Below are 227847 nucleotides of genomic sequence, written 5' to 3'. Positions count from 1 at the left end.
CGGGAGCCGGGCGATGCAGTCGGATGCAGGGTCGCTTCGATCCCCGGTACCGGGGAGAGCGAGCATGCCGAGGCTTCGGCGGGGCTCGTGCCGTCGTCCAGGATAGACGAAGGACCCCGTCCTCCTCACCCCTCGCACGCTCGGGGCGAGCCTCAGGACGGGGCCGAAGGTCAGGACTCGCAGCCGACGCCGTCCCCGTCGCGGTCGAACCGCGACGCCCAGCCGGGGTCCCCCACCCGGATCGGCGCCGCTCCCGCGGCCGCCACCTCCGCGCACGAGGCGTAGGCCGCCGGGGGCGCCGCGACGGCCGATTCGGGCTCGGGCTCGGGCTCGGGCTCGGGCTCGGGTGCCCGCGCCGGCTGATGCGGGCCGGCTGCCACTCCCCCGGGCAGCGGCTCGTCCGGGCAGGAGCCGAGCACGGTGGCCATGGCGTCCTTCTCCGCCGCGGTGACCCACGCCCCGTACCGGATCTTCACCGCGACCTGCCGGGCGACGTAGGCGCAGCGGAACGACCTCGCGGGCGGCAGCCAGGTGGCGGCGTCCCCGTCACCCTTCTGCATGTTGAGCGGCCCGTCGACGGCGAGCAGGTTGAGCGGATCGTTGGCGAACTGCTCGCGCCGGTCGTCGTCCCACTGCTGGGCGCCCTTCTGCCAGGCGTCCGACAGGGCGACCACGTGGTCGATCTGCACGTCGTCGCTCGTGTCCTGACCGCGCTGGAAGGCGATGGTGGCCCCCGAGTAGGGATCGGCCAGCGTGCCGGTGAGGACGACGCAGTCACGGGTCCCCGGCTTGAACGTCTCGGCGGTCAGGTCGCGGGCGAGCACGTCGTTGCGCGTGTCGCAGCCGTTGCGGTCGGTGTCCACCCACCCGGCGCCGAACAGGTCCCGGTCGTACCCGGTCCGCGGGGCACGGCCCTTGACCTCGAGCTCGGCCAGCGCCGCGAGGGCCGAGGCCGGGTCCTGTGCCGAGCCGTCGCCGGGTGGGTCGGTGGCGGCGCCGGCCTCGTCGACCGGGTCGTCCGCGGACGGCCCGGCCCCCGGCGACGTCGTGGCGTCGCAGCCGCCCAGCAGGACGGCCGCCAGCAGCGCGGCAGGCACCCCGCGCGCGAGGCGCCCGGTGCGGGCGGGACGAGCGGACACGGCATTCCCCCAGGCAGACGACAGCGCCCGGAACGTAGGCCGCTGCCCGCCTCGACGCCGGCCGCGACACGCAGGTCGCGGCCGGCCCTCAGGAGAGGTTGGTGGTGACCCGGTAGAGGACGGCGGGTCCGCGGGCGGAGACCGGGGTGCCCGCCGGCACGAACGCCGAGGCGCCCTGGGGCAGGGTCAGCTCCTCCGCAGCCGTGGCTAGCACGGCGGTGCCCTCGGTGCACAGCAGCAGCTGCGGCCCACGGGTGGTGAGCACGCCCACCTGGTCGCCGAGCCGGCAGTGGGTGAGGTCGAACTCCTCGACCGGGACCGGGTAGCGCAGGCCTCCGGCACCGAGCACCGGGTGCAGCACCGGAACGCGCCCGTCGGTGAAGTCGAGCACCTCGATCAGCGCCGCGAGGTCCACGTGCTTGCCGGTCAGCCCGCCCCGGAGCACGTTGTCGGAGCTGGCCATGACCTCGACGCCGGCGCCGGACAGGTAGGCGTGCAGGTTCCCCGCCGGCAGGAACACCGCCTCACCCGGCGCGAGGCGGAGGTGGTTGCACAGCAGCGAGATGACCACGCCGGGATCGCCGGGGTAGGTCTCGGCCAGCGCGGCCGCCCAGCGGTAGGTGTTGATGAACTCCGGGTCGTGCGCCGCCACGAACCCGCCCGCCGCCCGGGCGACCTCGCCGACCAGCACGTCGCGCTGCTCGGGCAGCAGCGCCAGCAGCTGCGGGATGGCCGACCGCAGGCCCCCGCGGGCCAGCGCGGCGATGGTCGGTTTGAGCTCGGGGACCTGCAGCTTGGCCAGGCAGTGCAGGGACTCCTCCACCGGGCGGAAGCCGCAGAGGGCCTCGACAGGTGTCAGCGCCACGAGCATCTCGGGCTTGTGGAACGGGTCCCGGAAGGTGCGCGTCGGGTCGTCCCGCGGCACCCCGGCCGCCTCCTCGGCGGCGAACCCGGCCTCGGCCTGCTCGGTGGTGGGGTGCGCCTGCAGCGACACCGGCTTCTCGGCGGCGAGCACCTTCATGAGGTACGGCAGCCGCACGCCGAACCGGTCGAGGACCTCGGGGCCCAGCATGAGCACCGGTTCGGTGGCGATGGCCTTGTCCAGCGGCACGCCGTCGGACCGGACGCTGGGCTCGTCGGGGTGGGCGCCCATCCACAGCTCCGCGTGGGGGCGGTCGGCGGGCGAGGGGTCCCCGATCAGCTCAGGGATGACGGTGTGCGAGCCCCATGGGTAGTGACGCACCGCGTTCTGAAGCTGCCACATCGGCTCAGGCTAACGCCCCGGTCCGGCGCCCGGACCTCCCGCCGGAACGGCGAGGTCTCCCTCGTGGGCGGCCTTCCCCCGTCGAGGTGAGGTCACGCCGGCGCGCACGTCGGCGGCGCCGAGCCGCGCCGCATCGGCGGTCCGGTCGTCGGGCATCCGCTGCGACTCCCGTTCCGCCTCCACCCGTGCGGTGTAGTGCGCGACCTCGCGGGCGGTGCGTTCCTCGTCCCAGCCGAGTTCCCGGGCCATGAGCGCGGCGACCCGGGGCGCGGTGTCCACGCCCCTGTGCGCCGTCTCGATGGAGATCCGCGTGCGCCGGGTCAGCACGTCGTCGAGGTGCAGCGCGCCCTCGGCGGTGACCGCGTGCACGACCTCCGCGGCGAGGTAGTCCGGAGCGCCGGGCAGCGGCTGCGCCAGCTCCGCGTCGTCCGCGGCGAGGGCCAGCAGGTCCGGCGTGCGGTCGCCGTGCCGGTGCAGCAGCCGCTCGACCGCCGCCTCGGGGAGCCCGGCGCCGGCCGCCAGCGCCCCGGCGCGGTCGCGCACCTCGCTCCAGCGGTGCGCGCCGACCAGCGGCAGGTGCGCCGTGCGGGACGCCGGCACGCCGGGCAGCCCGGCCGCGGCCGCGTCGACGGCGTCCTCGGCCATGACCCGGTAGGTCGTGTACTTGCCGCCCGCCACCAGGACCAGGCCCGGCACCGGGGTGACGACGGCGTGCTCGCGGGACAGCCGGCTGGTCTCGTCGGACTCCCCGGCGAGCAGCGGCCGCAGGCCGGCGTAGACGCCGAGGATCTGGTCGGCGTTGACCGGTCGCACGAGCACCCGGTTGACCTGGTCGAGCAGGTAGCCGATGTCGGCGCTGCTGGCCGCCGGGTGGTCGCGGTCGAGCTTCCACGGCGTGTCGGTGGTGCCGACGATCCACTGCTCGCCCCACGGGATCACGAACAGCACGCTGGTCGGGGTGCGCAGGATCAGCCCGTCCTGGGTCCCGCCCGCCGCGGCCAGCGAGCCCCCGTCGATGGCCGACCGCGGCACGACCAGGTGCACGCCCTTGGAGGCGCGCACCCGGAGGTCCGGCGCGGCGTCCCCGAGCATGGTGCCGATGTCGTCGCTCCAGACACCCGTGGCTGCCACGACACTGCGCGCCCGCACGGTGAACGACGAGCCGTCGGTGAGGTCGGCGGCGTGCACTCCCACGACGGCCGCGTCCGGCCCCTCGCCGTCCCGCAGCAGGCCGGTGACGCGGGCGCTGGAGAGGACCCGGGCGCCGTACCCGGCGGCGGTGCGGACGACGGCCAGGGTGTGCCGCGCGTCGTCGACCTGCGCGTCCCAGTAGCGGATGGCGCCGCGCACGGCGTCGCGGCGCAGCCCCGGGAACGCCTCCAGGGTCGCGGTGCGGGAGAGGTGCCGGTGCCGGGGTATCGGCCGGTCGCGGGTGAAGGCCGCCCCCAGCACGTCGTAGAGCGCGACACCGGCGCCGAAGTAGGCGCGCTGCCACACCGGCGAGGTCAGCGGCAGCAGGAAGGGCAGCGGCTGCACCAGGTGCGGCGCGATCGTCTGCACCAGCCGGGCGCGCTCGTGCAGCGCCTCGTGCACCAGGGGGAAGGCGAGCTGCTCGAGGTAGCGCAACCCGCCGTGGATGAGCTTGCTCGAGCGGCTGGAGGTGCCCGCCGCGAAGTCGCGCGCCTCCAGCAGCGCCACCGTGAGGCCACGGCTGGCCGCATCCAGCGCGGCGCCGGCTCCGGTGACCCCGCCGCCGATCACCAGCACGTCGACGACCTCGTCGGGCAGCCTGGCGCGGTCCGCGCGCCGACGGGCCGGTGAGAGCAGCGTGCGGTCGGTCGTCCCCGAATGCATGGCTCCTACTGTCCCCCGCTCAGTGCGACGCGGTGTCGCTCCCGGCGTGCGCTGTACGCCGATGCACCGTGAGGGTCATCACGACGACGACCAGCGCGCCGACGACGAGGCCGAGGATCGCGCTGCCGATCGTGTTGACGATCCAGCCCACGACCCCGCCCAGCGCGCCGGTGGCGTCGTGCGCGGCCTCCTCGACGTGGTGCACGAACTCGTAGAGCGGGTGGAAGCCCAGCTCGTCGGTGCCGAGCAGGATGATGTGGCCGCCGACCCACAGCATCGCGACGGTGCCGATCACGGTCAGCGCGCTCAGCAGCTTGGGCATGCCCCTGACCAGCGCCCGGCCGACGGCGGCCACCCGCTTGCCCGACCGCTGCGCCAGGCTCAGCCCGACGTCGTCCATCTTCACGATCAGGCCGACGACGCCGTAGACGAGCACGGTGATGCCGAGGGCGACGACGATCAGGATGGCCGCCCGGGACACGAAGCCCTCGCTGGCCACCTCGTTGAGCGAGATGACCATGATCTCGGCCGACAGGATGAAGTCGGTGCGGACGGCCCCGGAGACGATCGTCTTCTCGTCCGGCAGCGCGTCCTCGACCGTCGCGTGCTCCTCGGCGTGGCCGCTGAACCGATGCCAGATCTTCTCCGCGCCCTCGTAGCAGAGGTAGGCGCCGCCGATCATGAGGATCGGTGTCAGCAGGAACGGCAGGAACTCGCTGAGCAGCAGGATCGCCGGCAGGATGATCAGCAGCTTGTTGCGCAGCGACCCCAGCGCGATCTTCCGGATGATCGGCAGCTCGCGGTCGGCGTTGAGCCCGTGCACGTACTGCGGGGTCACCGCGGTGTCGTCGACGACGACGCCGGCGGCCTTGATGCTCGCCCGTCCGGCGGCGGCCCCGATGTCGTCGATCGACGCGGCGGCGGCTCGCGCCAGCACCGCGACGTCGTCCAGCAGGGCTACGAGTCCACCCGCCACGGGAAGTCCTTTCCGTCGGTCAGCACGCGTGCTCTACCCATGATGCCGACGCTGACGCGCCGGACCCGCTCACGGGCGGCCACCCCGCTCGGTGTCCAGTGCCAGACCCAGGTAGACGGCGGTGAAATCGGCGACGGCGAGCTGCCGGGCCAGGCGCGGCAACCGGCCCGAGGACGCGGCCTCCCCCTGCTCGGCGAGGCCGCTGACCGGGACGTTGTGCCGCGCGGCGGTGCGCAGCACCTCCTCCATCGCCTCGCCGGCCGACCGGGGCTCCCGCTCCCCCGCGCCGTCGTGCCCACCGGCGAGGGCGTCCCGGATGGTCAGCAGCCGGAGCCGCCGGCCGGCGTCGTCGGCCCGGTCGCGGAAGAAGTCGTCGGCGTCGTGCGGCGCCAGCGGGCCACCGAGGACGGCGCAGGCCGCGACCCGCTGGTCGGGCAGCCGGAAGTCGGTCGCGGGCAGGCCGGCGAGCGTGGCCAGCTGGTCGGCGATGCGGGTCCCCGCCGCTCCGGCGAGCGGCCCCTCCGCGGCGATGACGGGCAGCGAGTCGAGCAGCTCCAGCGCGAGGGTCTTCGCCGGGTTGACGACCGTCTCCCGTGCCGGACCGCACTCCTGCGCCGTCGCGTCGAGCGCTGCCGCGATCGCCTCCGGATTGGCCACGTCGCCGGGCAGCAGACCGAGGTCGGAGGCGAGCAGGAGCATCGGCGTCAGCAGCGACCACAGGGTCGTGTGCTGCACCCGGGAGCCCGGCAGGGCCACGTACGGCGCACGGGCGACCGAGCAGGCCGCGCGCAGCGGCGCGTCCTCCCCCCCGATCCCCAGCAGCGAGATGCCGCGGCGGGCGGCCTCGTACGCCGGGCCGACGGCGTACGCGCCGGCTCCGGTGCGGGTCGCGACCACGACGACGTCACTCGGCCCGGTCCACGCCGGCAGCGCCGGCCCCGGCAGGACGTCGACGGTCACCGGGCTGGCCGGCCCGAGGAGCGCCCGCAGCACCGAGGCGGCGACGGCGCCCTCGCGGCGGGCGACGATGACCAGCCCCCGGGGCCGCCCCCCGTCGGTGATCCGCGCCAGCCCGGTCTCCCGGGTCAGGCGCGCGGTCTCCCGCACCTGCGCGCCGGCACCCGCGACCGCCGGGAGCAGGCTCCGCGGATCACGGGCCCGCATGACGTCGAGGTCGTCGAGGACCTCCTCGGCGAGCTCGGGCGGGATCATGCGCCGTGTTCTCGGCCCGCCCCGCCACCCTGGCCCGCCCCGCCGCCCTGGCCCGCCCCGCCACCCTGGCCCGCCCCGCCACCCCGGCGACGCGCCTCGTCCAGGAGCAGCACGGGGATGCCGTCGCGCACGGGGAAGACCCGGTCGCAGGTGGTGCACAGCAGCTCGCCGGCCGCCTCGTCGACGGTCAGCGGGCTGTGGTGGGTGTCGGGGCAGGCCAGGATGGACAGCAGCTCGGGGTCCAGCCCCAGCGGTCCACCGGTCGTCGTGTCGCTCGTCATGCTCGCACCATCTCCAGTACCTGATCCCGAACTTCGGTCATCCGCGCCTCGTCCGGCGCTTCCACGTTCAGCCGCAGCAGCGGCTCGGTGTTGCTCGCCCGCAGGTTGAACCATGCGCCGTCGGACAGCTCGACGGTGAGCCCGTCCAGCTCGTCGATCCGCGCGCCCTCCCTGTCGGCGAACGCCGCACGCACGTCGGCCATCCGCGCCGGCGCGTCGTCCACCGTGGAGTTGATCTCCCCGGAGGCCGCGTAGCGCGAGTAGGCCGCGGTCAGCTCGGACAACGTGCCGGACTGCTCGCCGAGCGCGGCGAGCACGTGCATGGCCGCCAGCATCCCGGTGTCGGCCCGCCAGAAGTCGCGGAAGTAGTAGTGCGCCGAGTGCTCGCCGCCGAAGACGGCGTCGGTGCGGGCCATCTCGGCCTTGATGAACGAGTGGCCGACCCGCGTGCGCACCGGCTCGCCCCCGTGCTCGCGCACGATCTCGGGCACGGCCTTCGAGGTGATCAGGTTGTGGATGATCGTCGTCCCGCGGCCCTTGGCCAGCTCGCGGACCGCGACCAGCGCGGTGACCGCCGAGGGGCTCACCGGCTCGCCGCGCTCGTCGATGACGAAGACCCGGTCGGCGTCGCCGTCGAAGGCCAGCCCGATGTCGGCGCCGTGCTCGCGGACGGCGGCCTGCAGGTCGACGAGGTTCGCCGGGTCCAGCGGGTTGGCCTCGTGGTTGGGGAAGGAGCCGTCCAGCTCGAAGTACATCGGCACGACGTCCAGGGGGAGGCCGGCCAGGACCACCGGCACGGTGTGCCCGCCCATGCCGTTGCCGGCGTCCACCACGACCTTGAGCGGCCGCATGCCCGACAGGTCGACCAGCCCGCGCAGATGGGCGGCGTACTCGGCGAGCACGTCGCGCTGGGACACCGCGCCCACCCGGTCGGGCTCGCGGTCGTAGCCGTCCCGCTCGGCGGACGCGCGGATGTCGGCCAGCCCGGAGTCCTGCCCGATCGGCGCCGCGCCCGCGCGGCACATCTTGATGCCGTTGTACCTGGCCGGGTTGTGGCTGGCCGTGAACATGGCGCCCGGGATGCCCAGCGACCCGGAGGCGAAGTACAGCATGTCGGTCGAGCCGAGCCCGGCCTCGACGACGTCGAGCCCTCGGCTGATCACACCCTCGGCGAAGGCCCGCGAGAGGGGCACCGAGGAGTCCCGCATGTCGTGCGCGGTGACCACCGACGTGGCGCCGCTGTCGGCGTGGACGAACTCGGCGAAGGCGGCGCCGATGGACCGCGCCACGACCTCGTCCCACTGGTCGGGGACCACGCCCCGGACGTCGTAGGCCTTGATGATCGATGAGAGGTCGTCCACGTCCGCGACCCTATCGGCGCGCCCGGTGGTCCGCTCGGACGGCCACCCGTCCGGGTCCGGCGCCACCCGCACCGCCGCGGACGGCGCTGCTCAGGGGAGGTCGGGCAGGACGCGCAGGTGACCGCGCCGGGTGCCGCGGCCGTCGTCGGCCGGGTCGCGCGCCGGCTCGGGCCGGGCGGCCTCGCGGACGGCGTCGGCCAGCGCGAGCAGGTCGTCACCGGTCGGCCCGACGTCCTCGAGATCGATCTCGTGCCGGACGACCTCCCAGCCGCGGGGCACGGTCAGCCGCTCGGCGTGGAACTCGCAGAGGTCGTAGCTGTGCGGCTCCGAGAAGGTCGCCAACGGCCCGACAACGGCCATCGACTCCGCGTACACATAGGTCAGAGTCGCCGCTGCCGGTTGCGCGCAGCCGCTGCGCGAGCAGCGACGTGACTGCCTCACCACCGGTTCCTCACGCAAGGCACAGTAAACCCGCCTGCGGGCCCGCCGCAGCAGGCACACCGGGATGTCGGACGCGGTGGTCCCATCCTGCACGATGACCCCGTGGGCATCGACACAGGTCCGGTCCTCGTCCTGGGCGGGCGCAGCGAGATCGGCGTGGCCGTCGCCGTCCGGCTCGCCGTACTCGGCTGCGACACGTTCGTGCTGGCCGCACGGCGGGCCGCCGACCTGGACGCGCAGGAGTCCCAGCTGCGCCGCGCGGGCGCCACGACCGTCGGCCGGGTCGCCTTCGACGCCGACGACCTCGCAGGTCACGCGGCCGTCCTCGCCGAGGTCGAGGAGCGCTTCGGCGTCCCGGCGACGGTGGTCGTGGCCTTCGGCGTGCTGGGCGACCAGGCCCTCGCCGAGCGCGACCCGGCCGCCGCGGTCGCCGTCGTCCACACCGACTACACCGCCCAGGTGCACGTGCTCACCCTGCTGGCCGACCGGCTGCGGGCGGCCGGTCGCGGCACGGTCGTCGTCTTCTCCTCGGTGGCCGGGGTGCGGGTGCGGCGGGCCAACTACGTCTACGGCTCGGCCAAGGCAGGGCTCGACGGGTTCGCCAGCGGGCTGGCCGACGCGCTGGCCGGCTCCGGGGTGCGGCTGCTGCTCGTCCGCCCCGGCTTCGTCATCGGCCGGATGACCGAGGGCATGTCACCGGCCCCGTTCTCCAGCACGCCGGACCAGGTGGCCGATGCCGTCGTCGCGGGGCTGCGGGGACGCCGGGGCGAGGTGTGGGTCCCGGCCGTGCTGCGGCCGGTCTTCTTCCTCCTGCGGCTGCTCCCCCGCGCCGTCTGGCGGCGGATGCCGCGGTGACCGCGTCGCCGCACCGGCGCCCGCTCGGCGCCGTAGGCTTCCCGCCGTCATGACCGACCCCGCCCGCCGCCCTCCCCTCTCGCGCCGTCCCGCCCGCTCCCGCCGCGACCGCCACGGCCGGGGCCTGCGCGGCCGCCTGGTGCCGGCCGAGGTGCCCCTGGCGCGCAGCCGCGCCGAGCAGTTCGACGACCTGGTGCTGGATGCGGTCGAGGAGCTCGAGCGCCGGTGGGAGCGCGAGCTCGCCGGTGTGGAGTTCGCCGTCGAGGACGTGCCGTGGGTGGACCACACCAGCCCCGACGACGTGGTGCTCGACGCCGACGTGCTGGACGACGCCAGCGTGCCGCTCGCCCGCGTCCTGCCCGCCCACCGCGAGGACGACCGCGAGGTGCCGCCGCGGATCATCGTCTACCGGCGGCCACTGGAGCTGCGGGCCGGTGACCGGGACGACCTCGCCGACCTGGTGCGCGACGTGGTGGTCGACCAGGTGGCCGTGCTGCTGGGCCGCGACCCCGAGGAGATCGACCCCACCGGCTGAGCGGCTCCCCCCGGCCGTCCTGCGATGCTGGGCGCGATGGACGTTCCCGCCGCGGCCGCCGGGCCCTGGATCGCGCTCGGCGCGGTGCTGGGGATCCTGCTCGTCCTCGCGACCGGCGCGGCCGTGCTCCGGCTCCGCTCGCCGTCCACCCCGACGGCGCCGCCCCGGCCGGCCGTTCCGCCCCGGGACGACCTCGCCGACTTCCTGGCCTCCCCGCCGGGCACCCGGGACGTCCCGGCCGACGACGACCGCGACGACACCTGGGCCCCGCTCGGTCCGCTGCCCGTGGTCCCCGCCGGAACCCGGACCGACCCACCCCCGCCGCCGGGCTCCCGACCCGGCACGGTGCTCGCCGGCCTCGCGGTCGTCGCCCTGCTGCTGGTCGGCGTCGCGGCCGCCCTCGCGGCGTCCGCCCGATCGCCGCAGCCGTCACCCGACGCCACGACGGGCGGCAGCTCCGCTGCCACGCCCGCCTCGCCCTCCGGTGGCCGGGACGAGATCGCCGCCCGGCTGGCCTTCGGCGGCGTCGTCCTCGAGGAACACGCCGTCGGCATCACCGCCGCCTACCCGGAGCTGGAGCTCTCCGCCGACGACGCGGGGGGCGCCGTCGCGCGCCTGCGGCTGCCCACCGTCAACTGCCTGGCCACGTCCGCTCCGCCCGAGGCCGGCGCTCCGGGCTGCCGGACCGGGCGCACCGAGTACGCCGAGCTGGCCGGCCCCGACCTGCGCGTCGTCCGCGACGGTGACCAGCTCTCCGTGTCCGGCCGGTTCCCGACCTACCTCCGCTCCCCGGGAGCCCCGGTGGAGTGGACCGGGCGGAGCTACGACCTGTCGGCCACCGTCGAGGCCACCGGCGAGGAGCGGGCCGGATGGCGGACCGCCGAGGGCGAGCTGCGCTGGGAGGACCAGCGCACCACCACGCGGACCGACGGGACGCCGAGCGTCCTGCGCCCGGACGCCTGAGCCGCGGCTACGAGCGCCGGGCGGTCACCGGCTCACGACCGACGGCGACCCGGGTGCGCCTGCCCCGGACGACACCGCAGCCGCCGACGGGGATCGTCGACGGCTGCAGGTGACGTGCTGGAACGGCCCCCTCCCGGGGCCCGGGCCGAGCGTGCGAGGGCTGGGGAGGAGGGGGTCCTTCGTCAGACGGCGCGGCGGCGCAGTCGACGGCGCTCGCGCTCGGAGAGACCGCCCCAGATGCCGAAGCGCTCGTCGTTGGAGAGCGCGTACTCGAGGCACTCGGCCTTGACCTCGCAGCCGGTGCAGATCTTCTTCGCCTCACGGGTGGAGCCGCCCTTCTCGGGGAAGAACGCCTCCGGGTCCGTCTCGGCGCACAGCGCGCGCTCCTGCCAGGACTGCGCCTCGGACTCCAGGCCGATGCCCAGCAGCCCGCTGATCCCGGTACCGGAGGGGGCAGCCAGGCCCTGTCCGGCGCCCGCGCCGAACCGGTCGGTCGTCCGGTCGCTCCCGTTGACGTAATCGCTCAACCACGAGACCTCGGCCATGACGATGCTCCCCTCTCGCTCTCGTCCCGGTGCGCGGCTGTCGAGACGTTCCCGACCCGCTCAGCACTCGATGACGTCGACGGAATTACACGCGTGTCGTTGCTCGCCCGTCAACTTTGCCCGGTGTAAGCGACACGCCACACCAGCCCCATCCGTCACGGGCCCTTCGTCACATCTCGTCTGCTACCCCGACACGCCCGTGGAACAGTGCACAACTGCCTATCGGGCACGATGTGTTTCGTGCAGATCGTGGTGCTGGCTGGTGGGACCGGAGGGGCTCGATTCCTGAGGGGGGTGCGGGCGGCCGCGCCCGAGGCGGAGATCACCGCGGTGGTGAACACCGGCGACGACGTGACCCTGCACGGGCTGCGCATCTGCCCGGACCTCGACACCGTCGTCTACACCCTCGGCGGGGGCATCGACGAGGACCGCGGGTGGGGCCGGACGGGCGAGAGCTGGACGGTCAAGGAGGAGCTGGCCTCCTACGGCGCGGACCCCGACTGGTTCGGCCTCGGTGACCGCGACCTGGCCACGCACCTCATCCGCACCCGCATGCTCGACGCCGGCTACCCCCTGTCGGCCGTCACCGCGGCGCTGGCCGACCGCTGGCAGCCCGGCGTCACGGTGCTGCCGATGAGCGACCAGCGGGTCGAGACCCACGTCGTCGTGACCGACCCGCAGAACGACCGTCCGCGAGCCATCCACTTCCAGGAGTGGTGGGTGCGGCACCGGGCGGAGTTGGCGGCGTCGGCCTTCGTGCAGGTCGGTGTGGACGCGGCGCGCCCCGGCCCGGGAGTGGCCGAGGCGTTCGCCGGCGCCGACGCCGTCCTGCTCGCGCCGTCGAACCCGGTGGTCTCCATCGGGACGATCCTGGGCGTCCCCGGCATGCGTGAGGCGCTCCTGGCCACGCCGGGGCGCATCGCCGGCGTCTCACCCGTCGTCGGCGGCGCGGTCGTGCGCGGGATGGCCGACCGTTGCCTGCCCGTGCTCGGCATCGAGGTCAGCGCCGAGGGGGTGGGCCGGCACTACGGCGCCCGCTCGGACGGCGGGCTGCTCGATGCGTGGCTGGTGCACCCCGGCGACGGGGCCGACGTCCCCGCCGTGGACGTCCGGCAGGTCCCGCTGCTCATGTCCTCCCCCGAGGCGACGACGGCGCTGGCCCGCGCCGCCCTGGACGCAGCCGTAGAAGGACCCCCCGGCCCCCCACCGCTCGCAAGCTCGCGGCGGGACCCTGCCGGGCGGCCGGATGCCTGACGTTCCGCGGGGGGTCTCGATCCTGCCCGTCGCGGGGCTGCCGGAGTTCGCGCCGGGCGACGACCTCGCCGCCGCGATCGCCGGGCGCGCCCCGTGGCTGGCCGCCGGCGACGTCGTGGTCGTGACCTCGAAGGTGGTCTCCAAGGTCGAGGGGGCGCTGGTCCGGGTCGAGCCCGGTGCCGACCGCGAGGCCGCGCGGCAGTCCGCCATCGACGGCCAGACCGTGCGGGTCGTGGCCCGGCGCGGACCGCTGAAGATCGTGCAGACCCCGCACGGCTGGGTGGTGGCCGCGGCGGGCATCGACGCGTCCAACGTCGACCAGGGCTCGCTGGTCCTGCTCCCGGAGGACTCCGACGCCTCGGCACGCGCCCTGCGGGCCCGGCTCGCGGACCTGCTCGGCGTCGACGTCGCCGTGGTGGTGAGCGACACCTTCGGCCGCACCTGGCGCGAGGGGCTGACCGACGTCGCCGTCGGCTCGGCCGGGATCGCGGCGCTCGTGGACCACCGGGGTGCCGTCGACGCCCACGGCAACCGGCTGGAGACGACCCGGATCGCCCTGGTGGACGAGCTCGCGTCCGCCGCCGACCTGGTCAAGGGCAAGCTCGACGGCGTGCCGGTCGCGGTGGTCCGCGGTCTCCCGGCGGTTCCGCCCGACCCCGACGAGGGCACCCGGCCGCTGGTGCGACTGCCCGGCGACGACCTGTTCCCCTACGGCTCCCGGGACGTGGTCGGCACCCGCTCCCCCGCCCCCGACCTGGTGCCGCGCGCCGGTGAGCTCGACGCGGTGACGGCCGCCCTCCGCACCGCCAGCGCCGCGCTGCCGGAGTTCCCCGTGGTGCTGCGCTACGGCGGGGAGGGCGACGGCGTCGTCGACGTCCACCTGAGCGACGCCGTGACCACCACGACCGCGGTCAACCTCGGGGCGCTGCTGGGTGCGGCGATCGTGCAGCTGCACGCGGAGGGCTGGGCCACCCGCTGGGAGCCGGCCGCCACGGCGGGTGGCACCTCACTCATCGGGAGGCTGTGGCTGGGCGTCCGGCCCACCGGGGGCGGCTCCGGTCGGTAACGTGCCTGCTCATGCGCGGGATCATCCTGGCCGGGGGCACGGGGAGTCGGCTCTTCCCCATCACCCAGGCAGTGAGCAAACAGCTCATGCCGGTCTACGACAAGCCGATGATCTACTACCCGCTCTCGACGCTGATGATGGCCGGCGTCCGCGAGGTGCTGATCATCACCACCGCCGGTGACTCCGGCGCGTTCCGCGCGCTGCTGGGGGACGGCAGCCGGCTGGGCATGCGCATCGAGTACGCGGTCCAGCCGCGGCCCGAGGGCCTGGCGCAGGCCTTCCTGATCGGCGCGGAGTTCCTCGACGGCGAGGCGGCCGCGCTCGTGCTGGGCGACAACATCTTCTACGGCGCCGGCCTGGGCACCGCCCTGGCACGGCTGCCGGAGCCGGCCGGTGGCCACGTGTTCGCCTACCACGTCGCCAACCCGCAGGAGTACGGCGTCGTGGAGTTCGACCCCGACGGCCGGGTGCTCTCCATCGAGGAGAAGCCGGCCGCCCCCAAGAGCTCCTACGCCGTCCCCGGGCTGTACTTCTACGCGGGCGACGTCGTCGAGGTGGCGCGGGGCATCACGCCCAGCGCCCGCGGCGAGCTGGAGATCACCGCGGTGAACGAGCACTACCTGCGCGAGGACCGGCTCACCGTCACCGTGCTGGACCGCGGCACCGCCTGGCTGGACACCGGCACGTTCGCCTCCCTGCGCCAGGCCACGGAGTTCGTCTCGGTGGTCGAGGAACGACAGGGCCTCAAGATCGGATGCATCGAGGAGGTCGCCTGGCGCAACGGCTGGCTGGACGACGAGGGCCTGCTGCGCGCGGCCGGGCCGCTGGGCAAGAGCGGCTACGGCGACTACCTGCTCGGCCTGCTCGCCCAGCCGCACTGACGGCGGCCGGGCCGGCTAGATCCGGCGGTGGTCGGTCGGGGCGTTGCGGGGCCCGAACCGCGGCGCCCGCGCCATCCCGTTGACCAGCAGTAGCCGCACCACCCGGTGCCGCTGCCCCGTCCACGGCGCGAGCAGCGCCATCATCGTGTCGTCGTCGGTGCGGACGGCGCCGGTCAGCGCGAAACCGACCTGGTTCTTCAGGTGGAAGTCCCCGTAGCTGACGGTGTCCGGACAGCCGAAGACCCGCTGCACGACCTCGGCCGCGGTCCACCGGCCGATGCCGGGGACCGTCGTCAGCCGGCGCCGCAGGTCCGCCGGATCGACCGCCTCGGGCGGCTCCATGCGGGCGGCGACCGTCGTGACGGCCCGCAGCGCCCGGCGGCGGGCGCCGTCCAGGCCGCAGCGGTGCCACTCCCAATCGGTCACGTCGAGCAGCCGGCGGGGCGACGGCGGCACCCGCATGCCCTCCGGCGCGGGCCCGGGCGCCGGCTCCCCCGCCAGCCGCAGCAGCGCCCGCCACACGCGGTGCGCCTCGATCGTGGTGACCTTCTGCTCCAGGACGGCGGGCACCAGGGCGTCCCACGTCCGCTCGGTGCGCCCCAGCCGCAGCCACGGCGTCGTGCGCTGCAGCCGGGAGAGCAGGGGGTGCCCGCCGCAGTCCAGCGCGGCCGCGTCGTCCTCCGCACCGAGCCACGCGGGTACCCGCCGGCCGGCCCACTCCGCACCCGGCCCCCAGGCGGCGATGCGCACCTCGCCGGCTCCCACGGTGATCCGGACGGTGGCCGCGCCCTCCGGCGTGGTGGTCCCCCGCCACGTCCCGTCGGCCTCGAACCGCAGGGTGGGGTCACCCGCCCCGCGCAGATGCACCCCCAGCGTGCGCCGGACGTCGAGCGGCCAGTCCGGCCGGAAGGCCGACTCGAAGGCAGGGGCGGTCACCGGCGTACGGGCCGGCGTGGTGGTGCTCAGGGCGCGCTCCGGGGTACGAGGTGGCGTGCTCGCCTCGGGGTGGGTCAGCGGGGCACGACGGTACCCGGGACGAGCGGGGTCCGGTTCAGCTGAACCGGTCGCCGTGCCGGGACTCGACCTCCGCGAGCAGCTGCTTGACCCGTTCGGCGTCGCCCACCGGGCAGACCATGGTCACGTCCGCCGTGTGCACCACGACGCAGTCGCGGACACCGAGCAGCGTCACCAGGTGGTCCGGGTCGTCGGAGAGGACGACGTTGCCGGAGCTGTCCAGCAGCACCCGCAGGCCCCGCCCGGCGTTGCCGTCGTCGTCGGTCTCCAGGGTGTTCGCCAGCGCCGGCCACGATCCGATGTCGAGCCACTCGACGTCGAGGTCGACGACGGCGACCCGCCTCGGCTCGGCGGCCGCCGGCTCCAGGACGGCGTAGTCGACGCTGATCTTGGGCAGCGTCGGGAAGACCTCCGCCAGGACCGCGTCCCGCTCCGGTCCGGCCGGCGCGGCCACGATGCGCGCCAGGCCCTCCGCCGACTCCGGGAGGTGGTCGGCGAGGGCGTCCAGCACGGTCTGCGCCCGCCAGACGAACATGCCGGAGTTCCAGACGTACTCCCCCGAGGCCAGGTACGCCTCGGCGGTCGCGCGATCGGGCTTCTCCCGGAAGGAGGCCGCCTCGGCGGCGCCGGGCACCTCCGTCGGCGCCCCCTTCTGCACGTAGCCGAACCCGGTCGCGGGCGAGGTCGGCGTGACCCCGAGGGTCACCAGCGCGGTCGGCCGCACACCGAGGAGGTCGTAGGCGGTCGTCAGCGCCGTCACGAACCGCTCGACCGGCCGGATGACGTGGTCGGCGCTGACGACGGCGAGCTCCGCGTCCGGGTCGACGTCGGCGACCAGCGCGGCGGTCAGCCCGACGGCGTTGGCGGTGTCCCGGGCCGTCGGTTCGAGCACCAGCCGGTCGGGGCGCAGCCGGGGCAGTGCCGCGCGGACCATCTCGGCGTAGCGGGCCGCGGTGCACACCCAGATCCGGTCGGCCGGCAGCACCGCCTCGAGCCGGGCGAAGGCCTCGGCCAGCAGGCTGTGCGCGCCGCCGTCCTCGTCGGCCACGACGTCCAGCAGCTGCTTGGGGCGCTGGGCGCGGGACAGCGGCCACAGCCGGGTGCCGGAACCGCCGGCCATGATCACCGCGTGCCGCACGTCAGTCCTCCTCGCGACCGTCGGCGGGCGCGGTCGCCGGGCGTCGCTCGCCCGCGCCGAGGACGTCGAGGTCCGCGGCGCGGCGCTGGAAGCGGGCACCGGCGGCCACCCGGCCGCTGACGTAGGAGAGCAGCATCCGGGCACCCAGCCCGGCCCGGAGCGCGCCGCGCAGCGGCAGGTGCGACCGGCCGGGGTACTGCCCGGACATGTAGCGCAGTGCGCTGGCGTGGTGGACCCGCCGCATGCGGTAAGGGTCGCGCTGGGTCGCGTGCCCGCCCTCGTGGACGACGACGGCGGAGGGGACGTAGACGTGCAGCCAGCCGCGCCGGCCCAGCCGTTCGGCGAGGTCGACGTCCTCGAAGTACATGAAGTAGCCCGGGTCGAAGCCGCCCACCGACCAGAACGCCTCGAGGTTGATGAGCAGGCAGGAGCCCGACAGCCAGCCGGCCGGCCGCTCGCGCGGCGCCTCCCGCTCGCGGCGGTAGCGCGCCGTCCACGGGTTGGCCGGCCACGCCCAGCCGAGCAGCGCGTGCCCGGCACCGGTGGACAGCCGCGGCAGGTCCCGGGCCGAGGGGTAGAGGTCGCCGTCCGGCGTCTTGATGGCCGGGCCGATGGTCGCCGCCCGGGGCCAGCGCTCCGCCGCCTCGAGCAGCGCGTCGATCGAGCCGGGCTCGAAGTGCAGGTCGGGGTTGGCGACGATCGCGTAGCCGCTGGTCAGCCCCGCCAGACCGGCGTTCGCCGCGGCGCCGTAACCGATGTTGCCCCCGGTCCTGAGCATCCGGACGTTCTCGTGCTCGGCAGCCGCACGCTCCGGTTCACCGTCGGTCGAACCGTTGTCCGCCAGGACGATCTCCACCGGGCGGCTCGTGGCGGCCGCGATCGACTCGACGAAGCCACGCAGGACTGCGCCGGGCGAGTAGGTGACCGCCACGACCCGCAGCGGAGGGTCGGCAGGGACGGATCGCATGCCAAGAACGTAACGGTCGGGGGAACCGGACAGGCGCGACCGTCCGCGCTCCCCCTCCGGAGGGTGGGCGGTCGTGTATGCAGTGGACCGTAGCCGCGGGCCTCCCGGACCGACTCCCGCACGACGACCACCGAGGGCGGAGATGAACACGCAGGTGTCCCCGAGGACGACCCCCACGGCGCCGGCCGCCTCCCCGTCGCGCCCCGCCGGCCGGGCAGGGCGACTGCAGGTGCTCCTCCCGTGGGTCCTCGTCCCCCTCGCCGTCCTGGTGGGCTACCTGGTGCTGCCCCCGGCAGCCGAACTGCGCAGCCAGTACCAGGCATCGGCGCTCGTCCTGGTGGCCGCCCCGCTGCTCGCCTGGTTGCTGACCCGCCGCATGCCGGTCGCCCACCACTGGGCGGGGGCGGTCGTGGCCGCGCTGCTGCCCGCGCTGAGCCTCGTCGCGCTCAACGGGACCGACTGGTTCTTCTCCGGCCCGCGCGGGGACCAGTCGTTCCGCATGGAGTACGTCACCCGGTTCGCCGACTCCCTGGCGCTGCAGGACTACACCTACCGGGACGTCCCGGCGTTCTACTCCCCCGGCTGGTTCTGGGTCCAGGGCCTGGTCGCTCAGCTCGCCGACGTCGAGGCGTGGCGGCTCTACAAGTGGGCGTCGATCGGCACGCTGTACGTGGCGGTCGTCGTCGCCTTCGCGCTGTGGCGGCTCACCTGCGGCACCCGGCTGGCGGCCCTGCTCGTCGCGGTGACCGTCGTCGGGCTCCCGGCCGCCGGGTCGGGGTGGCTGGGGGCGCAGACGCTGATGTTCTCCGGGGCGTACGAGCCCTACGCGTGGCTCGTCGCCCTGCCGCTGCCCGCGCTGCTGGCCTGGTTCGCGAGCGCCCGGGGGCCGTTCTCCTGGCGCCGCGGCCTGGCGCTGGGAGTGGCACTGGCGGCGGCCGCGTGGCTGTACCTCCTGTACGCGCTCGTCGCCGTCGTCGGCGTGCTCGTCCTCGCCGCGTGGCGGCGGCGCGACTCCGCCCGGCTGCCGGAGGTCGCGGTCGCCGGGCTCGCCTCCATCGTGCTGGTGTCCCCGTGGCTGGGCCGGTTCCTGGTCGAGTACGTGGCGGCCGGCCTCCCGCCCGCGGCTGCGACCACCTGGGTCGAGGACGACTCCTACGTCAACCTGGTGACCATCAGCGCCTCCCCGTGGATGTGGGCGGCGCTGCTGGGGGCCGTCGGGCTGCTGGTGCTCGACGGGGAGCGGCACCCGCGGGTCCGCGGCCTCCAGGCCCTCGGCGTCGCCGTGCTGCTGCTGGGCGTCGTGCAGCTGGTGGCCGGTCAGGCCTCGGGCGGCGTCCTGTTCCACCGGGTCCTGCTGGTGCTCGGGCTCTGCCTCCTCGCCGCGGCGACGCTGACCCTCGCGGCGGTCGGCCCGGACCTGCGCACCCGCGCCGTCGGCGCCTGGCCGAGGGTGCCGCTGCGCCGGCTGGCCTTCGCCGCGCTCACCGTGCTGCTGTTCCTCAACCTCTCGGCGCACGCCCGCGAGTGGATGAACCGTGAGGTCGATCTGAGCCGGCTGGCCCACAACCACCCGTATCCCGACGGCAGCCTCCCCGCACTGGCCTCCACCGAGGGGCGCGAGGTGGCCGATGACGAGGAGGGCGACGAGGTGCCCGTGGCCCGGCTGGCCGACGCGATCCGCGACTCGGCGCGCGCGGCGGGGCAGGAGGAGACCGGCGTCGTCCTCACCGACCGCATCTCGCTGCTGGCGACCCAGCCCTTCGACGCCTACCAGCAGTGGTGGGGGCTCTACGCCAACCCGCTGGGCGAGTACGCGGAGCGCCGGTCCTTCCTCGAGTCGCTCGAGGGGCTGCCGGCCGACGACGTCGTCGAGCGGCTGCGCGCCGACGAGCAGGCGCCGTCGGTCTTCGCCCTCGAGGTGGAGGACGGGGAGGTGACCTTCGACTCGACCGACCGCGACGCGGGCGGCGACCGCGGGAGCGCCTGGTCGGTCAGCTTCCCCGTGGAGCTGTTCCAGGGGCCCGAGTTCGAGACCACGCGCGTCGGCGACTGGCTCGTGGCGGCCCTCCGGAAGGGGTGAGGCACCCCCCGGCGCGCCCGGCCGAATCCCGTCCGGCCGGTATCGTCACGACCCGTGACCTCCACCGGACCTGAACTCGTCGTCGTCGGCTCCGGGTTCTTCGGCCTGACCGTGGCCGAGCGCGTCGCCACCCAGCTGGACAAGAGGGTGCTGGTCATCGACCGGCGGGACCACATCGGGGGCAACGCCTACTCCGCGCCCGAACCGGAGACCGGCATCGAGGTGCACGTCTACGGCGCCCACCTCTTCCACACCTCGAACGAGCGGGTGTGGAACTACGTGAACCAGTTCACCGAGTTCACGAACTACCAGCACCGCGTCTTCAGCATCTACCAGGGCCAGACGTACTCGCTGCCGATGAACCTGGCCACCATCGGCCAGTACTTCGGCAGGAGCTTCTCGCCCGCTGAGGCCCGGGCGCTGGTCGCCGAGCAGGCCGGGGAGATCGACACCGCCGAGGCCGCCAACCTCGAGGAGAAGGCGATCTCCCTCATCGGGCGCCCGCTCTACGAGGCGTTCATCCGCGGCTACACGAAGAAGCAGTGGCAGACCGATCCCACCGAGCTGCCGGCGGCGATCATCGCCCGGCTCCCCGTCCGCTACACCTTCGACAACCGCTACTTCAACGACACCTACGAGGGTCTGCCCAAGGACGGGTACACCGCCTGGCTGACCCGGATGGCCGACCACCCGAACATCGAGGTCCGGCTCTCCACCGACTGGTTCGACGTGCGCGACCAGTTGCCCCAGGACGTGCCGACCGTCTTCACCGGCCCGATCGACAGGTACTTCGACTACGAGGCCGGCGAGCTGGGCTGGCGCACCCTGGACTTCGAGACCGAGGTCCTGCCGATCGGTGACTTCCAGGGCACGTCGGTGATGAACTACGCCGACGAGGACGTGCCCTACACCCGGATCCACGAGTTCCGGCACTTCCACCCGGAGCGGGACTACCCCACGGACAAGACCGTCGTGGTGCGGGAGTACTCGCGGTCCGCCACGAGCGGCGACGAGCCGTACTACCCGATCAACACCCCCGAGGACCGCGCCAAGCTGGAGCGCTACCGGGAGCTGGCCGCCAAGGAGGCCGCGGAGAAGCGGGTTCTCTTCGGCGGCCGGCTGGGCACGTACAAGTACCTCGACATGCACATGGCGATCGGGTCGGCCCTCACCATGTTCGACAACCGCATCCGGCCCTTCTTCGACCAGGGCGGGTCGCTCGACGGCCGGCTGGAGGACTGAACACCTGATGACGACCACCACCGCGCGACCGGGCGTAGCCGGCCAGGCCGACGCCGCAGGCCCGGCCGAGACCCTCCTGCAGCGGGTCCTGCTGCCGCGCCCCGAGGACCCGGCGAAGGTGCGCACGCTCTACGTCGAGGAGGCCGCGCACCGGCTGCAGGTGGCCGACCGCTCCGGCGGCTCGCTCGGCGCGGGCTCGGAGATCTCGTTCGCGACGTACTTCAACGCGTTCCCGGCGGGCTACTGGCGGCGCTGGACCACGCTGCCCAGCGTGCTGCTGCGGCTGGAGCTGCGCGGCACCGGGCGGGTGGACGTCCACCGCTCCAAGGCCGACGGCACCGCCGTGCACGAGCGGTCGGTCCCGGTCACCGGGGACGGCCCCGTCGAGCTCGAGCTCGACCTCACGCCGTTCGTCGACGGCGGCTGGTACTGGTTCGATCTCGTCGCCGACGAGGACCTCGCCCTGGTGCGGGCCGGTTGGTACGCCACCCGCGCGCCCGAGCGCGAGGGGCGCCTGGCGGTCGGCATCTGCACCTTCAACCGCCCGGCCGACTGCGTGGCGGCGATGTCGACCATCGCGTCGGACCCGGTGGTCTCCGGGGAGCTCACCGCCGTCGTCGTCGCCGACCAGGGCAACAGGAAGGTGCGCGACGACGACGGCTTCGCCGGGACGGCGGCCGCGCTCGGCGACCGGCTGCACCTGGTCGAGCAGGGCAACCTGGGTGGCAGCGGCGGCTTCGCCCGCGCCATGCACGAGACGCTCGAGCACACCGACGCCACGCACCTGCTCTTCCTCGACGACGACGTCCAGCTCGAGGCCGACAGCCTGCACCGCGCCCTCACGTTCAGCCGGTACACGACCGCCCCGATGCTCGTCGGTGGCCAGATGCTGCACCTGCAGAACCGGTCCGTGCTGCACACGATGGGTGAGGTCGTCGACCGGCACGCCTTCCTGTACCGCCCCGCCGCCCACGCGCAGATGCAGCACGACTTCTCCGAGGACTCGCTGCGCGAGACCCCCGAGCTGCACCGGCGCGTCGACGTGGACTACAACGCCTGGTGGATGTGCCTGATCCCGCGCGAGGTGCCGGAGAAGATCGGGCTGCCCCTCCCCCTGTTCATCAAGTGGGACGACGCCGAGTACGGGCTGCGGGCCAAGGCCGCCGGCTACCGGACGGTGACCCTGCCCGGCGCGGCGATCTGGCACCTGGCCTGGACCGACAAGGACGACGTCAGCGACTGGCAGGCCTACTTCTTCGCCCGCAACCGGCTGATCGCGGCGGCGCTGCACAGCCCGCACACCGATGGCGGCGGCATCCCGGCCAGCGCGGTCAAGGCCGACCTCAAGCACCTGCTGAAGCTCGAGTACTCGGCGGTCGCGCTGCACATCAAGGCCTACGAGGACTTCCTCGCCGGACCCTCGACGGTGTTCGCGTCGCTGCCCACGGCCCTGGCCGACGTCCGCGCGCTCCAGCAGCAGTACCCCGACAGCCGGGTGGTGACCGCCGACGTCCCGGAGCCGGAGATGGACGCGGTCGTCGTCGAGGGCATGTCGGAGCCCCCGGTGGGCAAGGTCGCCATCGCGAAGGCGCTGCTGCGCGCGGCCCGGCAGGCGGTCCGGCCGGCCCGGCCGGCGGACGACCGACCCCAGCTGCAGGTGCCGGCCCAGGACGCCCAGTGGTTCGTGCTCTCCCGGCTCGACAGCGTCACCGTGGGGACGGCCGACGGCCGCGGCGTCACCTTCCGGCACCGCGACCCGGCCACCGCCAAGCGGCTCGGGAAGCGCTCGCTGGAGCTGAACCGGGAGATCCGCCGCCGCTTCCCCGAGCTGTCGCAGCAGTACCGCGACTCCTGGGACGACCTGACCTCGCAGGAGGCCTGGCGGGCGGCGTTCGGGGCGGCCGAGCGCTGAGCGGCGCCCGCCCTCAGGGGCGGGTGAACCGCTCCCGGCGTCCCGCGCGAACAAGCCCCAGCCAGGACCGCAGTCCCGCGACGTCCCGGCGGGCGAGGAAGAACCACGAGAACCGCACCAGCTCGAGCGGGAACAGCCACCGCATGCCCGGCTGCGCCATCAGGTAGCCGCGGTTGCGGTAGGTGAAGAAGCGCTTGGTCTCGTCGGCCGGGTACTGCGCCGACAGCCGCCCGGCCAGGATGGGCCGGAACTCCTCGGTGCCCTCGGGGTGCAGGTAGGCCGCCTGCAGGCAGGTGCCGAAGCGCAGGCCCGACCGGACCAGGCGGCGGTGCAGCTCGGTCTCGTCCCCGCGCAGGAAGAGCCGGTAGTCCGGCACCCCCACGGCGTCGAGGGTCGCGGCCCGGAACAGGGCGCCGTTGAACAGCGAGGCGTAGCCGGGCAGCAGGTCCAGGCCGGCGAAGTCGGCCCGCGCCCGGCGCCAGCGCAGCCCCCGGCGCAGCGGGAATGCCAGCTGCCCGGGGTCGGCCTTGTCGACGACGGCCGGGGAGACCTCGGCGAGGTCGTGGGTGCGGGCGCACTCCAGCAGCGTGGCCAGCACGCTCGCGTCCGCCGGGCGCCCGTCGTCGTCGGCACACCACACCCAGTCCGCGCCCTGGGCGAGGGCGGTGAGCATGCCGAGCGCGAAGCCCCCGGCGCCGCCGAGGTTCCGGTGGGAGGGCAGGTAGGTCGTGGGGACGTCGGCCGCCGCGACCACCGCGGCGGTCTCCTCGTCGGCCCCGTTGTCCACGACCACCACCGCGTCGACCGGCCGGCTCTGCCCGGCGAGGGCGGCCAGGCTCTCGGCCAGCAGCGCCGGGCGCCGGTGGGTGACGACGACGGCGACGACCCGGTCAGGCCGCTCCGCCCCGGCGGCGGGCACGGGTGCCGGGAGGGTCACGCGCGGCTCGCCGCGTCGTCGAGCCAGGGGTCGCGGCCCTTGTAGGCGGTGAGGACCTCGCGCAGGTCGCCCCGCAGCTTGACCCGGCCGTGCTCCATCCAGATGGCCGAGGTGCACAGCCGGCGGAGGAACTCGTCGGAGTGCGACGCGAAGACCAGCAGGCCGGCCCGCTTGACCAGCTCCTCCAGCCGGTCGCGCGCCTTCTCCAGGAAGGCGGCGTCGACGGCGCCGATGCCCTCGTCGAAGAGCAGGATCTCCGGATCGATGCTGGTCACGACACCGAGCGCCAGCCGGACCCGCATGCCCGTCGAGTACGTGCGCAGCGGCATCGCCAGGAAGTCGCCCAGCTCGGTGAAGTCCGCGATCTCGTCGACGCGGGACTCCATCTGCTTCCGGGTCATGCCCAGGAAGAGGCCGCGGATCATGATGTTCTCGTAGCCGGAGATCTCCGGGTCCATCCCGACACCCAGGTCGAAGACCGGGGCGACCCGGCCCTCGATGTGCGCCGACCCGCTGGTCGGCGCGTAGATGCCCGAGAGCAGCCGCAGCAGCGTCGACTTGCCCGCCCCGTTGTGCCCGACCAGGGCGACGCGGTCGCCTTCCTCGATCGTGATGTCGATGTCGTGCAGCGCCTGGATGACGGGCACCTTGCGGTCGTCTGAGCTGATGTTGCCGCCGACCATGCCCAGGACGGCCTTCTTCAGCGACCGGGTCTTGGCGTCGAAGATCGGGAAGTCGACACTCGCCTGCCGGGTCTCGATGCGGACCACGTGTTGGGTTCCTCTCTGCGGGCGGCTCAGACCCAGTAGGGGACGCGCGTGCGGTAGCGGCGCATCGCCCACAGGGTCACCGCCCAGCCGACGAGCGTGATGACCACGACGACGGCCCAGTGGTGCCAGACCGTCTCCTGGCCGAGCATCGGCCGCCGGATGATCTCGATGTAGTGCAGGACGGGGTTGATCTCGGCGAGGCGGGCACGCTCGGCGATGGTCGGGTTGTCGCTGTTGAGGAAGTCCTCGTAGATCCACACGATCGGCGTGAGGAAGAACGTCAGCTGCACGACGCTGCCGACGATCGGGTTGAGGTCGCGGAACCGGCTGCTCGCCATGCCGAAGAGCAGGGCGATCCAGGCGCCGTTGACCGCGAGCAAGGCGAAGGCGGGGAACGCCAGCAGGCTCGACCAGTCCAGCGGCTGCGGGAAGATCATCAGCATGACCGCGTAGACGATCAGGTTGTGCGCGAACAGCAGCGTCTGGCGCCACACCAGCCGGTACACGTGCACCGAGATCGGCGCCGGCAGGTGCTTGATCAGCCCCTCGTTCTTGATGAAGACGTCGGCGCCCTCGAGGATGCAGCCGGAGATGAAGGCCCAGACGATGAAGCCCACGAGGATGTAGGGCAGCTGCTGCTCGAGCGGGTTGCCGAACAGCCCGGCGTAGAGGATGCCCAGCGCGACGGCGGTGACCGCCATGCTGATCGTGATCCAGATCGGGCCGAGCACCGAGCGCCGGTACCGCTGGCGGATGTCCTGCCAGCCCAGGTGCGCCCACAACTCGCGGGAGCGCCAGCCGGCGACGAGGTCCTTCCTGGCACCCGCCCAGGCAGCGTTCGACGACGCGGTGACAGCCACGTTGGTCGAGGCTACCGGCCGGGACGCGGGCTCCGGCGCACTCGGTGATACCAGGGGCAGCCGGGGCTGGCGGGTCCGCAGGGACGCGCCGGCCGGCCGGCGGAGGCGCCAGGGGCGCACATCGCCCGCGGCTACCCTCGCCGCATGTCCTCGGCCCGGCCGGCGCAGGGGCGGGCAGCGCACCTCCGTCTGCCCCTGATCCTGCTCGCGGCGCTCTCCCTGCTGTCCTCCGTCGCGTTCGTGCTCGCGCCGGTGGAGCGTCCGGAGGCCGTCTACGGCTGGCCGTCGGCCCCGGGGGACGCCACAGCGGTCGCGATCCCCCTGATGCTGGAGCGGCCCGTCGAGGTGCGCGCCGAGTGGGACTGCGCCGCGGCCCGGGCGGCCGACGACGGCACCGCCCTGCTGTCCACCACCCCCCTGGACCGGCCGCCCGGCGGCGCCGGGCTCGCCGGCGGGCTGCGGGTCGCGGTCGACGGAGGCGACCTGGTCGTGCGCTCCGGGGGCACCGACCTTCCCGCGCAGGCGATCCCGGGGTCCGGCGACTGCTCCTGGGAGCTCACCTCCTCGGCGGAGGCGACGACGCTGCGCCTGGACGGCGAGGTCGTGGCCGACGACACGGGCGACCTGCGTCCGGCGGTCGCGGGGGTGTTCAGCGACGTCGCGGACCCCGCTGGGCTCTCGGTCGCGGTCACCGCCGACACGGTCTTCCAGACCTCCCCCACCCCGCTGAAGTACGCGCTGGCCGTGCTGGCCGTGCTCGCGCTGGCAGGCGCCGTCGTCCTCGTCGTCCGGCGGGAGCGGCGGACCGTCCCCGCCGGGACGGACCCACCGGCTCCTTCCGCGGTCCGCCCGGGGGCCGGCGTCGTGCGGCCGGGGGTCGACGCCGTCGTCGCCCTGGGGCTGGCGGTGTGGACGTTCATCGGGCCGATGACCGTGGACGACGGCTACATCACCGGAATCGTCCGCAGCCGGGACGAGAACGGCTTCGTCGGCAACGTCTACCGCTGGTTCAACGCCCCCGAGGCGCCGTTCGGCTGGCACTACGAGCTCCTGGACCTGTGGTCCGGGATCAGCGAGAGCACCCTCTGGATGCGGGTGCCCTCGTCACTGCTCGGGATCGCGACCTGGCTGCTCATCGCCCGGGGCCTGCTGCCGCGGCTGGGGCGCTTCGCGGCGAGCCGGTCGACCTACGCCATCGCCGCGGCCACCTTCGCGCTGTGGTGGCTGCCCACCAACCTGGGGCTGCGGCCCGAGCCGTGGGTCGCCGCCGGGTTCGCCGCGGTCATGGTCCTGGTCGAGGGCGGGCTGCGGCGCGGCCGGTCGGCAGCGCTGCTGCTCGGGCTGGTGGTCGCCGGGGCGACGCTCGCGGTCACCCCCACCGGCGCCGTCGCCTTCCTGCCCTTCCTGGCCGCGGCGGTGCCGATCCTGCGGCTCGCCCGCAGCTCGCCCCTCGGGCTGCCGGCCCTGACCGTCGCCGCCGCGGCGTCGGCCGCGACGGCCCTCCTGCTGGTGTTCGGCGACCAGAACCTGGCCGCCCTCGGCGAGGCCAACCGGATCCGCAGCGCCCTGCCGGGTGCGCTGCCCTGGTCGGACGAGCCCGAGCGCTGGTACCTGCTGCTGTCCAACGGGGACCTGCAAGGGTCCCTCGGCCGGCGGGTGCCGGTGCTGCTGGCCGTGCTCGCGGTCCTCGGCATCGTGTGGCAGCGGGTCTCGGCACGCTGGCCGCACACCGCGGACTCCTCCGTCGCGGGGCGGCTGGCCGCCACGTTCGGTCTGTCCCTGGTCGTGCTCATGGCGACGCCGACGAAGTGGACGATGCACTTCAGCGCGCTGGTCCCGGTCGGCACCGCGCTGATCGTGGTGGCGGTGCACCTCTTCGGCCCGAGGCTGCGCGCCGCCTCGGCCGGCGGGCGGATCCCCACGGCCGCCCTCACCCGGACCGCGGTGCCCCTCGCGCTCGTGCTTCTCGTCGGCGCCCAGTCGTGGGCCGGGCTGAACCGGTACGCCTACCTGTCCGACCTCGGCGTGCCGTGGAACGACGTCCCGCCCGAGGTGCTCGGCCTCAGCATCTCCTCGATGTTGCTGATCCTGGCCGTGCTGGTCAGCGCGGGGGCGGCCGCGACCGTGATCTGGGCGCGGGCCCGGGACGTCGAGGACGTGCGCGTGCCGCTGGCCCGGTACCTGCCGTCCCCCGGCCTGGTGGCGGTGGGCCTCGTCGTGCTCACCGTCGCGCTGCAGCTGGGGAGCTTCGTCCAGTCGACCCGCGCGCGGCAGGACACGTACACGCTGGCGTCCGACGCGGCCGCCACCCTCGGCGGTGAACCGTGCGGGCTGGCCGAGGAGCTGCGGGTCGAACCCGACCCGGCCGCGGGGCTACTCACCCCGGCGACCGTCCGCGGCAGCGCCGGCGAACCGGTGCTCGACGGGTTCGCCGCGGTGCCCGACGGCCGGGCCCCGGCCGGGCCGGACCTCACGATGGCCGGCGTCGCGCTGCCGGGCTGGGCCGCCACCGGGGACACCGACGAGCCGGCCCGGCTGGTCACCGGGTGGTTCGAGGTCCCGGACGCGCTCCGGGAGGAGCGCCTTCCGCTGGTCGTGACCACCAGCGGCCACCGCCGGGCGGGGACGAGCGTCGTGGCCGAGTACGGCCGCGCCCAGGACGGCGACGTGGAGATCCTGCGGAGCGTCCGGGTGCCCGACATCGGTGGCGCCCCCGCGGCCCGGGACGGTCGGCTGGACCCCGGCGCGGTGCCACCGGAGGCCGAGCTGGTCCGCCTGGTCGCCGAGGACGGCGGCGTCGAGGGCGACCTCCCGCTGGCGGTGTCGGTCCCGAGGGTGCCGGTGACGGTTCCGTTCCGGGACGTCGTCGACCCCGGTTCCCCCGCGCTGGTCGACTGGCCGGTCGCCTTCGTGTTCCCCTGCCAGTCGATGGCCGTGCAGCAGAACGGCCTCACCGACGTGCCCGACTGGCGGATCTCCCCCGCCGCCCCCGACGAGGCCGGCGACATCGTCGTCCAGGAGGACCTCGGCGGCCCCTACGCGCCTGCCCGCTCGCTCGTGGACCAGGAGCACGTGCCGGTCTACCTGACCGGACAGCCCCTGGAGCGGCCCGTCTCCCTCTACGCGTGGGAGCCCCGGATCGAGCTGGCGGAGCCGGTGCGCCGCATCACGACCGGGACGGTCGCCGGCTGGGCGGGCTGACCGCCGGCGCCGGTGGACCCCGCCGGGTTCAGGTCCGGCGGACGGCGACGAGGTACTCCCCGACGACCACCGAGTCGAACTCCGGTCCGTCGAAGAGCTCGGCGGGGAACACGACGTCGTAGAACTCGACGTTGGGGGCGGCCGGGAAGGTGTCCCGGCTCAGCCGCAGGTGCAGGCCGTCGTCCTCGATGCGGAACACGAAGGCGGTGGGCGGCGCCCACGGGGCGTCGTCCAGCCGGGAGAGCAGCTCCGCCGTGCTGCCGCTGCGGGCCAGCTCCGCCACGAACTCCGCCCGCTCCTCGTAGTCGGCCAGCGGATTGGCGTAGTGCCGGGTGATCTGCTGGAAACCGCGGTAGGGGTGGAAGGACAGCATCGAGTAGTTCGTGGTCAGCACCACCGTGTCGCGCGGCCGCTCACCCGTCCGCCGGTCGATGGCGGCGGCGAGCTCGTCGCTCCAACCTTCCTCGCGTCCCCGGTCGACCTCGCCCCGGGCGTTCGCGCCGCTCGGGTAGGGCGTCGTCCACGCCGCCTCCACCCCCTCGTCGAGGTCCCCGATGCGGTCCGTGAGCACCTGGGTGGCGGCCAGCGCGGTGAGCAGCCCGCCGGCGACGGCCACCCGGCGGGCCGGCCAGCCCCGGCGAGCCGCCTGCGCCGCGGCCGGCGGAGCCAGCTCGGCCAGGACCAGGACCCCGGCGGTGGCCAGGCCGAGCACCAGGATGCTCTCCATGCGGAAGGCCAGCAGCGTCGTCCCCCCGGCGAGCGCGAGCGTGCTGGCGGCGTACCAGGCGTACGCGCACGCCACCGTGACCCCCAGCGCGGCGAGGACGCCGGGGCGCCGCCCCCATGAGGCGCAGATCCGGGCCACCAGCCCGAGCACGCCCAGCGTGAGCAGCAGCCGCCACGGATCGGCGCCCAGGACGTCGGGCAGCCGCGCGGAGTCCGCGGGCAGGAAGCGGGCGGCGGCGTTGGGCCCGACGCCGGAGCGGAGGGCCTCCAGCAGGAACGGCGCCCAGGCGGGCAGCGCCACCACCAGACCGACCGCCGCGACGATGCCGCCGTCCCGCAGCGCTCGGCGGAGCACGGCCGACCGGTCCGCCCGGGCCGACACGACGGCGAGAGCCGCGAGGACGACGACCAGCAGCGCGGCGAAGAAGCCGTACAGCGTGTACGAGCTGCCGGCGGCCCCGACGAACACGCCGACCGCCAGCAGCCGGCCGGTCGCCGCCCGGGGCGCGGCCACGACCTGCGCGAAGGCCACGGCGGCGGGCGGGAGCAGCGCGGCGGCCGGCCACGAGTAGGGCTCGGTCGCCGACAGCGCCACCCCGGCCACCAGCGTGACCGCTGCGATCGCCACCGCGGTCCGCCCGCCGATCAGCCGGGACCAGACACACCACACCACGACCGGCATCAGCGCCACCGTGGCGACGGCGATCGGCTTGTAGGCGACCCACGGATCGACACCGGCTGCCGCGGCGATCCGTCCGCCCAGCCAGAACCAGCCGGCCGGGTAGAAGGGCGGGAGGTCGGCGTAGTTCATGTCGCTGAGCGCCGGACTGTCGGTCAGCCGCGTGAGGTACTGCACGCGGAACTGCTGGTCGCTCACCAGCCCGCCGAAGTAGTACGCCGTCCCGTGCAGGGGCAGGGCCAGGACGGCCGTCGCCGTCCCCGTCAGGCCGGCCGCCACGAGCACCGAGCGCACCCAGGAGGGCAGCCGCCCGACCAGCGCCCCGGCCAGGACGACGGCGCTGCCGATCACGACCGACCACGTGATGGCCGCCGCCGGGACGTTCGACGTCGCAGGCAGGTCCGTGGCCGCGATCGCCGCCTGGACCGCGCCGGTCACCGCCACCGCGACCACCGCCAGCAGCGGCATCTGCCGCCAGGGCACCACGAGCGCCTGCCCCTCGTCCCCGCCCGACACCGCGCGTGCCACCCGGCCTCCCCCACGACGCTCCGGCCCGGCCGGCCCGGCAGGCGCGCCCGATCCTGCCACTCCCGGTGTGACACCTGCGACCAACGAGGGCTTGCGTGACCAGGCGGGCGCAACCGCCCCGCCGGGGCGCCGAATCCTGTGTCGGACAACCGATCGGCACGCCCGCCCGATCTACCATCGCCCGTACCGACGAGCAGCCGCCAGCAGTGAGGAACTCCGTGAGCCGAGACCGGAACGAGCCCGACGACCGTCACGGTCGTCCGCTCCCGCCGAGCCTCGACCCGCGCGCCGGCCGGCCCCCCCGCCGGAGCGCCGATCGCGCCCCCTCGCGCGCCGAGGCCACCGGTCGGACGGGTGCCGGTACCCGTCGCGTCGCCGTCGGCGCACGCGCGGTGGCCACCGTGCTGTCACTGGTCCTGCTGGTCGCCAGCGGCTGGGGCTGGTACCTCGGTCAGGTCGCGGACGCCGCGGTCAACCGCACCGACGCCATCCCGAGCGACGGCAACGAGGGCAGGGGAGGTTCGGCGATGAACCTCCTGCTGGTCGGCAACGACAGCCGCACCACGCTGTCCAAGGAACTCCAGTCCGAGCTGCACACCGGTGGCGACCAGGGGCTCAACACCGACACGATGATCCTGGTCCACGTACCCGCCGACGGGTCCCGCGCCGCGTTCGTCTCCTTCCCCCGCGACTCCTACGTGGAGATCCCCGGCTACGGGAAGGACAAGCTCAACGCGGCCTACGCCTACGGCCGGCAGAACGCCCCCGCCGACGCCTCGGAGGAGGAGAAGTCGGGCCAGGGTGCGCAGCTGCTGGTGCAGACCATCAGCGGCCTGACCGGGCTGAAGATCGACCACTACGCCGAGATCGACCTGCTCGGCTTCTTCAACCTCACCGAGGTCGTGGGTGGCGTCGAGGTCAACCTCTGCGCGGCGGTCGACGACCGCAAGTACTCCGGCGCCGTCTTCCCGGCCGGGCCGCAGGTGATCTCGGGCGCCGACGCCGTCAAGTTCGTCCGCCAGCGCCACGGGCTCCCCCGCGTCGACCTCGACCGGATCGTCCGCCAGCAGGTGTTCATCGGCGGCGTGCTGCGCAAGATGCTCTCCGAGGACGTCATGCTGGACCTGGGCCGGCAGCGCGAGCTCGCCGAGGCCGCCTCCAAGGCGCTCACCGTCGACCGGGACCTCGAGCTGCTCGATCTCGCCCAGCAGATGCAGTCGGTCACCGCCGGCAGCATCAAGTTCCAGACCATCCCGATCGTCACCCCCGACGGGCGCGACGAGCAGGGCCGCTCGATCGTCCAGCTCGAGGACGAGGAGACCCTGCACGCCTTCTTCGCCGACCTCTCGGCGGAGCCGGCGAAGCCCACGACCACGGCCACCCCGACCAGCGAGGCTCCCCCCGCGGCGACGCCGTCGGAGGTCACCGTGGAGGTCTTCAACGGCTCGGGCACCCCCGGCCTCGCGGGCACCGCCGCCGATGCGCTCACCGAGGCCGGCTTCGTGGTCGGCAGCACCGGCAACGCCGACTCGATGGACTACACCCGGACGGAGATCCGCTTCGCCGCCGCGAGCAAGCCCCTCGCCGCGACGCTGGCGACGTCCGTCCCGGGGGTCAAGCTCACCGCGAACGAGGACGTGCCGGCCGGCACGGTCCACCTGGTGATCGGATCGGACTTCAACGGCATCGGTCAGGCCGTGACCAAGCAGCCCGCTCCCGAGAAGACCGAGGCCGTGGACGCCCGGACGGCCGCCGACGACTCCTGCATCAACTGATGCCGGGCGGTCGCCGCCCGTTCTCCGGCTGTTAACCTCGGCGGACCTTTTTCCGGCGTCGATGGTTCCGGCCCTCGTGCGCGGCGCGCACCCCACAGAGGAGACGGGCCCCTGCTGTCCCACCTGGTCCTGGACGACGACGGTCTCTCGTTCGGCGCCGCGCGCGAGGACGAGGACCGCGTCGTCGACCTGCTGCTCGGCGGCCGGCGGATCTGGTCGTTCCGCGTCTCGGCCACCGACCCCGACCCCGACCCGGCCGGGGACCAGCCGAGGCGCCGGCTGGCCTGGCCGCGGCCGCTGCAGCCCTACCTGACCGGGACCGGCACCATCGGCCTGCGGCCGATCGACGGCGGACCCGACGTGCTGACCGCCACCGCGCGGTTCGGCGACAGCGACCAGCCGCTCCGGTTCGACGACCGTCACGGCATCGGGCTGGTCATCAACAAGTTCGGGCGGATCGGCCACGCGCTGGCCGACTACGACCCCGGCATGGTGCAGCGCCTGCTGGACAACCTCGACCTGATCCGGGCCGCGCTCGCGGAGCACCGGCCCGACCTGCCCGTCTACGTCATGAGCGGCACCCTGCTCGGCCCCTACCGGGACGGCCGGATCATGCCGCACGACGACGACGCCGACCTCGGGTACCTGAGCCCGTACGACCACCCCGCGGACGTGGTCCGCGAGGCCTTCCAGCTGGGCCGGATCCTGCGCGCCGCCGGGTTCGAGGCGATCCGCGCCTCCGCCGGCCACCTGCAGGTCCACTTCAGCCACGAGGGCCGGCCCGATGCCTACGTCGACCTCTTCACCGGGTTCATCGACGAGCAGGGCTGGTGGCAGCACACCTTCGCGATCCGGCTGCAGGCCCGCCGCGACCAGGTGGTCCCGACGATCGCCATCGACGTGGAGGGCCGCCCCGAGCCCGCGCCCCGGGATCCGGAGCTCATGCTCGAGGCCAACTACGGCCCGGGCTGGAAGGTGCCCGACCCCTCCTACCGGTTCGACATCCCCCGTTCCGTGCAAGACCGGTTCTGGGGCTGGTTCTCCGACTACGGCATGGACCGGACCATGTGGGAGGACTTCTACCGCTACGACATCGAGGGCGCCCGCGTGCCGCTCGGCAGCGCACCGTCGGACTACGCCCGGTGGCTGGCCGGGCGCATCCCCGCCGGCGCCCGGGTGCTGGAGCTCGGCACCGGGCGCGGTCACGACGCGCTGTGGCTGGCCGCGCAGGGGTTCGACGTCGAGGCGCTGGACTACGTGCGCTGGCCGATGCGCGCGGCCGCCGAGGCCGCCAGGGAGCAGGGCGCCGGCGCCCGGTTCCGGGTGCTCAACCTCTACGACCTGCGCCGGGTGGTCGCGCTCGGAGCGGAGATGGGCGCCCGCCGGGAGCCGCTGGTCGTCTACGCACGGGGGCTGCTGGGCAACTACTGGGACATCGGGCGCCCCGTCCTGCTGCGCGGCCTGTCGATGCTGCTGCGCAGCGGCGGGCAGGCGCACCTGGACGTGCCCCGTTCGAGCCTGCTGCCGCAGCCGGGCACCGGCGTCCCGATGCACCGGGCGGTGCCGGTGGAGACGCTGCGCGCGGAGATGGCCCCCTACGGATTGCGCATCGACGCTCTGCACGACGCCGACGAGGTCGTCGAGGACACGCCCTGGGAGGCGGGCACCGACCCGCTCCCGACGACGAGGATGGTGGTGACATGGCAGCGACCGGTGCGGTGAAGCGGCTGGTGCGGGCGCCGGCGAAGGCGTTCCGGAAGGCTCTCTTCCCTGACTACGAGGTGGTGCTGCGCGACATCCGGCTGGCCTTCGAGTCCGTCGAGGCCGCGCACCGGGGCATCGCCGACCTGCAGGTGGAGAACGCCGCGCTGCGGTCCCGCCTGGACGAGGCCCACCTCCGGCTGGACGAGGCGCAGGGACGCCTGGACGAGGCGCTGCCCCGGCTGGCCGAGGGCCTGCTGGAGGAGCGGCGGCTGAACCTGCGCATCGCCGAGCTGACCGACCTGGTGACGGAGATCGTGCTGCCCCTGCACGACCGGGACATCGACCCGCAGCAGCTGCAGAGGCTGGCCCCCGACACGTTGTGAGGCGCCGCCGCAGCCGGTCGCGGCGGCGCCTGCGCGTCAGAAGGGCAGCCGGCGGAACACCGCGCGCGGCGTGTGCCGCAGTCCGCTCATGACCCAGCGCATCGCGCCCGGGACCCACACGGTGTGCCGGCCCTTGCGGACGCCGATGACGATCGCCTCGGCCACCGCCTCGGGCGTGGTCGACAGCGGCGCCTCCGCCATCCCCTCGGTCATCTTCGACCGCACGAACCCCGGTCGGACGACGAGCACGGAGACCCCGGTGCCCACGAGCGAGTCCGCCAGGCCCGAGTAGAACGCGTCGACGCCCGCCTTGGTGGAGCCGTAGACGTAGTTGGACCGCCGTGCGCGCTCGCCGGCCACCGAGGACAGCACGACGATCGCCCCGTGTCCCTGGCTCCGCATCCGGTTGGCGAGCACCGTGCCGACGACGACCGGGGCGACGTAGTTGACCCGGCCGAGCGCTCCGGCCGCGTCCGGGTCGGTGGCGAGCTGCTCCTGGTCGCCGAGCTGGCCGAAGGCGACCACCGCGACGTCGATGTCACCGCCGGCCGCCGCGGCCTCGACCATGCGCGCGGGCGAGTCCGCGTCGTCGGCGTCGAAATCGACGACGTCGACAGCTGCGCCGGCGGCCCGCAGCTCGTCGGCGACAGCGGCCCGGCGCGGGGTGTCCCGGGCCGCGACGACGACGCGCAGCGGCCGTTCGTCCAGGTAGCGGCGAGCCGTGGCCACGGCGATGTCGGAGGTGCCACCGACGAGCAGCAGCGAGCCCGGGGATCCGAGGGCGTCGATCACAGCGAGAGCCTCCTGGCCAGGTCGGACGTGAACACGCCGTCGGGGTCCACCCGTTTGCGCACCGCGCGGAACTCCTCGAGCCGGGGGTACATCCGCGCGAAGGTCTCCGGGCGGACCCGCGAGTCCTTCGCCAGGTAGGTCCGCCCCTCGGCGGCGACGACCACCTCGTCCAGGGAGTCGAGCAGGCCGGTCAGCCCCTTCATCACGGGGATGTCCAGCGCCAGCGTCCAGCCCGGCGACGGGTAGGACAGCATGCCGGGGTTGCCGGGGCCGAACCGCTTCAGCACGGCGAGGAAGGACGCCGTCCCGAAGGAGCTGAGCCGGTCCAGCACCTCGCGCATGGCCTCCTCGCACCCGTTGGGCACGGTGACCTGGTACTGCACGAAGCCCCGCGGGCCGTAGATGCGGTTCCACCCACCGACGGCGTCGAGCGGGTGGAAGAACGTCGGGATGCTCTGCAGCTGGTCGCGCTTGCGCTTGGGCGACTTCCGGTACCAGAGCTCGTTGAACGCCGCGACCGTGGCCAGGTTGAGCAGCCCGGGCGGGAAGACGTCGGGGACCGACACCTTGATCGAGCCGTGGTACTTCAGCGGGTCGGCCCGGCGCTTGGCGGGCAGCTCGTCGAGCGTCGCGAAGCGGCCGCGGGTGACCACCGAGCGCCCCATCCGGCTGCCCTTGGCGAGGGTGTCGATCCAGGCGACCGAGTACTCGTAGAGGTGGTCGGTCTCGCTCAGCAGCGTCATGAGCGAGTCGAGGTCCGGCGTGCGGTCGGTGTCGACCAGGCAGCGGGAGGTCTCGATCCGCTTCATCTGCACCTGCGCGCGCAGGATGACCCCGGTCAGGCCCATGCCACCGGCGGTGGCCCAGAACAGGTCGGGGTCCTCCTCGGGACTCACCCGGCGGACCTGGCCATCGGCGGTGAGCAGGTCCAGCCACCGGACGTGCTGGGAGAAGCTGCCGGCGACGTGGTGGTTCTTGCCGTGGATGTCCGCGCCGATCGCCCCGCCGACGGTGACCAGGCGGGTGCCGGGCGTGACCGGCACGAAGAAGCCCTGCGGGACGAAGCGGTTCATCAGCTCGTCCAGCGAGATGCCGGCCTCCACGTCGACCAGGCCGGTCCCCGCGTCGAAGGACAGCACCCGGGAGGCCGCGGTCATGTCGAGCACGTGGCCACCGGCGTTCTGCGCCGCGTCGCCGTAGCTGCGGGCCAGACCACGGGCCACCACGCCCCGGCCGCCGGCCGCGGCGAGCACCGCGCGCACCTCGGCGTCGTCGTGGACGGGGGTGAGCACGGCCGGCGTGGGGGCCGTGCGCCCCCAGCCGTTCAGCATCACGGGCCCCTGCAGGGTCCCGGCCCGAGCTTGCGAAGGTCGGGGGGCAGGGGTTGTTTCCTCAGACATCGAAGACTCCCAACGCCATGGTGGTCACCCAGAGCACGCCGAGGCAGAGCAGGACGCGGTCGTGCAGGACGATCTCCTCGGGCGCACCGGCGGAGCCCTTGTCGACGTCCACGGCGTACCTGAGGATGGCCATGACGAACGGGGCGATGGAGATGGTCGACCACGGGATGCCGTCCTGCGTCTCCCCCATCTCGAAGGCCCACAGGCTGTAGGCGGTGACCGCCACGCCGGCCGAGAGGCTCCACACGAAGCGCAGGTAGCTGGCGGAGTACTCCTTGAGCGTCTTGCGCGTCGCGGCGGCGTCGCCGACCAGGACCAGCTCGGAGTAGCGCTTGCCGGCGACCATGAACAACGAGCCGAACGCGGCCACGAGCAGGAACCACTGCGAGAGCAGCAGCCCGGCCGCCACACCCCCGGCGATCCCGCGGAGCAGGAAGCCCGACGCCACGACGGCGAGGTCGATCACCGGCTGGTTCTTGAGGAACACGCAGTAGGCCAGCTGGATGACCACGTAGCTGGCCAGGACCCACGCCAGCTCGGGCCGGGTGAGCAGCACGGCCGCCACCAGCGCGACGGTGAACAGCACGGCGGCCAGGACGAGGGCCAGCCAGCGCGGCACGATGCCGGCCGCGATCGGCCGGAACCGCTTGCGCGGGTGCCGGCGGTCCTCCTCCACGTCGATCGTGTCGTTGACGAGGTAGACCGCGGAGGCGGCGAGGCAGAAGAGCACGAACGCCGCGGCGGTCGGCCGCATGACGTCGGCGTTGAAGATCTCCCCCGCGGCCAGCGGGGCGGCCAGCACCAGCACGTTCTTGACCCACTGGCGGGGCCGCAGTGCCCGCACCAGCCCCCAGGCGAAGCTGCCCCGGAAGCCGGGGAGGCGGGGGGCCAGCTCCGGAGCGGACGGGGACTCGCCGTGGGCCGGTGCCGTCGCGGCCTCCGGTGCCAGCGCGGGGCTCGACTGGGGATGCACGGTCACGCCTTCCTGCCTGGGTCTCTGGTCATGCGACGCCGCACTGCCGTGGCCACGCCCGCGCCGAGCGCGGCGCCGGACACCACGTCCGAGGGGTAGTGGACGCCGAGGAGCACGCGGGAAACCAGCATCGCGCCGGTCAGGGCCACCATCGGGGGACCTCCCACCATGGGCCCGAAGCCGACGGCCGCCGCAGCGGTCGAGCAGCTGTGCGCGCTCGGGAAGGACAGCCTGCTCGGCGTCCCCACCAGCGCGGGGACGTCCTCCAGGGCGGGCCGCACCCGGCGCACCACTCGCTTGACCGCCACACCTGCCGCATGCGCGGCGACGACGCCGGCCATCCCGGCCGCCCACTCCTCGCGCCGGCGGCCCGAGGCCCACCCGGCCGCGCCCAGGGCCAGCCAGCCGAGCGCATGCTCGCCGAAGTGCGACATGCCGCGGGCGACCGGGACGGCCCGGGTGCCCCCGAGCACGCGGCGCGTGGAGCGGAGCACCGCATGGTCGATCCGGATCAGGGCAGCGCTCGGTGCGGCGGTCATCGAGTGACGACTGTAGACGGGCGACCCCGCCGTCGCCCGGACCACGCGGGGCGGACCGATCCGTCGCAACTCTCCCTGCCACTCTTGTCCCGTGTCCACCACCCGACCCATCCCAGCCGGCGCCGGGCGGCCCGAGGCAGGGCTGCCGGGCGACCTGCTCGCCGCCGTCGTCCGCCGGAACGCGGCCGCTCCGCTGCTCACCTCCTACGACGACGCGACCGGCGACCGCGTGGAGCTGTCCGCGGCCACCCTCGCCAACTGGGTCGCCAAGACCGCGAACCTGCTCCAGGACGAGTTCGACATCGCGCCGGGCAGCGCCGTGGCGGTGGCGCTGCCCGTCCACTGGCAGACCGCGGCGGTGCTGCTGGCGGCGTGGAGCTGCGGAGCGGCGGTCCTCGACACCGCCGCGGAGGACGACGACCGCCTCACCGGCGCCGACCTGGTCCTCGCGGACCGGGCCAGGCTGCCGGCGCTGGAGGAAGCGCTGGCGACGGGCGGCCCGGAGCTGCTCGGGCTGTCCCTGCACCCGCTGGGGCTGGGCATGACCGGCTACGCGGGAGCGGCCCGTGACTTCGCCCTGGAGGTCCGCGCCCAGGGCGACTTCTTCGCTCCCTGGCAGCCCCCGGACCCCGCGGCACCCGGGCTGGTGACCGGCGGGCTGACGCTGGACCTCGGCGGCCTGGTGACCGCCGCCGGCGAACTCGCGACCCGGCTGGGCATCCGGCCCGACGACCGCGTGCTCGTCGACGCCGCGACCGCGGCCGAGGCCGGGCCGGTGGCCTGGCTGCTCGCCCCCCTCGCCGCGGGCGCGTCGACGGTGCTGGTCAGCTCCCCGGCGGCGGAGGAGCTGCCGCGACGGGCGGTCACCGAACGCGTGACGGCCACCCTGGGCATCCGGGTCGAAGGGGTACGCGCGCTGGGCGGCACCGCCTGAGCACTGCGGGAGGTGGCGTCGTTCGCGACGCGCCGTGATCGGGCGGTTACTGGACGCGGGCAGCCGGTTCTTGGTCTGCTGCATCGCGCTCCACCTGTTCCGACCCGCTGCTCAGCCGCCATCGGATGCGACGGCTCAGCCGTCCGTTCCCGTACCGGCGCTGCGCTCGACACCACTGAGGTGTTGCTTTGCATCCCCGCCCACGCTCGTCCCGCCGACGCCGCGCCCTCCTGGTCCTCGTCCCCGTGGTGGCCGTCGCCGCCGCTGCAGGCATCTGGCTGACCACCGGTGAGGAGGACGACGACGTCCGCGCGGGGAACGACACGCCCGCGGCGGCCCCGACCACCGCGCCGTCCGATCCGGACAGCGAGGCCCTCGCCAGCCTCGGGCCCGACCGCACCGGTGGGGCGCCCGTGCCGACCGAGCCCCCGGCCGAGGTCGCCACCGACGCCCCGGTCCCGACGCAGGACGCCGGTGGCGAGGTGACCCCGCAGCTCACCTACTACGGCTGGAACGCCGACATCGAGGCGGTCGAGGCCGGCGGCATCGTCCTGGGCATCGTCGAAGCCGGCGGCACCTGCACGCTGACCATGACCCAGGGCACGACGACGGTGGACGTCTCGACGACGGCCATCGACAACGCCACCTCCACGTCGTGCCCGGCGATGACCGTTCCCGGTGACCAGTTGGAGCCGGGGACCTGGCAGGCCACCCTCGCGTACGAGTCCGAGACGTCGCGGGGCATCGCCGAAGCCGTGGCGGTCGAGGTCCCGTGATGCGTCCCGTGCTGCGCGTCCTCACCGTCCTCGCCGTCCTCGCCGCCTCGCTGCTGGCCCCGGTGGCGACGAGCACTCCGGCCCAGCAGGCCGACGCGGCCGACACGCGGCTGTTCAGCGCGGGCAACATCATCTCCGACGCCGTCTTCTTCGACGGTCGGGCGATGGATGCCGGCCAGATCCAGCGCTTCCTCGAGAGCAAGAGCCCGAGCTCCTGCCCGGACCCGGCCCTGGACAGCAGCCCGTGCCTCGAGGACTTCCGGTTGGACACGACCTCCCGGGCCGCGGACGGCCTGTGCGCCGGCTACCAGGGCGCGGCGCGGGAGAGCGCGGCGCAGATCATCGCGAAGGTCTCGGTCTCCTGCCGGGTCAGCCCGCGGGTCATCCTGGTGCTGCTGCAGAAGGAGATGGGCTTCATCACCAGCAGCAACCCGACGGCCAAGATGTACGACCGGGCAGCCGGCTACTACTGCCCGGACATCGGCACCGGGTGGTGCCACCCGGACTACGCGGGACTGCAGAAGCAGCTGTACAACGCGGCCAGGCAGTACCAGCGGTACGCCGCCTACCCGGCGAACTACAGCTACCGGGCGGGGTACACGAACACCATCCAGTGGGACGTGCCCACCTCGTGCGGGACGTCGCAGGTCTTCATCCAGAACCAGGCGACCGCGGGGCTGTACAACTACACCCCCTACCGGCCGAACCAGGCAGCGCTCGACGCCGGCTACGGCACGGGCAACGACTGTTCGGCCTACGGCAACCGCAACTTCTGGCTCTACTTCACCGACTGGTTCGGCTCCACCCAGTCCCCCGGTGGGGCGGCCATCGCCGCGCGAGCCGCCCTGGCCGATGCGGTCACGATCGGCAGCGCGACGTCCGGGATCATCTGCGGGCTCCCTCAGGGCGGTTGCTTCCGCGCCCATCAGAAGGGCGCCATCTACTGGTCGCCGAACTCGGGCGCGCGCATCGTCTGGGGGGCGATCCAGGCCCGCTGGGGGGCGCTCGGCTGGGAGACCGGACGACTGGGGTACCCCACCGGGGAGGAGTCCTGCGGCCTGGCCGGCGGCGGCTGCTTCCAGGACTTCCAGAACGGGGCCATGTACTGGTCACCGGCCACGGGCGCCCATCCGGTGCTCGGCTCCATCCAGAAGAAGTGGGCCAGTACCACGTGGGAGACCGGGTACCTCGGGTACCCGACGGCCGCGGAGCGGTGCGGTCTCACTGCCAAGGGCTGCTACCAGCAGTACCAGGGGGGCCGCATCTACTGGTCCTCGGCCAGCGGGGCGCACGCCGTGGTGCCCGGGCCGATGTCGACGTTCTGGACGGCGCGCGGCAACGAGAAGGGCAGCCTGGGCTACCCGACCGGTGACCAGACGTGCGGCCTGGCGGACAACGGCTGCTCGCAGTCGTTCCAGAAGGGCACCGTCTTCGCGTCGGCGGCACACCCGGCCCGCATCGTCAGCGGCGCCGTGCTCACCAAGTACGCCGCGACGAAGGCCCAGGACGGGGTGCTGGGCTACCCCACCGGGAACGCGGTCTGCGGTCTCGCGGACAAGGGGTGTTTCCAGACCTTCGCGAAGGGCGCCATCTACACCTCCGCGGGGAGCGGCGCCTGGACGGTGCTCGACGGTCCGCTCCGGACGGCATGGGCGGCCCAGCGGTGGGAGACCGGACGGCTCGGCTATCCGACGGCGGACCAGGTCTGCGGGGCCGACGGCAGGTGCCTCCAGCAGTTCCAGGGCGGCGTCGTCTACAGCAGCCCCGGCACCGCCACGCGGATCGTCGGCGGCCCCATCTACGAGGCCTATGCCACGAGCGGCCGCGAGAAGGGCCGGCTGGGCTTCCCGACCAGTGCGGAGCGCTGCGGGCTGGGGGGCGGCCGCTGCAACCAGTACTTCGAGGGCGGGATCGTGATCCACTCGCCGATCACCGGTACCCACGTCGTCTCGGGCGAGATCCGCAAGACGTGGCTCAGGGCTCCCGCCCTGCTCGGCTACCCGATCGGTGCGGAGTACTGCGGGCTGGTCAGGAGCGGCTGCCTCCAGAAGTTCGAGCGCGGCTCCGTGTACTCCTCCCCCACCGCAGGCACGCACGCCGTGAAGGGCCCGATCTTCCGGGCGTGGGGTGGCCAGCGCTGGGAGCTCGGCCAGCTCGGTTACCCGAAGACCGGGGAGAGCTGCGGGCTGGCCGGCGGCCGCTGCCGGCAGTACTTCGAGGGCGGGATCGTGATCCACTCGCCGACCACCGGTACCCACGTCGTCTGGGGCGCGATCGGCAGGGCGTGGCTCAAGGCTCCTGCCCCGCTCGGCTACCCGACCCGCGGAGAGGTCTGCGGCCTCACCCAGGGCGGCTGCTTCCAGGACTTCCAGAAGGGCCACTTCTACTGGTCGCCCACCACGGGCGCCCACGCCGTCAGCGGGCGGATCTTCAAGGCCTGGGCCGCTCAGCGCTGGGAGACGGGCACGCTCGGCTACCCGACGGAGGACGCCGTGGTCGCGCCGACGACGATCACCCAGCGGTTCCAGGGCGGAACGCTCGTGGAGGACCGCACCACGGGCCAGGTCGCCCGAAAGTAGTCGCCACGGGGCCGGAGAGCGGCCGGAGGGGGCGCACCCCTCCGGCCGCTCCCAGCGTCGGAAAGTAGGCTGCCGCCCGATGACGACCGCTTCCGCCGTGTCGGGCGCCGGCTCCTCCTCGACCGGCCGGTCGCAGCCGCGGCGCAGAGCCGCCTGGGTGCTCGCGCTGCTCGCCGTGGCGCTCGCCGTCGCCCTGCCGCTGGCGCCGGTCTCGGTCGACACCCCCGAGGTCCAGTGGCCCCTCGACCCGGCGGATCCGCAGCCCACGACGGCTCTGTTCATGCCGTACCGCCCGATCGACCTCACGGCCACGGCGCCCTGCGCCACCGTCCGTGCGCTCGCGGCCGATCAGCAGGAGGGCGACGCCCCCGCCGTCCTGGTGGCGACGGCGCTGCCCAGCTCGACCCGGGGCAACGAACGGGCCCTGTCGATCGGCGTCGACCGCGACGCCATCCGCATCGTCTCCTCGGGCGCCCTGCTCTGGGAGGGCCCCGTGCCTGCGGAGGACGACTGCGAGCTCGTCGTGCGCGCGGACCAGGAGGGCACGCGGGCCTCTGTCCAGGCCCCGGGCCAGGAGACGCGCATCCTGGCGGACGACCCCGGCGCCGCGGTCCCCGAGGTCACCGCGTTCACCACCGACGTCACCGCGGGTACCGGGCCGTCCCCCACCGTCGTCGCCCACCCCGACGCCCGTTTCCAGACCTCGCCGACGGCCGCCAAGCTCGTCCTCATCGCTCTGCACGTGCTCGCGGTGCTCAGCTGTCTCTGGCTGCTGTGGCGGGCCGGCCCACCGGCCCGGGGGCACCGCGACCGGACGGCCGCAGCCGCCGGCACCGAGCCGGCGCGGGCCGACCTGGCGTACGCACGGGTGCCGTGGGGACGCGCGATGGCCGTCCTCGCCGACATCGGGGTGGTCGGAACCCTGGTGGCGTGGACCGTGATCGGCTTCCTCAACACCGACGACTACTACTACAGCCTCGAAGCGCGCACCCTCGACAACGCAGGATTCGTCGGGAACCAGTTCCGGTTCTTCAACGTGCCCGAGGTGCCCTTCGTCCTGCTCCAGACGCTGCTCGCGCCGCTGACCGAGCTGTCCACCCAGCCGATCGTGCTGCGGCTGCCCTCGCTGGCCGCGGGCCTGCTGGTGTGGTGGCTGCTCACCCGCCAGCTCCTCCCCCTGCTGGTGGAGCGCCCCCACCCGGCGCTGCGGCTCGTGGCCGGAGTCGCACTGCTGGCCTGGTGGCTGCCGTGGAACATCGGCGCCCGGCCCGAGTTCCTGGTCACGCTGGCGTGGACGGTCACCGTCACGCTGGCCCTGCAGGCCATGCGCCTGCAGCGGCCGTGGCTGATCGGCCTCGCCGCCGCGGTCGCCGGTACGGCGGTCACGGTCACCGCGTCCGGTCTCGCCTGCGTGGCGACGCTGCTCGTCCTGCTGCCGCGGCTGTGGCCGACGCTGCGCCGGTCGGCGCTGGGCGCATGGCCGTCGCTCGCCCTGGTGGTGGCCTGCGCCAGCGTGCCCGCGACCGTGGTGTTCTCCGACGCGACGCTGGCCACCGCCGTCACCGCCCTGCGCGTGCACCAGGAGGTCGGCCCGGCCGAGTCCTGGTACATGGAGATCCTGCGGTACTGGTACCTGACGCTGGGTCCGGACGAGAACATGCGGACCTTCGCCAAGCAGCTGATCGTGGTCCTCACCGTGGTGGTGGTCATCGCCGTCTCCATCAGCCTGCTGCGCATGACGCGCACCCGCGGTGGCCGCATCAGCTGGCTGGTGCCCGCCCTCGGCTTCCTGATCACCGTCGTCGCCCTGGTGCCCTCCCCCACGAAGTGGACCCACCACTTCGGTGCCCTCGCCGCACCCGGCGCGCTGGCCCTGACCGTCGCCGTGGCGCTGCTCGTGCGACGGCGCCCGGACAGGTGGGCCTCCGCCGGGATCCTCGGCGCGGTGGCCTTCACCGCGGCACTGGCCTTCCACGCCGGCAACCAGCAGGTGGAGAGCTCCGCCTACGGGGTCACCCCGGTGCTCCCGGACGCGCTGGGGAACCCGTTCCTGTGGCTGGCTGCCGGACTCCTGGTGGCGGCCGCGGCCTGGTGGCTGCGCCGCCGGGCCGGATCGACCCACCAGCCGTGGCCGGAGGCAGCCGTCGGCACGCTGGTCGCGGCACTGGTGATGTCCGTGCTGGTCCAGACGGCGAGCGCGGGGCTGGCCACCTGGCGGTACCGCGACTCCTTCGCCCTGGCCGCGAGTGCGGTCGACGCGCTCACCGGGGAGGACGACTGCGGCTTCGCCGACCACGCCGTCGCGCTGACCGATCCCTCGGTCCTGCGCGCGGCGCCCGGCGCGGACGCCGAGCGCGACGGGGACCCGGACGACGCCTTCCCCGGTGTGGGCGGCTCCGTAGGCGCCCTGACCCCCGACGACGTGCGCCGGTGGTCGACCTGGACGGCGGAGCCTCCGGCCGAGCCCACGACGATCACGACGCCCTGGCTGGAGATCGGCGACCTCACCGAGCGCGACGTCCTCGCCCTGTCGGTGACCGGGAACCTCGACAGCGGCACGGACGTGGCCGTGCAGTACGGGACGGAGGGCGCCGGCGAGGAGCCCACCGTGCTCCAGGAGGTCCCGGTCGAGTTCCCCGAGGCTGACGAGCCCGACGGCTCCTGGGAGCAGGAGCGGCTCGGCTCCACCACCCACCTCCCCGCCGGGGCGACGCTGGTCCGCGTCCAGGCGATCGACCGCAACTTCACCGGGAGCGGCTGGCTCGGCGTCACCGACCCCTACCGGGTCGACGGGCGGATCCTCCGCGAGCTGTTCGAGGGCGACGACGTCGTGCTCGACTGGCCGGTCGGGTTCACCCTGCCCTGCATCGAACCGCCGCGCATCGCCGACGGCCTGGTGCCTCCGGTGGAGTGGATCATGCTCAGCGAGAAGTACGCCGACGCGCCGGAACTCCTCGTGATCGACGAGCGCGGCGGCAGCTACTCGACCTTGACCGAGGTGGCCGACGCGACCACCTACCCCGGCTTCTCCCCCGGCGTCGGCCCGGAGTACACCGAGTGGGGCCGGCTCGTCCGCTACGACCTGGAGTTGCCCGCCGACGCCTACCGGCTGGTCGAGGACGAGCGGGTCATCGCGGGTTGGGGCTGGTGGCCCGGCGCCGGCGCCGGTCCGGTGCCCGAGGGCGACGAGCCCGACTGACCGGCAGCCGCCCGTGCCGGCGATAGGCGGCCTCCGCCCGAGCAGGAGCAGCGGCCCACCCGAGCTGCTCACCCTGACCGTGCGGATCCGCCGGGGACCGGGGCGGTAGCTGCTCGACGCGCGGCCGCTCGCGGGTCCTCTGCCGGCGGCTCAGACCGGGCGTCCGCGCATCCGCCGGTACTGCTCCACCAGCGCCGCCGTCGAGCCGTCCTGGTCCCCCGCCGCCGGCTCGCGGCCGGTCAGCGCGGGAGCCAGCTCACGCGCCATCACCTTGCCCAGCTCGACGCCCCACTGGTCGAACGAGTCCAGCTGCCAGACCACCCCCTGGGTGAAGACGACGTGCTCGTACAACGCCACCAGCTGGCCCAGCGTCGCCGGGGTCAGCCGCGGGGCGAGGATCACCGTGCTGGGCCGGTTCCCTGGCATCACCTTGTGCGGCACCAGCTCCGGCGGCGTCCCGTCGGCGGCCACCTCCTCGGCGGTGCGCCCGAAGGCGAGCGCCGACGACTGGGCGAACATGTTGGCCATCAGCAGGTCGTGCATCTCGCCGAGGTCGTGGTTCGGCTCGCCGAAGCCGATGAAGTCCGCGGGCACGACCGTCGTCCCCTGGTGCAGCAACTGGTGGAAGGCGTGCTGTCCGTTGGTACCCGGCTCACCCCAGAAGACCTCACCGGTGTCGACGGTGACCGGCTCCCCGTCCGCGCGCACCGACTTGCCGTTGCTCTCCATCGTCAGCTGCTGCAGGTAGGCCGGGAGCCGGGACAGGTACTGGCTGTAGGGCAGCACCGCGTGGCTCTGCGCCCCGAAGAAGTCGCGGTACCAGACGTTCAGCAGTCCCAGGAGCACAGGGACGTTGGCGGCGAGCGGAGCGGTGCGGAAGTGCTCGTCGACGGCGGCGAAGCCGGCCAGCATCTCGTCGTAGGCCTCGGGGCCGATCGCCACCATGAGCGAGAGCCCGATGGCCGACGTGAACGAGTAGCGGCCACCGACCCAGTCCCAGAACCCGAACATGTTGCGCGGGTCGATGCCGAAGTCCCGGACGGCGTCGGTGTTGGTCGACACCGCGACGAAGTGCCTGGCCACCGCGGACTCGTCCGCACCCGGGCTGCGGAGGAGCCAGTTCCGGGCGGCCGTGGCGTTGGTCAGGGTCTCCAGAGTGGTGAAGGTCTTGGAGCTGACCACGAACAGCGTCTCGGCCGGGTCCAGGTCCCGCGTCGCCTCGGCGAAGTCGGTGGGGTCGATGTTGGAGACGAAGCGGACGGTCAGGTCGCGGTCGGAGTGGTCGCGCAGCGCCGTGTAGGCCATGGCCGGACCGAGGTCGGAGCCGCCGATGCCGATGTTCACCACGGCCCGGATCCGCCGTCCGTCGTGACCGCGCCACTCCCCCGAGCGCACCCGGTCGGCGAACCCGCGCATCCGGCCGAGCACCTCGTGCACGTCCCGGACGACGTCCCGGCCGTCGACCACGAGGTGCGCGTCCTCGGGCATCCGCAGGGCGACGTGCAGGACCGCGCGGTCCTCGGTGGTGTTGATGCGCTCCCCCCGGAACATCGCCGCGATGCGCTCGCCCAGCCCGCTCCGCTCGGCGAGGGCGAGCAGCAGGGTGAGCGTCTCGTCGGTGACGCGGTGCTTGGAGAAGTCGACGTACAGGTCGCCGGCCCGGCCCGTCAGGCGGGTCCCGCGGTCGGGATCCGCCGCGAAGAGCTCGCGGAGATGGGTGGCGCCGAGTGCCTGGCGGTGCTCGGCCAGAGCGCCCCATTCCTCGGTGGTGGCGATGTCCATGCTGACTCCGTCCTGCGTAGGGGGCGGTGGCGGCGCCCCGTCCCGGTCATCCTGTCCGACGGGCCGCGACGTGACGAACCCCTCATCGTGTCAACCCTGACGTAAGGGACGAGTTGCGGCAGACTGTCCCTGACACGCGCCGCCCCCCAGCGCACCGCTGCTGTCGAGCCGGCGATCCCGACCTCCCGCATCGCAGCCCTGGGGTGGACGCGCCCTCGGGTGCAGCGTCGCACCCTTCCCCTGACTCGGCACCGCCTCCGGTGCCTCCCGCCCGCGCCGCGACGGCGCACCGAACGAGACGGACCCATGTCTTCACTCCTGAGCACCACCCCCCGGCCGGGCGTACGCCGACCGTCCTGGCTGTCCCCGAAGGTCGCCCGCACCGAGGTCCTCGCCGGCATCGTCGTCGCCCTGGCGCTGATCCCCGAGGCGATCAGCTTCTCCATCCTCGCCGGGGTCGACCCGCGGGTCGGGCTGTTCTCCTCGTTCGTGATGGCGGTGGTGATCTCCTTCACCGGCGGTCGCCCGGCGATGATCACCGCCGCCACCGGCGCGATCGCCCTGGTGGTCGCGCCGCTCGCACTGGAGTACGGCGTCGAGTACCTCCTCGCCGCCGTCGTGCTCGGCGGGATCTTCCAGGTGGTCCTCGGCCTGACCGGGTTCGCCCGTCTCATGCGGTTCATCCCGCGCAGCGTCATGGTGGGCTTCGTCAACGCCCTGGCGATCATGATCTTCATGGCGCAGCTGCCGCAGCTGACCGACGTCCCGTGGCTGGTCTACCCGATGGTCGCCGCCGGCCTGGCGATGATCTTCCTGCTGCCGAGGCTGACGAAGGCCGTACCCGCCCCGCTGGTGTCCATCGCCGTGCTCACCGTCCTGACCGTGGCGGCGAGCGTGACCGTTCCGAACGTGGGCGGTGAGGGCGAGCTGCCCGACGCCCTGCCCTTCTTCGGCCTTCCCGACATCCCGCTCACCTGGGAGACGCTGACGATCATCGCGCCGTATGCGCTGGGCGTGGCCCTGGTGGGGCTCATGGAGTCGCTCATGACGGCCAAGCTCGTCGACGACATCACCGACACCCACTCGGACAAGACCCGCGAGTCCTGGGGCCAGGGCGTCGCCAACATGGCCTCGGGCTTCTTCGGCGGCATGGGCGGCTGCGCCATGATCGGCCAGACGATGATCAACGTGAAGTCCGGCGCGCGCACCCGGCTCTCCACGTTCCTGTCCGGCGTGTTCCTGCTGATCCTGGTCGTCGCGCTCGGCGACGTCGTCGCGATCATCCCGATGGCCGCCCTGGTGGCCGTCATGATCTTCGTCGCGATCGCCACCTTCGACTGGCACAGCCTGCGCACCATCCACCGCATGCCCAGGAGCGAGACCACGGTGATGCTCGCGACCGTCGCGGTCACCGTGTTCACCCACAACCTCGCCATCGGCGTCGGCGCCGGCGTCCTCGTCGCCTGCGTGCTCTTCGCCCGCCGCGTCGCCCACCTCGCCGCGGTCACCAGCGTCACCGACCCCGACGGCGGCACCCGGGTGTACTCGGTCACCGGAGCACTGTTCTTCGCCTCCAGCAACGACCTCTACACCCGGTTCGACTACGCCGGCGACCCGGAGGACGTGGTCATCGACCTCACCGACGCCCACATCTGGGACGCCTCCACCGTCGCCGCCCTGGACGCGATCACCCACAAGTACGAGACCCGCGGCAAGAGGGTCGAGATCGTGGGCCTGTCCGGCCACTCGGCGGACCGCTTCGACCGGCACACCGGCCAGCTCGCCGGCGCCCACTGAGCAGCCGGCACCCCCACCTCCGGGGCGGTCGCCGACGCCTGTCCGACCGCCCCGGAGCCCTGCACCGGCCCAGCGGGCGCACCCGAGCGCGGGAGGTGACGAACGGCTCACCCCCGAACCCTGACGTCAGGGACGAGTTCCCGGCAGACTATCGGTGACGCCGTCTGCACCGCGCCAGCAGGAGTCGACCCGTTCGGCTGTCCCGCAGCACTCCGCGACTCCCCCGGCGCACCGGCGCGCCACCCGGAAGACGGCACCGCTCCCGCACTGACCACCTGCGTCGACGACGACGGCGCACCGAACGATTCGGGTCCATGTCCTCCGCTGTCGCTGCTCCGCACACGCGCCCTTCCCGCCGGCCGACCTGGCTCGCCCCGTCGGTCGCCCGCACCGAGGTGCTCGCCGGGTTGGTGGTCGCCCTCGCGCTGATCCCCGAGGCGATCAGCTTCTCCATCCTCGCCGGCGTCGACCCGAGGGTGGGCCTGTTCTCCTCCTTCGTCATGGCCGTGGTCATCTCCTTCACCGGCGGCCGGCCGGCGATGATCACCGCGGCCACCGGCGCGATCGCGCTCGTGGTGGCGCCGCTGGCGCTGGAGTACGGCGTCCAGTACCTGTTCGCCGCCGTGGTCCTCGGTGGCGTCTTCCAGATCCTGCTCAGCGTGACCGGGTTCGCGCGGCTCATGCGGTTCATCCCGCGCAGCGTCATGGTCGGCTTCGTCAACGCCCTGGCGATCCTGATCTTCACCGCGCAGCTGCCGCAGCTGATCGATGTCCCGTGGCTGGTCTACCCGATGGTCGCCGCCGGGCTGGCGATCATCTTCCTGCTGCCGCGGCTGACGACCGTCGTCCCGCCGCCCCTGGTCGCGATCGTGGTGCTGACGACGCTGGCGCTGGCCGCCGGGTGGAACCTGCCCGACGTCGGCGGCGAAGGCCAACTCCCCGACAGCCTGCCGTTCTTCCTGCTGCCCGACGTGCCGTTCAGCTGGGAGACGCTGACGATCATCGCGCCCTACGCCCTCGGCGTGGCGCTCGTCGGCCTCATGGAGTCGCTCATGACGGCGAAGCTCGTCGACGACATCACCGACACCCACTCGGACAAGACCCGCGAGTCCTGGGGCCAGGGCGTGGCCAACATGGCGTCGGGCTTCTTCGGCGGCATGGGCGGCTGCGCCATGATCGGCCAGACCATGATCAACGTGAAGGCGTCGGGCGCCCGTACGCGGCTCTCCACCTTCTTGTCCGGGGTCTTCCTGCTGATCCTCGTGGTCGCCCTCGGCGACGTCGTCGCGACCATCCCGATGGCCGCGCTGGTCGCCGTGATGGTCTTCGTGGCGTACGCCACCTTCGACTGGCACAGCCTGAAGACCATCCATCGCATGCCCAAGAGCGAGACCACGGTGATGCTCGCGACCGTCGCGGTCACCCTGTTCACCCACAACCTGGCCATCGGCGTGGGCGTCGGCGTGCTCGTGGCCTGCGTGCTCTTCGCCCAGCGCATCGCCCGCCTCGTCGACGTGGAGCGGGTGGTGGAGGGCGACACGGCGCGCTATGCGGTGGACGGCGCGCTGTTCTTCGCCTCCAGCAACGACCTGTACACGCAGTTCGAGTACGCCGAGGACCCGGAGAACGTCGTCATCGACCTGTCCCGGGCCCACGTCTGGGACGCCTCCACCGTCGCCGCGCTCGACGCGATCACGCACAAGTACGCCACCCGCGGCAAGGACGTCGAGATCGTGGGGCTGCAGGGCCACTCGGCGGATCGCTTCGACCGGCACACCGGCCAGCTGGCGGGTGGGCACTGATGGTCACCCCGGCGCCCGGGGACGGCCGTGCCGACGGCCGCCGTGGCATGCCCTATGAAGAGGGGGTGATCGACACCCCTCGCGGCGAGCTCGTGCAGATCGGCCAGGTCGCCGAACGCACCGGCCTGAGCCTGCGGACCATCCGCTTCTACGAGGAGAACGGGCTGGTGATCCCGACCGCCCGCTCCGAGGGCGGCTTCCGCCTGTACAGCGAGCACGATGTCTCGCGCCTCGAAGTCATCAAGCGCATGAAGCCGCTCGGCTTCACGCTCGATGAGATGCAGGAGCTGCTGACCCTGCTGGCCGATCTGGAGTCCGGCAGCGGGAACCGGGAGCAGCTGGCGGACCGGCTGCGGACGTTCCACGAAGCAGCCACTGCGCGGGTGAGCGCACTCAAGGCCCAGCTGGCCGTGGCCGAGGGATTCGCCGAGACGCTCGCCGGGCACCTCCGCAACCAGGGCTGAGCGGCACCCCCGGTCCCGGAAGGCGGAGCGTCATCGGCCGGGGACCAGGAGCTCGATCGCCCGGTCCGTGGCGCGGCCGTCGTCCAGGTGGCAGTAGCGCTCCCGGAAGCGGTCGTACCGGTCGCCGTACCGGACGCGCATCGCGTCCGGCCGGGACAGCGCGTCGAGGAGTGCGGGCAGCGACTCCACCACCGGGCCCGGAGCCTCCGCCAGGAGGTCGAAGTAGAAACCCCGCAGCGAATCCCGGTAGTGGGCGAGGTCGTAGGCGTAGAAGACCATCGGCTTGCCGGTGACCGCGAAGTCGAACATCACCGACGAGTAGTCGGTCACCAGCACGTCCGCGGCGAGGTAGAGGTCCCGAATGTCCGGATAGCCGGAGACGTCCAGGACCCCTGGCCGCTCCTGCCACGACGTCCGGCCGGCCATGTAGTAGTGCGTCCGGACCAGCAGCGAGCAGCCCTCACCCATCCCCGCGACGAAGGAGTCGACGTCCAGGCCCAGCGGGACGTCCAGGGCGTCGCGCTCGTCGTCCCGCCAGGTCGGTGCGTACAGCACCGCCCTCGTGCCGTCGTCGAGGCCGAGACGGGCGCGCACCGCCGCCCGCCGCAGGTCCCGGTCGCCGGCCACCAGGACGTCGTTCCGCGGGTAGCCGGTCTCCACCACCCGGCCGCCGAACCGGAAGGCGCTCCGGAGCCGTGCGGTGCTGGCACGGTTCGGGGACAGGAGGCAGTCCCAGCGGGCGACGTCCCTCCCCAAGCGTTCGTCATCGTCCGGGCCGACCGACGGCTCGTCGTAGTGGATCAGCTTCAGGGGCGTTCCGTGCCACGTCTGCAGGTACACCGCCTCCGGTCGCTTCGTCCACGGCGGTTCCAGGCAGATGTTGCTGACGACGACGTCGGCGGCCTCCAGCGCCGCGACGCTGTCCGGAGTGCCCAGCGCGACGGTGTCGACCCCCTCCGGAAAGGCGTGGTCGTGCCCCTCTCCTCTCAGCCACACGTGGGCATGGCCCGCCTCGACGTCGAACAGGCGCTCGTAGATGGCCCGTGGATTGTCGGAGTACTGGCCGAGGAAGGAGTTGTAGACGAAGAGCACCAGCGAGTCATCCTGTTCGACAGCGGACGCGGGCCGGGGAGCCCGGTCCGTCGGGGTCACGAGTGCGCGCCCGCCGCACGACGCGTGAGCGGGATCGGCAGCCGCCCGGTCACGTGGCGATGGATGTGCTGCCGCCCTGTCCGGAGGTCGATCCGCAGCGCCCGGCGGGACGCACGGTGACGTAGCCCGATCGTCGCACCTCCGCCACGAGCGGGTCGGCACCGAGCGCCCACTGTTGGGACGTGCGCACGACGGTGTTCACCGGGAGGTCGAGTCGTCGTTCCGCGCGTTCGGCAGCGGCGGCCACCGCGACGGGAGATGGTGCACCGACGATCAGCAGATCGACGTCGCTCGGCGACGACGGATACCGGCCGGAGGGGCCGCCGGCCCACTCGCCGAAGAGCACCACCACGTCGGTCTCCGCCACCGCAGCGAACTCCTCCCTCACCACGCGGACCGGCCCGTGCGTCGCCATGAAGGAGCGAGCCAGCTCCCCGGCGGCGATGTGCGCCATGTTGGCCCGGTACACATCTCCCGCATCGGTCGGCCTCAGCGAGACGAGGTCCGCAGCCACCATCGGCTGCAGCTCCGCACCGGCGGCCGACGTCGGCATCCCCACGTCGACAGCGAGTTCCACGAGGGCGAACTCCTGCCCGGAGTGGAGGAAGAGCCACGCCAGCAAGTCGGTCTGCGCGCTGCTGAGCCGACCTGGCTCCCACGGACGCACCGGACCACCTCCGCTCGGCGGCGCGGCCCTGCGGACCGTCTCGACGAGCTCGCGTGGTCACCACACTATCGTTACGTGAGGGTAAGCCGCAGCCCGGCGTGGCGCGGGGTGACGACGACGGCGGGGCCGCGCCCTACCGCAGCAGGCTGCGGGCGATCACCATCCGCTGCACCTGGTTGGTGCCCTCGTAGATCTGGGTGATCTTGGCGTCGCGCATCATGCGCTCGACCGGGAAGTCCTGGGTGTAGCCCGCGCCGCCGAACAGCTGGACCGCGTCGGTGGTCACCTGCATGGCGACGTCGGAGGCGAACGCCTTGGCCGAGGCCGAGAGACGGGTGACGTCGGGCCGGCCCGCCTCACCGGCGGCGGCCGCGACGTAGACGAGGTGCCGGGCGGCCTCGATCTTCATCTCCATGTCGGCGAGCATGAACTGCACGCCCTGGAAGCTGCCGATGCTGCTGCCGAACTGCCGGCGCTCCTTGACGTAGGCGACGGCGGCGTCGAGCGCGCCCTGGGCGACGCCCACGGCCTGGGCGCCGATCGTCGGGCGGGTGAAGTCCAGCGTCCGCAGCGCGGTCTTGAAGCCGGTCCCGGGCGCGCCGATGATCCGGTCGGCCGGGATGGTGCAGTCGGTGAAGTAGAGCTCGCAGGTGGGCGAGCCCTTGATCCCCATCTTCCGCTCCTTGGGGCCGACGGCGAAGCCGGGGTCGTCGCGGTGGACGGCGAAGGCGGAGATGCCGTTGGCCTTCTTCTCCGCGTCCGTGACGGCCATGACCGTGTACCACTCGGAGATCCCGGCGTTCGTGATCCACGCCTTGGTGCCGTCGAGCACCCAGCTGTCTCCCTCGAGCCGCGCCCGCGTCGCCATGGCGGCGGCGTCGGAGCCGGCCTCGCGCTCGGAGAGGCCGTAGCTGATCATCGCCTCGCCGGAGGCGACCGACGGCAGGACCGTCCGCTTCACCTCGTCCGACGCGGACAGGATGATCGGCATCGACCCGAGCTTGTTCACCGCCGGGATGAGCGAGGCGCTGACGTCGACCCGCGCCACCTCCTCGATCACGATGCAGGTCGCGATCGCGTCGGCGCCCTCGCCGCCGTACTCCTCGGGGATGTGCGTGGCGTGGAAGCCGGCCGCGGTCAGCGCCTTCTGCGCCTCGGCCGGGAAGCGTGCGTCGGCGTCCACCTCGGCGGCGAAGGGCGCGATCTCGCGCTCGGCGATGTCGCGCACCGCCTCGCGGATCGCGTCGTGTTCCTCGGTCAGCGCGTAGAGCCCGGCGGCGTTGTTACCCACGAGTAGATCGTAGGACGCCCGACTATCGCTCGGAAGCGAGCCGCTCCTGGAGGGTGAGGTCCCGCGCCACGACGGACTCCGCGAGGTCGGTCTGGAAGCGGCTGACCGCGGCCAGCAGGGCGGGGTCCCCGGCGGCCAGGATGCGGACGGCGAGCAGCCCTGCGTTGCGCCCGCCGCCGATGCCCACCGTCGCCACGGGCACCCCCGCCGGCATCTGCACGATCGACAGCAGGCTGTCCAGCCCGTCGAGCCGGTCCAGCGGGCGGGGGACGCCGATGACGGGCAGCGGCGTCGCGGCCGCGACCATGCCGGGCAGGTGGGCCGCTCCCCCGGCGCCGGCGATGATCACCCGCAGACCCCTGCCGGCCGCGGCCTCCGCGTAGTCCAGCATCCGGCGCGGCGTGCGGTGCGCGGAGAGGACGTGGGCCTCGTAGGGGACGCCGAACTCCTCGAGCGCCCGGGCGGCGGGCTCCATCACCGGCCAGTCCGAGTCGCTGCCCATCACGATGCCGACGACCGGGTCGCTCATGCCCTGCTCCTCAGTGTTCGGGGTCGTGCGCGAAGGCGAAGGCCGGGTCGACGACGCCGTCGGCGAGGTACCGGGCCGCCGCCACCGCACGGGCACGGACCTCGGTGACGTCGTCGCCGAGCGCGGTGAGGTGGCCGAGCTTGCGGCCGGCCCGCTGCGTCTTGCCGTACCAGTGCAGTTTCACGTCGGGCCAGTGCGCCATCAGGTGGTGGATGCGCTCGTCCAGACCGGGGCCGGTCCAGTCCGGCGACGATGCCGCGCCGCCCAGCACGTTGGCCATCACCACGACGGGGGCGGTCATGGCCGTGGATCCCAGCGGGTAGTCGAGCACGGCGCGCAGGTGCTGCTCGAACTGGCTGGTGCGCGCACCCTCGATGGTCCAGTGACCGGAGTTGTGCGGCCGCATGGCCAGCTCGTTGACCAGCACGCCGTCGGCGGTCTCGAACAGCTCGACGGCGAGCATCCCGACCACGCCGAGGCGGTCGGCGATGCGCACGGCCAGCTCCTGGGCCGCCGTCGCCAGCTCCTCGGACAGGCCGGGCGCGGGGGCCAGCACCTCGGCGCAGACACCGTCGCGCTGCACCGTCTCGACCACCGGCCAGACCGCGACCTGGCCGAACGGCGAGCGGGCCACCTGTGCGGAGAGCTCGCGGCGCATCGGCACCTTCTGCTCGGCCAGCAGCGGCCCGTGCCGCTCGACCAGCTCGGCGGCCGCCGCCGCGTCCTCCACCACGAAGACGCCCTTGCCGTCGTAGCCGCCGCGCGGGGTCTTCAGGATCACCGGCCAGCCGTGCCGCACGGCGAAGTCGGCCACGTCGTCGGCGCCGGTGACCCGCGCCCACGGCGGCTGGGGTTCACCCGCTCCGGCCAGCGCCGCGCGCAGCACGAGCTTGTCCTGGGCGTGCACGAGGGCCGCCGGGCCCGGGGCCACGCGGTGGCCGGCCAGCTCCAGGGCCCGCAGGTGCTCGGTGGGCACGTGCTCGTGGTCGAAGGTGAGCACGGTGGCTCCGTCGACGAGTTCCCGCAGGGCCTCCAGGTCGCCGTGGTCACCGATCCGCACGTCCGCCGTCACCAGCGCGGCCGACTCCTCGGGCCCGGCGGAGAGCACCCGCAGCGACTGGCCCAGGGCGATGGCGGCCTGGTGCGTCATGCGGGCGAGCTGCCCGCCGCCGACCATCGCCACGACGGGCAGACCCGTGACGGCGGAGAGGGACGCAGAACCTGACATGGCCCGAGGAGCGTAGCGGGCCGCGAACCGGGACCCGGATGCCTAGAATCGGCCGGGTGCCTTCACCACACGGTCGATCCGCCCTGATCGGGCGACGGGCGCGCCGTCGGCTCAAGGAGCTCAGCGCCTTCGGGATCGTCGGCGGGATCGCCTTCGTGGTGGACATCGGCCTGTTCCAGCTGCTGTACGGACACCTCGACGTCGGCGCCGTCACCTCCAAGACGCTGGCCACCCTGGTCTCGATGTGCGTGGCGTTCCTGGGGCACCGGAACTGGGCCTTCGCCCACCGGGACAAGACCACCATCCGCCGGTCGTTCGCCCTGTTCACGCTCATCAACGCGGGCACCCTGGTGCTGGGTGCGGCCGTCATCTGGTTCGTGCGGTACCCGCTGGACCAGGAGAGCCTGCTGGTCATCCAGACGGCCAACATCGCCTCGATCGGGCTCAACAGCGTGCTGCGCTACCTGGCCTACCGGCGCTGGGTCTTCCCCGCGATCATGCATCCGGACGCCGGTGCGGTCACGGACCCGCGGCCGGCCACCACGACCAGCGGTGACCCGACGACGCCTCCGGCGTCGGCCGACGGCGGTGGCGCGGTCCCGGCGGTGACCCGCGGGGCCGTCTGACCCCGGTCATCCCCCGAGCCCGGAGGCCGCGACCCGGTCAGCCTGCGAGCCGGGAACCCGAGCGGCCCGGAACCACCTCCAGGCGGCTGGCGATGCGCGTCCGCAGCTCCTCCACGTGGCTGATGAGGCCGACCGTGCGCCCGCCCCGGCGGAGCTCGTCGAGCACGTCCATCACCGCGTCCAGGGCCTGCGGGTCCAGCGTCCCGAAGCCCTCGTCGACGAAGAGGCTGTCGATCTGGACGCCGCCGCTCTCCGCGGTGACGACGTCGGCCAGGCCCAGCGCCAACGCCAGCGACGCCATGAAGCTCTCCCCGCCGGACAGCGTCTTGGTGGGCCGTCGGGTGCCGGTGTACTCGTCGAGCACCTCCAGGCCGAGGCCACCGCGGGCGCCGTGGCGACCCTGGGCATCGCTGTGCAGGAAGGTGTAGCGCCCGCCGGACATGTCCTGGAGTCGGCGGCTGGCCACCTCGGAGACCTGCTCGAGCCGCGCCGCCAGCACGAAGGACTGCAGGCGCATCTTCAGCCGGTTGGCACCCCGTCCGGTCGCCAGGTCGGCCAGCGACGTCACCTGCTCGGTGAGCGCGCGCTGCTCGTCCAGCTCGACCTCCGCCGCGGTCAGCTCGCCGGCGAGCTCGTCGAGCCGCGCGACCCGGCGGCGGGCGTGCTCCAGCGCGGACACGGCCGCCTCCCGGTCCGCGGTCGCCGCACGGCAGGCCGCTCCGAGCGCCTCGAGGTCGGGCCGGGCAGCGAGCTCGGCGAGCTGCGGCTCGGCCAGGACGCCGGTGACGACGGCGAGGGCGCGGTCGTGCTCCTCCACCTGACGGGCCAGGTCGTCGGCCCGGCCCGGTGGGAGCAGTGCCCGGGCGGCGGCGTCGAGGTCGGGGAACCCGGCCGCCTCCACCCGCGCCCGCGCGACCGCCAGGGCCGACTCCTCGGCCAGCCGGGCCCGCCCGTCGACGGCGGCGGCCTCCACCAGCGCCTCGCAGGTCTGCGCCTCGGCGGTGAGCCGGTCGATCCGCGCCGGCAGGTCGGCGTCGTCCCCGCGGGCCGTCACCAGCTGCGTGGTGACGTCGGCGAGCGCCGACCGGACCGCCGCCAGCCCGGCCTCCCGGCGGCCCAGCTCCTCGCGGTCCGCCGCGAGCGCCGCGGACCCGGCCTCCTTCTCTACCCGCGACCGGTCGAGGACCGCGCGCGCGGCACCGAGACCGTCGGCCAGGACCTGCACCGCCTCCTGCTCGGCGACCAGGTCGGCGAGCTCGGCCTCCTGCGCGGCCACGTGCTCGGGCCCCGCCTGCGCGCGACGGGCGGCGAGCTCCCGCTCGGTGGTCGTGCAGGTCTCGCGCGCTGCGGTCCAGCGCGCCTCGGCCCGCTCGGCGGCCACACGGGCAGCGTCCTCGTCGTCCCGGGTGACCAGCGGGCCGCCGGGCTGCGCGGGCGAGGGGTGCTCGGCCGCGCCGCACACCGGGCAGGCGGAGCCGTCGACGAGGCCCGCGGCCAGCTCGGCGGCCATGCCGTCCAGCCGCTGCGTGCGCAGGTCGTTCCAGCGCTCCCGGGCGTCCAGCCACGCCTCCCGTGCGGCGTCGGCGGCCGCGCGCTCGGCGGTCAGCGCCGCCTCCAGCGAGACGGTGGCGCGCGCCGCCTCCAGCGCGGTCCTGCGGTGCGTGACCGCGGCCCCCAGACCGGGGAGCCGGGCGGTCGCGTGTGCGGCGGCGTCCACGGCCCCCTGCTGCTCCTGGAGCCGCGCGGGCCAGGCGGCCATCGCCCGCTCGGCCTCCAGGCACCGCTCTCCCAGCTCTTCCACGCTCCGCTCGCCGGCGGCGAGCTCGTGTTCGAGCCGGCGGGCACGCTCCACCTCCGGCAGCAGGGCGCCCAGGGCGGCGGCCTCGTCGCGCAGCGCCCGGGCGAGAGTGGCGTCCGCCTCCCGGCCGGCGGCGACCTCGGCCCAGGCGGCCCGGGCGGACCCGAGGGCGTCCGTGGCCCGCTCCGCCTCCAGCGCGGCCCGGCCCGCGGCCTCCAGCACGTCGCGCACCGGCTCGGCACGGCGTGCGGCGTCCAGGGCGGCACGCACCGGCTGCAGCCGGGGGGCCGCGACTTCCAGGCGGGAGAGCTCCGCGCGCGCCCGGTCCCGGCGGGCGTGGCACTCCTCCTCCGCGCGGGCGTCGGCCAGCGCGGCCTCCTGCGCCCGGGCGTGCTCACCGGCGGCGTCCGCGGCCGTCTGCGCGCGCGCGGCACCGTCCGAGGCGACGGCCCGGATCCGGCGAACCCAGGCGGTGACCGGGGAGCCCGGCGCCGCGCCCACCAGCTCGGGGGCGAACTCCTCCGGGACGGTGACGTCGGCAGCCTGGGCGACCAGCGACACGAGCGTGCCGGTGCGTGCCCGGATCCGGTCGAGCCGCTCCCGGGCGGCCGTCCGCTCGCCGACGAGCCAGTCCTCGACGCGGGCGAAGCGGCCGACGTCGAACAGCGTGCGGAGCAACCGGCCCCGGTCCTCGGGTTCGGCCCGCAGGAACCGCGCGAAGTCGCCCTGCGGCAGGAGCACCACCTGGCAGAACTGCTCGGCCGAGAGGCCCAGGCGCGTGCGCAGGTACTCGGAGCCCTCGTCGATCCGGGTGCTGACCGGCTCCCAGCCCTCGCCGGACAGCCGCTGAAGGATGAGCCGCGCCTGCTCGGTCGTCCAGCCCTCACCTCGCCGCTTGGGACGCTGCTGCTCGGGCCGGCGGGTCACCCGGAGCCGCTCGCCGCCGAGCGTGAGCTCCAGCTCGACCTCGGTCCGGACGTCGTCCGCCGCGTGGTCGCTCCGCAGCCGCTTCTCCTCGCCGCGCGCCCCGGGGACTGTGCCGTAGAGGGCGAAGACGACCGCGTCGAGCAGCGTGGTCTTCCCGGCGCCCGTCGGGCCCCAGAGCAGGAAGAGCCCGTCGCGGCCGACCTCGTCGAGGTCGACGTCGATCCGGGTGGCGAACGGGCCGAACGCGGTCAGGGCGAGCTGGTGGACCCTCACGCGGCGTCCTCGCGGGCGGCGGCGGCCAGGGCCCGGGCGAACAGCTCGCGCTCGGCCTCGCTGGCCCCGGCGCCCCGGACGTGGTCGACGAACTCGTCGGCCACCTCGAGGTCGCTGCGCCCGCGCAACCGATCCTGGTAGCTGCGCCCGTCGGCGGTCACGCCTGCGCCGGTCCACTCCAGGTGCACGCAGTGCGGGAAGCGCTCGCGCAGCTGCCGCATCGGGTCGGCCGGGCGGACGGCGTCGGTGAGCCGCGCCGAGACGAAGTGCTCCTCGGCGGCGGCGTGCTCCGGGGCGGCCAGCAGCTCGGCGAGCTCGCCGGTGAGCACCGACAGCTGCCGGGGTGCGGGCAGCGGGACGGCGCGGACCTCGCCGAGGCCCTCGCCCCCGAGCTCGACCAGCCACGCCTGCTTCTGCTGCCCGGCCTCCCCGAAGGAGTACGCCAGCGGTGAGCCGCTGTAGCGCAGCCGTGGGCTGAGGGTCTGCGGCCGGTGCAGGTGACCGAGCGCCACGTAGTCCACGCCCTCGAACACGCCGGCGGGCACCAGATCCACGCCGCCGACGCAGATGTCGCGCTCGCTCTCGGTCGGGACACCCCCGCCCACGAACGCGTGCGCGAGCACCACCGAGCGGACGCCGGGACGGAGGAACAGGTCGGCGCGGATGCGGTCCATCGCCGCCGTCAGCACGCCCTCGTGCCCGCGGACCGCCGCCTCGCCCCGGCCGGCGAGGCCGAGTTCGTGGCGGGCCACCTCCGGCTCCAGGTAGGGGATCCCGTAGACGGCGACCTCGCCGTGCTCGTCGGCCAGCAGCACCGGCTCGTCGAGGGCGGGCGTCGCGGCGCGGACGTGGAGCCCGGCCGCCGAGAGCAGCCCGGAGAAGGTGCCCAGCCGCCGCGCGGAGTCGTGGTTGCCGGGCGTGAGGACCACCTGCGCACCGGCCCCGAGCAGCCGCGCGACCACCCGGTCGAGCACCGCGGTCGCGTCGGCGGAGGGAACGGCGCGGTCGTAGATGTCGCCGGCCACGACCACCAGATCGACCGCCTCGGCGGTCACCACCGCGGCCAGCCCGCCGAGCACCGCCTCCTGCTCGGCGAGCAGGTCGGTGCCGTGCAACGTCCGGCCGATGTGCCAGTCGGAGGTGTGCAGCAGCCGCATGCCACCGACCGTATGCGCAGGCACGGACAGTTCCTGGCGGCGCGCTGTGACGGACCGGTCCGGACGAGAGCGGAGGGCCGGGTGTGGCGCGCGGGATCCACGGGAGGGCACGCCGCCGGGCGGCACCCCTGTCCGGACCCGACCGTGCCGGAGACTGGGGGCATGCAGGTCACTGCGATCCACGCTCGTCCGCAGCAGGACTGGGATGCCGCCGTGGGACGGCTGCTCGCCGAGGCCGCCGGCGCGGAGGCCCGGATGGCGTCCCTGCTGCGGATCCTCACCGGCGTCGACGGACCCGCGGCGGCCGCCGTCCTCCCCCGCGACGTCCCGGCCATGGTCGTCGTCGTCGAGGACCTCCTGCCCGTGCTGGTCGGGGACCGGCGGCTGCTCGACGACTTCCGGCGCTGGGTGCACGCGGTCGCCCGGTTGTGCGCGCTGCGCACCACCGTCGTGCACGCGGTCTGGGAGCGGCGGTCCGAGGACGGCCGGTCGGTCATGCACCCCGTCTGGTCCAGCGGGGACGGCCGGCGTCACCCCATGACGGCCGGCGAGCTCGCGAGGACGATCACCGCCGTCGCCCGGCCGCTGGGCCCGTCGTCGGACGACCTGCTCCTGCGGCTGGACAAGGCAGCTCCCGAGCTCGCGGTCCTCAGCCGGCGCTGAACCTCCGCCACCGGGAGGCGGTCGGCGCCGGCTCCTGGTCGTCCGCCTCCCGGTCCCGCGGGTCGTCGCGGATGTAGCTCGCGCTCTCCTGCGCCCGGCGGTCGGCGTCCTCCTCGATCATGTGGTTGAGCAACTGCTGGACGCCGTCGCTGTCCGGGATCCGGTGGAGCACCGTCGCGCCGCCGTCGCCGGCCGTCTCGATGGTCACCGTGCCCGAGCTGATCAGCCGCTCCCACAGCGTCTGCGTGTAGGACACGTCGGTGATCCGGGCCAGGCCCAGGTCGCGGCCGCGGCGGGCCAGGATCCCCTCGCGGAACAGCAGCCGGTGCGTGGTGACGACGTAGTGCGTCGCCCGCCAGCGCGCCAGCGGCACGACGACGGTGACCAGCAGCAGGACGACGGCGACCGCGAGGAGCAGGAGGCGGTAGATGCCCTGCTGCCGCCCGTCGGGGATCATCGCCGCCCCGAAGGACGTGGCGCCCACGATCAGCAGGAAGCGCACGACCGGCCAGAACACGGTCACCCAGTGCGGGTGCAGGTGCCGGACGACTTCTTCGTCCTCGGCGAGCAGCTTGTCCGGATAGGGCATCCCGCCAGGATGACGCAGCCCCGGCCGCTCATGGCGTAGCCACGGAGCGGTGTCGCGCCGAGTGGGCCCCGGAGGGGTCCGCGCAGGCGTGGCGAGGGGGCTCAGCGCATGCCGGGGACGACTCCTGGCCGCGGTGCGGTCCGGAGGACCGCAGTGTCACAGCGGTGTCGGCCGGAGGCCGACGGTGTCATTGCGTCCGGACGTGCTGCACGTCGCCGCTGGCCAGCTCCACCGTGCCGGCCGGGGTGCGGACCACCAGCCGCCCGTCCCAGTCGACCGCCTCGGCGACGCCGTCCAGGATCGATCCGTCGGGCATGTGCACCCGGACGTCCGACCCGACCGTCGACGACCAGCGCAGGTAGTCCGTCGCCAGGCCGGAGGCCACCGGGTCGCCGAGGTGCTCCACCCAGCGCAGGTAGCGCCGTTCCAGCGCGCGCAGGAACGCCAGCAGCACCGGTCCGCGGTCGACCGTGCCGCCGGTGACGTCGGCCAGCGACGTCCCGGTGTCCGGCAGCTCGGCCGCGGTGGTGGAGACGTTGAGGCCGGTGCCGACGACGACGGCCCTGCCCGAGCTCTCCGCCAGGATGCCGGCCAGCTTGCGGCCGTCGCGGGCCAGCAGGTCGTTGGGCCACTTGACCGACGCCAGCACCCCGGTCGACTCCCCCACCGCCTCGGCCAGCGCGACGCCGGTCAGCAGCGGCAACCAGCCCCTGCGCGCGGCCGGGACGTCGGGACGGAGGAGCACCGAGACGGTCAGCCCGGCCCGCGGCGGGGAGGTCCAGACCCGGTCGAGGCGGCCCCGCCCGGCGACCTGGTGCTCCGCGACGAGCACCGCGCCCTCGGGGGCGTCGCGCCCGGCGGCCGCGATCAGGTCGGCGTTGGTCGAGCCGGCTTCCGGGACCACCTCGAGCGTCCGCCAGAGCGCGCTGTCGCGGACGAGCGCGGCCTGCAGCGCGGCGCCGTCGAGCGGCGGACGCCCGAGATCCGACCATCGAGGTGAGGAGTCGTCGGGCACTCCCCTACGCTACGTAACCCGTGGCCGGGCGTGCGCGGTCGCCGGATGTGCGCGTCGGCCCGACCCGGGGCCGGCGTGCGTCAGCGAGGAGGAAACGTGAGCGCGGCTGAACTCGAGAACGCCGGGGAGCAGATCCCCCAGGACATCGACATCCACACCACCGCCGGCAAGCTGGCCGACTTCGAGCGGCGCGCCCAGGAGGCGCAGCACGCCGGGTCCGAGCGCGCGGTGGAGAAGCAGCACGCGGCCGGCAAGATGACCGCCCGCGAGCGCATCGAGGCGCTGCTGGACCCGGGCTCGTTCACCGAGTTCGACGAGTTCGCCCGCCACCGGTCCACCAACTTCGGCATGGACGCCAAGCGCCCCTTCGGTGACGGCGTCGTCACCGGCTACGGCACCGTCGACGGCCGCCCGGTCGCCATCTTCAGCCAGGACGTCACGGTGTTCGGCGGCAGCCTCGGCGAGGTCTACGGCGAGAAGATCGTCAAGGTCCAGGACTTCGCCATCAAGAACGGTTGCCCCGTCGTCGGCATCAACGAGGGCGGCGGCGCGCGCATCCAGGAGGGCGTGGTCTCCCTCGGCCTCTACGGCGAGATCTTCCAGCGCAACGTGCACGCCTCCGGCGTCATCCCGCAGATCTCGCTGGTGATGGGCCCGGCGGCCGGCGGGCACGTCTACTCCCCCGCGCTCACCGACTTCATCGTGATGGTCGACAAGACCAGCCAGATGTTCATCACCGGCCCCGACGTCGTGAAGACCGTGACCGGCGAGGACGTCTCGCTGGAGGAGCTGGGCGGTGCGCGGACGCACAACACCAAGTCCGGGGTCGCGCACTACCTGGCCGAGGACGAGGCCGACGCGCTCGACTACGTCAAGGCGCTGCTGTCCTACCTGCCGAGCAACAACCTCGACCCGCTGCCCGCGCTCGACGTGCCGCCGGTCGAGACGGTCCTGCCGGACGCGCTGACCGACGAGGACCTCGAGCTCGACACCTTCATCCCGGACTCGGCGAACACGCCCTACGACATGCACACCGTCATCGAGCACGTGCTCGACGACGGCGAGTTCCTCGAGGTGCAGCCGCTGTTCGCGCCGAACCTGCTCATCGGCTTCGGCCGGGTCGAGGGGCGCCCGGTCGGCGTCGTGGCCAACCAGCCCACCCAGTTCGCCGGCACGCTGGACATCGACGCCAGCGAGAAGGCCGCCCGTTTCGTGCGCACCTGCGACGCCTTCAACATCCCGGTGCTGACCTTCGTCGACGTCCCCGGCTTCCTCCCGGGCACCTCGCAGGAGTGGGAGGGCATCATCCGCCGCGGCGCCAAGCTGATCTACGCCTACGCCGAGGCCACCGTCCCGCTGGTCACCGTCATCACCCGCAAGGCCTACGGCGGCGCCTACGACGTCATGGGCTCCAAGCACCTGGGCGCAGACGTCAACCTGGCCTGGCCGTCGGCGCAGATCGCCGTCGTCGGCGCGCAGGGCGCCGTGGGCATCCTGTACCGCAAGGAGCTGGCCCAGGCCGAGGACCCGGACACCCGTCGCGCCGAGTTGATCGCGGAGTACGAGGACACCCTCGCCAACCCCTACATCGCCGCCGACCGCGGGTACGTGGACGCCGTGATCCCGCCCTCGCACACCCGCGTCCAGGTCACCAAGGCGCTGCGCGTGCTCGCCAACAAGCGCCAGAACCTGCCGCCCAAGAAGCACGGGAACATCCCGCTGTGACAGTGACACCGTCGTCCTCCGGACGACCACCGCAGCCAGGAGCCGTCCCCGGCTCCAGCGGAGCCCCTTCGTCGCTCGATCGCGAGGACCCTCCGGGCCCTCACTCCTCACGACAGGACGACCTTCCGACCGTCCCCCTCCTGCGGGTGGTGTCCGGGTCCCCCACCGTCGAGGAGCTGGCCGCGCTGACCGTCGTCGTCGCCGCCATGTCGCAGCGCCGGTCGCGGAAGCGCCCGACGCCGGTCCGCGCATGGGGGGCCTACGGGCGCAGCCACCGCGCCGTCCTGCAGACCGGCCCGGGCGGCTGGCGCGCGGCGGGGAGCCCGGCGTGACCGTGGACCGCAGGCTCGTCCTCGCCTCGGCGTCCCCGGCCCGCCTCACGCTGCTGCGCCAGGCCGGCCTGGCCCCCGAGGTCGTGGTGAGCGACGTCGACGAGTCGGCCTACTCCGCCCCCAGGGTGGCCGAGCAGGTCGCGCTCCTGGCGGCGGCCAAGGCCGCCGCCGTGGCGAAGCGGGAGACCGACGCCCTGGTCATCGGCGCCGACTCCCTGCTCGAGTTCGGCGGCAGGCCCATGGGCAAGCCGGTCGACGCCGCCGACGCCCGTGACCGCTGGCGACGGATGGCCGGCCGCTCGGGCGTGCTGCACACCGGCCAGGCCCTGTTCGACGTGAAGGACGGCGGCATCGCCAGCCGCGACATCGCCGTCGCCTCGACCGTCGTGTATTTCGCCGAGCCGACCCAGCCCGAGATCGAGGCCTACCTCGCGACCGGCGAACCGCTGGCGGTGGCCGGCGCGTTCACCCTCGACGGTCTCGGGGCACCGTTCGTCCGCCGGGTCGAGGGCGACCCGGCAGCCGTCGTCGGGCTCTCGCTCACCGTGCTGCGCACGCAGCTCGGCAAGCGCGGCCTGGCCATCACCGACCTGTGGCGGCGCTGACCGCCGTCCTCCCCAGCGACCTGGCCCGGTGCGGCCGGCGAGCCCTGGTTACAGTCCGACCGGTCCACGGAAGAAGGAGAGCCCGGTGCAGAAGGTCCTGATCGCCAATCGCGGTGAGATCGCCGTGCGAGTGGCGCGAGCGTGCAAGGACGCCGGTCTCACCAGCGTGGCCGTCTACGCGGAGCCGGACCGGGACGCGCTGCACGTGCGCGTCGCGGACGAGGCGTTCGCGCTGGGCGGCACCACCCCCGGCGACTCCTACCTCGTGATCGACAAGATCCTGGACGCCGCCAAGCAGTCCGGCGCCGACGCGATCCACCCCGGCTACGGGTTCCTCTCCGAGAACGCCGACTTCGCCCAGGCCGTCCTCGACGCCGGGCTCACCTGGATCGGCCCGTCGCCCCAGGCGATCATCGATCTCGGTGACAAGGTCGCCGCCCGGCACATCGCCACCAAGGCCGGCGCCCCGCTGGTGCCCGGCACCAAGGATCCGGTCGGCGGCGCCGACGAGGTCCTCGCCTTCGCCGAGGAGCACGGCCTGCCCGTCGCCATCAAGGCGGCCTTCGGTGGCGGTGGCCGCGGGCTGAAGGTGGCCCGCACCAAGGAGGAGATCCCGGAGCTGTTCGACTCCGCCGTGCGCGAGGCCGTCTCGGCCTTCGGCCGCGGCGAGTGCTTCGTGGAGCGCTTCCTGGACAAGCCGCGGCACGTCGAGGCCCAGGTGCTCGCCGACACCCACGGCAACGTCATCGTCGTCGGCACCCGCGACTGCTCGCTGCAGCGGCGCAACCAGAAGCTGGTCGAGGAGGCGCCCGCGCCGTTCCTCACCGACGACCAGCGCGCCCGGATCCACTCCTCCGCCAAGGCCATCTGCAAGGAGGCCGGCTACCACGGCGCCGGCACGGTGGAGTACCTCGTGGGCGTCGACGGGTCGATCTCGTTCCTCGAGGTCAACACCCGTCTGCAGGTGGAGCACCCGGTCTCGGAGGAGACCAGCGGCATCGACCTGGTGCGCCAGCAGTTCCGCATCGCCCAGGGCCTGCCGCTGGAGATCACCGAGGATCCCGAGCCGCGGGGCCACAGCATCGAGTTCCGGATCAACGCCGAGGACGCCGGCCGCAACTTCATGCCGGCCCCCGGCCCGGTGGACCGGCTGGAGGTCCCGCAGGGCCCCGGCGTGCGCTGGGACTCCGGCGTCGAGACCGGCGGCGAGGTCGCCGGCGCGTTCGACTCGATGCTGGCCAAGCTGATCGTCACCGGCGCCACCCGCGCCGAGGCCCTGCAGCGGGCCCGCCGCGCGCTGGACGAGCTGGTCGTCGAGGGCATGCCCACGGTCATCCCGTTCCACCGTGCCGTCGTCCGCGACGAGGCGTTCACCAGCGAGCCGTTCACCGTGCACACGCGCTGGATCGAGACCGAGTGGGACAACCAGGTTCCGCCCTATGCCGCCGCGCCGGGCGAGTCCGACGAGCAGGCCCCGCGCCAGACCGTCGTCGTCGAGGTCGGCGGACGTCGGCTGGAGGTGTCGCTCCCCGCCGGGCTGGCCGCCGGCGGCGGCGCCTCCGCCGGTGCCCCGGCCAAGCCGCGCAAGCGTGGCGGTGGCGGAGGCGGCTCGGCCGCCTCGGGTGACTCCCTCACCTCGCCGATGCAGGGCACGATCGTCAAGGTCGCGGTGGAGGACGGCGCCACCGTGGCCGCCGGGGACCTGGTCGTCGTCCTCGAGGCGATGAAGATGGAGCAGCCGATCACCGCCCACAAGGCGGGCACCGTCACCGGCCTGTCGGCCGAGGTGGGCGCCTCGGTCACCAGCGGTGCGGTCATCTGCACCATCGCCGACGCCGCCGAGTAGTCCGCGAACGGCCCGGGAGGCCGGATCCGCTCAGCGGGTACGGCCTCCGTCGTCCTGCCGGGTCAGCGGGCCGGGAGCCGGCGGAGCCGCCGCAGGGCCAGCAGCACCGTCACGGCCAGCCCGGTGACGGACAGGGCCACGTACAGGCCGCCGGTCGACGTCCACCCGGCCGCCGGGTCCAGCGCGGGCGCGGGCGCGGGAGCGGCCGCGGCAGCAGCGGCAGGGGCCGTGGGCAGGCCCGGGCCCCGGAGCGTCGGCACCGGAGGCTCCTCCGCCGGTGCGTCCTGGGCGGCCGGGTTGCGTGCCGCGGCAACGGCCGCGGTGGAGCCGCCCGTACCCGCCACCAGCTGCCCGGTGCCGTCCTCGCCGGGGGCCGGACGGGCCGGCGACGTCGTCGTCGGGGCGGTCGGCACCACGTCGAGCGTGGCACCACCGGCGGTCAGCGAGCGGACCGTGACGGTGAAGTCCCCGCCGGAGAGCGTCACGGGCACCCCGACGGGCAGTGCGGCCTGCAGGTCGCCGACCCACCCGGCGGCGGGTGACGGGGTGCCGTCGAGCAGCACCGTGGTGTCGGGGAACTCCGACTCACGGCGCAACAGCACACCGGTCTGCAGCCGGTACGGATTGTCGTCGGGACGGCCCAGCCAGGCATCGGCCCCGGTCGCCGTGCGGTACTCCAGCCAGTAGGCGGTGCCCTCGGCGTCGGTGAGACGGAGCGCACGGGTCCCGGTGCGGGTGCCCGCCGGCGCGAGGACGGCCGGGGCGGGGGCGTCGTGCACGTCCCGGTCCAGCAGCGCACCGGCCGGCAGGACGCCGAGCCGTGCCGCCTGGGGGGCGCTCAGCGAGCCCAGCTGACGCCAGGAGGCGCCCATGACGTCGTAGAGGTCCCGGTAGCCGGTCGTGCGGCAGGTGCCGGTCTCCACCGTTCCGTCGCACTGCAGGCCCGAGGAGTGGCTCAGTCCCAGGTTGTGGCCCAGCTCGTGGGAGATGACCGAGGCCAGGGTGTCGCGGACGTAGAGCCGGCCCCCCGAGGCGGGACCCGCCCCCACCTCGGCGAGGGCGTAGGAGCAGCCCGGCTGGGTCGCCGTCGCGCTGCTCAGGTGGAGCATCAGGTGCTTGCCGGGACCGGCCTCGAAGTCGACGGCGTCGGCCACCTCGTCCCAGAGGGCCGTCGGCTCGGCGCACCCCGCGGCGGTGCTGATCCACCCGTGGCTCGCGGCCACCCCGAACCGGACGGCGTCGGCGGTCTGCTCCGCCCAGAAGGCCGCGACCGCGCCGTCGACCACCCGGGCGACGTCGTCGGCCGCCACCCCGGCGTCGGGGCGCGTGCCCGCCGGCGCGACGAGGACGACCGTCACCTCGTTGGTGAGGCGGCCCCGCGCCGGGGGCACGGTCCGCGCCGGGGTGACCGAGCCGGTGCTCAGCACCTCCTGCGCCGGGTCGAGCCCGTGCTCCTCGGTGCCCTCGTCGCGCACCTCCCCGCCCACGGTGAGCTCCACGGTCGCGCCGGCCGGTACGCCGGTGAGGTCCTCGGTCGGGACGCGGACCGCCCCGTCGGCGGTCTCCACCCAGCTGAGCGGTGCCGCGGTCTCGCCGTGGGCGGCGTGCTCGTCGTCGGGTCCCGGCTCCGGCCACGCCTGCACGAGCCGGCCGACGACGGAGGTGCCGGCCGGCTCCTCGGCGACGGCCACCCCGGCGACGGGGCCGGCCGTCGCCACGGCGACGGCACCGGCCACGACCAGCGCGCGAAGCAGCGACGAGGGACGGCGGACAGCAGGGGCGGCAGACATCCCCTCCTGCATCGGCGGGCTCCGCGCGCGTCGGCACCGGCCCGGGGAGATCAAGCCGGGCAGCCGTCACATCCGCCCCGGGCGGCCCACCGGGCCCTCCCGGCTCAGGCCAGGTGGTCGGCGCCCATCAGCCGTCGACCGGCCTCGGTGATCGAGCCGGACAGCGAGGGGTAGATGGCGAACGTCTGCGCGAGGTCCGCGACCGTCAGCCCCTTGGTGACCGCCAGCGCGATCGGCAGGATCAGCTCCGACGCGCCCGGCGCCACGACGACCCCGCCCATGATCACGCCGGTCGAGCGGCGGGCGAACAACTTCACGAAGCCGTCCCGCAGGTCGCTCATCTTGGCGCGCGCGTTCGTGGCCAGCGGCAGCCGGACCACGTCCACGTCGGTGTACTCGGGCAGGCTCTGCTCCTGCACCCCGACGGTCGCGATCTCCGGGTGGGTGAACACGTTGGCCGCCACCGTCTTGAGCTTGATCGGCGTGACGGCCTCACCGAGGGCGTGCCACATGGCGATGCGCCCCTGCATGGCCGCCACCGAGGCGAGCTGGAAGACACCGGTGACGTCGCCGGCGGCGTAGACGCCGGACACCGAGGTCCGCGAGACGCGGTCCACGACGACGTGCCCGGCCTCGGTGAGCTGCACCCCGCACTTGTCCAGGTTGAGCCCGCCGGTGTTGGGGACGGTGCCCACGGTCATCAGGGCGTGCGAGCCCTCGACGGTGCGCCCGTCGGTGAGCTCGACGACCACCCCCGTGTCGCTGCGGCGCACACCGGCCGCCCGGCCGCGCTCGAGCCGACCGCCGCGCGACTGGAAGACCTCCTCCAGCACCTCGGCGGCGTCGGAGTCCTCGCCGGGCAGCACCCGGTCGCGGGAGGAGACGAGGGTGACCGGCACGCCGGCCTCCAGGTACCCGGAGGCGAACTCCGCGCCGGTGACGCCCGACCCGACGACGACGAGGTGCTCGGGCATCTCGGCGAGGTCGTAGACGTCGCGCCAGTCGAGGACGCGCTCGTGGTCGGGCTCGGCGCCGGGGAGCACGCGGGGGTCGGCTCCGGTCGCGATGAGGACGACGTCGCCCTCCAGGTCCTCGGTGACCTCGCCGGAGGCGTCGAGGACCTGCACGCGGTGGGCGGCGAGGCCTCGCATCGCGTCGGACAGCCGACCCTGCCCGCTCACGATGCGGACGCCCTCGGCGGCCAGCCGGGAGTGGATGTCGGCGGACTGGGCCACCGCCAGGCCCTTGACCCGCTGGTTGACGGCGGCGAGGTCCAGGCCGACGGCGGCCGGTTCGGCGCCGTGCACGCCGAGGACGGCGGAGTCGTGGACCGAGGTCATGGCGCCCGCGGCGGCGATGAGGGTCTTGGAGGGGACGCAGTCGGTCAGCACGCTGGCGCCCCCGATGCCGTCGCGTTCGACGACGGTGACCTGCGCACCGAGCTGGGCTGCGACCAGCGCGGCCTCGTAGCCGGCCGGTCCGCCGCCGATGATGACGATGCGGGTCATGGGTCCTCTCCGGGTTCGAACGGGCGTCGTGGGCCATTGTCCCCGCCCGGGGGTGGAGGGGGTGTCAGCCCCGGCCGGCCGCGCCGTCCCCGGCGTCCGCGGATCCGGCGGAGCGCGCCGACGGCGCCGGGTTGAGGCGGATGCGCCAGACGGCCGACACCGCCTCCACGGCGATCCCGGTGTTCATCTTGGACTCACCGAGCTCCCGGTCGCGGAACGTGATGGGCACCTCGACGATCCGCGCACCAGCCTGCAGCGCGCGGTAGGTGGTCTCGATCTGGTAGCCGTATCCGTTCGCGGCGAACGAGTCGACGTCCAGCCGGGCCAGCAGATCGGTCCGCCACGCCTTGAAGCCGCCGGTGAGGTCGCGGGTCCTCGTGCGGAGCACGGTCCGTGCGTAGAGGTTGCCGATCCAGGAGACGGTGCGCCGGCTCCACGGCCAGTTCGCCACCGCTCCCCCGGGCACGTAGCGCGAGCCCAGGACCAGGTCGGCATCGGCGATGGCCGCCAGCAGGTCGTCGATCGCGCGCGGGTCGTGCGAGCCGTCGACATCCATCTGCACGATGACGTCGAAGCGCTCCTGGGCCAGCCCCCATCGGAAGCCGGCGACGTAGGCGGTGCCCAGCCCCTGCTTCCCCGAGCGCTCCAGCAGCTCGACGCGGCCGGGGTGCTCCTCGGCGAGGGCCCGCACGATGTCCGCGGTGCCGTCGGGGGACCCGTCGTCCACGATGAGGACGTCGGGCCGGGCCGGCCGGGCGAGCACGGCCTCGACGTGCTGACGCACGTTCTCCGCCTCGTTGTAGGTCGGCGTGACGACCAGGATGCGCACGTTCTTCCTTCTTTCGCGGGGAACGGGGGTCGATGTCACCGGGCGGGCTCGGGCATCGGATCGGTTCTGCGCCGGCGGCTCCGGAGCACGTGGACCAGTCCGGCGACCAGAGCCACCCCGAGGACACCGAGGGCGATCTGGTCGACGAGGGGACGGGAGTACAGGTCGGTCACCGAGTGCCCGCCGGGCAGCACCGTGAACAGCATCAGCACCGACCACGCCACCACGAGCAGCCGCTCGGCGAACACCCCGGCCGCGGCGAAGAGCATCGTGGGCCAGACCAGGTACCAGGGCCACACCACCGAGCTGGTGAGGATCACCGTCAGGGCGATCCACGACGTCACCCGGACCAGGCCCCAGCTGCGGAGCCGGGTCAGGAACAGCAGGCTGACCACGACCGCGACGACCACGCCGGCGACCCGCGTCCCGTCGATCGGCGGGTCGTCGACGTCCAGCGCGAAGGCCAGGGCGGTCGTCGGGGTCATCGACTCGAGTGCCTTGCCCGGGACGTCGAGGTTGTCCAGGAAGCCCCATCCCCAGCCCGTGAGCTGGACGGACAGGGCGAAGGCACCCGCCCCCAGGCCACCGGCGAGCGCCAGGGCGCGCAGCCGTGCGGGCCAGCCGTCCTGGCGCTGCGCCCAGTCCACGCCGATGACGAGGACCGCCACGAGCGCGGTGGCCTTGATCCCGGCACCGGCCACGCACAGCAGGATGCCCAGCAGCGGCCGGTCGTACAGGGCGAGGAGCAGCCCCGGCAGCAGCAGGGCCAGCATCAGCGCGTCGTTGTGGTTGCCCGACACCAGGTGCACCAGCACCAGGGGGTTGATCGCGCCCAGCCACATCGCGACCGCGGGGCTGCCGCCCAGGCGCTGGGCGATCCGGCAGACGAGGAGCGCGCAGACGGCCCAGCCGGCCACGCACAGCACCCGTATCGCGGCCAGCACCGCGAGCAGGTTCTGGTCGAACAGCCAGGACAGCCCGCTGAGCAGGGCCACGAAGGGCGGGCTGTACGGCGTCGGGCTGAACCGCCAGAACCTCTCCGCGCCGCGCACCGCGTCGACGTCGCCCAGCACCCCGGGCCCGTACTCGAAGGGGTCGACGCCGTTCTGCACGGCGGCACCGATGGCGGTGTAGAACCACGGGTCGGCGGTGAACAGCGGGGGCCCGATCAGCAGCGGGACCGACCAGAACACCCCCACCGCCAGCAGCCACCGGACGGCGACGCCGCGGCGGACGGCCAGCCCGGCCAGCAGCCAGGCCACGACCCAGATCCCGAGCGCAGCCGCGGTCCACGACCGGGCGGCCTCGAAGCCCAGTTCCACCGGGCGGAGCGCGGGGTGGTTCTCCCGGAACCACAGGTCCGGCGCATCCAGCTGCGCACCCAGGCTGGTGCCCGCGGCGGCCAGATAGGTGGTGCCCGCAGCGCCGAGGAGGGCGCTGAGCACGAGGAGCACGGCGGTCGCGGCACCCGACCGGGGCGGGCGGGAGGCCGGGGCGAGCGACGCTGCGGTCGAGGTCGCGCCGGCCACGCTCGTGCTGACGGCCATCTCCTGACTGCTCCCGTGCACCGGCCCTGTCCCGGTACGTCGTCGTCCCCGCCACCGGACCGGCAGGCGGGCAGAGACTAACAGCGCGGCCGGGACCCCCCGGCACCGTCGGCCGGGGATCCGGAGGCGAAGGTCTCCAGGATCTGCCGGGCGGCCAGGGCCGGCGTCAGCTCACCCGCGAGCACCGCCTTCTCCAGCTCCGGCGCCGCCGAGCGCACACCGGGATGCCCCCGCAGGGCGTGCTCCAGGCCGTCCCGGACCAGCTGCCAGGTCCAGCGCACCTGCTGGGTGCGCCGCCGCTCGTCGAACTCCCCCGAGACCTTCATGCGGTCCTGGTGCTCGACCAGCTTGGCCCAGACCTCGTCCATACCGTCGCCGGTCAGGCCCGCGCAGGTGAGCACCGGCACGTCCCAGGTCTCGCCGTGCCCGCGCAGCATGCGGATCGCCTGGGACAGCTCGCGCGCCGCCTTGCGGGCCGCGGGTGCGCCGTCGCCGTCGGCCTTGTTCACCGCGATGACGTCGGCGATCTCCAGGATCCCGCGCTTGATGCCCTGCAACTGGTCGCCGGTGCGGGCGAGGGTCAGGAAGAGGAAGGAGTCGACCATCTCGGCGACCGTGATCTCGGACTGCCCGACGCCGACGGTCTCGACCAGGACGACGTCGTGGCCCGCGGCCTCCACCACGACCATCGACTCCCGGGTCGCCTGCGCGACGCCACCGAGCGTCCCCGAGGTCGGCGAGGGCCGGATGAACGCGTCCGGGTCGACCGCCAGCCGGGCCATCCGGGTCTTGTCGCCGAGGATGGACCCACCCGAGCGGGCCGACGACGGATCGACGGCGAGCACCGCCACCTTCGAGCCCGTGGCGGTCAGCGTGACGCCGAGCTGGTCGATGAAGGTCGACTTGCCCACGCCGGGAACGCCGCTGATGCCCACGCGACGCGCTCCCCCGGCGTGCGGCAGCAGCTCGACCAGCAGCTCCTGCGCCCGCTCCCGGTGGTCGGCCCGGCGGGACTCGACCAGCGTGATGGCGCGCGCCCTCACCCGCCGGTCGCCGGCGAGGACGCCCTCGACCAGCGCCGGGACGTCGACGTCCCTGCTCATCAGCGACCCTGCATCTCAGTGACTCTGCATCTCAGTGACCGAGTCGCTGCGCGAGCGTGCGCAGCAGCTCCTGGGCGGCCTCCGCGATGACGGTGCCGGGCGGGAAGACCGCGGCCGCACCCATCTCCTTGAGGGTCGGGACGTCGTCGGGCGGGATCACGCCGCCGACCACGATCAGCACGTCGTCGGCACCGAGCTCGGCCAGGGACTCCTTGAGCGCGGGGACGAGCGTGAGGTGGCCCGCGGCCAGGGACGAGACACCGACGACGTGCACGTCGGCCTCCACCGCCTGGCGGGCGACCTCGTCCGGCGTCTGGAACAGCGGGCCGACGTCGACGTCGAACCCGAGGTCGGCGAAGGCGGTGGCGATGACCTTCTGGCCGCGGTCGTGGCCGTCCTGGCCCATCTTGGCGACCAGGATGCGGGGACGGCGCCCCTCGGCGTCGGCGAACGCCTCGGCCATGCGGCGGGTCTCCTCCATGGGGCTGTCCTCTCCCGCCCTGCCTCCATCACCCACCCGGCCCACCCGCATGGCCTCGTCCCGGTAGACGCCGGAGATGGTGCGCACCTGGCCGGCGTGCCGCCCGTAGACCTCCTCGAGCGCGTCGGAGATCTCGCCGACCGTCGCCTTGGCGCGGGCGGCGTCGACGGCCAGCTTGAGCAGGTTGGCGTCCAGGCCGCTGTCCCGCCGTCCCTCGGCCGCGGCGCGGGCGGCGTCGGTGAGCCGGCGCAGCGCCTCGGTCACGGCACTGCCGTCCCGGGAGGCGCGGAGCTCCTCGAGCTTGGCCTTCTGCTGCGCGAGGACGTCGGCGTTGTCGACCTTGAGCACCTCGATGGCCTCGTCGGCCTCCACCCGGTACTTGTTCACGCCGATGACCGGCTGGCGGCCGGAGTCGATGCGGGCCTGGGTGCGGGCCGCGGCCTCCTCGATGCGCAGCTTCGGGATGCCCTCGTCGATGGCCTGCGCCATGCCGCCGGCCTCGGTGACCTCCTGGATGTGCGCCCAGGCCCGGCGGGCCAGGTCGTAGGTCAGCTTCTCGACGTAGGCCGAGCCGCCCCACGGGTCGATGACCCGCGTGGTGCCCGACTCCTGCTGCAGCAGCAGCTGAGTGTTGCGGGCGATCCGGGCGGAGAAGTCGGTGGGCAGCGCGAGCGCCTCGTCGAGGGCGTTCGTGTGCAACGACTGGGTGTGCCCCTGGGTGGCGGCCATGGCCTCCAGGCAGGTGCGGACGACGTTGTTGTAGACGTCCTGCGCGGTCAGCGACCAGCCCGAGGTCTGCGAGTGGGTGCGCAGCGCCAGCGACTTCGGGTTCTGCCCGCCGGCCTCCTTCACCAGCCGGGCCCACAGCAGGCGGCCGGCGCGGAGCTTGGCGACCTCCATGAAGAAGTTCATCCCGATCGCCCAGAAGAAGCTCAGCCGCGGCGCGAACGCGTCGACGTCGATCCCGGCGTCCTTGCCCGCCTTCAGGTACTCCACGCCGTCGGCCAGCGTGTACGCCAGCTCCAGGTCGGCCGTCGCCCCGGCCTCCTGGATGTGGTAGCCGGAGATCGAGATGGAGTTGTACCGCGGCATCTGCTGCGAGGTGAACGAGAAGATGTCGCTGATGATCTGCATCGAGGGCTTGGGCGGATAGATGTAGGTGTTCCGCACCATGAACTCTTTGAGGATGTCGTTCTGGATCGTGCCGGTGAGCTGCTCGGGCTGCACGCCCTGCTCCTCGGCCGCGACGATGTAGAGCGCCAGCACCGGCAGCACGGCGCCGTTCATCGTCATCGACACCGACATCTTGTCCAGCGGGATGCCGTCGAACAGCTGCCGCATGTCCAGGATCGAGTCGATCGCCACGCCGGCCATGCCGACGTCCCCGACCACCCGCGGGTGGTCGGAGTCGTAGCCGCGGTGGGTGGGCAGGTCGAAGGCGACGCTCAGCCCCTTCTGGCCCGCGGCCAGGTTGCGCCGGTAGAAGGCGTTGGACTCCGCGGCGGTGGAGAAGCCGGCGTACTGCCGGACCGTCCACGGCTGCGTGGTGTACATCGTCGGGTAGGGCCCGCGGAGGTACGGCGGCAGGCCGGGCAGGGTCTCGAGGAAGTCGAGCCCCTCGAGGTCGGCCGGGGTGAACAGCGGCGGGACGGCGATGCCCTCGGGGGTCTCCCAGCTCGCCTCCGCCACGCTGCGGCCGGTGGCCTCCTCGAACGCCTTCGCCCAGTCGTCCGTCGAGGCCGGGGCGGTGGGGCGGCCCAGCTCGACGCCGCCGAAATCGGGGATCGCGGTCACGCGTCCTCCTCGCTGGCGCTCGTCGGCCGCGTTCCCACGAACGCGGCTCTGTTCGATTGTTCGCTCGCGGGCTCGCTCACTGCCTGCACTCCTTCGAGGCCCAGCTGCGCGTGGACGGTGCGGAGCACGTCCAGGGCGTCGCATCCGGCGTACACGTACCCGTCCGCCCCGTCGACGGCGAGGTCGGGCTTGCCGGCCAGCCACACCTGCGTGGCGCCGGCCTCCTTCAGCGCGGCGGCCAGTGGTGCCGCCGACTCGGCGTAGTCCTTGTCGGTCCCGCAGATGCAGGCCACCGTCGTCCCGGCGTCGGCGAGGCCGCCGGCGCCGTCCGCGGCCGGCGTGGCCAGCCCGCCGGCCTGGAAGAGGTTGCCGGCGAAGCTCGCCCGCGCGGTGTGCCGCGCGATCGGGCCGATCGTGGCGAGGTAGACGGCCGGCCGCTCCCCCGCGGCGTCGGCCGCGTCCCGGAGCGCCTCGTACTCCTGCGCCGCCCGCACGCGCGGCAGCCCGCCGCCGGCGTGCAGCTCCGCCGCGGGCTGCCGCTCCGGCAGTTTCTCGGCCAGGTTGGGGAACTCGCTGACGCCGGTGATGGCGTCGGCGCGGGTGGCCAGCCGCAGCGCCCGGGCGTCCCAGGCGGTGGCGATCCGCTCGCGGACCAGGCCGGAGTCCAGCGCCGCGGCCAGGCCGCCGGCCCGCTCGATCTCGGTGAACCAGTCCCAGGCGGCCCGGGCCAGCTGGTCGGTCAGCGACTCGACGTACCACGACCCACCGGCGGGATCGAGGACCCGGGCGAGGTGGCCCTCCTCCACGAGCAGGCTCTGGGTGTTGCGGGCGATCCGGCGGGCGAAGGCGTCGGGCAGCCCGAGCGCTGCGTCGAAGGGCTGCACCGTGACGGCGTCGGCACCACCCACGCCGGCGGCGAAGCAGGCGACCGTGGTCCGCAGCATGTTCACCCACGGGTCGCGCTTCGTCGTCATCACCGAGGAGGTGACGGCGTGCTGGTGCTGACCACGCGCCTCGGGCGCGGCCCCGCTGACCTCGCTGACGCGGTCCCACAGTCTGCGGGCGGCGCGCAGCGCGGCGACGGTCGTGAACTGGTCGGCGCTCACGCTGTACCGGAACTCGACCTGGCCGAAGGCCTCGTCGACGCTCAGCCCGCCCTCGCTGAGGGCGCGCAGGTAGGCGACCCCCGCCGCCAGCGAGCAGCCCAGCTCCTCGACGGCGGACGCACCGGCGTCGGCGAAGACCGTGCCGTCGACGACGACGGTCCGAAGGCCAGGGTGGGCCGCGGCCCGGCGGGCGAGATCGGCCAGGCCGGAGAGGTCCTGCGGCTCCCCCGTCGCCGCGTGCACCCCGAGGGGGTCCAGGCCCAGCGAGCCACCGGGCGCCACGTCGTCCCGGCCGTCGATCAGGGCGAGGAAGGCCTCGGCGGCTGCTCGCGCCTCGCCCGCCCCACCCCCGCCGGTCACCGCCACCGGGGCGAGGTCGAGGTAGACGTCGGCCAGCACGTCGCCGAGCCGGTCGGTCGGCACGGCACCCTCGCCGACGACCAGCCACAGCGAAGTGACGCCGTTCTCCAGGTCGGCGGCGATCGCCTCCCGGGTCACGGCCACGTCGGGGTGGGCGTGCCGCTGGCGGATGTCCCAGCCGCCGGGGGCGCCCCCCGCGGCACCGCCGGAGGCGGTGACCTCTGCCGATCCCGCTGGGCCGCCGGAGGGACGGGCGCCGCGCACGAACGGCGGGAGCCCGGGGACCCCGGCCGACGTCGGCAGGTCACCGGCGTCCTCGGCCGTGTACAGCGGGGCGACGGTGATGCCGGTCGCGACGGGGCGGCGCAGCGCCTCCTCGACCGGCTCGGGGAGCTCCTGCCGGCCGGCCTTGCGCAGCACGCCGGCGACCAGGTCGCGCCACTGGTCGCGCGTGACGCCGGGGAACTGGGCGGCCAGCCCGAGGTCCTCGGGTATCTCGTGCTCGCTGGGGACCTGTGCGTCGGCCGTCGCCGGGGCCGGGGCGCTGCTCTGCTGGTCGGGTGTCATCCTCGGTGGGACTCCTCGTCGGCTCGTCTGCCTGCAGTGTCTCCGGAGGCGTGCCGGCCCGTGCGGCCGGGTGGGGGCGCACCGACCCCTGCGGGGGACCCGGCGTCGGTCACCAGCGCGTGCAGCGCCGCGCGGGCCAGCAGCCGGACCCCCACCGCGATCGCCCGCTCGTCCACGTCGAAGGTGCCCCGGTGCAGGTCCAGCGGCTCTCCCCCGCCGTGCGTGCCCAGCCGGGCCAGGGCGATCGGCAGCCTGTCCGCGTACCAGCCGAAGTCCTCCCCGCCCATGCTCTGCGGTGAGAGCACGACACCCTCGGCACCCACCGTCTCCAGGGCGGCGCTGCGCAGCAGGGCCACCGAGCGGGGGTCGTTCACCACCGGCGGGACCCCGCGGACGTAGTCGACCTCCACGGCGGCGCCGGTGGCGGCGGCCACCTTCGCGACCAGCGAGCGGATGACCTCCTCCGCGCCCTGCCAGGCGTCGCGGTCGAGCACCCGCACGGTGCCGCGCAGCATGCCGCGCTGCGGGATGGCGTTGGCGGCGACCCCCGCGTCGACCGCCCCCCAGACCAGCGACATCCCGGCGCGGGGGTCCACCTGGCGCGACAGCAGCCCGGGCAGCTCGGTGATGAGCCGCCCGAGCGCGTCGACGAGATCGACGGTCAGGTGCGGCCGGGCGGTGTGCCCGCCGGGGCCGGTGAGCGTGACGTCGATGCCGTCGCAGGCCGCGGTGATCGCGCCGGTGCGCAGCCCGACCTGCCCGACCGGCACGGAGGGGTCGCAGTGCAGCGCGAAGGCGCGGGTGGCGCCGTCGAGCACGCCCGCGGCGAGCACCTCGGTGGCACCCCCGGGCACCGTCTCCTCCGCGGGCTGGAAGATGCAGCGCACCCGGCCCGGCAGCCCGTCGACGGCGGCCAGCGCCAGGGCGACGCCGAGCACCACGGTGGTGTGGACGTCGTGACCGCAGGCGTGGCACACGCCCTCGCGGGTCGAGGCGTACGGCACGTCCTTCAGGTCGGGCAGCGGCAGCGCGTCGATGTCCCCGCGCAGGACGACCGTCGGCCCCGGCCCCTCCCCCACCTCCACGACCAGGCCGGTGCCGCTGGGCAGCCGCTGCGGGGACAGCCCCGCCTCGCGCAGCCGCTGTTCGAGGAAGGACGTCGTCTCCACCTCGGCGTAGGCGAGTTCGGGGTGGGCGTGCAGGTGCCGCCGGGCGGCGATCAGCTGGGCCTCGTGCGCCTGCACCCAGTCGTCCACCGCGGCGCCGAGCTTCTCGACCACCGGGGTCACGCCGCGTGCCCTCCGGCGCAGTCGCCCGGGCCGGGGGCGGGTTCGGTCGGCCGCCCCACCGGTCCGGTCGCGGGAAGCCCGTCCCGCAGCTCGGCGAGCAGGCTGTCCACGACCGGCTCCAGCTGCCCGTCGTGCGCGGCGGCGACCGCGCGCTGCCGCTGGTAGGAGGCACCGACGTCGAGCACCCGCAGCACGTCGGCCAGCTCCGCCTCGCAGTCCAGCCGCTTCGCGGTGGGCCGCAGCTCGTCCACCAGGTCGATGATCGCCTGCCGGACCGGCCGGACGGTGCCCTTCTCGTCGACGACGATGTCGGCGTCGAGCCCGTACCGGGAGGCGCGCCACTTGTTCTCCCGCAGCACCCAGGACGCCGGGGTGGGCAGGGTGTAGCCGCGGTCGAGCTGGGTGTCGAACTGCTCGACCAGGCACTGGGCGAGCGCGGCCACCGCCCCGATCTCGTCGAGGGTGGGCAGCCCGTCGCAGATGCGCAGCTCGACGGTGCCGAAGTCGGGGTGCGGGCGGACGTCCCACCAGACCTCGCGGACGCTGTCGATCGAGCCGGTGGAGATCAGCGTCTCCATGTACTCCTCGAACTCCGCCCAGTCGGCCAGCTGGTAAGGCAGCCCCGCCGTCGGCATGCCCTCGAAGATCTTGGTCCGCGAGGACGCGAGGCCGGTGTCGCAGCCCACCCAGAACGGAGAGGACGACGACAGCGCCAGGAAGTGCGGGATGTACTGGCACAGCGCGTTGACGATCGGGATGACCTTCTCCGGTGCCCGCACACCCACGTGCACGTGCACGCCGAAGATCTGCATCCGGCGGGCCATCCACTGCATGCGCTCCACCAGCTGGAGGTAGCGCTCCTTGGGCGAGATGAGCTGGGTCTGCCAGTCGGTGAACGGGTGGGTGCCCGCGCACATCAGTGCCAGGTTCCGCTCGTCGGCGGCCGCGACCACCTCGGCAAGGGTGCCGGCCAGGTCCGCCTTCGCCTCGGCCACGGTGGTGCAGACGCCGGTGATGATCTCGACGGTCGACTGCAGCAGCTCGTGCTTGGCCTTGGGGTGCTCCTCGGCGCCCTCGGGCCGCAGCTGCTCGAGGATCTCGTTGGCACCGGCCGACAGCTCGCGGGTGTCGCGGTCGACCAGTTGCAGCTCCCACTCGACGCCCAGGCTGGCCCGCTCGGACGACCGGAAGGGGATCTCCACCTGCGGGAGTCTAGGGAGGTCCGGCGGCACCCACCCGGCGACCGACCCGGATCACCCGTGCGGTGGATCGGCGGTGCGGGACGGCCGCGCCCGAGGGGGTCCGCTCCCCCGGCACGAGCAGGGCCGCGGCCCTTTCTGCGTTAGCGTTCCTCCGTGAGCCAGCCCCCCGGTACCGACGCCCAGTCCATCGCCGCCACCGCAGCCGACGACCTCATGACCGCGCTCGGTGGTCCGCACGACGTCGCCGTCGTCATGGGCTCGGGCTGGGCTCCCGCGGCCGACGCGTTCGGCCCGGCCGACTACACCGTGGCCATCGGCGAGCTGCCCGGCTTCGCCGCGCCCACCGCGGTCGGGCACGGCGGTGAGGTGCGGTCGGTGCGGGTCGGCGAGCGCAAGGTGCTGCTCTTCCTCGGGCGGACCCACCTCTACGAGGGCCGCGGCGTCGAGCCGGTCGTGCACGGGGTGCGCGTCGCGGCGGCGGCCGGCGTGAGGACCGTCGTCCTGACCAACGCCGCCGGCGGGCTGGCGCCGGAGCACCGGGTCGGCCAGGCCGTCGTCATCGCCGACCACCTGAACCTGACCGCCCGCTCGCCGCTGGTGGGCGCGGACTTCGTCGACCTCACCGACCTGTACTCGGCCCGCCTGCGGGCGCTGGCGCGCGAGCTGGACCCGGCGCTTCCCGAGGGCGTCTACGCCGCGCTGCCCGGCCCGCACTACGAGACGCCGGCCGAGATCCGGATGCTGCGCACGATGGGCGCCGACCTCGTGGGCATGTCGACGGCGCTGGAGGCCATCGCCGCGCACGCCGCCGGGCTGGAGGTGTTCGGGCTGTCGCTGGTCACCAACGCCGCGGCGGGCGTCACCGGCGAGAAGCTGGACGCCGACGAGGTCATCGCCGCCGGTCGTGAGGCCGCGGGACGGCTGGGCCAGTTCCTCGTGCAGTTGATCGGCCGGCTCCCGTCATGACCGGGCCGGTCCTGGTGACCGGCGCGGCCGGGCTGATCGGCACGGTGCTGCGCCGCGGGCTGCCCGAGGCCGGATGGGCGCTGCGCAGCCTCGACGTCGTGCCCGTGCCCGAGCCGCGCCCCGGCGAGGAGCACGTCGTCGCCGACATCACCGACCTGTCGGCGATGGTCGAGGCGGCGCGCGGCGCCGGGGCGCTGGTGCACCTCGCGGGGATCGCCTCGGAATCGACCTGGCCGGCGATCGCGCACACCAACATCGAGGGCACGTACTGCGCACTCGAGGCGGCGCGGCGGGCCGGCGTCGGCCGTGTGGTGCTGGCCAGCAGCAACCACGCCACCGGTTACACGCCGCGCCCCGACGGCGGCCTGCTGCGCGAGGTGGACGCCCCGCCCCGGCCGGACACCTACTACGGCGTCTCGAAGGTGACGATGGAGGCGCTCGGCTCGCTCTACGCCGACCGCTACGGCCTCGACGTCGTCTGCCTGCGGATCGGCAGCGCGTTCCCCGAGCCGACGACGACCCGGCAGCTGTCGACGTGGCTCTCCCCCGGCGACACCGTGCGGCTGGTCGACGCCGCGCTCCGGGCGCCGTCCCCGGGCTTCGCCGTCGTCTGGGGCGTGTCGGCGAACACCCGCACCTGGTGGGACCTCACGGCCGCCCGCGCCCTCGGCTACCGGCCTGCCGACGACGCCGAGGTGTACGCCGAGGCGCTGGTCGCCGCGCACGGCGAGCCCGACCTGGCCGACCCGGTGCACTCCCGCGTGGGCGGGGAGTTCACCACGGCCGCCTTCGACTCCGGGAACTTCGACGCGTGAGGGACGACCTTCCGGCATGACCGACGACCTGCTCGCCACCGCCCGCTCGTGGGCCGACGCCGATCCGCACGAGGGCGACCGCGCGGAGATCCTCGCGCTCGTCGAGGCCGGGGACGCAGCGTCGCTCGGCCCCCGGTTCGCCGGCCCGCTCACCTTCGGGACGGCGGGGCTGCGCGGGCCGCTGCGCGCCGGGCCCGGAGGGATGAACGCCGCCGTCGTCACCCGGGCGGCCGCGGGACTGGGTACGTGGTTGCACCGCACCGGCTCGGCCGGGGGCGGCATCGTGATCGGCTTCGACGCCCGGCGCCGGTCCGACGAATTCGCGCGCATCTCGGCGGCGGTGCTGGCCGGGGCGGGCTTCGCGGTGCAGGTGCTGCCGCGCGCGCTGCCCACGCCGGTGCTGTCCTACGCGGTCCGGCACCTCGGCTGCGTGGCCGGGATCATGGTGACCGCGAGCCACAACCCGCCGGACGACAACGGCTACAAGGTCTACCTCGGCGACGGCGCGCAGCTGGTGCCCCCGGCCGACCGGGAGATCGAGGCCGCGATCGCCGCGGTCGGGCCGGCGCGTGAGGTGCCGCTGTCCGACGGGTGGCTCACCCTCGGCGACGACGTCGCCGAGGACTACGTGGTGGCGGTGGTGGCCGCGCTGGAGCCGTCCCGCGTTCCGTCCCGCGGCTCGCTGCGCGTGGCCTACACCGCGATGCACGGGGTGGGCGCCGACACGACGCGGGCGGTGTTCGCGGCCGCCGGGCTGGCCGAGCCGGTGAGCGTGCCGGAGCAGGACGAGCCGGACCCGACGTTCCGCACCGTGGCCTTCCCCAACCCCGAGGAGCCGGGGGCGACCGACCTGCTCAAGGCGCTGGCGGCCCGGAGCGGTGCGGACGTGGCGATCGCGGAGGACCCCGACGCCGACCGCTGCGCCGTCGTCTGCGACGGGCGGCAGCTGACCGGGGACGAGGTCGGTGCGCTGCTGGCCGACTGGCTGCTGCGGCGGGGGGTGCGCGGCACCTACGCGTCGTCGCTGGTGAGCGGCTCGCTGATGCACGTGATCGCGGCTGCACACGGAGTTCCCTCGGAGGAGACGCCGACCGGGTTCAAGTGGATCATGCGGGCCGGGTCGGACTCGGCGCCGCTGGTGTACGGCTACGAGGAGGCGCTCGGGTACACGGTGACGCCGTCGGTGGCCCGGGACAAGGACGGCATCTCCGCCGCGCTCGCGGTCTCGCTGCTTGCCGCGGAGCTCAAGGAGTCGGGCCGGACGCTGGTGGACCGGCTGGACGAGCTGGCCCAGGAGCACGGGCTGTTCGCGACGGGGCAGCTGTCGGCCCGGGTGGAGGACCTGTCGGTCATCTCCGATGCGATGGCACGGGTGCGCACGGATCCGCCGGCGACGCTGCTCGGGCGCGCGGTGGCGTTCGCCGACCTGGCGCTGGAGGACCCGCCGGTCGAGGCGGTGCGGCTGCTGGGTGACGGGGTGCGGGTGATCGTGCGGCCCAGCGGCACCGAGCCCAAGCTGAAGGCCTACCTGGAGACCGTGGTGCCGGTGCACCAGGACGCCGGGCTGATCGCTGCGCGCGGCCGGGGCGAGGACGAGCTCGACCAGCTGCGCGCGGAGATGTCAGCGGCGCTGGGTCTGTAGCGGCCCGACGTGCCGGGCCTTGTCCGGAGCCGGCGGTCACGCCGGCACCCTGCGGCGGCGCAGCACAGCGGGGATGCGAGGAGGACGCCACGACGCAGGGGGCGGCCCGTAGCGGTTGGGCAGCCGATCACCGCTGAAGAAGCAGACCAGTACGACGAGGACGAGCGCGCCCACGACCGGGACGAGCGCGAGCAGCAGACGCCATGCCGAGTAGCCCTCGTCGTGCAACCGTGCGACGAACGCCGAGATCATCGGGACGGCGAGGAGGCCGGCGACCGTCGACTGCAGCGGCCCTGTCGGGTCGTCCACCGCTACCCCGGTCTCGGTGACGAGGGTGGTCACCGGCAGGCCCAGGGCGCGATCGGCCCCGCCGGCCAGGATCGGCAGCAGGACACCAGGCAGCAGGTACTGCAGCCACCAGGCGCCGCGGGAGAGCCGTCCTCGTCGCACGTACCAGTCCCACACACTCATGCCTGCTCCTCCGACTCCGTCCTTCGCGGGAGTCACACGCTGGCATGAACCTGGACGGCGGCCGTCCGGTTTTCCACAGGCCAGAGGTGCAGAGTCGTTCCTGCTCTGCGTAGTCTCCGGCGACCGGTGATCAACTCGGGGAGAGACGACGTGACGCGACCCTGGACGCTGCGGCTGATGGCCTGCCTCGTTGCCGGGTGCGCGGCGCTCACGGGTTGCTCCGAGAAGCAGGAGGCCAGCCAGAGCCTGCCGTCGACCAGCAGTGCCGCACCCACCGAGGAGCAGCTCCCGCCGCTGGGCCCCGAGGACCTGCCGATGCCCGACGAGGCCCGCACCCAGGACGCCGCCGGCGCCGAGGCCTTCGTCCGGTACTACATCGAGCTGATCAACCGGACCTCGACCGTCATGGACGCCCAGCCCCTCCGCGAACTCAGCGACGGCTGCCGCGACTGTGACCGCATCGCCGACAACACCGACGCAGACGCTGCGGCGGGGTACCGCTACGTGAGCGGTGAACTACTCATCCGTGCGGCGGGGCGTGCGACCGTCGATGGTGGTGAGGCCCAGATCGCATTCACTCTTGACCAGAAACCACTGCAGGTGGTGGATGCCGCAGGATCCGTCAACACCGAGTTGAGCACGGATGCCTACTCTGGGCTGAACGGCGGGGCCATCGCGAGATGGGACCCCGAGCGCGAGACCTGGCTCATGACGACCCTCACGCTGGGCTAACTGAGATGCCCATGGTCATCCGCATGTTCACCTTTTTCGCGCTGGTTCTCGCCCTCGTCACTGTCGCCGGCTCCGAACTGGCGACTGCCGATCAAGCCGGCTGCTCGAGGCGGACTTGCGCTGACGTCGGCTACACCCCGGGCACGCTGACAGCCGCCTTCATGGAGCGCACTCCCGGCGGGTCCTGGCTCGCCAGCAACAGCGCTTCTGTAATGCCCGAGTACCGATACCAGCTTTCACATCCCTGCGTCGTCGATGACCGAGAAAACGGCGGCTGCAGGTCGACGGACTTCCGCGCATGCGCGGCTGGGCCCGACCAGGTCGTTCAAGATCTGGTCATCGAAAGGCAGCGCCTCATCCAAGCTGACGGGACCGCCGGCCCCCTGGATGTCCCAGCCGGCAGCCAAGTCGGCTCCCCTGTCGGGCCATGGGACCGCATCGAACGGGCTTGTGTGGACATCACGGCGTTGAACCCGCCGCCGTCGCCGGATGAGGTGTTCCGCTACTTCCGGACCCTGCCGCTCCCCCAGTTGCCCACCAAGCAGCAGCCACCCGGCAACGGCCTGGTCGGCCTGCCCGTCATCTTCTTCACCGACGGACCCACCACGCAGACCTTCACCCTGGACATCCGTGGGTTCACCGTCGACATCACCGCCACCGCCACCACCTTCACCTGGCACACAGGCGACGGCACCGACCTCACCACCACGAGCCCGGGCGCCCCCTACCCGGACCACACCATCAGCCACGACTACGCCAGCGGCAGCTACACCGCCTCGCTGACGACCACCTGGACGGCCACCTTCAGCGTCGACGGCGGCCTCACCGTGCCCGTCCCCGGCAGCACCACCACCGACGGCCCACCCGTCACCTTCCAGGTCCTCCAGGCACGCCCGGTCCTGACGAATCCGTTCGACTGACCGTCGGCGCCACCGATGAGTGCGCGTGCCCGCCCCGGTCAGAGAGCCGAGGGTCGCCTGGCCCAGGAGGAGACAGCCATGCGGAAGATCGTGTTTCACCTGGGGGTGTCACTCGACGGCTACTTCGAGGGGCCGGACGCCGACCTCAGCTGGCACCGGGTGGACGAGGAGCTGCACACCTACTTCAACCGGCAGCTCGCCGCCTCCAGCGCCTTCCTCGAGGGCCGGGTCACCTACGAGCTGATGGAGGCGTACTGGCCGGACGCCGACAAGGACCCGGACGCGGATCCGGCCACGGTTGAGTTCGCCGGTATCTGGCGCAGCATGCCCAAGATCGTCTACTCGCGGACCCTCGACACTCCTGGCCCCAACGCCACGGTGGTGCGCGACGTCGTCCCCCAGGAGGTGCGGGCGCTGCAGGCCCAGCCCGGTGGCGAGATGGTGGTGGGCGGCCCCGTGCTGGCCGAGGTGTTCCGCCGGCACGACCTGATCGACGAGTACCGGATCTTCGTCATGCCCGTACTTGTGGGCCGGGGACGCCGGCTGTTCGAGTCCGAGGGGATGCCCGCGGACCTTCGGCTGGCCGAGACGCGGACCTTCGGCAACGGCGTCGTCATGCTGCGGTACGAACGGGACCGCTGACGCTCAGTGCGCGACGGTCTCCCGGCGGCCGGAGTCCAGGGCTCGCGCGGCGGTCTCGAGCACCGCGACGACGTCGCGGCCGAACGCGACGTCGCAGGGATGCGTGCCGCCCGTGAGCGCGGCTGCCTGCAGCTCGTCGACGGCGAGACCGAAGGCCTCCACCGCCGTGCCGGAGTCGGGCAGCAGCACCAGGCGGCCGGCGTCGCCGTGCACGAAGAACTCGACGCCGGCCGACATGGGCGCCACGGTGAGGGAGAGCGTGACCGTCGACGCCGACCCGGACTCGTGGGTCAGCACCAGGTGGACGGTGTCGCGCAGCCCGGCTCCCGCCTGCACGGCGACGACGGGCCCGAGCGCGGGCACGAGGACCGAGAGCGCGTGCGGCCCGACGTCCCAGAGCGCCCCGCGCTCGTGCCGCCACGGCGACGCGGCGAATCGCGACCCGGCCAGCGAGGCCAGCCAGGAACCGGCGCCGCCGGCCAGCTCCGTGCGCGCCGCCTGGGTCAGCCAGGTGGTGGTCGCTGCCTGGAAGCGCAGGGTGAAGAAGACGACCGAGGCGACGCCCGCGTCCTGCACCGCCGCCACGACCTGATCGGCCGCCGCCGTGCTGAACGCGACCGGCTTCTCCAGGAGCAGGTGCTTGCCGGCTGCAGCCGCACGCTCGGCCAGCGGCGCCTGGAGGTCCGGCGGCAGCGCGATCGTGACGGCGTCGACCTGGTCGAGCAGCCCGTCGACGTCGGCGAAGCCCGCGACCTCGTGCTCCGCTCCGAGCGCCTTGGCTTTCGCCAGGTCCCGGCCCCAGACGCCGACCAACTCGGCCGCGGGGTGGCCGGCGAGCGCCGGGGCGTGCACGGTCCGCGCCCAGGGGCCGGTGCCGAGGACGCCGAAGCGCATCGTCAGACCGCGCCGAACTGACGATCGCCGGCGTCGCCCAGGCCCGGCACGATGTAGGCGTTCTCGTTGAGCCCCTCGTCGACGCTGGCGGTGAACACCCGCAGCGGCAGACCGCTCTCCTCCAGCCGCTGGATGCCTTCGGGGGCCGCGAGCGCGCACAGCACGGTGATCTGCGTGGCGCCGCGCGCGGTCAGCAGGCCGCAGCAGTGCACCAGCGACCCACCGGTGGCGAGCATCGGGTCGAGCACGAAGACGTGCCGGTCGATCAGCGACTCGGGCAGGGAGGCCATGTAGGCCTCGGGCTGGAAGGTCTCCTCGTTGCGCGCCAGGCCGACGAAGCCCATCTGCGACTCGGGCAGCATCCCGTGCGCGGTGTCGGCCATGCCGAGGCCGGCACGCAGCACGGGCACGATCAGCGGCGGTGCGGCCAGGCGGTAGCCGGTGGTGTCGACGACCGGCGTCCGGATCGGCTCCTCGGCGACGGTCAGCTCGCGCGTGGCCTCGTAGACCAGCATCTGGGTGAGCTCGCGGAGCGCGGCGCGGAAGGCGGCGTTGTCGGTGCGCTCGTCGCGCATCCGGCTCAGCCGGGCTCGGGCCAGCGGGTGGTCGACGACGGTGAGCTGCACGGCAGGAACGGTAGCGGCCCCGCTGGCAACCCCGGCAGGCCCGCCCGGGACGCTCGGACGCCTTCCTACGGCGCCGCCACCTCTCACGCGGCCTGGAGTGGGCGTCCCCGCGCTTCGGCGGCCAGACGGCGCTGGAGATCGCGGTTGGCCAGCAGTACCCAGACGACGTGGGCGAGATCCATCCGCTCACCGTTCACGTGCATCGCCGACGTCAGCCCGGGCGCTCCGCCGGGGAACAGCAATCCGGTCAGATCGCCGGCCGCGGCCTCGCTCGGCTCACCCGCCGCTGCTCGGCCGTCGACATCGACCGTCGGCCGGCGGGCCGCCAGCTCGTCGATCGGCGCCACGCCGACGAAAGCCCCGCCCACGGTGTCCGAACCGCTCCCCGCCCCGGCCACCCCCTCGACGAAGGCAGCATCGGCGGCGCCCCACACGCGGCGTCCGTCCGGGGTCAGCACGACGAGACGCCCCGCCCGCCGCGACATGACGAGGTCCTGGTCGTGCACCTGTCCGTGGTCGACGTCGCAGAGCAGCACGAGATTGTCGATGTCGGTGCCGCCACCGAACAGCCAGTGCCGCATGTGGTGGGCGTGCAGCCGTTCGATCCGCGTCTCGGTGCACCCCGGCCGGGCGCATCCACCGTCCCGCCGCAACAGCGCGCGCCGCTGCGGCCGGGTGGCGAGCCGGCGGGAGCGGCCGACGCCGAGGACCTCGCGGTCCCGTTCGAGCATCGCGACGACCGTCGCCCCGCAGAGCATCCGCCGGACCTGCGACGCGTGCAGGGCCGGACCGTTCTCGAGGTAGGCCTGTCCGGCCGCGGCGTCGTCGGCCAGCACGGCGGCATCGACGTGCACGACGACCTCCCGGCGGGGTGGGTCGCCCGGCCGCCGGTCGAGATGATGCCCGGCTCTGGCCAGTCCCGCGACGGCGGCACAGCGCCGGGCGGCCGTGCGCTCGCGGGCGCAGGCGATCTCCTCGCGCTCCGGCGATTCCGCATGATCGTCCCGGCCGGGGGGCACGCCGCCCACAGCCTCGCGCTTCGCCGCGGAACGGTCGCGCCGGGCCGCGGCCTCGGCCCTCGACTCGACCGCGGCGAGGAAGTCGGCCCCGTCGTCGGGCCCCAGACGCATGCGGACGACGAGCATCCCGTCGTCGTCCCACCAGTGCTGGAACTGCTGCTTCACCGCGACGGTGACGTCGTCGACCCGGTCGCTCCGTCGCCAGGCGCGCACCACGCGCTCGACCTGGGAGGCGGTGGCTTCGATCGCCAGGTCCAGGAGCATCTGCTCGGTCTCGGCTTCGGCGACGCGGGTGAGGGCGCGCACCTTCGAATAGGACAGGCGCCCCTCCGCGAAGGCGGCGGACAGCAGGGGGAGATCGGCAAGCGCGCGGGCGACGCGGACGTGCTCCCGGGCGGTGCCGGGCGCCATGCCGCACTGCCAGGCGAGCCAGTGGGCGCAGGAGACGATGCCGTGCGCGTGCCAGCCCTCCCGTCGGTCGAACTCCGCGACCAGCCGCAGCCAGGCGGCCGTCGCGGCAGCGAGCCGCACGGCACCGGCGGTGATCTCGCACGCCAGATCGGGCAGGGACGTCTCGGGCACCAGGATCTCCTTCGAACGTGTGATCGAAGACTAGGGCGGAGGTCCGACACTTCCGGTCGCCGAGCAGATCAGGGAAGGGCAGGGCGGCCGTCCGTGACGTTCCCGCGGGAACGCTCACGGGGCGGCGGTAGCGGTGGCCGGGAAGAGCCTGCCTGCGCGTTCCCGCGGGAACGCCTCCGCGCACCTGGGTGACGGCAGCACCCGGAGGGGGCTGCCTCTCCCGCACGAGCCGGATCCGTCGCGTCATCGGACGTCGTGCCCGGACGTGGCACTCCTCCCGGCCGGGCGCACCGCATCCCTCCGGGTGAGGCCGTCCCATGTCTTGGGACGGACAGGGGGAGAATGGCCGGCATGACCCACGTGCTCGACCCCGACGCCCTGTCGGACGACGCCCGGGCGCTGTCCGTGCCGCTGCCCCCGTACCGCGACGTCACCCGCTCCGACGCCAGCTTCCGCGCCTTCCTGCACGGCCTGCCCGGCGTCGACCAGGTGGGCGCCGAGGCACGCGTGGCCCAGCTCGGCACCCGCTCGATCAAGACCACGTCCAAGGCGTGGGCGATCGACACCGCGATCTCGATGGTCGACCTCACCACGCTCGAGGGCGCCGACACCCCCGGCAAGGTGCGCAGCCTCGCCGCCAAGGCCCGGCGGCCCGACCCCACCGACGCGACCTGCCCGCGGGTCGCCGCCGTCTGCGTCTACGGCGACCTCGCCGGGGTCGCCCGCGAGGCGCTCGGCGACAGCGGCGTGCACGTCGCCGCCGTCGCCACCGCCTTCCCCAGCGGGCGGGCCAGCCGGGCGGTGAAGCTCGCCGACGTGCGCGACGCGGTGGAGAACGGCGCCGACGAGATCGACATGGTCATCGACCGCGGCGCCTTCCTGGCCGGCCGCTACCTCGACGTCTACGAGGAGATCGTCGCCGTCAAGGAGGCCTGTTCCTCACCCGGCCGCACCCCCGCCCACCTCAAGGTCATCCTCGAGACCGGCGAGCTGGTCACCCTGGACAACGTCCGCCGCGCCAGCTGGATCGCGATGCTCGCCGGGGGCGACTTCATCAAGACCTCCACCGGCAAGGTCAGCCCGGCGGCGACCCTCCCCGTCGGCCTGGTCATGCTCGAGGCGGTCCGCGACTTCCGCGCCGCCACCGGTCGGCAGATCGGCTTCAAGCCCGCCGGCGGCATCCGGACGACCAAGGACGCGATCAAGCACCTCGTGCTGATCAACGAGACCGTCGGTCCGGACTGGCTGCACGCCGACTGGTTCCGCTTCGGCGCCTCCAGCCTGCTCAACGACCTCCTGCTGCAGCGCCAGAAGCTGCGCACCGGCCACTACTCCGGCCCCGACTACGTCACGGTGGACTGACAGCGATGACCAGCAGCACGACGACCCCCTTCGAGTACGCCCCCGCCCCCGAATCCCGGTCGATCGTCGACATCGCGCCGTCCTACGGCCTGTTCATCGACGGCGAGTTCGTCGACGGCACCGGCGAGTCCTTCAAGACGGTCAACCCGGCCACCGAGGAGGTCCTCACCGAGGTCTCGGTCGCGAGCGCGGCCGACGTCGACCGCGCGGTCCGCGCCGCCCGCCGGGCGTTCGAGAAGACCTGGGGCCCGATGCGGCCGGCCGACCGCGGCAAGTACCTGTTCCGCATCGCCCGCCTGCTCCAGGAGCGCGCCCGGGAGTTCGCCGTCCTGGAGTCGCTGGACAACGGCAAGCCGATCCGCGAGTCCCGCGACGTCGACGTCCCGCTGGCCGCGGCCCATTTCTTCTACTACGCCGGATGGGCCGACAAGCTCGACCACGTCGGGCTCGGCACCCGGCCCCGCCCGCTCGGCGTCGCCGGGCAGGTCATCCCCTGGAACTTCCCTCTGCTCATGCTCGCGTGGAAGGTGGCGCCGGCCCTGGCCGCCGGCAACACCGTCGTCCTCAAGCCGGCCGAGACCACGCCCCTGACGGCGCTGCTGTTCGCCGAGGTCTGCCGGCAGGCCGACCTCCCTGCCGGCGTGGTCAACATCGTCACCGGCGCCGGCGACACCGGCCGGGCGGTCGTCGAGCACGACGACGTCGACAAGGTGGCGTTCACCGGCTCCACGGACGTCGGCCGCTCCATCGCCCGGGCCGTCGCGGGGACAGCCAAGTTGCTGACCCTCGAGCTCGGCGGCAAGGCGGCGAACATCGTGTTCGACGACGCCCCGATCGATCAGGCCGTCGAGGGCATCGTGCAGGGCATCTTCTTCAACCAGGGCCACGTCTGCTGCGCGGGCTCCCGGCTGCTGGTGCAGGAGTCGATCCACGACGAGGTCATCGCCAGCCTCCAGCGGCGCATCGGCACGCTGCGCGTCGGCGACCCGCTGGACAAGAACACCGACATCGGCGCGATCAACAGCGCCGAGCAACTGGCCCGCATCCGCGAGCTGTCCGACATCGGCGAGGCCGAGGGGGCCACCCGCTGGCAGCCCAGATGCGAGCTGCCCGACCGCGGCTACTGGTTCCCGCCGACGGTCTTCACCGACGTCTCCCCCGCCCACCGCATCGCCCGCGACGAGGTGTTCGGCCCGGTCCTGTCGGTGCTGACGTTCCGGACGCCCGACGAGGCGGTGGCCAAGGCCAACAACACCACCTACGGGCTCTCGGCCGGCATCTGGAGCGAGAAGGGGTCGCGGATCCTGAAGATCGCGGACCAGCTGCGCGCCGGCGTCGTGTGGGCCAACACGTTCAACAAGTTCGACCCGACGTCGCCCTTCGGCGGCTACAAGCAGTCCGGCTACGGCCGCGAGGGCGGCCGCCACGGCCTGGCGGCCTACCTGAGGGGTGCAGACCAGTGAGCAGCGACCGTCTCGCCGTCCGGAAGACCTACAAGCTCTACGTCGGCGGGGCCTTCCCGCGGTCGGAGTCCGGCCGCACCTACGAGGTGACGGACGCCAAGGGGCACTTCCTGGCCAACGCCGCGTGGGCCAGCCGCAAGGACGCCCGCGACGCCGTCGTCGCCGCCCGCGCCGCGTTCCCGAAGTGGGCCGCCGCGACCGCCTACAACCGCGGCCAGGTGCTCTACCGCGTCGCCGAGGTGATGGAGGGCCGGCACGTCCAGTTCTGCGAGGAGGTCGCGCTGGGCGAGGGCCTCTCGGCGTCCAAGGCCCGGGCGGCCGTGGACGCCGCCATCGACCGCTGGGTCTGGTACGCCGGCTGGACGGACAAGCTGGCCGCCGTGCTCGGCGGGGCGAACCCGGTCGCCGGCCCCTACTTCGACTTCTCCACCCCGGAGCCGACCGGCGTGGTCGCCGTCCTGGCCCCGCAGCAGTCCTCGCTGCTCGGGCTGGTCAGCGTCCTGGCCCCGGTGCTCGCCACCGGCAACACCGCCGTCGTCGTCACGTCGAAGGAGCGCCCGCTGCCAGCGGTCACGCTCGCCGAGGTGCTGGCCACCAGCGACGTCCCGGGCGGGGTGGCCAACCTGCTCACCGGTGACGCGGCGGAGCTGGGCACCTGGCTGGCCGAGCACGCCGACGTCGACGCGGTCGACCTCACCGGCGCCCCGGCGAACCGGGCCATGGAGTTCGAGCGCGAGGCCGCCGGCACCATCAAGCGGGTCGTGCGCCCCCCGCTCGCGGAGCCGGACTGGACCGCCGACCCCGGTCTGACCCGGATGACCCCGTTCCTCGAGACCAAGACGGTCTGGCACCCGATCGGGCTCTGACGCCGTGGTCGATGCCACTGTCTCGGGCCTGCGCCGGTCGTCAGCTGTCCGGCCTGAACAGTTCGTTGTGGTCGAACGCGAACCCGGTTGTGCGGTACCCGAGCTCGGCCAGCAGGTTCCGCAGCTGCTCGTCGGAGGCAGGTGCCCGGCCGATGGAGTTCTCCTTGATCTCGACGTAGACCGCACGGGGCCGTAGTCGGGCGAGGGTGGTCCGCATGCCGATCAGGGCTGCGGCTTCGTGTCCTTCGACATCCAGCTTCACCACGTCCAGTCGCGGTAGCGGCCCGCCGGGGCGGGCGGCCGCCCAGTCGTCGAACCTGATGGCGGAGACCTGTCCGACCTGCTGCCCACTGCCGTGCAGGGAACGCACTCCGGCGTCGGCAACGGAATAGCGTTCATCGGCGAACAGCGGCAGCCGCCCTGGCACGTCGCTGCACGCAGCCTCGACGACCTCGACGTCGAGCCCGTTGCGAACGGCGGCGGCCCGCAGCTTCGCAGTCGAGTCGGCGGCCGGCTCGAAGGCCAGCACCGAACCTCCGCCGAGGCGAGCCAGCCGACGGGCGATGGCGAGTGCGTGCACGCCGATGTGCGCGCCCACGTCGGCCACGACATCTCCAGGGCGCAGATCGGTGAGCACGTGACCGATGAAGCTGGGCTCGTAGACGCCGGTGTAGAACAAGATCGCCTGCAGGTTGTCCCGCAGGTCCAGCTCCAGCGCCAGGCCTCCGCGGCGGACCCGCACCGTCGGGTTCCCCGACCAGCGTTCCGGGACCTTGGTCAGACCGGGATTCTCCGCGCGCAACCGTGGCGAGATGCGCCGCACCGTCGTGGCGTAGCTGCGCGGTGCCCGAGCTGCGACCCGCAGCGCCATAGCGGCGGCCAGTCGGGCAGGGCGGGGACCGATCAGCCGCTCGGCCACGAAGAGACTGCGCCAGATCAGTCGGGTCACCGGCGGGTCGACGAACACCGTTGCAGCTTCGCGGGTGGCACAGGCGCCCGCGAGGGGATCGGTTCCCGATTCCTGGCGGAGGGCGGCTGAACCTCAGTCGCCGCGGACCAGCCGCTCCAGCAGGGCCTGGAGCGGCGCCAGGCCCGAACGCGCGGGGAGCCCCGTCAGCGTCTCGAGGAACAACCCGTCGCCGACGAGCAGGACCAGACGCGCGATGACCGGGTCCGGGATGCGCTCCCCGAGCGCCCCGGCCCACGCCCGGTCGGCCTCCTCGAGCACCGCCCGGGCGGTCGGCTGCCCCGCACCGGCCAACCGCAGCACGGCTCGGCTGGTACGGGTCAGTGCTGCCGGCGACCCGCTCGACGACGAGCTGAGCCAGTAGGCCACCGGGCCCTCGGGAGCCGACCGCAGCGCCGCGACGTCCTCGGCGACCTGCTCGCGCAGCCGGTCGGCGAGACCGTCGATGAGCGTGTCCTTGCTCGGGAAGTGGTACAGCAGGCCGCCCTTGGACACCTCGGCGGCCGCCGCCACCGCGTCGAGCGTGACCGCGACGCCGACGTCGTCGACGAGCAGGTGCTCGAAGGCGTCGAGGACGCGCTCTCGGTTCGATGGTCGCGCCATACGAGTTACTATACCGTCTGGACGGTATTTGACCGCAGAACAGGACGAGGACGCATGAGCACCGCCCCCACGGCACACGAGGCCGAGCGCACCACACCTCTCGCCGGACGGCGGGAGTGGCTGGGCCTGGTCGTGCTGATGCTGCCGGTCCTGCTCATCTCGATCGACGGCACGGTGCTCACCTTCGCCGTGCCCTCGATCACCCGGGCCCTGGCCCCCAGCGGCACCGAGCTGCTGTGGGCGGTCGACATCTACCCCCTGCTGCTGGCCGGGCTCCTGGTGACCGCCGGCAGCCTGGGTGACCGGTTCGGCCGCCGCCGCCTGCTGCTGCTGGGTGCCGTCGGCTTCGGCGTCGCGTCGGTGCTGGCCGCGTACGCCCCCGACGTCCGCTGGCTCATCGCCGCCCGCGCGCTCCAAGGCGTGTTCGGCGCGGCTCTCATGCCGTCGACCCTTTCCCTGCTGCGCAACCTGTTCCTGGACCAGCAGCAGCGGCGGCTGGCGATCGCCGTGTGGGCCTCCGGCTTCGCCGGCGGTGCCGCGCTCGGCCCCGTCGTGGGCGACGCGCTGCTCGAGCACTTCTGGTGGGGCTCGGTCTTCCTGGTCAACGTGCCGGTGCTGGCCGTACTGCTCCTGGCCGCCCGCGTGCTGCCCGAGTCGAAAGACCCCTCCCCGGGGCGGCTGGACCTGGTCAGCGTCGTGCTGTCACTGACCACGATGCTGCCGCTGGTCTACGCCATCACGTCGCTGGCGAGCGGGTCGCCCGGACTCCTGGCCGCCGCAGCGGCGGCGCTCGGCCTCGGCAGCGGCATCGGCTTCGTCCGCCGGCAGCTGAGCCGGTCCGACCCCCTGCTGGACCTCTCGCTGTTCAGCTCGCGGGTCGTCACCGCGGCCATCAGCGCCAACCTGCTCAGCATCGCCGCGCTCTCCGGGCTCCTGCTCCTCGCCTCGCAGTACCTGCAGCTCGTCCTCGGTCGCAGCCCGATGGACGCCGGCCTCCTCCTGGTGCCCGGGCTGGCCGCCTCGGTGCTGGGCGGGCTGGCCGCCGTGCCGCTGGCGCGGCGGTTCGCGGTCCGCCGGCTCGTCGTCATGGGCCTACTGCTCGGCGTCGCCGGCTACGCCGTCGCCACCCGGCTGGGCACCGGGACGTCACCCGGTCTCGTGGTGCTCGCATTCGGCCTGGTCGCGGCCGGCGCCGGGCTCGCCGAGACGCTGACGAACGACGCCATCCTCACCGCCGCGCCCCCGGAACGGGCCGGGCAGGCCAGTGCCGTCAGCGAGACGGCCTACGAGTTGGGCACCGGGCTGGGCGTCGCCGTCCTGGGCAGCGTGCTCGGCGCCGTCTACGCCGCCCGCCTGGTCCTCCCCGCCGGTCTGGACGCCGCCGAGCGGGAGGCCGCCGGCACCCTCGGCGGCGCCTTCGACCTGGCCGACCGGCTGCCCGCCGACCCGGCGGCCGCGCTCACCGAGAACGCCCGGGAGGCCTTCACCGCGGGCATGGACCTCACCGCCGGCATCGGGGTGGGCGTCATGCTCGCCGCCGCCGCGCTGGTGGCCCTGGTCTGGCGCACTCCCCCCGCGGACGCCTGAGCCGAAAGGGGAGGGAGGGCGGGCCCGCCCATCTGGCAGAGTCTCCCCGTGGCCAGGCCCAGCATCGTTCCCATCGCTCTCACCCTCGACGACCGCACGGGCTACACGCTGTGGGCTCCTCCGTGGGAGGAGGACGGCGAGGAGTGGCAGGCCTTCCTCGGCACCACGGTCGAGGTCCGCGCCGACATCAACGACGACGACCCGGAGAACCCGGTGCCCACCGCCGTCGTCCACCTCTTCCCCTCCCCCGCGGCCCTCGCGTCGTTCTGCCGCTCCAGCACCGATCACGACCTCGCCGACCACCCGGTGTGGCCCGTGGTGGCGGGACTGGGCGCCGCCGACCTGACCCCGGACGACGACCACCGCTACGACCTCGACGGCGTCTACGACGTCGCCGCCGAGAACCCCGACCGCTGGGCGGTCGAGGAGCTGGCGGCCACGATCGACATCGTCAGCCGGCTGGCCGAGTGCCTCGATACGGCCGACGAGGACGACGAGGACCTGGACGACGACGAGACCGAGTTCGAGGCCGTCGCCGAGCTGGTGGCCAAGCCCGAGATCGGCTCGCTCGGGCTGGGCGCCGAGGCGTTCGTCGGCCGCTCCGGCGAGAACGCGTGGGCGGGCGTCGGCAGCGCGCTCGACGACCTGTGGGAGGACGTCGTCGAGGAGCTCGGCGAGCACCTGGACTGGACGGGCGCGGGCACCGCGGCCGCCGCCGACTTCCCGTCGGCCTCGGAGGCCGCCCCGATCGCCGTGGACGACGACGAGGACGACGCCATCGAGCCGGTCGACGTCCGCGGTACCGGCCCGGCCGCCGGCGTGCGGACCATCGCCGGTGGCGGCGGCCGGCTGCCCCACGCCCCCGCCGCGGTCGCCGCGGCGGCGGAGTTCTGGGAGGCCGTCGGCATCCTCCCGGTGGAGGTCGTCGTGCCCGACGGCGCCGGGATCACGCTGCGCTGCTACGTCGACGACGTCGCCCGGTTCCTGGGGCGCGACGGCGAGGTCTTCCTGTTCGACACCCCGGCCGAGCTGAGCCGGTTCTGCGCCGGCGACGAGCGCCACGACCTCAGCGAGATCGCCTCCTGGCCCGAGGTCGCCGACACCGACACCCCGCCGCTCCCGGCCGAGCAGGACCGCTACGACCTGGCCGGGCTGGCGGAGGTGCTCGGCGAGGTGGCCGACGGCGCCGCCGGGCTGGTCAGCTACGCCGCCCTCGGGCAGCCGGTCGAGGGCGTGCGCGACCTCGCCGAGTACGGGCAGCTGCCGCGGGTCGAGGAGCTGCTCTCCCCCACCGCGCCCCTGGGCCGGGCCGTGGCGGTGGGTGAGCAGCGGCCGGACACCGCGTTGCGCCAGGAGGACGCCGCCGCCGTCCGCCCCGCCTGGGACGAGATCGTCGGGCTGATCAGCGGGAGGCTCGTCTTCCGCGACTGACGGCGCCGGACGACGGAGCGGCCGGCCCCGGGGAGACCCCGGGACCGGCCGCTCGGCCGTTCAGTTACCGCTCAGCTGCCGTAGCGGGTGGGACGGCCGGGCCGCCCACCGGAGCGACCGCGGTCGCCGTAGGAGCGCTCGCCGGACGACGAACGCTCACCGCCGCCGTAGGACCGCTCGCCCGCGGGCCGCTCGCCGGCGGGCCGGGGACGGTCGCCGTAGGAGCGACGGGGGCCGCCGCGGGAACCGCTGGGGCGCTCGCCGTCACGACGCGGACGGCCACCGGGGCCCCCACCGCCGCGACGCATGTCGCGCTGGGTCCGCTCCTTGGGCTCCACCGGGATGCCGGCGGCGACCAGGTCCAGGATCGGCTTGTCGCCGGGCCGGGTGCGGTCCAGGGGCGGGTCGACCTTGGCCGTGCGGAAGCGGCGCTTCGCCTGGCCCACCTGGTCGGGCAGCAGCAGCGAGACGACGACGCCGGCGGCACCGGCGCGGGCGGTACGGCCCGAACGGTGCAGGTAGGTCTTGGCGTCCGTCGGCGGGTCGTAGTGCAGGACCAGCGAGACGTCATCGACGTGGATGCCGCGGGCGGCGACGTCGGTGGCCACCAGGACCGGCGACCGGGCGTCGGTGAACTCCTCCAGCGCACGCTTGCGCGCCGCCTGGGGAAGCCCGCCGTGGATCGCCTCGGCCTTGATGCCGGCGGCCTTGAGGTTGTCGGCCAGCCGGTCCACGCCCAGCTGGGTGCGGGCGAAGATGATCGTGCGGCCGGGACGGCCGGCGAGCTCGGTCGCCACCTGCAGCTTGTCGCGGAAGGCGAGCGTGAAGGCCAGGTGCTCGGCCGGCGGCGCCTCCCCACCGGGGCGGACCACCTCGTGCCGGGCCGGGTCCTTCAGGTAGCGGCGCACCAGCGAGTCGACCTCGCCGTCCAGCGTGGCCGAGAACAGCAGCCGCTGGGCGTTGCGGTCGGTCTGGTCGAGCAGCTCCTTGACGACCGGGAGGAAGCCCAGGTCGGCCATGAAGTCGGCCTCGTCCAGGACGGTGACGACGACCTCGGCGAGGGTGGCCTCGCCCTGGCTGATGAGGTCCTGCAGCCGGCCCGGGGTGGCGATGATGACGTCGACGCCGCGGCGCAGCTGCTGGATCTGGCGGTACATGGGCGCACCGCCGTAGACGGTCGCCAGGACGACGCCGGTCGCCTGACCCAGCGGGGCCAGGTTGTCGTGCACCTGCTGGGCGAGCTCGCGGGTGGGCACGAGGACCAGACCGCGCGGGGCGCGGCGGCCCTGCTTGACCTCGGCACCGACCCGGGCCAGCAGCGGCAGGCCGAAGGCCAGCGTCTTGCCCGAGCCGGTGGCGGCCTTGCCGAGCACGTCGCGCCCGGCGAGGGCGTCCGGCAGCGCGGAGGTCTGGATGGCGAACGGGCGGTGGATGCCGCGCCGCTCGAGGGCGGTCACCAGCGGCTGGGGCAGACCCAGCTGGCCGAAGGTGGGGCCGGTCGGCTCGGCCGGCACCTCGGGGATGCTCTCCGCGGCGACGGTGTCCGCGGCGGTGTTGTCGACGATGTTCTCGGGGGCGGTGTCAGCGTTGTTCGACTCGAACGACACAGGGTTGACCAAGGTCATGCGGGGTGGGGCTCCGATACAGCTCGGAGCGCGTCCCGTGGAAAAGGAGAGCGCCGCAGGTTCCGGCGTCCTCGCTGGCGATCGTGTGCGCCCAGGGATGGAACGCGTGATCTGCACGGATGCGCTCATGCCCGGACAAACCGTCCGGGAGGATGACCGGCGTTGTGCCGGTACCTCCAGGCTAGCAGCGCGACCGCCCCGGTGATTCCCCGCGAGGGGGTGGGGACGATCACCCTCCGTCAGCCCCCCAGGGCGGCGTACCCGGGCCGGACGACGTCGGTGAGCAGCCGCGCGCGCTCGGTTCCGTCGAGGAACGCGGCTGCCACCGCACGCTCGGTGACGGTCTGCACGTCGGCCCAGCCCCAGCCGAACGCGGTCGCGACCTCGGTCAGCTCGCTGGTGGCCGACACGCCGCTCATCAGCCGGTTGTCGGTGTTCACGGTGACGGCGAAGCCGAGCCGGTGCAGCCGGTCGACGGGGTGCTCGGCCAGCGACGGATAGGCGCCGGTCTGCACGTTGGACGACGGCGCGACCTCCAGCGGCACCTGCTCGTCGAGCACCCGCTGCGCCACCGGCCCGAGCGTGCCGTCCACCGGCACCTCGTCGGCGATGCGGATGCCATGGCCGAGGCGCTCCGCGCGAGCCCCGTCCAACGCGGCACGGATGCTGTCGATGCCGGCCGCCTCACCGGCGTGCACCGTCCGGTGGGCGCCGGCCCGGTCCAGCAGCTCGATGGCGGCGGGGATGCGGTCGGGCGGGAAGCCGATCTCGGGGCCGGCCAGGTCGAATCCGACCACGCCCGCGTCGCGGTAGCGCACGACCAGCCCGGCCACCTCCTCCCAGCGGTCGGTCTGGCGCATCGCGCACAGCAGCGCCCCGACCCGGATCGGCGTCCCGGCCGCGGTGGCCTCGGCCGCGCCGGCCGCATAGCCGTCGACCATCGCCTCGACGACCGCCTCGATCGGCAGTCCGCCGGCCGTCGACAGCTCCGGGGCGAAGCGCACCTCGGCGTGGACGACGCCGTCGGCGGCGAGATCCAGCGCGCACTCGCGGGCGACCCGGTGGATCGCGTCGGCGGTCTGCATGACCCCGACCGTGTGCGCGAACGTCTCCAGGTAGCGGACCAGCGAGCCAGAGTCCGCGGCCTGGCGGAACCAGCGGCCCAGCTCCCCGGCGTCCGCGGTGGGCAGCTCGCGGTAGCCGTGGGCGTCGGCCAGTTCCAGCACCGTCTGCGGCCGCAGACCGCCGTCGAGGTGGTCGTGCAGCAGGACCTTGGGGGCGCGCCGGAGGGAGTCGGCGTTCAGCGGTGCAGACACCCGAGAAAGCTACCGGTCCTGCCAGCGGAAGGTCCGGACGCACAGCAGCAGCCCGACGACGCACCAGAGACCCAGCACGATCGCGACCGTGCCCAGCTCCCAGGACCCGGCCGGCTCGCGGGCGGCCAGGGAGTCCGGCAGGAACACCGAGCGCAGCCCCTGGGCCAGCCACTTGACCGGGAAGACCGCCGCCACGTCCTGCAGCCAGCCGGGCACCTGGTCGAAGGGCATGAAGACGCCGGAGACGAACTCCAGCACCAGGGCGATCGGGGTCACCGTCGCCGACGCCGACCGCGAGTTGCGGGCCAGCGAGGAGACGGCGATGCCCAGCAGCGTGCACGCGGCCGCGCCGAGCACGGTGACCCACGCGAAGGTCAGCCAGTCGCTCCCCGACGGGAGGTCGATGCCGAAGACGAGGACGCCGACGAGCAGCAGGACGACGATGGTCGCCAGCGTCACGGCGACGACCTGCGCGACCTTGCCGACGAAGTAGGCCGACTTCGGCATCGGGGTGCCGGCCAGGGCCTTCAGCGTGCCGTCGGACCGCTCGCCGGCGATGTGGATCGCCATGTTCTGCAGGCTCGCGCCCACGATGCCGGCGGTGATCACCCCGGCCATGAAGTACTGCGGGAAGTCGACGCCCGAGCCGAGGTCGTAGTCGAGCACCGCCCCCAGGCCCAGCAGCAGGATCACGGGGAACAGCAGGGTGAACACGACCGACTCGCGCTGCCGGAAGAACTCCTTGAGCTCCACCCCGGCCCGCGTGCGGCAGACCCGGCCGACCGAGGGCAGGGCGGTGCGCGGAGGTGCGGCGGTGGTCACGAGCGGTCTCCGATCATCGTCAGGTAGACGTCCTCGAGGGTCGGGCGGTTCACCGCGAGGTCGGGCACCTCGCCGGGGAAGCGCGCGGCGAGCTCGGTGACGAAGGCGGTCGGTGTCGTCGTCTCGGCGGTCCGCCGGGTGCCATGCTCGGTCCAGCTGACGACGGCCGGCGCGGTCCCGCGACCGCCCAGGGCGGTGGGGACGGCAACCTCGGCCAGCCGGCCCCGGGCGATCACGCCGACCCGGTCGGCCAGCTCCTCGGCCTCGTCGAGGTAGTGCGTGGTGAGCAGCATGGTGGTGCCCAGCTCGCGCAGCGAGCGGATCAGTGCCCAGAACTGGCGCCGCGCCTCCGGGTCGAACCCGGTCGTCGGCTCGTCGAGGAAGAGCAGCTTCGGGCGGCCGACGATGCCGAGCGCCACGTCCAGCCGGCGGCGCTGCCCGCCCGACAGCGTGCGGCCGCGGGCGCCGCCCTTCTCGGTGAGGCCGACCAGCTCGAGCACCTCGTCGGGGTCCCGCGGGTCGGCGAAGTAGGAGGCCTGCGCGGTCAGCAGCTCGCGCACCGACAGCTGGCTGTCCCCGGCCCCCGACTGCAGCACGATGCCCAGGTCGGCCTTCCAGCGGCGGCCGCCCTTCGCCGGGTCGACCCCCAGCACGCGCACCTCACCGCCGTCGCGCCCGCGGTAGCCCTCGCAGATCTCGACCGTCGTCGTCTTGCCGGCGCCGTTGGGACCGAGCAGCGCGAAGATCTCCCCGCGACGGATGTCGAGGTCCAGACCGTCGACGGCGGCCCGCTCCCCGTACCGCTTGACCAGACCACGGATGGAGATCGCGGCCTCGGGATCGGGTTCCGTCGGCCGCCTCCCGGGTCCCGCCGCGAGCTCGCGAGTGGTGGGGAGGAGGTGGTCCTTCTGCACGAGAGACCAGTGTCCTCTACGACCCTGCGGTGATGCGGTCGAGGACCAGCGGGAGCACCTCGTCGTCGGTGTCGACGCCGAACGCGCCCTCGAGCGCCTCCAGGGCCCGCGGGATGCGGGCGGCGTCGTCGGTCTGCAGCTCGAGCAGGGGCTGCCCGGCGGTCACCCGCTCCCCCACGCCCGCGGTCCAGACGACGCCCGCGGCGGCGGACACCGGGTCCTCCTTGCGGGCCCGGCCGGCACCCAGCCGCCAGGCGGCGACGCCGAGGGAGAACGCGTCCAGCCGGGTCAGCGTGCCGGTGGCCGGGGCGGTCACCACGTGCGTCTCCGCCGGCCGCGGCAGCGGCGCGTCCGGGTCGCCGCCCTGCGCGGCGATCATCCGGCGCCACACGTCCATGGCCCGGCCGTCGGCCAGCGCCTCGGCGGGGTCGACGTCGGGACGCCCGGCGCCGGCGAGCATCTCGCGGGCCAGGGCGAGCGTCAGCTCGACGACGTCCGCCGGACCGCCGCCGGCCAGCACCTCGACCGACTCGGCGACCTCGACGGCGTTGCCCGCGGCCCGGCCCAGCGGCCGGTCCATCGCCGTCACCAGCGCGACGGTGCGGACGCCGGCGGCCTCACCCAGGCCGACCATCGTGCGGGCCAGGTCGCGGGAGGCGTCGGGGTCCTTCATGAACGCGCCCGAGCCGGTCTTCACGTCCAGCACCAGCGCGTCGGCGCCCTCGGCGATCTTCTTGCTCATGATCGAGCTGGCGATGAGCGGGATCGACTCCACGGTGCCGGTGACGTCGCGGAGGGCGTAGAGCAGCTTGTCCGCGGGGGCGAGGTCGTCGCCGGCCGCGCAGATCACCGCGCCCACGTCGCGCAGCTGCGCCAGGTAGGCCTGCTCGTCCACGTCGGCCCGCCACCCCGGGATCGCCTCGAGCTTGTCCAGGGTGCCGCCGGTGTGCCCGAGACCCCGCCCGGACAGCTGCGGCACGGCGACCCCGCAGGCAGCGACCAGCGGCGCCAGCGGCAGGGTGATCTTGTCGCCGACGCCGCCGGTGGAGTGCTTGTCGGCGGTGGGCCGCCCGAGCGCGGAGAGGTCCTTGCGCGACCCGGAGTCGATCATCGACCGGGTCCAGACGGCGAGCTCGTCCGGCGTCATGCCGCGGAAGAACACCGCCATCAGCAGGGCGCTCATCTGCTCGTCGGGCACCCTGCCCGCGGTGTAGGCGTCGATCACCCAGCGGATCTGGTCGGCCGAGAGCTCGACGCCGTCCCGCTTGGCCCGGATGATGTCGATCGCGTCGTGGCCGGCCATCAGCACTGCCCCCGCTCCGCTGCCGCGACCAGGTCGTCGGGGCCGAAGGCGTCGGGCAGCACCTCACGCATCGGGACGACCCCCAGGGACACCGTCTCGAGGAGCATGTCCGCCCCGCCGAACTCCCAGAGCAGCTGCCGGCACCGGCCGCACGGCATGAGCGGCTGCCCGTCCCCGCCCACGCAGGCGACCGCGACCAGCCGTCCCCCGCCCGAGCGCGCGAGATCGCTGACCATGCCGCACTCGGCACACAGGCTCAGCCCGTAGGAGGCGTTCTCGACGTTGCAGCCGGTCACCAGCCGGCCGTCGTCGACCAGGCCGGCGACCCCGACCGGGAACCGCGAGTAGGGCGCGTAGGCCCGGCTCATCGCCTCCCGGGCCGCGGCCCGCAGCGCGTCCCAGTCCACGTCGACCTCGTCCGCCCGCCCCACCACCCGATCGGCGGCCACTAGTGGTCCCCTCGCCGGTAGACCAGCCCGTCGGCCTTCGGCATCCGTAGTCGCTGGGAGGCCAGCGACAGCACCAGCAGCGTGATCAGGTGCGGGGTGAAGGACACGATGCCGGTGGGCAGCTCCTCGATCGTGAGGAAGCCGACCAGGCTGAGCCCGGCGAACGCCGCGGCCACCACCGCCTGCACGTACTTGCCCCGGGTGGTCTGGAACACCGCGACCGCCAGCAGCAGGACGGCGAGCAGCAGCAGGAGCGCGACGACGGCGGTGCGGCTGCGCAGCTGCAGTCCGTCGGCGAACCCGAACAGGCCCGCGCCGGCGGCCAGGCCGCCGGGCCGCCAGTTGCCGAAGATCAGCGCCGCCAGGCCGATGAAGCCGCGCCCACCGGTCTGGCCCTCCTTGTAGATGTTGGCGACGAACACCAGCGCCACACCGCCGAGCCCCGCCAGGCCGCCGGAGATGACGACCGCGATGTACTTCATCCGGTAGACGGGTACGCCGAGGGAGTCGGCCGCCGCGGGGTTTTCCCCGCAGGAGCGCAGCCGGAGCCCGAAGGCGGTCCGCCACAGCACCAGGTAGGTGATCGGGATGAGCAGGATCGCGATGAGCGTCAGGATGCCCACCCCGCTGGTGAGCCCGCGCAGCAGACCGGCGACGTCGGAGACGAGGAACCAGTCGGTGTCCTGCAGGTCGCCGAGGAGATCGGGGCCCGAGGACAGCACCGGCAGCGAGAAGCTCGGCGGTCTGCTGGACAGCGCCGGCGACTGGGTGACCCCGCCCCCGACGTCGCTGCCGGCGTAGACCAGCTCGGAGAGGAACCGGACGATGCCCCCGGCCAGGATGTTGATGGCCACGCCGGAGACCACGTGGTCGACGCCGAAGCTGACCGTGGCGATGGCGTGGAGGAGGCCTCCGGCGGCGCCGAGGACGATGCCGCCGACGATCGCGCCGACCCAGCCCCACTGGTAGCCGGCGTACCCGGCCCCCCAGGTGCCCAGGATCATCATGCCTTCGAGGCCGATGTTCACCACGCCCGCGCGCTCGGAGAACAGGCCGCCCAGCGCGGCCAGCCCGATGGGCACCGCCAGCAGCAGCGCCGTCGCGAAGGTGGACGACGAGGTGAGCGCCTGCTCGCCGGAGACGATGCGGACCACCGACATCAGCAGCATCAGCCCGACGAGGCCCCAGGTGATCCGGCGGGCCTTGCCGCCCCCGAGGAGGAGCTCGGTGAGCGGTCCGCGGTTCGGCGCGGAGGTGGCTGCCGTCGTCGCGGTGCTCATCTCCCGGCCTCCTGGCGGTCGTCGGTGATCCGGGTGCCGACCGGGCCCCCGGGGCCGGCGGACGTCCCGTCGTCGGCGGGCGGGTCGCCCTGCCCGCTGCCCCGCTCGGCCCGCCGCCGGTTGAGCTGCCGCGCCAGCTCGTTGGCGATCACGACCGCGAGCACGATCGTGCCCTGGATGATCGTGACCACCGAGGCGGGGATGTCGGCGAACTGCAGCGGCACCGCGGCCCGGTCGAGGAAGGCGAACAGCAGCGCGGCGAAGGCGATGCCGGTCGGGCTGCCCCGGCCGAGCAGGGCCACCGCGATGCCGAGGAAGCCCAGGCCGGCGGTGAACTCGGTGCCGAAGTGGCGCGTGTCGCCCAGCAGGTCGGGCAGCCCGATGAGGCCGGCGATCCCGCCCGAGATGAGCATCGTCTTGATGACCATGCGGCGGGCGTCGACGCCGCTGGCGGTGGCGGCCGAGGGCGACATGCCAGTGGCCCGGAGGTCGAAGCCGAACCGGGTGCGCGTCAGCACCACGGCCACCACCACGCCCACGACGACGGCGACCAGCAGGAAGCCGTAGAGCTCCGACCGCGGCTGGGCCAGCCCCACGACGCCGAACAGCCCGTTGAGATCGGGGAACCAGCCCGACTCGGGGATGTCCGTGGTGGTGATGATCGCCGCGCCCTCCTCGCTGCCCCGCAGCGGGCCGGTGAGCAGCCAGGACGCGGTGCCCAGGGCGATGAAGTTGAGCATGATCGAGCTGATCACCTCGCTCACGCCGCGGGTGACCTTGAGGACGGCGACGATGCCCGCCCACAGGGCGCCCACCGCCATCGCCACGACGATGATCAGCAGCACGTGCAGCGGGCCGGGCAGGGCGACCGCCGCCCCGGCGCCGGCGGCGAGCACCGTGGCCATCCGGTACTGGCCCTCGACGCCGATGTTGAACAGCCCCATGCGGAACGCGACCGCGACCGCCAGGCCCGAGAGGAACAGCGGCACCGCGCGGTTGAGGATCACCACGATCGACTGGGTCTGCTGCGCCGGGGTGTCCCCGAAGTCCAGCAGCACCTGCAGCGCGGTCCCCGGGTTCTCGCCGATGGCCAGGATGACCAGGGCGGTGATGACCACCGCGACCACGACGGCCATGGCCGGGGCGAGCAGGGCCGACCCGAGCCGGCGGAGGGCGGTCACGCCGCACCCGCCGCGCCGTCGTGGGCGCCGGTCATGTGGCCGCCGAGCTGTTCCGGGGTGACCGCCGTCGGATCCAGCGTGGCGACCAGCCGGCCGCGGAGCATGACGTGCAGCGTGTCGGAGAGGCTGATCAGCTCGTCCAGGTCGGCCGAGATCAGCAGGATCCCCAGCCCCTCGGCGCGGGCGGTGTTGAGCAGCTCCCAGATGGCGGCCTGCGCGCCGACGTCGACCCCGCGGGTGGGGTGCGCGGCGACGAGGAGCCGGGGCGAGGCGCTCATCTCGCGCCCGACGATGAGCTTCTGCTGGTTCCCGCCGGACAGCGCCACCGCGGGGGTGTCCGGCCCGGGGGCGCGGACGTCGTACTCCTCCATGATCCGCTCGGTGTCGGCCCGCGCCGCCCGGCGGTCGATGAACAGCCCCTTGACCGCCGGTGGCCGGGTCTGGTGGCCCAGGATCCGGTTCTCCCACAGCGGGGCGTCGAGCAGCATGCCCTGGCGGTGCCGGTCCTCGGGGATGAAGCCGACCCCGGCCTCGCGCCGGGCGCGGGTGCTCCAGTCGGCGATGTCCTGGTCGCCGAGCTCGACGGAGCCGTCGGCGAGCGGGCGCAGCCCCATGATGGCGTCGACCAGCTCGGCCTGGCCGTTGCCCTCGACGCCGGCGATCCCCACGACCTCCCCCTCGCGGACGAGCAGCGAGACGTCGTCGACGGCGGGCCGGCTCCCCTGCGAGGCGACCGTCAGCCCGCGCAGCCGGAGGACGGGCACGTCCCGGACGGTGGCGCTCCGCGCACCGGGCGTGGGCAGTTCCGACCCCACCATCAGCTCGGCGAGCTGACGCGCCGTCGTCGTCCGCGGGTCCGCGGTGCCGACGGTGGTGCCGCGGCGGATGACCGTGATGGAGTCGGCGACCTTGCGCACCTCGTCGAGCTTGTGCGAGATGAAGATGACGGTGAGGCCCTCGCGCGTCAGCTCGGCGAGGTTGCCGAACAGCTCGTCGACCTCCTGCGGGACGAGGACGGCGGTGGGCTCGTCGAGGATCAGCGTCGTCGCGCCCCGGTAGAGCACCTTGGCGATCTCGACCCGCTGCCGGTCCCCCACCCCGAGCTCCTCGACGAGGACGTCGGGATCGAGGTTGAGCGCGTACCGGTCGGAGAGCTCGGTGATGCGCCGGCGGGCCGTGGCGCGGTCGAGCCGCCCGCCACGGGTCGGTTCGCTGCCCAGGACGACGTTCTCCAGGACGGTGAAGTTGTCGGCGAGCATGAAGTGCTGGTGCACCATCCCGATGCCCGCGGCGATGGCGTCCGACGGGCTGCGCAGCGTCGCCTCGCGGCCGTCGAGCAGGATCGTGCCCTCGTCGGGACGGTGCATCCCGTAGAGGGTCTTCATCAGCGTGGACTTGCCGGCACCGTTCTCGCCGACGATCGCGTGCACCTCGCCACGGCGGACCCGCAGCTGGATGTCACGGTTGGCGACCACCCCGGGGAAGCGCTTGGTGATGCCGCGCAGCTCCACCGCGTACGGGACGTCTCCGGTCGCCGTCCCCGGCGGGTGCGCGCCGCCGGTTGCTGCCTCGGCCATGGGTGGGCCTTCCTCTCGCGGTGCCTCCGCGGGTGGGCGGAGCACGTCTGCTGCTGTTCGCCGGGAGGACGCAGGTCCTGCGTCGCCCGCCGGGTCCGCCGGGCTGCAGCTGCCGACCGGCTGCGCGCATGATGTCGCACACCTCGGCACGGCGGTGCACCAGCCCTCACGGCAACGGCGGGCCCGGGCGGAGTGCGCCCGGGCCCGCCGTGGGACCGACCCGTGAGCGCGGGACCGCCGAGAGCGGTCCCGCGCCGGTGTCACGGGGTGGTGGGAACCTCGATGTCGCCATCGATGATCTGCTGGCGGAAGTCCTCGAGGACGTCCTGGATGTCGTCGATGTAGCCACCGGACTCCGACAGCCCGACGCCCTCGGTGGAGAGGTCGTTGAGGATGTCGGTGCCGCCCTCGACGTCGCCCTCGGCGACGTCGGTGATGTAGGCCTCGACCGCGTTGTCGACCCGCTTGAGCATCGACGTCATGATGACGGCCTGCTGCTCCGGCGACGCGCTCAGGTACTGGTCGGAGTCGACCCCGATGGCGCGCTGCCCCGCCTCGACAGCAGCCTCGAAGACGCCCTCGCCAGAACCGCCGGCGGCGTGGAACACGATGTCCGCGCCGGACTGGTACATGCTCTGCGCCGCGACCTTGCCGCCCTCGGGGTCACCGAAGCCGGAGGGGTCGCCGGCCGGGGAGAGGTAGGTCGTGTCGACGATGATGTCGGGGTCCACGGCCTTGGCACCGGCTTTGAAACCGGCCTCGAACTTCTTGATCAGCGGGCTCTCCTGGCCGCCGACGAAGCCGATGTGGCCGGTCACGCTCTTGGAGGCGGCGGCGACGCCGGCGAGGAAGCTGCCCTCCTCCTCGGCGAAGACCAGGCCGGTGAGGTTGTCCTCCCCCATGTCCTCGACCGAGGTGTCGACGATCGCGAAGTCGGTCTCGGGGTAGTCCGACGCGATGTCGGCGATGATGTCGCCGTAGGCGAAGCCGACCGCGATGACCGGGTTGTAGCCGTTCTCGGCGAGCTGGGTCAGCAGCTCCTCGCGGTTGGAGCCGTCGTCGTTGGGCGAGAGCTCCTCGATGTCCTCCTCGACGTCGCCACCCAGCTCCTGGACGGCCGCCTCGACACCGGCGATGGCCGAGTCGTTGAAGGACTTGTCGCCACGGCCGCCGGTGTCGTAGGCGACACCGACCTTGAGGTCGCCGTCGCTCGCGCCGCCGCTGCCGCCGTCGCCGCCGTCCTCGTCGCTGGCGCACGCCGACAGGGCCAGGCCGCCGGCCAGCAGCAGCGCCGCCGTCTTCGTCATCCGCGCTCGGCGCAAGACGATCTCCTCTCTGGGGGGACCCGCGCGCCTCGAGGCTGCGCGTCCCGGTGAAGTCCTTCTGTCGTGTTCCTCCCCGGGCGCCGGAGCGCACCGCGGCGGGACACGACGCAGAACGCTAACCGCGGGTCCGTGGACCGCCCCCGGTCGCGCCGTGGACTGAGACCCGATCGTTGCGAAGCGCCGCCCCGGCTCCCCCGGACGGTGTCCCGGGTCACGCGCGCCGGCGCGGGGCGCGCCCCCTACCGTTCAGCGCATGGGACGACGGGGTGGCCTGCGCGGACCGGCAGCCGCTCTGCTGGCCGCGGGGCTCGTCGTGCTCCCGGCGACGGCGGCGTCCGGGGAGGCACCGCGTCCGACGGCGGATCCGGGTGCGCCCACCCCGAGCGCGCCACGGACCGAGCGGCCTCCGCAGGGCAGCGCTCCCGACGGCAGCACGGTCGGCGGCGAGGACCTGGACACGCGGCGGCTGGTCGTGGCCGACGGCACGCCCCCGCTCCCCGGACCGCTGGCCGCCTCCGGCTGGCTGGTGGCCGACGCACGGTCCGGCGCGGTGCTCGCCGCCCGGGACCCGCACGGCCGGTACTACCCGGCGAGCACGCTGAAGGCGCTGACCCTGCTGACGCTGGCACCCCGGCTCGATCCGGCGCAGGTCGTCGTGGGCACACCGGAGGACGAGCAGATGGAGGGCAGCCGCGTCGGCCTGCTCGCCGGTGGGGAGTACTCCGTCGGCCTCCTCCTCCAGGGGCTCGTCCTGCAGTCGGGCAACGACGCGGCGAACGCGCTGGCCCGCGCGGCCGGGGGCACCGAGGCCACGGTCGCGGCCATGACGGAGACGGCCGAGGCGATCGGCGCCTACGACACCGTCGTCGGCGGGCCCTCCGGGCTGGACGTCGCCGGGCAGTCCTCCTCGCCCTACGACCTGGCGCTGATCTTCCGCGACCTGGTCGAGGACCCGGTGACCGCCGCGCTGCTCACCACGTCGACGGCACAGGTGCCCGAGGTGCCCGGCCGCGCCCCCGGCTTCCAGATCCAGAACCAGAACCCGCTCGCCGGCTACCCGGGCACGCTCGGCGGGAAGACCGGATTCACCGACGCCGCCCGGCACGCGTTCGTGACCGCGGCGGAACGGGACGGCCGCCGGCTGGTCGTGAGCGTGCTCGACACCGAGAACCAGCCGCTGCGCGCCGCCGACCAGGCAGCGCTGCTGCTGGACTGGGGCTTCGCCGTCCCGCCGGGGACCGACGGCGTCGGCCGGCTCGTCGAGCCGGCCGACCTGGTCGAGTCCGCCGAGGTGGCCGAGCCGGCCGAGCCGGCCGAGGTGACCGAGGTGACGCCCTCGGCGGGGCCCGCCGCCGGGCAGCCCGCGGCGGCGGTTCCGCCGGACCCGGAGGAGGACGCGCCCCCGCTGCTGCTGGGCGCCGCCCTGGCGGTGGCCGCGGCGGGCGTCGTCGCAGCCACCGTGGTCGGCCGGCGGAGGGCGGTGCGGTACGTCAGCGAGGCGGACCGGTGAGCGGGTACTCGCGGGAGACGGCCCAGGCGCCGGTGGGCGTCTGCTCGAACTCGGTGAAATGCGCGACCCGGAACTCGGCCGAGAGGTCGGCCAGCCCGCTGTAGGCCAGCTCGAGCATGTCGGGGGCCACGTCGTGCGCGACGGTCACGTGCGGGTGGTACGGGTAGGCCAGCGGCCGGGCCAGCGGACCCTGGCGAACGACGCCGGCCAGCAGTTCGCAGTCACCGATCCCGCGGGCGACCGCGACGAACACCACGTCCGAGACCGGGTGGAAGGTGCCGGTCCCCGACAGGTGCATGGTGAACGCGGGGTGGGCGCGGGCCACACCGGCGAGGTGCTCGGCGACCGCGGGCCGGTCGGCCATCGGCACCTCGGTGGGGGGCAGCAGCGTCACGTGCGGGGGCACGAGCCGGGCCTGCGGATCGCCCACCTTGGTGCGCCAGTCGACGAGGAGCTGGGCCCACGGCTCCGGCACCGTCACCACGACGCCGATCACCGACGTGGCCTCCGCCGGGTCCCCCGTGGTCATGCGGGCGCCCCCGGGGCGAGGAAACCGACGCGGTCGTACACTTCGGCCACGGTCTGCCGCGCCACCTCGCGGGCGCGCTGGGCGCCGTCGGCCAGGATCCGCTCGAGCTCGGCCCGGTCGTCGAGCAGCTCGGTGGTGCGCTGCCGCACCGGCGTCACGAACTCGGTGACGACCTCGGCCAGCTCCTTCTTCAGGTCGCCGTAGCCGCGGCCGGCGAAGTGCTCCTCGAGCTCCCGCACGCTGCGCCCGGAGAGCGCGCTGTGGATGGTCAGCAGGTTCGTGACGCCGGGCTTGGCCACCGCGTCGGCCATGATCTCGCGGCCGGTGTCGGTCACCGCCGACCGGATCTTCTTCGCCGTCACCGCCGGCTCGTCGAGCAGGTACACCGTGCCCGCCGGCGGCAGGCTCTTGCTCATCTTCCGCTCCGGCGACTGCAGGTCCAGGATCTTCGCCGCGCCCGGCGGGATGTAGGCGGCCGGCACCGTGAACGTCGTCCCGAAACGGCTGTTGAACCGCGTCGCCAGGTCGCGGGTCAGCTCCAGGTGCTGGCGCTGGTCCTCACCGACCGGCACCTGGTCGGCCTGGTAGACGAGGATGTCCGCCGCCTGCAGCACCGGGTAGGTGAACAGGCCGACGGTCGCCCCGGCGGTGCCCTCGCGCTGGCTCTTGTCCTTGAACTGCGTCATCCGGCCGGCCTCGCCGAACCCGGTCAGGCACTCCATGACCCAGGACAGCTGGAGGTGCTCCGGCACGTGGCTCTGCACGAACAGCGTGCTGCGGGCCGGGTCGACGCCCAGCGCCAGCAGCTGCGCGGCCGAGACCAGCGTGCTCCGGCGGAGTTCGGCGGGGTCCTGCGGCAACGTGATCGCGTGCAGGTCGACGACGCAGTAGAACGCCTCGGTCGTGTCCTGCAGCGCCACCCACTGCCGGAGCGCACCGAGGTAGTTGCCGAGCTGGAAGGAGCCCGCGGACGGCTGGATGCCGGAGAGCACACGGGGAAGAGGCACGGACGCCATCAAACCAGCCGCCCGAACTCCTCGTTCCGGCCTCCCCCGAACCGGTGAGGACTCAGGCCGGGCGGACCGCCACCCGCACGTCGTCGCGCACGGCGTCCAGCGCGGCCAGGAAGGCGTCGTCCTCCTCGGGCGCACCGACGGTGACGCGCACCCCCTCGCCCGGGAACGGCCGGGTGATCACCGCACGCGCCTCGAGGGCCTCGGCCAGCGGAGCGGCCTGCTCCCCGACCGGCAACCAGACGAAGTTCGCCTGGCTGTCGGCGACGTCCAGCCCGCGCTCGCGCAGCTCACCGGTCAGCCGCGCCCGCTCGGCGACGACGGCGGCGCACCGCCGGCGCACCTCGTCCTCGCTGGCCAGGGCCGCGACGGCGGCGGCCTGGGCGAGCATCGAGACGCTGAAGGGGACGTGCGTCTTGCGCACGGCCTCGGCCACGGCGGGGTCCTCGGCGATCAGGTAGCCCACCCGCAGTCCCGCCAGGCCCCACGCCTTGGAGAAGGTGCGCAGGACGGCGACGTTGTCCCGGCCGCGCATCAGCTCGACGCCGTCCGGCACGTCCCCGTCGCTGACGAACTCCCGGTACGCCTCGTCCAGCACGACCAGCGTCGTCGCCGGGACCGCGTCGAGGAACCGCTCGAGCTCCCCGCGACGGACCGCCGTCCCGGTGGGGTTGTTCGGGTTGCACACGAAGACCAGGCGGGTGGTGTCGTCGATGGCGGCCAGCAGCCCGTCGAGGTCGTGGGTGTCGGCGGGGCCGCCGTCGCGACCGGGGACCAGGGGCACCTGGACCGGCCGGGCGCCGGCCACCCGGGCCAGCAACGGGTACATCTCGAACGACCGCCAGGCGAAGGCGATGCTCGTGCCGGGCTCGCTGTAGGCCTGGGCGAGCTCCTGGCAGAGCGTCACCGCGCCGCAGCCGCTGGCGATCTGCCCGGGGTCGACGCCGTACCGCTCCGCGAGCGCCGCGGTGAGGACGGCGGCCCCGTTGTCCGGGTAGCGGTTGGTCTCCCCGGCGGCAGCGGTCACGGCCTGCACGACGGCCGGCAGCGGTGGGAAGGCGACCTCGTTGCTGGCCAGCTTGATCGCGCGGTCGACGCCGATCTCGCGGGCCAGATCGGCCGGGTTGCGCCCGGGCCGGTACGCCGGCAGTGCCTCAACCGCCGGGCGCGGGCTCACCACGGGATTCGACCTCCTCGGCCGCCTAGGGTGGCGGCATGCGCGTTCTGGTCGCCGGTGGAGCCGGCTACATCGGCAGCGTAGTGACCGCTGCCCTGCTCGCCGACGGCCACGAGGTCACGGTGCTCGACGATCTCTCCACCGGGCACGCCGACGCCGTGCCGTCGGGCGCGACGCTGGCGGAGGTGTCGCTGCACGACTCGGCGCCGGTGCTCGCCGACGTCCGCCCCGAGGCGGTGCTGCACTTCGCGGCCAGGTCGCTCGTCGGCGTCTCGCAGCAGCAGCCGGAGGACTACTGGTCGACCAACGTCGGCGGCTCGCTGGCGCTGCTGGAGGCGATGCGCGCCGCCGACTGCCGCCGGATCGTCTTCTCCTCGACCGCGGCCACCTACGGGGAGCCCGACCAGGTGCCCATCCGCGAGGACGCACCGACCCGGCCGACGAACACCTACGGCGCCTCGAAGCTCGCCGTCGACCACATGCTGACCTCCTACGCGGTGGCGCACGGCTTCGCGGCGGTGAGCCTGCGGTACTTCAACGTGGCCGGCGCGGCGTTCGGGCTGGGCGAGCGACACGCGACCGAGACCCACCTCATCCCGCTCGCGCTGCAGGTCGCAGCTGGGCAACGCGAGTCGCTGACCGTGTTCGGCCGCGACTACCCGACGCCGGACGGCACCTGCATCCGCGACTACGTGCACGTCGAGGACCTCTCCGACGCCCACCTCCTGGCGCTGCCCGCGCCGTCGGCCGGTGAGCACCGCATCTACAACCTCGGCAACGGCACCGGCTTCTCCGTGCAGCAGGTCGTCGACGCCGCCCGCGAGGTCACCGGCCACCCGATCCCGACCACCGACGGCCCACGGCGGGCCGGCGACCCGGCACAGCTGGTGGCCTCCAGCGACCGCATCCGTGCCGACCTGGGCTGGGCGCCCCGGCACACCGACCTGGTGGGCATCGTCCGCGACGCCTGGGGCGTCGCGCGGACCCGCTAGACCGTCGGGCGCTCGACGCCGTCCGGGTCGGTCCCGGCCGCCTCGCCGTCCTCGGGCTCCGGCAGGGGCGGGTCCACCCGCAACCGGGCGATCCGCCGTCCGTCCAGCTCGACGACGGTGATCTCCCGGCCCTCCACCACGATGGTGTCGCCCACCTCGGGGAGCCGCCCGAGACCGGCCAGCACGTACCCCGCCACGGTCTCGTAGGGACCTTCCGGCAGGTGTAGCCCGGTGACCTCGGTGAAGTCGTCGAGGTTGAGCAGTCCGTCGACCTCGCGCGGGGCGTCCGGCGACTGACGCGCCTCCGGCTCGACCTCGGCGTCGTACTCGTCGTAGATCTCGCCGATGACCTCCTCGATGAGGTCCTCCAGCGTCACGATCCCGTCGGTTCCGCCGTACTCGTCGACGACGATCGCCAGGTGCTGGTTCTCCCGCCGCATCTCGCTGAGCGCGGTGAGCACCCCGGCGGTGCCGGGCAGCCGCTTGACCTCGCGGGCTAGGTCACCCACGGTGGCGGCCCGACCGGCCGGGTGGTTGGGGAGGAACAGGTCGCGGACGTGCACGAAGCCGACGACGTCGTCCTGGTCGCGGCCGGCCACCGGGAAGCGTGACCAGTTCGAGTCGGCGACCTGCTTGGCTGCCCGGCTGGTCGTCATCGAGGCGTCCAGGAAACCGACCTCGGTGCGGGGGGTCATGACCTCGCGGACCTCGCGCTGGCCGGCGCGGAACACCTCGTCGATCAGCCGCCGCTCGTCGCTGCTGAGGGACTCGTGCGCGGCGACCAGGTCGCGGAGCTCCTCCTGGCTGATCGACTCACCGCTCTGGGTGGGATCGCCGCCCAGCAGCCGGACCAGCGCGTTCGTGGACTTGGACAGCAGCCAGATGACGGGCCGGGACAGCTTGGCGATGGCGTTGAGGGGGGCGGCGACGACCAGGGCGAACCCCTCGGCCCGCTGGAGCGCGAGCCGCTTGGGGGTGAGCTCGCCGACGACCAGCGACAGGTAGCTGATCGCGATCGTGACCAGGACCAGGGCGAGCGTGCCGGCGAGCCCCGCGGAGACCCCCCGGCCGGCCAGCCAGTCGGCCAGCGGCTCGGACAGGGTGCTGGCACCGAAGGCCGCCGAGAAGAACCCGGCCAGCGTCACCCCGACCTGGACGGCGGCGAGGAACTGGTTGGGGTCGCTGAGCAGCTTCTGCACCGCCTTGCCCCGGCGCCCGGTCTCGGCCATGGCCCGGACCTGGGACTCGCGCAGCGAGACCAGCGCGATCTCGGCGCCGGCGAAGACCCCGCCGATCATGACGAAGACGACGACCATGACGATGTTGAGCCAGACGTCGCTCACCGGCGGCGTACTCCTCGAGTGCTGGGAGGGGGCGGTGCGGGCACCCCATCGTGCCCTGGCGGGGCGCCCCCGGTGCGGCGCTCCCGGCGCTGCCGGTGCCCACGCCGCGCGATGTGACCTGCGTCTCGTGCACTGTCCGTCCTCTTGCGCTTACATTTAGTCCCGACTCGATAACGAATAGTGATCATCCCGGGGAGTCCCGTGCGCCACCGTTCCAGCGGCCGATCGCTGTCGACCGACCGCGCCACGCCGGGCCCGCGGTACCGCCCCGCCATGGGCCCACGCGGCCGCGCCCGGCGCTGGAGGATCGGCGTCCCCGTGCTGGCCCTCGTGACCGGGTTCGTGCTGGCCGCCCCGGTCGTCGCCGGCTCCGGCTCGCCGTCGGGGACCGCGCTGGACGCCTCGGCGGCCGCACGCTCCGCGGACTCGCCGGTGGTCATGGGCCTCGACGGCCGTCCGACGTCCTCGACCTTCGCCAGCGCCTCCGCCTGGCTGGCGCTCGACGGCGACGGCGCCGCGCGGGTGGAGATCCCGGTCAGCAGATCCGGTCGCGAGGTGCTGCCTGCCGAAACGACGGCACCGGCGACGACGCCCGCTCCGGCGCCGGCGCCGGCTCCGGCTCCGGCTCCGGTCGAGGCTGCGACGCCCCCGCCGGCCGCCGTCCCGGTGCCCGATGCCGTACCCCCGACGGCCACCACCGCCGCCCCGGCCCGACCGGCGCCGTCGACCACCCCGCCCGTTCCCCCAGCGCCGAGGCCCACGCTGGCCGGTACGCCCGCTCCCCCGCCGCCGGCCCAGCCGGACCGCGCGGGGCAGGTGCTGGCGCTGGTGAACCAGGAGCGCGCGGCCGCCGGCTGTTCACCGGTCGCCGCGGACCGCGGGCTGGCCGCGGTCGCCGCCGCGCACAGCGCCGACATGCGGGACCGGAGCTTCTTCGACCACGTCAACCCCTCGGGTCTGAGCCCCTTCGACCGCGCCTCTGCCGCCGGCGTCTCCGCCCGGGCGGAGAACATCGCCCGCGGGCAGGCCGACGCCGCGGCGGTCATGGACTCGTGGATGAAGAGCGCCGGGCACCGGGCGAACATCCTCGACTGCAGCCTCACGCGGCTCGGCGTCGGCATCGCCGACGGCGGCAGCGGGCCCTGGTGGACCCAGCTCTTCGGCTGACCCCTCGACCGGCGGTGTGGTGCCGGCCGGCTCAGCCACCCGCCGCACCCCAACTGCGCGGAACGTGGCCCTCCCGCACGGCTGGGAAGGCCTACTTCCCCGCAGTTGCACGCCGGATCTGCGCCCGGACCCGCGCCACCAGAGCGGCCGGGTCGCGCAGGTCGGTCGCGGTCACGTGCACGACGACCCAGCCGGCGGCCGTGAGCCCGTTCAGCCGGCGACGATCCCGCGCGAACTGGCCGGCCTCCGCGTGCCAGGCGCCGTCGTACTCGACCGCCACGCGGACGTCCGGGTAGGCGAGGTCCACCCGCGCCAGGAACGCCCCGTCGGGGCCGCGCACGACGTGCTGCGGAACCGGTGGCAACCCAGCCAGCGTCAGGATGACGCGTAGCCGCGACTCCGGCTGCGACTCGGCGCGGGGATCGGTCAGCTCCACGGCCCGGCGGGCCTGCCTCGATCCCCGGCCGCGGCGCACGCCCGCCGCCTCCCGCAGCCGGTCCGCGTCGACGAGACCTCGGGCCAGCAGGACGTCGAGCGCCGCCACCGCGTCCGGATGGGATTCCCACCGCGCGATGTCGAGCGCCGTGCGGACGCGGCTCGTGCAGCGCCATCCCCCGGAATACGCGACGTCGGAGGTCGGCAGCGAGATCCGTCGCACGCGCATGCCGTCGACCGGGCCGAACCGCACCTCCGCCGGCACGGTGACCTCGACCAGGCCGCGCCGGTCGGCGAGCTCGGTCGCACCGTGCAGGTAGGCGGCCGTACGACCGCTGAACACAGCCGACGGCGGCACCAGGAGGCGCGCCCCGCGGACGCGGACGCCGAACGAGTCCGGGAGTTCGGCATCGGCGTAGACGCCCCGGAACACCCGTCGCCAGGCAGAACTCCGCAGGCAGTCGGATGACAGCAGTCCGGCCGCCACCACGTCGCGCTTCCGGAAGACGGCCCCCCGGAGCGCGGGCGGTCGGAGAGCGGCGGGCACCGCAGAAGGGTGCCGGAGCGGCGCGGGTCCGCGCCGGCCCCGTCCACAGGCACCAACTGCGGGGAACGAGGGCTGCCCACGCCCATGGGGACGCCAACTTCCCCGAAGTTGGGTCGGGGCGGCGCGCCGGATCCAGGACGTGCGGCGGCCCCCGGACCCGGGAAGGGTGCGGGGGCCGCCGTACGTCAGGGACTACCTCAGGCCATGGCCTTCTTGAGGTTGGCGTCGATCGCCGCCAGGAAGTCCTGGGTCGTCAGCCACGGGCTGTCCTTGGAGATCAGCAGCGCGAGGTCCTTGGTCATCTGGCCGCTCTCGACGGTGTCGATGCAGACCCGCTCGAGGGTCTCCGCGAAGCGGGTCACCTCGGGGGTGTTGTCCAGCTTGCCGCGGTGGGCCAGGCCCCGGGTCCAGGCGAAGATCGACGCGATCGGGTTGGTCGACGTCTCCTTGCCCTGCTGGTGCTGGCGGTAGTGCCGGGTCACCGTGCCGTGGGCGGCCTCGGCCTCGACCGTGCGGCCGTCCGGGGTCGCGAGCACCGAGGTCATGAGGCCGAGCGAGCCGAAGCCCTGGGCCACGGTGTCGGACTGCACGTCACCGTCGTAGTTCTTGCAGGCCCAGACGTAGCCGCCCTCCCACTTGAGCGAGGCGGCGACCATGTCGTCGATCAGCCGGTGCTCGTAGGTGATGCCGGCGGCGTCGAACTTCTCCTTGAACTCGGCCTGGAAGACCTCCTCGAAGATGTCCTTGAACCGGCCGTCGTAGGCCTTGAGGATCGTGTTCTTCGTGGAGAGGTAGACCGGGTAGCCGCGGTCGAGGCCGTAGTTCAGCGAGGCCTTCGCGAAGTCGCGGATCGACTCGTCGAGGTTGTACATCGACAGCGAGACGCCGGCGCCGGGGGCCTGGAAGACCTCGTGCTCGATGGGCTCGGAGCCGTCCGAGGGCGTGAAAGTCACCGTCAGGGTGCCCGCCGAGGGGAACTTGAAGTCGGTGGCGCGGTACTGGTCACCGAAGGCGTGGCGGCCGACGATGATCGGCTTGGTCCAGCCCGGCACCAGGCGCGGGACGTTCTGCATGATGATCGGCTCGCGGAAGATGACGCCGCCGAGGATGTTGCGGATCGTCCCGTTCGGGGAGCGCCACATCTTCTTCAGGCCGAACTCCTCGACCCGCGCCTCGTCCGGCGTGATCGTCGCGCACTTGACGCCGACACCGTGCTTCTTGATGGCGTTGGCGGAGTCGATGGTGACCTGGTCGTCGGTCGCGTCGCGCGACTCCATGCCCAGGTCGTAGTACTCCAGGTTCACGTCGAGGTACGGGAGGATCAGCTGGTCCTTGATGAACTGCCAGATGATCCGGGTCATCTCGTCGCCGTCGAGCTCGACGACGGTGCCCTCGACCTTGATCTTCGCCACGTGCGCGTTCCTTCTCTCTGCTGGTGGTGACCCTCTGGAACGGCCCCCGTCCCGGGTCCCGCCCCGAGCGTGCGGGGGGTGGGGAGGACGGGGGTCCTCCTTCAGAGGTCGGCTACGTCAGCCTGCTTGGCGCGCACGGCCTCGGCTGCGTCGCGCAGCCCGGCCAGCTCGCTCTCGGACAGGTCGCCCTCGACGACCCTCCGCACTCCCTGTCGGCCGATCTCGGCCTCGACGCCCAGGTAGACGCCGCTGATCCCGTACTCGCCGTCGACCCAGGCGCACACCGGCATCACGGCGCCGGAGTCCTCGATCACGGCCCTGGCCATGCGGGCCGCCGCGGCCGAGGGGGCGTAGTACGCCGATCCGGTCTTGAGCAGCGCCACGACCTCGGCCCCACCGTTGCGGGTCCGGTCGACCAGGTGGTCGATGCGGTCCTGCGCCATCACCTCGGACAGCGGCTTGCCGTCGACGGTGCACCGCGAGGGCACCGGCACCATCGTGTCGCCGTGCGAGCCCAGGGTCAGCGTCGTCACCGACGACACCGGGACCCCGAGCTCCTCGGCCACGTTGTTGGTGAAGCGGGCGGTGTCCAGCATCCCGGCCTGTCCCATGACGCGGCCCTTGGGGAACTGCGTCGCCAGCTGGGCCAGGGCGGTCATCTCGTCCAGCGGGTTGGAGACGACGATGACGACGGCGTCGGGTGACGTGGCGGCGACGTTCTCCGCCACCTGCCGCACGATGCCGGCGTTGGTCTCGATGAGGTCCATCCGGCTCATGCCCGGCTTGCGCGGGATGCCCGCCGTGATGACGACGACGTCGGACCCCTCGGTGCCCTCGTAGGAGCCGCCCCCGACCCCCACCACCCGGGTCTCGAAGCCCTCGATCGGCCGCGACTGGTTGATGTCGAGGGCCAGGCCCTCGGGCTTGCCCTCGACGATGTCGGTGAGGACGACGGTCTCGAAGACGTCGTACTCGGCGAGACGGAGAGCGGTCGTGGAGCCGTAGAACCCGGCGCCCACCACGGTGACCTTGCCGTTCCGAGGCTTGTCTGCCATGGCCGCCAACCTAGCGCCGCGGACGCCGCCGCGCCTCAGCGGGTGCGCCGCGGGACTCAGAGGCTCGGGATCGCCAGCGTGATGGTGGTCAGCGCCAGGCCGGCGGCGGCCAGCAGGACGACGTCCACCGGCCGGCTGCGCACGGCGAGGAAACCCACCCGGCGTTCCGGGAGGAAGAGCCGCAGGAGCGCCGCCCCCACCAGCGCCAGCCCCATGACGGTGAGCCCTCTGCGCCAGTGCTCGACGGTGACCAGCGCCAGCCCGACCACGACCACCGCCAGCACGGCCAGCAGGGGCAGCTGGCGGACCAGACCGGCGACGAAGGGCCGGCGGACGTAGAGCGGCGGACGGCCCTCGCTCACGCCGAGAGCGCCTCGACAGCAGCCGCCTGCTCGGCGGCCAGGACGACGTTCTGCAGCAGCATCGCGCGGGTCATCGGGCCGACACCGCCCGGGTTGGGCGCCACGTGCCCCGCGACCTCGACGACGTCCCTCGCGACGTCCCCGGCGATCTTGCCGTCCACGCGGCTCACCCCGACGTCCAGGACGGCGGCACCGGGCTTCACCAGGTCGGCGGAGATCAGTCCGGGGACGCCGGCCGCGGCCACGACGACGTCGGCCGAGCGCACGTGCGCTGCCAGGTCCCGGGTGCCGGTGTGGCAGAGCGTCACCGTCGCGTTCTCCGACCGGCGGGTGAGCAGCAGCCCCAGCGGACGCCCGACGGTGATGCCGCGGCCGATGACGACGACCTCGGCTCCGGCGATGGGCACCTCGTACCGGCGCAGCAGCTCGATGATGCCGACGGGGGTGCAGGGCAGGGCGCCCGGGACGTTGAGCACCAGGCGGCCGAGGTTGACCGGGTGCAGACCGTCGGCGTCCTTGGCCGGGTCCATGGCCTCCAGGACGACGCTCTCGTCGATGCCGGCCGGCAGCGGCAGCTGCACGATGTAGCCGGTGCAGGCCGGATCGGCGTTGAGCTCCTCGACGACGGCGAGGACGTCGGAGAGCGTGGCGGTCGCCGGGAGCTCGCGCTGGATGCTGGCGATGCCGACCTGGGCGCAGTCGGAGTGCTTGGCGTTGACGTACCAGCGGCTGCCCGGGTCGTCGCCGACCAGGAGCGTGCCGAGCCCGGGGCGGTGACCCGCCGCAGCGAGCGCAGCCACCCGGCCCGTCAGTTCCGAGCGGATCGCCGCCGCCGTCGCCTTGCCGTCCAGGATCGTCGCGGGCACGCCGCACAGTCTGCCGCACGACTGTCAGGACCGGTGCCGCGGTCCTAGGCTCGGTGCGGGCGCACCAGCCCGACCCGAGCCGGAGGTGCGGCATGACCCAGCCCGAGCAGAGTCCCGCCGGAGCGACCGCGGCCTCCGGCGGCCCGCCCGCGGCGACGACGCCGGTGTACTCGGCCGAGCCCGTGCCCTACCGCGGCCCCGAGAGCCTCGGCGGGCTGCTGCTGATCCTCGCCGGGATCGTGGCCGCGGTCAGCCTGGCGCTGGACTGGCTCGCGGACGTCGACGGCACCGGCTGGGACCTGGTGCGGGACGGCTTCGAGGACCTCGACGCGGTCGTCGACAACGGCCTGTGGCAGCCGCTCGCGGTGGTGCTCGGCGGTGGCGCGCTGCTGGTCCTGGGCATCCTGATGTGGCTGCCGGCGCGCTCGCACCGCTTCCTCGGCCTGTTGGGGCTGATCGTGAGCGGTGTGATCGTGTGGGCGGTGCTCGTCCCGCTGGAGGACGCCGGCTGGGAGTTCGACGACTTCGGCCCCGGCTTCTGGTGCGCGATCGCCGTCGCCGTCCTGGGGCTGCTGGGCAGCCTCAAGGCCCTGCTCACCGGGAAGCGGTACCGCTAGCGAAGGCATGCCGGTCCGGAGCGCCGCACAGCGCTGGTGCGCCGGGGGGTCTCGCGGCTCAGCGTCGCCCGGCCCCGGCCAACGCCTCCGCCAGGGCCGGCTCGAGGTAGGGCGCGAGCGTCCTGGAGAACGTGGCGGTCATGTGGGACGCGTCGTAGTAGACGAGGACGCCACCGATCACGCTGTGGCACGTCGTCTCCTCGCACAGCATGTCGTTGAGGTCGACGGCCGCGATGTCCTCGTCGCGCTGCTCCCGTGCTGCCTGCACGAGCGGGTCCTCCGGGACCCACCGACCCCTCGGGCCCGAGCACGTCTCGAAGTCCTCGGGGTTCGCGGCGATGCAGTCCGGCACCGACGACAACGTCGCACCCGGAGTGGCGGTGTCGTGCAGCACCAGGACGGGAAGGTCCGCGGCCGACCAGGCAGCCACCGGGCCCCGGTATCCCTTCACCCACTGGTCGTGGCTGTCAGCGGCATCGTGCCCGACGGCGGGACGGCCGTTCCTCTCCGAGACGACGACGAGGTCGAAGTCACCGTCCACGGTCTGGTCCACCACGCGAGCCGACCGATCGAGGCACCCCTCCGTCTTCCGCTCGGAGTCCCACTGGACGGGAGTGGTGCTGATGGTGCACTCGGACGCCAGGAACGTGGTGATCCGCCAGCTGCGCCGCTCGGCGATCGTCTGGAGGGCCGGCAACCAGTGACCCGCATGGGAGTTCCCCACGAGCGCGATGGAGACGTCTCCGTCGGGATCACCGAACACGCACTGCCGCAACTCGGTGAAGGGTGCGGAGGTGAAGCAGTTCCGGCCGTAGGCCTCGGACCTGTCGTCGAGGGCGTGCGCGGGGGCTGGGACGACCTGGCCGGCGTCCGTGGTCCCGCAGCCGGCGTCGGGCGCCATGGCGGCTGCGCCGAAGCAGGGATCGCCGCCGGAGATCGCCTGGAGGAGCTCTTCCCTGGCCTGCGACTCGTTGCGGCTCACCTCTGCCAGTTGCACGGCACCCACGGCCAGGACCACGGCCATGCCCGCCGCAGCCACGGCGAACGTCCGCCGGAGAGGTGCCCCGCGGCGCCCGTTCCGCCATCGGTCCTCGACGAGCCTCTTCGTCACTCCGGCGAGCACCACGGAGAGGACGAGAACGGTCACCTTGTCCAGCCGCCCGAGGTGGCCGCCGCTGACGTGCGGCAGCAGGACGATCAACGGCCAGTGCCAGAGGTACACGGAGTACGACCAGTCGCCGAGCCCCTGCACCGGACGTCGATGGAGCACCCGCCCGGGGCCGAACCGCCCCTCCGGAGCAGCCGCCGCCAGCACGGCGACCGCTCCGAGCACGGGCAGCAGGGCCGCCACGCCAGGGAACGGTGTGGCCGCCGAGTAGGTGAGGGCAGCGAACCCGATCGTCGCGTAGCCGAGCCACGCCAGTCCGATCCGCGCCCGGCCCGTGCCCATCCGGGTGCTGCGCCCCGAGATGGCCAGCGCGAGGAGCCCGCCGGCCGCCATCTCCCAGATCCGAGCCGGCGTGACGAAGTACGCCGCTGCGGGTTCGGTCGCCGTCGCGTGGATCGAGTAGGCCAGCGATGCGACGACGAGCAGTGCCACGCCACCTCCGCCGACCACGCGCAGGGACAGACCGGTCCAGGCCGCCAGCCCCGCCATGAGCAGGATGAACACCGGCCACAGGAGGTAGAACTGCTCCTCGACCGACAGCGACCAGAAGTGCTGCACGGGAGACGCGGCGGCACCGGCGAGCAGGTAGTCGACGGACGTGGAGGCGAGCTGCCAGTTCTGCACGTACAGAGCGGAGGCGATGATCTCCCTGGCCGTCGCGGCCCACTGCGTCTCCGGGGCCACCACGCGGGTGGCGACAGCGGTCGCCGCGAGCACGAGCAGGGACGCAGGCAGGAGCCGCCGAACGCGACGAGCCCAGAACTGGGCCAGGTCGCGGGCACTCCCCGGGGGATGCATCCACAGGTGCGACGTGATCAGGAAGCCTGAGATCACGAAGAAGACGTCGACGCCGACGAACCCACCCGTGAGTCGGTTCGGCCACAGGTGGTAGAGGACGACCAGCCCGACGGCCACGGCACGCAGGCCCTGGATGTCCGCGCGAAAAGTCGCTCCGGCCGGCGCGGCGGTCCGTGCAGGACTCACCGGGGCCGGCGGTGCGACGGCGGTCGCCGTGCCGATGAGGAGCGTCACGAGGACGAAAAGTACCGACGCCTACGGCGGGCGATCCGTGGACGCGCGGGCTGATCCAGCAGGGATTCAGACCTCCACGCCCGTGCTCACCACGCGGACCACGTCACCCCCACGCCCCACCCATCACTGCCCGTCCGGTGCGTGGACGTGCGCCCGCGGGCACCCGTCAGCCTTCGACGAGCGCCCCGTGCGCACGGGCGAACTGCACCGCCTGTGCCAGGTCCAGCCGGACGCCGGTCAGTTCGAAGGCGAGCCAGTTGACCGCGTCCGTCGAGGCGCGGCGCAGGTCGGTGCCGCGCAGCTTCGCGCCCTGCATCCGTGCCCGGTCCAGGTCGGCGCCGCTCAGGTCGCACTCCCGCAGGTCGGCGTCGGTGAAGTCGGTCTCCCGGAATCGCTGGCCCGACAGGTCCAGCCCGGACAGGTCGGCGGCACGCAGGTTGGCGTAGCTCCAGTCGCACTCCGTCGCGGTCATGGGCCGCAGGTGCGCGCCGGGGAACTGCGAACCGGTCAGCTTGCAGCCGTCCCAGGTGACGTCGCGCAGCACGGCCCGGTCGAACCGGCAGGAGAGGAACGCCGACCCGGAGTGCCGCGAACCGCTCAGCCGGACACCGGTCAGCACGCACTGGTCGAACACGCAGCGACGGGTGACGAGCTCCTCGAGCGAGGCGTCGTCGAACCGGCACCGGGTGAAGGTGACGCCGTCCAGCTCGGCGCCCCACCAGTCGACCCGGGCGAAGTCCGCGCCCTCCACCTCCGCCCCCGGCTCCGGCGGGCCGACGTGCGGGCGCGACGAAACCATCAGTGCGCGAAGTGGCGGGTACCGGTCAGGTAGAGCGGCACGCCGGCGGCGGCCGCCGCTGCGACGACCTCCTCGTCGCGCACCGACCCGCCGGGCTGGACGACGGCGCGGACGCCGGCGTCGAGCAGCACCTGGAGACCGTCGGCGAACGGGAAGAACGCGTCAGAGGCCGCCACCGAACCGGTCGCCCGCTCCCCCGCCCGCGCCACGGCCAGCCGCGCGGAGTCCACCCGGTTCACCTGGCCCATGCCGACGCCGACGGTCGCCCGGTCGTGCGCCAGGAGGATCGCGTTGCTCTTCACCGCGCGGACCGCCCGCCAGGCGAACACGAGGTCGTCCAGGCCGGCCGCGTCCAGGGGCTCCCCGGTCGCCAGGGTCCAGGTCGTCGGGTCGTCCCCCGCGGCGTCGATGCGGTCGGTGGCCTGCAGCAGCAGCCCGCCGCTGACCGGCCGGAGCTCCGCGGCGGCCCCGGGCAGGTGCGGCAGGCGCAGCAGCCGGATGTTCTTCTTGCCGGTCAGCACCCGCAGCGCGTCGTCGGTGAACGACGGGGCGACCACGACCTCGGTGAACACCTCGGCGACCTGCTCGGCCATCGTCAGGTCGATCTCGCGGTTGGCCGCGATGACGCCGCCGAAGGCCGACAGCGGGTCGCACGCGTGCGCCTTGCGGTGCGCCGCGGCGATGTCCTGCCCGACCGCGATCCCGCAAGGGTTGGCGTGCTTGATGATCGCCACGCACGGGTCCGCGTGGTCGTGCGCTGCCCGCCACGCGGCGTCGGTGTCGACGTAGTTGTTGTAGGACATCGCCTTGCCGTGCAGCTGCTCGGCGTGCGCCAGCCCGGGGACGGTGCCGCGGTAGAGGGCGGCGCCCTGGTGCGGGTTCTCGCCGTAGCGGAGCACGTCGGCCCGCTCCCAGCTCGCGGCGACCCACTCCGGGAAGTCGGTGTCCGGGTCGGGCGCGAGGACGCTGCCCATCCAGGAGGCGACGGCGATGTCGTAGGACGCGGTGTGCCGGAACGCGGCGACCGCCAGGCGGCGGCGCTGCTCGAGCGTGAACCCACCGTCGGACACGGCGGCCAGGACGTCGTCGTAGCGCGCGGGGTCGACGACGACGGCGACCGACGGGTGGTTCTTCGCCGCCGCGCGCACCATGGCGGGCCCGCCGATGTCGATCTGCTCGACGCACTCGTCGGGCGCCGCGCCGGAGGCCACCGTCTCGGTGAACGGGTAGAGGTTGACCACGACCAGGTCGAAAGCGGCGATCCCCAGCTCCTCGAGCTGCGCCACGTGCTCGGGCCGGCGGCGGTCGGCGAGGATGCCCGCGTGCACCGAGGGGTGCAGGGTCTTGACCCGCCCGTCCAGGCACTCCGGAAAGCCGGTCACCTGCTCGACCGGGGTGACCGGGATGCCGGCGTCGGCGATCCGGCGGGCGGTGGCGCCGGTGCTGACCAGCTCCACGCCGGCGCCGGCCAGCCCGCGGGCCAGCTCCTCGATGCCGGTCTTGTCGTAGACGCCGAGGAGGGCGCGACGGATCGGGCTGCGGTCGCTCATCGGGAGCTGTGTCCTCTCGTCCCGGTGGCCACCAGGCGGGCCACCGTCTCCACCAGGAGCTCGCGCTCCACGGCCTTGATGCGTTCGTGCAGTCGGGACTCGTCGTCGTCGGGCAGCACCGGCACCTCGCGCTGGGCCAGCACCGGGCCGGTGTCCACGCCGGCGTCGACCGTGATGACCGAGGCCCCGGTGACGACGGCGCCGGCGGCGAGGGCGTCCCGCACCGCGTGCGCGCCCGGGAAGGCCGGCAGCAGCGCGGGGTGCGTGTTGACCATGCGGTCCCCGACGGCGACCAGCACGGCCGGTCCGACGATCTTCATGAAGCCGGCCGAGACGACCAGATCCGGATCGCAGGCAGCGATCTCGGCGGCCAGCGCCCGGTCCCAGGCGCCGCGGTCGGGGTGGTCACGGAGCGCGCAGACGAAGGTGGGGATGCCGCGGTGACGGGCGTGCTCGAGGCCGGCGGCCGGGCGGTCGGCCCCCACGGCGACGACGTCGGCGGGGTAGGCGGGGTCGTCCGTCGCGTCGAGCAGCGCGGCGCAGAGCGAGCCGGTGCCGGACAGCAGGACGACGACCCGTGCCCGAGACGTCGATCGCCCGGGGCTGCTCACCCCGCGACCCTAACCGCCGGCCCGGTCGGGCCTGGCGGGCGGCGTCAGGCGGCGGTGCGCCACCGGGTGGCCGTGGCCGCGAGCGCTGCGGCGATGCCGGCCTGCGCCGCGACGGCCACGCCCGTGGCCACCGGCGGCGCCCCCACCTGGGCGAGGCCGGCGTCGCCGAGCGAACCGCCGGCAGCCCGGACCAGGAGACCGCAGGCCCCGCCGAGGAGGACGCCGGCGAGCACGCCGCCGAGTCCGGCCACGACCGAGCCGCCGTCGCCTGCCGCGAAGCGACGGGCCAGGGTCCGTCCCGCGACCAGGCCGGCCAGCACGGGGATCGCCTGCGAGGCGAACGCCAGCAGGGGCACCGCCTGGGTGTCGGGCAGTGCGGCGAGCATCGGCAGCGCCGGCACCTGTCCCAGCGTCACGCCGTGCACGGACACGAACGTGCCGCTGCCCACCCAGAACCCCGGCCCCGCGGCCAGGCCCAGGACCGCCGCGGCGGCGTTGGGCAGCAGCAGCACCCCCAGCCCGAGGAGCCCGAGCGCTCCCGCGCCGGCTCCGCCGAGCCGGCCGGAGACGGCCGCGTACCCGTCGGCGTCGGCGGCCAGCGCGATCACGACGACGGCGAGGCACAGGGCGAGCGCGGTGAGCAGGCCGGCGAGGACACCGCGCAGCACCGGGCCGGTCTGCGACGGCAGCCGGCCGAGGGCGGCGTCGAGCGCGCCGGACTCCCGGCTCACTCCCCACCCGGCCGCGGCGACCGACAGGAGGGCGCTGCCCAGGACCGCGCGCGGCAGGCCGACGTCGGCGCCGGGCCCGTCGGCCACCAGCGCCAGGACCGCGGTGAGGACGACGTGAGCGCCGGTCAGGACACCGACGGCGCGCACCGCGTCCCGCGTGCCGGTGGGACCGGCGACCCGGACCACGACGCGGCCGACACCGGCCAGACCCCACGCGATACCGAGGGTGAGCAGCAGCGGAGCGAGCACGATCGGACCGGAGGCGACCGTGATGCCCGCCCCCTGGGCCAGCAGCCACAGCCGGGCGGCCAGCAGGACAGATCCGCCGGCGCCCGGCCCACCGGCGGGGTCCAGGGTGGAGACGACACCGACCGCCAGGGCCAGCACGCCGAGGCCGGCGACCGACACGACGACGGCCGCGGCGAGCGCGAGCCAGACCAGCGGGAGCGGTCCGTCGCCGTCGTCGGAACCCTTCCTGGGCAGACGTGCGAGCAACGAGACCACGGGGCCAGTCTCCCAAGAGGGCGGCGTCCACGGTCGCCGCACGCGCCCGGCGACCCGACAAACCGGGAACCCGACGGAGCGGTCAGGGCCGGCGGCCCGTGGCCCACCGGCCCTGACCGACTGCTTCGCGCGGTTCCGGGACCGCTCAGGCGGTGCTGCCGGGCTGCCCCGGTGGTGCTTGGGGCGGCGTGCCCGGGTGGCCGTGCGGCGGCGGGGGCTGCTCCTGCGGGTACGCCTGCTGAGGCGGCTGCCCGTAGGGCTGGGGAGGCTGCGTCTGCTGCGGACCCTGCCCGTAGGGCTGGGGCGGGTGCGTCTGCTGCTGACCACCCCTCGGCTGACCACCCGTCGACCGTCCGCTTCCCCCCGCCTCCCCGGCCCGCAGGTCCGGCAGAGCCTGCAGCACGGCGAGGACGGCGGCGGCGAGCACGGTCAGCAGGGCGAGGAACGCGATGATGCTGAAGCTGGCCTCCTGGTCCGGCCCGTCGGCCAGGTCGAGCTGGTCGATCCAGGTGACCAGGAACAGCAGCAGCGCCAGGCAGGCCAGCCCGGCGGTGACGAAGCTGCGCGGCACGGGCAACCGGACGGTCGTGACCGCCGGGAGCAGGACCCAGACGGCGGCGGCCAGCAGCAGCAGCCAGGCGAGGATCGACGGTCCGGTGGCGTAGCCGATCTCGAAGGTGAAATCGCCGAAGCTGATCGCGTCGGTGAACCCGTTGGTGGAGGCGTCGACGTCCTCGAGACCTTCGTCGTCGAATCCGTACCAGGGCAGGATCATGAAGAGCGTGAAGAGCAGGGCCGACCCGGCGATCAGCCGCTCGAGGAGCCCGACCTTCGAGAGGTCCACCGACGTCCGGCTGCCGCCCGCCGGTCCGGGAGCGCCGTAGCCCTGCTGGGCGTAGCCGCCCTGCTGCGGCTGCTGGCCCCAGGGCGACTGGGGCTGCTGACCCCAGGGCTGCTGCGGCTGCTGGCCGTACGGCTGCTGGGGCTGCTGAGGCTGCTGGCCGTACGGCTGCTGGGGCGGCTGGCCGTACGGCTGCTGCGGCCCGGGGTCGGGCTGCCCGGGCCCGCCGGGGGGCGGCGGAGGCTGACTGGTCATCTCGAGCCACTCCTCGGTAGTCGTTTGATCACTGAGCGCATGTTCGAGCAGTCCCGGACACCTGGCAACCGCCTCGGCCGCAGTATCCCCCGTCGTGACCGGACCGGGTCCGGACACAGCACTGCCCGGTGACCGCAGCTGCGGTCACCGGGCAGCGGTGACGTACTGGAACGGCCACTCTTCAGGGGCCCGCGCCGAGCGTGCGAGGCGTGGGGGGAAGGGTGGTCCTTCTTCAGCCGCCGATGATCTCCCGCATGAGCTGCGCGGTCTCCGACGGGGTCTTGCCCACCCGGACGCCGGCGGCCTCGAGGGCCTCCTTCTTCGCCTGGGCGGTCCCGGCCGAGCCCGAGACGATGGCGCCCGCGTGGCCCATGGTCTTGCCCTCGGGCGCGGTGAAGCCGGCGACGTAGCCGACGACGGGCTTGGTGACGTTGGCCTTGACGAAGTCGGCGGCCCGCTCCTCGGCGTCGCCACCGATCTCGCCGATCATCACGATGGCCTCCGTCTCCGGGTCGTCCTGGAAGGCCTGGAGGCAGTCGATGTGCGTCGTGCCGATGACCGGGTCGCCACCGATGCCGACGGCGGTGGAGAAACCGATGTCGCGCAGCTCGTACATCATCTGGTAGGTCAGCGTGCCCGACTTCGACACCAGGCCGATCTTGCCCTGCTTGGTGATGTTGGCCGGGATGATGCCCGCGTTGCTGCGCCCGGGGCTGATCAGGCCGGGGCAGTTCGGCCCGATGATGCGCGTCGCGCCACCCTGGGCGTGGGCCCAGACGTAGGTGGAGTCGTGCACCGGGATGCCCTCGGTGATGATCACGGCGAGCCCGATCTGGGCGTCGACGGCCTCGATGGCGGCGGCCTTCGCGAACGGCGGCGGCACGAAGATGACGCTGACGTCGGCGCCGGTCTCCTTCATGGCGTCGGCGACCGAGCCGAACACCGGCACGCTGGTGCCGTCGAAGTCGACGGTGGTGCCCGCCTTGCGGGGGTTCACGCCGCCGACGATCGCGGTGCCGGACGCGAGCATGCGCGAGGTGTGCTTCATGCCCTCGGAGCCGGTCATGCCCTGGACGATGACCTTGCTGTTCTCGTTGAGGAAGATCGACATCTCTGGAGTCCTGTCGGGAGTCGGGGAGGTCAGGCGGCGGCGAGCTCGGCGGCCCGGCGGGCGGCGCCGTCCATCGTGTCCACGACGGTGACCAGGGAGTGGTTGGCCTCGGCGAGGATCCGCCGGCCCTCCTCGACGTTGTTGCCGTCGAGCCGGACGACGAGCGGCTTGGTGGCCTCGTCGCCGAGGATGCCCAGCGCGGAGACGATGCCGTTGGCCACGGCGTCGCAGGAGGTGATGCCGCCGAAGACGTTGACGAAGACGCTCTTCACGGCGGGGTCGGAGAGGATGATCTCCAGGCCGTTGGCCATGACCTCGGCCGAGGCGCCGCCGCCGATGTCGAGGAAGTTGGCCGGCTTGACGCCACCGAACTCCTCGCCCGCGTAGGCCACGACGTCCAGGGTGCTCATGACCAGGCCGGCACCGTTGCCGATGATCCCGACCTCGCCCTCGAGCTTGACGTAGTTGAGGTTCTTCTCCTTGGCGCGCGCCTCGAGCGGGTCGGCGGCGGCGGCGTCCTCGAGCGCAGCGTGCTCGGACTGCCGGAACTCGGCGTTCTCGTCGAGCGTCACCTTCGCGTCGAGGGCGAGGACGGTGCCGTCGGGCGCCTTGGCCAGCGGGTTGATCTCGACCAGCGTGGCGTCCTCCTTCGTGAAGACGTCCCACAGCTGCACGGCGATGGCGATGACCTGGTCACGCACCTCGGCCGGGAAGTTCGCGGCGTCGACGATCTCGGCGGCCTTCGCGGTGTCCACCCCGACGCTGGCGTCGACGGGGATGCGCGCCAGCGCCTCCGGGCGCTCGACGGCGAGCTGCTCGATCTCCATGCCGCCCTCCTTCGAGGCCATGGCCAGGAAGGTGCGGTTGGAGCGGTCGAGGAGGTAGGAGAAGTAGTACTCCTCGGCGATGTCACTGGCCTGGGCCACCATCACGCGGTGCGTGATGTGCCCCTTGATGTCCAGCCCGAGGATGTCCTGGGCGCGCGCCCTGGCGTCCTCGGGGTTGTCGGCGAGCTTGACGCCACCGGCCTTGCCGCGGCCGCCCACCTTCACCTGCGCCTTCACGACGACGGTCTGCCCGATCTCGCGGGCGATCGCCTCCGCCTGCTCGGGCGTATCGGCGACCCCGCCGGGGAGCACGGGGACACCGTGCGAGGCCAACAGGTCACGGGCCTGGTACTCGAAGAGATCCACGAACAGGGACCGTAGCCCGCCCGTAACCGGAATGCCGCCTCGGGCGTTGGAGAGATGGGTCAGGCGTGGGGTGCATCACAGGCTTCCTCACCCGTTTGCGGCAGCGACCGGGCCGCCCCACCGCACCACCGCCCGATCGCCGACCGACGAGGAGCCCCCGTGCGCCGAACGACGACCGCCCTGCTCACGGCCGTGCTGGCCACCGGGGGAACGGTCGCCCTGGCCCCTCCCGCAGCCGCGACCGAGATCGTCCCGCGGGACCTGACGATCACCGTGACGGGGCTCGGGCCGGAGAGCCGGACCTGCCGGATCGACGCCGATCTCTACGTCCCCCCGGGCGTCACCGAGCGGAAGCCGGGCCCCGCGCTGCTCGCGACGAACGGCTTCGGCGGCACCAAGGCCGACCAGGCCGACTTCGCCCAGGGCTTCGGCGAGCACGGGTACGTGACGCTCTCCTACACCGGGCTCGGCTTCGTCGACGGCGACCTGTGCCCGATCACCCTCGACGACCGGGAGCACGACGGCGCCGCCGCGAGCCAGCTCCTGCGCTTCCTCGGCGGCGACCCCTCGATCGTCGCGGTGGACGACGCCACGGGTGAGCGCGTGCGCGTCGACCAGGTGCTCCGGGAGGACCGGCGCACGAAGGTCGCCCACGATCCCGCGGTCGGCATGGTCGGCGGCTCCTACGGCGGTCAGATCCAGTTCGCGGCCGCCGCCGTCGAGCACGCGGCCGGCACCGACCGGCTCGACGCGATCGTCCCGATGATCACGTGGAACGACCTCTCCTACTCGCTCAACCCCGACAACAGCGGCATCCCCGGCGGCAGCGCGCTGAGCGGCTCGGTCGGCTCGGCGAACACCGGCGTCTTCAAGTACCAGTGGTCGCTGCTGTTCACCGCCCTCGGCCTCGCCAGCGGGCTGCAGGACCTGCCGGCGCTCGGCGACCCGGCGCAGGTGCGCAACCTGGCGCGGGAGAACTGCCTGAACTTCGACGTCCCGGTCTGCTCCGCCCTGGCCGAGGTCGCGGCCACCGGGTACGCCGACCCGCGGTCGGTGGAGTTCCTGCGGTCGAACTCCGTGGGCAGCTACGTCTCCGACGTCCGCACGCCGACGCTGATCGCGCAGGGCCAGGCGGACACCCTGTTCAACCTGCAGGAGTCGGTGGCCACCTACGCCGCGCTGAAGGCGCAGGGCACCCCGGTGTCGCTGGTCTGGCAGTCGTGGGGGCACAGCGCCCTCGACCCGCAGCCCGGCGAGCTCGACCAGCGCAACCCCGAGGACTCCTACCAGGGCCGGCAGGCGCTGGCCTGGTTCGACCACTACGTGCGCGGCCGCGGACCGGCGCCGGAGCCGGTGTTCGACTACTACCGCGACTGGGTGATGGCCGAGACCGGGGACGTCGAGCAGGCCTACGCCTCGGCGCCGTCCTACCCGGTCGGCACGGAGCGGACGCTGCACCTGTCCGGCGGCGGGCTGCTGGGCGGTTCGCTGGTGGACAACCCGGCGCAGGTGGTGCCCGGACTGAGCACCTACAGCAGCGTCGCGCCGATCGGCCCGAACTACACCGAGACGGCGTTCCTCGACCAGACGGGCCCGGTCACCGATCCGCCGGGCACGGCGATCCGCTTCTCGACGCCGCCCCTGGCGCAGCCCATGGACGTCGTCGGCTCGCCCCGGCTGACCGTGCAGCTGGACGCCCCGGCCGTCGCTGCCACGCAGGTGGCCGGCCCCGGCGGCCAGCTGGTGGTCTACGCGAAGGTGTACGACGTCGGCCCGGACGGCGCGGTGGAGCTGCCGCACCGGCTGATCTCCCCCGCACGCGTCACCGACGTGACGAGGCCGGTCACCATCGAGCTGCCGGCGATCGTGCACCGGTTCGACCCGGGGCACCGCCTGGCCGTCGTACTGGCCGGTGGCGACCTCGCCTACCGCGGAGCCACGCTCCCGCAGCCGGTCGCGCTGGCCACCGGCCCGGGGCGGGTGCAGCAGCTGACCGTGCCGGTGGTCAGCCCCTGAGGCGCTCGTGCAACCAGTCGACGACGTCGGCCGGGGCGGTGTCGCGCGGGAACACCCGCGCGACGCCGCGTCCGGTCAGCGCGTCACCGTCGGCGACGTCCCCACCGGCGAAGACGACCACGTCGTCGATCCCCCGGTCCGCCAGGAGGCCGGCCAGGCGCGCGACCGGCGCCGCGTCGCCCCCGGCGACCAGCACACCCACCGCGTCGGCGTCCTCCTGGACGACGGTGGCAGCGAGCTGCTCGGGAGCCTGCGGCCGGTCGGTGTAGACGACCTCCATGCCGGCGTCGCGCAGCGCGCGCGCCACCATCTCGGCCGTCCGGTCGCCGCCGTCGGGGCCTGGCCCGGCGATGACCACCCGGATGCGCTCGTCCACGCCGCGGAGCCTAGAAGGACCCCGTCCTCCTCCCGCCTCGCACGCTCGGCGCGAGCCTCCGGACGGGGCCGTTCCAGCGCGTCACCGTGGCCGGCGGCGGAGGCGCCAGGCGAACGCGGTGACGACGCAGAAGCCCAGGCCGGCGACGAGGAGCCCGGCCCCGGGCACCGTCCAGTACAGGTCGTCGGAGACGACCGCGTCCCGCACACCGGCGAGCCCGGCGGAGAGCACCGTGACGGCGATGGCGAGCAGGCCGCCGACCGCGCCCAGGCGCGGGCGCAGCGAGGGCGCGGTCACCGAGCACAGGACCAGGGCGCCGGCGAGCAGCAGCCCGCCCAGCAGCGCCAGCCCCGGGCGCTCGAGCAGAGCCTGGGGCCCCTCACGGGGCACGACGACCTGCAGCCCGGTGGCGGGGTCGGTGCGGAGATCGTCCGGCACGTCGGCGGCCGGCAGCGTCATGCACAGGACCGTCGTCACGCCCAGCAGCACCGACGCGCCGGCCAGCGGGCCCCGGACGGCGTCGAGCGCGCCGCTGTCCTCCATGACGGTGCGGCCCCACGCCGCGGCCGCGACGCCACCGGCCACCACGGTGAGGACGAGCGCCAGCACACCCGCCACCCAGCCGGGACCGATCTGGATGTCGCTGGTCAGCACCCGCTCCCCGGCGAGCACCTCGACGCCGGGTCGGTCGATGGAGCTGCGTCCGCGGTAGAGCTCGATGAGCAGGTTGCCCAGCGCCAGGGCGCCGGCGACCGCGGCGTAGGCCAGACCGAACTTGGGGACGGCGACGCGGGCGAGCTGCACGCCCACCGCCCCGGTGACCAGCGGGGCGAGCAGCGTGACGAGCACGCCGAGGACGCTGCTCCCCAGGACGAGGTCCTGCCCGCCCACCTCGAGGTAGGTGGGGACGGTGGAGACGAGACCGGCCAGGGCGGCGAGCACGAGCAGGACGCCGGCGACCCGGGCGCCGGAGGGCACGGTGCCGACGACGAGCCCCTCGCCACCGTCGCGGCCGAATCCGTCCGGAGCGGAGGCGCGGTCGCGTGGGGTCCCCGCACGGGCCGCACCGGGCGTCCGGGTGCGGGCGCCCCCGGTTCGGGCATCGCGGCCAGGCACGCCGTCCCCTTTCGCATTCGGTCACGAACCGGCCTCGATCGGCCCGGCCACCGGCGGCGCGGTGTGACGGCTGTCACACACCGGCATTACCGTCGGGTGAACGGAGCACAACCAGTGCATCACCACCGGCGCCCCCTCGGCACCGACGACGGACCACACGGGGAGATCCAGGCCATGCGACCGACGAGGCGACCGACGAGGCGACCGACGAGCACTCCGGGCTCCGAACCAGCGTCGCACACGACGGCCGCTCCCGAGGCCGCGCCACGGAGTGCCCTGCGATCGCTGTGCAGCCCGGCCGCGCTGACCGGCAGCCTCACCGAACTGGCCTGGGTCGGGGCCCACGTCCTCCTGTATCCACTGGGTGCGCGGACCGAGCAGCTGCAGCCCGACCGCCTCCACCGGCCGGGCCAGTCGCCCGCCGTCCGGGCGCTGTTCTCCGCCGATCCGCTGGCCGCGCGCACGCCCGTCCTGCTGGTCCACGGCCTGGTCGACAACCGCTCCATCTTCGCCGTGATGCGGCGCAGCCTGCGCCGCCGCGGGTTCGCCTCGGTGTGCTCGTGGAACTACAGCCCCCTGCTGCGGGACGTCGCCCGGGCCGCGCAGGACCTCGGCGCGCACATCGAGCGCATCTGCGCCCAGACCGGGCACGAACGCGTGCACGTCGTGGGGCACAGCCTCGGCGGGCTCATCGCCCGCTACCACGTCCAGCGCCAGGGCGGGGACCGTCGGGTCGACTCCCTGGTCACGCTGGGGACACCGCACGGCGGATCGCTGCTCGCCCACGCCCTGCCGACACCGCTGGTGCGCCAGCTGCGGCCGGGCTCGCCGGTCCTGCGGGAGCTCGCCGAGCCGGTCGACCGGTGCGACACCCGCATCACCGCCGTCTACAGCGACCTCGACCAGCTGGTGCTGCCGACGTCGGCCGGCCGCTGCGACCATCCCGACCTGGCTGCCCGCAACGTGCTGTTCCGGGGTGTGGGGCACATGTCGCTGCCGATCCACCGCGGTGTGCTGGACGAGGTCGCGCTGACCCTCGCCGGCGCCGGCACCGCGGTACCGGACCGCACGGTGCGCGCGGCCGCCTGAGCCGGCCGGGCGGTCGCGTCCGTTTCGTTACCTGGGGCACACCGCACGACACGGATCGTGAGGTGCTTGGTTGCGTCCTCACACGTCGTTACGGTTCGGTCACGGCGTCGGTATCCACCGGCGGCGCCCCCGCTCCCCCGACGGGCCGTACCGAGCCCTCGCGGAGCACTGTCCGGGAAGGTGCGCCGTGTCCCCCACCAGTGCGCCCACGCTCCTCGAGCGGCCGGGCCCCGAGGACGGCGCCACCGGCCGGATCGAGCTGACCGCCGGCCGCGGCGCACCTGCCATCCCCGTCCCCCGGCCGGCGACCACTGCGCTCATGCGGGCCGCCGCAGCCGTTGACGCCGAGGCCGCCGTCGAGAACGCCGTCCCCGCGGAGACCGCCGAGACCGTCGTCCCTCCCCGGACCGCTCCGGAGGGGCTGCCCACCACCCGCCGCCGCCTCCCCCGCGTCGCCGCGCCCCGCCGCCTCCCGCACCCGCCCGGCCGCCGCGCGCCCATCTGGTTCGCCGCCCTCGTGGCCGGCGCCCTGGTCGCCGGCGCGCCCGCCGTCCTGAACGGCGGGTCGGAGCAGGTCGACGTCACGGCCTCCGACCTCGGGCTCGGCACCGACCTGGACCACGGGTTCAGCGGTGGGCTCGACGAGGCCGACGTCCGCCGCGGGATCACCGAGGCCGAGGCGCAGGCCCGCCTCGGTGAGCTGGCCGCCTCCCGCGCCGCCCGGCAGCCCAAGACCGTGCTGCCGCTCAGCGGGGTGCTCACCACCTGCTTCTGCCAGCGCTGGGGCACCATGCACTACGGCCTCGACCTCGCCGCGCCGCTCGGCACCCCGATCTTCGCCGCCTCCGACGGCGTCGTCATCCGGGCCGGGCGCGCATCCGGCTACGGCAACGCCGTCTACGTCCAGGACGCCGACGGCAATGTGCACATCTACGGCCACATGCGCTACTACAGCGTCGCCGCGGGCGACATCGTGCACGCCGGCGACCAGATCGCGAAGGTCGGCAACGAGGGCCAGTCCACCGGACCGCACCTGCACTACGAGATCCACCGCGGTGGCATGCACGGCCGGCCCATCGACCCGAAGGCCTGGCTGGCCGAGCGCGGCGTGGGGCTCTAGAGCTTCACCAGCGGGGCGTAGCGGAGGACCAGGCGCTTGGTGCCGCCGGAGCCGAAGTCGACCGTGGCCTGCGCCTTGTCGCCCGCGCCGGTGACCTCGACGACGGTGCCGAGCCCGAACGCGTCGTGGCTGACGCGATCGCCGACGTCCACCGAGATGACCTGGCGGTTGCCGGCGCCGCCGCGCAGGCCGCCGGTGGACAGGCCGGTGGCCGCCACCCGCGTCTGCGCCGAGCGGTAGCCCGTCGACGGCGCCGGCGTGGGGTCGAGGCGCTCCCAGTGGATGGTGTCGCCCGGGATCTCGTCCAGGAACCGCGAGGGCGGGTTGTAGGCGGGCTGCCCCCAGCTCGTGCGCACCGTGGCCCGGGAGATGAACAGCCGCTGCTGCGCGCGGGTGATACCGACGTAGGCCAGCCGGCGCTCCTCCTCCAGCTCGCGCGGGTCACCCAGCGCCCGCAGGTGCGGGAAGACGCCGTCCTCCAGGCCGGTCAGGAACACGACCGGGAACTCCAGGCCCTTGGCGGTGTGCAGCGTCATCATCGTGACCACGCCGGCGTCGTCGCCGTCTTGCCCCCCGGCGCCACCCGGGATCTGGTCGGCGTCGGCCACCAGCGACACCTGCTCGAGGAAGTCGGTGACCGTGCCGTCGGGGTTGGCCGCCTCGAACTCCGCGGCCACCGAGATGAGCTCGTTGAGATTGTCGACCCGGCCCTCGTCCTGCGGGTCGGTGCTCGCCTGCAGCTCGGCGAGGTAGCCCGTGCGGTCCAGGATGCTCTCCAGCAGCGCGGCCGGGCCCGAGCCGGTCTCCACCAGCCGCTCGAACTCCTCGAGCAGTGCCACGAACTCCTGGATCGCCTTGAGCGAGCGGGTGGCCAGCTCCCCCACCTCGGAGCAGCGGCGCAGGGCCCCGGCGAACGGGATGCGCTCGCGGTCGGCGAAGTTCTCGATGCAGGCCTCGGCCCGCTCGCCGATGCCCCGCTTGGGGGTGTTGATGACCCGGCGCAGGCTGACGATGTCCGTGGGGTTCGCGACGACCTTCAGGTAGGCCAGCGCGTCCCGGACCTCCTTGCGCTCGTAGAAGCGGACCCCGCCGACGACCTTGTAGGGCATGCCGACCCGGATGAAGACCTCTTCGAACACCCGCGAGGCGTTGTTGGTCCGGTAGAAGACCGCGATGTCCTTGGGCTGGGCGGTGCCCTCGTCGACCAGTGCGTCGATCTGCTCGGCGACCCAGGCCGCCTCGTCGTGCTCGTTGTCGGCGACGTAGCCCTCGATCAGCTCGCCGTCGCCGGAGTCGGTCCACAGGCTCTTGGGCCGGCGGCCGGTGTTCTTCGCGATGACCGTGTTCGCGGCCTTGAGGATGCGCTGGGTGGAGCGGTAGTTCTGCTCCAGCAGGATCGTGGTGGCCTGTGGGTAGTCGCGCTCGAACTCGTCGATGTTGCGGATGGTCGCGCCGCGGAACGCGTAGATCGACTGGTCGGCGTCCCCCACGACGCACAGCTCCGCCATCGGGACCGGACCCTCGCCCGTGCCCACCAGCTCGCGGACCAGCATGTACTGGGCGTGGTTGGTGTCCTGGTACTCGTCGACCAGCACGTGGCGGAACCGGCGGCGGTAGTGCTCGGCGACGTCGGGGAACGCCTGCAGCAGGTGCACCGTGTTCATGATCAGGTCGTCGAAGTCCATGGCGTGCGCCTGGCGCAGCCGCTGCTGGTAGAGCCTGTAGGCCTCGGCGAGCACCTTCTCCGGCGCCGTCCCGGGGACGTAGCTCTCCTCGTCGACGAGCTCGTTCTTCAGGTTCGACACCTGCGCGGCGAGGCTGCGCCCGGGGTACCGCTTCGCGTCGAGGTCGAGGTCGCGGGCCACCATCGTCATGAGCCGGACCGAGTCGCCCTGGTCGTAGATGGTGAACGAGGACTTGAGGCCCAGCTTGGCGGCCTCGGCCCGCAGGATGCGCACGCACATCGAGTGGAAGGTCGACACCCACATCGCCCGGGCGCGCGGGCCCACGAGCTGCGCCACCCGCTCCTTCATCTCGCCCGCGGCCTTGTTCGTGAACGTGATGGCCAGGACCTCGCCCGGCTGGGTGTGCCGGGCACCGAGCAGGTAGGCGATGCGGTGCGCCAGCACCCGGGTCTTGCCCGAGCCGGCGCCGGCGACGATGAGCAGCGGCCCGCCCTCGTGCACGACCGCCTGGCGCTGCGGACCGTTGAGCCCCGCGAGCATGCGGTCCAGCTCCCGGCCCAGGGACCCGGGGGCGGAACGCTGGAGTGCGGCTGTACCGGGGAGGGCCTGCTGGACGCTGCTCATAGCCACATCACTGTAAGCCGAACGGGTGACGGTTCCTGCCTGCTGTGGCAGACTCCGTCCCGTGCTCGCCCACCTCAGCTTTTACTACGGCCACCGGGATCCGGTCGCCGTCACAGCTGGCTGAGCACAGCCGCACCAGACGCCCCGGGCCCGAAGAGCCCCGGGGCGTTCTTCGTCTCTGGGGCACGACGGTCTCCCTCCCCCAGAAGGACACCCCATGAGCACCCTCATCTCCGCCCCGGCCGCCGTCACCGGCTCCGAGGTCGACCGGATCGGCGCGCTTCGCGAGGAGATCGACGCCTGCGACGCCGCGATCATCGAACTCGTGCAGCGCCGGCTGGCCATCTCGCAGGAGATCGGCGCCCACCGCTTGGCCAGCGGCGGCACGCGACTGAACCTCGCCCGCGAGCAGCAGGTGCTCGCCCGGTTCCAGGACGCGCTCGGGCCCGACGGCGCCGCGCTCGGGATGATGCTGCTGCGGCAGGGGCGCGGGCGGCTCTGAGCCTCAGAGCCAGGCGCGCCAGACCAATGAGTCGTCGTCAGTGAGGGCGGCGGCCTCGACCACGTCGCCCGGGCACCGCTCCCGCAGCTCCTCCCCCAGCGCGTGCGCCAGCTCCAGCGCGGCGTCCAGGTCCTCGGCGTCGCAGTCGGTCGAGGCGCGCAGCGCGGCCCTGTCGGGCTCGCGCCAGACCCGCAACTCGGGGTCGCCGGGCCGCAGCGTGGCGGCGACCGCCTCGACGGTGGCGTCGTCCACCGGGGTGGCGGCCCGCAGCACGGCGTAGACGGTGACGGTCGGCACGCCACGAGTCTGCCGGGCGGCACGGCGATGTCACACCGGCGGGTGCTGCGTCGTCCTCACGGTCAGCATCCCGCCGACCGAGAGGTTCCGACCATGGCCCGCATCCCGCTCGACCCGCCGCGCTCGCTCGTCGTCCGGCTGACGGAGTGGTACTCGCGCCGCACCTACGGCGCCGTCCTCGACCCGGGCGCGGCCATCGCCCACAACCCCCGGGTCCTGCGCACCTACGTCCGGCACGAGCTGTCGGTGGCCCGCTGGAACCGGCTCGACCCGACGCTGAAGGCGCTGGCGGAGATGGCTTCGGCCGTGGCCATCGGGTGTTCCTGGTGCGTGGACTTCGGCTACTGGATGAACACCGATGACGGCGTCGACCCGGCCAAGCTGCGCGACGTGCCGCGCTGGCGGGACAGCGACCTCTTCACCGACGTGGAACGCCAGGTCATGACCTACTCCGAGGCGATGACGGCGACTCCGCCGCAGGTGACCGACGAGATGGTCGCCGGTCTGCGCCTGCACCTGGATGACGCCGAGCTCGTCGAGCTGACGATGATGATCTCCGTGGAGAACTCCCGATCGCGCACCAACAGCGCCCTGGGTCTGACCAGCCAGGGCTTCCGCGACCGCTGCGAGATCCCGGCGCCGTGACCGACGTCCTCGGCGTCTTCGACCGCCACCGGAGGCTGCTGTTCTCCGTGGCCTACCAGATGCTCGGCAGCGTCGCCGACGCCGAGGACGCCGTGCAGGACGCGTGGCTGCGCTGGTCCGCGGACGACCGCGACGACGTGGCGGATCCGCGCGCCTACCTCGTGCGCGTGGTCACCCGGCTCGCGCTCGACCGGCTGGACTCGGCCCGGGCACGCCGGGAGAGCTACGTCGGCCCGTGGCTGCCCGAGCCGCTGCTCACCCACCCCGTCGCCGCCGCACCGGCGCCCACGGACCCGACCACGGCCGCGGAGCTCGGCGAGCAGGTCTCGATGGCCCTGCTGGTGGTGCTGGAGACACTCTCCCCCGCCGAGCGCGCTGTCTTCGTCCTGCGGGAGGTGTTCGGCCTGCCGGTGGCCGAAGCCGCGGCCGCGCTGGGCCGGTCGGAGTCGGCCGTCCGGCAGATGGCCCACCGGGCACGCGAGCACGTGCAGGCCCGCCGTCCGCGGTTCGATGCCGACCGTGGGGTCCAGCGGGCGGTGACCGAGCGGTTCCTCGCCGCCTGCGCCGGTGGCGACCTCGACGCACTCCTGGCCGCGCTCGCTCCCGACGCGGTGCTGATCAGCGACGGCGGAGGCAAGGCGAGGGCGGCGCTGCGCCCGATCACCGGTGCGGAGAGGGTGGCCCGCTTCGCCGTCGGCATCGCCGGCCAGGGCATGGCGCTGCCGGGTCTGCGCATCGAGATCGCGGACCTCAACGGCGCCCCGGCCGTGGTGGTCTGGGCCGACGGCGAGCCGCTGATGACGATGTCGCTGGTCGTGGCCGACGGGCTGGTCACCCAGGTCCTCGTCGTGCGCAATCCCGACAAGCTCGCCGGACTGTCGGCGGGTCCCTGCGACTGAGCAGTCGCAGGGACCCGTGGCCGCCCGCAGCCACGGCGTTCGCGCCGGCGCGACGCCCGGTGGACCGCTGGGGGCGGGTGGATGACCGATGCATCTGCACGGGCAGTCGACTCGAGTCACACCTGCCCCGGCCGGCCCCGCCGTCCGGCGTGCCGGCGCCTACCGTCGGTCGAGCTCCACCGCCTTCGACCGGTCCGCTGGTCCCGGGCGACGCGAGCATGCTGCTTCCAGCCCGAGGGAACGTCCGTGACAGCTGCGCCCACCGCTCGAGCCCTGCCCTCGCCACCGACACCGCGCCTCAGGCGCGGCAGTGGGGAGCGCCCGGTGACAGCGGGCTTCCCCGACCTCAGCCGGGTGACCGGCTACGGCAGCTCCGGCACGCAGCTGTCCTCGGCGAGTGCCCCAACCGCGGTTAAGGTCCAGTGATGCCCAGGTTGCGGAACGTGGCCGTCGTCCTGGCCGGCGGCACTGGCACGCGCGTCGGTCTCTCGATCCCGAAACAGCTGATCAAGGTCGCCGGCAAGCCCATCATCGAGCACACGATCGGCACCCTGCAGGCCTCGCCGCACATCGACGAGATCCTGGTGCTGATGGCCCCGGGCCACCTGGACGCCGTCCACGCCATCCTCCGACCGGGCGGGTACCCGAAGGTGACCCGCGTGCTGGAGGGCGCCGACACCCGCAACGCGACGACGCAGCGCGCGCTCGAGGTGCTGGGCACCGAGGAGTGCAACGTCCTCTTCCACGACGCCGTGCGTCCCCTGCTCAGCCAGCGGGTCATCGCCGACTGCGTGGCGGCCCTGGACGAGTACGAGGCCGTCGACACCGCCATCCCGTCGGCCGACACGATCATCCAGGTCGACGAGGCGGGGCGGACGATCGACGACGTGCTCAAGCGGGGCCTCCTGCGCCGCGGGCAGACACCGCAGGGCTTCCGCCTCTCGGTGATCCGCCGGGCGTACGCCGAGGCCGCCGAGGACGCCGGGTTCGAGGCCACGGACGACTGCACGGTCGTGCTCCGGTACGCGCCGGAGGTGCCCATCGCCGTGGTGCGCGGCGAAGAGCGCAACATGAAGGTCACGGAGCCGATCGACGTCTACATCGCCGACAAGCTCTTCCAGCTCCACAGCCACGACGCCCCCCGTCCGCGCGACGAGGCGGAGTACTGCACGGCGCTCGCGGGCAAGACCGTCGTCGTCTTCGGCGGCTCCTCCGGCATCGGTGCCGACATCGCTCGCCTGGCCGCGTCCTACGGGGCGGTCACGAAGGTGTTCAGCCGGTCGGCCACCAACACCCACGTGGAGCGCCGCGGCGACATCGTCGCCGCCTGCGAACAGGTGCTGGCCGACACCGGCCGCGTCGACTACGTGGTCAACACCGCAGGTGTCCTCCCCCGCGGTGAGCTGGCCGGCACCAGCGAGGAGACCGTCTACATGGCGACCGAGGTGAACTACCTCGCTCCCATCCACATCGCCCAGGTCTTCCAGCCCCACCTCCGCAGGACCCGCGGTTCCCTGCTGCTGTTCACCTCGAGCTCCTACACCCGCGGGCGCAGCGGCTACAGCCTCTACTCCTCCGCCAAGGCGGCCGTCGTCAACCTGACCCAGGCACTGGCCGACGAGTGGGCCGCCGACGGGGTGCGCATCAACTGCGTCAACCCCGAGCGGACCGCCACCCCGATGCGGACCCGGGCCTTCGGCGAGGAGCCCGAGGATTCCCTGCTGGCGTCGGAGCTGGTGGCGGAGACGTCCCTCGACGTCCTCATCTCCTCCTGGACCGGGCACATCGTCGACGTCCGCAAGGAGGACACGCTCACGTCCCACCTGGACGCCTCGGTGACCGCGGAGCTGCTGCGCGAGACCGACCCCAGCGACCTGGTGCCCGCGGGCGTCGACCCGGCCTCGCTGCGGACGTGACCGACCTGCCGCTGGTCGGCGTCGTGGTCCTCACCCAGGGCCGCCGGCCGGAGGACCTCGACCGGGGGGTGCGGTCGGTCCTCGCGCAGCACGGCGTGCGGACCGACGTCGTCGTGGTCGGCAACGGCTGGCAGCCGACCGGGCTCCCCGACGGGGTGCGGGCGGTGGGGCTGCCCGAGAACGTCGGCATCCCGGCGGGCCGCAACGCCGGCGTCACCCACGTGGACGGGGAACTGCTGCTCTTCCTGGACGACGACGCCGCCCTGCCCGAGCCCGGATTCCTCGCCGACGCGGTGTCTCGATTCGCCGCCGATCCCGGCGTGGGTCTCCTGCAGCCCCGCGTGGACGTCGCGGGTGGCGGCACGCCTCCGCAGCGCTGGACGCCCCGGTTGCGCAACGGCGACCGCCATCGCTCCAGCCACGCCTTCTCCGTCTGGGAGGGAGCGGTGGTCGCCCGCCGAGCGGCGTTCGACGCGGCCGGTGGCTGGCCTGGTCCGTTCTTCTACGCGCACGAGGGCATCGAGCTGGCCTGGCGGATGTGGGACGCCGGCTTCCGGGTCCGGTACGCCGGGGACCTGGCCGCCGAGCACCCCTTCGTCGTCCCGACCCGGCACCGCGACTACCTCCGGCTCAACGCCCGCAACCGGGTCTGGCTGGCCCGGCGCAACCTGCCGTGGGTGATCGGTGCCCCCTACGTCGCCGTCTGGACCCTGCTGCAGGTCCTCCGCTCCGTGCGCCGCCCGGCCGCCCTACTGCCCTGGTTCGACGGCTGGTGGGAGGGCTGGCGGACCGACTGCGGGCCGCGCCGTCCGCTGCGGTGGAACACGATCGTCCGGATGACGCGGCATGGGCGGCCCCCCGTCGTCTGACGGGTAGCGTGCGACCCGGCCGATCCGAGGAGCTCCTGAGTGCCATCCCCTGTTCCAGCGCTGCGCGCGCGCATCCGCTCCAGCGGCGGCCGCCTGGTACGCCGGCTCGGTCTCCTCCCCGGCGGGGAGCCCGACGGGCTGGGTGAGGACGAGGCGCTGGGCAGCACGGTCCTCGAGCAGCGCGTCGTGGCCTTCTTCCCCGAGCCCCGGGTCAACGGCTACCAGCTCGAGCAGTGGCTGCGCCCCCTGACGGCCCTGGACGAGCGGCACGGGGTCGCCGTCGTCACCCAGGACAGCCGGACCGCCGCGTGGCTGCGCGGGCGCACCTCGCTGCGGGTGCTGTGCGTCGGGCGCACGGCGACGCTGGACGGGCTGGTCCGGCGGAGCTCGATCGGGCTGGCCCTCTACGTCAGCCACCACCCGCGGAACTTCTCCATGCTGCGCTACCCGAGCCTCGCGCACGTGTACGTGGGCCACGGCGAGAGCGACAAGGCCGTCTCGGCGTCGAACCAGCTGAAGGCCTACGACCGTGTCTTCGTGGCCGGACCTGCCGCCGAGGAGCGGGTGCTGGCCCAGCTGATGTGGTTCGACCGGGACCGCATGGTGCTTATCGGACGACCGCAGGCGGCCGGGACGGGCGCCCGGCCGGGAAGCGATCGGCCGACCGTCCTGTACGCCCCGACGTGGGAGGGCGCGCAGGCCTCGATGGCCTACAGCTCGGTGCTCACTCACGGCGTCCCGCTCGTGCGGTCGCTCCTCGCCGAAGGGCTGCGGGTCGTCTACCGGCCGCACCCGCGGACGGGCGCCAACCGTGCCGAGGTCCGGGCCGCGGACGCCGCGCTGCGGGCGGTGTTCGCCGAGGACACCGTCCGTCGCGGGGAGAGCGTCGTCGACACGGCCGCGCCGCTGGAGGCCGCCTTCGCGGATGCCGACGTGCTCCTCACCGACATCTCCTCGGTGGCGGTGGAGTGGCTGCCGACGGGCCGGCCGCTGGTGGTCACCGTGCCGGCCGACCCGGGCGCCGTGGTGGCCGGGTCACCGCTGCTGGAGGCGGTCCCGCGGCTCGTGGCCGCCGAGGCGGCGCGGGCGGGCGAGCTGGTCCGACGGTGCCTCACCGACGACCGGGAGCGGGAGCGGCGGGCCGAGCTCGTGGAGCACTACCTGGGCGGGGCGGACCCCGACGCCGCACTGGCCCGCTTCCTCGACGCGTGCGACGACGTCGTCCGGGAACGGGACGCCGAGCAGGCCAGGCTGGCGCAGGCCGCCTCGTGACCGCCGACCGCTCCCCGTGGCCCTCCATCGCCGAACTCCGCGAGGTCACCCAGCCGCCGGCCATCCGCGGACGGCGGACGGCCGAGCACTGGACCGGCGACCTCTACATGCGGCGGATCTCGCCGTACCTGACCCGCCTGCTGATCCGCGCGGGCCTGACGGCGAACGCGGTCACGGCGCTGATGATCGTCACCGGCGCGGCCTCGGGCTTCGCCCTGCTGGTCCCGGGGCTCGGCGGCGCGGTGCTGGCCGTGCTGCTGACCCAGCTGCAGATGCTCTGGGACGCCAGTGACGGCGAGGTGGCCCGCTGGCGCGGGACGTCGAGCCCGCTCGGGGTCTTCCTCGACAAGGTGGGGCACTACCTCACCGAGTCGCTGATCCCGCTGGCCCTGGGGATCCGCGCCGCCGGCGGGCTGGGCGACGTCTCCACCGGCTACGGATGGACGACGCTCGGCGCGGTCCTCGCCGTGGTGATCGTGCTCAACAAGGCGCTCAACGACATGGTGCACGTGGCGCGCGCGCACGCCGGCCTCGCGAAGGTCGCCGACGACGAGGCGACGACCGCCCCACGCGCCCGCGGGCTGGCGAGGCTGCGGCGGTTCGCCCGGTTCGTCCCGTTCCACCGGCTGTACCACTCGATCGAGCTGAGCCTGCTGGTGCTCGCGGCCGCCGTCGTCGATGCCGTCGTCGGTGACCTGACCGGCACCCGGGTGCTGCTCGTGGTCCTGATCCCGGCGTCCCTGCTGGCGGTCGCCGGCCACTTCGTCGCCATCGTGACCTCGTCCCGGCTGCGGGCCGCTCCCGCCTCGTGAGCGTCCGCGGGCGGCGCCCGCGGTGCGCCGTCAGACCGGGACCGGCCGCTCGTCCACCGGGGCGGTGACCGTCCGAGCCGGCGATCGGGTGTGGCCGAGCAGATCCGGACGCCGCCGGCCGTCGCCCGGCGCTGCCATCAGCCCGACCGGCGAGGCCCCTCCGGTGATCGCGCACGAGCACGACGGGGGGTGCAGCATGAGGACGACGAGGGCCAGAACCGCGAAGTTCGCCACCGTGGCCAGCTCCCCGGTGAGCCAGCTGAAGTTAAGCGCCGCGTACACCCCGCCCAGGATCCACAACCAGAGCCGCTGCTGCTCACCACGGAGGTCGTCGAAGACCGTCGCCGCGACCGCGATCACGAGGGGGGCCATCATGACGAACACCCGGTCGGTGTCGGTCGCCTGGACACGGCCCAGGAGACAGCAGGTGAAGAGGTACAGGCCTGCGATGAGCAGCCCGTCGCGTACGCCACCGTGCCGGAACCGCCGGTACAGGCCGTAGGCGAAGACCGGCCACAGGAACTGGAAGACCACGAAGACCGCGAGATGTTCCCTGCGCGGACGCGAGGACAGCGCCGCACGGGCGATGTCGACGACCCCTTGCCCCGCCCACGTCTCGGTGTCCCCGATGCGCGCATGCGCCCAGGCCCTGAAGACCAGGTAGCAGCCGCCGATGACGGCGGTCGCGACGCCGGACACGACCACGCTCCTGTCCCGCAGACTGCCCGAGCGCGCCCACTGCAGGAGCGGGAAGAGCGGGGCGACCAGGAGGATCGTCTCCTTGTTCACCATCCCGACGAGCACCACGAGCACGAACGGCAGCAACCTGCGCTGGAACGCGAAGAACAGGGCCAGTGCCATGAACAGGTTGGCGAGTGGGTCGACCAGCCAGAAGTTCCCGTAGTTGTAGGAGGTGTAGCTGTAGGTGACGGTGAGCAGGAGGACCGACCAGGTGCTGACACCCGCGCTGATGCCCAGTGGGCGACGCAGGAACTCGTAGACGACGACGATCGCAGCGGTGCTGGCCACGAAGGTCAGCACCAGCCAGACCGTGTCGGGCGCCACGCCGCTGACGCCGGAGAGCTGCTGGACGAGCCAGGGTGTCAGGAGCCGGAAGGCGAAGGGACTCTCCACGGCGGCGAAGGTGTCGCCCGACATCTCCAGGTAGCGCAGCGCGTCACCTCTGGCATCGGCGCGCGCGCCGTGTTCCAGACTCCCGTAGGACACCAGGCCGAAGAAGCTGGCCACCAGCACGGCCGAGTACGCGACGATCCGCTCGGCGACAGGGGAGAGCGGCCGCGGATCGGCGACCTGCGGCGAACTGGGCGAAGACACACGAGGAGCGTAGGAGGCGCCGCGCCTTTCCTGCCGCAGTCGCTGGGGTCCGCTGACGAGTGATGCGCACTGTGATGTCAGTGGCGGATGAGTCGGCGTAGCGGCTCGCCGCCGGGGCTCCCTCGAGGCCGGGCGGGCCTAGGAGGTAGGGGCCGGCGCCGCCGGGGCACCCGCGCCCCGGCGGGGCCTCGCACGCCGGAGCGCGGCCAGCACCGTGCGGCCGAGGACCTCCGGGGTCCTGGCCTCCAGCTGCTTGATCCGGCGCGCCTGCCGCTCGGTCTTCGCGCGCTGGGACTCGATGACCGCGTCCTTGCGGCGGCTGTCGGCGACCCACCGCTCCTCGGCCCGCGCGAGTGCATGGTCCAGCACGTCGTCCAGCATCGATGCCGCGAGCGCGTCGGGACGTCCCTCCGCGGAGCTCAGCCGCACCTTGTGGAGCTCGGCGAGGAAGTCCGCGTAGTAGTCCATCGTGTAGTGGACGTAGTACGGGCCCCAGGGGTGGTCGTCGAACGTCGGGTACTCGCGATCCGTCAGGTCGATGGCCACCACGCCGTCGTGGCTGCAGGCGTAGTCGTCCAGCCGCCGCCAGAGGTCGTTGTACCGCGCCAGGTCGATCTTCGCGAGGTTCCGGTTCTCCAGCAGCGGCACCGTCCCACCGGAGTCCGGAAGTTGCAGCGTGCCGGTGTTGCGGCCCCGGTGGATGACGACCGTCGTCTGCGGCGCGACCTGCCGGACGTGGGCGAGCAGCCGGTCGAACGCGTCCTTCCAGAGCTCGAGGTAGCGGTCCGTCTCGACGTGCAGCCGCAGCTCCGGGAGAGGGCCCGCCGCCTTGCGCGCACGGTAGTACGGCGTCGGCCACAGCTTCCACCGGTTGTCCGTGACGTACTGCCCCTCACCGAGATCGAGGCAGCCGAAATGGACGTCCCCGAAGAAGTCCATGACGAGGAGGTCCGGCGGCGTCTCGGCGAGCCGGGTGAGGAACGTCTTGCGGAAGTCGTCGCGGCCGTTGGCCCGGTCGTACTCCGTCCCGCCCGTCCCGATCTCCGCATCGGTGATGGGGCTGGGTGCCGCCATCACGCTGATGATCGACGACTGGTTCTGGGTGAGCGTCGCCTGGTACCACCGCTTGTAGCCGGCATTGAAACGGCTGTTGAAGTTGTCCCGGGTGATGCAGCTGCCCAGCACCGCGACGTCCAGCGGTGCGACCGGCGCGAGCGCCGCGACCGGTGCGATCGGCGCGGCGACCGGTGCCAGGGTCGACACGGCGCCCATCACGCGCCCACGCCCGCCCGCTCGGCCCCTCGCCGTCGGGCGGCGCCGACGGTCCGGACCACCCGACGGGCGGCACGGCCGGCGAGGTGGGTCGCGGCGCGCTTGGCAGGGGCCTTCGGCCTGCTCCGACGGGTCAGCTGCTCGATCTCGGTCACGACCCGCTCGCAGCACCGACCGTCCCGCATGGGGAACGTGGCGTCGATGCGCGCGGCGTACTCGGGCGCCGGCACCGGCCCGTTCTTCACCGACTCCACGATGGCCCGGACGGCGTCCTCCAGCTCGTAGGTGACCGGTCCGAACCCGTCGCGGGCGTAGTCGAAGTACCCCTGCCGCCCGACATGGCTACCGGTCCCCATGCGGTCGCTGTCGAACTGGAAGTACACCGAAGGCCGGTCGATGTAGGCGGCGTTGAAGGCCATCGACGAGTAGTCGGTCACCAGGAGGGAGGCGCGGGCGAAGAGCCGCTGGACGTCGTTGCCCACGAAGGTCAGGGGCAGCACGTGCGGCGGCAGCTCGATCCCCGAGAGGATCGACTGGAGGTTCGGGTGCGGGAGGAAGGCGACCGTCAAGCCCTGCAGCTCGGCGGCCTCCGCCAGCTCGGGCGAGTTCAGCAGGGCCAGCCAGTTGCGGGCGTAGTCGGTCTCGAGGAACTCCGGGACGTTGACCGATCGCCGCTGGGTGCCGGCGGCCAACGGCGGCACGAGCCAGTCGCGCCAGGTCGGCGCGATGAGCAGCAGGTCCCGCTCGTCGGGCCCGATCAGCTCACCCTGTTCGCGGAGACGGTCGAAGCGCGGCAGACCGGTCAGCTTCGCCTCCCGCGTGGTGAACGCGTAGGGCGTGTGATCGCCGGCGATGGACTCCTGCTCGGCCGGGGTGCTGGTGACGAACAGGTCGATCTTCTTGCCGTTCAGCCACTGCGAGAGGTCGTCCTTGATGACGCCGTGCTGCAGGAAGGTGAAGCGCCAGGCCGGCTGCATGAACCGCAGGATCGCGGGCGGTCGCAGCACCGGGACGTCGGCGTGCGAGGAGATCAGGTGGGCGCAGTTCGCCATGAGCAGCTTCCAGCGGAACGACCCGTGGGCCACGACGTTCCGGTAGCCCTCGCCCCGGAGCCGCTCCCAGTCGGGGGTCCCCGACTCGATCACGAACCAGGAGTTGATGTCGGGCCGGTGCCGCTGCAGGTGGCGGAACAGCAACTCCGCGCTGTCGTCGGCGTCGTGGATGCGGTCCATGAGGACCCACGCGTCCTGGAAGAGCTGACGGACGGGCGCGGATCCGGCGAGCCGGACGACCAGCCGGTCCTCGACGGACAGCGTCCGCCGGGTCGCCCGGCGGGCGGGCTTCTTCCGCGCCGTCGGGATGCCGGCTGCGGGCGCGAACTTCTTCCGGACGTCGGATGCCCGCAGCGCATGCGTCGGGAACCCGGGCGCGGAGAACCGGAGGTCGACGTAGCGGCCGTCCAGCTTCATCCGCAGCAGCTGCAGCGGCACCCACACGATGCGCTCGTGCAGCAGGACCCGCCCGTGGTAGTTGATGTCCCGGATCTTGGCGTGCCGGGGGGCGACGGGCTTCCCGCGGACCAGGAACTCCTCGCGCGGCAGCTCCCCGGTGAAGTGGTAGCTGAGCTTGACCAGACCCTGGTCGTGGTCGGCGGCGCTGACGACGGCGAACGGGTTGTGCCAGGGCTCCTCGGCGTAGGAGTGGAGCAGGATCTCCTTCCAGATCCGCTTCATCGACCGGAGGTCGAAGCTCGCGATGAGGTCGTCGTCGAGGTGCTGCACGATCTCGCCGAGCAGCGCGTGGAACTCCTCGGCCACCAGCCCCGTCGCGGCGCTCACCGCGCCGGATGCGTTGTCCTGCGAGCTGAGGTACCAGGACAGCTCGTAGAGGACGTAGTTCTGCAGCCACTCGGGGGCCGACCCGGTCTCGGCCGAGCTGCTGCGCAGGAGTGCCAGGTAGCCGTTGCGCAGCACCTTCGTGTAGCGGTCGGGATCGGTCAGGCTGGTCTGCAGGGTCGAGCTGGAGTTCTGACGCTTTCGGTAGTGGTACTTGGCGGTGGCGACGAAGCCCACGAGCGGCGCCTCGGCGGCCAGCACGTACCGGCAGCAGAAGTGCCCGTCCTCGAAGTTCGGCCGCACCTGGGCGTCGAACCGGAGGCCCTGCTCCCGCACGGTCTCCGCCCGGAAGAAGGCGGCGGGCGCGCTGCCGTGGAAGTACTTCGGCCACTCGTCGAGGTTGCGCAGCCGGTTGCCGTCACCGAAGTGCGCACGCAGGGGGTGGGTGTCGGTGAGCTCGCCGGTGGTGTCGTTGAGCATGTGCCGGCTCGTGCCCACCATCAGCGTCTCCGGGTTCTCCCGGAGGAAGGTGTCGACCTCGCTGAGGTAGTCGGGCTCGAGCACGTCGTCGGGGTCCGGGAAGGTGATCCACTCCCCCCGCGCGACCTCCATGCCCATGTTGCGGGCCGTCGACTGCCCGCCGTTCTCCTTGGTGAGCACGGTGATCAGGCCCGGACGGCGTCGCTGCCACTCCCGGAGAACGGCCAGCGATCCGTCGGTCGAGCCGTCGTCGACGACGATGATCTCGAAGTCCTCGGCGGGGAACGTCTGACCGTCCATGGAGGCGATGTAGGCGTCGAGGTAGAGCTCGACGTTGTAGACCGCGGTGACGACGGAGAACCGCAGCGCGCGGCCCGACGTGGGGGCTGCATCGACCATGGGGAGAGACCGTTCTCGCTCGGGATGGAGCCGCGACATGCCGTCCCGTCGCTCGCGCGACACGCGGCTGGCGTCGTTCCGTGATGAACGACCCACGCGGAGTGACCTTCGGTGTGACGGTACCTTCACAAAAGGGCGATCAGCCAGATCCGACTCGTGGCGGCGGAACACGAACCCCACCGGCCCCGCGGCGCACGCCGGCAGCGCTGACGACTGCCCGCTGCCGGGCCCGGACGGCACCGCAGCAGCGGTTCCCTCAGCGGATGCTGCGCCTCAGCAACCGGCCCACCCGCGGGCGCCACCCCGGGTGCTCGCCGACTGCCTGCTCGCTGCCGGCCGCCGGGATCACCTGCAGCGACGACGTGTCCTCCGTCTGTCGCAGCGTCACCGACCAGGGGCCGAGGAGAAACGTGGGGGCCTCGGCCCCCACGCCTCCGGACGGGCGGAGATGCACCGACGCCTGGCCCGTCGGGGTGTCGAGGACCAGCCGCAACTGGTGCTCGCCGGCTCGCAGCCCGGCTGCCGGTATGTCGCAGACGAACCCCGACCAGCTCTCCGGCTGCGGGTCACCGGCCGGGCTCTGCCGGAGGACGTTGCGGGCCCGCTCCGTGACGGCACTGCCCCGGACCCGGACGCTCAGCTCGCAGGGAACCGCGGAGCGCAGATCCAGGCCGTTGATGCTGAGCCATCCGGAGATCCGGAGAAGGCGGCCGTCGTCGACCCGTTCGACCGCCTCCAACCACGCGGCCGTCTTGCTCACCACGAGCAACGACCGGACGAGGTCGGGCACGTCCCGGTCCAGCTGCAGGTAGAGGCGTCCGTCGCACGCTTCCACCCCCCGGATGGCCGACCGGGGGTCGGCGAACAGTTCCCGGTCCCGCTGGTTCAGCGCGACCATGGCAAGCCTGTGCCGGGTGTCGCGGCAGCCCGTCCACAGCAGGTCGGGAGACACGTGCCCGTAGACGGCGACGGCGCGGTCGAAGAACGCGCGCAGCTCGCTCTCCTCGAGCACCTGCGGGGCGCGCACGGCGAAACCCTGGAAGCTCCGCACCATGAACAGGTCGAGGGCCGGGCGACGCGGGCCCGGCACCCGGTCCCGGTGCTCGAACAGGAACTCCTCGACGGCCAGGTGCTCCCAGAAGTTCGCGGTTCGCACCCACCTCAGGTTCATGAGCGATCCGCCGTCGGCCAGCTTGCGGTAGTGGTAGATCACCGTGCTCGTGAGCGCGATGCGGTCAGCCGCGAGAAGAGCGGGCAGCGTGAACTGCACGTCCTCGAAATGGGTGCCCTCGGCGAACGAGAGCCCCAGCTCGCGGAGCACGACCGTGCGGAACAGCTTGCCGCACGGCCCGGCGCCGTGGATCAGCTCGGGTGCGAACTCGATCCCGGGCACGACCTTGGACGGCTCGTCGAGGTGACGGAGCCACGGCCAGGTGCTGACGTCGGGGAACGTCTCCATGCGGCCGATCGCCACATCGGCATCGTGCTCCTCGATGAGGGTCCGGAGCGTGGCGATCGCATGCGGGGGCAGCCGGTCGTCACTGTCGCAGAAGGCCACGAACTCAGCCGTGACGAGCGCCAGCCCGCGGTTGCGGGCGGCGCCGGCACCCTGGTTCGACTGACGCACGGCAGTGACGTTGTCGTGCTCCTCGGCGTAGGCCGCAGCGATGTCGCCGCTCCCGTCCGTGCTGCCGTCGTCGATCAGGATGACCTGCACGTCGCGGAAGACGGTCTGGGCCACGACGGAGTCGAGGCATTCGTGGAGGTACTGCGCGGCGTTGTGGATCGGGATGATCAGCGCCACCGCCGGACCGGTCGTTCCGCCGTCCGTCGCGGTCAACGGGGAGACACCGCCGCCCCTACTTCTCGAAGCTGCTGGGAAGCGGGAAGTACTCGGTCAGGAAGGCGTGCAGCATCCGGTGCTGCAGCTCCGGATCGAGGCCCGACGAGTCGTGGTCGTTGAGGCACATGACATCGCGATCGCGCGTACGGAGCAACCGTCGCAGCCGGCCGGCCGTCTCGGGGGCCGCGATGTCCGTGTAGAAGTAGCGCAGCCGGCCTTCCACCGCACGCCCGGTGAGGAAGGCGTAGTAGTGGTGCAGCGACGACGCGATCGCGATGTCGGCCGGGTCGCGGAACTGGTGACGCGCCGTCTCGGCGAAGACATCGGCGCACCGCTCCTCGAGTTCCAGGAGGACGTCGCGTCGCTGCGCGATGGGCACGTGCTTGAACTTGCTCGTGATCGCCCGGTCGAAGGTCTTGAACAGGAGGTCCCGGTTGTTCTTGGCTCCGCTCATGACCGGGCGGTCGAAGGCTCCGGTGTCACCGAGACCGATCTTCGCCGGCGAGGTGAAGAAGTGGGCCAGGCCGTTGCCGGCGAAGAACTGTTCGGGCCCCACCGGACGACCGAAGAAGACGTCGTCGTTCAGGTACAGGTAGTGGTCGCTGAGGCCCGGGATGTGGTGCAGCTGCGATTCGATGGCGTGCGAGTTGAACGTCGGCAACTGCCCACGGCCACCGAAGAGGTCGCGATGGTCCACCACGGTGATCCGGGTATTCGACGTGTCCAGCCACTCGGGGACCTGCTGGTCGGTCACGAGGTACACGTGGCGGATCCAGCCGGCGTACATGTCCAGCGACCGCAACGAGTAGCGCAACTCGTCCCGTGACAGGAAACGGGAGTCGTTGCTCGCGAACTCGTTGAGCTCGCGTTCACCCGCCCCCTGCGCGGCCGCCTTGCGTCGCTGCCACGCGGGGTCGTTCCCGTCGACCCAGGTGTAGACGGCGTCGATGGGGAAGTGCACGTCGAAGGCGTGCCGCTCCGACAGCGTGGGCAGGCAGGGCCGCGTCACGCCGTCGACGCTCCGGCGGACCGGCGTCAGGAGCTCGGCGGGCACCGCATCGGCCCAGCGGTTGCGCCGAGGGGCCACCCACGAGCCGGCGGACAGCGGCTCGCCGGTCTCGTTGTCCGCAGGGGAGTCCTCCGCCCGCGTGTCCCAGAACTCCAGATGACAGCCGAGGTCCGGACCGGACACGGCTTCGCTGCGCCCCTGGGCGGCATAGACCTGGAAGACCGTGTACGCCGAACCGCCCTCGGCGAAGGCCCGCGGGGCGGTGACCAGCGCGCTGGGTCGGTCGTCGGCCGGATGCAGCTGCCGGGCGTAGAGCGGCAGCCGGTCGCCGGCCGCGGCCAGCGCGGCCCGGACCCCGGCGCGATCGTCAGCGGCCACGGCCAGCACACGATTGCGCTGCACCGGCGCGTCGATCACGAGATAGCGGATGCCCGCGGCCTCCAGCGCGTCGGCGACGAGCCCGGCGTTCCCCGCGAGGACGTCCGCGGCGCGGAACCGGTCGAGGGGGCGGGCCAGGAAGCGCTCGCCCTGGTACGTGACCGCGGTGACCGGGACGTCGACGGCGTCGACCGCCTCCTGCTGGAGTCGCCTGAGTCGCGCTTCGCGGGCCCGGCGCTGCCAGGGCGTCGCCCCTGTACCCACGTCCCGGACGAGCTCCCACACCGGAGCCGGGACGGCACGGTAGACCTTCTGCTGGACGCGCTGCGGCACCAGCGCCGCCACGGTGCTTCTCACTTCACTCCCCCGTTGTCCTGCTCGTACGTCGCCAGAACGGCGTCCATCGGGCCGTCCTCGACCAGGCGGCCACCGCGCAGGTAGAGCCCCCGGGTGCAGAACCGCCGCAGGTCCCGCTCGCTGTGCGAGACGAGGAACAGGGTCCGGCCCGCCGCGAGCAGTTCGTCGATGCGGGCGTAGCACTTCCGCTTGAAGGCCTTGTCCCCGACGGCCAGGACCTCGTCGACGAGGATGATCGGCTCCTCCAGCCGCGAGACCACCGCGAACGCCACCCGCACCTTCATGCCACTGGACAGGTGCTTGTAGGGCGTGTCGAGGAAGTCCGGGAGTTCGGCGAAGTCGACGATCTCGTCGAAGCGCTCCGCGATGTCCGCCTTGGACATCCCGTGCAGGCCGGCGGTCAGCGCGATGTTGTCCCGCACGGTCAGGTCGTTGACGAATCCCCCGGTGATCTCGATGAGCGGTGCGACGCCGGCATCGACGTCGACGGTCCCGCGGTCGGGCAGCATCACGCCTGCGATGAGCTTCAGCAGCGTGGACTTGCCCTGACCGTTGCGGCCCACCACCCCGATCGATTCACCGGCGCGCACGTCGAAGCTCACGCCGTCCAGCGCCCAGAACTCACCGGGCCGTGTCCCACGCTCGCCCCGGATGAGGAACTCCCGCATGCTCCGGTGCCGCTTGCCGCGATGGAAGCGCACCCCGGCGTCCCGCACGGCGATGACCGGTTCGTTCGGTACCACCGGTCAGATCTCCTTGAGGACGGTGCGCTCCAACCGCGCGAAGACGCACCAGCCGACGACGAGCAGTCCCACGGACACGACTGCGGAGAGACCCACGTGGCCCCAGTCGACCACACCGGGGAAGAAGCCGGCACGGCAGAGCTCGAAGATCCCGGCGAGCGGGTTGAACGAGAACGCGGCGTCCCACGGCTCGGGTACGTCCTGCACCGCGAAGATGACCGGCGACGCGTAGAAGCCGAGCCGCAGCGCTATCCGCACGACCCGCTCCAGGTCCCGGACGAGCACGACGAGTGGCGCGAGGAGCAGGCCGACGCCGAACACCAGCGTCGCCATGAGCAGCATCGCCGGCACGAGGAGCACCAGCTGCCAGTCGACCGAGGCCCCGTAGATGAACGCGAAGAGGAAGAGCACGGGCAGGCTCAGCACGAACTCCACGCCCTTGGACAGCACGACGCGCACGACCCAGACCTCGCGAGGCACGTTCGTGGAGCGGACCAGCTTGGCCTCGGCGTGCAGTGCCCGGGCCGCATCGATCACGGCGCCGTTGAACCAGGTCCACGGCAGCAGTCCGGCGAGCAGGAAGACGATGTAGGGCTCGGCTCCGACGGTCCTCGTGAAGACCTGGGTGAAGATGAACCAGTAGATGCCGGCGAGCAGCAGCGGCTCGAGGACCGACCACAGGTAGCCGAGGGCCGACGACGCGTACCGGACCTTGAGGTCGCGGGCCACCAGCAAGGTGATGGCACGTCGACGGCTCCACAGGGCCGCGGGCCGGCGCACCGGCCGACGGCGACGAAGGGAGCCGAGGTCCTTCCCGGTGCCCGCCCGGCCCGCAGCGGCGGGAGGACGCACGGCGGTCACGCTCACCGTCTCGGGCAGTCGGCCACCGGGCCGGGGCGCCGTCCGAAGAGGAAACCGGCACCCCAGCTGAGGTGCATGCTCGCCAGCACGGCGGGCAGGAGTGCCTGCGCCCGCCAGGGGAGCCCGCGGCCCTCGCGGAAGGACGCGATCAGCACACCGAGCACGTACATCACCGGAGCCAGCCGTCCGTGGCGGAGCAAGGGCACGCCGGCGACGGTACCCACGGCAGCGGCCACCGTGCCCGCCAGGATGGCGCCGGTGACGACCGGCGGGGCCAGGTACCGGGCCGAGGCGGTGTCGGGGTACTGACGGATGACCTCCCGCCGCCAGCGGCCGGTGTGGAAGAACTGGCGGACCAGTTCCGGCCAGGACGACCGCGGTCGGTACGTGACCGCGAGGTCCGGCGAGAACCAGACGAGCTCGCCGGCCTGGCGGATGCGGAAGTTGAGCTCCCAGTCCTGGGCCCGGTGGTAGTGGTCGTTGAAGCCGCCGAGCCGCTCCAGCACGTCCCGGCGGAAGACGCCGAGGTACACCGACTCCGCCGGCCCCTCGCTACCGCCGACGTGGAAGCTGCCGCCGCCCAGCCCGACCTTGGAGCCGTAGGCCCTGGCCACGGCCTGCTCGAAGGGCGTCTCCCCCACCGCCAGCATCAGCCCGCCGACGTTAGCGGCGCCGGTCTGCTCCAGCAGCCGGACGGCCTTCTCCATGTACCCGGGCAGCAGGACGCCGTGCCCGTCGACCCGGGCGATGATGTCGTGGCTCGCCGCCAGCACCGCGGCGTTCAGCCCGGCCGGCGTCCGCCCGGTCGGGTTGCTGACCAGCTTGATGCGGGCGTCGCTGAAGGCCAGCTTGCGGGCGATGCGGTCGGTGCCGTCCTTGGACGGACCCAGCGCGATGATCAGCTCCAGCTCTCCGCCGTACTCCTGCCCGAGGATCTGGCCCACGCTGGCAGCCAGGTGCTTCTGCTCGTTCAGGACCGGCATGACGACCGACACGGCGGGCCACTCGCGGCGCGCGGCCGGCGCGACCTCGTCCGGGACGGGCCGCGGCACCGGCACGCGGAGGGCCGTGCCGATCCGTCGCGAGTCGGCATTCCCGGGGAGAGGCAGTGCCTGGGCTTCTGTCATGGCTTCGTCACTGTACGTTCGCTGACCCGTACAGCTCGCGACGCGCGAAACCGTTTCGGCCCGCAACAGACCCACCAGTCACACGCGTCCCCACCCGTCACGGACGTCGCAGCCCTGACGCGACGGACCGGTCCGGTCCCCGCGGTCACACCGGCGAACACTCGGTCCCACCCGGCGGAAGTCGTGGCGACGTCCGGCCGACGGCTACGTGAACGACGTCACGACGCCGCCGGGTCGGCCGGGAGGGACCTCACCCCTCGGCGTCGACCAGTGCCAGGTCGTGCTGCACCATCCGCGCGACCACCTCGTCGAACCCGACTGCCGACTGCCAGCCGAGCAGCTGCCGGGCGCGGGTCGCGTCGCCGACCAGCTCCGGGGCGTCCGAGGGGCGGACGAAGCGCGGGTCGAGGGTGACGTGCCGCTCCCAGTCGTCGATGCCCGCGGCCCGGAACGCCGCCTCGACGAAGTCCCGCACGCTGTGCGAGACGCCGGTCGCGATGACGTAGTCGCGGCCCTGGCCGGCGCGGGCCGCCAGGACCATCGCCTGCACGTAGTCCGGGGCCCAGCCCCAGTCGCGCCGCGCGTCCAGGTTGCCCATCGCCAGCTCGTCCTGCCGGCCGCGGGCGATCCGCGCGACCCCTGCGGTGATCTTCCGCGTCACGAACGTCTCGGGACGGCGCGGCGACTCGTGGTTGTAGAGCACGCAGCTGCACGCCCGCAGCCCCTGGGCGCGGTAGACGCCGACGAGGTGGTGCGCGTAGGCCTTGGCCGCGCCGTACGGCGACAGCGGGTGCAGCGGCGTCGTCTCGTCCTGCGGGATGCGCGAGGTGCCGGCGAAGATCTCGGCGCTGGAGGCCTGCACGAAGGCCACCGGCCGCCCGCTGCGCTCCTGCAGGTCGTGCGCGGCCGCGAGCAGGTGTCCGACCGCCAGGCCGCTGATCTGCGCGGTCAGGGCCGGTTCCTGCCACGACAGCGCCACCGAGCTGAGCCCGCCGAGGTTGTAGATCTCGGTGGGCTCGACGGCGGCGACCAGCGCCTCCAGAGCCGGCCCGTCGCGGAGGTCGCCTTCGTGCTGGTGCACCCCGCCGGGCAGCGGGTGGGCACCGGCCCCGGGCTGCTCGTCCGGCCGGACGAGGGCGTGGATCTCGGCCCCCTCGGCCAGCAGCTGCTCGACGAGGTAGCTGCCGTCCTGCCCGGTGGCCCCGGTCACGAGGACGCGCACGGCGCTCACCGGCCCGCGAGGGTGCGCTGTTCCGCCAGATCGGAGTCGACCATCATGCGGACCAGGTCCTCGAAGCCGACCTTGGGCTGCCACCCGAGCTGTTCCCGCGCCTTGGTGGGATCGCCGATCAGGAGGTCCACCTCCGCCGGCCGCAGGAAACGCGGGTCCTGCGTCACCCTGTCCTGCCAGCCGTCGATGCCCACGTGCGCGAAGGCGATCTCGAGGAACTCCCGGATGGAGTGCGTCTCGCCCGTGGCGACGACGTAGTCGTCGGCCTGCTCCTGCTGGAGCATCAGCCACATCGCCTCGACGTAGTCGCCGGCGAAGCCCCAGTCACGCTTGGCGTCGAGGTTGCCCAGGGCCAGGGTGTCCTGCAGACCGAGCGTGATGCGGGCCACCGCCCGGGTGATCTTGCGGGTCACGAACTCCGGGCCGCGGCGCGGGGACTCGTGGTTGAAGAGGATCCCCGACGAGGCGTGCATCCCGTAGGACTCGCGGTAGTTGATGGTCATGTAGTGCCCGTAGACCTTGGCGACGCCGTACGGCGAGCGCGGCCACAGCAGCGTGGTCTCGCGCTGGGGCACGTCCTGCACCTTGCCGAACATCTCCGAGCTCGACGCCTGGTAGAAGCGGATCTTCGACAGGTCCGGGCCCGCGTGCAGCCGGGTGGCCTCCAGGACGTTGAGCACGCCCAGGCCGGTCACGTCCGAGGTCAGCCGCGCGTTCTCCCAGGAGTACGCCACGAAGGAGACCGCGCCGAGGTTGTAGACCTCGTCGGGCTGGGACTCCGACAGCGCGCGGATCAGGCTGGCCAGGTCGGTGATGTCCCCGTTGAGCAGCCGCACGTCGGGGACCACGTCGCGGACCAGGTCGGCCTTGGGGTTGTTCTGGCCGCGGATGAGGCCGTAGACCTCGTAGCCCTTCGACAACAGCAACTCGGACAGGTAGAGCCCGTCCTGACCGGTGATCCCGGTGACGAGTGCGCGCTTCATGTGTCCTTCAATCGCTGAGGCGGATCCCCGGTCACCCTAGGCTGCCGCAGGTGACCGCACCGCTACCCCCGGGCCCGGCCGGCCATGTCGACCGCGTGCTCTGCGTCCTGGCCCACCCCGACGACGTCGACTTCGGCTCCGCCGGGACGGTCGCGACGTGGACGGCGGCCGGCACCGAGGTCACCTACTGCATCGTGACCGACGGCGACGCCGGCGGGTTCGACGAGACCCCGCGCGACCGGATGGGGCCGCTCCGCCGGGCCGAGCAGCGCGCCGCCGCCGCGGAGGTCGGCGTCACCGACGTCCGCTTCCTCGGGTACCCCGACGGCCGGCTGGAGCTCACCCTGGACCTGCGCCGCGACATCAGCCGGGTCATCCGGCAGGTGCGGCCGCAGCGGGTGCTCACCAGCTCACCCGAGCGCTACTGGGAACGCATCGGCGCGAGCCACCCCGACCACATGACCGTCGGGGAGTCGACGCTGCGGGCGGTCTACCCCGACGCCCGCAACCCGTTCGCCTTCCCGGAGCTGCTGGCCGACGAGGGCCTGGAGGCCTGGACGGTGCCGGAGGTGTGGCTGGGCGCCAGCCCCCGCGCCGACCACGCCGTGGACGTCACCGACGTCGTCGACCGCAAGTTCGCCGCCCTCAGGTCGCACGCCACGCAGGTGAGCCACCAGCCGGAGGGGCAGCTCGAGCAGTTCGTCACCGCCTGGATGCGGCAGACGGCCCAGCGGTTGGGCCTGCCCGACGACCGGCTCGCGGAGGCCTTCCACGTGGTGCACACCGCGTGATCTGCTGCCCCCCGTGACCGACGAGAGCTGGACGGACCTGGTCGACCGGTTCGCCGACGGGGATGTCACGCCCGGGCACATGTTCGGCTGCGCCGGGCTCCGGACGGGCCGGCGGTTCTTCGCGATCCGGTGGCACGAGCAGCTCGTGCTCAAGCTGCCGGCCGACCGGCTCGCCGGGCTGGTCGAAGCCGGGGACGGGCGGCCGTTCGAGCCGATGGAGGGGCGACCCATGAACGGGTGGGTCGTCCTGGGCGGCACGGACGACCGGGCGGGCCTGGTCGAGGAGGCGCGCGCGTACGTCGCCGGGCTCACCTGACGCCCGTGTCGCGCCGAGTGGGGCCCGGAGGGTTCCGCGCAGGCACGACGGATGCGCTCGTCGCAGCCGGGGACGACTCCTGGCCGCGGTGTCGTCCGGCGGACGACCGTGTCAGAGCAGCCGGTTCGTGGCCGCCCATCTCGTGAGCTCGTTGCGGTTGGACAGCTGGAGCTTGCGCAGCACGTTCGAGGCGTGCGACTCGACCGTCTTCACCGAGATGAACAGCCGGGAGCCGACCTCCCGGTAGGTGTAGCCGCGGGCCAGCAGCTGCATGACCTCCCGCTCGCGGGCGCTCAGCAGGTCCAGCCCCGGGTCCGTGGCCTCCTCGGCGGGGGCCGCGGGGACCCCGGCGGCCGAGAAGGCGTCCAGCACGAAGCCGGCCAGCCGGGGGCTGAAGACGACGTCCCCGTCGGCCACCCGGCGGACGGCGTCGAGCAGGTCGGCACCGGAGATCGTCTTGGTGACGTACCCCCGCGCCCCGGCCCTGATGACGGCGATGACGTCCTCGGCCGCGTCGGACACCGACAGCGCCAGCCACTTCACGTCGGGGAGCTCGGCGCGCAGCGTCTCCAGCACCGTCCGGCCGCCTCCGCCGGGCATGTGCACGTCCAGCAGCACGACGTCGGGACGGGTGGCGCGGATGCCCTCGACGGCGGACGCGACGTCGGCCCCCTCGCCGACGACTGTGACGTCGTCACCCAGTTCGGCGCGGACACCGGACCGGACCATCGCGTGGTCGTCGACCACGAAGACGCGGGGGGCGGTCATGCGGTTCCTCCTCTGGGGAGCACGAGCTCCACCTCGGTTCCCTCGCCGTGGGCGGACCGGACGACCGCCGTTCCACCCAGCCGGGCCAGCCGGCCGCTGACCGAGTCGCGCAGCCCGCGGCGGTCGTCGGGGACCTCGGAGGGATCGAACCCCGTGCCCCGGTCGCGGACGTAGACCGACACCCGATCGGGGGTGACCTCGGTGTACAGGTCGGCGGCGGGGACGCCGGAGTGCTTGGCCACGTTGACCAGCGCCTCGCGGGTGGCCGCCCCGAGGGCGGCCAGGGCATCGTGGACCGGGGCGTCGCCGACGACGACGTGGTCCACCAGCAGGGCGTGGTCGCTCTCGACCTCGGCGACCATGCCGGCCACCAGGCCGGCCCACGTGCCGCCCTCCCGGACGACCTTCGGGTCGTACAGCCAGGCACGCAGCTCGCGCTCCTGGCTGCGGGCCAGCCGGCTCACCGCCTGCTGGTCGCCGGCATGCCGCTGGATGAGCGCCAGCGTCTGCAGCACCGAGTCGTGCAGGTGCGCCGCGACCGTGGCGCGCTCCTCCGAGCGGATGCGCGCGGCGCGCTCCTCGTCCCGGGAGTCCAGCAGCCGGCGCCAGATCGGGGCGGTCGCCAGCAGCAGGCCGGTGAGGAGCACCAGGGTGGCGGCGAACCCGTTCCGGGCGTTGGCCAGCTGGCCCGTGGTCGCCAGCAGGAAGACCAGACCGGCGCCGGCGAGCAGGACCCCGCCGGCGAGCGTCCACCGGGTGCCGGCGACGGCGAGGGTGCGATCGGTGTCCAGCTGCCGCCAGATGACGGCCAGGCCCGCGCCGACCAGCACCAGCGGCAGGACGACGTCGCTGCTGGTCCAGCGGGTCAGCTGCCCGAGCAGGCTGGCCGCCACCAGGCCCAGCACGATGGTGGCGACCCACTGCCGGGCGCCGGCCGGACGCCACCCCGGGAGGGGCGGCGCCTCGTCGTGCTCGTCGCCCGGCGCGGCCACCGGCATGGTGAGCCACAGCAGCCCGTAGGCGACGATCCCGATCCCCGTCGTCGCCAGGAGGGCGAACGCGACGCGGACCACCAGCGGGTCCTGCCGCAGGTGCACCGCCGTGCCCACGGCGACGCCGGCGATGGCGCGCCCCGACCGCGGCCGCACCAGCCGCGGGCGCGGCGGGCGCGGCGGGCGCGGCGGCGCCGCGGGCAGGGTGGTGGTCACGCTGCTGATCGTCGCACCGCGCGATCGGTGGCCGGTACCGGTGATCACCCCGGAAGTGGAACCAGGGTCGGTTGGGGGCCTTCCCTGATGGTCGGGACGCCCGGCGGTCGGCAGTCTCGGTGCCATGACATCGGCATCTCCTCCTCCGCCGCCGGCCCCGCCGCTCGAACCGCCGGCCTGGCAGCCCCCTCCGCCGCCCCCGGGCGCCTGGGTCCGCCCGCAGCTGCGCCGCAGCCGCAGCGACAAGGTGATCGGCGGCGTGGGCGGTGGCCTGGCCGAGTACAGCGGCATCGACGCGCTGCTGTGGCGGGTCGGCTTCGTCGCCCTCGCCCTCGCCGGCGGTACCGGCGTCCTCGTCTACCTGCTGTTGTGGCTGCTCATGCCGGCTGGCACCGGCGTCGCGGAGCCCTTCCGGCCCCGGCCGCCGGCCGGACCGCGCTCCCCCGTGCCGGGCGTGACGATCGCCGGCCTGCTGATCGTGGTCGGCGCCCTCGCGCTGGTCGCCCGCTTCACCGACTGGGACCTCGACGGCACCGTCTTCCTCGGCGGCGCGCTGCTCGTCGTGGGCGCCGGGCTGGTCGTCGCCGCGTTCACCGACGGGCGCACCGCACGGGGTGCCCTCATCGCTCTGGGCACGGTGCTCTCGCTGGCCCTCATCGCCGCCGAGTCGGTCCCCTGGGACGACATGTCGGGAGGCGTCGGTGACCGCACCTTCGTGCCCACCAGCCCGGCCGAGGTGCGCGACGTCTACGACGGCGGCATCGGCGACATGACCGTCGACCTGTCCGAGATCGACGTCAGCGACCTGGACGAGCCGATCCGCACGAAGGTCGACCACGGGCTCGGCGACGTGGAGATCGTGCTCCCCCGGGACGCCGACGTGCAGGTGAGCGTCGACTCCGGGTTGGGCGAGGTCAGCATCTTCGGCCGCGAGGGGCTCACCGAGGGCACCTTCGAGGGCGCCGGCACCGGGTCGTGGATCGGTGACGACGAGGCAGAGATCATCCTGGACGTCGACGCAGGCGTCGGGAACGTGGAGGTGACCCGTGGCTGAGTGGCAGACCGTGACCCCGCTGGAGACCGAGGACGGCGCTCCCCCGCGCCGCCGCCCCGACCTCGGCGCCCTGATCCCGGGGCTGCTGTTCATGACCCTGGCGGTCCTGCTCATGTCGCCGGTGGACCTGCCCCGGGAGCTGTTCGACGGCGTGCTGGCCTGGATCGTGGTGATCGTCGCCGGCGTCGCGCTCCTGGTGAGCGAACTGCGCCGAACCCGCAGACGGCGGCGCTAGGCAGGAAGGCCGAGGGCCCGGGGAAGCGACCCCCGGGCCCTCGTCGTCGTGATGGGGCCGCTACCCCGCGACGGCCAGCACGACGGTGCCCACGTAGATCAGCGGGATGGCGACGCCCTCGAACCCGATCCACTTCCGGTCGCGCATGATCAGCCCCGCGGCCAGCACCGCCGTCATGACCAGCGTGCCGCCGAGCAGGACGAGGCTGGTCGGCCCGGCGTCGCGGTAGATCGGGCCGTCGGAGTAGGCGACGTCCGCGAGCGCGATCATCAGGATGTCGTAGACGTTGCCGCCGACGATGTTGCCGACGCCGAGGGTCAGCTGCCCCATCCGCACCGCCGTCAGCAGGACGACGAGCTCGGGCAGCGAGCTGATCGCGGTGGTGAGGGTGAACCCGACGACGCCGCTGTCGAGGCCGACCTGGGCGGTCACGCTGAGCCCGGCCCGGCCCACCAGCCACCCGGCCGCACCGGTGAGGAGCCCCAGCACCGCGAGCAGCGTCCACAGCCGGGCGGTGGAGCGCTGGTCGCCGGGCTCGCCGTCCCCGTCGCCGTCCCTCTCCCCGTCGCCGTCCCCGTTGCCGTTCGCGTTGCCGTCCCCGTTGCCGTTCGCGTCGCCGTTCGCGTCGCCGTTCGCGTCGCCGTCCGCGTCGCCGGCGCCCTCGTCGTCGTCGGCGGTCTGGTCGGTCCGGGTCGGCAGCCACATCGGCTCCTTCTGCATCCGCCGGAGCATCACGAGCCCGTAGCCGTACAGCGCCGGGATCAGCAGGGTGAGCGGGTGGATCCAGCCCAGGCGCAGGTCGGGGGTGGCATAGGCCACGACCGGGATGGCCAGCATGGCGATGAGCAGCACGGCCTGCAGCACGTTCTGCAGGGACGCCGCCGCGTGCTCGAGGTTGACCCGGCGGTAGAGCAGGTCGGCGATCGCCAGCCACACGGTCTGCAGGGCGATGCCACCGATGGGGTTGGCCAGGGCGAACCCGGCGTCGCCCTCGAGCGCCCCGGTGAGCACGGTGACGTTGCCCGGCAGCGAGGTGACCGCGCCGAGCAGCAGCGCGCCACCGATGGCGTCGCCGAGCCCGGTGCGCTCGGCGAGCGCATCGGCGATGCGGGTCAGCCGCACCCCGGCCACCACGATCACGACGGCCATCGCGGCGAGCACGCCCAGGCTCCACCACAGCGGCCACGGCGCTGAACTCACTGCTGTCCCCGGTTCTCTCTGCGACGTGGCCGCCGTCCACCACACCATGCGCCCGGCGATCGGGCGATCCGGCACGCAAGGTTCACCCGGCGGTGCGGGGCGACCCTCCGGGGGGGCGTCGTCCGTGCCACCATCCGGGCATGGACCCGAGGGCCCGGGCGGTCCCCCTCCTCGCCGTCGTCCTGCTCGGCGGGGCGGCGGCCGCCGGCTGCGCCGGCGGTGCGGGTGCGGCTGACGCGGCGGACGCGGCGGACGTGGGGCCGACCGGCACGTGGCAGCTGTCCTCCGGGACCGTGGACGACGCGGCCCTGCCGCGCCCCGAGGACGCCCGCGCCACGCTGGACCTGGACGACGGCGAGGCCGGTGGCACCGCCTTCTGCAACCGCTGGTTCGCCGGCTACGAGCTCGACGGCAGCGCGTTCGCCCTCAGCGGGATCGGCCGCACCGAGATCGGCTGCGCGCCCGAGGTGATGGCGGCCGAGCGCGCCTACCTGGACGCCCTCGGCGCCGTGGACTCCCTCGCCACCGACGGCGAGGAGCTGGTGCTCACCGGCGACGGGGTCGAGCTGCGGTTCACGCCGGTGGCACCGGTGATCGAGAGCCCGTTCACGGGCACGCGGTGGGTGCTGGAGACGCTCGTCGACGGACCGACCGCGTCCTCCACCACCGGGGGCCCGGCCACGCTCGAGGTCACCGCCGAGGGGACGCTGACCGGCTCCACGGGCTGCCGCGGCCTCACCGGGCGCGTCGCGATCGAGGGCGACATGGTGCGCTCGACCGAGCTCCGGGCCGGTCAGGAGAAGTGCCCGGCCGACGTCGGGGCGCAGGACCGCCACGTGGTGGCGGTGCTGGGCGACGGCTTCCAGGTGTCGGTCGACGGAGGCCGACTGACGCTGAGCGGCCCCGGCGGACGGGGACTGGTCTACCGCGCGGGGTGAGTCACTCCCACTCGATGGTGCCCGGGGGCTTGCTCGTGACGTCGAGGGTGACCCGGTTGACCTCGGCGACCTCGTTCGTGATGCGCGTGGAGATCTTCGCCAGCACGTCGTAGGGCAGCCGCGTCCAGTCGGCCGTCATCGCGTCCTCGCTGGACACGGGCCGCAGCACGATCGGGTGCCCGTAGGTCCGCCCGTCGCCCTGCACCCCGACCGAGCGGACGTCGGCCAGCAGGACGACCGGGCACTGCCAGATCTCGCGGTCCAGCGTGGCGGCGGTGAGCTCCGCGCGGACGATCGCGTCGGCCTGGCGCAGGATGTCCAGCCGCTCCTGGGTCACCTCGCCGACGATCCGGATGCCCAGCCCCGGACCCGGGAAGGGCTGGCGCCACACCATGGCCTCGGGCAGGCCCAGCTGGACGCCGACCTCGCGCACCTCGTCCTTGAACAGCGTCCGCAGCGGCTCGACGAGGGTGAACTGCAGGTCCTCGGGCAGCCCACCGACGTTGTGGTGGCTCTTGATGTTCGCCGTCCCGCTGCCGCCGCCGGACTCGACGACGTCGGGGTAGAGCGTGCCCTGCACGAGGAAGTTCAGCTTCTCGCCGTGCTCCTTCGCGTCGCCGACGACGTCGAGCGCCGCCTGCTCGAAGACCCGGATGAACTCGCGGCCGATGATCTTCCGCTTCTCCTCGGGGTCGGAGACCCCGGCCAGCGCGCCGAGGAACTGCTCGCGGGCGTCGACGACCCGCAGGTCGACTCCGGTGACGGCGACGAAGTCGCGCTCGATCTGCTCGGTCTCGCCCTCGCGCATCAGCCCGTGGTCGACGTAGACGCAGGTGAGCCGGTCACCGATGGCCCGCTGCACCAGTGCGGCGGCGACGGCGGAGTCCACCCCGCCCGACAGCGCGCACAGCGCTCGCCCCCCACCGACCTGGGCGCGGATCCGCTCGACCTGCTCGTCGACGACGTTGGCCATCGTCCAGGTGGGTTCCAGCCCGGCGATGTCGAACAGGAAGTGCTCGAGCACCGTCTGCCCGTGCGCGGTGTGTCGCACCTCGGGGTGGAACTGGACGCCGGCGAGCCTGCGGTCGACATCCTCGAAGGCGGCCACGGGAGCCCCGGTGGAGGTGGCGGTCACGGTGAAGCCGGGAGGCGCGGCGCTGACCGCGTCCCCGTGGCTCATCCAGACGTTCTGCTCCAGCGGCAGGTCGCCGAACAGCCGGCCCTCGGTCGTCACGGTCAGCGGGGTCCCGCCGTACTCGCGGTCGCCGGTCCGCGCGACGGTGCCGCCGAGCGAGGCGGCCATGGCCTGGAAGCCGTAGCAGATGCCGAAGGCGGGGACGCCGGACTCGAACAGGGTCGGGTCGACCTGCGGGGCCTCCGGCGCGTACACGCTCGACGGCCCCCCCGAGAGGACGATCGCCGCCGGCTTGCGGGCGATGATCTCCTCGGCGGGGACCTCGCAGGACACGATCTCGGAGTAGACCCCGGCCTCCCGGATCCGCCGGGCGATCAGCTGTGCGTACTGGGCACCGAAGTCGACGACGAGGACGGTCGGGAAGTCCATCAACGGAGCCCGTCGCCGATCGCTCCACCGATGACCAGGTCCACGCGCTGGAACTCCTTGAGGTCCGAGTAGCCGGTCTTGGCCATCGTGCGGGCCAGGGCACCGAACAGGTTGGTGCGGCCGTCGGGGGCCCCGGCCGGCCCGAGCAGCACCTGCTCCAGCGACCCGGCGGGCTCGACCGGTGCCGAGGTGGCGCCGCGCGGCAGACGCGGGTGCGCCGCCACGGAGTCCCACCAGACGCCGCCTCCGGGCGCCTCGGCGGCCGAGCGCAGCGGCTCCCCGAGCTGGACGGCGTCGGCACCGCAGGCCAGCGCCCGGGCGATGGCGCCGCTGGTCCCGATCCGGCCGTTGGCGATCACGTGCACGTACCGGCCGCCGGTCTCGTCCAGGTAGTCCCGCCGCGCGGCGGCGGCATCGGCGATCGCGCTGGCCAGGGGGACCCGGATGCCCATCACGGCGTCGGTGGTCGAGTAGCTGTCGGCGCCCACGCCGACGATGACCCCGGCCGCGCCGGTGCGCATCAGGTGCAGGGCGGTCGTGTAGTTCGCCGCGCCCCCGACGATCACCGGGACGTCGAGGTCGGCGATGAACTCCTTGAGGTTCAGCGCGCCGCCCTGGCTGGTCACGTGCTCGGCGGAGACGATCGTGCCCTGGATGACCAGCAGGTCGACGCCGGCCTTCAGCGCCGCCGGCGCGAGCCACTCGGTGTGCTGCGGGGAGACCCGGACCGCCGTGGTGACCCCGGCGTCGCGCATCTCGCGGATGCGCTCCCCGATCAGCTCGGGCTTCACCGACTCGCCGTAGACCTCCTGCAGCAGCGCGACCGGCGGCGCCTCGGAGCCGGCGGCCTCGCGCAGCTTCCGGTAGACCGGCAGGGGGTCCTCGTACCGGGTCCACAGGCCCTCGGCGTTGAGCACGCCCAGGCCGCCGGCCTCACCCACCGCGACCGCCGTCGCCGGGCTGACCACGGCGTCGGACGGGCTGGTGACCAGCGGGATGCCGAAGCGGAAGGCGTCGATCTGCCAGGCGGTGGAGACGTCGTCGACGTCGCGGGTGCGCCGGGAGGGCACGATCGAGACCTCGTCGAGGTCGTAGCCGCGCCGGGCGAAGCGGTTGAGCCCGATCTCGACGGTGTCGCGCGCGCTCATCTCAACGTCCCCGGTGGTTCGGTGCCTCGACGGTCTGACTGGATGACATGCGCTGATCGCTCATCTCGGTCACCGACCCCGGTAGTTGGGGGCTTCGACGGTCATCTGGATATCGTGGGGGTGGCTCTCGACCAGCCCGGCCGACGTGATGCGGGTCAGCTGGCCGCGCTCCTTGAGGTCGTCGATCGTCGCCGCGCCGGCGTAGCCCATCGACGCCTGCAGGCCGCCGACGAGCTGGTGGGCGACGCCGGCCAGGGCGCCGCGGTAGGGCACCTGGCCCTCGATGCCCTCGGGGACGAGCTTGTCGTCGGACAGGACGTCGTCGGCGAAGTACCGGTCGCGGCTGAACGACTGGTTGCCGCGCTTCTGCATCGCGCCCAGCGATCCCATGCCGCGGTAGGTCTTGTACTGCTTGCCGTTCATGAACACCAGCTCGCCCGGGGCCTCCTCGACGCCGGCGAACAGCCCACCGATCATCACGGTGTCCGCGCCGGCGACCAGGGCCTTGGCGATGTCGCCGGAGTACTGCAGTCCGCCGTCGGCGATGACCGGGACGCCCGCCGGGCCGGCGGCGAGCCAGGCCTCGTAGATGGCGCTGATCTGCGGGACGCCGACGCCGGCGACCACGCGGGTGGTGCAGATCGAGCCGGGCCCGACGCCCACCTTGACCGCGTCGGCACCGGCGTCGATCAGCGCCTGGGCGCCGGCGCGGGTGGCGATGTTGCCGCCGATGACCTCGACGCCGTTCTCGCCGCCGAAGTCCTTCTTGACCCGCGCGACCATCTCCAGCACCGCGCGCTGGTGGCCGTGCGCGGTGTCGACGACGAGGACGTCCACGCCGGCCTCGACCAGCAGCCCGGCGCGCTTGTAGGCGTCCTCGCCCACGCCGAGGGCCGCTCCGACGACCAGCCGGCCGTTGGCGTCCTTGGTGGACAGCGGGAACTGGTCGCGCTTGACGAAGTCCTTGACGGTGATCAGCCCGCGGAGCCGGCCGCCCTCGTCGACCAGCGGCAGCTTCTCGACCTTGTGCTTCGAGAGCAGCTGCAGGGCGGTGTCGGCGTCGACGCCCACCGGCGCGGTGACCAGGGGCATCGGCGTCATGACGTCGCGGACCAGGCGGCTGTAGTCGGTCTCGAACCGCATGTCGCGGTTGGTGACGATGCCGACCAGCACGCCGTCGGCGTCGACGACCGGTGCGCCGCTGATCCGGTAGCGGGCCGACAGTGCGTCGACCTCGGCGAGGGTGTTGTCGGGCGAGCAGGTGACCGGGTTGGTCACCATGCCGGCCTCGGACCGCTTCACGAGGTCGGCCTGGCCGGCCTGGTCCTCCGCGGAGAGGTTGCGGTGCAGCACACCCATGCCGCCGACCCGCGCCATGGCGATCGCCATCCGGGACTCGGTGACGGTGTCCATGGCACTGGACAGCAGCGGGACGGCGAGCCGGATGCGGCGGGTCACCCGGCTGCTGGTGTCCACCTCCGCCGGGACGACGTCCGAGGCGCCGGGCACCAGCAGCACGTCGTCGTAGGTCAGGCCGAGTGGGGCGAACTTCGCCGGCAGCTCGGGCACAGATTCGGGCTGCATGTGGGCCGCCACCCCTCCACGTTCGGGTTCGGACTCCGGCCGGCACCCCGACCGGGCGCAGGAAGTCCGCCTCGATCGTAGGCGGCGCCACCGGGCGCGCGGTGCGCCGCCCGCCGGGCCGTTACCGTGGACCCCGTGTCTGCGTTCGACGACGGCTCCGGCCCCGACTTCGGGGCCCCGGACCCGGACTTCGGTCCGGGCGACCAGGGCCCGCCGCCGCTGACCCTCGAGGAGCGCGCCGGGATCCTCGACGACCTCGCTGAACTCGAGGTGTTCCGCACGCTGCTGGAGCCGACGGGCGTGAAGGGCATCGTGGTCGACTGCCCCGACTGCGACGAGGAGCACCACGTCGACTGGGCGCTGATGGCCGCGAACCTGCGCCAGCTCCTGGACGAGGGGCAGACCGGCCGGCACGAGCCCCCCTTCGACCCCGACCCCGACGACTACGTCAGCTGGGACTACGCCAGCGGCTACGCCGACGGGGTGGCCGCGGCCGCCGATCGCGACGAGCCCACGGGTCGGCACGGCACCGGCCGGCACGCGCGCGACGACTGAGCACCTGGCGGTCCCGGACCGCACCACGGCTCTCCACGACCTGAGCCCCACCCGGCATGATCACGCCGAGTGGGGCCCGGAGGGTCCCGCGCAGGCGTGATGGACGCGCTCAGCGCAGCAGGGGTACGGCACGTGGCTGCGGTGCGATCCGGAGGATCGCAATGTCATCGCGTCAGCTCATGACGCCCCGGCGGAAGCCGATGGCGACGGCCTCCGCGCGGTCCTTGGCGCCGAGCTTGCGGAACAGCCGCCGGGCGTGGGTCTTGATGGTGTCCTCGGACAGGTAGAGCTCGCGGCCGATCTGGGCGTTGCTCTTGCCCTGGCTCATGCCGGTGAGCACCTGCATCTCGCGCATCGAGAGGGCGGCGGCGGGAGCGACCTCCCGGACCGTCGAGCGCACGGTGGTCGGGGTCGAGCCCGCCAGCGGGGTGGCTCCGCTCCACGACGAGGCGCCGGCCATCTGCGGGCCCGAGTGCTGCTGCGGGATGCGGGCACCCTCGGGACGCAGGCCGACCCGCGACAGGCCCAGGCCCATCTCGATCGGGCTGGCGTCCCAGCGGAGGTAGCCGCGGGCGCCGAAGGCCACGGCCGCCCGGACGCTCTCCGCGTCGTCGGGCGCGCCGAGCACGAGCACCGGCAGGCCGGGGTGCGCGCGCAGCGCCTGGGTGGCGGCGGTGAGACCGGAGTCGACCGCGCGCTGGGTACCGACGATGAGGACGTCGGGGATGCGCGTCTCCAGCCGCGACGTCAGCGACCCGGGGTCGCCCACCACCTCGACCCGGCCGACGAAGGACAGCGCGACCAGGCGCGAGGCGACGTCGTCCCGGACCCGCCGGCGCTCGTCGTACACCCACACGGTCGCACCGGGACTACCGGTCGCGCGCATCCTGTCCTCGATCACGCCTGCTCCTCGCTCAGCCCGGCGGTCGGTGCCGGGTCCGTACCGGCCGGGGCTGACCCCGGTCGGGTTGCCGCTCGGGCGGGGGCCCCACCGGGGAGCCCCGCGCCCTCGCGCTCGTCGCACACGGATCCGGGTCTCTCCCCCTCCCGGATCCGGTACGGCGTGAACCCACCTTGATCGAGTCCAGGGGCCGGCAACAGCGGCTCTCACCCTCGGGGGTGAGCGCCACGGACGGGTGGCCGCCGCGAAAAGTTGCGATCACGGCGTGTTTGACCATGCAGGGCCTCGGGCACCGCCGCCTGTGAAGGCCGGACGTCCTCCGGCTCGTTCGAAGCCTGGAGGCGAGCATGGCCGACATCCGCAGACTCCCGACGCCCGTGGCCGAGGTCTGGGACTGGCAGCTCCACGGTTCCTGCCGTGGCGAGAACACGTCTCTCTTCTTCCACCCCGACGGCGAGCGGGGGCCCGCCCGGGCGCGGCGTCAGGCCGCGGCCAAGGCGGTCTGCGGTCGCTGCCCGGTCGTCGACGCCTGCCTCAAGCACGCGCTCTCGGTGCGTGAGCCCTACGGCGTCTGGGGTGGGATGAGCGAGGAGGAGCGGGCCCGGCTGATCGCCGCCGAGCCGGCCGCCGTCGCAGCCGGGGTGTAGCAGCCCGGAGACGTCGAGAGGGCCCGGTCCAGGATCCTGGACCGGGCCCTCTCGTGTGCGCGGTGGGCGGTGCGCCGTCGGGCGTCTTCCCTCACCGCAGCGCGTCCTCCCTCACGGTGTGCGGTGAGGGAGGACGCACTGGGATCAGGTCACCTGATCCCAGCGGCGACGATCAGTGGGAGTGGCCGTGGCCGCCGTGCGAGTGGCCGTGGGTGTGGTGCCCGCCGGCGTGCTCGTCCTCCTCCTCCGGGGCCTCGACGACCGCGGAGTCGGTGGTCAGGATCATCGCCGCGATCGAGACGGCGTTCTCCAGCGCGGCCTTGGTGACCTTGACCGGGTCGATGACGCCCTGGGCGGCGAGGTCGCCGTACTCCCCGGTCGCGGCGTTGAAGCCCTGGCCCTTGCCGGCCTCGCGGGTCTTGCTGACCACGACGCGACCCTCGAAGCCCGCGTTCTCCGCGATCTGCACCGCGGGGGCGTCCAGGGCGGTGCGGACGGCGCGGGCGCCGGTCAGCTCGTCGCCCTGCAGGTCGAGGGCGTCGACCGCCTCCGCCGCGTGCACCAGCGCCGAGCCGCCGCCGGGGATGACCCCCTCCTCGACCGCCGCGCGGGTGGCCGCGATGGCGTCCTCGATGCGGTGCTTGCGCTCCTTGAGCTCGACCTCCGTGGCGGCGCCGACGCGGATGACGCCGATGCCACCGGCCAGCTTCGCGAGGCGCTCCTGGAGCTTCTCGCGGTCCCAGTCGGAGTCGGTGTTCTCGATGTCGCGGCGGATCTGGGCGACCCGGTCGGCGATGGTGTCGGACGTGCCGCCACCGTCGACGATCGTGGTGGCGTCCTTCGTGACGGTGACGCGGCGCGCGGTGCCGAGCACCTCGAGGCCGACCGACTCCAGGGAGAGGCCGACGTCCTCGCTCACGACCTGGCCGCCGGTGACGATGGCGAGGTCGGTCATGAAGGCGGTGCGGCGGTCACCGAAGTAGGGCGACTTCACCGCGGCGACCTTGATGGTCTTGCGGATCGAGTTCACGACGAGGGTGGACAGCGCCTCGCCCTCGACGTCCTCGGCGACGATCAGCAGCGGCCGGGCACCCGAGCCGAGCACCTTCTCCAGCAGCGGGAGCAGGGTGGCCAGGGCGCCGATCTTGCCGCTGACCAGCAGCACGAGGGCGTCGTCCAGGACGGCCTCCATGGCCTCCTGGTCGGTGACGAAGTACGGCGAGAGGTAGCCCTTGTCGAACTGCACGCCCTCGGTGACGTCCAGGTCGGTCTCGAGGGTGTTGCTCTCCTCGACGGTGATGACGCCGTCCTTGCCGACCCGCTCCATGGCCTCGCCGATGAGCTCGCCGACGGTGGCGTCCTGGGCGGAGATGGTGGCGACGCCGGAGATGGCGGCGCGGTCCTCGACCGGGGTGGCGGCGGCGTCGAGCGCGGCGTGCACCGCCTCGAGCGCGGCGCGCATGCCACGGCCCAGCGCCATCGGGTTGGCCCCGGCGGCGACGTTGCGCATGCCCTCGTGGACCAGGGCCTGCGCCAGCACGGTGGCGGTGGTGGTGCCGTCACCGGCGACGTCGTTGGTCTTGGTGGCGACGTTCTTCGCCAGCTGCGCGCCGAGGTTCTCGTAGGGGTCCTCGAGGTCGATCTCGCGGGCGATGGTCACACCGTCGTTGGTGATCGTCGGTGCGCCGAACTTCTTGTCGATGACGACGTTGCGGCCGCGGGGGCCGATGGTCACGCGGACGGCGTCGGCGAGCTTGTCTACGCCGCGCTCGAGCGCGCGGCGGGCGTCCTCGTTGAATTTGATGATCTTGGCCATGAAGGGACCTCTCGATCAGGAGTACGGGTGGGTCGGGCGGAAGGCCCAACGACGACCGCCCCGGGACCCGGTGTTCGGGTCGCCGGGGCGGTCGGGTGAGCGCGAGGGCTCAGTGCTGCTGGGGAGAGGTCACTTCTCCACGACGGCGAGCAGGTCGCGGGCGGAGAGCACGAGGTACTCCTCGCCGGCGTACTTGACCTCGGTGCCGCCGTACTTGGAGTAGATGACCACGTCGCCCACGTTCACGTCGAGCGGGACGCGGTTGCCGTTGTCGTCGATGCGGCCGGGGCCCACGGCGACGACGGTGCCCTCCTGGGGCTTCTCCTTGGCGGTGTCCGGGATGACCAGACCGGAGGCGGTGGTGGTCTCGGCCTCGTTGGCCTGGACCACCACACGGTCCTCCAGCGGCTTGATGCTGACCTTGGTAGCGGTCGTCACGTCGGTGACGCCCCCTTCGGGATAGGACGGCAGATGGAGGTACTGCTGGTGGTGCTGATGCTGTGGCACGGGGTCCGGGCACCCGCCGTCGCGGGGGTCGGGCGCCAGCCCGTGTCGGTTGGCACTCTACCTACGAGAGTGCCAGCCACTCAACCCGGTCCCCGCAGGAGGTGACGGCGGGGCACGGACGCGCGTACGCCAGGCTGTGGCGGTGGACCCGGACAGCGAGGCGCAGGCCGCCGAGACGGTGCGCCAGCTGCGTGCGCTGGCCACGCCGGAGGGTGCCGCGGCCCTGACGCGGGCAGGCGCCCTGCTGGACGCCGGGGCGGACCCGGTTGCCGGGCTGACCCGGCTGCGCGCCGAGGTCGGCACGGACCTGGCCGGGCCCGCGTGGGGCATCGCCCGCCAGCGGCTGAAGGCGCGGCCGACGTTCGGCTCCGACGCCGACCGGCTGCTCTTCACCGCCGACACCCTCGAGCAGGCCGGTCGCCCGGAGCTCGCCGCCCGTCGCGCGGCCCGGCTGCTGGCCGGCGGTGCCGATTCCGTCGCCGACCTCGGCTGCGCGGCCGGCACGGACACGATCGCCCTGGCCCGTGCGGGCGCCCGCGTGCTGGCCGTCGACGTCGACCCGGTCGCCCGGGAGCTGACCGCCGCCAACGTCGAGGCGCTGGGGGTCGCCGACGACGTGTGGGTGGTCGCCGGCGACGCCGTGGAGCTGGTTGCGGCGGCCCGCGGCGGCGAGGTGGCCGGGTGCGGAGCCGCCGTCCTCGACCCGGCACGGCGGGCCGGCGGCCGGCGGCTGCTGGACCCCGACCGGTGGTCCCCGCCGTGGTCGACCGTCACCGCGCTGCTGGAGAAGGTGCCCACCTCGGTGGTGAAGGTCGCGCCCGGGCTCGACCACGAGCGGGTGCCGGCCGGCGTGGAGGCGGAGTGGGTGTCGCTCGGTGGCTCGATCGTCGAGGCGCTGCTCTGGGGTCCGGCGGTCTCCGCGACCTGGCGGCGGGCCGCGCTGGTGCGCAACGGCGTCGTCCACGAGCTGACCGCCGAGGCCGACCCCGGGCTCGCCGAGGCCGGACCGGTGCGCGGGTGGCTGCACGAGCCGGACCCGACGGTCATCCGCTCGGGCCTGGTCGCGGTGGTGGCCGCCGACCTCGGCGCCACGCTGGTCGACCCGACGATCGCCTACCTGTCCTCCGACGGCCCCGCGGACTCCCCGTGGGTCAGCTCCTACCGGGTCGACGAGGTGCTGCCGTTCAACCTCAAGAAGCTCCGGGCGCTGCTGCGCACCCGCGGCGTCGGGCGCGTCGTGGTCAAGAAGCGCGGCTCCCCCATCGAGCCGGAGTCGCTCGCCCGGCAGCTGCGCACCGATGCCCGCGGGACGGCGACCGTCGTCGTCACCCGCGTCGCCGGCGCCCCGACCGTGCTGGTCTGCGACGTCGCGGGCTGACGACCTCCGGAGACCGGACCCGGCGCCGCTAGCGTGCAGACGTGATCATGACCGTCGCCGTCGTGGGCGTCGTCCTCCTCGGCTGCCTGGCGGCCTTCCAGGTCCTGCTCGTCGCGGGTGCACCACTCGGCCGGTACGCCTGGGGCGGCCAGCACGTCGTCCTCCCGGTGACGCTGCGCATCGGCAGCGCGGTCTCCATCGCCCTCTACGCGGTCTTCGCCCTGGTGGTGCTCCAGGCGGCCGATGCCGTCGACGTGCTCCCGTCCGGCCAGGCCGACGTCGGCATCTGGGTGCTGACGGCATACCTGGGTATCGGCGTGGTCATGAACGCCGTCTCGCGCAGCCGGCCGGAACGCCTGATCATGACGCCCGTCGCCCTCGCCCTGGCCGCGGTCTGCCTGGTCCTGGCCCTGCAGTGACCGCCGGGACGCGGCTCAGCGGCTGACGACGTCGATCGGCAGGGCGCTGTCGGCGCCGAGGTCCGGGGCCGACGGCGCGACGCCCGCCGCGACCAGGCGGGAGCCGAGCGCGGCCACCATCGCGCCGTTGTCGGTGCACAGCTTCGGGCTGGGCACCCGCAGCACGATCCCGGCCTTCTCGCAGCGCTCCTCTGCGAGAGCTCGCAGCCGCGAATTGGCCGCCACGCCCCCGCCCAGCACCAGGTGGTCGACGCCGTGGTCGCGGCAGGCGCGCACCGCCTTGGCGGTGAGCACGTCGGCGACCGCCTCCTGGAAGGACGCCGCGACGTCGGCCAACGGCACCGGCTCCCCGGCCCGCTGCCGGGCCTCCACCCAGCGGGCGACGGCGGTCTTCAGCCCGGAGAACGAGAAGTCGTAGGGCGCGTCGCGCCGGCCGGTGAGCCCGCGCGGGAACGCGATCGCCGACGGGTCGCCGTCGCGGGCGGCCTTGTCGATCGGCGGACCGCCGGGGAAGGGCAGGCCGAGGACGCGGGCGACCTTGTCGAAGGCCTCCCCCGCGGCGTCGTCGATGGTGCGCCCCAGCGGCTGGACGTCCTGGGCGAGGTCGGGGACGAGCAGCAGCGAGCTGTGCCCGCCGGAGACCAGCATCGCGATCGACGGCTCGGCCAGCGGGCCGTGCTGCAGTTCGTCGACGGCGACGTGGGCGGCGAGGTGGTTGACGCCGTACAGCGGCTTGTCCAGCGCGAGCGCGTAGGCCTTGGCCGCGGCGACGCCGACCAGCAGCGCGCCGGTCAGCCCGGGCCCGCTGGTGACCGCCACGGCGTCGATGTCGGAGGCACGGATGCCGGCGTCGGCCAGGGCGCGGTGCACCGTCGGCACCATCGCCTCCAGGTGGGCGCGAGAGGCGATCTCCGGCACCACGCCCCCGAAGCGCTCGTGTTCCGCCATGGAGGTCGCCAGGGCGTCGGCCAGCAGGGTGTGCCCGCGCACGATGCCGACGCCGGTCTCGTCGCACGAGGTCTCGAACCCCAGGACCAGTGGCTCGCTCATGGCTTCTCCCTCCTCATGACCACCGCATCGGTCCCGCTGGGCTGGTAGTAGCCGCGGCGGCGGCCGATCTCGGTGAACCCACGACGGCGGTAGAGCTCCTGGGCGTGCTCGTTGTCCGCGCGCACCTCCAGCAGCACGACCGGGCTGCGGCGGTCGGCCTCGGCCAGCAGCGCGTCGAGCAGCTGCGCGCCGATGCCCTCGCCCTGCCGGGCGCCGGCCACGCCGATCGTCGCGACGTGCGCCTCGTCGTCGTAGGCGATCAGGCCGGCGTAGCCGACCACGGCCCCCTCGTCGTCGGCCACGAGGTAGTGCCGGGTGCCGGTCTGCGCCAGCTCCTCGCGGTACATGGCCGCGGTCCAGGTGTCGGGGGCGAAGAGCTCCTCCTCGAGCGCCATGACCGCATCGAGGTCGGCCAGGCGCATCGGCCGCAGCGCGGTCACTGCGTCACCGCCTTGATCGCCGTGGGCGGCACGGCGTCCGGCCGGCGCAGGTACAGCGGCACCAAGGGGGCCGCCGACCCGGGATGGGCGAGCTGGGCCGAGGCGGCGCGCAGCAGCCCCGTCGTCGTCACGTCGGCGCGGTGGACGGGCGTGCCGAGCCGCTCGGCGAACGCCGGGTCACCGGCGAACGGACCGGACCGGCCCAGCTCCTCCGGGCGCACCACCCCGGGCCCCTCGACGCGGGCACCGTCCGCGTCGTACGCGGCCCAGTAGACCTCCTTGCGGCGGGCGTCGGTGACCACCGTGCGCGCTCCGGAGCCGACGGCGTCCAGGGAGCAGACCCCCACCACGGGCAGTCCGCGGGCGTCGGCCAGCGCCGCGGCGGTCACGATCCCCACCCGCAGCCCGGTGAACGGCCCCGGCCCGAGTCCGGTGACCACCGCGTCGAGGTCGGCGAGCGCGACCCCGGCGTCGACCAGCGCCGCCCGGATCGCGGGGGTGAGCAGCTCGGCGTGCCTCGTGCCCGAGGGCACCGCCTGCTCGGCCAGCACCTCGGTGGCCTCCGGCGACCACCGGGCCACGCCGGCGACCAGGGTCGGGGTGGCGGTGTCGAGCGCGAGGACGAGCACGAGAGCCCAGGGTAGTGCGCACGGGCAGCGGGGCCTTCCGGGCGGCGTCCGGTCAGCCGGCCGGGCGCTCGTGCACGATCTCCGGCCCGTCCTGCTCGTCGACCTGCTCCCCCACCACCGCGAAGCCGAGCGACCGGACCAGCCGCAGCGAGGGCTCGTTGGCCGGGCCGACCGAGGCCCGCACGATCCGGACGCCGGGCTCCCGGGCGGCCCGGTCCAGCAGCGAGCGCACCGCTGCCCGCGCATATCCGCGCCGGCGGTGCTCCGGGTCGATCGAGTAGCCGACCTCCACCATGCCCCGGTCGTCCGGCGGACCGTGGAAGCCGGCCCGTCCGACGGCGAGCCGGCGCTCCGGATCCCACACGACGGCGGTGATCCACGCGGCGCTCGGCGGATCGGTGCGGACCTGCTCGGCGCGCATCGACCACACCCAGCGGCACTCGGGCCCGGCGAGGTACGGGCTCAGCGGTACCGGGGCCCTCGCCTCCGCGGCGGCCTGGTCGCCGTCGCCGAGCGCCTGCAGCGCATCCGGCGGCAGGCGGACCAGCTCCACCCGGACGCCGTGTCGGTCGGTCACGACGCGGACGGTACCGAGGCACCTGCCGCGGATCCCCCGGCCGCTCGGGGGAGAATGCCCCGCAGCCCGGCGACGAGCCGGAGCCGGGACGGGAGTTCCGGTGCGGCTCCTCGGGAGGACGTGGTCGTGGTCCAGGACGACGCGGCGGCACCGGTCCGCCCGGGACTGGTGGGCCAGCTGGTCCGCTTCGTGATCGTCGGCGGCTTCTCGGCGATCGTCGACCTGTCGGTGTACTTCCTCGGCCTGCACCTCGGGCTGTCCACCCACGTCGCGCGGGCGCTGAGCTTCATCGCCGGAACCACCACCGCCTACGCCCTCAACCGGCGCTGGGCCTTCCAGGTGACCGGCGGCGCCCGGCGGGCCGGGAGCTTCGCGCTCCTCTACGGGACGACGTTCTTCCTGATCCTGGGCGTGAACGCGCTCGCGCTGCTGGTGCTGCCGGAGTCGTCGTGGCGCATCACGCTGGCCTGGGCGATCTCCCAGGGCCTGGGCACGGCCTGGAACTTCGTGATGCTGCGGCTGGTCGTCTTCCGTCACTGAGCGCGGGGCTCAGCCGATCCGCTGCTCCCAGCCGGGGCCGTGCGGCACGAGCAGGACGGTGCGGACGTCGTCGTCGCGCCGGTCCAGGCGCACCTCGAGGTGCTCGTCGGTCAGCTGCTCGACCAGACCCTGCCCCCACTCGACGACGGTGACCGAGTCGGCGACGGTGACGTCGAGGTCCAGGTCGTCGACGTCGGCCGCGCCCCCCAGCCGGTAGGCGTCGACGTGCACCAGCGGCAGGCGCCCGCCGGTGTGCACGCGGGCTATGACGAACGTGGGCGAGGTGACCGGCTCGGCCACACCCAGCCCGCGCCCGAGGCCCCGGGTCAGCGCGGTCTTCCCCGCCCCGAGGGGCCCCACCAGGATGACCAGGTCCCCGGGGACGACGATCCCGGCCAGCGCCGCGCCCAGTGCCTCGGTGTCCTCGACGGTCGGGAGCAGGTGCTCGGCCTTCACGCAGGACCTCCCAGCGACTCGGCGACGGCGGTGAGGTCGGCCAGCAGGCCGGCCCGGGGCGCGCCCTTCGGCCCGAAGCGGATCGCCGCCGACGGGTGGTAGGTCGCCCAGACGGACCGTCCGCCGACCTCGTGCGGGCGACCGCGCACCGCGGCCAGCACCGTGCGCGGGCCGAGGAACCACTTCGCCGACGACAGACCCAGTGCCACCACGACGGGCGCGTCGAGCAGCTCGAGCTGGCGGCGCAGCCACCCGCTGCAGCGGGCCACCTCCGGAGCCTTCGGCGTGCGGTTCCCCGGCGGGCGGCACTTGACGATGTTGAGGACGGCCGCCTCGGCGCGGTCCAGGCCGGCCTCGCCCAGCAGGTGGTCGAGGAGCTGGCCGGACTTCCCGACGAACGGCCGGCCGGTCTCGTCCTCGGTGGCTCCCGGCGCCTCGCCGACCAGTACCAGCCGCGGCCGGCCGGACGCCGGGACGTCGCCGACGACGACGTGCTGCCGGGTGGCGGCGAGCTCGGGGCAGGCGACGCAGTCGCGGGCCACCGTGGCCAGCGTGCTCCAGTCGGGGGACGCGGCCGCAGTGCGCGCCACCTCCTCGGCGGCCGCGTCGGGCGCCGGCGATCGGGGGGCCATCGTCAGCGACCCGCGCTCTGCGCGGCCGCGACCCGGCGCAGCAGCCCGGTGAGCGCTTCGTCCACCACGTCGGGCTTCTCCAGGAGCACCATGTGGCCGGCGCCGGGTACGACGACGAACTCCACACCGCTGTCGCCCGCACCCTCGAGGCGCGCGACGATGAGCTCGCTGTGCTCCTTGGGGATCATCCGGTCGGCGTCGCCGGTGAGGACCAGCGTCGGAACGCGGCGCAGCGGCTCCAGGGCACCCGTCTCGTCCAGCCCGGCCAGCGACGGGTAGAACTCGGCGATCACGTCGACCGGCGTCCCGGCGATCATCGCGTCGAGGTAGTGGACGAGCGCGGGGTCGACGTCGGGCGAGGCGAAGGACAGCGAGCGCGTGACGACCGAGATCAGGTCCGCGGCCGCCCGCCGGGTGCCTTCCGCGATGGCCGGCCGGCGGCGCATCGTCCACGCCGCGATCGGCAGCACCGTCGCCCGCACGCGCGTGAGGAACTCGGGCAGGCCGAAGGTCAGGTCGGCCAGGTTGCCGCTGGAGGTGGACAGCAGCGCCGCCCCGACGATCCGGGCGCCGAACAGTTCGGGGCGCAGCGCGGCCAGCCCCATGACGGTCATGCCGCCCATGGAGTGGCCGACCAGGACGACCGGGCCCCGAGGCACCCGTGCGTCCAGCACCACCGCCAGGTCGCTGGCCAACTGCTCGATGGTCGAGTGCTCACTCGGCCCCCGCCCCGACGCGCCGTGCCCGCGCTGGTCGTAGAAGACCAGCCGGGCGGTGGGCCGGTGACCGTTCGCCGTGGCCAGCTGCGCGGCGAGGGTCCGGCGCTGGAAGGCCCAGGAGCCCATCGACAGGGTATAGCCGTGGACGAAGACGACGGTCAGCGGCGCATCCGGCGGGCCGACCTCCTCGACGTTGAGCAGCACCCCGTCGGCGGCGCGCACCAGGGCCGTGCGGTCCGCGCGCCGGGCGTCGGGACCGAGCGGGTCGCTGGCCCGCAGCTCCGCGTCCGGCACGGCCGCGAGGTCGGCCGGTCGTGGGGCCCCGACGCTCAGCCGGCGCCGGGCGATCCGGGTGAGCGCGACGCCTGCGGCGGTCCCGGCCGCGGCCAGGCCGACCAGGGCGCCGACCACGCCGACGGTGTGCGCGCTGGGGTGCGGGAGCTGCGGTGCGCGCGCCATCAGACCGAACCGGCCGAGCCGACGTAGCGGCGGGAGAAGCGCCCGCCGACCCGGGTGACCAGCTCGTAGTGGATGGTGTCGCCCGCGTCGGCCCACTGCTGCGCCGTCGGCTCGCCGTCGTCCCCTGGCCCCCAGAGCACGACGTCGTCGCCAGGCGCGATCCCGTCGTCGCCGACGTCGAGCACGAACTGGTCCATGCACACCCTGCCGGCGATCCTCCGCTGCTCGCCCGCGGCGAGGACCGGCGCCCGGTTGCCCACCGCCCGCGGGATGCCGTCGGCGTAGCCGACCGGTACGAGGGCCAGCGTCGTCTCCCGCTCCGTGGAGTAGGTGTGCCCGTAGGAGACGCCGGCACCGGCCGGCACCCGCTTGGTGTGGGCGACCTGCGCGCGCACCGTCATCGCCGGGCGCAGGCCGTGCTGCCGGGGGTCCCCACCCATGGGGTCCAGCCCGTAGAGGGCGATGCCGGGCCGCACGAGGTCGAACCACGTCCCGGGCAGCGCGATGGTCGCGGCCGAGTTGGCCAGGTGCCGCCGGGCGTCGGTGAGCCCCGCGTCCCGGGCCACCGCCACGGCCTCCTCGAAGACCCGCACCTGGGCGCCGATGGTGGGGTGCGTGGGCGCGTCGGCATACGCCAGGTGGCTCCACAGACCGACGACGGCGAGCTCCCCGTCGGCCTGCGCGCGGGCCGCGGCGGCGACGAGGCCCGGCCAGTCGTCGGGGGTGGCGCCCTCGCGGGAGAGCCCGGTGTCGACGGCCAGGTGCACGCGGGCGGGCCGGCCCGCGGCACGGGCGGCGGCGAGCACCTCGTCCAGCCCCCAGCCGGCGCTGACGGAGAGCTCGACGTCGGCGGCGAGTGCGGCCGCGACGTCCGTGCCCGGCCCGTTGAGCCAGGCGAGGACCGGTGCGGTCACCCCGGCGGCGCGCAGGGCGAGCGCCTCGGCCACGACGGCGACCCCGAGGCAGTCCGCGCCGCCGGCGAGGACCGCGCGCGCCGCGGGCACCAGGCCGTGCCCGTAGCCGTCGGCCTTGACCACGGCCATGAGCGGGCGGCCGACCCGCTCGCGCAGCACGGCGGTGTTCGCGGCGATCGCGTCGAGGTCGACGACCACCTCCGCGCGGCCGGCTCCCGGAGATGTGGTCACGCCTGCGAGTCTCCCAGGAGGGCCGGTGGGACCCCGCACACGTGTCCGACGGCTTCCGGCAGCCGCCGCACCAGGTCGCCGGCGATCAGGGGCCCGCGCCGCGCGGCGAGCCGGCCCGCCCGGCCGTGCAGGTGGGCGGCGACGGCGGCCGCCTCGGCGGTGTCCAGGCCGGTGGTGCCCTGGGTCGCGAGGACGGCTCCGGCGATGCCGCTGAGCACGTCGCCGGTGCCCGCGGTCGCCAGGTCCGCGGTGCCGGTGCCGTTCACGAACGTGGTCCCCCCGGGGTCCGCGACGACGGTGGCGTCGCCCTTCAGCAGGACCACGGCCCCCAGGTCCGCGGCCAGCCGCCGGGCCGCCCCGATCCGGTCGGTGCCCACGGGCGTGCCGAAGCGCTCGAACTCGCGGTCGTGCGGGGTGAGCACCGTCGGTGCGCTCCGCCGCCGCACCAGCTCCGGCTCGCGGGCCAGCAGCGTGAGGGCGTCGGCATCGACCAGCACCGGCAGGTCGGTGGCCAGCACCTCCGCGAGGACGGCGCGCGCGCCCTCGTCGGTGCCGCCGCCGGGCCCGACCACCCACGCCTGCACCCGTCCAGCGTCCCCGGGCCCGCCCTCGGTCACGAGCGCTTCGGGCCACGCCGCGCGGACGCCGTCGGCCGCTCCCCCGGCGTAGCGGACCAGGCCGGGACGGGTGCGCAGGGCGGCGCCCGTGCACAGCACCGCCGCCCCCGGGTAGGTGGCCGATCCGGCGAGGACGCCGACGACGCCCTGGGAGTACTTGTCGTCCCCCGCCGACGGCGGCTCGAGGCGGGCCGCGACGTCGGCGTCGGTGAGCTGCCAGGCCGTCGCGACGGGCAGGTGGTGGCCCAGCCCGATCTCGACGAGGTGCACCTGCCCGGCGTGGCCCCGCCCCTCCCCCACGACCAGCCCGCGCTTCACCGCCCCGAAGGTGACCGTGTGCATCGCGGGGAAGGCGACCCCGTCCACCTCTCCGGTGGATGCGTCGATGCCGCTGGGGACGTCGACGGCGACGGCGATGCCCGCGCCGCCCGCGGCTGCCCACGTGAGCTCGACCGCGTCCCGCCGCAGCCCGCCGCGGCCGCCGATGCCCAGCATCCCGTCCAGCACCAGGTCGGCGCGCCCGATCAGCGGCGGTGCAGCCGGGTCGGAGGCGGCCAGCACCCGCCCACCGGACCGCCGCAGGGCGGACAGCCCCGCGGGGTGCGCGCGCTCGGGGTCCAGGAGGACGGCGGTGACGCGGGCTCCCCGGCCGGCCAGGCGCGCACCGGCGAACAGCGCATCGCCACCGTTGTTGCCGCTGCCCACCAGCAGGGCGACCCGCCGTCCGTAGACCGCGCCGAGCAGGCGTCCGCACACCGAGGCCAGACCCGCGGCCGCGCGCTGCATCAGCGCGCCCTCGGCGGTGGCGGCCAGCAGCGGCGCCTCGGCCGCCCGGACCTCCTCGGCGGTGTACAGGCCGATCATCCGGCGTCCCCCCGGGCGGCGAGGCCCTCGGCCACGACCACGGCCGAGGCGATCCCGCCGTCGTGGCTGAGCGAGACGTGCCACGTGGTCACCCCGAGCTGGGCGGCCCGGCCGGCGACGCTCCCGCGCACCTCCAGGTGCGGGCGGCCGTGGTCGCCGACGGTGACCTCGGTGTCGTGCCACCGCAGGTCGCCGGGCGCGCCGAGCGCCTTGGCCAGCGCCTCCTTGGCGGCGAAGCGGGCGGCCAGCGACTCGCTGCTGCGTGCCGCGCCCGACGGCGTGACCTGCTCGGCCGCCGTGAACAACCGGTCCCGCAGCGCAGGCGTGCGCAGGAGCGACGCGGCGAAGCGCTCGACCGGCACGACGTCGATCCCGACCCCGATGATCACCCGGTCAGTGTGCCCGGCCGCACGCTCGAACGCCGGTCACGTCGCACCAGGCCCCGTCCCGGGTCCCGCCCTGAGCGTGCGAAGGGTGGGGAGGACGGGGTCCTTCACTCGACGGTGACGGACTTGGCCAGGTTGCGGGGCTGGTCGACGTCGAGCCCCCGCGCGGAGGCGATCTCGCACGCGAGCACCTGCAGGGGCACGGTCGTCACCACCGGCGCGAGGAGGGTTGGGGTGCGCGGCACGCGGATCAGGTGGTCGGCGTAGGGGACGACGTCGTCGTCCCCGTCCTCGGCGATCACGATGGTGCGCGCTCCCCGTGCGCGGACCTCCTGGATGTTGCTCACGACCTTGCCGTGGACCGAACCGCGGCTCACCGGGGACGGGACGACGACCACCACCGGCGTGCCCTGGTCGATCAGCGCGATCGAGCCGTGCTTGAGCTCGCCCGCGGCGAACCCCTCGGCGTGGATGTAGGCCAGCTCCTTGAGCTTGAGCGCGCCCTCGAGAGCGACCGGGAAACCGACGTGACGCCCGAGGAACAGCAGGGTGTTCTCGTCGGCCAGGTTCCGGGCCAGCTCACGGACCGGTTCCATCTCGTCGAGGACGGTGGCGATGTGCTCCGGGAGCTTCCGCAGGTTTTCGACGATGGCGCCGACTTCGTCGGCGTACTTGACCCCGCGCACCTGCGCGAGGAACAGGCCGACCAGGTAGCAGGCCACGACCTGGGTGAGGAAGCCCTTGGTGGAGGCGACGGCGACCTCGGGACCGGCGTGGGTGTAGAGCACGGCATCGGACTCTCGGGGGATGGTCGACCCGTTGGCGTTGCAGATGGCCAGGATGCGCGCCTTCTGCTCCTTGGCGTGCCGCAGCGCCATCAAGGTGTCCATCGTCTCGCCGGACTGGCTGATGACGATCACCAGCGTGGACCGGTCCAGCACCGGGTCGCGGTAGCGGAACTCGCTGGCCAGCTCGACCTCGACCGGGATGCGCGTCCAGTGCTCGATGGCGTACTTGGCGATCATCCCCGCGTGGTACGCCGTGCCGCAGGCGACCACGAAGATCTTGTCGACGTCGCGCAGCTCCTGGTCCGACAGGCGCACCTCGTCGAGGACGAGTTCACCGGCCGGGCCCAGACGGCCGAGCAGGGTGTCGGCGACCGCCTGCGGCTGCTCGGCGATCTCCTTGAGCATGAACCAGTCGTAGCCGCCCTTCTCGGCCGCTGCGGCGTCCCAGTCGACGCTGTACGCGGTCGGCTCGACGGCGGCGCCGGCGAAGTCGGTCACGGTGACACCACGCGTGCGGTGCAGCTCGACGACCTGGTCCTGCCCGAGCTCGAGCGCGTCACGGGTGTGCCCGATGAAGGCCGCGACGTCGGAGCCCAGGAAGTACTCCCCGTCGCCGACGCCGACGACGAGGGGGCTGCTGCGCCGCGCAGCCACGAGGGTGTCGGGCTCGGCGGCCGCCGTGGCGACCAGCGTGAAGGCGCCCTCGAGCCGGCTGCACACCAGGCGCATCGACTCCGCCAGGCGGCCCTCACCGGCCGGGGTCCGTGCGTAGGCGGCCGCCAGCAGGTGCGCGGCGACCTCGGTGTCGGTTTCGGACCCGAACTCGACACCGGCGGCCTCCAGCTCGCTGCGCAGCGAGGCGAAGTTCTCGATGATGCCGTTGTGGACGACCGCGACCGCGCCGTCCTCGGACAGGTGCGGGTGGGCGTTGCGGTCGGTCGGGCCCCCGTGGGTCGCCCATCGCGTGTGCCCGATCCCGACCGTCGCCTCTGGGAGGGGCTGTTCGGCCAGCACCTTCTCCAGGTTGGCCAGCTTTCCCGCCTTCTTGGCCGAGGTCAGCTCACCGTCCGCGACGACGGCGATGCCCGCCGAGTCGTAGCCCCGGTACTCCAGTCGGCGCAAGCCTTCCAGGACGACGTCCCGGGCGTCCTGCGGGCCGACGTATCCCACGATGCCGCACATCTGACCGAGGGTACCGGGGGTGGCGGACCGATCCGTCCAGTGCGCGGTCGAATCGCCCGCGGGCACCACAGCCGTGCCTCACGTCCCCAGCAGTCACACGAGGGAGGTCAGTGGACGGCGGCGACCACGTCTGCGAGACGGCGGGCGACGGCGTCGGCCAGGTCCTGCGTGGGGGCCTCGACCATCACCCGGACCAACTGCTCGGTGCCGGAGGGGCGCAGCAGCACCCGGCCGGTGTCACCGAGCTCCGCCTCGACGGCGTTCACGGCCTCGGCGACCTCGGTGCTCTCCGACACCGCCATCCGGTCGGTGACCGGCACGTTGATCAGGACCTGCGGCAGCTTCTGCACGACGGCGGCCAGCTCTGCCAGGGAGGCACCGGTGGCCGACATCCGGGCCATCAGCGCCAGCCCGGTGAGCAGCCCGTCGCCGGTCGTGGCGTGGTCGAGGAAGACCAGGTGGCCGCTCTGCTCGCCGCCCAGGCTGAGCCCGCCCGAGCGGAGGGCCTCGAGCACGTACCGGTCGCCCACGGCAGTGGTCTGCACGGCGATGCCGGCGTGGCGCATGGCGTGGTGGAAGCCGAGGTTGCTCATGACGGTCGCCACGACCGTCCCGTCCGTGAGGTCGCCGCGCTCGTGCATCGCGAGGGCGCAGACGGCGAGGATCGCGTCGCCGTCCACCACGCCCCCGTCGGCGGTCACCGCCAGGCAGCGGTCGGCATCCCCGTCGTGGGCGAGGCCCAGGTCGGCGCCCTGCGCCCGGACCGCCTCGATCAGCGGCTCCAGGTGGGTTGAACCGATGCCGTCGTTGATGTTCCAGCCGTCGGGCGCGCAGCCGATGGCGTGCACGGTGGCACCGGCGCGGCGGTACACCTCGGGTGCGACCGCGGCGGCAGCGCCGTGCGCCCCGTCGACGACCACGGAGACGCCGCGCAACGGCTGGTCGACGGCCGCGAGCAGGTGTGCGACGTAGTCGTCGACGGCACCGGACAGCGGGACGACACGGCCGACCCCGGCGCCGGTGGGCCGGTGCCCCAGCGGGTGACCGTCGGCGACGGACTGCTCGATGGCCGCCTCGACGGCGTCGGGCAGCTTGTGCCCACCCCGGCTGAACAGCTTGATGCCGTTGTCCGGCATGGGGTTGTGACTGGCCGAGATCATGACGCCGAGATCCGCGCCGGTCGAGGCGGTCAGGTGCGCCAGGGCCGGCGTGGGGACGACACCGGCGAGGAGCACCTCGGCCCCCGCACTGGCCAGCCCCGCCACGACGGCGGCCTCCAGCATCTCCCCGCTGGCCCGGGGGTCGCGGCCGACGACCGCGACGGGACGCGAGGTCCCGTCGCGGTCGGCGAGCACGCCTGCGGCGGCACGAGCCACCGAGAGCGCCAGCTCCGGCGTGAGGTCGGCGTTGGCACGACCCCGCACGCCGTCGGTCCCGAACAGGCGACCCACGGACGTACCGGTCAGCGCTTGGAGTACTGGGGCGCCTTGCGGGCCTTCTTCAGCCCGTACTTCTTGCGCTCGATGACGCGCGGATCACGGGTCAGGAAGCCGGCCTTCTTGAGGGCCGGACGGTCGTCGGGCTCGATCTCGATCAGCGCCCGGGCGATGCCCAGTCGGAGAGCACCGGCCTGACCGGAGACGCCACCGCCGTGCAGCAGGCCGATGACGTCGTACTGCTCACCCTTCTCGAGGATGGTGAACGGCTCACGGATGAGCTGCTGGTGCACCTTGTTCGGGAAGTAGTCCTCGATGGTGCGGCCGTTGAGGGTGAACTGGCCGGTGCCGGGCACGAGGCGCACGCGGACGATGGCCTCCTTGCGGCGGCCGACGGTCTGGATCGGACGCCCGTCGGCGTCGGTCACGGTCAGAGCGCTGGTCACTGGGCCACCTGCTTGATCTCGTAGTTCTGGGGCTGCTGAGCAGCGTGGGGGTGCTCGGGGCCGGCGTAGACCTTGAGCTTCTTGAGCATCTGACGGCCCAGGCTGTTGTGCGGCAGCATGCCCTTGATCGCGCGCTCGACGACGCGGTCGGGGTGGGTGCGCAGCTGGTCGCCGACGTTGATGGTCTTCAGACCACCCGGGTGACCGGAGTGGCGGTAGGCCACCTTGTCGTCCCGCTTGCTGCCCGTGAGGGCCACCTTGCCGGCGTTGACGATGACGACGAAGTCACCGACGTCGACGTGCGGGGCGTACTGCGGCTTGTGCTTGCCGCGCAGGAGCTGCGCGGTCTGGCTGGCCAGTCGACCGAGCACCACATCGGTGGCGTCGATGACGAGCCAGGCCCGGTCGATCTGACCGGGCTTAGGGGTGTACGTGCGCACGGCGCTCGTGTCCTCCGTCGTCGTCGGGATGCTGGTGGATCGCCTCGCCGAGCACGGGAGACGGAGCTGCACGCGCGGCACCAGCCGGCACACGCGCCAACCGGGCACCTTACCAGCCGCCGCGGGCCACCCGACCTCTCGCGGGGTGGCACGAGGATCCCGGCTCCGGCAGTGTGACCGACGTCATGGCAGCGGGGTCGGACCTGCGGGGCCCCGGAGGACGAGAGGCGGGCCAGAGCACGTGCGGTGGGTGACCTACGCGTCGGCGGTCGACGGGACGGACCGGGTGGGCCTGCTCGAGGACGGCGAGATCCACGGGCTCCGGTCACCGGCCCGGCTGGTCGACCTGCTCGGGGACGACGGCGAGCGGCTGGCGCGCGCGGCCGAGGAGGCCCGCCGGGATCCCGCGGAGGTGGTGCCCCTGGGCACGGCGTCGCTACGGGCGCCCGTGCCCGTACCGCCGTCCATCCGTGACTTCATGGCCTTCGAGGAGCACGTCTGCAACGCCCGCGGCCTCCCGCGGGGCGGGCTGGAGCCCGGGTTCTACGACGCCCCGGTGTTCTACTTCACCAACCCCGCCGCCGTCCTGGGCCCGCACGACGACGTCCCGGTCTCCCCGGGCTCGGCCGCCTTCGACTACGAGCTGGAGCTCGGTGTGGTCGTCGGACGCCCGGGCGCCGATCTCGACCCCGCCGAGGCCGAGCAGCACGTCGCCGGCTACCTGGTCTTCTGCGACTGGAGCGCCCGCGACCTGCAGAAGGCGGAGATGCGCCACGGTCTGGGCCCGGCGAAGGGCAAGGACGGCGCCACCACCCTGGGGCCGGCCCTCGTCACCCCCGACGAGCTGGCGCCGCGCCGGCTGGGCAGGGCGTTCGACCTGCAGGCGCGGGTGACCGTGAACGGCCGGCCCTCCACGACGTCGAACTTCCGCGATCCGCTCTGGTCGATCGGCGAGCTGCTGGCCTACGCCTCGCGAGGCACCCGGCTGGTGCCGGGGGACGTCATCGGCAGCGGCACGGTGGGCGCCGGCTGCCTCCTCGAGCTGTCCGCGCTGCACGGCACCGAGGCCTACCCGTGGCTGCACCCGGGAGACCGGGTGCAGCTCTCCGTCGAGGTGCTCGGCGACATCACGACCACCGTCGTCGAGGGGGCGCCGCTGCGCCCGCTGCGACGACGGGACGAGCACGGCTGAGAGGAGCGGGCGTGTCAGGACACGGAGCCGACGGAGGAGCGCTGCCGGACCCGAGGGTGGAGGAGGTCGCCGAGGGGGTGTTCGCCTACATCCAGCCCGACGGCAGCTGGTGGATCAACAACACCGGCTTCGTCGTCGGCCGATCCCGGGTACTCGCCATCGACGCCTGCTCCACCGAGCGGCGCACCCGGGGTCTCCTGGCGGCGATGCAGCGGGTGACCGCCGCACCGGTGCGCACCCTGCTCAACACCCACCACCACGGCGACCACACCTTCGGTAACGGCTACTTCCCCGAGGCGACGATCATCGGCCACGAGGAGACCCGCCGGCTGATGATCGGCCAGACGCCGCCGCCCGACGGCGTGCTCTTCGAGCCGGTGGAGTGGGGCGAGCTGCCCCCGGCCCCGCCGTTCCTCACCTACCGCGACGGCGTGGACGTCTGGGTCGACGATCGCCGGGTGGACGTCCGCCACGTCGGCACCGCGGCGCACACCACGAACGACTCGATCGCCTGGCTCCCCGAGGAGAAGGTGCTGTTCACGGGCGACCTGGTCTTCAACGGCGGCACCCCGTTCCTGCTGGCCGGGTCGATCGCCGGCGCGCTCGACGCGCTGGATCGGCTCCGTGCGCTGTCACCGCGGGTGGTCGTCCCGGGCCACGGGGCGGTGTGCGGGCCGGAGATCTTCGACCGGACCGAGGGCTACCTGCGGTTCGTGCAGCGCACCGCCGAGCAGGCGCACGCCGCCGGGCTGTCCCCGCTGGACGCCGCGCGGCAGACCGACCTCGGGGAGTACGCCGAGTGGCTGGACCCCGAGCGGATCGTCGGCAACCTGCACCGCGCGCTCCTGGAGATCGGCGGCGCCGGACGGGGCGCGGAGATCGACGCGTTCGGCGCGCTGCGCGACATGGTGACCTACCACGGCGGCCCACTGCGCTGCTACGCCTGAGGAGTGCAGCGGCGCCTCGCCGTGCGGCTAGCGGACCTCGCGCAGCCGTCCGGTCGTCACGTCGTAGACGGTGCCCCGCACCTCGCGGGAGAGCAGGTAGGGGCTCTCCTTGATCAGCCGCATGGACTCGCGCACGTCGTCGTCCACGTCGGTGAACGTCCGGGCGGCCCACGGCGGACGGCGGCCGGTCGCCTGCTCGACCGTGTCCGCGAAGGTGACGTCATCGGTGGACTGGAGGCCGCACTCGGTGTGGTGCACCAACACGATCTCCCGCGTGCCCAGGGCGTGCTGGGAGAGGGTCAACGAGCGGATGACGTCCTCGGTGATGACGCCGCCGGCGTTGCGGATGACGTGCGCGTCACCGACCTCGAGCCCCAGGACGCCGAACAGCGGGATCCGTGTGTCCATGCAGGCCACCACGGCGACCTCGCGGGCCGGGCGCACCGGCTTGCTGCCCGGGAACTGCTCCGCCCACCGCTCGTTCGCCTCGAGCATCCGGTCGATCTCGGCCACGTGTGCCTCCTTGCCGTCGCTGATCGCTGGACCTTATCCAGGCCGCTCAGCCGGCGCGGCCCCGGCGGGCCTGCTCGCTCACCCGGTCGGGGGTCAGGCGGGGCCGTCCGCCGGCGTGGCCGACCGTGAGCGCCGCCGCGGCACCGGCCGCCCAGGCGGCGTCCTCGGGCCCCTCGCCGCGCAGCAACGCGGTGGTCAGCGCCGCCACCGAGGCGTCGCCCGCACCCGTGGGATCGACCGGGTCGTCGCCGAGCAGCGGCACGAGCACCTCCCCGTCCGTCCACCGCGGACCGGCGCCGCCCTCCCCCGCACTCCCGAGGGGCGGGCCCGCCCGCCAGGCGACGAGGTCCCCGGCCGGCCCCGTGGCCAGCGAGACCAGCCGCGGCCCGGCGGACAGCAGCTCGGCCGCGGCGGCGCGGGCGTCGTCGACCCCGTCCAGCTCCCGGCCCACCAGCAGCGCCGCCTCGCGCGCGTCGGCCCGGACCACGTGGGCCCGCGCCAGCAGGGCCGTGCGGGTCCTCTCGTCGGCGGGCGCACCGTCGACCACGACGAGTGCGTGCGCCGGGGCGAGGTCCAGCGCGGCGCGGACCGCGTCGCCGGGCTGCTGCAGCTGCACGCTCACCCCCCGGGCGGCCGCGAGGAGGCCGGCGGCCGCGTGCACGTCCTCGACGGTCAGGAGCGTCTCCGCCGGGACGTCCTCCACCAGCCGACGGTCGCCGTCGGCCCCCACCAGGTCGGTCAGGACGGCGGTGCGTGAGCTCCGGCGGAGCACGACCGCGCCGACGTCGATGCCGTCGGCCGCGGCCTGCTGCCGCACCTCCCGGCCCGCCCCGTCGTCCCCGACCACGCCCACCAGCGCGACCGGCACGGCCAGCTGGGTGAGCGCGACGGCCTGGTTGGCGCCCTTGCCGCCGAGCAGCTCGCGCCGCTGCCCCTCGTGGACCACCACGTCGCATCCGATCTGCCCCAGCACCACGACGTCGGCCACTCCGTGCCCCCTCCCGCTCGATCAGCGAGGATGTGCCCCGTGCGGACGGTCGAGGAACACCAGGCGGCGGTCACCGCCCTGCTCCCCCTGATGCCCGAGGAGTCCCTCCCCGTCGCCGCGGCACACGGCCGGGTCCTCGCCCGCGACGTCGTGGCGGCGGTCGCGCTGCCCGGCTTCGACAACTCGGCGATGGACGGCTACGCCGCGCGCTGGGCGGAGGTCGGCGGTGCCGCGGGCCGGCCCGTGCGGCTGCCCGTGGCCGAGGACATCCCCGCCGGCCGCACCGACGTCGTCCCCCTGGCGCCGGGCACGGTGCACCGCATCATGACCGGCGCCCCCCTCCCCCCCGGCGCCGACGTCGTCGTCCCGGTCGAGCTCACCGACGGCGGCACCGAGCTGGTGGAGATCCGCGACTCCCCCGCCGCCGGCACGCACCTGCGGCGGGCCGGCGAGGACATCGCCGCCGGGGCCGTCGCCCTGTCCGCCGGCTCCCCGCTGGGCGCCGCCCAGCTCGGTCTGGCCGCCGCGGTGGGCCTGACCGAGCTGCCCGTGCGCCGCCGCCCCCGGGTGCTGGTCCTCTCGACCGGCAGCGAGCTCGTCGCCCCGGGAGAGCCGCTCCAGCCCGGGCAGATCTACGAGTCCAACTCGCTGCTGCTCGCCGCGGCCGTGGAGGAGGCCGGCGGGGTGCCGCGCCGGCTGCACTTCGTCCCCGACGACGTCGAGCAGTTCCTCGGCACGGTGCGCGCGGAGCTCGCTGGGCGGGCGGGGGAAGCGCCGGACCTGCTGGTCACGAGCGGAGGCGTGAGCGCCGGCGCCTACGAGGTGGTCAAGGACGCCTTCGCCGGGCTGGGCACCGTCGAGTTCGGCAAGGTCGCCATGCAGCCGGGCGGGCCGCAGGGGGCCGGCACCGTCGACGGCGTCCCCGTGGTGACGCTGCCCGGCAACCCGGTGAGCGCCTTCGTGTCCTTCGAGGTCTTCGTCCGCCCGGCGCTGCGCCGCGCGCTGGGTCATGCCTCGCCGGACCGGCTGCGCGCCCCGGCCCGGCTGACCGGACCGCTGCGCTCGCCGGGGGGCCGCCGGCAGTTCCTGCGCGGGCGGTACGACGGCGGCGAGGTCTTCCAGGTCGGCGGCCCCGGCTCGCACCTGGTCGCGCACCTGGCGCGCGCGAACTGCCTGGTCGTCGTCCCCGAGGACGTCACCGAACTGGCTGCCGGCGCCGAGGTCGACGTCGTGCTGATCGAGGGAGCGTTGCGGTGAGGCGACAGCGAGTGAGCATCGCAGCGAGGCGGCCGCCGACAGGGAGGGAGCATCGCAGCGAGGAACGAGCGAGGAGCGGACCGACCGCGGAGGCGGCCTGGGGCGTGGAGCGAGGAGCGGAGCGAGCGCGGAGCCGAACAGGAGGAACACTGCGATGAGCGAGACGAGACTGACCCACGTCGACGAGAGCGGCGCCGCCCGCATGGTCGACGTCAGCGCCAAGGCGGTGACCGCGCGGCAGGCGACCGCCGCCGGGCGCGTGCTGGTCAGCGCGGAGGTCGTGGGCCTGCTGCGCGGCACGGGCGTGCCCAAGGGCGACGCCGTCGCCGTGGCGCGCATCGCGGGCATCGCGGGGGCCAAGCGGACGCCGGACCTCGTGCCGCTGTGCCACCCGATCGCCCTGCACGGGGTCACCGTCGACATCGAGGTGGCCGACGACGCCGTCGAGATCACCGCCACCGCGCGCACCGCCGACCGCACCGGGGTGGAGATGGAGGCGCTCACCGCCGTGACCGTCGCCGGCCTCACCATGATCGACATGGTCAAGGCCGTCGACCCGCGGGCCACGATCACCGACGTCCGGCTGCTGCGGAAGTCCGGCGGGAAGAGCGGGGACTGGACACGCAGCAGTCCGCAGGACTCTCGCGCAGCGGATGAGGGGCAGCTGCGGTGAGCGAGCTGCCCCCGAACGCCCGCGCGCTGGTCGTCACCGCCTCCAACCGCGCCGCCGCCGGCGTCTACGAGGACCGCAGCGGCCCGGTGCTCGCCGCCGGGCTCGCCGAGCTCGGCTTCCACGTGGAGGGCCCCAAGGTCCGCCCGGACGACGTCGACGAGCTGGCGGACGTGCTGCGCGCGGCCGTGGACGCCCACATCGAGGTCGTCCTCACCACCGGCGGCACCGGGCTCTCCCCCACCGACGTCACCCCGGAGGCGACCCGCCGGGTGCTGGAGCGCGAGGCGCCCGGCATCGCCGAGGCGGTCCGCCGGTACGGGGCGGACAACGGCGTGCCGACGGCGGTCCTCTCCCGTGGGGTGGCCGGCACCGCGGGGCGCACGCTGATCGTCAACCTGCCGGGCTCCACCGGCGGTGCGAAGGACGGGCTCGCGGTGCTGGCGCCGCTGCTCCCCCACGTGATCAGCCAGCTCCGCGGCGGCGATCATGAAAGGGCATGACAGGAGCCGCCCTGCGAGGGTCGCTTCCCGGTGCGGGGGCCGGAGGCTCCCCAGCGGGATGTGACGGCCCCGCTCAGCTCAGCTGGGGGACGGCACCTGACCGCGGTGCGGCGCGGAGCGTCGCCATGTCATAGCACGATCCGCTCCGTGTGGGTGTAGACGTTGCAGCCGTCGCCGCGGAGGAACCCGACGAGGGTGATGCCCACCTCGCGGGCCAGCTCCACCGCCAGGGACGACGGCGCGGACACCGCCGCGAACACCGGGATGCCGGCCATCGCCGCCTTCTGGGTCAGCTCGAAGCTGGCCCGGCCGCTGACCATCAGGACGTGCCCGGCCAGGGGCAGCCGCCCCCCGCGGACGCCGTCGCCGATCACCTTGTCCACCGCGTTGTGCCGGCCGACGTCCTCGCGCAGGGCCCGCAAGTGCCCGTCGGCGCCGAACAGGCCGGCGGCGTGCAGCCCGCCGGTCTTGTCGAACACCTCCTGCTCCGCGCGCAGCCGGTCGGGCAGCGCCAGCAGCGTCTCCAGCGGGAGCTGGACGCCGTCCGCGGCGACGTCGTAGGAGGTCTTCGTGCGGATGGCGTCGATGCTGGCCTTGCCGCAGACCCCGCAGGAGCTGGAGGTGTAGAAGTTCCGCTCCAGCCCGGTGTCGGGGATCGGCACCCCGGCCGCCAGGTCGACGTCGACGACGTTGTAGGTGTTCCGCCCGTCGGCGTCCACCGAGTCGCAGTAGCGCAGCCCGGCGACGTCGTCCGGGCCGGCGATGACCCCCTCGGTGGCCAGGAAGCCGTGCACGAGGTCGAAGTCGTCGCCTGGCGTGCGCATGGTGACCGCGAGGGGGGTGCCGGCCAGCCGGATCTCCAGCGGCTCCTCCGCGGCCACGGTGTCGGGTCGGGTGGTTCGCTGCTCGCCGCGGATCCGCAGCACCGGCGTCCGGCTCGTCACTCGTCCCACGGCAGGGACGGTACCCACGGCGCCTACGGTGACGCCGTGGACCAGCCGCCCCCGTACGCCGCCGTGGTACTCGCCGGCGGTCGCGCCGCACGCCTGGGCGGACAGGCCAAGCCGCAGCTCGAGGTAGGCGGCCGCACCATGCTCGCCGCCGTGCTCGGGGCGGTCGCCGACGCCGAGCGCCGGATCGTCGTCGGCCCTCCGCAACCGGTCCCCGACGGCGTCGTCGTCGTCCGCGAGCAGCCACCCGGCGGCGGCCCGGTGGCGGCGCTGCGCGCGGGGCTGCCCGCCGTCGCGAGCGACGTCGTGGCGCTCCTGGCCGGGGACCTGCCCTTCCTCCACCCCGCGCTCATCACCCAGCTGCGCACGACGCTGGTCGCCGACGGCGTCCTCGTCGTCGACGACGGCGGCCGCGACCAGTACCTGCTGGGCGTGTGGCGCACGGCAGCCCTGCGGGCCGCCCTGCCCGGCGACGGCGGCCCGACGTCGCTGCGGCGGGTGCTGGCCCCGCTCACCGTGGACCGCCTCCGCCCGGCCGTGACCCCCGGCGCTCCGCCGCCGTGGCTGGACTGCGACACCCCTGCCGATCTGGCCCGGGCCCGCGAGGTAGCCGCCCACCGGGACGGGTAGGGGCCGTGCATGCGCATCGTCATCGCCGGCGCCCACGGGCAGATCGCCCGCCGCCTCGGCCGACTGCTGTCCGGCCGCGGCGACACCGTCGTGGGCCTGGTCCGCAATCCCGACCACACCGCGGACCTGGAGAGCGACGGCGTCGACCCGGCGGTCCTCGACCTCGAGTCCGCCACCGTCGAGGAACTGGCGGAGGTCCTCCACGGGGCCGACGCCGTCGTGTTCGCCGCCGGTGCCGGACCGGGGAGCGGGGAGGCCCGCAAGCACACCGTCGACCACGGTGCCGCGGTGCTGCTCGCCGACGCGGCCGAGCAGGCCGGCGTCGGCCGGTACGTGCTGGTCTCCTCGATGGGAGTCGAGCAGGCCCGCGAAGGGACGCCACAGGGCGTGGACCCGGTCATGGCGGTGTACCTACAGGCGAAGCTTCGCGCCGAGGACGAGATCCTGCCGCGGGAGGCGCTGGCCACCACGATCCTGCGCCCGGGTGGCCTCACCGACGAACCGGGCACCGGTCGCGTGCTGCTGGCCCGCAGCACCGGTTACGGCAACGTTCCACGGGACGACGTGGCAGCGGTGCTGGTCGCCCTGCTCGACGCCCGCCGCGACGGGGCCGTGGTGGAGCTCGTCGCGGGCGACACCCCGATCGACGAGGCCGTCGCCAACGTGACGTGATGGAACGGCCCTGCTGCAGGGTCCCGCCGCGAGCCTGCGAGCGGTGGGGGGCAGCGGGGTCCTTGTTCAGCCCCGGCGGGCGCGGGTGAGCACGGCGCGGCCGGCCAGCATGTCGTCGGGCGGGTAGTCGACCCGCACCAGCGTCAGCCCACCCGCCGGCGCCACCGGCACCTCGCTGGCCCGTTCGTCGCGTGCGAGCAGCGTGGCGGGCCAGGTAGCCGGGCGACGCCCCTCGCCGACCGTGGTCAGCGCTCCCACGAGGCTGCGCACCATGGAGTGGCAGAAGGCGTCGGCCGAGGCGTCGATGGTCACCAGGTCGCCGGTGCGCGTGACCTGCAGGGCGAGCAGGGTGCGGATGGTGGTGGCGCCCTCGCGCCGGCGGCAGAACGCGGCGAAGTCGTGCTCGCCCAGCAGCAGCGCAGCCGCCGCAGCCATCGCGGCGGTGTCGAGCGTGCGAGGCCAGGCCACGGTGTCGGCCCGGCGCAACGGCGGTGGCCCACCGGGGGCGTCGGTCAGCCGGTAGACGTAGTGCCGCCCGAGGGCGGCGAACCGGGCGTCGAAGTCCGGATGCGCCTCGACCACCGCGGGCACGGCGATGTCGGCGGGTAGCACCCCGCGCAGCCGCCGCACGAGCCGGTCGCGGTGCTGGTCCCACAGGGCCCGCGGGACGTCGCCGTGGGCGACCTGGCCGGTGGCGTGCACGCCGGCGTCGGTGCGGCCGGCGACGGTCAGCTCCACCGGTGTGCGCAGGACGGTGCCGAGCGCCTGCTCGAGGTCGCCCTGCACGGTGCGCATCGCCGGCTGACGTGCCCAGCCGTGCAGCGCCGTCCCGTCGTAGCTGACGGAGAGACGAAGACGGACGAGCCCGCCACCGGTGTCGGTGACGGGCTCGTCCGGGTGTTCGGTGTTCAGCGGTGCGTCAGCGCGGGTCGGGAGCCGACTCGCCGCCGGGCGCGTGCAGGCTCGCCGTCGCGGCGTCGCCCTGCTCGGCAGCGTTGACCTCGGCCGCGGCCGCGTCGGCGAGCTCCGGGGACACGTTGTCGCCCTCGACGACGACGCCGTTCTCGGCGGTCGGCTCGCGGTCGACGTCGCCGTCGTCCTGGCGCTCACCGTCGGGGTTGTAGACGTCGGTGACGATCTCCTGCGCCTCGTCGGTGACGCTGCCGTCGACGACGGCCGGGGAGGTGTCCCCGCCGGGTCCGGTGGTCTCGCCCTCGAACGTCGCGCCCTGGTCCCCGCCGCCGGCCTCGACGCCCGCGGCGCCGGCGCCCGGCTCCGGCCCGGTACCCGTGGAGCTGGTCACTTGGTGTCGTCCGTGTCGGAGTCCGCCTCCGCGGTGGCGTCGTCGGCCTCGTCGGGGCTGTCCGCCGAGTCGGCGGAGTCCGCGCTGTCGGCCGAGTCCGCGCTGTCGGCCGAGTCGGCGGACTCCTCGGCCGCGGTCGGCTCGACGGCGTCGGCGGTCACCTCGCCGGCAGCGGCAGCAGCGCCGGCGCCGGTGGCGAACTGGGTGCCGCGGGCGCGCTCGGCCTCACCGACGGCCTGCTGCGCGACGGTCAGCGCCTCGACCAGCTCGATGACGGCCATCGGGGCGTTGTCGCCCTTGCGCGGGCCCACCTTGGTGATGCGGGTGTAGCCGCCCGGCCGGTTCGCGAAGCGCGGACCGATCTCGGCGAAGAGGGTGTGCACGACGTCCTTGTCGCGGATCGTCGTCATCACCTGGCGGCGGGCGTGCAGGTCACCGCGCTTGGCGAAGGTCACCAGCTTCTCGGCCAGGGGACGCAGCCGCTTGGCCTTGGCCTCGGTGGTGGTGATCCGCCCGTGCTCGAACAGCGACGTGGCCATGTTGGCCAGCATCAGCCGCTGGTGCGCGGGGGATCCGCCGAGACGGGGACCCTTGGTGGGGGTGGGCATGTCGGTCCTTCCTCAGGCTGCCGGCCGGTGCGAGGGGCGGCTGCGTTCCGTGGTGGTGCTGTCGTGGCTGATCAGCGTGCCGGGCCGGAGCCCGTCCGGACGGCGGGGTCTCCCCCGCCGTCCGGTGCGGATCAGAGCTGCTCGGTCTCCTGGTAGGAGCCCTCGTCGTACTGGGGCTGCTGCTCGTAGCCGGGGGCGAACTCGCCGGTGCCCTGGTAGGCGTCGGTCTCGTAGCCCTCGTCGTAGCTCTCGACCGAGGTCGGGATGAATCCGGGCGGGCTGTCCTTGAGGGCCAGGCCCATCGCCGCGAGCTTCATCTTGACCTCGTCGATCGACTTCGCGCCGAAGTTGCGGATGTCGAGCAGGTCGGCCTCGGAGCGGGTGACGAGCTCACCGACGGTGTGCACGCCCTCGCGCTTGAGGCAGTTGTAGGACCGGACGGTGAGGTCCATGTCCTCGATCGGCATCGAGAAGTTCGCGATGTCGGCGGCCTCGGCCGGGCTGGGCCCGACCTCGATGCCCTCGGCGTCGACGTTCAGCTCGCGCAGCAGACCGAACAGCTCGACCAGCGTCGACCCGGCCGACGCGATGGCGTCACGGGGGGCGATGGAGGGCTTGGTCTCGACGTCGACCACGAGGCGGTCGAAGTCGGTGCGCTGCTCGACGCGGGTCGCCTCGACCGCGTAGGTGACCTTGAGGACCGGAGAGTAGATCGAGTCGACGGGGATGCGGCCGATCTCCTGGCCGGGCTGCTTGTTCTGCGGCGCGGGCACGTAACCACGGCCCCGCTCGACGACGAGCTCCACCTCGAGGCGACCCTTGCCGTTGAGCGTGGCGATGTGCAGGTCGGGGTTGTGCACCTCGACGCCGGCCGGCGGCGCGATGTCCGCGGCGGTGACCTCACCCGGCCCCTGCTTGCGCAGGTACATGGTCACCGGCTCGTCGGAGTCGGAGCTGACGACCAGGCCCTTGAGGTTGAGGATGAGCTCGGTGACGTCCTCCTTGACGCCCGGCACGGTGGTGAACTCGTGCAGGGTGCCCTCGATCCGGATGCTGGTGACAGCAGCGCCGGGGATCGACGACAGGAGCGTGCGCCGCAGGGAGTTGCCGAGGGTGTAACCGAAGCCCGGCTCGAGCGGCTCGATGACGAACCGCGAGCGCATCTCCGAGATGGTCTCCTCGGTGAGCGTGGGGCGCTGTGCGATGAGCATGAGATCTCCTTCAGGTCCTCCGGCGACCGCCATATGACGCCGTGAGGGGGTGGTGCCGGCGGGGCGGACATCCGTCCGCCCGCCCCGCCGTCGTACGGCCCCGTCCCGAGGCTCACCCCGACCTGCGAGGGGTGAGGAGGACGGGGTCCTTCAACTACTTGGAGTAGAGCTCCACGATCAGCTGCTCCTGGACCGGGGTGTCGATCACCTGACGGGCCGGGATGTTGTGCACGAGCACGCGCAGCTGGCTGCTGATGACCTCGAGCCACGGGGGCACGGGGCGCTCGCCGGCGCGGGCCTGGGCGATCTCGAACGGCAGCATCGTGCGGGACTTCTCGGCCACCTCGACGATGTCGTTCTCGGTCACCCGGTACGACGGGATGTCGACCTTGCGGCCGTTCACCCGGATGTGGCCGTGGCGCACCAGCTGGCGGGCCATGTCGCGGGACTCGGCGAAGCCGGCCCGGTAGACCACGTTGTCCAGGCGCGACTCCAGGATCTGGAGCAGGACCTCGCCGGTCTTGCCGCTCTTGCGGTTGGCCTCTTCGTAGTAACCGCGGAACTGCTTCTCCAGCACGCCGTAGATGCGGCGCGCCTTCTGCTTCTCGCGAAGCTGGAGCAGGTACTCGCTGTCCTTGGTGCGGCCGCGGCCGTGCTCGCCCGGCGGGTAGGGCCGGATCTCGATCGGGCACTTCGCGGACTCGCACTTGCTGCCCTTGAGGAACAGCTTCATCTTCTCGCGCCTGCAGAGGCGGCAGTCGGCTCCGGTGTAACGGGCCACGTCAAATACTCCTAGATCGTCTCGTCAGTGACCGGTCAGACCCGGCGGCGCTTCTTGGGGCGACAGCCGTTGTGCGGCTGCGGCGTCACGTCCTGGATCTGCCCGACCTCGAGGCCCGTGGCCTGCAGGGAGCGGATGGCCGTCTCGCGACCGGAGCCAGGGCCCTTCACGAAGACGTCGACCTTGCGCATGCCGTGCTCCTGAGCCTTGCGCGCGGCGTTCTCGGCAGCCATCTGCGCCGCGAACGGCGTGGACTTGCGCGAGCCCTTGAAGCCGACGTGGCCGGCGGATGCCCAGCTGATCACGTTCCCGGCCGGGTCGGTGATCGACACGATCGTGTTGTTGAACGTGCTCTTGATGTGCGCGGCGCCGTGGGCGACGTTCTTCTTCTCCTTGCGGCGGACCTTCTTGGCACCAGCCGCGGTGCGAGCCCTGGGAGGCATGTCTCTCCGGTTTCCTTCAGTTGCTGTGGCCTGGGGTTGCTGCCGCGAGGCAGCACACGCGCCGCGTTGTCACTCCCGCCCTCACGGGTCGCTGTGACCGCACGTCGACGTGCTGTGGGTCAGCGGGCCTTCTTCTTGCCCGCGATGGTCTTGCGCGGACCCTTGCTCGAGCGCGCGTTGGTCTTGGTGCGCTGGCCGTGGACCGGGAGCCCACGACGGTGACGCAGCCCCTGGTAGCAGCCGATCTCCACCTTGCGGCGGATGTCGGCGGCCACCTCGCGGCGCAGGTCACCCTCGACGCGGAAGTGCTCGTCGATGTAGTCACGGAGCTTCAGCAGGTCCTCGTCACCGAGGTCCTTGACGCGCAGGTCCGGGCTGACGCCCGTCGCGGCCAGGGTCTCCTTGGCGTGGGTCTTGCCGATGCCGTAGATGTAGGTGAGCGCGACCTCCAACCGCTTCTCGCGGGGGAGATCGACGCCTGCCAGTCGTGCCATGTTCAGGTACTCCCTCAGCCCTGGCGCTGCTTGTGCCGGGCGTTGTCGCAGATGACCATGACCCGGCCGTGCCGGCGGATCACCTTGCACTTGTCGCAGATCTTCTTCACCGACGGCTGGACCTTCACCGGTGCCGCCCCTCATTCCTGGATCGTGTGCCGGCCGCGTCTCTGCCGATGGGCAGTCGCTGGCCGAGCGATTACTTGTAGCGGTAGACGATGCGACCGCGCGTCAGGTCGTAGGGCGAGAGCTCCACGACCACGCGGTCCTCGGGCAGGATGCGGATGTAGTGCTGCCGCATCTTGCCGCTGATGTGGGCGAGCACCCGGTGCCCGTTCTGCAGTTCGACCCGGAACATCGCGTTGGGCAGCGGCTCGACGACGCGACCCTCGACCTCGATGGCCCCGTCTTTCTTCGCCATGCCCTACACGCACTCCTTGACTCGGTGGTACTCGTACCTCGCACCGCGCCCACGGCTGAACCGGGGACGGCGTGCTCGGTGATTGCAGAACAGCTGGTGCAGGCGCTCTCGCAGAGGGCGTTCCCCGCCACGCGGCCACAGCGCGACGAAAGAACGGCGCTAGCGCCACAGGGAATCGTACCTGACGACACTCCAGCCACCAACCGCCCCCTGTGAGGGGTGGGCTACACCCCCCGCCTGAGCGGCTCAGGTCCGCGGCGTGATGCCGAACGGGGCGAGGCCGGCGACGCCGCCGTCCTCGGCGGTGAGCACCCACGGTCCCTCGGGCGTGACGGCGACGGTGTGCTCGAAGTGGGCGGCACGCGAGCCGTCCTTGGTGACGACGGTCCAGCCGTCGTCCAGCTCGACGGTGGCCGGGTCGCCCACGGTCACCATCGGCTCGATCGCCAGGGCGAGCCCGGGCACGAGCTTGGGGCCGCGGCCGGCGCGCCCGTAGTTCAGGACGTGCGGGTCCTGGTGCATCTCCGTGCCGATGCCGTGCCCGCCGTAGTGGTCGACGATCCCGTAAGGGTGCTCGTGCGCCCGGATCGACTCCTCGACGGCGGCGCTGATGTCGGTGAGCCGTCCGCCGGCCACCGCGCGTGCGAGCCCGGCCCACATGGAGCGCTCGGTGACCTCCAGCAGGGCGGCGTCCTGCGGTGAGGGTTCCCCCACCGTCAGGGTCACCGCGGAGTCGCTGTGCCACCCCTGCAGGATCGCGCCGCAGTCGATGGAGATGTTGTCGCCCTCGGCCAGCTTCCGGTCGGGGTCCGGGATGCCGTGGACCACCTCGTCGTTGATCGAGGCGCAGATGGTCCCGGTGAAGCCGTGGTAGCCCAGGAAGTTCGGCACCGCACCCTGGGAGCGGATGTGGTCCTCGGCGATCGCGTCGAGGTCACCGGTGGTGATCCCCGGGCGCAGCGCCGCTCTCATGGCGGCGTGCGCGCCCGCCGTCACGAGCCCGGAGGCGCGCATGAGCTCGATCTCCTGCGCCGTCTTGATCTGGATCATCCGTCCACTCCACTTCGCCAGCAGCGGCACCCTGGCCAGCAGCGCCTCGCGACGGTCGCCGTGCACTGCCGGCCCGTCTCAGGCGCCGGCCGGGGCCGCGCTCGGGTCGGGATCCTCGGGGTCCACGCCGAGCGCGCGCAGCGCCCGGGCGGTGACCGCCTCCACGGAACCGATCGCGTCGATCCGGGAGAGCAGCCCCGCGTCCTCGTAGAACCCGGACAGCGGTGCGGTCTGTTCCCGGTAGACCTCGAGGCGGTGCCGGACGGTCTCGGGCTTGTCGTCGTCGCGCTGGACCATCTGCCCGTCGACAAGCATGCGCCGCCCGGACAGGCGCCGCACCAGCTCCTCCTCCTCGACGACGAGCTCGAGCACGCGGTCCAGACCGTGGCCCAGGTCGGCGAGCGAGGCCGCCAGCTGCTCCGCCTGCGCGATGGTGCGCGGGAAGCCGTCGAGCAGGAAGCCGGACTTCGCGTCGGGCTCGGCGAGGCGGTCCTTGACCATGGCGACGGTGATCTCGTCGGGGACGAGGTCTCCGGCATCCATGTAGACCTTGGCCTTCTGGCCGAGCTCGGTCTGACCACTGACGTTCGCCCGGAAGATGTCGCCGGTGGAGATCGCCGGGACGGCGAGACGGCCGGCGATGAACTGGGCCTGGGTGCCCTTGCCCGCTCCGGGGGGCCCCAGCAGGACGACGCGCACTACTTCAGGAACCCTTCGTAGTTGCGCTGGTTCAGTTGCGTCTCGATCTGCTTCACCGTCTCCAACCCCACTCCGACCATGATCAGCACTGCGGTCCCGCCGAACGGGAAGTTCTGGTTCTGGCCCTCCTGCGTCACTGCCAGGAAGAAGTTCGGCAGCACGGCCACGGTGCCGAGGTACAGCGCACCCGGGAGGGTGATCCGGGACAGTACGTACTGCAGGTACTCGGCCGTCGGCCGACCGGGCCGGATGCCGGGGATGAAGCCGCCGTAGCGCTTCATGTCGTCCGCCCGCTCCTCAGGGTTGAACGTGATCGACACGTAGAAGTACGTGAAGAAGACGATCAGCGCGAAGTAGAGGGCGACGTGCACGGGGCTGCTCTGGTCGATGATGTAGTTCTCGAAGAACTGCCGGACCGCGCCGGTCTCGTCGCCCTGCAGCTGGCTGATGAGCTGCGGCAGGTAGAGCAGCGACGAGGCGAAGATGACCGGGATGACGCCGGCCTGGTTCACCTTCAGCGGCAGGTAGGTCGAGGTGCCGCCGTACATCCGGCGGCCGACCATGCGCTTCGCGTACTGGACGGGGATGCGCCGCTGCGCCTGCTCCACGTAGACGACGGCACCGATGATCAGGACCGCGAAGGCGCAGACGACGCTGAAGACGAGCACGCCGCGGGTCTGCAGGATCGAGCCGCCCTCGGCCGGGATGCGCGCGGCGATGGAGGTGAAGATCAGCAGGGACATGCCGTTGCCGATCCCCTTCTCGGTCAGCATCTCGCCGAACCACATCACCAGCGCGGTGCCTGCGGTGAGCGCGACCACCAGGATGACCGTCGTCCAGACCGAGTCGGACGGGATGATCGACTCGGAACAGCCGGGGAACAGCTGGCCGCTGCGGGCCAGGGCAATGATGCCGGTGCTCTGCAGGACCGCCAGGGCGATCGTCAGGTAGCGGGTGTACTGGGTCAGCTTGGCCTGACCCGACTGCCCTTCCTTCTTCAGCTGCTCGAAGCGCGGGATGACCACGACCAGCAGCTGGACGATGATGCTCGCGGTGATGTACGGCATGATGCCGAGCGCGAACACCGACAGGCGCAGCAGTGCGCCGCCGGAGAAGAGGTTGACCAGCGAGTAGATGTCGCGCTGGGAGCCGGCCTCGGCGAGCTCGAGGCAGTTGTTGATCGCCTCGACCGACACCCCCGGCCCGGGCACCTGGGCGCCGAGCCGGTACACGGCGATGATCGCCAGGGAGAACAGCAGCTTGCGCCGGAGATCTGGCGTCCGGAACGCCGCGGCGAACGCCTGCAGCACGAGCCCTCCCCTTATCGGTCGAGTGAGGTTAGCAACCAGTCCGCCAGCGATGGCGCAGGGCGGACAGGACAAGACCCCCCTGCGCCGCCCCGCCGCGCGGATCGCGCGGCGGGGGGCAGGGGGGCCTCGATCAGATGCGGGTGGTGCTGCCCCCGGCCGCGCCGATCTTCTCGGCCGCGGCCGCGGAGAAGGCGTGAGCCGAGACATCGACCTTGACGCCGCCGAGCTCGCCGGTACCGAGCACCTTCACCGGCTGGTTGCGGCGCACCGCACCGGCCTCGGCGAGGGTGTCCGGGTCGACCGTGCCGCCCTGCGGGAACAGCGCCGCGATCCGATCGAGGTTGACGACCTGGAAGACGACCTTGTTCGGGGGCTTGAAGCCCGAGAGCTTGGGCAGCCGCATGTGCAGCGGGGTCTGCCCGCCCTCGAACCGGGCGGAGGTGTTCCCGCGCGCGCCGGTGCCCTTGGTGCCGCGACCGGCCGTCTTGCCCTTGGAGCCCTCACCGCGACCCACGCGGGTCTTGGCGGTGTGGGCGCCCGGGGCCGGACGCAGGTGGTGGACCTTCAGAGTCATAGCGAGTCTTTCCTCAGACTTCTTCGACGGTGACCAGGTGCGGCACCGTCGCGACCATCCCGCGGATCTCGGGACGGTCCTCCTGGACGACCGAGTCGTGGATCCGCTTGAGGCCCAGCGAACGCAGCGTCTGACGCTGGTTGGGCTTCGTGCCGATGGCCGACTTGATCTGGGTGACCTTCAGCTGCGCCATCTCAGACTCCCTGGCCCGCACGGGCACGGAGCATGGCCGCCGGGGCGACGTCCTCCAGGGGCAGACCGCGGCGGGCCGCGATCTCCTCGGGGCGGACGAGGTCCTTCAGCGCCTGCATCGTGGCGTGCACGATGTTGATCGGGTTCGAGGACCCGAGGCTCTTGGACAGCACGTCATGGATGCCGGCGCACTCGAGGACGGCGCGCACCGGGCCACCGGCGATGACACCGGTACCGGGGCTGGCCGGCTTGAGCAGCACGACACCGGCGGCCGCCTCACCCTGCACCGGGTGCGGGATGGTGCTGGCGATGCGCGGCACGTTGTAGAAGTGCTTCTTGGCCTCCTCGACGCCCTTGGCGATCGCCGCGGGCACCTCCTTGGCCTTGCCGTAGCCGACGCCGACCTTGCCGTCGCCGTCACCGACGATCACCAGGGCGGTGAAGCTGAAGCGCCGACCACCCTTGACGACCTTGGACACGCGGTTGATGGCGACCACGCGCTCGATGTAGTTGCTCTTCTCGGCGGGCGCACCGCCGGGGCCCCGCCCGCCGTCACGACGGTCACGGCGGTCGTTGCCGCCGGGGCCGCCGGCGGCGCCGCCGGCGCCACCGCCGCGTCGCTGTGGTCCTGGCATCAGACGTCCCTCTCGATCTGCTGGCTCGTGCTGCTGGTGTGGGTGGTCATCAGAAGTCCAGCCCACCCTCGCGGGCACCGTCGGCCAGGGCGGCGATGCGACCGGCGTACCGGTTGCCACCACGGTCGAAGACGACCGCCGCGATGCCGGCGGCCTTTGCCCGCTCCGCCACCAGGGCACCCACCTGACGGGCCAGGGCGGACTTGTCGCCCTCGGCACCCTTCAGGCTGGCGTCCATCGTGGAGGCGCTGACCACCGTGCGACCGACGGTGTCGTCGACGACCTGCACGTGGATGTGGCGCGAGCTGCGCTTGACCACCAGGCGCGGACGCTCGGCGGTACCGGAGACCCGCTTGCGCAGCCTGTTGTGGCGACGCAGCCGCGAGGTGCGGCGCGCCGTGCTGATGTCGGTTCCGACGGGCTTGTGGACCCGAGCGGCCTTCTCTGCCTGAGCCATCACTTACCCGTCTTCCCGACCTTGCGCTTGACGACCTCGCCCTGATACCGCACGCCCTTGCCCTTGTACGGGTCGGGCTTGCGGATCTTGCGGATCTTGGCTGCGACCTCACCGACGAGCTGCTTGTCGATGCCGGTGACCCGCAGGCGGGTCGGCGACTCGACGGCGAAGGTGATGCCGTTCGGTGCCTTGACCGGCACCGGGTGGCTGAAGCCCAGGGCGAACTCGAGGTCCGAGCCGCGCGCCTGGACGCGGTAGCCGACGCCGACGATCTCGAGGGTCTTCGTGTACCCCTCGGTCACGCCGGTGATCATGTTCGCGATGAGCGTCCGCGAGAGCCCGTGGAGGGCGCGGTTCTGCCGCTCGTCGTTGGGGCGCTGCACCCGGAGCGTGCCGTCCTCGTCGCGCTCGACGGTGATCGGCGCGGCGACCGTGTGGGCGAGTTCGCCCTTCGGTCCCTTCACGCTGACCGTCTGGCCGTCGATCGCGACGTCCACGCCACCGGGCACGGCGATCGGGAGTCGTCCGATCCGTGACATCTTCGCTCGCTCCCTTACCAGACGTAGGCGAGGACTTCCCCACCCACGCCCTTCTTGTTCGCCTGCTTGTCGGTGAGCAGCCCGGTGGACGTGGAGATGATCGCCACGCCCAGGCCGCCGAGCACCTTGGGCAGTCCGGTGGACTTCGCGTAGACCCGGAGACCGGGCTTCGACACGCGCTTCACGCCGGCGATGCTGCGCTCGCGGTTGGGGCCGTACTTGAGGTCGACCACCAGTTGCTTGAAGGTGCTGCCGTCCTTCTCCACGTCGTCGACGCGCCAGCCGGCGATGTAGCCCTCCTGCTGGAGGATCTCGGCGATGTGCGTCTTGAGCTTCGAGGACGGCATGACCGCGGCGTCGTGGTACGCCTGGTTGGCGTTCCGCAGCCGCGTCAGCATGTCCGCGATCGGGTCGGTCATCGTCATGTCGGGTGTTGCCTCTCTCGCCGCGGTTCCTCGTGCGCTGGGTCTCGGGGACTTGGCGCTGGGCCTCTCGGCGATCAGTGGTGCTTAGTGGGATGGAACGGCCTGGCTGCCGGGTCCCACGGCGCGCGGAGCGTGTCGTGGGGAGCAGCCTGGTCCTTCTGTTACCAGGAGCTCTTCTTCACGCCCGGGAGCTCCCCGGCGTGCGCCATCTCCCGCAGGCAGATCCGGCAGAGGCCGAACTTGCGGAACACCGAGTGCGGACGACCGCACCGCTGGCAGCGGGTGTAGCCACGGACCGCGAACTTCGGCTTGCGGGCCGCCTTGTTGATCAGCGCCTTCTTGGCCATTGCTTCTCTCCTGCCCGACTCAGCGGACGGTCGTGACGACGGGCTGGCCGGCGAAGGGGAACCCGAGCTGGCGGAGCAGCTCGCGACCCTCCTCGTCGGTCGTGGCGGTGGTGACCAGCGTGATGTCCATGCCGCGCGGCCGGTCGATCTTGTCGACGTCGATCTCGCGGAACATCGACTGCTCGTTCAGCCCGAACGTGTAGTTGCCGTGGCCGTCGAACTGCTTGGCGTTCAGGCCGCGGAAGTCACGGATGCGGGGCAGTGCGAGCGACAGCAGGCGGTCGAGGAACTCCCACATGCGGTCGCCGCGCAGGGTGACCTTCGCGCCGATCGGCATGCCCTCGCGCAGCTTGAACTGGGCGATGGACTTGCGGGCCCGGACGACGGCCGGCTTCTGACCGGTGATGGCGGTGAGGTCGCGGACCGCACCGTCCATCAGCTTGGCGTCACGGGTCGCCTCGCCGACGCCCATGTTGACCACGATCTTGGTCAGCCGGGGGATCTGCATGACGTTCTCGTAGCCGAACTCGCTCTTCAGCGCCGGCGCGATGTTCTCGCGGTAGTTGGCGAGCATGCGGGGCAGCTCGCGGGAGGGTGCGCTCATGATCAGAGGTCCTTACCGGTGCGCCGCGAGACCCGGATGTTGCGGCCTTCCTCGTCCTTGCGGTAGCCGACCCGGGTCGGCTTGTCCTCGGAGTCGATCACCATCACGTTGCTCACGTGGATGGGAGCCTCCTGCGTGACGATCCCGCCCTGCTGGGCGCCGCGCTGGTTCGAGCTGATGCGGGTGTGCTTCTTGACGCGCCCCACGCCCTCGACGAGGACCTTCTGGAGCTTGGGGTAGGCCGCGATGACGCGACCCTTGGCGCCCTTGTCCTTGCCCGCGAGCACCAGGACGGTGTCGCCCTTCTTGACCTTCATGGACGGCGTCTTGCCGTTGCTGGTGGCAGCCATGATCACAGCACCTCCGGGGCGAGCGAGATGATCCGCATGAAGCGCTTGTCGCGCAGCTCCCGGCCGACGGGCCCGAAGATGCGGGTACCGCGCGGGTCGCCGCTGTCGCGGATGATGACCGCGGCGTTCTCGTCGAAGCGGATGTAGGAACCGTCCGGGCGACGGCGCTCCTTCGAGGTGCGGACGATGACGGCCTTGACGACGTCACCCTTCTTCACACCTGCACCCGGCAACGCGTCCTTCACGGTGGCGACGATGATGTCGCCGATGCCCGCGTAGCGTCGCCCCGAGCCGCCGAGCACCCGGATGCAGAGGATCTCCTTCGCACCGGTGTTGTCGGCGACACGCAGTCGCGACTCCTGCTGGATCACGTGCTACTCCCAAATACTTGTGGTGACAGCCGGACCGGAACGGTGAACCGGCTGTCCGGCACCGCGTGCGGACGCACCGGCGGCGCGAGCCGCCGGTGCGCACCGAGCACGGGTACCGGGATGCGGCGCGCTGCCCTCGGAACAGCACTGAGGTGCGCGCCAGTGGTCCAGGGTACTCCTACCCCCACGGCCCCGGAGGGCCGCCTCTTACTTGGCCTTCTCGACGACCTGGACGAGCCGCCACCGCTTGGTGGCCGACATCGGCCGGGTCTCCATGATCTGCACGCGGTCGCCGATGCCGGCGACGCCCTGCTCGTCGTGGACCTTGAGCTTGGTCGTGCGGCGGATGACCTTGCCGTAGAGGGCGTGCTTCACGCGGTCCTCCACCTCCACGACGATGGTCTTCTCCATCTTGTCGCTGACCACGAGGCCCTCGCGGACCTTGCGGTACCCGCGACCGGCCAGGCCGGGGCCTGACGCCACGGTGCTGGTCGACTGGGGATCGCTCATGCCACACCCTCGTTCGGGGCGACCGAGAGACCCAGCTCGCGCTCGCGCATGATCGTGTAGATCCGGGCGATGTCGCGGCGGACCGTCTGCAGTCGCCGGTTGTTGTCCAGCTGGCCGGTGGCCACCTGGAAGCGCAGGTTGAACAGTTCTTCCTTGGACTCACGCAGCCGCGAGGCGAGCTCGTCGACGGAGAGCTCGCGCAGCTCGGGAGCGGTCAGACCGGCGGCCATCACACTTCTCCTTCTCGCGTGATGAAGCGGCACTTCATCGGCAGCTTGTGGATCGCGCGGCGCATGGCCTCACGGGCCACCGGCTCGGCGACACCGGACAGCTCGAACAGCACGCGGCCGGGCTTGACGTTGGCCACCCACCACTCGGGCGAGCCCTTGCCGGAACCCATGCGGGTCTCGGCCGGCTTCTTGGTCAGCGGACGGTCCGGGTAGATCGAGATCCACACCTTTCCGCCACGCTTGATGTGCCGGGTCATCGCGATACGCGCGGACTCGATCTGCCGGTTGGTGACGTACGCCGGCTCGAGCGCCTGGATCGCGAACTCACCGAAGTTGATCTCGGTGCCGCCCTTGGCCTTGCCCGACCGGCTCGGGTGGTGCTGCTTGCGGTGCTTGACGCGCCGTGGGATGAGCATGGCTCAGCTCTCCGTGTTCTCGGTCGCCGTGTTGTCGGCAGCCGTGGTCTCGGCGACCGCAGTGGCCTCGGGACCCGCGGCCTGAGCGATGGTCTGCTCGGTCGCGGACTCGCCGGAGGTCTGCGCGACAGCGCTGTCGGCGGCCGCCGTCGTGGTGTCGGTGACGGGTCCGGTCGAGGACTCCACCGCAGCGCGGCCGGCCTCGGTCCCACCGGCGGTGGTGCCCGACGAGCCCGAACGCCGGGGGCGCTGGGGGCGCTCGCGACGCTGACCCTGACGCTCGGCCAGGGCCTCGAGGGCCGCACGCTCGGCGCGGGAACCGCTGACGTCACCCTTGTAGATCCACACCTTGACGCCGATGCGGCCGAAGGTGGTGCGGGCCTCGTAGATGCCGTAGTCGATGTTCGCGCGCAGCGTGTGCAGCGGCACCCGACCCTCGCGGTAGAACTCCGAGCGGCTCATCTCGGTGCCGCCGAGGCGACCCGAGCACTGCACGCGGATGCCCTTGACCTGCGGGCTGCGCTGCGCGGACTGCATGGCCTTGCGCATCGCGCGACGGAAGCTCACCCGGCTGGAGAGCTGCTCGGCGACACCCTGGGCGACCAGCTGGGCATCGGACTCGGGGTTCTTCACCTCGAGGATGTTCAGCTGCACCTGCTTGCCGGTGAGCTTCTCCAGCTCGCCGCGGATGCGGTCGGCCTCGGCGCCGCGACGGCCGATGACGATGCCCGGGCGTGCGGTGTGGATGTCGACGCGGACCCGGTCACGGGTGCGCTCGATCTCCACCTTGGAGATGCCGGCCCGCTCCATGCCCTTGGACATGAGCTTGCGGATCGCGACGTCTTCCTTGACGTAGTCGGCGTACAGCTTGTCCGCGTACCACCGGGACTTGTAGTCGGTGGTGATCCCGAGTCGGAACCCGTGCGGGTTGACCTTCTGACCCACTAGCGGGTCCCTCCCCTCGTGTTGTTCTGCTGGGTCGCCGGGCCGGTCATGCCGGTGTCCCGGCGCGCCTTGCGGGACTTCTGCGCGAGGACGTCACTGGTGGCGACCTCGCTCACCTCGATGGTGATGTGGCTGGTCCGCTTGTTGATGCGGAACGCCCGGCCCTGCGCACGCGGACGGATCCGCTTGAGCGTCGGGCCCTCGTCGACGTAGGCGGCGCTGACGACCAGGGCGGCCGGATCGAGCTGCAGGTTGTGCTCGGCGTTGGCCACCGCGCTGGCGACCACCTTCGCCACCGGCTCGCTCGCGCTCTGCGGGGCGTAGCGCAGCAGCGCGAGCGCCTCGTCGGTCGGCAGGTAGCGGACCATGTCCACCACCCGGCGGGCCTTCATGGGGGTCACGCGGACGAAGCGGGCGGTAGCCCGGGCGACCGGTGCCTCCTGTCCCAACTGGGAAGTCATCGAAATCTCTCTCTACCTGGTCAGCCCCGCCGCGAGCGGCGGTCGTCCTTGATGTGCCCACGGAACGTGCGCGTGGGAGCGAACTCGCCGAGCTTGTGCCCGACCATCGCCTCGGTCACGAACACCGGGACGTGCTTGCGGCCGTCGTGCACCGCGAGGGTGTGACCCAGCATGTCCGGGATGATCGTCGAACGACGTGACCAGGTGCGGATCACGTTCTTGGTGCCCTTCTCGTTCTGGGCGTCCACCTTCTTGAGCAGGTGGTCGTCGACGAACGGGCCCTTCTTCAGGCTGCGTGGCATGTCTGTCGGCTCCTATCCCGCTCAGCGCTTCTTGTTGGCGCGCCGGCGGCGCACGATCAGGGCGTCACTGGCCTTCCGCTTGCGCGTCCGGCCCTCCGGCTTGCCCTTGGGGTTCACCGGGTGACGACCACCGGAGGTCTTGCCCTCACCACCACCGTGCGGGTGGTCCACCGGGTTCATGGCGACACCACGGACGGTCGGGCGCTTGCCCTTCCAGCGCATGCGGCCGGCCTTGCCCCAGTTGATGTTCGACTGCTCGGCGTTGCCCACCTCGCCGACGGTGGCGCGGCAGCGCACGTCGACGTTGCGGATCTCCCCCGACGGCATGCGCAGCTGGGCGAACCGGCCCTCACGGGCGACCAGCTGGACGCTGGTACCCGCGGACCGGGCGATCTTCGCGCCGCCACCGGGGCGGAGCTCGATGGCGTGAACCACCGTGCCGACCGGGATGTTCCGCAGCGGCAGGTTGTTGCCCGGCTTGATGTCGGCCGCGGGACCGCACTCGACCGTGTCGCCCTGCTTCAGGCGGGCCGGGGCGATGATGTAGCGCTTCTCCCCGTCGGCGAAGTGCAGCAGCGCGATGCGCGAGGTGCGGTTCGGGTCGTACTCGATGTGCGCGACCTTGGCCGGCACACCGTCCTTGTCGGCCCGGCGGAAGTCGATCAGCCGGTAGGCACGCTTGTGACCGCCACCCTGGTGGCGAGCCGTGACCTTGCCGTGGACGTTGCGTCCACCGCGGCCGTGCAGCGGCCGGACCAGCGACTTCTCGGGATGGTCGCGGGTGACCTCGGCGAAGTCGGCGACGCTGGAGCCGCGGCGGCCCGGCGTCGTCGGCTTGTACTTACGGATAGCCATTGCTGACTCAGTCCCTGTCTATATCTCTGGTCCGGTCGGGATCGGGTGCCGTCAGGCGCCCGGGCCGCCGAAGATCTCGATGCGGTCGCCGGGGGCCACGGAGACGATGGCGCGCTTGGTGTCCTTGCGCTTGCCCATCTGCGTGCCACGGCTGCGCTTGCGCTTGCCCTGGCGGTTGATCGTGTTCACGCCGATGACCTTCACGTCGAAGATCTGCTCGACCGCGATCTTGATCTGCGTCTTGTTGGCCTCGGGCAGCACGATGAACGTGTACTGGTTGCTGTCGAGCAACCCGTAGCTCTTCTCCGAGATGACCGGGTAGAGCAGCACGTCCCGGGGGTCGCGGACGCTCATGCCTTCTCCTCGGTGGTCTCTTCGACGGTGCCCTCGCCGGCGGCGGGAGCGATGGACGGGACGCCACCGGAGATCTCGCGGGTGGCGAGATCGGGCAGGTCGGCGCCGGAGCGCTTGCCCTTGGCCGGCCCGGCGACGAACTCGGCGAGAGCCGTCTCGGTGAAGACGACCTCGTCGGCGACCAGCACGTCGTAGGTGTTGAGCTGGCCGGCCTCGATCAGGTGCACCTGCGGCAGGTTGCGCAGGCTCACCCAGTTGAGGACGTCGTCGTGGTCCAGGACGACGAGGACCTTCTTGGCCGAGGTGATCGCGGTGAGCGTCGCCATCGCGGCCTTGGTCTTCGGGGCGTCGCCGTCGACGAAGGCCGACACGACGTGGACCCGACCCTCGCGCGCCCGGTCGGAGAGGGCGCCACGCAGGGCAGCGGCCTTCATCTTCTTGGGCGTCTTCTTGGTGTAGTCGCGCGGCACCGGGCCGTGGGCGATGCCACCGCCGGAGAACTGCGGGGCGCGCAGCGAGCCCTGGCGGGCGCGACCGGTGCCCTTCTGGCGGTAGGGCTTGGCGCCCGTACCGCTGACCTGGGCGCGCGTCTTGGTCGAGTGCGTGCCCTGGCGGGCCGCGGCCAGCTGGGCCACGACGACCTGGTGCATCAGCGACACGTTCGCGTCGGCGTCGAAGAGCTCACCGGGCAGCGTCACGCTGCCGGTGGTCTCCCCTGCCGGCGTGCGGACGTCGACCTGGCGGTCGGTGCGCGTCTCGGTGGACCCGGTACTCGTAGATGCGGTCACTTGGTGTCACTCCCCACGGGGCCGCCCTTGACGGCCGAACGAACGAGCACGAGCCCGCCCTTCGGACCGGGGATGGCGCCCTTGATCAGCAGCAGACCGCGCTCGGCGTCCACCTTGTGGACGACCAGCGACAGCGTCGTCGTCTTCACGTGGCCCATGCGGCCGGCCATCTTCAGGCCCTTGAACACGCGACCGGGGGTCGACGCGCCACCGATGGAGCCGGGAGAGCGGTGCTTGCGCTGCACGCCGTGTCCGGCGCCCAGGCCCTTGAAGCCGTGACGCTTCATGACACCGGCGGTGCCCTTGCCCTTGCTGGTGCCGATGACGTCGACCTTGGCCACGCCGTCGAACACCTCGGTGGTCAGCTCCTGGCCGACCGTGTACTGCCCGGCGTCCTCGGTGCGCAGTTCCACCAGGTGCCGCCGCGGCGTCACGCCCGCCTTGGTGAAGTGCCCGCCCTCGGGGCGGTTCACCTTGCGCGGGTCGATCTCACCGAAACCGAGCTGGACGGCCGAGTAGCCGTCGACCTCGGGGGTGCGCACCTGGGTCACCACACAGGGGCCCGCCTTGACGACGGTCACCGGCACGAGGCGGTTGTTCTCGTCGAAGACCTGGGTCATCCCCAGCTTCTCGCCGAGGAGACCACGAAATGTGCTCGCCATGTCTGGAACAGCCCTTACTGAATGTTGACGTCGACCGAGGCCGGCAGGTCGATGCGCATGAGCGCGTCCACCGTCTTCGGCGTCGGGTCGAGGATGTCGATGAGCCGCTTGTGCGTGCGCATCTCGAAGTGCTCGAACGAGTCCTTGTACTTGTGCGGCGAACGGATCACCGCGTACACGTTCTTCTCCGTCGGCAGCGGCACGGGGCCGACCACTCGTGCTCCGGTCTTGGTGACCGTCTCCACGATGCGTCGCGCCGAGGCATCGATCGCCTCGTGGTCGTAGGCCTTCAGCCGGATGCGGATCTTCTGTCCCGCCATCGCTGTCTTCTGCTCCTGCCGATCGGTTGTGAAAGTTCGAGTGGGTCTGCTGACCCGGGTGAGTCCCGATGAACGGGACCCGGTAGTGGGGGGCGGCCGGCTCGGGGCCGCCGCCCACCGGGGTTACTACTTGTTGATCTTGACGACCCGGCCGGCGCCCACGGTGCGTCCACCCTCACGGATGGCGAACTTGAGGCCCTCCTCCATGGCGATGGGCTGGATCAGCTCCACCGTCATCTCGGTGTTGTCGCCGGGCATGACCATCTCGGTGCCCGAGGGCAGGGTCACGACGCCGGTGACGTCCGTCGTCCGGAAGTAGAACTGGGGACGGTAGTTGTTGAAGAACGGCGTGTGACGGCCACCCTCGTCCTTCGAGAGGATGTAGACCGAACCCTCGAAGTTGGTGTGCGGGGTGATCGAGCCGGGCTTGACGACGACCTGGCCGCGCTCGACGTCCTCGCGCTTGATGCCGCGCAGCAGCAGACCGACGTTGTCACCGGCCTGGCCCTGGTCGAGCAGCTTGCGGAACATCTCGACGCCGGTGACCGTGGTCTTGGTCGAGTTCTCGCGGATGCCGACGATCTCGATCTCCTCGGAGACCTTGACGATGCCACGCTCGACGCGGCCGGTGACGACCGTGCCACGACCGGTGATGGTGAAGACGTCCTCGACGGGCATGAGGAACGGCTTGTCGATGTCGCGCTCCGGCTCCGGGATCGCGGTGTCGACGGCGTTCATCAGCTCCATGAGCTTGTCGCCCCACTCGGCGTCGCCCTCGAGGGCCTTGAGCGCCGAGACGCGGATCACGGGGACGTCGTCGCCCGGGAACTCGTACTCGCTGAGCAGCTCGCGCACCTCGAGCTCGACGAGCTCCAGGATCTCCTCGTCGTCCACCATGTCGGCCTTGTTCAGGGCGACGACGATGTAGGGGACGCCGACCTGGCGGGCCAGGAGCACGTGCTCCTTGGTCTGCGGCATCGGGCCGTCGGTCGCCGCGACCACGAGGATCGCGCCGTCCATCTGGGCCGCACCGGTGATCATGTTCTTGATGTAGTCGGCGTGCCCGGGGCAGTCGACGTGCGCGTAGTGCCGAGCCTCGGTCTGGTACTCGACGTGCGCGATCGAGATCGTGATGCCGCGGGCCTTCTCCTCGGGCGCCTTGTCGATCTGGTCGAACGCGGACGCCTCGTTGAGGGTCGGGTACTTGTCGTGCAGGACCTTGGTGATCGCCGCGGTCAGCGTCGTCTTCCCGTGGTCGATGTGCCCGATGGTGCCGATGTTGACGTGCGGCTTGGTCCGCTCGAACTTGGCCTTGGCCACTGGGTTCCTCTCCTCGTGGTTACGCAGGTGGTGCGTGCTCTGGGGTTTCGGGCGGGGCCCGCCGGCCGCGGGCTGGGCCCGCGACCGGTCTGGCGACTACTCGCCGGTCGCCTTGGCGATGATCTCCTTGGCGACGTTGGCCGGGACCTCGGCGTACGAGTCGAAGACCATCGAGTAGCTCGCCCGTCCCTGGGTGCGGCTGCGCAGGTCGCCCACGTAGCCGAACATCTCCGACAGCGGCACCAGGGCCTTGACGATGCGGGCGCCGGAGCGCTCCTCCATCGCCTGGATGGTCCCGCGGCGGGAGTTGAGGTCGCCGATGACGTCACCCATGTTGTCCTCGGGCGTGGTCACCTCGACCGCCATGAGCGGCTCCAGCAGGGCCGGGCTGGCCTTGCGCGCCGCCTCCTTGAAGGCGATCGATCCGGCGATCTTGAAGGCCATCTCCGAGGAGTCGACCTCGTGGTACTGCCCGTCGAGCAGTGACGCCTTCACGCCGACCATGGGGTACCCGGCCAGGACGCCGTACTGCATGGCGTCCTGCATGCCCTGGTCGACCGAGGGGATGTACTCCTTCGGGATGCGACCACCGGTGACCTTGTTCTCGAACTCGTAGGTCGCCGAGTCGGCGCTCATCTCGAGCGGCTCCAGGGCGATCTGCACCTTCGCGAACTGGCCGGACCCACCGGTCTGCTTCTTGTGCGTGTAGTCGTAGCGCTCGACGGCCTTGCGGAGCGTCTCGCGGTAGGCGACCTGCGGCTTGCCGACGTTGGCCTCGACGTTGAACTCGCGGCGCATGCGGTCGACGAGGATCTCCAGGTGGAGCTCGCCCATGCCGGAGATGACCGTCTGGCCCGTCTCCTCGTCCAGCTTGACCTGGAAGGTCGGGTCCTCCTCGGCCAGCTTCTGGATGGCGGTGCCGAGCTTCTCCTGGTCGCTCTTCGTCTTCGGCTCGATCGCGACCGAGATGACGGGGGCGGGGAAGGACATCGACTCGAGGATCACCGGCTTCTGCGGGTCGCAGAGGGTGTCGCCCGTCGTCGTCTGCTTGAGGCCGTTGACAGCCACGATCTGACCCGCACCCACGCCGGCACGCTCTTCGCGCTTGTTGGCGTGCATCTGGTAGATCTTGCCGATCCGCTCCTTGCGGTCCTTGGTGCTGTTGAGCACCGCGGTCCCCGCATCGAGCCGGCCCGAGTAGACGCGGACGTAGGTCAGCTTGCCCAGGTGCTGGTCGGTCTGGATCTTGAACGCCAGCGCCGAGAACGGCTCGTCCTCGTCGGCGTGGCGGAGGACCTCGGTCTCGCCGTCCAGCGCGGTGCCGACGATCGCCTCGACGTCCAGCGGGCTGGGGAGGTAGTCGACGACGGCGTCGAGCAGGGGCTGCACGCCCTTGTTCTTGAACGCGGTGCCGGTGAGGACCGGGTTGACCTGGCCGCCGATGGTGGCCTTGCGGATCGCCGCCTTCAGTCGGTCGACCGCGATCTCCTCGCCGGCGAGGTAGTCCTCCATGAGGGAGTCGTCGAAGTCCGCGATGTTCTCGAGCAGCTTCTCGCGGTACTCGGCGGCCTGGTCGGCGAGCTCGGCCGGGATCTCCTCGACGGCGTAGTCCTCGCCCATCTTGGTCTCGCCGCGCCAGGTGAGGGCCTTCATCGTGACCAGGTCGACGACGCCGATGAAGTCGGCCTCGGCACCGATCGGGAGCTGCAGGACGAGCGGGTTGGCCGCCAGGCGCTCGACCATCATGTCCACGCAGCGGAAGAAGTCGGCACCGGTGCGGTCGAGCTTGTTGACGAAGCACATGCGCGGGACGCCGTACTTCTCGGCCTGCCGCCACACCTGCTCGGTCTGCGGCTCGACACCGGCGACACCGTCGTAGACGGCGATCGCACCGTCGAGCACCCGCAGCGACCGCTCCACCTCGACGGTGAAGTCGACGTGCCCGGGGGTGTCGATGATGTTGATGTCGTGGTCGTTCCAGGAGCACTTCGTCGCGGCCGACGTGATGGTGATGCCGCGCTCCTGCTCCTGCTCCATCCAGTCCATCGTGGCCGCGCCGTCGTGGACCTCACCGATCTTGTACGTGATACCGGTGTAGAAGAGGATGCGCTCGGTCGTGGTGGTCTTGCCGGCGTCGATGTGCGCCATGATCCCGATGTTCCGGGTCTTGCGGAGCTGGGCCTCGTTGCTGGCCATTGCTTCCCCTCTTGTATCTGGTCCGTGTAGCGGGTGCCGGGGCTACGACCTCGTGAGTGCTCCCCGGGTGTCCCGCCGACGGCGGGCGCTGGTGCGCGTTCGTTACCAGCGGTAGTGCGCGAAGGCCTTGTTCGCTTCGGCCATCTTGTGCGTGTCCTCGCGGCGCTTGACAGCGGCACCCAGGCCGTTGCTCGCGTCGAGGAGCTCGTTCATCAGGCGCTCGGTCATCGTCTTCTCACGACGGGCCCGGCTGTACTGGATCAGCCAGCGGAGGCCGAGCGTCGTGCTGCGGGAGGCGCGGACCTCGACCGGGACCTGGTAGGTCGCGCCACCGACACGGCGGCTGCGGACCTCGAGGCTCGGCTTGACGTTGTCCAGCGCGCGCTTGAGCGTGACGACCGGGTCGGTGTCGTTCTTGGCGCGGGCACCCTCGAGGGCGCCGTAGACGATCGCCTCGGCGATCGAGCGCTTGCCGTCGACGAGCACCTTGTTGACCAGCTGGGTGACCAGCTGCGACTGGTAGACCGGGTCGATGACCAGCGGCCGCTTCGGCGCGGGGCCCTTGCGAGGCATTAGCTCTTCTCCTTCTTGGCGCCGTAGCGGCTGCGGGCCTGCTTGCGGCCGCGGACGGCCTGCGTGTCCAGCGAGCCGCGGATGATCTTGTAGCGCACGCCCGGCAGGTCCTTCACGCGACCGCCACGCACGAGCACCATCGAGTGCTCCTGCAGGTTGTGGCCGACGCCGGGGATGTATGCGGTGACCTCGACCCCACTGGTGAGGCGGACGCGGGCGACCTTGCGCAGCGCCGAGTTCGGCTTCTTCGGCGTCGTCGTGTACACGCGCGTGCACACTCCGCGGCGCTGGGGCGAACCCTTCAGCGCCGGAGTGCTGGTCTTGGTGACCTTGTCCTCGCGGCCCTTGCGGACCAGCTGGTTGATCGTGGGCATGGGTGGCCTGGATCTCCTACCTGCGCTGGGTGGTGCTTGCGATTCATGCTGATGTCGTGGTCCTGCTGGTCGTGCCCGGGTTCCGGGCCCCGGAGAGCCCGCCCGATCCCGGCCGCCGGCCGCTGTCCGACCCACGCGGTCGGGCGTGTCGCCCAACCCAGGACCGGTCCGCGGTCGGACCGAACTCGGTTGCCCCTCGCGACTCGGCGCCGCCACCTTCCGGCCGGGGGCCGGAGAGCGGTCCCCGGCGACCGGAGAGGTCACCCAGGCGCACCGCGAACGGGAGCTGGCCCAGGGCATCCTGGGCACGGCTGACCACGATACCCGCGCCCGGAGGACCGGTCAAAGCCGGGTCCCTCACACGCACGGCCGGAGGTCGGCCATCACCCACCGGAGCGGGTGACATCCGGGCAACGGTGTGCCGCCCGGTCTTCTTCCCCGACGGTCGCGCCGTCACTGGAGCGGATCGGACGGTACCCGGTGGAGTCGTCGCGCGGGAGTAGGCCGGCGGCGCCGCGGGCAGCGGATGGTCGGTGGCGGCGCGGTTCCGTCGGACCCCCGGCCTACCGTCCGCGTCGTCCGCTTCCCCCCGTCCCGGAGGTCCTGTGCACCCCGACTCCGCCCGTGAGCTGAAGGCCCGCATCCTCGATCTGCTGCCGTCGGCACCCGTCGTGGCGGCCGACGCGGGCACGGACGCGCCGTGGCCGTGGGTGGCGGTCGGGCTCGCCCCCACCGGGGGTGCGGAGGCCCGGGTGGCCGTGCGGCTCCAGCGGGACGGCGACCGGGCCCTGCTCCCCGACCTGGGGCGGGCGGCCGCGCGGGAGGTGGACGTCCGGGTGATCGGCCGGGTCCGTGCGCTGCGCTCCCCCACACCCGCGGAGCTGCAGCAGCGGGTCCGTCCGCTCCGTCCGGGCATCTCCGTCGCCCACCCCGGCGTGACGGCCGGCACGCTGGGCGGCTTCGTCCGCACGGCCGCCGGTCCGGCGATGCTGTCCAACAACCACGTGCTGGCGGCCAGCGACGCCGCCACCCTGGGCGACGCCGTCCTGCAGCCCGGACCGGCCGACGGCGGCGTCCCGGGCGACCGGGTCGCGACGCTGACGGCGTTCCCGCGCTTCCGCACCGACCGGCCGAACCTGGTCGACGCCGCGGTCGCGGTGCTGGACGACGGGGTGCCGACCGAGCCAGGGCGGCTGCCCGGCGGCCCGCTGAGCGGCCTGGTGCCGCACAGCCTGGACATCGAGCTGGACGACACCGTGGAGAAGGTGGGCCGGACGACCGGGCACACCCGCGGCCTGGTCACCGCGGTCGAGGTGGACGCGGTGGCCGTCCAGTTCGACGAGGTGGTGCACCGCTTCGACGACCAGCTCGAGATCGCCGGCCTGACCGGCGGCTTCAGCGCCGGCGGCGACAGCGGCTCGGTGATCTGGCGCAGCCGGGACCGGGCACCGGTCGCGCTGCTCTTCGCGGGAAGCGCCACCGGCGGGCCGCAGGGCTCCGGGGTCACCTTCGCCAACCCGCTCGCCACCGTGCTCCAGCTCCTCGGTGCGGAGTGGCTGACCGGGTGACCCACCGGCGAGGTGCGGAGCAGGAGTAGCCCTCCCGGGGCGCACAGGTGTCCCCCGCGCCCCCGGAGGGGCACCATGGGGCCATGACCGACCGGGCCGCGGCACGCGCCGCGAAGAGCGCGCTGAGCGCGCGCCTCTCCGACGACCCCGGCGTCGTCGGCATCGGGCTGAGCCGCCGTCACGACGGCTACGTCGTCAAGGTGGACCTGACCGATCCGGCCGCCGCGCCCCGGGTGCCGGGCGACGTCGACGGCGTCCGGGTGGTCACCGAGGTGATCGGCGTGGTCCGCACCTCCTAGCGGGCCGATAGCGTGCCCCCAGGGCGCCGAGTCGTGCGCCCGGAACCGAAGGAGGGCACGTGCGCATCGGCACCCAAGCCAGTTACAGCGGTGGGTTCACCCAGACCGCGGCCGAGATCCGCGACCTCGAGTCCGCCGGGCTCGACATCGCGGCGGTCGCCGAGGTCTACACGTTCGACGCGGTCAGCCAGCTGGGCTACCTGGCGGCGGTGACCGAGCGGGTGGAGCTGCTCTCTGCCATCTTCCCCATCTACAGCCGCACCCCGGCCCTGACCGCGATGACCGCGGCCGGGCTGGACTTCGTCTCCGGCGGGCGCTTCACCCTCGGCCTCGGTGCGTCCGGTCCGCAGGTGATCGAGGGCTGGCACGGCGTGCCGTACGACGCCCCCCTGCAGCGCACCCGCGAGGTCGTGGAGATCTGCCGCCAGGTGTGGCGCCGCGAGCGCCTCGACCACCAGGGAAAGAAGTACAACGTCCCCCTCCCGGCCGACCAGGGCACCGGCCTCGGCAAGCCGCTGAAGCTGATCAACACCCCGGTCAGGGAGCGGATCCCGGTGATGCTCGCCGCGCTGGGCCCCAAGAACGTGGAGCTCGCCGCCGAGATCGCCGAGGCGTGGGAACCCATCTTCTTCATGCCCGAGCGCGCGCAGTCGGTGTGGGGCGACGCCCTCGCCGCCGGCAAGGCGAAGCGGGCCCCGGAGCTGGGCGACCTCCAGGTCATCACCGGCGTCCCCGTGGCCATCGGGGACGGCCTGGACGAGGCGGCCTTGCTGGACCGCGTGCGGCCGGGGCTCGCCCTCTACATCGGCGGCATGGGCGCACGCGGAAAGAACTTCTACAACGACCTCGCCGTCCGGTACGGCTTCGAGGCGGAGGCCAAGGAGATCCAGGACCTCTACCTCGACGGCAAGAAGGACGAGGCCGCGGGCAAGGTTCCCGACGAGCTGGTGCGCGCCACCTCGCTCATCGGCCCGGAGTCGCACGTCGCCGAGCGGATCTCCGCCTTCGCCGAGGCCGGCGTGACGACGCTGATGCTGCAGCCCCTCGACGGCAGCCCCGAGGGCCGTCTGAAGACGGTGGAGACCATGAAGCGCCTGGCCGGCTGAGCTCCTCCCTCACAACAGCGCGTCCTCCCTCACCGCCCACCGTGAGGGAGGACGCGCCACGATCAGGTCACCTGATCCCAGCCGGAGGGCCACGACGCGAAAGGGCCCCCAGATCCGTAGTCGGATCTGGGGGCCCTTTCGTCACTGGCCAGGTGGCATCACTGCCGCCAGTCGTACTCCTCGAGACGCACGGCCTCGCCGGTGCCCTGACCGAAGACGTCGGGGCTGTAGTACTGCCCGTCGTCGTAGCCGGCCATCGTGTAGACAGCCGCCCGCGCCTCCTCGGTCGGCTCGACCGTGATGTTCCGGTAGCGGCTGATGCCCGTACCGGCCGGGATCAGCTTTCCGATGATCACGTTCTCCTTGAGCCCGAGCAGGCTGTCGCTCTTGCCCTGGATCGCGGCGTCGGTGAGGACCTTGGTCGTCTCCTGGAAGGAGGCGGCCGACAGCCACGACTCGGTCGCGAGCGAGGCCTTCGTGATGCCCATGAGGACCGGGCGGGCCGAGGCCGGCTCGCCGCCCTCGGCGACGACGCGGCGGTTCTCGGTCTCGAACAGCGTCCGCTCGACCAGTGCACCCGGCAGGAACTCCGTGGCACCCGAGTCGATGATGGTCACCCGCTTCAGCATCTGGCGGATGATCACCTCGATGTGCTTGTCGTGGATCGACACACCCTGCGACCGGTAGACCTCCTGGACCTCCCGGACCAGGTGCAGCTGCACCTCGC

At 73.3% G+C, this 227847-nt stretch carries 221 protein-coding genes (1 of these 221 cut by a window edge); 71 read left to right on the top strand and 150 right to left on the bottom strand.

The annotated features are described in order from the left end of the window. Positions 1-170: 170 nt before the first annotated feature. From RM425_RS04475 to RM425_RS04440, 8 genes are all read right to left on the bottom strand, one after another. Positions 171-1139: a GmrSD restriction endonuclease domain-containing protein gene (locus RM425_RS04475; RefSeq protein ID WP_311343957.1), complete on the bottom strand. Its 969-nt coding sequence runs from the start codon at positions 1137-1139 to the stop codon at positions 171-173. A gap of 88 nt (positions 1140-1227) precedes the next feature. Continuing rightward, entirely contained in the window at positions 1228-2403 is a 1176-nt protein-coding gene (manA, locus tag RM425_RS04470; protein WP_311343956.1) for a mannose-6-phosphate isomerase, class I, read from the bottom strand. A gap of 9 nt (positions 2404-2412) precedes the next feature. Continuing rightward, positions 2413-4257: a glycerol-3-phosphate dehydrogenase/oxidase gene (locus RM425_RS04465; protein ID WP_311343955.1), complete on the bottom strand. Its 1845-nt coding sequence runs from the start codon at positions 4255-4257 to the stop codon at positions 2413-2415. A 19-nt stretch (positions 4258-4276) separates the two neighbouring features. Further along, positions 4277-5233: a DUF808 domain-containing protein gene (locus tag RM425_RS04460; RefSeq protein ID WP_311343954.1), complete on the bottom strand. Its 957-nt coding sequence runs from the start codon at positions 5231-5233 to the stop codon at positions 4277-4279. 69 nt (positions 5234-5302) lie between these two features. Beyond that, entirely contained in the window at positions 5303-6445 is a 1143-nt protein-coding gene (locus RM425_RS04455; RefSeq protein ID WP_311343953.1) for an SIS domain-containing protein, read from the bottom strand. After that, on the bottom strand, positions 6442-6726 hold the full coding sequence (locus RM425_RS21600) for a Trm112 family protein (RefSeq protein ID WP_396137019.1): 285 nt from the start codon (positions 6724-6726) through the stop codon (positions 6442-6444). The genes RM425_RS04455 and RM425_RS21600 overlap by 4 nt, the downstream gene beginning before the upstream one ends. Then, the gene (locus RM425_RS04445) at positions 6723-8087 is read right to left on the bottom strand and encodes a phosphomannomutase/phosphoglucomutase (RefSeq protein WP_311343952.1); all 1365 of its coding nucleotides are present in this window, start codon (positions 8085-8087) and stop codon (positions 6723-6725) included. Before RM425_RS04445 ends, RM425_RS21600 begins: the two co-directional genes overlap by 4 nt. Before the next feature lie 90 nt (positions 8088-8177). After that, positions 8178-8528, bottom strand: a complete 351-nt coding sequence (locus tag RM425_RS04440; RefSeq protein WP_311343951.1) for a DUF3499 domain-containing protein — start codon at positions 8526-8528, stop codon at positions 8178-8180. 102 nt (positions 8529-8630) lie between these two features. Between RM425_RS04440 and RM425_RS04435 the strand changes: the two genes are divergently transcribed. Genes RM425_RS04435 through RM425_RS04425 form a run of 3 tightly spaced genes read left to right on the top strand, consistent with a single transcriptional unit; the run spans position 8631 to position 10881 of the window. Continuing rightward, positions 8631-9383 (top strand): SDR family NAD(P)-dependent oxidoreductase, encoded by a 753-nt coding sequence (locus RM425_RS04435; protein ID WP_311343950.1) that lies wholly within the window; start codon positions 8631-8633, stop codon positions 9381-9383. Positions 9384-9432: 49 nt separating this feature from the next. Further along, a complete protein-coding gene (locus tag RM425_RS04430) occupies positions 9433-9918 on the top strand; it encodes a metallopeptidase family protein (RefSeq protein ID WP_311343949.1) in 486 nt (161 codons plus the stop codon). Positions 9919-9954: 36 nt separating this feature from the next. Further along, a complete protein-coding gene (locus RM425_RS04425) occupies positions 9955-10881 on the top strand; it encodes a hypothetical protein (protein WP_311343948.1) in 927 nt (308 codons plus the stop codon). 182 nt (positions 10882-11063) lie between these two features. Here RM425_RS04425 and RM425_RS04420 read toward each other — a convergent pair whose 3' ends face one another. Continuing rightward, a complete protein-coding gene (locus RM425_RS04420) occupies positions 11064-11318 on the bottom strand; it encodes a WhiB family transcriptional regulator (RefSeq protein ID WP_311344033.1) in 255 nt (84 codons plus the stop codon). Positions 11319-11666: 348 nt separating this feature from the next. Between RM425_RS04420 and cofD the strand changes: the two genes are divergently transcribed. The 3 genes from cofD to rfbA are packed head-to-tail and all read left to right on the top strand — an operon-like array spanning position 11667 to position 14627. Then, positions 11667-12680: a 2-phospho-L-lactate transferase gene (gene cofD, locus RM425_RS04415; RefSeq protein ID WP_311343947.1), complete on the top strand. Its 1014-nt coding sequence runs from the start codon at positions 11667-11669 to the stop codon at positions 12678-12680. Beyond that, positions 12673-13746 carry a coenzyme F420-0:L-glutamate ligase gene (locus RM425_RS04410; protein ID WP_311343946.1) on the top strand — a complete coding sequence of 358 codons (1074 nt, stop codon included), beginning with the start codon at positions 12673-12675 and terminating at the stop codon, positions 13744-13746. Before cofD ends, RM425_RS04410 begins: the two co-directional genes overlap by 8 nt. A gap of 11 nt (positions 13747-13757) precedes the next feature. After that, the gene (gene rfbA / locus RM425_RS04405; RefSeq protein ID WP_311343945.1) at positions 13758-14627 is read left to right on the top strand and encodes a glucose-1-phosphate thymidylyltransferase RfbA; all 870 of its coding nucleotides are present in this window, start codon (positions 13758-13760) and stop codon (positions 14625-14627) included. A 15-nt stretch (positions 14628-14642) separates the two neighbouring features. Here rfbA and RM425_RS04400 read toward each other — a convergent pair whose 3' ends face one another. From RM425_RS04400 to RM425_RS04390, 3 genes are all read right to left on the bottom strand, one after another. Then, the gene (locus RM425_RS04400) at positions 14643-15563 is read right to left on the bottom strand and encodes a DNA-3-methyladenine glycosylase family protein (protein WP_311343944.1); all 921 of its coding nucleotides are present in this window, start codon (positions 15561-15563) and stop codon (positions 14643-14645) included. A 115-nt stretch (positions 15564-15678) separates the two neighbouring features. Then, on the bottom strand, positions 15679-16779 hold the full coding sequence (locus RM425_RS04395; protein ID WP_311343943.1) for a mannose-1-phosphate guanylyltransferase: 1101 nt from the start codon (positions 16777-16779) through the stop codon (positions 15679-15681). Position 16780: 1 nt separating this feature from the next. Further along, positions 16781-17746: a glycosyltransferase family 2 protein gene (locus RM425_RS04390; protein WP_311343942.1), complete on the bottom strand. Its 966-nt coding sequence runs from the start codon at positions 17744-17746 to the stop codon at positions 16781-16783. 142 nt (positions 17747-17888) lie between these two features. Here RM425_RS04390 and RM425_RS04385 point away from each other — a divergent pair, with 142 nt between their 5' ends. The 3 genes from RM425_RS04385 to RM425_RS04375 are packed head-to-tail and all read left to right on the top strand — an operon-like array spanning position 17889 to position 22980. Beyond that, entirely contained in the window at positions 17889-19826 is a 1938-nt protein-coding gene (locus tag RM425_RS04385; RefSeq protein ID WP_311343941.1) for an arabinofuranosyltransferase, read from the top strand. 54 nt (positions 19827-19880) lie between these two features. After that, positions 19881-21068, top strand: a complete 1188-nt coding sequence (gene glf, locus RM425_RS04380; RefSeq protein WP_311343940.1) for a UDP-galactopyranose mutase — start codon at positions 19881-19883, stop codon at positions 21066-21068. 7 nt (positions 21069-21075) lie between these two features. Further along, entirely contained in the window at positions 21076-22980 is a 1905-nt protein-coding gene (locus tag RM425_RS04375; RefSeq protein WP_311343939.1) for a glycosyltransferase, read from the top strand. A 13-nt stretch (positions 22981-22993) separates the two neighbouring features. Here the strand turns inward: RM425_RS04375 and glfT1 are convergent, their stop codons facing one another. The 3 genes from glfT1 to wzm are packed head-to-tail and all read right to left on the bottom strand — an operon-like array spanning position 22994 to position 25547. Then, positions 22994-23917 (bottom strand): galactofuranosyltransferase GlfT1, encoded by a 924-nt coding sequence (glfT1, locus tag RM425_RS04370; RefSeq protein WP_311343938.1) that lies wholly within the window; start codon positions 23915-23917, stop codon positions 22994-22996. Beyond that, entirely contained in the window at positions 23914-24687 is a 774-nt protein-coding gene (gene wzt / locus RM425_RS04365; RefSeq protein WP_311343937.1) for a galactan export ABC transporter ATP-binding subunit Wzt/RfbE, read from the bottom strand. The genes glfT1 and wzt overlap by 4 nt, the downstream gene beginning before the upstream one ends. A 26-nt stretch (positions 24688-24713) precedes the next feature. After that, complete coding sequence (gene wzm, locus RM425_RS04360; protein ID WP_311343936.1) at positions 24714-25547, bottom strand: galactan export ABC transporter permease subunit Wzm/RfbD; 834 nt, start codon at positions 25545-25547, stop codon at positions 24714-24716. 144 nt (positions 25548-25691) lie between these two features. Here wzm and RM425_RS04355 point away from each other — a divergent pair, with 144 nt between their 5' ends. After that, positions 25692-28748 carry an arabinosyltransferase domain-containing protein gene (locus RM425_RS04355; protein ID WP_311343935.1) on the top strand — a complete coding sequence of 1019 codons (3057 nt, stop codon included), beginning with the start codon at positions 25692-25694 and terminating at the stop codon, positions 28746-28748. Between the two features lie 28 nt (positions 28749-28776). Here RM425_RS04355 and RM425_RS04350 read toward each other — a convergent pair whose 3' ends face one another. Further along, positions 28777-30681, bottom strand: a complete 1905-nt coding sequence (locus RM425_RS04350) for an arabinofuranosyltransferase (protein WP_311343934.1) — start codon at positions 30679-30681, stop codon at positions 28777-28779. 401 nt (positions 30682-31082) lie between these two features. On the opposite strand from RM425_RS04350, the gene RM425_RS04345 reads away from it, so the two are divergent. The 3 genes from RM425_RS04345 to RM425_RS04335 all read left to right on the top strand — a co-directional run bounded on the left by RM425_RS04345 (position 31083) and on the right by RM425_RS04335 (position 34543). Further along, positions 31083-32456, top strand: a complete 1374-nt coding sequence (locus tag RM425_RS04345; protein ID WP_311343933.1) for an LCP family protein — start codon at positions 31083-31085, stop codon at positions 32454-32456. A 360-nt stretch (positions 32457-32816) separates the two neighbouring features. Continuing rightward, positions 32817-34178 carry a class I SAM-dependent methyltransferase gene (locus RM425_RS04340; RefSeq protein WP_311343932.1) on the top strand — a complete coding sequence of 454 codons (1362 nt, stop codon included), beginning with the start codon at positions 32817-32819 and terminating at the stop codon, positions 34176-34178. Further along, positions 34157-34543 carry a DUF6752 domain-containing protein gene (locus tag RM425_RS04335; RefSeq protein ID WP_311343931.1) on the top strand — a complete coding sequence of 129 codons (387 nt, stop codon included), beginning with the start codon at positions 34157-34159 and terminating at the stop codon, positions 34541-34543. The genes RM425_RS04340 and RM425_RS04335 overlap by 22 nt, the downstream gene beginning before the upstream one ends. 36 nt (positions 34544-34579) lie before the next feature. Here RM425_RS04335 and RM425_RS04330 read toward each other — a convergent pair whose 3' ends face one another. The 4 genes from RM425_RS04330 to RM425_RS04315 form a co-directional block, all read right to left on the bottom strand. Further along, positions 34580-35335, bottom strand: coding sequence for a decaprenylphospho-beta-D-erythro-pentofuranosid-2-ulose 2-reductase (locus tag RM425_RS04330; protein WP_311343930.1), 756 nt, complete (start codon positions 35333-35335; stop codon positions 34580-34582). Beyond that, positions 35332-36666, bottom strand: a complete 1335-nt coding sequence (locus RM425_RS04325) for an FAD-binding oxidoreductase (protein ID WP_311344032.1) — start codon at positions 36664-36666, stop codon at positions 35332-35334. The genes RM425_RS04330 and RM425_RS04325 overlap by 4 nt, the downstream gene beginning before the upstream one ends. 61 nt (positions 36667-36727) lie before the next feature. Then, complete coding sequence (locus RM425_RS04320) at positions 36728-37714, bottom strand: decaprenyl-phosphate phosphoribosyltransferase (RefSeq protein ID WP_311343929.1); 987 nt, start codon at positions 37712-37714, stop codon at positions 36728-36730. Next, a complete protein-coding gene (locus RM425_RS04315) occupies positions 37711-38247 on the bottom strand; it encodes a phosphatase PAP2 family protein (RefSeq protein ID WP_311343928.1) in 537 nt (178 codons plus the stop codon). The genes RM425_RS04320 and RM425_RS04315 overlap by 4 nt, the downstream gene beginning before the upstream one ends. A 91-nt stretch (positions 38248-38338) precedes the next feature. On the opposite strand from RM425_RS04315, the gene RM425_RS04310 reads away from it, so the two are divergent. From RM425_RS04310 to RM425_RS04295, 4 genes are all read left to right on the top strand, one after another. Continuing rightward, a complete protein-coding gene (locus tag RM425_RS04310) occupies positions 38339-39181 on the top strand; it encodes a TIGR03089 family protein (protein ID WP_311343927.1) in 843 nt (280 codons plus the stop codon). Between the two features lie 188 nt (positions 39182-39369). Further along, positions 39370-39957 carry a hypothetical protein gene (locus tag RM425_RS04305; protein WP_311343926.1) on the top strand — a complete coding sequence of 196 codons (588 nt, stop codon included), beginning with the start codon at positions 39370-39372 and terminating at the stop codon, positions 39955-39957. Further along, positions 39957-42536 carry a hypothetical protein gene (locus RM425_RS04300; RefSeq protein WP_311344031.1) on the top strand — a complete coding sequence of 860 codons (2580 nt, stop codon included), beginning with the start codon at positions 39957-39959 and terminating at the stop codon, positions 42534-42536. Before RM425_RS04305 ends, RM425_RS04300 begins: the two co-directional genes overlap by 1 nt. 79 nt (positions 42537-42615) lie before the next feature. Then, on the top strand, positions 42616-45735 hold the full coding sequence (locus tag RM425_RS04295; RefSeq protein WP_311343925.1) for an arabinosyltransferase domain-containing protein: 3120 nt from the start codon (positions 42616-42618) through the stop codon (positions 45733-45735). 150 nt (positions 45736-45885) lie between these two features. On the opposite strand, the gene pgi is transcribed toward RM425_RS04295, so the two are convergent. Then, positions 45886-47517, bottom strand: coding sequence for a glucose-6-phosphate isomerase (gene pgi / locus RM425_RS04290; RefSeq protein WP_311343924.1), 1632 nt, complete (start codon positions 47515-47517; stop codon positions 45886-45888). Between the two features lie 306 nt (positions 47518-47823). Between pgi and RM425_RS04285 the strand changes: the two genes are divergently transcribed. The 3 genes from RM425_RS04285 (at position 47824) to RM425_RS04275 (ending at position 51580) form a co-directional block, all read left to right on the top strand. Next, positions 47824-49314 (top strand): SulP family inorganic anion transporter, encoded by a 1491-nt coding sequence (locus RM425_RS04285; RefSeq protein WP_311343923.1) that lies wholly within the window; start codon positions 47824-47826, stop codon positions 49312-49314. 314 nt (positions 49315-49628) lie between these two features. After that, positions 49629-51116, top strand: coding sequence for a SulP family inorganic anion transporter (locus tag RM425_RS04280; RefSeq protein ID WP_311343922.1), 1488 nt, complete (start codon positions 49629-49631; stop codon positions 51114-51116). Positions 51117-51181: 65 nt separating this feature from the next. Next, a complete protein-coding gene (locus RM425_RS04275; protein WP_311343921.1) occupies positions 51182-51580 on the top strand; it encodes a MerR family transcriptional regulator in 399 nt (132 codons plus the stop codon). A 30-nt stretch (positions 51581-51610) separates the two neighbouring features. On the opposite strand, the gene RM425_RS04270 is transcribed toward RM425_RS04275, so the two are convergent. The 5 genes from RM425_RS04270 to RM425_RS04250 all read right to left on the bottom strand — a co-directional run bounded on the left by RM425_RS04270 (position 51611) and on the right by RM425_RS04250 (position 56447). Beyond that, positions 51611-52672, bottom strand: coding sequence for a CDP-glycerol glycerophosphotransferase family protein (locus tag RM425_RS04270; RefSeq protein WP_311343920.1), 1062 nt, complete (start codon positions 52670-52672; stop codon positions 51611-51613). A 109-nt stretch (positions 52673-52781) separates the two neighbouring features. Continuing rightward, a complete protein-coding gene (locus RM425_RS04265) occupies positions 52782-53399 on the bottom strand; it encodes a hypothetical protein (protein WP_311343919.1) in 618 nt (205 codons plus the stop codon). Positions 53400-53532: 133 nt separating this feature from the next. Further along, on the bottom strand, positions 53533-54690 hold the full coding sequence (locus RM425_RS04260; protein WP_311343918.1) for an acyl-CoA dehydrogenase family protein: 1158 nt from the start codon (positions 54688-54690) through the stop codon (positions 53533-53535). 22 nt (positions 54691-54712) lie between these two features. Further along, on the bottom strand, positions 54713-55219 hold the full coding sequence (gene purE / locus RM425_RS04255; RefSeq protein WP_311343917.1) for a 5-(carboxyamino)imidazole ribonucleotide mutase: 507 nt from the start codon (positions 55217-55219) through the stop codon (positions 54713-54715). A gap of 10 nt (positions 55220-55229) precedes the next feature. Then, complete coding sequence (locus tag RM425_RS04250) at positions 55230-56447, bottom strand: 5-(carboxyamino)imidazole ribonucleotide synthase (protein WP_311343916.1); 1218 nt, start codon at positions 56445-56447, stop codon at positions 55230-55232. 56 nt (positions 56448-56503) lie between these two features. On the opposite strand from RM425_RS04250, the gene RM425_RS04245 reads away from it, so the two are divergent. Then, entirely contained in the window at positions 56504-57073 is a 570-nt protein-coding gene (locus tag RM425_RS04245) for a GtrA family protein (protein WP_311343915.1), read from the top strand. Between the two features lie 37 nt (positions 57074-57110). Here RM425_RS04245 and RM425_RS04240 read toward each other — a convergent pair whose 3' ends face one another. Further along, a complete protein-coding gene (locus RM425_RS04240) occupies positions 57111-60071 on the bottom strand; it encodes an SMC family ATPase (RefSeq protein WP_311343914.1) in 2961 nt (986 codons plus the stop codon). Then, a complete protein-coding gene (locus RM425_RS04235) occupies positions 60068-61228 on the bottom strand; it encodes an exonuclease SbcCD subunit D (protein ID WP_311343913.1) in 1161 nt (386 codons plus the stop codon). Before RM425_RS04235 ends, RM425_RS04240 begins: the two co-directional genes overlap by 4 nt. Before the next feature lie 162 nt (positions 61229-61390). Between RM425_RS04235 and RM425_RS04230 the strand changes: the two genes are divergently transcribed. After that, positions 61391-61891: a hypothetical protein gene (locus RM425_RS04230; RefSeq protein ID WP_311343912.1), complete on the top strand. Its 501-nt coding sequence runs from the start codon at positions 61391-61393 to the stop codon at positions 61889-61891. On the opposite strand, the gene RM425_RS04225 is transcribed toward RM425_RS04230, so the two are convergent. Together RM425_RS04225 and RM425_RS04220 are read right to left on the bottom strand one after the other, a co-directional pair. Next, entirely contained in the window at positions 61878-62480 is a 603-nt protein-coding gene (locus RM425_RS04225) for a PH domain-containing protein (protein WP_311343911.1), read from the bottom strand. The two genes, RM425_RS04230 and RM425_RS04225, sit on opposite strands and share 14 nt — an antisense overlap. 187 nt (positions 62481-62667) lie before the next feature. Continuing rightward, positions 62668-63495, bottom strand: coding sequence for a biotin--[acetyl-CoA-carboxylase] ligase (locus tag RM425_RS04220; RefSeq protein ID WP_311343910.1), 828 nt, complete (start codon positions 63493-63495; stop codon positions 62668-62670). Between the two features lie 96 nt (positions 63496-63591). Between RM425_RS04220 and RM425_RS04215 the strand changes: the two genes are divergently transcribed. From RM425_RS04215 to RM425_RS04200, 4 genes are all read left to right on the top strand, one after another. Then, positions 63592-65220 carry an acyl-CoA carboxylase subunit beta gene (locus RM425_RS04215; RefSeq protein WP_311343909.1) on the top strand — a complete coding sequence of 543 codons (1629 nt, stop codon included), beginning with the start codon at positions 63592-63594 and terminating at the stop codon, positions 65218-65220. Positions 65221-65366: 146 nt separating this feature from the next. Beyond that, positions 65367-65552 carry an acyl-CoA carboxylase subunit epsilon gene (locus tag RM425_RS04210; protein ID WP_311343908.1) on the top strand — a complete coding sequence of 62 codons (186 nt, stop codon included), beginning with the start codon at positions 65367-65369 and terminating at the stop codon, positions 65550-65552. After that, complete coding sequence (locus tag RM425_RS04205; protein ID WP_311343907.1) at positions 65549-66157, top strand: Maf family protein; 609 nt, start codon at positions 65549-65551, stop codon at positions 66155-66157. The genes RM425_RS04210 and RM425_RS04205 overlap by 4 nt, the downstream gene beginning before the upstream one ends. Positions 66158-66242: 85 nt before the next feature. Next, positions 66243-68003, top strand: coding sequence for an acetyl/propionyl/methylcrotonyl-CoA carboxylase subunit alpha (locus RM425_RS04200; RefSeq protein WP_311343906.1), 1761 nt, complete (start codon positions 66243-66245; stop codon positions 68001-68003). A 62-nt stretch (positions 68004-68065) separates the two neighbouring features. On the opposite strand, the gene RM425_RS04195 is transcribed toward RM425_RS04200, so the two are convergent. The 9 genes from RM425_RS04195 to RM425_RS04155 all read right to left on the bottom strand — a co-directional run bounded on the left by RM425_RS04195 (position 68066) and on the right by RM425_RS04155 (position 81579). Then, positions 68066-69793: a zinc metalloprotease gene (locus RM425_RS04195; protein WP_311343905.1), complete on the bottom strand. Its 1728-nt coding sequence runs from the start codon at positions 69791-69793 to the stop codon at positions 68066-68068. Positions 69794-69897: 104 nt separating this feature from the next. Continuing rightward, on the bottom strand, positions 69898-71301 hold the full coding sequence (locus tag RM425_RS04190) for an NAD(P)H-quinone dehydrogenase (RefSeq protein ID WP_311343904.1): 1404 nt from the start codon (positions 71299-71301) through the stop codon (positions 69898-69900). 64 nt (positions 71302-71365) lie between these two features. After that, the gene (locus tag RM425_RS04185; protein ID WP_311343903.1) at positions 71366-72130 is read right to left on the bottom strand and encodes a polyprenol monophosphomannose synthase; all 765 of its coding nucleotides are present in this window, start codon (positions 72128-72130) and stop codon (positions 71366-71368) included. Between the two features lie 35 nt (positions 72131-72165). Beyond that, the gene (gene mptB / locus RM425_RS04180; RefSeq protein WP_311343902.1) at positions 72166-73677 is read right to left on the bottom strand and encodes a polyprenol phosphomannose-dependent alpha 1,6 mannosyltransferase MptB; all 1512 of its coding nucleotides are present in this window, start codon (positions 73675-73677) and stop codon (positions 72166-72168) included. Between the two features lie 77 nt (positions 73678-73754). Continuing rightward, complete coding sequence (gene meaB / locus RM425_RS04175; RefSeq protein WP_311343901.1) at positions 73755-74780, bottom strand: methylmalonyl Co-A mutase-associated GTPase MeaB; 1026 nt, start codon at positions 74778-74780, stop codon at positions 73755-73757. Between the two features lie 31 nt (positions 74781-74811). Beyond that, positions 74812-77055 carry a methylmalonyl-CoA mutase gene (gene scpA, locus RM425_RS04170; protein ID WP_311343900.1) on the bottom strand — a complete coding sequence of 748 codons (2244 nt, stop codon included), beginning with the start codon at positions 77053-77055 and terminating at the stop codon, positions 74812-74814. Beyond that, positions 77052-79088: a methylmalonyl-CoA mutase subunit beta gene (locus RM425_RS04165; RefSeq protein WP_311343899.1), complete on the bottom strand. Its 2037-nt coding sequence runs from the start codon at positions 79086-79088 to the stop codon at positions 77052-77054. The genes scpA and RM425_RS04165 overlap by 4 nt, the downstream gene beginning before the upstream one ends. After that, positions 79085-80377 carry an amidohydrolase gene (locus RM425_RS04160; RefSeq protein ID WP_311343898.1) on the bottom strand — a complete coding sequence of 431 codons (1293 nt, stop codon included), beginning with the start codon at positions 80375-80377 and terminating at the stop codon, positions 79085-79087. Before RM425_RS04160 ends, RM425_RS04165 begins: the two co-directional genes overlap by 4 nt. Next, positions 80374-81579 (bottom strand): glutamate--cysteine ligase, encoded by a 1206-nt coding sequence (locus RM425_RS04155; protein ID WP_311343897.1) that lies wholly within the window; start codon positions 81577-81579, stop codon positions 80374-80376. The genes RM425_RS04160 and RM425_RS04155 overlap by 4 nt, the downstream gene beginning before the upstream one ends. A gap of 153 nt (positions 81580-81732) precedes the next feature. Between RM425_RS04155 and RM425_RS04150 the strand changes: the two genes are divergently transcribed. From RM425_RS04150 to RM425_RS04140, 3 genes are read left to right on the top strand one after another with little or no spacing between them, the layout of a single operon-like run. Further along, positions 81733-82545: a purine-nucleoside phosphorylase gene (locus RM425_RS04150; RefSeq protein ID WP_311343896.1), complete on the top strand. Its 813-nt coding sequence runs from the start codon at positions 81733-81735 to the stop codon at positions 82543-82545. After that, a complete protein-coding gene (locus RM425_RS04145; RefSeq protein WP_311343895.1) occupies positions 82542-83360 on the top strand; it encodes an NAD-dependent epimerase/dehydratase family protein in 819 nt (272 codons plus the stop codon). The genes RM425_RS04150 and RM425_RS04145 overlap by 4 nt, the downstream gene beginning before the upstream one ends. A 16-nt stretch (positions 83361-83376) precedes the next feature. Next, the gene (locus RM425_RS04140) at positions 83377-85002 is read left to right on the top strand and encodes a phospho-sugar mutase (RefSeq protein ID WP_311343894.1); all 1626 of its coding nucleotides are present in this window, start codon (positions 83377-83379) and stop codon (positions 85000-85002) included. Positions 85003-85038: 36 nt separating this feature from the next. Here RM425_RS04140 and RM425_RS04135 read toward each other — a convergent pair whose 3' ends face one another. Further along, positions 85039-85473 (bottom strand): DUF805 domain-containing protein, encoded by a 435-nt coding sequence (locus RM425_RS04135; RefSeq protein ID WP_311343893.1) that lies wholly within the window; start codon positions 85471-85473, stop codon positions 85039-85041. A 150-nt stretch (positions 85474-85623) separates the two neighbouring features. Between RM425_RS04135 and RM425_RS04130 the strand changes: the two genes are divergently transcribed. The 3 genes from RM425_RS04130 (at position 85624) to RM425_RS04120 (ending at position 87767) form a co-directional block, all read left to right on the top strand. Then, the gene (locus RM425_RS04130; RefSeq protein ID WP_311343892.1) at positions 85624-86205 is read left to right on the top strand and encodes a DUF6318 family protein; all 582 of its coding nucleotides are present in this window, start codon (positions 85624-85626) and stop codon (positions 86203-86205) included. A gap of 5 nt (positions 86206-86210) precedes the next feature. After that, positions 86211-87125, top strand: coding sequence for a hypothetical protein (locus tag RM425_RS04125; protein WP_311343891.1), 915 nt, complete (start codon positions 86211-86213; stop codon positions 87123-87125). Positions 87126-87203: 78 nt separating this feature from the next. Beyond that, positions 87204-87767 (top strand): dihydrofolate reductase family protein, encoded by a 564-nt coding sequence (locus tag RM425_RS04120; RefSeq protein ID WP_311343890.1) that lies wholly within the window; start codon positions 87204-87206, stop codon positions 87765-87767. A gap of 3 nt (positions 87768-87770) precedes the next feature. Here the strand turns inward: RM425_RS04120 and RM425_RS04115 are convergent, their stop codons facing one another. The 3 genes from RM425_RS04115 to RM425_RS04105 form a co-directional block, all read right to left on the bottom strand. Beyond that, complete coding sequence (locus RM425_RS04115) at positions 87771-88661, bottom strand: Gfo/Idh/MocA family protein (protein ID WP_311343889.1); 891 nt, start codon at positions 88659-88661, stop codon at positions 87771-87773. Between the two features lie 2 nt (positions 88662-88663). Further along, complete coding sequence (upp, locus tag RM425_RS04110; RefSeq protein ID WP_311343888.1) at positions 88664-89287, bottom strand: uracil phosphoribosyltransferase; 624 nt, start codon at positions 89285-89287, stop codon at positions 88664-88666. 83 nt (positions 89288-89370) lie between these two features. Further along, positions 89371-90888, bottom strand: a complete 1518-nt coding sequence (locus RM425_RS04105; protein ID WP_311343887.1) for an HNH endonuclease signature motif containing protein — start codon at positions 90886-90888, stop codon at positions 89371-89373. A 351-nt stretch (positions 90889-91239) separates the two neighbouring features. On the opposite strand from RM425_RS04105, the gene deoC reads away from it, so the two are divergent. Genes deoC through RM425_RS04090 form a run of 3 tightly spaced genes read left to right on the top strand, consistent with a single transcriptional unit; the run spans position 91240 to position 94579 of the window. Further along, positions 91240-92250: a deoxyribose-phosphate aldolase gene (deoC, locus tag RM425_RS04100; protein ID WP_311343886.1), complete on the top strand. Its 1011-nt coding sequence runs from the start codon at positions 91240-91242 to the stop codon at positions 92248-92250. 5 nt (positions 92251-92255) lie between these two features. Further along, entirely contained in the window at positions 92256-93713 is a 1458-nt protein-coding gene (locus RM425_RS04095) for an aldehyde dehydrogenase family protein (RefSeq protein ID WP_311343885.1), read from the top strand. Further along, entirely contained in the window at positions 93710-94579 is an 870-nt protein-coding gene (locus RM425_RS04090) for an aldehyde dehydrogenase family protein (RefSeq protein ID WP_311343884.1), read from the top strand. The genes RM425_RS04095 and RM425_RS04090 overlap by 4 nt, the downstream gene beginning before the upstream one ends. Before the next feature lie 40 nt (positions 94580-94619). Here RM425_RS04090 and RM425_RS04085 read toward each other — a convergent pair whose 3' ends face one another. Both RM425_RS04085 and RM425_RS04080 read right to left on the bottom strand, forming a co-directional pair. Next, complete coding sequence (locus RM425_RS04085) at positions 94620-95546, bottom strand: FkbM family methyltransferase (protein WP_311343883.1); 927 nt, start codon at positions 95544-95546, stop codon at positions 94620-94622. A gap of 75 nt (positions 95547-95621) precedes the next feature. Next, entirely contained in the window at positions 95622-96149 is a 528-nt protein-coding gene (locus RM425_RS04080; protein WP_311343882.1) for a TetR/AcrR family transcriptional regulator, read from the bottom strand. Positions 96150-96203: 54 nt separating this feature from the next. On the opposite strand from RM425_RS04080, the gene RM425_RS04075 reads away from it, so the two are divergent. Both RM425_RS04075 and RM425_RS04070 read left to right on the top strand, forming a co-directional pair. Then, positions 96204-97736, top strand: a complete 1533-nt coding sequence (locus RM425_RS04075; RefSeq protein WP_311343881.1) for an MFS transporter — start codon at positions 96204-96206, stop codon at positions 97734-97736. 48 nt (positions 97737-97784) lie between these two features. Then, on the top strand, positions 97785-99167 hold the full coding sequence (locus RM425_RS04070) for a hypothetical protein (RefSeq protein WP_311343880.1): 1383 nt from the start codon (positions 97785-97787) through the stop codon (positions 99165-99167). A gap of 71 nt (positions 99168-99238) precedes the next feature. Here RM425_RS04070 and RM425_RS04065 read toward each other — a convergent pair whose 3' ends face one another. The 10 genes from RM425_RS04065 to RM425_RS04020 form a co-directional block, all read right to left on the bottom strand. Then, positions 99239-100792 carry a DEAD/DEAH box helicase gene (locus RM425_RS04065; RefSeq protein WP_311343879.1) on the bottom strand — a complete coding sequence of 518 codons (1554 nt, stop codon included), beginning with the start codon at positions 100790-100792 and terminating at the stop codon, positions 99239-99241. A 239-nt stretch (positions 100793-101031) separates the two neighbouring features. Beyond that, on the bottom strand, positions 101032-102108 hold the full coding sequence (locus RM425_RS04060) for an adenosine deaminase (RefSeq protein ID WP_311343878.1): 1077 nt from the start codon (positions 102106-102108) through the stop codon (positions 101032-101034). 9 nt (positions 102109-102117) lie between these two features. Continuing rightward, positions 102118-102930 (bottom strand): ABC transporter permease, encoded by an 813-nt coding sequence (locus RM425_RS04055; RefSeq protein WP_311343877.1) that lies wholly within the window; start codon positions 102928-102930, stop codon positions 102118-102120. Next, positions 102927-103844 (bottom strand): ABC transporter ATP-binding protein, encoded by a 918-nt coding sequence (locus RM425_RS04050; protein ID WP_311343876.1) that lies wholly within the window; start codon positions 103842-103844, stop codon positions 102927-102929. The genes RM425_RS04055 and RM425_RS04050 overlap by 4 nt, the downstream gene beginning before the upstream one ends. A gap of 16 nt (positions 103845-103860) precedes the next feature. Next, positions 103861-105147, bottom strand: a complete 1287-nt coding sequence (locus tag RM425_RS04045; protein WP_311343875.1) for a thymidine phosphorylase — start codon at positions 105145-105147, stop codon at positions 103861-103863. Beyond that, positions 105147-105596, bottom strand: coding sequence for a cytidine deaminase (locus RM425_RS04040; RefSeq protein WP_311343874.1), 450 nt, complete (start codon positions 105594-105596; stop codon positions 105147-105149). The genes RM425_RS04045 and RM425_RS04040 overlap by 1 nt, the downstream gene beginning before the upstream one ends. Further along, entirely contained in the window at positions 105596-106876 is a 1281-nt protein-coding gene (locus tag RM425_RS04035; RefSeq protein ID WP_311343873.1) for an ABC transporter permease, read from the bottom strand. The genes RM425_RS04040 and RM425_RS04035 overlap by 1 nt, the downstream gene beginning before the upstream one ends. Continuing rightward, positions 106873-108057 carry an ABC transporter permease gene (locus tag RM425_RS04030; RefSeq protein ID WP_311343872.1) on the bottom strand — a complete coding sequence of 395 codons (1185 nt, stop codon included), beginning with the start codon at positions 108055-108057 and terminating at the stop codon, positions 106873-106875. Before RM425_RS04030 ends, RM425_RS04035 begins: the two co-directional genes overlap by 4 nt. Further along, positions 108054-109634, bottom strand: coding sequence for an ABC transporter ATP-binding protein (locus tag RM425_RS04025; protein ID WP_311343871.1), 1581 nt, complete (start codon positions 109632-109634; stop codon positions 108054-108056). Before RM425_RS04025 ends, RM425_RS04030 begins: the two co-directional genes overlap by 4 nt. A gap of 260 nt (positions 109635-109894) precedes the next feature. After that, complete coding sequence (locus tag RM425_RS04020) at positions 109895-110941, bottom strand: BMP family lipoprotein (protein ID WP_311343870.1); 1047 nt, start codon at positions 110939-110941, stop codon at positions 109895-109897. A 271-nt stretch (positions 110942-111212) separates the two neighbouring features. On the opposite strand from RM425_RS04020, the gene RM425_RS04015 reads away from it, so the two are divergent. Beyond that, positions 111213-112469, top strand: a complete 1257-nt coding sequence (locus RM425_RS04015) for a D-alanyl-D-alanine carboxypeptidase family protein (RefSeq protein WP_311343869.1) — start codon at positions 111213-111215, stop codon at positions 112467-112469. On the opposite strand, the gene RM425_RS04010 is transcribed toward RM425_RS04015, so the two are convergent. Genes RM425_RS04010 through hisC form a run of 3 tightly spaced genes read right to left on the bottom strand, consistent with a single transcriptional unit; the run spans position 112450 to position 115191 of the window. Continuing rightward, positions 112450-112998: a 2'-5' RNA ligase family protein gene (locus RM425_RS04010; RefSeq protein WP_311343868.1), complete on the bottom strand. Its 549-nt coding sequence runs from the start codon at positions 112996-112998 to the stop codon at positions 112450-112452. The genes RM425_RS04015 and RM425_RS04010 overlap by 20 nt on opposite strands. Beyond that, a complete protein-coding gene (trpS, locus tag RM425_RS04005; protein ID WP_311343867.1) occupies positions 112995-114014 on the bottom strand; it encodes a tryptophan--tRNA ligase in 1020 nt (339 codons plus the stop codon). Before trpS ends, RM425_RS04010 begins: the two co-directional genes overlap by 4 nt. Before the next feature lie 52 nt (positions 114015-114066). After that, positions 114067-115191 carry a histidinol-phosphate transaminase gene (gene hisC / locus RM425_RS04000; RefSeq protein WP_311343866.1) on the bottom strand — a complete coding sequence of 375 codons (1125 nt, stop codon included), beginning with the start codon at positions 115189-115191 and terminating at the stop codon, positions 114067-114069. Positions 115192-115226: 35 nt separating this feature from the next. Here hisC and galE point away from each other — a divergent pair, with 35 nt between their 5' ends. Next, complete coding sequence (gene galE / locus RM425_RS03995; protein WP_311343865.1) at positions 115227-116180, top strand: UDP-glucose 4-epimerase GalE; 954 nt, start codon at positions 115227-115229, stop codon at positions 116178-116180. Here the strand turns inward: galE and RM425_RS03990 are convergent. Next, positions 116177-117523, bottom strand: a complete 1347-nt coding sequence (locus tag RM425_RS03990) for a hemolysin family protein (RefSeq protein ID WP_311343864.1) — start codon at positions 117521-117523, stop codon at positions 116177-116179. The genes galE and RM425_RS03990 overlap by 4 nt on opposite strands. A gap of 273 nt (positions 117524-117796) precedes the next feature. Between RM425_RS03990 and RM425_RS03985 the strand changes: the two genes are divergently transcribed. Then, a complete protein-coding gene (locus RM425_RS03985; RefSeq protein WP_311343863.1) occupies positions 117797-118690 on the top strand; it encodes a CAP domain-containing protein in 894 nt (297 codons plus the stop codon). 91 nt (positions 118691-118781) lie between these two features. Here RM425_RS03985 and RM425_RS03980 read toward each other — a convergent pair whose 3' ends face one another. The 5 genes from RM425_RS03980 to RM425_RS03960 form a co-directional block, all read right to left on the bottom strand. After that, positions 118782-119672: a hypothetical protein gene (locus RM425_RS03980; protein ID WP_311343862.1), complete on the bottom strand. Its 891-nt coding sequence runs from the start codon at positions 119670-119672 to the stop codon at positions 118782-118784. Positions 119673-119869: 197 nt separating this feature from the next. Then, entirely contained in the window at positions 119870-121084 is a 1215-nt protein-coding gene (locus tag RM425_RS03975; RefSeq protein WP_311343861.1) for an NADP-dependent isocitrate dehydrogenase, read from the bottom strand. Positions 121085-121185: 101 nt separating this feature from the next. Further along, positions 121186-122139 carry a malate dehydrogenase gene (gene mdh, locus RM425_RS03970; protein WP_311343860.1) on the bottom strand — a complete coding sequence of 318 codons (954 nt, stop codon included), beginning with the start codon at positions 122137-122139 and terminating at the stop codon, positions 121186-121188. A gap of 56 nt (positions 122140-122195) precedes the next feature. Next, a complete protein-coding gene (locus tag RM425_RS03965; RefSeq protein ID WP_311343859.1) occupies positions 122196-122501 on the bottom strand; it encodes a DUF3017 domain-containing protein in 306 nt (101 codons plus the stop codon). Continuing rightward, entirely contained in the window at positions 122498-123367 is an 870-nt protein-coding gene (locus RM425_RS03960) for a bifunctional methylenetetrahydrofolate dehydrogenase/methenyltetrahydrofolate cyclohydrolase (protein ID WP_311343858.1), read from the bottom strand. Before RM425_RS03960 ends, RM425_RS03965 begins: the two co-directional genes overlap by 4 nt. 92 nt (positions 123368-123459) lie before the next feature. Between RM425_RS03960 and RM425_RS03955 the strand changes: the two genes are divergently transcribed. Then, positions 123460-123984, top strand: a complete 525-nt coding sequence (locus tag RM425_RS03955) for a hypothetical protein (RefSeq protein WP_311343857.1) — start codon at positions 123460-123462, stop codon at positions 123982-123984. 58 nt (positions 123985-124042) lie between these two features. Here RM425_RS03955 and RM425_RS03950 read toward each other — a convergent pair whose 3' ends face one another. From RM425_RS03950 to sucC, 8 genes are all read right to left on the bottom strand, one after another. Beyond that, positions 124043-126184 (bottom strand): acyltransferase family protein, encoded by a 2142-nt coding sequence (locus RM425_RS03950; RefSeq protein ID WP_311343856.1) that lies wholly within the window; start codon positions 126182-126184, stop codon positions 124043-124045. 166 nt (positions 126185-126350) lie between these two features. Continuing rightward, positions 126351-126983: a pentapeptide repeat-containing protein gene (locus RM425_RS03945; RefSeq protein ID WP_311343855.1), complete on the bottom strand. Its 633-nt coding sequence runs from the start codon at positions 126981-126983 to the stop codon at positions 126351-126353. Then, positions 126983-128533 carry a bifunctional phosphoribosylaminoimidazolecarboxamide formyltransferase/IMP cyclohydrolase gene (purH, locus tag RM425_RS03940; RefSeq protein ID WP_311343854.1) on the bottom strand — a complete coding sequence of 517 codons (1551 nt, stop codon included), beginning with the start codon at positions 128531-128533 and terminating at the stop codon, positions 126983-126985. Before purH ends, RM425_RS03945 begins: the two co-directional genes overlap by 1 nt. Next, positions 128530-129144, bottom strand: coding sequence for a phosphoribosylglycinamide formyltransferase (gene purN, locus RM425_RS03935; RefSeq protein ID WP_311343853.1), 615 nt, complete (start codon positions 129142-129144; stop codon positions 128530-128532). Before purN ends, purH begins: the two co-directional genes overlap by 4 nt. A 44-nt stretch (positions 129145-129188) precedes the next feature. Further along, positions 129189-130379: a cell division protein PerM gene (locus RM425_RS03930; protein ID WP_311343852.1), complete on the bottom strand. Its 1191-nt coding sequence runs from the start codon at positions 130377-130379 to the stop codon at positions 129189-129191. 145 nt (positions 130380-130524) lie between these two features. Then, positions 130525-131475: a hypothetical protein gene (locus RM425_RS03925; protein WP_311343851.1), complete on the bottom strand. Its 951-nt coding sequence runs from the start codon at positions 131473-131475 to the stop codon at positions 130525-130527. A 232-nt stretch (positions 131476-131707) separates the two neighbouring features. After that, complete coding sequence (gene sucD, locus RM425_RS03920) at positions 131708-132586, bottom strand: succinate--CoA ligase subunit alpha (RefSeq protein WP_311343850.1); 879 nt, start codon at positions 132584-132586, stop codon at positions 131708-131710. 29 nt (positions 132587-132615) lie between these two features. After that, positions 132616-133779: an ADP-forming succinate--CoA ligase subunit beta gene (gene sucC / locus RM425_RS03915; protein WP_311343849.1), complete on the bottom strand. Its 1164-nt coding sequence runs from the start codon at positions 133777-133779 to the stop codon at positions 132616-132618. 159 nt (positions 133780-133938) lie between these two features. Between sucC and RM425_RS03910 the strand changes: the two genes are divergently transcribed. Beyond that, the gene (locus tag RM425_RS03910) at positions 133939-135795 is read left to right on the top strand and encodes a CocE/NonD family hydrolase (protein WP_311343848.1); all 1857 of its coding nucleotides are present in this window, start codon (positions 133939-133941) and stop codon (positions 135793-135795) included. Here the strand turns inward: RM425_RS03910 and RM425_RS03905 are convergent. Both RM425_RS03905 and RM425_RS03900 read right to left on the bottom strand, forming a co-directional pair. Then, positions 135785-136171, bottom strand: coding sequence for a cobalamin-dependent protein (locus RM425_RS03905; RefSeq protein ID WP_311343847.1), 387 nt, complete (start codon positions 136169-136171; stop codon positions 135785-135787). The genes RM425_RS03910 and RM425_RS03905 overlap by 11 nt on opposite strands. Positions 136172-136252: 81 nt before the next feature. Continuing rightward, a complete protein-coding gene (locus RM425_RS03900; RefSeq protein ID WP_311343846.1) occupies positions 136253-137287 on the bottom strand; it encodes a hypothetical protein in 1035 nt (344 codons plus the stop codon). Positions 137288-137461: 174 nt separating this feature from the next. On the opposite strand from RM425_RS03900, the gene RM425_RS03895 reads away from it, so the two are divergent. Both RM425_RS03895 and RM425_RS03890 read left to right on the top strand, forming a co-directional pair. Beyond that, a complete protein-coding gene (locus tag RM425_RS03895) occupies positions 137462-138376 on the top strand; it encodes an esterase/lipase family protein (RefSeq protein WP_311343845.1) in 915 nt (304 codons plus the stop codon). Between the two features lie 187 nt (positions 138377-138563). Then, positions 138564-139496: a M23 family metallopeptidase gene (locus RM425_RS03890; protein ID WP_311343844.1), complete on the top strand. Its 933-nt coding sequence runs from the start codon at positions 138564-138566 to the stop codon at positions 139494-139496. Here RM425_RS03890 and pcrA read toward each other — a convergent pair. Continuing rightward, positions 139493-141805 carry a DNA helicase PcrA gene (gene pcrA / locus RM425_RS03885; protein WP_311343843.1) on the bottom strand — a complete coding sequence of 771 codons (2313 nt, stop codon included), beginning with the start codon at positions 141803-141805 and terminating at the stop codon, positions 139493-139495. The genes RM425_RS03890 and pcrA overlap by 4 nt on opposite strands. Positions 141806-142022: 217 nt before the next feature. Here pcrA and RM425_RS03880 point away from each other — a divergent pair, with 217 nt between their 5' ends. Further along, the gene (locus tag RM425_RS03880; protein WP_311343842.1) at positions 142023-142307 is read left to right on the top strand and encodes a chorismate mutase; all 285 of its coding nucleotides are present in this window, start codon (positions 142023-142025) and stop codon (positions 142305-142307) included. A gap of 3 nt (positions 142308-142310) precedes the next feature. Here the strand turns inward: RM425_RS03880 and RM425_RS03875 are convergent, their stop codons facing one another. Next, positions 142311-142604: a hypothetical protein gene (locus RM425_RS03875; protein ID WP_311343841.1), complete on the bottom strand. Its 294-nt coding sequence runs from the start codon at positions 142602-142604 to the stop codon at positions 142311-142313. A gap of 93 nt (positions 142605-142697) precedes the next feature. On the opposite strand from RM425_RS03875, the gene RM425_RS03870 reads away from it, so the two are divergent. The 6 genes from RM425_RS03870 (at position 142698) to RM425_RS03845 (ending at position 149017) form a co-directional block, all read left to right on the top strand. Further along, positions 142698-143249, top strand: a complete 552-nt coding sequence (locus RM425_RS03870) for a carboxymuconolactone decarboxylase family protein (RefSeq protein ID WP_311343840.1) — start codon at positions 142698-142700, stop codon at positions 143247-143249. Beyond that, positions 143246-144148 carry an RNA polymerase sigma-70 factor gene (locus RM425_RS03865; RefSeq protein ID WP_311343839.1) on the top strand — a complete coding sequence of 301 codons (903 nt, stop codon included), beginning with the start codon at positions 143246-143248 and terminating at the stop codon, positions 144146-144148. Before RM425_RS03870 ends, RM425_RS03865 begins: the two co-directional genes overlap by 4 nt. 425 nt (positions 144149-144573) lie before the next feature. Next, entirely contained in the window at positions 144574-146064 is a 1491-nt protein-coding gene (locus RM425_RS03860) for a bifunctional cytidylyltransferase/SDR family oxidoreductase (RefSeq protein WP_311343838.1), read from the top strand. Further along, on the top strand, positions 146061-146933 hold the full coding sequence (locus RM425_RS03855; RefSeq protein ID WP_311343837.1) for a glycosyltransferase family 2 protein: 873 nt from the start codon (positions 146061-146063) through the stop codon (positions 146931-146933). The genes RM425_RS03860 and RM425_RS03855 overlap by 4 nt, the downstream gene beginning before the upstream one ends. Before the next feature lie 39 nt (positions 146934-146972). Beyond that, the gene (locus tag RM425_RS03850; protein WP_311343836.1) at positions 146973-148205 is read left to right on the top strand and encodes a CDP-glycerol glycerophosphotransferase family protein; all 1233 of its coding nucleotides are present in this window, start codon (positions 146973-146975) and stop codon (positions 148203-148205) included. Beyond that, positions 148202-149017 (top strand): CDP-alcohol phosphatidyltransferase family protein, encoded by an 816-nt coding sequence (locus RM425_RS03845; RefSeq protein WP_311343835.1) that lies wholly within the window; start codon positions 148202-148204, stop codon positions 149015-149017. Before RM425_RS03850 ends, RM425_RS03845 begins: the two co-directional genes overlap by 4 nt. 30 nt (positions 149018-149047) lie before the next feature. Here the strand turns inward: RM425_RS03845 and RM425_RS03840 are convergent, their stop codons facing one another. The 10 genes from RM425_RS03840 to gmd form a co-directional block, all read right to left on the bottom strand. Then, entirely contained in the window at positions 149048-150352 is a 1305-nt protein-coding gene (locus RM425_RS03840) for a hypothetical protein (protein ID WP_311343834.1), read from the bottom strand. Positions 150353-150490: 138 nt separating this feature from the next. Then, positions 150491-151615: a DUF6270 domain-containing protein gene (locus RM425_RS03835; RefSeq protein ID WP_311343833.1), complete on the bottom strand. Its 1125-nt coding sequence runs from the start codon at positions 151613-151615 to the stop codon at positions 150491-150493. Positions 151616-151623: 8 nt separating this feature from the next. Beyond that, a complete protein-coding gene (locus RM425_RS03830; RefSeq protein ID WP_311343832.1) occupies positions 151624-154338 on the bottom strand; it encodes a bifunctional glycosyltransferase/CDP-glycerol:glycerophosphate glycerophosphotransferase in 2715 nt (904 codons plus the stop codon). 256 nt (positions 154339-154594) lie between these two features. Then, entirely contained in the window at positions 154595-156178 is a 1584-nt protein-coding gene (locus tag RM425_RS03825; RefSeq protein WP_311343831.1) for a glycosyltransferase family 2 protein, read from the bottom strand. Positions 156179-156197: 19 nt separating this feature from the next. Continuing rightward, entirely contained in the window at positions 156198-157925 is a 1728-nt protein-coding gene (locus RM425_RS03820) for a stealth family protein (protein WP_311343830.1), read from the bottom strand. After that, positions 157922-158668: an ABC transporter ATP-binding protein gene (locus RM425_RS03815; RefSeq protein WP_311343829.1), complete on the bottom strand. Its 747-nt coding sequence runs from the start codon at positions 158666-158668 to the stop codon at positions 157922-157924. The genes RM425_RS03820 and RM425_RS03815 overlap by 4 nt, the downstream gene beginning before the upstream one ends. Before the next feature lie 3 nt (positions 158669-158671). Beyond that, positions 158672-159520, bottom strand: a complete 849-nt coding sequence (locus RM425_RS03810) for an ABC transporter permease (RefSeq protein ID WP_311343828.1) — start codon at positions 159518-159520, stop codon at positions 158672-158674. An 11-nt stretch (positions 159521-159531) separates the two neighbouring features. Further along, on the bottom strand, positions 159532-160656 hold the full coding sequence (locus RM425_RS03805) for a glycosyltransferase family 2 protein (RefSeq protein WP_311343827.1): 1125 nt from the start codon (positions 160654-160656) through the stop codon (positions 159532-159534). 250 nt (positions 160657-160906) lie between these two features. Beyond that, positions 160907-161887, bottom strand: a complete 981-nt coding sequence (locus tag RM425_RS03800; protein WP_311343826.1) for a GDP-mannose 4,6-dehydratase — start codon at positions 161885-161887, stop codon at positions 160907-160909. Then, the gene (gmd, locus tag RM425_RS03795) at positions 161884-162870 is read right to left on the bottom strand and encodes a GDP-mannose 4,6-dehydratase (protein ID WP_311343825.1); all 987 of its coding nucleotides are present in this window, start codon (positions 162868-162870) and stop codon (positions 161884-161886) included. Before gmd ends, RM425_RS03800 begins: the two co-directional genes overlap by 4 nt. Positions 162871-162920: 50 nt before the next feature. On the opposite strand from gmd, the gene RM425_RS03790 reads away from it, so the two are divergent. After that, on the top strand, positions 162921-163661 hold the full coding sequence (locus RM425_RS03790) for a PIG-L deacetylase family protein (protein ID WP_311343824.1): 741 nt from the start codon (positions 162921-162923) through the stop codon (positions 163659-163661). 13 nt (positions 163662-163674) lie between these two features. Continuing rightward, positions 163675-163977, top strand: a complete 303-nt coding sequence (locus RM425_RS03785) for a hypothetical protein (protein WP_311343823.1) — start codon at positions 163675-163677, stop codon at positions 163975-163977. A gap of 111 nt (positions 163978-164088) precedes the next feature. On the opposite strand, the gene RM425_RS03780 is transcribed toward RM425_RS03785, so the two are convergent. Then, the gene (locus RM425_RS03780) at positions 164089-164745 is read right to left on the bottom strand and encodes a response regulator transcription factor (RefSeq protein ID WP_311343822.1); all 657 of its coding nucleotides are present in this window, start codon (positions 164743-164745) and stop codon (positions 164089-164091) included. Next, positions 164742-165953: an ATP-binding protein gene (locus RM425_RS03775; RefSeq protein WP_311343821.1), complete on the bottom strand. Its 1212-nt coding sequence runs from the start codon at positions 165951-165953 to the stop codon at positions 164742-164744. Before RM425_RS03775 ends, RM425_RS03780 begins: the two co-directional genes overlap by 4 nt. A 124-nt stretch (positions 165954-166077) precedes the next feature. Between RM425_RS03775 and RM425_RS03770 the strand changes: the two genes are divergently transcribed. Then, positions 166078-167007, top strand: coding sequence for a PspC domain-containing protein (locus tag RM425_RS03770; protein ID WP_311343820.1), 930 nt, complete (start codon positions 166078-166080; stop codon positions 167005-167007). Then, positions 167000-167242: a hypothetical protein gene (locus RM425_RS03765; RefSeq protein WP_311343819.1), complete on the top strand. Its 243-nt coding sequence runs from the start codon at positions 167000-167002 to the stop codon at positions 167240-167242. The genes RM425_RS03770 and RM425_RS03765 overlap by 8 nt, the downstream gene beginning before the upstream one ends. A 60-nt stretch (positions 167243-167302) precedes the next feature. Here RM425_RS03765 and RM425_RS03760 read toward each other — a convergent pair whose 3' ends face one another. Then, a complete protein-coding gene (locus RM425_RS03760; protein ID WP_311343818.1) occupies positions 167303-168442 on the bottom strand; it encodes a sodium:calcium antiporter in 1140 nt (379 codons plus the stop codon). 140 nt (positions 168443-168582) lie between these two features. Here RM425_RS03760 and RM425_RS03755 point away from each other — a divergent pair, with 140 nt between their 5' ends. Then, entirely contained in the window at positions 168583-169380 is a 798-nt protein-coding gene (locus RM425_RS03755) for an META domain-containing protein (RefSeq protein WP_311343817.1), read from the top strand. A gap of 1 nt (position 169381) precedes the next feature. Here RM425_RS03755 and guaA read toward each other — a convergent pair whose 3' ends face one another. From guaA to guaB, 3 genes are all read right to left on the bottom strand, one after another. Further along, entirely contained in the window at positions 169382-170944 is a 1563-nt protein-coding gene (guaA, locus tag RM425_RS03750; RefSeq protein WP_311343816.1) for a glutamine-hydrolyzing GMP synthase, read from the bottom strand. Continuing rightward, complete coding sequence (locus tag RM425_RS03745) at positions 170944-172092, bottom strand: GuaB3 family IMP dehydrogenase-related protein (RefSeq protein ID WP_311343815.1); 1149 nt, start codon at positions 172090-172092, stop codon at positions 170944-170946. The genes guaA and RM425_RS03745 overlap by 1 nt, the downstream gene beginning before the upstream one ends. 69 nt (positions 172093-172161) lie before the next feature. Beyond that, the gene (gene guaB, locus RM425_RS03740) at positions 172162-173676 is read right to left on the bottom strand and encodes an IMP dehydrogenase (RefSeq protein WP_311343814.1); all 1515 of its coding nucleotides are present in this window, start codon (positions 173674-173676) and stop codon (positions 172162-172164) included. A 135-nt stretch (positions 173677-173811) separates the two neighbouring features. Between guaB and RM425_RS03735 the strand changes: the two genes are divergently transcribed. Continuing rightward, the gene (locus RM425_RS03735; RefSeq protein WP_311343813.1) at positions 173812-174231 is read left to right on the top strand and encodes a DUF5319 family protein; all 420 of its coding nucleotides are present in this window, start codon (positions 173812-173814) and stop codon (positions 174229-174231) included. Positions 174232-174403: 172 nt separating this feature from the next. Here RM425_RS03735 and RM425_RS03730 read toward each other — a convergent pair whose 3' ends face one another. Then, on the bottom strand, positions 174404-175132 hold the full coding sequence (locus RM425_RS03730) for a response regulator transcription factor (RefSeq protein WP_449495073.1): 729 nt from the start codon (positions 175130-175132) through the stop codon (positions 174404-174406). Positions 175133-175479: 347 nt separating this feature from the next. Between RM425_RS03730 and RM425_RS03725 the strand changes: the two genes are divergently transcribed. Further along, positions 175480-175779: a WhiB family transcriptional regulator gene (locus RM425_RS03725; protein WP_091770065.1), complete on the top strand. Its 300-nt coding sequence runs from the start codon at positions 175480-175482 to the stop codon at positions 175777-175779. A 172-nt stretch (positions 175780-175951) separates the two neighbouring features. Here RM425_RS03725 and groL read toward each other — a convergent pair whose 3' ends face one another. Both groL and groES read right to left on the bottom strand, forming a co-directional pair. Then, positions 175952-177595, bottom strand: a complete 1644-nt coding sequence (groL, locus tag RM425_RS03720) for a chaperonin GroEL (RefSeq protein WP_311343812.1) — start codon at positions 177593-177595, stop codon at positions 175952-175954. 129 nt (positions 177596-177724) lie between these two features. Next, positions 177725-178102 carry a co-chaperone GroES gene (gene groES / locus RM425_RS03715; protein ID WP_449495072.1) on the bottom strand — a complete coding sequence of 126 codons (378 nt, stop codon included), beginning with the start codon at positions 178100-178102 and terminating at the stop codon, positions 177725-177727. A 142-nt stretch (positions 178103-178244) separates the two neighbouring features. Between groES and RM425_RS03710 the strand changes: the two genes are divergently transcribed. Next, a complete protein-coding gene (locus tag RM425_RS03710; protein ID WP_311343811.1) occupies positions 178245-179480 on the top strand; it encodes a class I SAM-dependent methyltransferase in 1236 nt (411 codons plus the stop codon). 47 nt (positions 179481-179527) lie between these two features. Further along, the gene (locus RM425_RS03705; protein ID WP_311344029.1) at positions 179528-179899 is read left to right on the top strand and encodes a hypothetical protein; all 372 of its coding nucleotides are present in this window, start codon (positions 179528-179530) and stop codon (positions 179897-179899) included. 15 nt (positions 179900-179914) lie between these two features. On the opposite strand, the gene tsaD is transcribed toward RM425_RS03705, so the two are convergent. From tsaD to RM425_RS03685, 4 genes are read right to left on the bottom strand one after another with little or no spacing between them, the layout of a single operon-like run. After that, positions 179915-180949 (bottom strand): tRNA (adenosine(37)-N6)-threonylcarbamoyltransferase complex transferase subunit TsaD, encoded by a 1035-nt coding sequence (gene tsaD, locus RM425_RS03700; RefSeq protein WP_311343810.1) that lies wholly within the window; start codon positions 180947-180949, stop codon positions 179915-179917. Continuing rightward, the gene (gene rimI, locus RM425_RS03695) at positions 180946-181389 is read right to left on the bottom strand and encodes a ribosomal protein S18-alanine N-acetyltransferase (RefSeq protein ID WP_311343809.1); all 444 of its coding nucleotides are present in this window, start codon (positions 181387-181389) and stop codon (positions 180946-180948) included. Before rimI ends, tsaD begins: the two co-directional genes overlap by 4 nt. After that, the gene (tsaB, locus tag RM425_RS03690; RefSeq protein ID WP_311343808.1) at positions 181386-182018 is read right to left on the bottom strand and encodes a tRNA (adenosine(37)-N6)-threonylcarbamoyltransferase complex dimerization subunit type 1 TsaB; all 633 of its coding nucleotides are present in this window, start codon (positions 182016-182018) and stop codon (positions 181386-181388) included. Before tsaB ends, rimI begins: the two co-directional genes overlap by 4 nt. Before the next feature lie 52 nt (positions 182019-182070). Continuing rightward, positions 182071-182595, bottom strand: coding sequence for a GNAT family N-acetyltransferase (locus RM425_RS03685; protein WP_311343807.1), 525 nt, complete (start codon positions 182593-182595; stop codon positions 182071-182073). Between the two features lie 126 nt (positions 182596-182721). Here RM425_RS03685 and RM425_RS03680 point away from each other — a divergent pair, with 126 nt between their 5' ends. Next, positions 182722-183135 (top strand): GtrA family protein, encoded by a 414-nt coding sequence (locus RM425_RS03680; RefSeq protein ID WP_311343806.1) that lies wholly within the window; start codon positions 182722-182724, stop codon positions 183133-183135. A gap of 9 nt (positions 183136-183144) precedes the next feature. Here the strand turns inward: RM425_RS03680 and tsaE are convergent, their stop codons facing one another. The 10 genes from tsaE to rplM form a co-directional block, all read right to left on the bottom strand. Further along, positions 183145-183591 carry a tRNA (adenosine(37)-N6)-threonylcarbamoyltransferase complex ATPase subunit type 1 TsaE gene (tsaE, locus tag RM425_RS03675; protein WP_311343805.1) on the bottom strand — a complete coding sequence of 149 codons (447 nt, stop codon included), beginning with the start codon at positions 183589-183591 and terminating at the stop codon, positions 183145-183147. Further along, on the bottom strand, positions 183588-184223 hold the full coding sequence (locus RM425_RS03670; RefSeq protein WP_311343804.1) for a uracil-DNA glycosylase: 636 nt from the start codon (positions 184221-184223) through the stop codon (positions 183588-183590). The genes tsaE and RM425_RS03670 overlap by 4 nt, the downstream gene beginning before the upstream one ends. Positions 184224-184225: 2 nt before the next feature. Continuing rightward, the gene (locus RM425_RS03665) at positions 184226-185401 is read right to left on the bottom strand and encodes an alpha/beta fold hydrolase (RefSeq protein WP_311343803.1); all 1176 of its coding nucleotides are present in this window, start codon (positions 185399-185401) and stop codon (positions 184226-184228) included. Further along, positions 185401-186546, bottom strand: coding sequence for an alanine racemase (gene alr / locus RM425_RS03660; protein WP_311343802.1), 1146 nt, complete (start codon positions 186544-186546; stop codon positions 185401-185403). The genes RM425_RS03665 and alr overlap by 1 nt, the downstream gene beginning before the upstream one ends. Continuing rightward, positions 186543-188027 (bottom strand): NAD(P)H-hydrate dehydratase, encoded by a 1485-nt coding sequence (locus RM425_RS03655; RefSeq protein WP_311343801.1) that lies wholly within the window; start codon positions 188025-188027, stop codon positions 186543-186545. Before RM425_RS03655 ends, alr begins: the two co-directional genes overlap by 4 nt. After that, on the bottom strand, positions 188024-188416 hold the full coding sequence (locus RM425_RS03650) for a holo-ACP synthase (RefSeq protein WP_311343800.1): 393 nt from the start codon (positions 188414-188416) through the stop codon (positions 188024-188026). The genes RM425_RS03655 and RM425_RS03650 overlap by 4 nt, the downstream gene beginning before the upstream one ends. 104 nt (positions 188417-188520) lie before the next feature. After that, on the bottom strand, positions 188521-190383 hold the full coding sequence (gene glmS, locus RM425_RS03645) for a glutamine--fructose-6-phosphate transaminase (isomerizing) (RefSeq protein WP_311343799.1): 1863 nt from the start codon (positions 190381-190383) through the stop codon (positions 188521-188523). Positions 190384-190490: 107 nt separating this feature from the next. Beyond that, on the bottom strand, positions 190491-191834 hold the full coding sequence (gene glmM, locus RM425_RS03640; protein ID WP_311343798.1) for a phosphoglucosamine mutase: 1344 nt from the start codon (positions 191832-191834) through the stop codon (positions 190491-190493). An 11-nt stretch (positions 191835-191845) separates the two neighbouring features. After that, positions 191846-192265 (bottom strand): 30S ribosomal protein S9, encoded by a 420-nt coding sequence (gene rpsI / locus RM425_RS03635; protein WP_396137018.1) that lies wholly within the window; start codon positions 192263-192265, stop codon positions 191846-191848. After that, positions 192262-192705 carry a 50S ribosomal protein L13 gene (rplM, locus tag RM425_RS03630; protein WP_311343797.1) on the bottom strand — a complete coding sequence of 148 codons (444 nt, stop codon included), beginning with the start codon at positions 192703-192705 and terminating at the stop codon, positions 192262-192264. Before rplM ends, rpsI begins: the two co-directional genes overlap by 4 nt. 250 nt (positions 192706-192955) lie before the next feature. On the opposite strand from rplM, the gene RM425_RS03625 reads away from it, so the two are divergent. Together RM425_RS03625 and RM425_RS03620 are read left to right on the top strand one after the other, a co-directional pair. After that, positions 192956-193897, top strand: a complete 942-nt coding sequence (locus RM425_RS03625) for a fumarylacetoacetate hydrolase family protein (protein WP_311343796.1) — start codon at positions 192956-192958, stop codon at positions 193895-193897. An 11-nt stretch (positions 193898-193908) separates the two neighbouring features. Further along, positions 193909-194844 (top strand): MBL fold metallo-hydrolase, encoded by a 936-nt coding sequence (locus RM425_RS03620; RefSeq protein ID WP_311343795.1) that lies wholly within the window; start codon positions 193909-193911, stop codon positions 194842-194844. Between the two features lie 27 nt (positions 194845-194871). Here RM425_RS03620 and RM425_RS03615 read toward each other — a convergent pair whose 3' ends face one another. Both RM425_RS03615 and RM425_RS03610 read right to left on the bottom strand, forming a co-directional pair. Beyond that, entirely contained in the window at positions 194872-195357 is a 486-nt protein-coding gene (locus RM425_RS03615; protein WP_311343794.1) for a beta-class carbonic anhydrase, read from the bottom strand. Positions 195358-195403: 46 nt separating this feature from the next. Continuing rightward, on the bottom strand, positions 195404-196345 hold the full coding sequence (locus RM425_RS03610; RefSeq protein ID WP_311343793.1) for a PfkB family carbohydrate kinase: 942 nt from the start codon (positions 196343-196345) through the stop codon (positions 195404-195406). 39 nt (positions 196346-196384) lie between these two features. On the opposite strand from RM425_RS03610, the gene moeA reads away from it, so the two are divergent. The 3 genes from moeA (at position 196385) to RM425_RS03595 (ending at position 198775) form a co-directional block, all read left to right on the top strand. After that, positions 196385-197602: a molybdopterin molybdotransferase MoeA gene (gene moeA, locus RM425_RS03605; RefSeq protein ID WP_311343792.1), complete on the top strand. Its 1218-nt coding sequence runs from the start codon at positions 196385-196387 to the stop codon at positions 197600-197602. A 154-nt stretch (positions 197603-197756) separates the two neighbouring features. After that, a complete protein-coding gene (gene moaC / locus RM425_RS03600; RefSeq protein ID WP_311343791.1) occupies positions 197757-198275 on the top strand; it encodes a cyclic pyranopterin monophosphate synthase MoaC in 519 nt (172 codons plus the stop codon). Next, on the top strand, positions 198272-198775 hold the full coding sequence (locus RM425_RS03595; RefSeq protein WP_311343790.1) for a MogA/MoaB family molybdenum cofactor biosynthesis protein: 504 nt from the start codon (positions 198272-198274) through the stop codon (positions 198773-198775). Before moaC ends, RM425_RS03595 begins: the two co-directional genes overlap by 4 nt. 128 nt (positions 198776-198903) lie before the next feature. Here RM425_RS03595 and fdhD read toward each other — a convergent pair whose 3' ends face one another. After that, positions 198904-199728, bottom strand: coding sequence for a formate dehydrogenase accessory sulfurtransferase FdhD (fdhD, locus tag RM425_RS03590; protein ID WP_311343789.1), 825 nt, complete (start codon positions 199726-199728; stop codon positions 198904-198906). Between the two features lie 36 nt (positions 199729-199764). On the opposite strand from fdhD, the gene mobA reads away from it, so the two are divergent. Further along, positions 199765-200355: a molybdenum cofactor guanylyltransferase gene (gene mobA, locus RM425_RS03585; protein ID WP_311343788.1), complete on the top strand. Its 591-nt coding sequence runs from the start codon at positions 199765-199767 to the stop codon at positions 200353-200355. A gap of 9 nt (positions 200356-200364) precedes the next feature. Further along, entirely contained in the window at positions 200365-201027 is a 663-nt protein-coding gene (locus tag RM425_RS03580; RefSeq protein WP_311343787.1) for an SDR family oxidoreductase, read from the top strand. A 66-nt stretch (positions 201028-201093) separates the two neighbouring features. On the opposite strand, the gene truA is transcribed toward RM425_RS03580, so the two are convergent. From truA to rpsL, 37 genes are all read right to left on the bottom strand, one after another. After that, the gene (gene truA, locus RM425_RS03575; protein ID WP_311344027.1) at positions 201094-201939 is read right to left on the bottom strand and encodes a tRNA pseudouridine(38-40) synthase TruA; all 846 of its coding nucleotides are present in this window, start codon (positions 201937-201939) and stop codon (positions 201094-201096) included. Between the two features lie 7 nt (positions 201940-201946). Beyond that, positions 201947-202330, bottom strand: coding sequence for a hypothetical protein (locus RM425_RS03570; protein ID WP_311343786.1), 384 nt, complete (start codon positions 202328-202330; stop codon positions 201947-201949). Beyond that, on the bottom strand, positions 202327-202938 hold the full coding sequence (rplQ, locus tag RM425_RS21785; protein ID WP_449495071.1) for a 50S ribosomal protein L17: 612 nt from the start codon (positions 202936-202938) through the stop codon (positions 202327-202329). The genes RM425_RS03570 and rplQ overlap by 4 nt, the downstream gene beginning before the upstream one ends. 131 nt (positions 202939-203069) lie before the next feature. Next, positions 203070-204149, bottom strand: coding sequence for a DNA-directed RNA polymerase subunit alpha (locus tag RM425_RS03560; RefSeq protein ID WP_311343785.1), 1080 nt, complete (start codon positions 204147-204149; stop codon positions 203070-203072). A 154-nt stretch (positions 204150-204303) separates the two neighbouring features. Then, positions 204304-204930 (bottom strand): 30S ribosomal protein S4, encoded by a 627-nt coding sequence (gene rpsD, locus RM425_RS03555; protein ID WP_091770115.1) that lies wholly within the window; start codon positions 204928-204930, stop codon positions 204304-204306. A gap of 35 nt (positions 204931-204965) precedes the next feature. Beyond that, positions 204966-205373, bottom strand: coding sequence for a 30S ribosomal protein S11 (gene rpsK, locus RM425_RS03550; RefSeq protein WP_040338531.1), 408 nt, complete (start codon positions 205371-205373; stop codon positions 204966-204968). A 119-nt stretch (positions 205374-205492) separates the two neighbouring features. Then, positions 205493-205867 carry a 30S ribosomal protein S13 gene (rpsM, locus tag RM425_RS03545; protein WP_091770117.1) on the bottom strand — a complete coding sequence of 125 codons (375 nt, stop codon included), beginning with the start codon at positions 205865-205867 and terminating at the stop codon, positions 205493-205495. Between the two features lie 14 nt (positions 205868-205881). Beyond that, a complete protein-coding gene (rpmJ, locus tag RM425_RS03540) occupies positions 205882-205995 on the bottom strand; it encodes a 50S ribosomal protein L36 (protein ID WP_012950458.1) in 114 nt (37 codons plus the stop codon). Positions 205996-206066: 71 nt separating this feature from the next. Then, positions 206067-206288, bottom strand: a complete 222-nt coding sequence (gene infA / locus RM425_RS03535) for a translation initiation factor IF-1 (RefSeq protein ID WP_012950459.1) — start codon at positions 206286-206288, stop codon at positions 206067-206069. 246 nt (positions 206289-206534) lie between these two features. Further along, positions 206535-207404 carry a type I methionyl aminopeptidase gene (map, locus tag RM425_RS03530; RefSeq protein WP_311343784.1) on the bottom strand — a complete coding sequence of 290 codons (870 nt, stop codon included), beginning with the start codon at positions 207402-207404 and terminating at the stop codon, positions 206535-206537. Between the two features lie 12 nt (positions 207405-207416). After that, positions 207417-208037, bottom strand: a complete 621-nt coding sequence (locus RM425_RS03525) for an adenylate kinase (protein ID WP_311343783.1) — start codon at positions 208035-208037, stop codon at positions 207417-207419. Continuing rightward, complete coding sequence (secY, locus tag RM425_RS03520; RefSeq protein WP_311343782.1) at positions 208037-209347, bottom strand: preprotein translocase subunit SecY; 1311 nt, start codon at positions 209345-209347, stop codon at positions 208037-208039. Before secY ends, RM425_RS03525 begins: the two co-directional genes overlap by 1 nt. Positions 209348-209477: 130 nt before the next feature. Then, positions 209478-209921, bottom strand: a complete 444-nt coding sequence (gene rplO, locus RM425_RS03515; RefSeq protein WP_311343781.1) for a 50S ribosomal protein L15 — start codon at positions 209919-209921, stop codon at positions 209478-209480. Positions 209922-209934: 13 nt separating this feature from the next. Then, positions 209935-210114, bottom strand: coding sequence for a 50S ribosomal protein L30 (gene rpmD, locus RM425_RS03510; RefSeq protein WP_311343780.1), 180 nt, complete (start codon positions 210112-210114; stop codon positions 209935-209937). Between the two features lies 1 nt (position 210115). Continuing rightward, entirely contained in the window at positions 210116-210748 is a 633-nt protein-coding gene (rpsE, locus tag RM425_RS03505) for a 30S ribosomal protein S5 (protein WP_311343779.1), read from the bottom strand. 49 nt (positions 210749-210797) lie between these two features. Continuing rightward, complete coding sequence (gene rplR, locus RM425_RS03500; protein ID WP_311343778.1) at positions 210798-211205, bottom strand: 50S ribosomal protein L18; 408 nt, start codon at positions 211203-211205, stop codon at positions 210798-210800. After that, on the bottom strand, positions 211205-211744 hold the full coding sequence (gene rplF / locus RM425_RS03495; protein ID WP_311343777.1) for a 50S ribosomal protein L6: 540 nt from the start codon (positions 211742-211744) through the stop codon (positions 211205-211207). Before rplF ends, rplR begins: the two co-directional genes overlap by 1 nt. A gap of 14 nt (positions 211745-211758) precedes the next feature. Continuing rightward, positions 211759-212169, bottom strand: a complete 411-nt coding sequence (rpsH, locus tag RM425_RS03490; protein WP_311343776.1) for a 30S ribosomal protein S8 — start codon at positions 212167-212169, stop codon at positions 211759-211761. A gap of 161 nt (positions 212170-212330) precedes the next feature. Then, positions 212331-212516, bottom strand: a complete 186-nt coding sequence (locus RM425_RS03485; protein ID WP_091981751.1) for a type Z 30S ribosomal protein S14 — start codon at positions 212514-212516, stop codon at positions 212331-212333. Positions 212517-212535: 19 nt separating this feature from the next. Next, positions 212536-213120: a 50S ribosomal protein L5 gene (gene rplE / locus RM425_RS03480; RefSeq protein WP_311343775.1), complete on the bottom strand. Its 585-nt coding sequence runs from the start codon at positions 213118-213120 to the stop codon at positions 212536-212538. A gap of 2 nt (positions 213121-213122) precedes the next feature. Then, positions 213123-213470: a 50S ribosomal protein L24 gene (gene rplX / locus RM425_RS03475; RefSeq protein WP_449495070.1), complete on the bottom strand. Its 348-nt coding sequence runs from the start codon at positions 213468-213470 to the stop codon at positions 213123-213125. A 2-nt stretch (positions 213471-213472) separates the two neighbouring features. Beyond that, positions 213473-213841, bottom strand: a complete 369-nt coding sequence (rplN, locus tag RM425_RS03470) for a 50S ribosomal protein L14 (RefSeq protein ID WP_311343774.1) — start codon at positions 213839-213841, stop codon at positions 213473-213475. Between the two features lie 207 nt (positions 213842-214048). Then, complete coding sequence (gene rpsQ / locus RM425_RS03465; RefSeq protein ID WP_311343773.1) at positions 214049-214351, bottom strand: 30S ribosomal protein S17; 303 nt, start codon at positions 214349-214351, stop codon at positions 214049-214051. After that, positions 214348-214581, bottom strand: a complete 234-nt coding sequence (rpmC, locus tag RM425_RS03460; protein ID WP_091929105.1) for a 50S ribosomal protein L29 — start codon at positions 214579-214581, stop codon at positions 214348-214350. Before rpmC ends, rpsQ begins: the two co-directional genes overlap by 4 nt. Further along, a complete protein-coding gene (rplP, locus tag RM425_RS03455; RefSeq protein ID WP_091770143.1) occupies positions 214581-214997 on the bottom strand; it encodes a 50S ribosomal protein L16 in 417 nt (138 codons plus the stop codon). The genes rpmC and rplP overlap by 1 nt, the downstream gene beginning before the upstream one ends. Positions 214998-215000: 3 nt before the next feature. Beyond that, the gene (gene rpsC, locus RM425_RS03450; protein WP_311343772.1) at positions 215001-215942 is read right to left on the bottom strand and encodes a 30S ribosomal protein S3; all 942 of its coding nucleotides are present in this window, start codon (positions 215940-215942) and stop codon (positions 215001-215003) included. After that, complete coding sequence (rplV, locus tag RM425_RS03445; RefSeq protein WP_449495069.1) at positions 215942-216403, bottom strand: 50S ribosomal protein L22; 462 nt, start codon at positions 216401-216403, stop codon at positions 215942-215944. The genes rpsC and rplV overlap by 1 nt, the downstream gene beginning before the upstream one ends. Before the next feature lie 20 nt (positions 216404-216423). Next, positions 216424-216705 (bottom strand): 30S ribosomal protein S19, encoded by a 282-nt coding sequence (gene rpsS, locus RM425_RS03440; protein ID WP_029340037.1) that lies wholly within the window; start codon positions 216703-216705, stop codon positions 216424-216426. A gap of 21 nt (positions 216706-216726) precedes the next feature. After that, positions 216727-217560, bottom strand: coding sequence for a 50S ribosomal protein L2 (rplB, locus tag RM425_RS03435; protein WP_091770149.1), 834 nt, complete (start codon positions 217558-217560; stop codon positions 216727-216729). Positions 217561-217611: 51 nt separating this feature from the next. Continuing rightward, positions 217612-217914, bottom strand: a complete 303-nt coding sequence (gene rplW, locus RM425_RS03430; RefSeq protein ID WP_311343771.1) for a 50S ribosomal protein L23 — start codon at positions 217912-217914, stop codon at positions 217612-217614. After that, positions 217911-218702: a 50S ribosomal protein L4 gene (rplD, locus tag RM425_RS03425; RefSeq protein WP_311343770.1), complete on the bottom strand. Its 792-nt coding sequence runs from the start codon at positions 218700-218702 to the stop codon at positions 217911-217913. The genes rplW and rplD overlap by 4 nt, the downstream gene beginning before the upstream one ends. Continuing rightward, positions 218699-219364: a 50S ribosomal protein L3 gene (gene rplC, locus RM425_RS03420; RefSeq protein ID WP_311343769.1), complete on the bottom strand. Its 666-nt coding sequence runs from the start codon at positions 219362-219364 to the stop codon at positions 218699-218701. Before rplC ends, rplD begins: the two co-directional genes overlap by 4 nt. Positions 219365-219378: 14 nt before the next feature. Further along, positions 219379-219684, bottom strand: coding sequence for a 30S ribosomal protein S10 (rpsJ, locus tag RM425_RS03415; protein WP_014377994.1), 306 nt, complete (start codon positions 219682-219684; stop codon positions 219379-219381). Between the two features lie 126 nt (positions 219685-219810). Continuing rightward, the gene (gene tuf / locus RM425_RS03410; protein ID WP_311343768.1) at positions 219811-221004 is read right to left on the bottom strand and encodes an elongation factor Tu; all 1194 of its coding nucleotides are present in this window, start codon (positions 221002-221004) and stop codon (positions 219811-219813) included. A gap of 96 nt (positions 221005-221100) precedes the next feature. Next, entirely contained in the window at positions 221101-223200 is a 2100-nt protein-coding gene (gene fusA / locus RM425_RS03405; protein WP_311343767.1) for an elongation factor G, read from the bottom strand. A gap of 102 nt (positions 223201-223302) precedes the next feature. Next, the gene (gene rpsG / locus RM425_RS03400; RefSeq protein WP_091770163.1) at positions 223303-223773 is read right to left on the bottom strand and encodes a 30S ribosomal protein S7; all 471 of its coding nucleotides are present in this window, start codon (positions 223771-223773) and stop codon (positions 223303-223305) included. Beyond that, positions 223773-224147 (bottom strand): 30S ribosomal protein S12, encoded by a 375-nt coding sequence (gene rpsL / locus RM425_RS03395; protein ID WP_200490198.1) that lies wholly within the window; start codon positions 224145-224147, stop codon positions 223773-223775. Before rpsL ends, rpsG begins: the two co-directional genes overlap by 1 nt. A gap of 605 nt (positions 224148-224752) precedes the next feature. Between rpsL and RM425_RS03390 the strand changes: the two genes are divergently transcribed. From RM425_RS03390 to RM425_RS03380, 3 genes are all read left to right on the top strand, one after another. Then, positions 224753-225715, top strand: a complete 963-nt coding sequence (locus RM425_RS03390; RefSeq protein WP_311343766.1) for a hypothetical protein — start codon at positions 224753-224755, stop codon at positions 225713-225715. A gap of 83 nt (positions 225716-225798) precedes the next feature. Then, positions 225799-226014: a hypothetical protein gene (locus RM425_RS03385; RefSeq protein WP_311343765.1), complete on the top strand. Its 216-nt coding sequence runs from the start codon at positions 225799-225801 to the stop codon at positions 226012-226014. A gap of 59 nt (positions 226015-226073) precedes the next feature. Beyond that, a complete protein-coding gene (locus RM425_RS03380; protein ID WP_311343764.1) occupies positions 226074-227120 on the top strand; it encodes an LLM class F420-dependent oxidoreductase in 1047 nt (348 codons plus the stop codon). 158 nt (positions 227121-227278) lie between these two features. Here RM425_RS03380 and RM425_RS03375 read toward each other — a convergent pair whose 3' ends face one another. After that, positions 227279-227847, bottom strand: the end of a protein-coding gene (locus tag RM425_RS03375; protein WP_311343763.1) for a DNA-directed RNA polymerase subunit beta'. It continues 3349 nt past the right edge of the window; only the last 569 of its 3918 coding nucleotides appear in the window; its start codon lies off the right edge, out of view; the stop codon is at positions 227279-227281.

Origin of the sequence: Blastococcus goldschmidtiae (genome assembly GCF_031845325.1) — a bacterium.
Taxonomy (GTDB): Bacteria; Actinomycetota; Actinomycetes; order Mycobacteriales; family Geodermatophilaceae; genus Blastococcus; species Blastococcus goldschmidtiae.
This window is presented reverse-complemented; position numbering and strand designations above follow the sequence as displayed.

Bases quoted from the DNA above. Each gene is read 5' to 3' on its own strand.
- manA (WP_311343956.1), bottom strand. From the start codon at position 2,403: ATGTGGCAGCTTCAGAACGCGGTGCGTCACTACCCATGGGGCTCGCAC.
- RM425_RS04465 (WP_311343955.1), bottom strand. From the start codon at position 4,257: ATGCATTCGGGGACGACCGACCGCACGCTGCTCTCACCGGCCCGTCGG.
- RM425_RS04455 (WP_311343953.1), bottom strand. From the start codon at position 6,445: ATGATCCCGCCCGAGCTCGCCGAGGAGGTCCTCGACGACCTCGACGTC.
- RM425_RS21600 (WP_396137019.1), bottom strand. From the start codon at position 6,726: ATGACGAGCGACACGACGACCGGTGGACCGCTGGGGCTGGACCCCGAG.
- RM425_RS04430 (WP_311343949.1), top strand. From the start codon at position 9,433: ATGACCGACCCCGCCCGCCGCCCTCCCCTCTCGCGCCGTCCCGCCCGC.
- RM425_RS04425 (WP_311343948.1), top strand. From the start codon at position 9,955: ATGGACGTTCCCGCCGCGGCCGCCGGGCCCTGGATCGCGCTCGGCGCG.
- RM425_RS04410 (WP_311343946.1), top strand. From the start codon at position 12,673: ATGCCTGACGTTCCGCGGGGGGTCTCGATCCTGCCCGTCGCGGGGCTG.
- rfbA (WP_311343945.1), top strand. From the start codon at position 13,758: ATGCGCGGGATCATCCTGGCCGGGGGCACGGGGAGTCGGCTCTTCCCC.
- RM425_RS04390 (WP_311343942.1), bottom strand. From the start codon at position 17,746: ATGCGATCCGTCCCTGCCGACCCTCCGCTGCGGGTCGTGGCGGTCACC.
- RM425_RS04385 (WP_311343941.1), top strand. From the start codon at position 17,889: ATGAACACGCAGGTGTCCCCGAGGACGACCCCCACGGCGCCGGCCGCC.
- RM425_RS04375 (WP_311343939.1), top strand. From the start codon at position 21,076: ATGACGACCACCACCGCGCGACCGGGCGTAGCCGGCCAGGCCGACGCC.
- RM425_RS04355 (WP_311343935.1), top strand. From the start codon at position 25,692: ATGTCCTCGGCCCGGCCGGCGCAGGGGCGGGCAGCGCACCTCCGTCTG.
- RM425_RS04335 (WP_311343931.1), top strand. From the start codon at position 34,157: ATGGCAGCGACCGGTGCGGTGAAGCGGCTGGTGCGGGCGCCGGCGAAG.
- RM425_RS04325 (WP_311344032.1), bottom strand. From the start codon at position 36,666: ATGCTGAACGGCTGGGGGCGCACGGCCCCCACGCCGGCCGTGCTCACC.
- RM425_RS04315 (WP_311343928.1), bottom strand. From the start codon at position 38,247: ATGACCGCCGCACCGAGCGCTGCCCTGATCCGGATCGACCATGCGGTG.
- RM425_RS04300 (WP_311344031.1), top strand. From the start codon at position 39,957: ATGCGTCCCGTGCTGCGCGTCCTCACCGTCCTCGCCGTCCTCGCCGCC.
- RM425_RS04295 (WP_311343925.1), top strand. From the start codon at position 42,616: ATGACGACCGCTTCCGCCGTGTCGGGCGCCGGCTCCTCCTCGACCGGC.
- pgi (WP_311343924.1), bottom strand. From the start codon at position 47,517: ATGGACATCGCCACCACCGAGGAATGGGGCGCTCTGGCCGAGCACCGC.
- RM425_RS04285 (WP_311343923.1), top strand. From the start codon at position 47,824: ATGTCTTCACTCCTGAGCACCACCCCCCGGCCGGGCGTACGCCGACCG.
- RM425_RS04280 (WP_311343922.1), top strand. From the start codon at position 49,629: ATGTCCTCCGCTGTCGCTGCTCCGCACACGCGCCCTTCCCGCCGGCCG.
- purE (WP_311343917.1), bottom strand. From the start codon at position 55,219: ATGAGCGACCCGGTCGTCGGCATCGTGATGGGCAGCGACTCGGACTGG.
- RM425_RS04250 (WP_311343916.1), bottom strand. From the start codon at position 56,447: ATGTCAGGTTCTGCGTCCCTCTCCGCCGTCACGGGTCTGCCCGTCGTG.
- RM425_RS04235 (WP_311343913.1), bottom strand. From the start codon at position 61,228: ATGCGGCTGCTGCACACCTCCGACTGGCACATCGGCCGGACGTTGCAC.
- RM425_RS04230 (WP_311343912.1), top strand. From the start codon at position 61,391: ATGCAGGTCACTGCGATCCACGCTCGTCCGCAGCAGGACTGGGATGCC.
- RM425_RS04225 (WP_311343911.1), bottom strand. From the start codon at position 62,480: ATGCCCTATCCGGACAAGCTGCTCGCCGAGGACGAAGAAGTCGTCCGG.
- RM425_RS04195 (WP_311343905.1), bottom strand. From the start codon at position 69,793: ATGTCTGCCGCCCCTGCTGTCCGCCGTCCCTCGTCGCTGCTTCGCGCG.
- RM425_RS04190 (WP_311343904.1), bottom strand. From the start codon at position 71,301: ATGACCCGCATCGTCATCATCGGCGGCGGACCGGCCGGCTACGAGGCC.
- mptB (WP_311343902.1), bottom strand. From the start codon at position 73,677: ATGGCCGTCAGCACGAGCGTGGCCGGCGCGACCTCGACCGCAGCGTCG.
- meaB (WP_311343901.1), bottom strand. From the start codon at position 74,780: ATGAGCAGGGACGTCGACGTCCCGGCGCTGGTCGAGGGCGTCCTCGCC.
- RM425_RS04165 (WP_311343899.1), bottom strand. From the start codon at position 79,088: ATGACACCCGACCAGCAGAGCAGCGCCCCGGCCCCGGCGACGGCCGAC.
- RM425_RS04145 (WP_311343895.1), top strand. From the start codon at position 82,542: ATGACCGGGCCGGTCCTGGTGACCGGCGCGGCCGGGCTGATCGGCACG.
- RM425_RS04140 (WP_311343894.1), top strand. From the start codon at position 83,377: ATGACCGACGACCTGCTCGCCACCGCCCGCTCGTGGGCCGACGCCGAT.
- RM425_RS04135 (WP_311343893.1), bottom strand. From the start codon at position 85,473: ATGAGTGTGTGGGACTGGTACGTGCGACGAGGACGGCTCTCCCGCGGC.
- RM425_RS04125 (WP_311343891.1), top strand. From the start codon at position 86,211: ATGCCCATGGTCATCCGCATGTTCACCTTTTTCGCGCTGGTTCTCGCC.
- RM425_RS04120 (WP_311343890.1), top strand. From the start codon at position 87,204: ATGCGGAAGATCGTGTTTCACCTGGGGGTGTCACTCGACGGCTACTTC.
- RM425_RS04115 (WP_311343889.1), bottom strand. From the start codon at position 88,661: ATGCGCTTCGGCGTCCTCGGCACCGGCCCCTGGGCGCGGACCGTGCAC.
- deoC (WP_311343886.1), top strand. From the start codon at position 91,240: ATGACCCACGTGCTCGACCCCGACGCCCTGTCGGACGACGCCCGGGCG.
- RM425_RS04095 (WP_311343885.1), top strand. From the start codon at position 92,256: ATGACCAGCAGCACGACGACCCCCTTCGAGTACGCCCCCGCCCCCGAA.
- RM425_RS04080 (WP_311343882.1), bottom strand. From the start codon at position 96,149: ATGGCGCGACCATCGAACCGAGAGCGCGTCCTCGACGCCTTCGAGCAC.
- RM425_RS04075 (WP_311343881.1), top strand. From the start codon at position 96,204: ATGAGCACCGCCCCCACGGCACACGAGGCCGAGCGCACCACACCTCTC.
- RM425_RS04065 (WP_311343879.1), bottom strand. From the start codon at position 100,792: ATGACCTTGGTCAACCCTGTGTCGTTCGAGTCGAACAACGCTGACACC.
- RM425_RS04045 (WP_311343875.1), bottom strand. From the start codon at position 105,147: ATGGCCGGCCACGACGCGATCGACATCATCCGGGCCAAGCGGGACGGC.
- RM425_RS04035 (WP_311343873.1), bottom strand. From the start codon at position 106,876: ATGAGCACCGCGACGACGGCAGCCACCTCCGCGCCGAACCGCGGACCG.
- RM425_RS04025 (WP_311343871.1), bottom strand. From the start codon at position 109,634: ATGGCCGAGGCAGCAACCGGCGGCGCGCACCCGCCGGGGACGGCGACC.
- RM425_RS04020 (WP_311343870.1), bottom strand. From the start codon at position 110,941: ATGACGAAGACGGCGGCGCTGCTGCTGGCCGGCGGCCTGGCCCTGTCG.
- RM425_RS04015 (WP_311343869.1), top strand. From the start codon at position 111,213: ATGGGACGACGGGGTGGCCTGCGCGGACCGGCAGCCGCTCTGCTGGCC.
- RM425_RS04010 (WP_311343868.1), bottom strand. From the start codon at position 112,998: ATGACCACGGGGGACCCGGCGGAGGCCACGTCGGTGATCGGCGTCGTG.
- trpS (WP_311343867.1), bottom strand. From the start codon at position 114,014: ATGGCGTCCGTGCCTCTTCCCCGTGTGCTCTCCGGCATCCAGCCGTCC.
- galE (WP_311343865.1), top strand. From the start codon at position 115,227: ATGCGCGTTCTGGTCGCCGGTGGAGCCGGCTACATCGGCAGCGTAGTG.
- RM425_RS03985 (WP_311343863.1), top strand. From the start codon at position 117,797: ATGGGCCCACGCGGCCGCGCCCGGCGCTGGAGGATCGGCGTCCCCGTG.
- mdh (WP_311343860.1), bottom strand. From the start codon at position 122,139: ATGGCAGACAAGCCTCGGAACGGCAAGGTCACCGTGGTGGGCGCCGGG.
- RM425_RS03955 (WP_311343857.1), top strand. From the start codon at position 123,460: ATGACCCAGCCCGAGCAGAGTCCCGCCGGAGCGACCGCGGCCTCCGGC.
- RM425_RS03945 (WP_311343855.1), bottom strand. From the start codon at position 126,983: ATGGTTTCGTCGCGCCCGCACGTCGGCCCGCCGGAGCCGGGGGCGGAG.
- purH (WP_311343854.1), bottom strand. From the start codon at position 128,533: ATGAGCGACCGCAGCCCGATCCGTCGCGCCCTCCTCGGCGTCTACGAC.
- RM425_RS03925 (WP_311343851.1), bottom strand. From the start codon at position 131,475: ATGACCAGTCAGCCTCCGCCGCCCCCCGGCGGGCCCGGGCAGCCCGAC.
- sucD (WP_311343850.1), bottom strand. From the start codon at position 132,586: ATGTCGATCTTCCTCAACGAGAACAGCAAGGTCATCGTCCAGGGCATG.
- RM425_RS03895 (WP_311343845.1), top strand. From the start codon at position 137,462: ATGCGACCGACGAGGCGACCGACGAGGCGACCGACGAGCACTCCGGGC.
- pcrA (WP_311343843.1), bottom strand. From the start codon at position 141,805: ATGAGCAGCGTCCAGCAGGCCCTCCCCGGTACAGCCGCACTCCAGCGT.
- RM425_RS03880 (WP_311343842.1), top strand. From the start codon at position 142,023: ATGAGCACCCTCATCTCCGCCCCGGCCGCCGTCACCGGCTCCGAGGTC.
- RM425_RS03870 (WP_311343840.1), top strand. From the start codon at position 142,698: ATGGCCCGCATCCCGCTCGACCCGCCGCGCTCGCTCGTCGTCCGGCTG.
- RM425_RS03860 (WP_311343838.1), top strand. From the start codon at position 144,574: ATGCCCAGGTTGCGGAACGTGGCCGTCGTCCTGGCCGGCGGCACTGGC.
- RM425_RS03830 (WP_311343832.1), bottom strand. From the start codon at position 154,338: ATGGTCGATGCAGCCCCCACGTCGGGCCGCGCGCTGCGGTTCTCCGTC.
- RM425_RS03805 (WP_311343827.1), bottom strand. From the start codon at position 160,656: ATGACAGAAGCCCAGGCACTGCCTCTCCCCGGGAATGCCGACTCGCGA.
- gmd (WP_311343825.1), bottom strand. From the start codon at position 162,870: ATGAAGCGCGCACTCGTCACCGGGATCACCGGTCAGGACGGGCTCTAC.
- RM425_RS03780 (WP_311343822.1), bottom strand. From the start codon at position 164,745: ATGACCGCCCCCCGCGTCTTCGTGGTCGACGACCACGCGATGGTCCGG.
- RM425_RS03770 (WP_311343820.1), top strand. From the start codon at position 166,078: ATGACATCGGCATCTCCTCCTCCGCCGCCGGCCCCGCCGCTCGAACCG.
- RM425_RS03755 (WP_311343817.1), top strand. From the start codon at position 168,583: ATGGACCCGAGGGCCCGGGCGGTCCCCCTCCTCGCCGTCGTCCTGCTC.
- guaA (WP_311343816.1), bottom strand. From the start codon at position 170,944: ATGGACTTCCCGACCGTCCTCGTCGTCGACTTCGGTGCCCAGTACGCA.
- RM425_RS03745 (WP_311343815.1), bottom strand. From the start codon at position 172,092: ATGAGCGCGCGCGACACCGTCGAGATCGGGCTCAACCGCTTCGCCCGG.
- guaB (WP_311343814.1), bottom strand. From the start codon at position 173,676: ATGCAGCCCGAATCTGTGCCCGAGCTGCCGGCGAAGTTCGCCCCACTC.
- RM425_RS03725 (WP_091770065.1), top strand. From the start codon at position 175,480: ATGGCCGACATCCGCAGACTCCCGACGCCCGTGGCCGAGGTCTGGGAC.
- groL (WP_311343812.1), bottom strand. From the start codon at position 177,595: ATGGCCAAGATCATCAAATTCAACGAGGACGCCCGCCGCGCGCTCGAG.
- RM425_RS03705 (WP_311344029.1), top strand. From the start codon at position 179,528: ATGACCGTCGCCGTCGTGGGCGTCGTCCTCCTCGGCTGCCTGGCGGCC.
- tsaD (WP_311343810.1), bottom strand. From the start codon at position 180,949: ATGAGCGAGCCACTGGTCCTGGGGTTCGAGACCTCGTGCGACGAGACC.
- RM425_RS03670 (WP_311343804.1), bottom strand. From the start codon at position 184,223: ATGGCCCCCCGATCGCCGGCGCCCGACGCGGCCGCCGAGGAGGTGGCG.
- RM425_RS03665 (WP_311343803.1), bottom strand. From the start codon at position 185,401: ATGGCGCGCGCACCGCAGCTCCCGCACCCCAGCGCGCACACCGTCGGC.
- RM425_RS03655 (WP_311343801.1), bottom strand. From the start codon at position 188,027: ATGATCGGCCTGTACACCGCCGAGGAGGTCCGGGCGGCCGAGGCGCCG.
- glmS (WP_311343799.1), bottom strand. From the start codon at position 190,383: ATGTGCGGCATCGTGGGATACGTCGGCCCGCAGGACGCCCGGGACGTC.
- moaC (WP_311343791.1), top strand. From the start codon at position 197,757: ATGAGCGAGACGAGACTGACCCACGTCGACGAGAGCGGCGCCGCCCGC.
- RM425_RS03580 (WP_311343787.1), top strand. From the start codon at position 200,365: ATGCGCATCGTCATCGCCGGCGCCCACGGGCAGATCGCCCGCCGCCTC.
- rplQ (WP_449495071.1), bottom strand. From the start codon at position 202,938: ATGCCCACCCCCACCAAGGGTCCCCGTCTCGGCGGATCCCCCGCGCAC.
- RM425_RS03560 (WP_311343785.1), bottom strand. From the start codon at position 204,149: ATGCTCATCGCACAGCGCCCCACGCTCACCGAGGAGACCATCTCGGAG.
- rpsK (WP_040338531.1), bottom strand. From the start codon at position 205,373: ATGCCTCCCAGGGCTCGCACCGCGGCTGGTGCCAAGAAGGTCCGCCGC.
- rpsM (WP_091770117.1), bottom strand. From the start codon at position 205,867: ATGGCACGACTGGCAGGCGTCGATCTCCCCCGCGAGAAGCGGTTGGAG.
- infA (WP_012950459.1), bottom strand. From the start codon at position 206,288: ATGGCGAAGAAAGACGGGGCCATCGAGGTCGAGGGTCGCGTCGTCGAG.
- rplO (WP_311343781.1), bottom strand. From the start codon at position 209,921: ATGACTCTGAAGGTCCACCACCTGCGTCCGGCCCCGGGCGCCCACACC.
- rpmD (WP_311343780.1), bottom strand. From the start codon at position 210,114: ATGGCGCAGCTGAAGGTCACCCAGATCAAGTCGGCCATCGGCACGAAG.
- rpsE (WP_311343779.1), bottom strand. From the start codon at position 210,748: ATGCCAGGACCACAGCGACGCGGCGGTGGCGCCGGCGGCGCCGCCGGC.
- rplR (WP_311343778.1), bottom strand. From the start codon at position 211,205: ATGGCTCAGGCAGAGAAGGCCGCTCGGGTCCACAAGCCCGTCGGAACC.
- rplF (WP_311343777.1), bottom strand. From the start codon at position 211,744: ATGTCACGGATCGGACGACTCCCGATCGCCGTGCCCGGTGGCGTGGAC.
- rpsH (WP_311343776.1), bottom strand. From the start codon at position 212,169: ATGACGATGACCGACCCGATCGCGGACATGCTGACGCGGCTGCGGAAC.
- RM425_RS03485 (WP_091981751.1), bottom strand. From the start codon at position 212,516: ATGGCCAAGAAGGCGCTGATCAACAAGGCGGCCCGCAAGCCGAAGTTC.
- rplE (WP_311343775.1), bottom strand. From the start codon at position 213,120: ATGAGCGCACCCTCCCGCGAGCTGCCCCGCATGCTCGCCAACTACCGC.
- rplX (WP_449495070.1), bottom strand. From the start codon at position 213,470: ATGGCTGCCACCAGCAACGGCAAGACGCCGTCCATGAAGGTCAAGAAG.
- rpsQ (WP_311343773.1), bottom strand. From the start codon at position 214,351: ATGAGCGATCCCCAGTCGACCAGCACCGTGGCGTCAGGCCCCGGCCTG.
- rpmC (WP_091929105.1), bottom strand. From the start codon at position 214,581: ATGGCCGCCGGTCTGACCGCTCCCGAGCTGCGCGAGCTCTCCGTCGAC.
- rplP (WP_091770143.1), bottom strand. From the start codon at position 214,997: ATGCTCATCCCACGGCGCGTCAAGCACCGCAAGCAGCACCACCCGAGC.
- rplV (WP_449495069.1), bottom strand. From the start codon at position 216,403: ATGACTTCCCAGTTGGGACAGGAGGCACCGGTCGCCCGGGCTACCGCC.
- rpsS (WP_029340037.1), bottom strand. From the start codon at position 216,705: ATGCCACGCAGCCTGAAGAAGGGCCCGTTCGTCGACGACCACCTGCTC.
- rplB (WP_091770149.1), bottom strand. From the start codon at position 217,560: ATGGCTATCCGTAAGTACAAGCCGACGACGCCGGGCCGCCGCGGCTCC.
- rplW (WP_311343771.1), bottom strand. From the start codon at position 217,914: ATGAGCGTCCGCGACCCCCGGGACGTGCTGCTCTACCCGGTCATCTCG.
- rplC (WP_311343769.1), bottom strand. From the start codon at position 219,364: ATGGCGAGCACATTTCGTGGTCTCCTCGGCGAGAAGCTGGGGATGACC.
- rpsJ (WP_014377994.1), bottom strand. From the start codon at position 219,684: ATGGCGGGACAGAAGATCCGCATCCGGCTGAAGGCCTACGACCACGAG.
- fusA (WP_311343767.1), bottom strand. From the start codon at position 223,200: ATGGCCAGCAACGAGGCCCAGCTCCGCAAGACCCGGAACATCGGGATC.
- rpsG (WP_091770163.1), bottom strand. From the start codon at position 223,773: ATGCCTCGCAAGGGCCCCGCGCCGAAGCGGCCGCTGGTCATCGACCCG.
- rpsL (WP_200490198.1), bottom strand. From the start codon at position 224,147: ATGCCCACGATCAACCAGCTGGTCCGCAAGGGCCGCGAGGACAAGGTC.
- RM425_RS03385 (WP_311343765.1), top strand. From the start codon at position 225,799: ATGACCGACCGGGCCGCGGCACGCGCCGCGAAGAGCGCGCTGAGCGCG.